This window comes from Cryobacterium glaciale (genome assembly GCF_004402535.1).
Classification (GTDB): Bacteria; Actinomycetota; Actinomycetes; order Actinomycetales; family Microbacteriaceae; genus Cryobacterium; species Cryobacterium glaciale.
Genome location: NZ_SOEY01000006.1, coordinates 115,343 through 346,028, shown reverse-complemented (window position 1 = coordinate 346,028; position 230,686 = coordinate 115,343). Strand labels below are relative to the sequence as shown.

Here is a 230,686-nt window from a genome sequence, read left to right as displayed (position 1 = left end):
AAGGGTGGCCGCAAGGTCATCAACATCGTGGTGGCCGCCGAGTAGGTTGGCACAATTTGAATGTCAGGGCGGGCTTCGGTCCGCCCTGACGTGTTTGTCCGTCGAAAATTTTCTGCACGACCCAGTTGATCTATCGCATTCGTTTCATAGCACCGTGTTTTGAAGCATTTCTTGCGCCACCTGAAAGGGGCACTCCATGGCCACATTCGTTGACCACGTGACGCTGCATTTACGAGCGGGCAACGGAGGAAACGGATGTGTTTCGGTCAAGCGCGAGAAGTTCAAACCCCTCGCCGGCCCCGACGGCGGTAACGGCGGCGGCGGCGGCGACCTCGTTCTCGTCGCCGACCCGAGCACGACAACCCTGCTCGGCTACCACCGTTCGCCGCACCGCAGCTCCGACAACGGCGGCCCCGGAATGGGCGACCACCGCAACGGCCACAACGGTGAGATGCGTGAGCTCATGGTGCCCATCGGCACCGTGGTCAAGGACGTGGAGGGCAACCAGCTCCTCGACATGAACGAACCCGGCCTGCGTCTCATCGTCGCGCCGGGCGGCCAGGGTGGGCTCGGCAACGCCGCCCTCGCTTCGACCAAGCGCAAAGCCCCCGGCTTCGCCCTGCTCGGCACGCTCGGCTGGGAAGGCGACGTCTACCTCGAGCTCAAGACCGTTGCGGATGTCGCGCTCGTCGGATACCCCTCCGCCGGCAAGTCCAGCCTGATTGCCGCCATGAGCGCCGCTCGCCCCAAGATCGCCGACTACCCCTTCACCACGCTGCACCCCAACCTCGGCGTCGTCGAGTCGGGGGAGTCGCGCTACACCATCGCCGACGTGCCCGGCCTGATCGAGGGCGCGAGCGAGGGTAAAGGCCTCGGTCTCGAATTCCTGCGTCACGTCGAACGTTGCACGGCCCTGCTGCACGTTCTGGACTGTGCCACGCTCGAGCCCGGCCGCGACCCGATCAGCGACCTCGATGTCATCCTCGGCGAACTCGACGCCTACCCGGTCCCCGACGGCCAGAAGCCGCTGCTGCAGCGCTCCCAGCTCATCGCCCTGAACAAGATCGATGTGCCCGAAGGTCGCGAATTGGCCGCTTTCGTCAAGGCCGACCTCGAAGCCCGCGGCTACCGCGTGTTCGAGATCTCCAGCGTCACCCACGAAGGGCTCAAGCAACTCAACTACGCCCTCGCCGAGGTCGTTGAGCAAGGCCGCGCCGAGGCTGCCGCAGCCGAAGCGAAGAAGCCGCGCATCATCATCCGTCCCAAGGCCGTTGACGAGGGTGGCTTCGTCATCAAGGTCGAGGGCGGCACCTTCGGCAACATCTACCGCATTCTGGGCACGAAGCCGGAACGCTGGATTCAGCAGACCGACTTCACCAACGACGAGGCCGTCGGCTTCCTCGCCGACCGGCTCGCCAAACTGGGCATCGAGAACGAGCTGTACAAGTCGGGCGCCATCGCCGGCTCGACCGTCATCATCGGCCCTGGCCACGGTGTCGTGTTCGACTGGGAGCCCACTCTCACGTCGACCGCCGAGCTCATCACCGCCCCGCGCGGCACCGACTCTCGCCTCGACGAACCCAAGCGTCGTACCAGCAACGAACGCCGCGAAGAGTACTTCGGCCGGATGGACGCCAAGTCGTCCGCCCGCGCTGAACTCATTCGTGAGCGCGAAGCCGGCATGTGGCAGACCGGTGAAGAGGAATACAACGAAGACGTGCGCCTCGCCGACGTGGAGTTGACGGCCGATGGGGGAGTCGCTGCCGCCGAAACCGCCGCCGAAATCGAAACCGAAGCCGGCGGCGACAACGAGAACGAGAACGACGACGAGACTGCGGAAGAAGTACAGAAGTGAGTGGCTTAGCCAGAGACAACGTAGCCGGCGCGAAACGCGTCGTCGTGAAGGTCGGGTCCTCGTCGATCAGCGGCGAGAACTCCGACCAGATCACCCCCCTCGTTGACGCCCTGGCCGAGGCCTACGGTCGCGGTACCGAGGTCGTGCTGATCTCTTCGGGCGCCGTCGCCACCGGCATGCCGTTCCTCAACCTGGAGGAACGACCCAGCGACGTCGCCACCCAGCAGGCCGCGGCCGCCGTCGGGCAGAACGTACTGATCTTTCGCTACCAGGAAAGCCTGGACCGCTACGGCATCGCTGCCGGCACCGTGCTGCTCACCGAGGGCGACGCACTCAAGGAACCGCACCGCAGCAACACCCGCCGTGCATTGGAACGCCTGCTGGACCTGCGCATCCTGCCCGTCGTCAACGAGAACGACACCGTGGCCGTCTACGGTTTGCGGTTCGGCAGCAACGATCGCCTCGCGGCCCTCGTCGCGACCCTCATTCACGCAGACCTGCTGATCATGCTGAGCGACGTCGACGCGCTCTACACCAAGCCGCCGCACCTGCCGGGAGCGGAGAAACTCGACTTCATCGCCGCCGACGACCCGCTCGACGGCTTCGAATTCAGCTCCAGCGGAGCCACTGGCGTCGGCACCGGGGGAGCGAGCACCAAGGTCGTCGCCGCCCGCCTCGCGACCAAGGCCGGCACCGCCGTTCTGGTCACCTCCACCGAACTGGCCGCTGCCGCCCTCCGCGGCGAGCACGTGGGCACCTGGTTCGAACCGACGGCCAGCGAAGAGCGTCGCGCGTTGCTCTGACGCAGTTCAGTTATGCACACGGCTTGAGTGGATCTGGCGTGAGGTTCGGCGTAACGTTGCTGTTCGGCAAGGCTGGCAGATGAAACTCGTACAGTCGTCCTCCTGAAAGAAGTTAGGCATGTCGACGCTCCAAAGCGGCAGCGCTGCTACAGATTCCATTCTCACGCGGGTCTCTCGGCGCGCATTTCTCACCGCTGCCGTGGGAACGAGCATCGGAGTTATCGGAATGACGGCAGCCGACTGGAGCCATCCCGGTGCAGCGGTCGGTGCGGCTGGTCGGCAGCCGGGCCCGGGACCTGATTCCGCCGTCAATATTCCGGGGCTGGGCGTTATGCGCAATACGCGCGACGGATTTCGTCTGTTATACCCGAGCGGTCTGCGCACTCTGTATGTCTCCGGAGTCGGCAGCGATCTCAACGACGGCGTGTCGAACTCGACACCGGTTCGTTCCCTTCAACGTGGAATCTCACTGGCACGGCCAGGGGATCGAATCCGGGTTGGCGAAGGAACCTACGACCATGCGTTGTTCTACGATGTTCATGGCTCCGATCTGGCCTGGATCACTATCGAGAATGCTCCTGGCACGACCCCGGTCATCGACGTGTCACAGTCGACAACGTCAGACGACGCGAGCAAATTCAACGATGGTATCGACATTCAGCGCTCGAGCTACATTGCAATCTTTGGACTCGAAATTCGTGGCGCGCAGACGAGTGCCGACACCAATCCCTCCGGAGTGGCGATTTTTCGCTCGTCCTGTCATATTGCCGTCTGGGAATGCCACATCCACGATTTTCCCGGTGGCGGAGTCAATTGTTTCTACACGGCTCCGACTCGATGGGGCGCCGCGGTGCTTCCCGGTGGTGGATGGGACGCGGTCGACATCTTTTTCAACACCATCCACGCCACGTCGAAGTATTCCCCCTACAACACATCGGGTATCAGCTTCTACGGAGCGGAGAACCTCACCGCTACGGAACGTTACGGCTATCGCGCTGTGGGCAACTATATTTACGATGTCATCTGTACGGTGCCGTATTCGCCGGGTGGATTCGATTTCGTCACGGACGGCAACGGGATCAGCCCCGATTCCCTGGCGATTCCGAACTCTCTTCATCCGTTTCTGCGGCCATACCTCAAACGCGGTCTGATCGAGGGCAATGTGATCACGGCCTGCGGTGGTCGCGGCGTACACATTTTCAATACGAAGAACGTCGACGTCGTGAACAACACCTTGATCGGCAATCTGCGGACCGTAAGCCCCGCGATCAGCGGATCGACCGAGGTTGACGTACGCCTCTCCATCGCTGACCCGAATAATGGCGTGACCATCGTCAACAATATTTTCGCTCCCCTCAACTCGAAAATGGCCTTCGACCGGACGGCCCAGACCATCCGAGCGAACACCGCTGTCGGGGGCCAGGACCGCGTACCGATCGGAAACCAGGATCTCCGCGCCCTGGGACTGCGGTTGTTCGCGCAGGTTCCGACGGAGGCAGCGATGGTCGCCGGCATGAACCTGAAAGGCCTTCATCCAACCGTGGCTACCTGGGTGCCTCGGGCCGCAGGGACGTTGGGAGTCCAGGCCCTCGGTGCGGGACTGCAGACCGGGGCCAGTGTAACAATCGGTGCCCTGCCGCCGGTCAGTCCGTAACAACCTCGCGACGAACCAGCGCGCTGTTGGCGTCGCGTTTCTCCGTACGTTCCCAGACCAGACCACCGTCTTGCAAAAACATGGTGAAGCCCTTGGCGAGGGGAATCGCCCACCACAGCCAGTAGACCAAAATGAACACGAGATTCACCCGCAGCACGTACCGAACCCGGTCACGCCGCTGGGGTAGGACGGGCCGGGACATCCGGCCGGCCTGCACCATGCCCCACACCATGAGGGTGAGGGCCAAAGACATCGTCAGGATCGACAGCGCGGTCGTGCCGATGCTGAATTGCACCTCCCCTTGTGAACTGGCCACGAGCGCCCAGATTCCCACGGAAAACCCGATCGGGTTGAAAGCGAGTGATAGGCACGGCACAAAGTTGAGACGCGCGCGAAAGCGCTGTGCCCTGGTCATACCCATTCGGGTCAGCGGTGCCGACAGCGTCTGGAAGAATCCGGCAACCCACCGCTTGCGCTGCGTAACGCCCTGGCTCCACGTCGCAGGAACCTCTTCGATCAGGGGAGATTCGACCACCCCGAGCTTTGCGCCGTTGGTCCACATGCGCATCCCGATCTCAGGATCCTCGATTGTCAGCCACGGGTGGAAGCCACCGACCTTGAGAAGGTCGCTGAATCGAAAGAACAGGCCCTTGCCGAGTACGTAAAACGGATGCTGCCCGTCGGCCGACATGTGCTTGTACAGCGATGAATCCCACGCGATGTGATCCATGGCGTAAAACGACGCGGGCCAGCTGCTGAGCAGATTACCGGTGATATTCGTATTCTGCACGACGTCGTAGGATTCCATCCCGATCGCGGCGGTCTTCCAGAAGTCTTCGGGCACGACGCTGTCGGCGTCGATGTACGAAAGCAGCGCGTCCTCGTTGCCGGGCGCCACCTGATACATGGCCCAGATGAGCTGGCGCGTCTTCTTGGGAGGCAGCGCCTTGTCACCCTTGCGCTTGTCCTGGTGCCACCAGTAGGCCTTCGGGTTGGTCTCCCATGCCTGCCACACGGCATCCCAGGTCGGGTCCGTCGTGGCGGGGACGGGAAGAACCTCAAGAAAGGGAAACTCCAGCTGCAGTCGCTTCAGGGACGCAATGGTCTCTGGATCATTGTCATTGGGGATCGAAATGACGCGGAGCAGTTCTTGGGGGTACTGGGCCCGTCGCATTCCGGTAAAGGTCGTGCGCATCGTCTGTTCAAGCTCGCGGAGCACGGGATAGAACAGCACGATCTTAGGGAGTTTCGGTGGTAGTTCGGCAGATCGGTCGACCAGATTCACCGGCAGTGTGTAGAACCAAAGCGTGATGAGGGCGCTGGCTAGGTAAACGATCTGAACGCCGATGAGTAACCAGGTCAAAATCAGGCCGATCATACGGTGAGGCCTCGTTTGCGTAGCTCGTCGTTCGCTGCTGTCACCTTGTCAACTGCCGTTTGAGAGCCGACCCAGTTCACCAGTTCTTCCACCCCCTTGTCCCGAAAGCGGTACTCGGGCTCGAACCCGAGAATCTCCTCGGCCAGAGTGGGGTCGGCCCAGCAGTGGCGGATATCTCCCGCGCGGTACTCGCCAGTGATGATCGGCGCGATTTCCTCACGCCCTAAGGCTTTTGCCAGCGTGGTGGCGACCTCGGAGATGCTGATCGGGTCACCGATACCGATGTTGATGGCTTGGCCGTTGGCCTTGGGGGCGGTGAGCGCTAGAACCGTTGCCGTTGCAACGTCTTTGACGTGGATGAAGTCGCGCTTCTGGTTGCCGTCTTCCATCACGATGGGTGCAAGGCCGTTCAGGAGACGTCCACTAAATATGGCGGCCACCCCCGTGTACGGGTTCGACAACGCCTGGCGCGGTCCGTACGCGTTGAAATACCGTACGGCTGTGACATCGATGCCATACGCAGCACCGACCGACAGGGTGAGGAGTTCCTGATCCATCTTGCAAATCGCGTAGACGGAGGTCGGGAAGAGCGGTTTGCTCTCCGCTGTTGGAACCGGGGACAGATCCTGGCCGCAGATCGTGCAGGCCGGCTCCCAGCGGCGTTCCCTCAGCTGCGCCTCCGAGCGCAGGCGCGGGGAAATGGCCCCGTGCTCGGCGCACCAATACGAACCCTCGCCATAGATCGACATCGATGAGGCCACTACGATTTTGGACACGTCGTTCTTTCCATTGACGATGACGTCGAGCAGTCTGGCGGTCCCTCCAGTATTGGCATCGACGTAGCGGGAAATTTCGTACATCGATTGGCCGACGCCGACCTCGGCGGCCAAGTGCACGATTTGTTCAACGCCACGGAGTGCGTCGGTCAAGCCTTCGGCATCATTCATTTCGCCGTAGATGAACTCGGCATCCTCGGAGACATAGCGCGGGCCGTTGCCCGCGTGCACTTGCTCGACCATCTTGTCGTAGACCCGAACCTCGTGCCCCTGGGCCAGCAGATTGTCCACGACGTGCGATCCAATAAATCCGGCTCCGCCGGTGACCAGAATTCTCATGCGACTTCTTCTTCCTCGGCCTCGGAGAGGACCAAATTGCTGATGGATGTTGTAGCCCAGGCTGGCGCGATCGGCCGACCAAGGGCATGAAAATTCCAGCCCGCTGCGTTCCAATCGTCGGGCTCAAGCGCGTTTCGGGCATCGATGATGTTCTTTGCCGCAACCAGGGAGTGGAGCGTGCCCGGATCGAGCTCCTGATATTCTTCCCACTCCGTCAGGTGAACGACGAGGTCGGCATTCTGAACGGCATCGGTGATCGAGCCGGCATAGCCGAGTTGAGGGGCGGCGCGTCGGGCGTTGGCGATGGCAGCCGGGTCGTGAACCGTTACGACGGCGCCGCGGGAATGAAGTGCCCGCGCTACGTGCAAAGCCGGCGAGTCGCGAACATCGTCGCTGTTCGGCTTGAACGACGCGCCGAGAATCGCGATCCGGCGTCCCGCCACGTCTCCGTCGAGAATGTTCGCCGCGAGGTCAAGCACACGTTGGCGGCGACGAGTATTGACGGACTCCACCGAGCCGAGAAACTCCAGGGCCTCGCCGACTCCGAGTTCCTCGCCTCGAGCACGGAAGGCACGAATATCCTTGCCGAGGCACCCGCCGCCGAACCCGACACCGGCATTCAGGAATTGGCGTCCGATCCGGGCATCCTGACCAATGGCATCCGCCAGGGTCACAACATCAGCGCCGACGACTTCGCAGACCTCGGCCATGGCGTTGATAAAGGAGATTTTGGTCGCGAGAAAGGAATTAGCCGCCACCTTGACGAGCTCGGCGGTCTCGAGATCGGTGCAGAAGACCGCCGTGCCCTTGTCGAGGATGGGGGCGTAGACCGAGCGAAGAATCTGCTCGGATCGGTCGTCGCTCACACCGAAGACGAGCCGGTCGGGGTTCAGGGTGTCTTCGACGGCGAATCCCTCGCGCAGGAACTCCGGGTTCCAGGCGAGCATGACGGGCACGCCTGCAGCGGTGATTGACCGGGCGAGTGCGGCGAGTCGCCGAGCGGTCCCCACCGGGACCGTCGATTTGCCGACGATCAGGCAGGAGCGGGTGACATAGGAGGCCAATTCGGTCACGACGGCGTCGACGAAACTGACGTCGGCACTGTGAGAGCCCTCCAGCTGCGGCGTTCCAACGCACACGAAATGCACGTCGCCAAATTCGGCAGCCTCTTGGAGGGAGGTTGTGAAACTCAAGGATCCCGAGGAGACCGTTTGGCGCAGCAACTCGGGAAGACCGGGCTCGAAGAACGGTGCTTCGCCGCGCGCGAGCACTGCAATCTTGGCGGGGTCGGCGTCTACTCCCAGAACATTGTGCCCGAGGGCCGCCATCCCGGCCGCGTGCACGGCACCTAAATACCCCGTACCGATGACTGTTACATTCAATTTGCTCGATCCCCCTCAGGCAGCCGGCTCGGCATAAAGCCGCTCCAGCGAATTGTCGGACCTGTCGATGTCGACCTGCCCGTCTGGCTGAGCCCCCACCAGGAACGGGGCAGCGTCGCGCACCTCGTCCGGGCGACCGGCGAACCAAGCGATCGTCTGTTTCAGACCCTGCAGGATTCCGACCCGGGGCATCCACTCCAGTGCGCTCATGGCGAGGTCGATGTTGGGCTTGCGACGAGTCGGATCGTCGGTCGGAAGGGGAAAATACTCGATGTCGGAATCGGATCCCGACAGCGCGACGATGAGTTCAGCGAGGCTGGCTACGGTGCGCTCGCTTGGGTTGCCGATGTTGATTGGGCCGCTGTGGCTAGAGTCGAGCAGTGCGATGAGGCCACGAATCAGATCATCGACGTAACAGAAACTGCGCGTCTGAGATCCATCACCGTAGATAGAGAGGGCGTCACCGTTGAGAGCCTGGGCGATGAAGGATGTCACTACGCGGCCGTCGATGGCCCGCATTCTCGGTCCGTAGGTGTTGAAAATGCGTGCGATTCCAACGTTTGTGCCGCGCGTACGTCCATAGGCACTCGTCACGGCCTCCGCGTATCGTTTGGCTTCGTCGTAGACGCTGCGCGGCCCGGTCGGGTTGACGTTGCCCCAGTAGTCCTCCCGTTGCGGGTGTACCTGGGGATCCCCATAAACCTCGCTTGTGGATGCGAGAATAAACCGGGCTCCATGACCGTTGGCCAGTTCCAGCATGTTCTCCGTTCCGCGACTGCCCACCCGCAGTGTCTCTAGCGGAATCCGGTGGTAGTCGGGGGGAGATGCGGCGCTGGCCAGGTGCGCGACGGCGTCGACGCGCAACCCACTGAGCGCCAGGTTGATGGCCTCCCGATCCGTGACGTCCACCCTGACGAATGAGAAGTGCGGATTCTGCCGGAGGTGAGAGAGGTTCCCCTCCCGTCCGGTCACCAGGTTGTCGACGCAGGTGACGGAATCGCCCCGGTCTAGTAAGGCCTCACAGAGGTGGGAGCCCAGAAAACCGGCTCCGCCGGACACGACAGTATGCAAAGTTGTACCTCGTTTTTCGGGTGCGGGGTGCGGGGTGCGACGATTAGTCCCGTTCGACGGCGACTGTGTGACGGCCACCTCTGGGGTAAGCAGGGTGCCGGTCGGTGACCTGAGCATATTTCAGTGATTACCGACCGTCTGTACCCCTTTTGGGGTGATTGACGGGGGATATGCGCAACCGATACACCCAATTTTGATGATTGCGCATTTTCTTCATCGTTGGGTTGGCACTGAAACGGGAGCTGTCGAATCCTGACAGCAAAAATCATCGGTTGGATTCGGTAAACTTCGCATGATCGCGCACTTCGCGGTTATTATTTACGCCGGAGTTTTAGTTGTCTGTGGGGTTGCACGTTGTGAGTGTTGAATACATGGGGGATGCGCGCCGATGAGGGTGCACTCGCAGCAGGTCGTTCGTTCGGCGGCACGAATCGTCGTTAAAGTCGGTTCCTCATCCATCAGCGGTGAGAATGCCGGGCAGATCGCACCGCTCGTCGACGCCCTCGCCGAAGCGCACGGTCGCGGCACCGAAGTCATTCTGGTGTCATCGGGTGCGATCGCCATCGGCATGCCGTATCTGCAACTGCAGGAACGACCGACCGATCTGGCCACCCAGCAGGCAGCGGCATCCGTTGGCCAGAACCTGTTGATCTTTCGGTACCAGGACAGCCTCGACCGGTATGACATCGTCGCCGGCCAGGTGCTGCTCACGGCGAGCGATCTCGACAACGCCACCCACCGCGGAAACGCCCAGCGGGCGATGGAACGTCTGATGGCGCTGCGTATCCTGCCGATCGTGAACGAGAACGACACGGTGGCGACGCACGAGATTCGATTCGGTGACAATGACCGGCTGGCCGCCCTCGTCGCCATCCTGATCGGCGCCGACCTGCTCGTGCTGCTCAGCGACGTCGACGCTCTCTACACCTGCCCGCCGCACCTGCCCGGGGCCGAGCGCATCAGCCATGTCGCCTCCGGGGATCCGCTCGTGGGCATGGAGTTCGGCGCGACCAAGGTCAACGGTGTCGGCACCGGGGGAGCCAGTACCAAGATTTCGGCCGCCCGGATCGCCGCCCAGGCGGGTACCGCTGTGCTCGTTACCGCCACCGGACTGGTGGCCGAAGCGTTGCGCGGCGAAGCGGTCGGAACCTGGTTCGAACCATCGGCCGCGCCGTCAGCCCTTCGCCTGCCCTGAGAACCGGACATAGTCCTTGTCCATCCCCTCCGGTAAACTGGAGGGCATGTTGCAGTCACTGAACGATGTCGCCCAGCTCACGCCCACCCTCGAGGCCGCTCGTACGGCCTCCCTGTTGCTCGCTTCGGCACCGACGGAAGTGAAGAACACAGCGCTCAGACTGGTCGCCCAGTCGCTGCGCGACCACGTTGATCAGATCGTCACGGCCAACCAGGTCGATCTCGACGCCGGGGTCACCAACGGTCTCAGCACGGGCCTGCTTGACCGTTTGAAGCTCGACGAGCCCCGCATCCTGGCCCTCGCCGACTCCGTCGAACAGATCGCCCTGCTCACCGACCCGGTCGGTCAGGTCGTGCGCGGCAGCAGCCTGCCCAACGGCATCAAGATCAGCCAGGTGCGCGTTCCCTTCGGCGTAATCGGCGTCATCTATGAGGCTCGTCCCAACGTCACGGTGGACCTCGCTGCGCTCGCGCTGAAGAGTGGCAATGCCGTCGTGCTCCGTGGCGGTTCCGCCGCTGAGAACAGCAACCGTGTGCTCATCGATCTGGTGCAGGCGGCCCTCACCGCGGCCGGGCTCAACCCCGACTCGGTGCAGACCATCGATCCCTTCGGCCGTGCCGGAGCCACCGAACTCATGAAAGCGCGCGGCTACGTCGACGTGCTCATTCCGCGGGGAAGTGCCAACCTTATCCAAACCGTGGTGACCGAGTCCCAGGTACCGGTCATTGAGACCGGTGCGGGTGTCGTGCACGTCTTCCTTGATGAGTCGGCTACAAAACAGTGGGCGATCGACATCGTGCACAACGCCAAGACCCACCGGCCGAGCGTCTGCAACGCCCTCGAAACTCTGCTCGTGCACCGCAGCGCCGCCGAACGACTGCTTCCCGATGTGCTGGCCAGGCTCGCGGCATCCGGTGTCACCATTCACGCGGATGCTCGCACCCGCGCGCTCTATCCCGACGCGGTCCCGGCGACAGACGACGACTGGGGCACGGAATACATGAGCCTCGACATCTCAGTGGCGATCGTGGATTCACTCGACGAGGCCATCGCCCACATTCGTCGCTACTCCACCGGGCACACCGAGTCGATCATCACCAACGACCTGCAGAACGCCGAGCGTTTCCTGAACGAGGTCGATTCGGCCGCGGTCATGGTCAATACTTCGACCAGGTTCACCGACGGCGGCGAATTCGGATTCGGCGCCGAGGTGGGAATTTCCACCCAGAAGCTGCACGCCCGAGGGCCCATGGGTTTGCCAGAGTTGACCAGCACAAAGTGGATCGTGCGCGGCACCGGCCAGGTGCGTGCCTAGGTCCGGAAGATGCCGGGGTCCGGCTAGAATGAGGCGACGGCGTGAGTCGTCAGGCCCGCGACCCGTCGCAGCCACCTCAAGCCGCGCCTGACCGGTGTGGCCCGTGAATGGAGAACCGATGTCTTTTCTGAGTGCCGTGCTGACCGAGGTCGAGCACATCGCCCTGCCGTTGCCGCTCATCGTCTACCCGATGGTCGCGGCCGTGCTGTTTCTGGCGCTCGGCGTCGTGTTGTGGAGCTTTCGCGATGTCGCCAACCGCCACAGCGGCAAGGCTGACGCCTACGCTGCCGCGCACGGCGGACACGGTGGTACTTCCACGACCGGTGGCCACTAGAAGCCTGGTCTTAACGTGACAGTTCGGCGTCCGCGCATCGGCGTGATGGGCGGAACGTTCGACCCCATTCACCATGGGCACCTCGTCGCAGCCAGTGAGGTCGCGCAGAGTTTTGACCTCGACGAGGTCATTTTTGTGCCGACCGGGCAGCCCTGGCAGAAGAGCGGCGTGACCCGGGGTGAACATCGGTATCTGATGACCGTGATCGCGACCGCGTCCAATCCGCGGTTCACGGTGAGTCGGGTTGATATCGACCGGGTCGGGCCTACTTACACGATTGACACGCTGCGCGACCTGCACGAGGAACGTCCGGACGCCGAGCTGTTCTTCATCACCGGAGCGGATGCAATCACCCAGATTCTCGGCTGGAAAGACGTGCGCGAGCTCTGGCAGCTGGCGCACTTCGTCGCTGTGAGTCGTCCGGGCCACGAGCTGAGCGTTTCGGGTTTGCCGAACCAGGACGTAAGCTTGTTGGAAGTGCCGGCACTGGCTATTTCGTCCACTGACTGCCGGGCACGGGTCAATCGGGGATTCCCGGTCTGGTATCTGGTCCCCGACGGGGTCGTCCAGTACATCTCAAAGCATCATCTGTATCGGAGTGTGGCATGACGTTGGGAGACCCTCAGCCGCTCAGCCGACGTCAGGCGCGTGAACTCGCCCGCGATCAGGATGAAGACCGTCCCGTCGTACACGAAGCCATTCCCACCGTGGAGGTTCCCGTGCTGGCGCCGGCCGCGCTTCGTCCGGCATCCTTCACCGCAACACCACACTCCCAGTCATCCCGTCGATCGAGTCGGCACCACACCATGTCGGAGCCGGACGCACCCACCGAGCAGGCGCAGCCAAACGAGCCCGCCGACCCGACAACGCCCGCCGCAGCCGAGCCCGCCACGCTGACTCAGGGTTCGGCGCCGCACAACCTGAGCCGCCGGGAACTGCGCGCCCTGCACGCGCGGGAAGATCTGACGGCGCCCGACGCTGCCCCTGCCGACGTTGCACCCGTTGATGCAGCAGCCGTCGATGTTGCAGCCGTAGATGCTGACCTGATCGAGGCGGAGCTGATCGAGCCCGAGCCGTCGAAGCCCGCCCCTGCCCCGCTCGTCGAACCTGAACAGATGTATGCCGAACCGATCGTGGCCGAACGGCTTAGCCAGGACGAGGCGCCGTCCGGTGCGACTGCCGCCTGGACACCGCCCATCGGGCACTGGTCGGTCGACGCGGATGCCCCGCGGGCCGAAGAGTCGCAACCCGACCAGTCGCTCGACGAACTGATCAACCGCGGTATCGGAGCCGGCGGTATCCCCACCACCACGAATGCACTGATTCTGCCGGCGATTCCCCACCAGCCCGGCAGTGCGAGTCCGATCTCCAACACCGGCGAGATCATGATCACCGGGTCATTCGACCTGCCGCGCAGTCTCGGCTCGACGGGCGCCCACCCGAATCTGTTTGATTCGTCCGAGATGGACCACATGATGGACCAGCTTGACGCCGATCAGCTGGGCGGAGATTCCGCCCCGGTCAGCGCCAGTCGTGCGGTGAGTACCCACGCTTCCACGCGGGGAATGCTGACCCCGCCGAAGAAGCAGCGCGCGTCGCTTCCGATGATTCTGGTCATCACAACGGCTGTTCTGGCCGTCAGCGTTCTGGCGCTGTTCGTTGTTGGCTACCTGTCGGGCGCTTTCTAGTGGCCTCCAGTGCGCGCCCCACCCTCTTCTGCTTCGCGAACCCGTATGGCTCGCTTTCTTTCCTTCCCTCTATCATCGCCGCGAGTACTTTCACGCCCCGCGGCACAATCTCAAGGATTCATTCATGACCACTTCGCCTCACGCACTCGAGCTGCTCTCCATCGCGGTCGCCGCCGCCGACTCCAAGGGAGGAGAAGACCTGGTCGCCCTCGACGTCTCGAATCCGCTTCCCCTGGCCGACATTTTCTTCATCGTCACGGGGCGTTCCGAGCGCAACGTCGTCGCCATCGCCGGTGAGATCGAGGACAAGCTGATCGAGGCGGGCCACAAGCCCCTGCGCCGTGAGGGGCGCGCTGCCGGCCGCTGGGTGCTCGTAGACTTCGGTGACCTGGTCGTGCACGTCTTCCACGAGGAAGAGCGTCAGTACTACTCCCTCGAGCGACTGTGGAAAGACTGCCCGGTGATCCCGACCGGCATCCCGTCCAAGGTGACGGCAGAAACCGCTGCCGAAGAGGTCTCCGAAGAGGTTACAGAGTAGCTTCGGTTTCGCAGATCACATTCTGTGTTGTAAGCTAACAAAGTTGTTTCGGAGAGATTCGAAACAACAATCTGGGTCCGTGGCGCAGCTGGTAGCGCACCTGCATGGCATGCAGGGGGTCAGGGGTTCGAATCCCCTCGGATCCACCAAATATAAAATAGCCCCGACATTGTCGGGGCTATTTTTTTGTGCCCGCGGTGGTTTCACATGATTATTCATTGTCCGACTTTTCTTGTGCGGATAGTGGGGAACGTTCGCGAGACTCACGCACGAAGCGCACCCCGGCTGCGGACGGGCGCTGGAATGGTGAATGCAAAAGAAATACCGCGTGGCGGGTATCGCAAAAGCGGTTTGGCCAGCGATAATTCGTTAGTGGTTAATGCCACACGCGAATGTATCCATCCCGAATGTATTCGACACCCCATTGGAGAATCTCAGAATGAAGAAGACCACGGTTCAACTGCTGGACGACCTTGATGGCACGGTTATCGAGAATGGCTCGGGAGCCACCGTTTCCTATGCTTTTGATGGAGACTCCTACGAGATTGATCTGTCAGGAGAGAATCTCGCTGAATTTCGAGCAGCGATGAAGCCGTACACAAATGTTTCACGGCGCGTGGGATATGTGGCCGCCAAGCCGCGCACGGCCGGTTCCGCCGGTTCGGACCGCGCCGAGCTGCAGGCCATCCGGGCCTGGGCCGCTACCAACGGCATCCAGGTGTCCGATCGCGGGCGCATCGCAGGGACCGTACGCGAGGCCTACGCGAACGCCCAGGCCAAATAGATCCTGCCCTGCACATCAGCGCTCCCCGTTACGGCGCCATCGGCTATGAACAACCAGGATCAACGGTGTCCGTGCCTGAGCGGAGACGCCTATTCAGCATGCTGCCAACGTTTTCATAGCGGGGGCGCCCTGCCGTCCACGGCGGAGTGGCTTATGCGATCGCGGTATAGCGCCTTTGCCTGCGGCGACGGACAGTATCTGCTGGATTCGTGGCATCCGCTCACCAGACCTGAGGCGCTCGAATTGGATGCGGCGATATCGTGGCGGCGGCTCGATATTGTTCGCACCGAACGCGGCGGTTTACTCGATAAAAAAGGCATCGTGGAATTCATCGCGCATTATCGAGAAAATGGTAGCGCAGGACGGCAGCATGAAATCAGCCGTTTTCTCAAGACTGACCATCGGTGGTTTTACCTCGATGCCGCGCCGGATAATTCGGTCGGGTAGTTCGGTCGGATAGTTCGACGGCCGGATAGCGCGAGGTAATCGGCGGAGGTGACCTCCCAGAAAATGGGCTTAGGTTGGGGACATGTCTGAGCACCTGTCCCGCGATATGGCCAGCGGCAACGATCCGCGGCATCCGGTGCGACGTGTTCTTCGTCGCGCACGCGCCTGGGTCGACGGGCATCCGTACCTGCTCTTCGCCTATCGACTCGCTGTGGGACTGTTCGGCACGATCATCATCGTGGTCGGTGTCATTCTCATTCCCCTGCCGGGGCCGGGCTGGCTCATCGTCTTTCTGGGCCTCGCCGTGCTCGGAACGGAGTTCGCCTCGGCCCGTCGGGTGGGCGCGTTCCTCAAACGCATCGTTACGCGGGCGTGGGCCTGGTGGCGAGCTCGCCGAGAGAACAGGGTGTCGAGGTCCGCCTGACCCCCGTTGCGACACATCGGTAAGTCCGGCGAAAACGGATCCGTCCGAACTCAGGGGTCCTGACATGGACGTCTTCGGTCGAGGGGCAGGAACTGGTCGTACGGAAAATTGGTACCGAGGAGGATCAGCAGGTCGGCGTCGTGGATACCCTCGTGTGCGGCGCCGTAGCCGAGCATGCCGGTCATGCCCACGTCGAACGGGTTGTCGTACTGGATCCATTCTTTTCCACGCAGGGTGTGCCCGACCGGAGCGGCGAGCAGATCAGCGAACGCAACGACCTCGTCGTGGGCGCCAGCCACACCGGCACCGGCGAAGATGGCCACACTCGTGGCCATCATTGATGGCATCGGCCAAGGCCTTCACGTCGGCGTGCCGATCTGGGAACTGGGGATGTAGCTGGCGATCGCGAGTACCGGGGCACCGCTGCGATGCGCGTCGTACAGGCCGTTGATCAAATGAAGGTTCCCCGGCCCGCAACTGCCGGCGCAGACGGCGATCTCGCCGGTGAGTTGGGCATCCGCTCCGGCAGTAAACGCGGCTGCCTCCTCGCTGCGCACATGCACCCAGTCGATGCCGCCCTTGGCCGAACCATTGTTCGACGCACCGCATCCACGATGGGATTCAGGCTGTCTCCGACGATCCCGTAAATGCGGCGGACGCCCGCCTGTTGAAGTTGGCCGATGAGCTGGTCTGCGACTGAGGATGCCATGCCTCCATTCAACGCTCAGGCGCGGAGGAAAGACAGTGCTGGTTGGCGACTGACACTCTCGTGATCAAAAGAACTTCTCACCGGTGCCTACCAACTCCCGCTCGCGCCGGGTGACCGGATATGTCGGCGGATGCCTGTAGCGTATTCTGCAAGCGCGATTCGGGCACCCGGCTGTGCCTGCCGTATCGCTGCTCTTGCATCTGACCGTGTCCCACCTTCCTTCCGAGGAGTCTCATGGAAACCTGGCCCGGAACCGCCTACCCCCTCGGCGCAACGTTCGACGGGAGCGGAACCAATTTCGCCCTGTTCAGCGAAGCCGCCCACCGTGTCGAGTTGTGTCTCATCGACGAAGACGGCGCTGAGACGCGCATCGAGGTGCGCGAGTCATCCGCTTATATCTGGCACTGCTATCTGCCGCTCGTGCAGCCGGGCCAGCGCTACGGCTATCGGGTACACGGCGACTACAACCCGGCGGCCGGCAACCGGCTGAACTCGAACAAGCTACTGCTCGACCCCTACGCCAAGGCGACCACCGGCGCCATCGACTGGGACCCGTCGCTGTTCTCCTACGACTTCGACGACCCCGACTCTCCCAACGACGAGGACTCTGCCGCGCACATGATGCTCGGCGTGGTCGTCAACCCATTCTTCGACTGGACCGGTGACCGGGCGTTGCGCACACCCTACAGCGAGTCTTTCATCTACGAGGCCCACGTGAAGGGCCTCACCAAGCTGCAGCAATCGGTGCCCGAAACGCAGCGGGGCACCTACGCGGGCCTGGCACATCCGTCGGTCATCGACCACCTGCAAAAGCTGGGCGTGACCGCCATCGAACTGATGCCGGTGCACCAGTTCGTCAACGACGGCACCCTCGTAGAGCAGGGCCTCAACAATTACTGGGGCTACAACACGATCGGCTTCTTCGCGCCGCACAACGCGTATTCGTCCACCGGCGATCTCGGCCAGCAGGTGCAGGAATTCAAGGGCATGGTGCGCAGCCTGCACGCCGCTGGCATCGAAGTCATCCTCGACGTGGTCTACAACCACACCGCCGAGGGCAACCACATGGGGCCGACTCTCTCGTTCAAGGGCATCGACAACGAGGCCTACTACCGTCTGATGGACGACGACAAGCGTTACTACATGGACTACACGGGCACCGGCAACACCCTCAACGTGCGGCATCCGCACGTTCTGCAGCTCATCATGGATTCCTTGCGGTACTGGGTGCTCGAGATGCACGTCGACGGCTTTCGGTTCGACCTGGCCTCTGCCCTGGCCCGCGACCTGTACGAGGTCGACAAGCTTTCGACCTTCTTCGAGCTCGTGCAGCAAGACCCGATCGTTTCGCAGGTCAAGCTCATCGCCGAGCCGTGGGACGTCGGCCCCGGCGGATACCAGGTGGGTAATTTTCCCTCCCAGTGGTCGGAGTGGAACGGCAAGTACCGCGACACCGTGCGTGATTTCTGGCGCGGGGAACCCTCAACACTGGGTGAATTCGCCTCCCGTGTGGCTGGATCGGCAGACCTGTACGAACATTCCGGGCGTCGACCGATGGCCTCGATCAACTTCGTCACCGCTCACGACGGCTTCACCATCGCCGACCTGGTCTCCTACAACGAGAAACACAATGATGCCAACGGCGAAGACAACAACGACGGTGAGTCGCACAACCGGTCGTGGAACTCCGGCGTCGAAGGACCCACGGATAACCCCGACATTCGCGGGCTGCGCGCCCGACAGGCACGCAACTTCATCGCGACCCTGCTGTTGTCGCAGGGGGTGCCGATGCTGCTGCACGGCGATGAGCTGGGGCGCACTCAGCTCGGCAACAACAACACGTATGCACAGGATTCCGAGCTGACCTGGGTGCACTGGGACGACGCCGACGGGCCACTGATCGAATTCACGGCCGCCGTCTCCCGCCTGCGCCGCGAGCACCCGACCTTTCGGCGCAGTCGATTCTTCGACGGCCGACCCGGCAAACGGGTGGCGGGAGAATCGTTGCCCGACATCGTCTGGCTCAACACCGATGGCGACCCGATGGCATCGGAAGACTGGGACGAAAGCCTCGCCCGCACGGTCGCCAAGTTTCTCAACGGCAACGGAATTCGTGAGCGCGACGTGCGCGGCCAGGACGTCGCCGACGTCAACTTTCTGCTCCTGTTCAACGCCGACCCCGAAGACGTCGAATTCACGCTGCCGCCCGACGAGTATGCCCCGGCCTGGGAGATCGTGGTCGACACCGCCGGAGAGGGAGCTGATTCCATCGCCCGCCCGGCGGGAGCCATTCAGACCGTGGCTGGTCGTTCCCTCGTCGTGCTGCGCGCGTATCACGAACCCGAAGCGGCGCCGGATCACTCCGTCGCGGCTTCGCTGGCCGGCGCCACCGGCCTGATCACACTGCCAGGCCACAGCTGAAGGCCGGGCCGGTGACCATCGATACAGATGCGTCGGCGACGGAGCCCGTTGCCGTGCCGCTCTCCACCTACCGCCTGCAGATCACGGCGAGCTTCGACCTCGATGCGGCCGCGAGCATCGTCGGCTACCTTCGCGATCTCGGCGCCGACTGGATCTACCTGTCGCCGCTGCTGCAGTCCGAAGCCGGATCGGATCACGGGTACGACGTCGTCGACCACTCACTGGTTGACCCCGCGCGCGGTGGGGCGGAGGCGCTCGACCGGCTCGCTGCGGCGGCGCACCACGCCGGGCGGGGCGTGCTCGTGGACATCGTGCCCAACCACGTGGGCGTCGCGACGCCCCGTCACAACTCCTGGTGGTGGGACCTGCTGCAGAACGGCCAGCAGTCGCGCTATGCAGAAGCCTTCGACGTGGACTGGGCGTTCGGTCACGGAAAGATTCGCATTCCCGTACTCGGTGATGATGAAGGCGGTGAGGACGAGGGCGGTGATGATGAAAACGACGACCGGCCGGGCGAGCTCGATCGGCTGGAACTCGTCGACGGCGAGTTGCGCTACTTCGATAACCGCTTTCCCGTCGCCGCCGGAACCGCCGACGACGGCGCGAGCCCGGCCATCGTGCACGAGCGGCAGCACTATGAGCTCGTGAATTGGCGGCGGGCCGACGCCGAGTTGAACTATCGCCGCTTCTTCGCCGTGAACAGCCTCGCCGGCATTCGCGTGGAGGTGCCGTGGGTGTTCGATGAGTCACACCGTGAAATCGTTCGCTGGGTGCGGGACGGCCTCGTGCAGGGACTGCGAGTCGACCATCCCGACGGCCTCGCCGATCCGGGCGGCTACCTCGAAGCCCTGCGTCGCGCCACGAACGGCGCCTACGTGCTGGTGGAGAAAATTCTGGAGGGGCGCGAACAATTGCCCACGAGCTGGGCGACCGCCGGCACGACCGGCTACGACGCCCTTGCCGACGTCGACCGGGTGCTCGTCGATCCGGCCGGCCAGAACACTCTCGATTCCCTCGAATCCCAGCTGCACGGCGAACCAGCCACCACCTGGGCGAATCTGGTCTATCGCAACAAACGGGACGTGACCGACGGCATCCTGCACTCCGAGGTGCGGCGCATCGCGCGGCTCCTGCCGATCAGTGCGGGGGATGACACCACGAGTCCCGACATCACGGCCGATGCCCTGGCCGAACTGCTGGCCCGGTTTCCGGTCTACCGCTCCTACCTGCCGTTGGGACTGGAGAACCTGCAGGAGGCGGCGCGCCGGTCGGCCGCCCACCGCCCAGAGCTTGCGACTGAGCTCGACCGGCTGCTGCCGCTCCTGGGTGACCCGGGGCATCCGGCCGCGGTGCGCTTTCAACAGACCTCGGGCATGGTGATGGCCAAGGGCGTCGAAGACCGCGCCTACTACCGGTTCAGCCGGCTGACCTCGCTCAACGAGGTCGGCGCCGATCCCGACGAGTTCGCCGTCTCGGTTGCCGAGTTCCACGACCGACAGCGCACCCGTCAGGCCGGGTTTCCGCACTCCATGACGACCCTGTCGACCCACGACACCAAACGCGGCGAAGACGTGCGAGCGCGCATGTCGGTGCTCGCCGAGATCCCCACCGAGTGGGAGGCCGCCCTCGAACAGCTGCGGGCGGCGCATCCGCTCGGGGACGCGGCCTTCGAGAACCTGCTGTGGCAGGCAATCGTGGGCGCCTGGCCGGCCGACGGGGACCGGCTCGCGGCCTACGCGCTCAAGGCGGCCCGCGAGGCCGGCACCTCCACCACCTGGACCCAGCAGAACGGCGAGTTCGAATCGAAACTCGACCACCTCGTCACGGCCGCCACCGAGCCGGGCCCGACCCGCGACCTCATCACCGGCTTGGTCTCCCGGCTGCAGCCGGCCGGGTGGAGCAATTCGCTCTCGCTCAAACTGTTGCAGCTGACCATGCCGGGCGTTCCCGACGTGTACCAGGGCAGTGAGTTGTGGGAGACGTCGCTCGTCGACCCCGACAACCGGCGCCCGGTCGACTACGAGCAGCGTCAGGAGCTGCTCGCCCGCATCGACAGCGGATGGCTCCCTCCGGTCGACGAGACCGGCGCCGCCAAATTGCTGGTCACCTCCCGGGCGCTGCGGCTGCGCCGCGACCGGGTAGGGCTCTTCACCCGCTACGCCCCCGTGCCCGCTTTCGGAGCAGCCGCTGGCCACACTGTGGCGTTCGATCGCGGCGGAGCGATCACCCTGGCCACCCGGCTGCCGATCGGGCTGCTGGCCGGCGGCGGCTGGGGCGACACGACGATCGGAGTCGCCGGCCGTGGCTACATCGACGTGCTCACCCAGGAACGTTTCGACGGTCCGAACCTGCGCGTCGCCGATGTGCTCGCCCGCTACCCGGTGGCGCTGCTGGTCCCCGTTGACGACGACCGCACCTACACCCACACTCCTACAGGACGACACGCATGAACGATCCGAAATTCGCTGTCTGGGCGCCCGACGCGCACGACGTGCAGCTGCAGCTGGGACACGACCGGCTGGATCTCGCGGCGCGAGACGACGGGTGGTGGGAGCTGCCGGCATTCGGTCGCCCCGGCGTTGCGCGCGAGGCGACCGTCGATGTCGATTACGGGTTCATCGTTGACGGGCGTGGACCGTTTGCTGACCCTCGGTCCCGGCGCCAGCCCGCCGGGGTGCACGCCCTTTCCCGCACCTTTGACCCCTCGGCTCACGTCTGGCGCGATGGGGGCTTCACCGGCCGCCAGCTGGCCGGTGCCGTCATCTACGAGCTGCACGTGGGAACGTTCACCCCAGAGGGCACGTTCGAAGCGGCCGCCGGCCGCCTCGACCACCTGCAGTCGATCGGCGTCGACTTCGTTGAACTGTTGCCGGTCAACGCCTTCAACGGCACCCACAACTGGGGTTACGACGGCGTGCTCTGGTATGCCGTGCACGAGGGCTACGGCGGACCGGCCGCGTACCAGTCCTTCGTTGATGCCTGCCATCAGCGCGGTATCGGCGTCATCCAAGACGTCGTGTACAACCACCTCGGGCCGAGCGGCAACTACCTGCCCCAGTTCGGGCCATACCTGAGTGAGGCCGCCGGTAACACCTGGGGTTCCTCGCTCAATCTCGACGGGCCGCACTCCGACCCGGTGCGTCGCTACATTCTCGACAACGCGCTGATGTGGCTCGCTGACTACCACGTCGACGGGCTGCGCCTCGATGCTGTGCACGCGCTGCGCGACGCGAGCGCCACCCACCTGCTCGAGCAGCTCGCCGCCGAGGTCGCCGCGCTGAGCGCCGAGACCGGGCGGCCGCGCACCCTGATCGCCGAATCTGACCTCAACGACCCCCGGCTCGTGACACCGCGCGAGGCCAATGGCTACGGCCTCGACGCGCAGTGGAGTGACGACTTTCACCACGCCGTGCACGTCTCTCTCACCGGCGAAACCACCGGCTACTACGCCGACTTCGAGCCACTCGACGCCCTCGCCAAGGTGCTCACGCATGGGTTCTTTCACGACGGCACCTACTCGAGCTTTCGCGAGCGCACTCACGGTCGACGCATCGACCTCGAGCGGATGCCCACCTGGCGGCTCGTCGTCTCCTCCCAGAACCACGACCAGATCGGTAATCGGGCCGTCGGAGACCGGCTCAGCGCCCAGCTCGACGTCGGACAGCTGGCGATTGCCGCAGCGTTGACCCTGCTCGGCCCGTACACGCCGATGCTGTTCATGGGCGAAGAGTGGGGAGCCACCACGCCGTGGCAGTTTTTCACCTCCCATCCCGAACCAGAGCTCGGCACCGCCACTGCGACCGGCCGCATCAACGAGTTCGCCCGCATGGGCTGGGATCCGGCTCAGGTGCCGGACCCGCAGGATGAGCAGACCTTCGAGCGTTCCAAACTCAATTGGAGCGAAGCCGCCGAGCCCGAGCACGCGCGCCTGCTCGGGTTCTACCGCGAACTCGCCGCGCTGCGCCGGGCGCACCCGGACTTCACTGATCCCAGGTTCGACCAAATCGCCGTCGCGTTCGACGCGGGGGCCGGCTGGCTGCGGCTGCACCGTGGCAGGACCAAGATCCTGATCAATCTCGGTGCCCAGTCCGTTCGCATCCCGGACAGCGGGGGAGAGGTCCTGCTGGCTTTCACCGCCTGTGGCGATGCCGTGCAGGGGCGGCTGCCCAACGCCCTGCAGCTGTCTCCGCATTCCGTCGTCGTCCTGGCTTGAGCTGTTTCAACGACGCATCCAGTCTGGCAAGATGGGGCTGAACGCTGCACCCGCGGCCGGTGAGGATACCTGTGGAATTGTTTCTGTCGTCGACGACGACCGCTGCACTCCAGCAGCTCCTGACGCTGCAAGCGGATGGCGGCGGCTTGCCCCTGGAACGGCTGCGCGCCATCCGCTCGCTGCAGACGGCGCTCGAGCAGGACCCGGCAACGCTCGACGCCGTTCGCGATGCCCTCGCGGCCGGCGAATCGTGGGACGAGATCGCCGAGGCGACCGGCCTCAAGGCCCCGGCTGCCAAGTGGCGCTGGGGCGGCACCGACGACGAGATCAGCGCACGTCTGGAGGCCGGCCGAAAGCGATCAGTTCGACCGAGCAGCGTGCCCACTGACCTTCCCGGACTGTCGGTCGCCGACGCTGCGGCCGCCCGAGGCGTGAGCGCCCAGGCCATCTACCTGCAGGTGCGCCGCGGCACCCTGGTCAGCCGCACCGTGACGCTGCCCGACGGTCGCAGCTACAAACGTGTCTTCCCGGCCGGCACGCCGGATGCCGACCCTGCCGCCTCCTCCTGACCAACGCCCGGCGCACAACGCTGCGTTTTCCCACCAATCGTCCCGCCCGACCTCAACGGAGATGTCCCACCATGACCCTGAACCCCGACCCGACCACGCTCACGATTGAACGCCGCGCCGACCGCGTGCACGTGCAGCTCGACCGACCCGACGTGCGCAATGCCATCGACCAGACCATGATCGACGAGCTCCACGCCATCTGCGCCGAGCTGGAGCAGCAGCCGCGCATCCTCATCATCAGCGGCGCGAACGGCGTCTTCGCTTCGGGCGCCGACATCGCCCAGCTGCGCGAACGCCGCCGCGACGACGCACTGCTCGGCATCAACTCCGGACTGTTCTCGCGCATTGCAAAACTGCCGATGCCGGTCATCGCCGCGATCGACGGCTGGGCGCTCGGCGGCGGCGCCGAGCTCGCGTATGCGGCCGACTTCCGCATTGCGTCCACGAGCGCGCGGCTCGGCAACCCCGAGACGGCGCTCGGTATCCTGCCCGCCGCCGGCGCGCTCTGGCGCCTGGCCGAGCTCGTCGGAGAGCCGGTGGCCAAGGAGATCATCCTCGCCGGGCGCATCCTGAGCGCGACGGAGTGCCTGGCCGTGCACCTGGTCACCGAGGTCCACGATCCCGACGACCTGCTCGCCGCCGCGCACGCTCTGGCCGACCGCATCGGCGCGCAGGACCCGCTCGCGACCCGTCTGGCCAAGGAGGTCTTCCATGCGCCGCGGGCGGCGCATCCGCTCGTCGACAACACGGCCCAGTCGATCCTGTTCGAATCCGAGGCCAAATTCACCCGAATGGATGCCTTCCTCGCCCGTCGCAAGCGCTAGCGCTTCAGTTTCGCCGTTCTTCGGCGGGGCTGCTTTCACGACGTGGTGTCAGCACGCTGTGAAGCAGTCGTTGTCAGGGCGACCCGGTCGCGGGCCGTCCCGTGCGCTGGTCGAGGCGCGAGGAACGAGCGATCGAGACCGCAACCCCGAACGTGCTGCCACGCCAGTGGGGGGCGCGACGGTGCGGTGAGTTCGACGATGCCCACATGGGCGATGGCCGTGGTTGCCGTTGTCGTGAGCCTGGGGGCCGCGATCTTGGCCACCCGCTGGTTCCGCGAACGGGGTGCGCCCAATCGCCGCCAAATCTACCTTGGGCTCGGCCTCACCGCAGGGCTGTCGTCGAGCCTGTCGCTGACCACGGCCGGCATCACCATTGCCGCCGGCTCTGCTGAACCGAAGATGGGCGCCTGGGTACTGCACACCTTCGCCGCCTGCGGCTACGGCGTGCTGCCGTTTCTTCTTGCCAAGAAATGGGTGGCCTCGGCGGCCGTGCCGGAACCAGCGGATGCGGGTACCGCGACATGGACGGCCGATCCCGCCGCCGCCCTGTTGAACGCCCTCAGCGGCGGGACCGCGCTGGTACGTTAGCGACCGGGACCACCTTGGGAAACTGGGCCCATGATCTAGCGTGGGCCCAGTTTCCGGGCCCGGGCCCGGAAAGCGATGTCGGGGATTCGAAAAGGCGCGGGGGTCAGGGGGGCGCGGGGGTCAGGCGAGCGACCTCGTAGCCGTCGGCGGCATAGATTGTCGTGAATTCGGCTCCGGGATGCAGCGCCGCCGCCACGGCCTGGGCCGACGTCCACTCAGCGGGCAGGCCGCCGGACTGAAGGTCGATCACGAGGAAGTCCGGCAGCGGATTGGGGTTGCCGAGCCAGTAGACCTCCGTTCGTTCCACGAGATAGTTCATCAGGCCGATGTCGGATTCGACCGAGGCCCCGTCGGGCACGACTCGCAGCGCGGCCGTCGCAGCGCCTGCGCGGTGCGTCGAAAAATTGGCCCGGGCATCCGTCAGTTTGAACAGCGGCAGTGTCGTTGCGAGCACGAGCGCGGCGACAATCGACATGGATGCCGCCTGCCGCCCGACACCCCGCAGCCAGCGCCGCCGACTGCCGCGGGCGAGTGCGATGCCGTCGAGCGCGGCGGCGAACACGATCGGCATGAGCACCGCGCTGTACTGCCAGGTCGGACCCCAATAGCCGGAATTGTCGGAGAGGAACCGCCAGGCGAGCGTCGGCAGCAGCACGAGCGCGAGCGGCGACGGCACGGCGATCAGCCCGCCACCCAGAAGAAGCAGCGCCAGGGTCACACCTTTTTGTGGCTGCAGCAGCGAGACCGGGTCTGTCAGAATACCCAGCAGGTCGATGCTGCTCGAGTAGGCCCAGGCCCCGTTCGGGTTGAGCAGCGGCAGAATCACCAGGCTCGCCAGCGCGAACCAGCCCACGCCCCAGACGGCCAGCCACACTCCGAGCGGATGCCGGCTGCGCACGGCCAGCACGATGCCGAGGGCGGCCACGGTAAGTCCGAGGTCCTCCTTCACGAACACGAGCGGCATCGCCCACAACAGGCAGGCCACCCACTTGCGCAGCAGAAAAGCGGTCAGCGACAGGGCCAGCAGCGGCACGGCGAAGGCAATCTCATGGAACTGGGCTTCCACAGCACCCTGCAGTCCCCAGCTGAACGCGAATGCGAGCCCGAACAGCGTGCCGGTGGGAGGCCCGAGCAGTCGAATGGCTCCATAGGTCAGGGCGGCAGCGGCGAGGCCGAACAGCGCGTTCTGCACCACCAGAAGGGTGAAAGCGTGCGGAAATACCGCGAAAATCGGCCCGAGCAGCACCAGGATCGGATGAAAGTGGTCACCGAGCAGGTTGAAGCCCTCGCCCTTGATGGTGACGATCGGCGCCTCGAGTGCTGCGTACTGTCGGGCGAGCTGGGTGAAAATACCGAGGTCCCAGGAGGGAGCGGCGAGACTACGCCACTGCAGCGCCGAGAAGACGGTGTACAGGGCGGTCGCGACCAGGGTGACCCCTGCCGGCAGCAACAGAGGCCGTAGCTGCCCGCCGCGAAATCCCCTCATCCGACCACGCTAATGCACCGGCTCGGTTGATCCCGTAGCGGTACAGGACCTTTGGCCCTATTGAGCTGACCGGCAACGGTGCACACTGAGGACGTGCCACCAACAATGGCACGCTGGGAGATCGCATGACACTCACTTGCCCCTTCTGCCGTTCCCAAGCCCGACTAAGCCCGAATCCGGCCCACGCCGAGCGCAACTCGCTTCCGGTCTACCTGCTCAAATGCTCCGGATGCGACCACACCAGTGTGCGCGTCGCCTCGGTCACCGCCGCGGGAGTCTGACTGCAGCTCAGAAGCACCCGGATCATCCCCGACGCCGGCCAGGACCGAAACACCTTCGCATTCCCCGTGCGAAGGTGTTTTTTCTGTCCGGGCTTACAGGTCGGCCAGTAGGCTGACCGGGTTCTCGATGCAGCCGGCCACATAGGTGAGGAAACCCGCAGCGGTTCCGCCGTCGCAGACCCGATGATCGAACACCATCGATAGTTCAACGACGGTGCGCACCGCGAGTTCGTGATCGACCACCCAGGGACGCTCGATCATGCGTCCGATTCCGAGGATCGCCGCCTCCGGGTGGTTGATGATCGCCGCTGAGCCGTCGACGCCGAGCGATCCGAAGTTGTTCAGTGTGAAGGTTCCGCCGGTGAGCGCGCTCGGCGCGAACGTGCCATCGGGGGACTGCGCCACCAGGGCAGCGAGCGCATCGCGCAACTGGCGCGTGCTCATCGTGTGCGCGCCGTGGATGACGGGCACCATCAATCCGCGCGAGGTCTGCGCGGCAATGCCGAGGTTGACGGCCCCGTGCTGCAGGATCTCCTGGCTCGCGGTATCGACCGAGGAGTTGAGCACCGGGTACCGGAGCAAGCCGGCCACCACGAAGCGCGCGATCAGCGCCGTCACGCTGAACCGTTCGCCGGTCGCCGTGAGCAGTTGGTCGCGGGCCGCGAACAGCGCGGTCGCGTCGACATCGAGCCAGATCGTGGCTTCGGGAATCTCCCGCCGCGACGTGGTCAGCCGCTGGGAGACCACCTTGCGCAGGCCCGAAATGGGGATGCGGAGGTCGGCGCTCAGGTCGGAGACGCTCGGCGCACCCGGTGTGGTGGTGGTGGTCGGCTGGGCCGGGGCCGCAGCCGGCGCGCTGAGGTCGCGGATGTGATCCTCGACGTCGCTGCGCACCACGAGTCCTTCCCTGCCGCTGCCGGCCAGGGTGCTCGCGTCGAACCCGTTCTCGCGCGCCAGTCGGCGCACGATCGGAGACACGACGGGGGAACGGCGGATCGGGTCGACCGTGCTGGACGAATCGATTTCGGTAGAAGCGGATGCCGCCACCTCGGCGGGGCGCTCGGCGCGCGCCACCGGTACCGATGCCGTCGGTGCGGGCAGTGCCGGGGCATCCGCTGCCCGCGGGGTGCCGAAGCGTCCGGCGGCCACCTTGCGCGGCGGCCGGGTGCTCTCGGTCGTGCCGTAACCCACCAGCACGGCGCCGGAGCCTTCGGACGGGGCAGCGGCAGTGGCTGCGGCGACCGGAACGTCCACATCGTCGGGCGTTCCGGCCGACCCGGCTTCGGTGACCGTTAAGAGCACCTGCCCGGCGTGGATGACCTGCCCTGGCTCACCGAACAGGCTCGTTACGACGCCGCCGTAGGGCGAGGGCAGCTCCACGATCGATTTCGCCGATTCGACCTCGACCACGGCCTGGTCGATGACGATGGTGTCTCCTGGGGCGACCAGCCAGGCCACGATCTCGGCCTCGGTCAAGCCCTCGCCGAGGTCGGGCAGCAGAAAGTCGCGGCTCATCAGGACCACTCCCAGGTGGAGAGTGCGGCGAGAATACGGTCGGGGGTCGGCAAGAAGTACTCCTCGAGTTTGGGCGACGGGTACGGAATGTCGAAGCCGGTGATGCGCAAAATAGGCGCGGCCAGGTAGAAGAAGTTGCGCTCGGTCAGGCGGGCGGCGACCTCGGCGCCGTAGCCGCCGAACTGCGCGGCCTCGTGCACGATGGCGGCCCGGCCGGTCTTTCGAACGGATGCCCCCACCGTCTCGTCATCGAACGGCGAGAGCGAACGCAGGTCGATGACCTCGATCGAGAGCCCCTCGATGTCGGCCTGTTCGGCCGTGGCGAGGGCGGTCTTCACGGTTGGTCCGTAGGCGATGAGCGTGACGTCGGTGCCTTCCCGCAGCACGACGGCGCGGTTCAGAGGCTCGGTCTGCACCGGCAGGGCGAGCGAAGCCTTGCTCCAGTAGCGGCTCTTCGGTTCCATGAAGATGACCGGGTCGTCACTGGCGATGGCTTCGCGCAGCATCGAATAGGCGTCGGCCGGGTTCGACGGGCTCACCACGGTGAGTCCGGGCGTCGCCGTCCAGTAGGCCTCCGAGGAATCGGAGTGGTGCTCGACCCCGCCGATGTCGCCGGCGTAGGGAATGCGAATGACGATCGGCAGCGGGATCTTGCCGCGCGTGCGGTTGCGCATCTTCGCCACGTGCGACACGATCTGCTGGAATGCCGGGTAGCTGAACGCGTCGAACTGCATCTCCACGACCGGGCGCAGGCCGTACATGGCCATGCCGATCGCGGTCCCGACGATGCCGGCCTCGGCCAGCGGGGAGTCACTCACCCGGGTCTCGCCGAATTCGGCGTAGAGCCCGTCGGTGACCCGGAACACCCCGCCGAGCGGTCCGACGTCTTCGCCGAACAGCACGACCGTCGGGTCGTCGACCATCGCATCGCGGATGGCAGCGTTGAGGGCGGCGGCCATCGTGAGAGTTTCCGGCGCGCGCACGGCCGTATCGGTCGCGAGGGTCTGCTGCGGGCTCATCGGGTGCTCTCTTCGCTGTTCGTGCCGCTGATCGCGCCGTTCAATGGAGCGGATGCGGATGCCGCGGCATCGCCGTCGAGTTCGGCCGCCAGGAAGGCGCGCTGCTCGGCCAGGGCGGCCCGGGGGGTGGAGTAGACGTGCTCGAACAGTTCGAGCGGATCGACGACCGCCTGCTCGGTCATGCAGTCTCGGGTGGTCGCGGCGAGTTCCTCGGCCGCGGCCGCGATGGAATCGCGCAGCTGGTCCGAGAGGGCGCCCTGCGCTCGAAGATATTTCTCCAGGCGCTCGATCGGGTCGCGGCTGCGCCACAGGTCGACGTCGGCGGTCTTGCGGTAGCGGGTGGGGTCATCCGAATTGGTGTGGGCTTCGATGCGGTAGGTGAGGCCTTCGATCAGGGTGGGGCCGCCGCCGCTTCTGGCACGGTCCATGGCTGCGGAGATGACGGCGTACATGGCGGCGACGTCGTTGCCGTCGACGTAGTAGCCGGGCATGCCGTATCCGATCGCCTTGTCGGCGATGGTGCGGCAGGCCATCTGCTTGTCGAGCGGCACGCTGATCGCGAACTGGTTGTTCTGCACGACGAAGACCACGGGAGCCTGCCAGACGGCGGCGAAGTTGAACGCCTCGTGGGCGTCGCCCTCGCTCGTGGCACCGTCGCCGAGCAGGGTGAGGGCCACGGTGTCGTCACGTTTCAGCTTCGAGGCGGTAGCCAGGCCCACGGCGTGCAACGCCTGGGTGGCGAGCGGCGTGGCCTGCGGGGCGATCCGGTGCCGGGGATAGTCATAGCCACTGTGCCAGTCGCCGCGGAACGAGGCGAGGATATCCTTCGGCTCGACGCCCCGGGTGAGCAGCGCGATGCTGTCGCGGTAGGTCGGAAACAGCCAGTCCTGCGGGGCGAGCGCGGCCACGGCGGCGATCTCGCAGGCTTCCTGGCCGAGGGCGGAGGGGTAGGTGGCCAGGCGGCCCTGCCGGGTGAGGGCGGTCACCTGCACGTCGAACCGGCGGGCGATCACCATCTGGCGGTACAGACCGAGGAGCGTGTCCACGGCCGGCAGGGCGAAGCCGCCGCTCTCGCTTTCGGCAACCGCGTGACCGGTGTCGTCGATCAAACGAAGGGGTGGGGGTGCCAGCACCGCCGTCAGTGGCGTGCTCTCGACATTGAGGCTCATGAGCCAATGGTGCGCCCTTTTTCGGGCGGCGCGCTGCGCCTTTTCTCAGATGTGAACGATTGGCCGACCAGATGCCAGACGGCGGCCGAACGGCACTCAGAAAACGTGAATCAGTGCCAGGCGTCCGGAGTGGCGCCGGGCGCATGGCCGATGATCTCGTCGAGAATCAGGTGCGAGCGGGTGGAGATCACTCCCGGCATGGTGTGGATATCGCGCAGAATTGCCTGGCTGAGCTGCTCATGGTCGGGAGCACTCACCGTGAGGATGATGTCGATGTCCCCGCTCACGGCCTGCGCCTTCTCGACAAAGGGCAGACGGGCCAGCTGGGCGGCGATCTCGCCCCAGGCCACATCGCCAATCTTCACGACGACGAGCGCCGACACGTTGAGTCCCAGCGCCGTGCGGTCGGTTTGGGCGCCGAAGCCCGTGATCACGCCGTGGCTGATCAGTTTCTGCACGCGGGTGTGGGCTGCAGTGCGGGAGATGTGCACCAGCAGGGCGAGTTGACGCATCGAAAGCCGCCCGTCGCGGCTGAGCTCGGCGATGATCTGGCGATCCGTGTTGTCGAGTCCGGGGTGGGAAGGCTGCGGCTGCGTCATTGGACTCTCACACTACCGGCGCGGGCACCGAAGCGTGCAGGGCGCGCAGGTAGTGATTCTTCGGCCAGTGCCGCACCAGGCGGGGCAGGCGCGGATAAATCAAGCGGATGCCGCCCAGCACTCGATCGAAGCGTCGCTGGTGCCGCGCTGACCAGGGCAGGTCGAACAGCGCCCGTACGTGTGGGGGCAGGAGGCCGGCCGTGATCAGGCGGGCCAGGGGCAGGGCGGCGCGATACCAGAGCGGCGCAGTCCGCGAGTGCAGCAGGTCGTGCGCGACGGCGCGGGTGGCGGCATCCGTTGTGAGAGACGCGAGCTGTTCGTTCCAATAGCGGCGAAAGGCGCTGCGGTCGGCCGGCCAGAGTTGCGGCGGCACCTGCAGTGACGTACCCAGGCGGGAGTACTCGCGATAGACCGCATCGGCCGTTTCGTCGTCGAGGGGGCCGTACAGCCGGCGGTGCAGGTCGGTGGCGGACTCGTACAGCGTCGCGGCGACCCACAGCTGCAGTGCCGGGGTGAAGGCGTCGTACGGGGGAGTGGTGTCGGCGGAATGCACCGGACCGTGCGCCTGGTTGACGCGCGCGGTCATCGCAGCGGCCAGGTCGGCGTCACCGAACACGATCGCATAGACGTAGCTGAGCGTGCCGTTCAGCCGGTCGAGCGGCCTGGCGGCGAAATGGCTGTGATCGGCGACACCGTGTCCGATCGCCGGGTTTGCCAGCTGCAGCAGGATGGCGCGACCTCCGGCCGCGATCAGGATCCCCTCACCGGCGACGCCCTGCATCCGTTTACGCGAACTAAATGCGCTCACAGTTACCTCCCAATAAACATGCAGAACCCCGTGACAGTGTGAGCCTAATCGGTCGGGCTGAGTCTGGGCCCCGGCTTAACGCCCGAACAGGGCTGCGTGAATTTTTGTCTTTTCGGGAATACCACCGTCTTCTATGCGCTTGCATGTATCCGAGGGCGACAATTCCTGGGCCCACACACTTGAGGAGAACTTCTATGAGCGAGACCACCGCAACGAGCATCCCGGGCTACAAGGCCGGAACCTGGACCATCGACAAGACCCACAGCTCGGTGAGCTTCAGCATTCGCCACATCGTCATCAGCAAGGTCAAGGGCACCTTCGAGGACTTCGACGCCACCTTCGTGACCGGCGAGAACCCGCTCGAGACGAGCGTCACCGCCTCCGCCAAGGTCGTCTCGATCAACACCAACGAGCCCAACCGCGACGGACACCTGCGCACCGGAGACTTCTTCGACGCCGAGACCTACCCCACCATCGACTTCGCGTCGACCGGTGTGCGTGAAGTCAAGGGCGAGTACCTCGTCGACGGCAACATCACCATCAAGGGCGTCACCAAGCCGGCCACCTTCGAATTCGAATTCGGCGGCTTCGGCGGAGACCCCTACGGCAACTACAAGTTCGGTGCCACGGCCAAGACCGAGGTCAACCGCGAAGACTTCGGCCTCACCTACAACGCCGCCCTCGAAACCGGCGGCATGCTGCTCGGCGACAAGGTCACCATCACGCTCGAACTGCAGGCCGCGCTCAACGCGTAACCCATAGTTCGTTCGACTCAGGGCTCCACTTCGGTGGGGCTCTGCGTCTGTTTACCGGGAATCCCTTCTAATGACCGGGAAGGGTGGCCATCCATTCGGTCAGGCGGCGGCGCAGCCCGGCGCCATCTAGGTCGGCCCGGCCGAGCTCCGTGTAATTGGGCGCCCAGGTTTCGACCCGGGGGTAGGCCTTCAGGGCGGCGAAGTAGTCCCAGCGGGCGACATCGGGAGTGGGGGAGCCGAAGGCCTCGTTGTAGGAGCGGGTGAACTCCTCGGCGACCGTTACGTTATAGAGAAACACGAGGTCCTGGCGGCACCAGGCCAGGTCGTAGCCGCGCGGCGCCAGCCCGGCCCCTGACCAATCAACGATCCCGGTGAGATTGCCGCGTTGCCAAACCGTATTGCCCGACCAGAAGTCATTGTGGGTGAGCACGCGCGGTTCGTCGTTGAGCTCGCGCCACACGGAATGCAGCGGTGAATCAATCGCGGGTTCGGTGAACAGATCGGGGAGCACAGGATCAACGACGAGAGAGTGGATGCACGCGAGCGTCTGCCCGAGTTGCCGCGCGAAGTCCTGCGGGTCTGTGGGGGTGATCGAGGCCTGACCCGGCAGCAGCGTCGTGACGATGAGCGGGCATCCGTTCCCTGTGTCGTTAGGGTGCACTGTGCCGTCCGGGTCGGCGGCCAGCAGCTTCGGAGCCAGCACGCCCAGGTCGTCCAGCCCGGCGAGAACGCGAATCTCGCGGCGCACGGCGTCGTCGCCGGGCGGAAACTGCCGCAGCACGAACTCGGTTCCGTCGCTTGCGCCGACGACGGTCGTTGTGGCGTGGGTGCCGCCAGGCAGAGTGCGCACCCAGTGCAGCTCGCTGACGCCGAGTTCTCGGGCAGCCCATACCAGGGCGACGGGAGACGGGGTGACGGAACTCATACTTCCACGCTAAGCCCTTCCCACCCGGTCGCCGAGCTTCAGACCGGGCGGGAGTTTTTGCCGTCGAGCCACAGCTCGACGGACTCGTCCCGGTGCACACCGTCGGTTCCGACGTGCTTCTCGCTGATCGTCGTGCCGTTTTTGATCACGTAGACGAGGGCCATCGCGTGCCCGCGGCCGAGGCCGTAGTCGGCCTTGAGCCAGTCGACGATGGCGCCGGCCTTCGTCGCGGGGTCATTGAAACCGCGCTCGTGCGCCAGCACGACGAGCGCACGCGGCGTCAGACCGGTCTTCTCTTCAATCGCGGTGAGATAGGCCTGAAAGGACATGGAATCTCCTAAATTAACGTGTGGCCGCTGAACTGATCACAGCACCGACCAGATGAGCTGCGACCGCGCCGAGTCGGCGCCACGGGCCTCAGGGGTGGGCTGAGATCTCGTCTTCTTCGTCACGGCATCCAGTGTCGTCACTACGGTACCTTTCCCGCCAGACCCTCGTCCAGCGCGTCAGGCCGGAAACACCGTTTGCGAGACAGCCCCCGTCAGGCGGGAAATACCGTTTTACAGGCAGTCCCAGGCAGTCCGAGATAATTCCCGCTGGCTGGCTGGCTGGCTGGCTGGCTGGCTGGTGCGCTGCGTGGGCCTATTTGTCCCAGTTGGGTTGTTCGGTGGGGGTGGCGGCGCGGTTGTGGCTGGCGGGGCGCCAGGTTTGGGTGGGGTCGTAGAGGAGGGGTCCGCGGATCCAGGGGCGGCCGTCTCTCATGTCGATGTCCCAGCCGGAGGTGTCGATGCTGGCGTGGCCGGCGTTGCAGAGGAGTACGGCGTTGCCGATGTCGGTGGGGCCGCCTTTGTGCCAGGGGATGACGTGGTGGGCCTGGGTGTAGTGGGGTGGCACGGTGCAGCCGGGGATGACGCAGCCGCCGTCGCGGGCGGCGAGGGCCCGGCGTTGACTCGCGGTGAAGAACCGGCTGGTGGTGCCGAGGTTGAGGATTTTGCCGGTGTGGCCGAAGAGGATGGGTTGGTAGCCGCCGGCGCAGATGAGTTCGTCGACTTGTTGGGTGGTGAGGGGTCCGTCGGTGCCGTCGATCCAGCCGGCTCCGCGCCCGGCGAGGAGGTCGTTGATGTTGATGTGCACGAGCACCGTCGGTGCGGCGCCACCCATCGTGGGGGTGCCCGGCTGTCGGGCTGCGGCTTCGAAAACGGCGCGGAGGATGCCGGCTCGTTTCTCGCTAATCGACCGGGTGTCATCGGGCTGCTGCGGGCAGGTGCTGAGCGTGTCTGGCTGATTGATACTGTCAGCCTCAGCCTCAGCCTCAGCCTCAGCCTCAGCCTCAGCCTCAGCCTCAGCCTCATTCTCGATCTCGACCGCGTTCTCGCTGGCTGCCGTCTCCTGGTTGTCGTTGGCGGAGACGTCGTTCCGCTCGTCGCCGTCGTCGCCCCCGTTGCCCTCGTCGATCTCGGCGTTGGTGGGCTCAGTTTCGCGAAATTCGACCGTGGCCCGCGGAGCGGTGCCGCTGGTGCCGGATACCGGGGTGGTGCTGGCGGGAGCCGGGGTGGTGCCGGGAGTGCTGGCGCCGGGGACGGGGTTGGCCGCCGCGGCGGAGAGGTAGGCGTCGAAGACGTTGCCGATGATGGCGCGGTCGAGGGTGGTGAACCAGCCGTTGAGGCTGTAGCCGCCGTTGCTCAGGCCGCCGAAGGTGAGCCAGCTGCGCCGTTCCGCGGAGGTTTCGCCGGGCGCGGATCCGTCGGGGGCGAGGCGTGCCTGCCACTGAATGCCCTGCTGCCGCAGCAACTCCGGCGCGAAGGCGATGCCAGCGCCGGGAAGGCCCTCGGTTTCGGGGGTGATCGCGCCGGAGCCGCTCGCGACCAGGGAGCGTTCGACCCGGTCGAGGTCCTCGATCAGCACGGAGGAGCGCAGGCCGTCGAGTACCTTCACGATCACGCGGGCCTGCTCCACCCCGACTGCTCCGCCCTGCAGGGCGTCGCCGAGAACGGGGTAGGTGGGGGTGAGGGGCCGGCCGAGCAGCATCCGCTCGCCAGCTTTCTCGCCGAGCGCGGCACGCTGGCGCACCTCGGCGGGGGAAAGCCGGGCCAGGGTACAGATCAGATCCACGCCGCTGCGGCAGCCGAGCCGGCGCGCCAGTGTCGGCGCGGCCAGAGCCGCCGCCGCACCCGCCACGCTCGGAACCATGCCCAGCGCCGCCGCCGCGTCCGGCGGCACCGACTCCGGTATCACCGACTCCGAACCAGTAGCCTCGGCACCAGCAACCTCCACACCAGCAACCTCCACCGCGGCAGTCTGGACAGCGACGGCCCGAGCTGCGGCACTCTTCGCAGCAGCAGCATCGAAATATTCGGAGCGACGCAGCACATCGGTCGTCGAGAGCACCCGTGCCCCATCGACGATCCGACCCACGCTTTCGAGGGCGAGCAACATGGTCAGGGATTCCTCGTCACCGAGCAACCCGAACGACACCCCGCCCAACGCCGCCAGCAACAGATCCCTGGCCTGCTCCACCGCCACAATGACGGGATTCGAGCTCGCGTTGCCGGGGTTTTCCATGAACATGGGCGCCAGTGCCTCCTTCACATTAATTCTACCGCAAATCGAACATAAAAGCGAGAGAAACTCAGTACAGCTAAAGGAGCAAAATTTGGCCGCTAGACGCTTCGGAACCACGAGTTCCATGCCAACCTGCCGGATACCGTGCTGTGAAGCGCTCTCCTACCCGGACTATTCAGTGCCTCGACTTGGAAGATCCGAAATTCTAATCGAATTTTTGTCTCTAGTCCTTCCATTTGTGTGCAGATCCATACCGTGCCGATCGGCCAACAAGGCGATCGGCGGTACCGGGCCCATGTTCTGACCGTGGGCACAGTTTCTCAACTGGGCCCACGGCCCGGGCCCGGGCCCCGTCCCACAAGTGCAGGCCCGGGGTGGCCAAAGCGGCCGCCGGCATCCGTTTGAGGCCTATGCCAGACCGAGACGGGCTGCGAAGCTGAAAGCATGGATGATTCTGCAGAGAAGATGACCCTGCTGCGCTACTCGCGCACCGGCCCCTCATCTGGAAACTCGACGGGCTCAGTGAATACGACGTGCGGCGCCCCCTGGTACCGACCGGCACCAACCTCTTGGGCCTGATCAAACACGTAGCGAGCGTTGAAGCCGGCTACCTGGGTGACACATTCGAGCGGCTGTTCGGCGAGGCGCTGCCGTGGCTCGACGAGGACGCCGAGATCAATGCCGACATGTGGGCGACGCCCGGGCAGTCTCGGGACTGGGTGGTCGATCTGTATCGTCGTGTCGGCGAGCATTCGGCCGCGACAGTCGAGGCGCCGCCCCTCAGTGCGCCGCCCCTCAGCGCGCCGGGTCGCGTTGCCTGGTGGCCGCCGGAGCGCAGCAACGTGACGCTGCACCAGATTCTTGTCCACATCATTGCGGAGACGCACCGGCATGCCGGGCACGCTGGCATCGTGAGTGAACTGATTGACGGCTCCGTCGGCCTGCGTGCCGATAACGGTAACCTGCCGACCGGTGACCCGGCCTGGTGGCAGACCTACCGGGAACGGTTGGAGACAGCGGCTCGCGAAGCCGATTCGTAGAGCGGATGCCGGGAACTGTGCCAAGGTGCAAGGAGGACGCTGTTTGAAGCGCGCCCCGGCAGACAATATTAGATCTTGATTCCAATCACTGGAACATCGGTCCAATCAAACGAGGAGATTCCCGTGTTCACCCTGAACGACCTGGAGATTCCGATCATCGCGGCCCCGATGGCAGGCGGCGCCTCAACTCCGAACCTCGCGGTCGCCGTGAGCGACGCGGGAGGCCTCGGCTCTCTGGCAGGCGGGTACAAGACCCCGCAAGTGCTGGCCGAGCAGATCATCGACGTGCGCAAACGCACTGATCGGGCCTTTGGCGTGAACCTTTTTCTGCCGCAGGCGCCGCTGATAGATCGGGCAGCCGTCGAGGCCTACCGAAACCTGCTCGCCCTCGAAAACCCGGGCGCGTCGTTCGGTGAGATCCATGAGAGCGACGACGACTGGTTCGCCGAGAAGGTCGCTCTGGTTATCGCCCATCACGTGCCCGTGGTCTCGTTCACTTTCGGCCTGCCGTCCGACGACGCAGTCAAGCGGATGCACGCGGCCGGATCGTTCCTGATCGCCACCGTCACCTCGGTGTCCGAAGCTTTGCAGGCCGAAGACCGCGGCGTCGACGCCCTGTGCGTGCAGGGACCGGAATCCGGCGGGCACCGCGCGACGTTCACGACGAGCGGCGAACCCGGCACCCTGGCCTTGGGGGAGCTGTTGATCGCAATTCGCGCGGTGGTGACGCTGCCGCTGGTCGCGGCGGGCGGCATCCACTCTGGCGGTCAGATCGCGTCGCTGCTTGCCGCCGGCGCCGCGGCCGTGCAACTCGGCACGGCCTTTCTGCGCACCGAGGAATGCGGCGCGACCCCGGCACACCAGGATGCCCTCGTCGACCCGCGCTTCACCGAGACCGTCGTCACCCGGGCTTTCTCCGGGCGTCCGGCGCGCGGCCTGCGGAACGCCTTCATCACCGCCCACGACGCCAGAGCGCCCCACGAGTATCCGCAGGTGCATCACCTCACCAAGGTCGTCCGAGCGGATGCCGCCCGTCGCGGCGACCCCGACGGGCTCGCCCTCTGGGCCGGCACCGGTTTTCGGGAAGCGCGCTCCGGGCCGGCGCCGATGGTGCTCGGCACCCTGTGGAATGACACGCAGTTCGCCGTCGTCTCGTAGGAGCTAGATGCCGCTTCGACCGCCCCGGAATTCCTCCGCCAAATGCCCGTAAACTCTGTTCGCCGTCATCGCCCGGTAAGAGTCAGTGATCATGCTCTCGAGCAGGTCCAGGTCAATCTTTCTGAAATCGGTGAGATAGAGGCAGACGACGCCGGTCTTGTGCGGGCCGAGCCGCTCGAGTTGCCGGGCGTAGGTGGCTGTTCCGTCGGGAAAATACACGGTCATGGCGGCCTTGCGCGGGGAGAACCCGGCGGCCCCGGCATCGCCCTCGACGCCGCTCGCGTACCTATAGTGGTAGTGGCCGAACCCGATGATCGAGGATCCCCACATGCGTGGTTCCTCTCCCGAGACCCGCTTCATGATCTCCAGCAGGGTTAGGGCATCCCGCCGGCGGGTCGGGCTCGCGATCGTGTCGATCCAGGCGTGCACGTCGTTGTCGCTGTATTCCAAGGGATCTCCTTCAGATCTGACCGGGTGAGATCGCGGCGTGCACCCCAAGGTAGGCTTTTTCGACGGGGTGTGCAGCATCCGCCCCCGGTAGGTCAGCGTCGATCGGCGCGAATCGCACGACAAGAAATGGTTTTTCACTTTGCGCAAATTGAATATTTTCCGGGCGGGGAAGCTCGCGGTTGCCGTCACGGCACTGCTCGCCCTCGCCGGCGGATTCGTCGGCGTCAGCGCCGCGGCCGCAAGCCAGCCGCAGTCCGCGGTCACCGGCGAAACCTACGTCATCGGCACCGACACCACCTTCGCGCCGTTCGAGTACCGCGAGAACGGTGAACTGACCGGCATCGACATGGACTTGATTCGCGATATCGCCGCGAATCAGGGCTTCACCGTGGAGATCAAGTCCCTCGGCTTCGACGCAGCCCTGCAGGCGTTGCAGTCCAACCAGGTAGACGGCGTCATCGCCGGAATGTCGATCACCGACGAGCGCAAGCTGGTATTCGACTTCTCAGAGCCGTACTTTGACTCCGGCGTGCAGATGGCCGTCGCCGAGGACAACACCGAGATCATCGGTTACTCCGACCTGGCCGGCGAAACCGTCGTGGCCAAGCGGGGCAGCGAGGGCGAGACCTTCGCCAACTCGATCAAGGACGAGTACGACTTCACCGTCAAGGCCCTCGCCGACTCGGCCACGATGTACGACGACGTCAAGGCTGGCAACTCCGTCGCGGTCTTCGACGACTACCCCGTGCTCGCCTACGGCATCAACCAGAACAACGGGCTCAAGTCGGTCACCGAGAAGGAACAGGGCAGCTCCTACGGTTTCGCCGTTAACAAGGGCCAGAACCCCGAACTGCTCGCCGCCTTCAACGCCGGCCTGGCCGAGTTGAAGGACAGCGGCGAATACCAGGCCATTCTCGATACCTACCTCGAGCAGCCGGCGCCCGCCGCGGCATCCGGCTTTTTCGGTCTGTTGGGCGACAGCCTGCCCGCCCTCATGAAGGGCCTCGGGCTGACGCTGCTCGCGACCGGCCTGTCGATTCTGATCGCCCTCGTACTCGGTGTGCTGTTCGGGTTCTTCAAGGTCTCCGAGAGCCGCGTGCTGCGCGGCCTGGCGAGCGGCTACGTCAGCATCTTCCGCGGTACGCCGCTGCTCGTGCAGGCTTTCTTCTTCTACTTCGGCCTGCCGCAGCTGACCGGGCAGTCGATCGACGTGCTCACGGCCGGCGTGCTCACCCTGAGCCTCAACGCCGGTGCCTACATGACCGAGATCGTGCGCGGCGGTATCCAGTCGGTCGACCCGGGCCAGACCGAGGCCGGCCGCAGCCTCGGGCTCGGCTACGTCACGACCATGCGGCGCGTCGTGCTGCCGCAGGCCGTGAAGATCATGACGCCGTCCTTCATCAACCAGTTCGTGATGACTCTGAAGGACACCTCGCTCCTGGCCGTGATCGGATTCGCCGAGCTCACGTACCAGGGGCAGCAGATCTACGCCTCGAACTTTCGCACCGGTGAGACCCTGCTGATCGTCGCCGCACTGTACTTCATCGTCATCAACCTGCTCACCATGCTCTCCAACAAGCTCGACAAGAGGTTCAACAAATGAGCAAGATCAGTGTCAAGGGCCTCCGCAAGTCATTCGGTTCCAACGAGGTGCTCAAGGGCCTCGACGTCGAGATAACCGAGGGCGAGGTCGTCTGCGTCATCGGCCCCTCGGGTTCGGGCAAGTCCACCTTTCTGCGCTGCCTCAACAAGCTCGACGAGCTCAGCGCCGGCACGGTCATCGTCGACGGGTTCAACCTCAGCGACAAGACCGTCGACCTCAACGAGGTGCGCCAGCACATCGGCATGGTGTTCCAGCACTTCAACCTGTTCCCGCACATGACCGTGCTGCAGAACATCATGCTCGCGCCGGTCGAGTTAAAGAAGCAATCCACAGCGGATGCCCGCGCCACCGCCCTCAAGCTGCTCGACCGGGTAGGCCTCGCCGACAAAGCGTCGGCCCGTCCCGCGCAGCTCTCCGGCGGCCAGAAGCAGCGGGTCGCCATCGCCCGGTCGCTCGCCGTGAACCCCGACATCATGCTCTTCGACGAGGCCACGAGCGCCCTCGACCCGGAGATGGTCGGCGAGGTGCTGCAGGTTATCCGTGACCTTGCCGCCGAGGGAATGACCATGGTCGTCGTCACCCACGAGATGGGGTTCGCCCGTGAGGTCGCCGACCGGGTCATCTTCATGGCCGACGGCGTCATCGTCGAAGAGGGTACTCCGGCCGAACTGTTCGGCAACCCGCAACAGGAACGCACCCAGGACTTCCTGTCGAAGGTGCTCTAAACCGCGTTGCTCCAGAGCGGATGCTGCGCGCGTGACCCGCGCGGAGCATCCGTTTCGCTGCGGCCGGCTCAGGCGCGGTCGCCGACGATCTCCTCGCGCACCCGGCGCAGGTCTTCCATCAGCGAGCCGATCAGGATCCAGTGGTCCGGGTGCGGCGTCACGATGCGCAAGGGCTCGGTCAGGGCCAGCACGTCGGGGTCTGGCGGGTCCGGCACGACCGTGAGGTCGCCTTCCTCCCGCGCGAGCAGCGCCAGGTCGTGGGCGGCCCTGGCGAGCTCTCGGGAGAACGCCTGCACGCTCGGCTCGAACTGCAGGGACGGGTCGTAGTGGTCGTGCAGGGCGCGGGTCATGCCGATGGCACGGGTCACGAGCGTCGGCAGCCGCTCGATCATGGCGTGGTCGGCGTCGAGCGCGACCCGCAGCCTGGCCTTGCGCGGGTTGAGCATGAGGCTCTCCTCCGCCTGCGCGATGGCCTTCTCCGCCGACACGAGCATGGGGCGCAGCAGCCGGGCCTTGATCATCAGTTCCATCAGGTCGATCGGGGTCTGGGGGGTGCGGAGCGCCTGCGCGATGCGGTCGAAGGTGTCGGCCAACTCGCGGGCCAGCAGACCCACGGCGTCCCGCGCGGGCGCGATGAGTACCGGGGGGACGATGAGCGCGTTGATCACCAGGGCGATCCCCGCTCCGATGAACGTCTCGAAGATGCGATCGAGGGCGTACCCCGGCGTCGTGGCCCCGAGGGCGAGCACGAGCATGGCGCTGATCGGAATCTGGCTCGCCGACACCGGAGACAGGCGCAGCGCCCAGGCCACGAGAATGCTCACCATGATCGTTCCGAGCACGACCCAGCTGGACTGGCCGAGGAAGAAGCCGATCGTCGACGCGATGATGACACCGCCAATCACGCCCGCGGTGCGTTCGATCGCACGGCCCAAGGTCTGGTTCACGCTCGGCAGCACCACGAGCAGGGCCGCGATCGCGGCAAAGATCGGCAGGTCGCTCGGCAGCAGCAGCTGCGACACCAGCCAGGCCAGGGCCACGGCGACGGCCATCTTGATGACCTGCAGCAGCGGAAGCCGTTTGGAGATGCGCAGGGCCGAGGTTAGTTTCACTGGTCAAGGGTAACCCGCTCGGGGGCGGTCAAACGGATGCCGGCAGCGTTCGCTTCGCGCTCAGCCGATACGGCACGCCGAGAAACCCCGCGTAGTCCTGTGCGGCCCGGTCGAATTCTCGCGCAGTCTTCTCGGCCCGCGTGCGGGTGGCCGCCTCGCGCGCTTCCTCGAACAGTGTGGCGTCGGCTGTCACTCCCGATATCGCGATTTTCTTACGCCAGGTGCCGACGATGCGGCCGTTTGTGACCACGAGCGGCAGGAAGATGCCGTTGCGCCCTGGCACGACCCGAACGAGGTCGGCGGTGGAGATCACGTGGCTGCGATCGCGGTAGCCGAGCAGGTACTCGTCGAACCCGGGCAGTGCGAGCACCGGCGTGTGCTGGCGCAGGCTCGTCGGCACCACGGTGGCATCCGCTGCTGGCCTTCGGTCGAGAGGCCGGCCGCCTGCAGCATGGTCATGAATTCGGCCCGGCTGAGCTGCTTGTGGCCGGTCAGCGCGGTGATCGCGGCCTCACGGGCCCGGTCCAGCACGGGCAGGTCGAGGCCGAGTCGGGCATTGATCGCGCGCGTCTTGGCGAGCAGCCGCGGAGTCGTGAGACCCTGCATCCAGCCCAAGTCCCGGGCCGGAACGAAATGCAGCGTCCCCCGCATCGGCCACGAGCGCACGATCTCACCCGCCGAAACGGATGCCTGCACGTCGGCAATGGTCGTTCCGGGGGAGCGCACGCCGAGGGCCCACTGTCCGGCGGGGTAGTCCTGGGCCTGCACCGCGAGCATCCGCTCGGCGACGGCGACCGGGCCGGCCCGCGTCGATCCGGACAGCGCCGGCCCGGCCAGCCCCTGGGCGTGCAGGCGCAAGCGAACGACGTCGGCGCGGGAGGCGGCAGCTGGCATGACACCAGTACGCCGACTCCCGCGCCGAGCGTATGCGAAACCGGAGGGTGCTATTTTCCGCGCCGCCCGGCTCGGGGGCGCACCACGCGAATCACGCGGGCGCTTCCGTCCGACGTCTGGGTTCCAAAGGCATCGAATTGCACGGTGGATTCTGTATCTGCGCTGTAGCCGTCGTTGTCGTCCGAGCTTCCGCCACCGGAACGGGGTCCCTCAGTTGGACCTCCGCGACCGAAGCGACGACGCAGTGCCTTGACCAGCGGCGGGCCGACCAGGAACAACACAATCACGGCGTACACCACAACCGCGAGCGGTTCGCTCAGCAGCGCGGCCGGGTCGCCGGCGCTGATCTGAAGCGAGCGGCGCAGCTGGCGTTCCATCTCCGGGCCGAGGATGGCGCCGACGATGATCGGCAGCACCGGAAACCCGAAGCGGCGGGCCATGTAGCCGAGCGCGCCCAGCAGAAGCAAAATCAGAATGTTGAAGGTCTGCATGCCGGCCGCGTAGGCGCCGAGCGTCGCGAAGAACAGGATGCCAGCGTAGAGGTACGGCCGGGGGATGCGCAACAGCTTCGCCCAGAGCGGCGCGAGCGGCAGGTTGAGTGCAAGCAGCAGCGTGTTGCCGATGAACAGACTCGCGATCAGGGTCCAGACCAGCACCGGCTCGGTCTGGAACAGCAGCGGGCCGGGGTGGATTCCGTACTGGTTGAAGGCAGCGATCATCACCGCGGCGGTCGCCGTGGTCGGCAGTCCCAGGGTCAGCAGCGGCACGAGCGTTCCGGCGGCAGAGGCGTTGTTGGCCGCTTCCGGCCCGGCCACGCCCTCGATGGCGCCGTGGCCGAACTGTTCCGGATGCTTGGACAGCTTCTTCTCCGCCACGTACGACAGGAAGGTGGGAATCTCGGCGCCGCCGGCCGGGATCGCACCGAACGGAAAGCCGATGACGGTGCCGCGCAGCCACGGCTTCCAGGAACGCTTCCAGTCGTCTCTGCCCATCCACGGCACGCCGACCGGGATCGTCGCGGGGGTGCCGTGGCGCAGGTGAGCGGCGATCCACAGGGCTTCACCGACCGCGAACAGTGCGACGGCGATGACCACGACGTCAATGCCGCCCGAGAGCAGCGGCTGTCCGAAGGTCAGTCGTGGCTGGCCGGTGGTGCCGTCGAGGCCGACGAGGCCGATGGTGAGGCCGATGAACAGCGAGGCGAGTCCGCGAATGCGGCTTGAGCCGAGTACGGTGCTCACCGCGACAAAGGCGAAGACCATCATCGCGAAGTACGAGGGAGCGCCAAGGCCGATCGCGATCGCGACCACGAACGGGGCGACGAAGACGAGGGCGCCGGTGGCCAGGGTGCCGGCCACGAACGAACCGATCGCGGCGGTTGCGAGGGCTTGGGCTCCGCGGCCAGCCTTGGCCATCTTGTTGCCCTCGAGCGCCGTGACCACCGAGGAGGATTCGCCGGGGGTGTTCAGCAAGATGGAGGTGGTCGACCCGCCGTACATGCCGCCGTAGTAGATGCCGGCGAACATGATGAGCGACCCGGTCACGTCGAGTGCGTAGGTGAGCGGCAGCAGCAGGGCTACGGTCATCGCCGGGCCGATGCCGGGCAGCACGCCGACGGCCGTGCCGAGCAGCACGCCGATGAGGGCGAACAGCAGGTTCTGCAGGGTCAGCGCGTTGCTGAACCCCTCCATCAGCAGGGTGAGGTTGTCCATTTAGAGAATTCCCGTCAGCAGGCCGGCCGGCAAGTTGATGCCGAGGCCCAATACGAAGCCGTAGAACGTGCCGACGGCGAGAAGAATACCGATCACGAGCGCCCAGACGAAGCGCCTGGAGCCGAGCAGCAGGGCGGAACCGTAGAACAGCAGCGCGCTGCCGATCACGAAACCGAGAAAGTCCATCGAGAGGGCGAAGACGAGAATCAGGCCGCCCAGGCCGAAGACGGTCGGCCAGTGAGCCTTCTGGGAGAGGTCGATGTCCTCACCGTCTTCGGCGTCGGCGTGGCCGCCCCGCAGCACTGAGATCGCCAGGGCGATCGCACACAGTCCCAGGCCGATCGCAATGATCGTCGGAACGACCTGCGGTCCCATCACGCCGGCATTGATGGCGGTGTGACGGATGTTCGCGGTGTCGACCGCGATCACCATCGCGATTCCCGCGAGCAGGGCGGCCACGCCGAGCTCGGAGCGACCCTGCAGGCGTGCGCGAAGCCCGGAAGCAGCTTCGGTGCTGGGGGCGGTCATTATTAGACCAGGCCCAGGGTCTTCAGCACGTCGGCGACGCGGGTGTCCTGTTCGGTGAGGAAGGTGCTGAAATCGTCGCCGGTGATGAAGGCGTCGGTCCAGCTGTTGTCCTCGAGAACCTGCTGCCATTCTTCGCTGTCGTGCATCTCGGTGACGGCGTCGACGAGGCGGGCGATTTCGGCGTCGGACAGGCCAGGGGCGGCTAGAAGCCCGCGCCAGTTGGTGAAGACCAGGTCGATGCCCTCTTCGGTGAGGGTGGGAGCGTCGATGACGGGAACGCGCTCTTCGCTCGTGACGGCGAGCACGCGCAGGTCGCCCGACTTCACCTGTTCGAGGAACTCGCCGTAGCCGGAGGCACCGAACTGCAGCTTGCCGCCGAGAATGGCCGGCAGCAATTCGCCGCCGCCGTCATAGGCGACGTAGTTGACCGCTGTCGGGTCGATGCCGACGGCATCCGCGAGCTGCATCGGCAGCAGGTGGTCCGGACCGCCCGGTGAGGAGCCGCCGCCGACCGCGAAGGTGGCCGGGTCGGCCTTCCACGCTGTGACCAGGTCATCGATGGTTTGGTAGGGGGAGTCGGCGGCGACGAAGATCGCGCCGGCTTCTTCGATGAGTCCAGCGATCGGGGTCGCGTCGGCGACCTTGGCATCGCCCTCGTTGGTGTAGGCGGCGCCGACGACGCCGAGCCCCATCATGAGCAGAAAGTTGGCGTTGCCGGTCTCGGTGAGGGTGCGGGCGAGGCCAACGGTTCCGCCGGCGCCGGCCAGGTTGGTGACCTCGGTGCCGGTCGCCAGGCCCAGGTCGTCCATCACCTTGACCGCGGCGCGGCCGGTGACGTCGTAACCGCTGCCGGGGGCATTGGGAATCATTACCTGCAGGTTCTCGATCGGGCCGCTGTCGGTGGCCTCGGTGTTCGTGGCGCTCGTGACCCCGCAGGCGCTGAGAGCGAGTGCGACGACCCCGGCGAGAACGACGGTACCCACCGTGCGGCGAGAGCGCATAATGCGTGCTGTGATTGGCATGCTTGAATCCTCTTCGATTTCTGGCGAGCCTCATTGCCGGCCGAGTTCAGCCTGCTCGGTGGCCCTGCGCTGCACAACTTGTGACGTTAGTGAACGTTGTGTAGCTTGCGGTTGTGTGCCGGCCGGCGTGGGCAATTTCAGTTTGACCCGGCAATGAGGGATTATCTCTTATGGCCAGAGACGATCGAGAGCACCTGACACCGCGCCCGCGCGGGTCAGGCATCCGCTCGAGCCGGCTCAGCCTGACCCGCCAGCTGCTCCTATTCCAGTTGAGCCTGATCGCGCTCGTTCTCGTTGCCGTCACGGCCATTTCGCTCGAGCAGACCCGCAGCAGCTTTGAGAGCGGCGCCCAGCGACGCATGCTGACGGTCGCCGAATACAGCGCGGCCAACCCGCTCGTGCGCAGCCTGCTCTCCGGTGCGGCGGTGCCCCAGCAGTTCTCGGTACCGGTCGAGGCGCTCCGCACCACGACGGGAGTCGACCAATTGCTCGTGACGGATGCCGTCGGCCGAGTGATCGCCTCACCCGCCGACCCATGGCTGCTCGGGGCCGATCTCGCCATCGATCCGACGCCTGATGAATCCGATGCCTCGTGGGCCGGCGTTGCACCGATCGGGACCAACGAGTACGTGGTCGCGCAGGTGCCGGTACTGTCGAACTCCGGGGAGGTGGTGGGCACGGTCGTCGCCGCCCGCCAATTTCCGCCCGTGGCCGAGCTGCTCGCGAGCGCGGCGCCGAACCTGCTCGTCTACGTCGGCGTGGCCGGGGTGCTCGGCGTCGCCGGATCACTGCTGCTCGCTGCCCGGGTGAAACGGCAGACCCTGGGCCTCGAGCCGGAACAGATCGGCCGACTGGTCGAGCATCGGGATGCCATGATCCACGGCATCCGGGAAGGGGTGATCGCCGTCGACACCGACGGGCTCATCACGCTCGCCAATGACAGCGCCCGCACCCTGCTCGGTCTACCGGCAGACGCGGAGGGTCGCGCGATCGACACGGTCGGCCTCGATGCAGAGGCCGTGCGAGCCCTGCGCCCGCAGGAGGTGGGCGCGATCGACACGGTGTTCGTGAACCGCGGGGTGTTGCTCGTACTCAACCAGACGCTGATCCACCCGCCCAGGTCCCGGCCCGAGGTCGTCACGACCGTGCGTGACCGCACCGAGCTGGTCACCCTGCAGTACGATCTGGGCAGCAGTCGGCAGGCCACCGATACCCTCCGAGCCCAAACCCACGAATTCGCCAACCGGCTGCACACCATCTCGATGCTCCTGCAGCTCGGCGACACCGACGCCGCGGTTGAGTACGTCGACGCCGTGACGCGTGACCGCACCGAGCTCGACAACTCGGTGCTGACCCGCTTGCAGGAGCCGGCGGTCGCCGCGCTCGTGATCGCCAAGACCTCGCTCGCCCGCGAACGCGGTGCGACGCTCGTGCTCTCACCCGAATCGGCCCTGGCCCGGGTCGATGCCGACCTGTCCGCGGACCTCGTCACGGTGCTCGGAAACCTCATCGACAACGCCCTCGATGCCGTCACCGGGGCCAGGGAGCGTAGCGTGCGTCTCGACGTGCAGACCGTTTCGGGTGCGGTGCGGGTGACGGTGAGCGACTCGGGGCCCGGTATCGACACCGCGCTCGTCGATCGGGTATTTGAGGTCGGGGTCACGAGCAAATCGGCACTGGCCGGGGGAGACTCCCACGGTTACGGCCTTGCGATCGTGCGTCTGGTCGCAACGCGTCGCGGGGGATCGGTCGGCTATCGAGGCGAGAACGGTGCCGTGTTCGAGGCCGTGCTTCCCGTCGACGGCTCCCGGCCCCGCGCAACGGAGGAGCAAACCCGTGTGTGACGTCCTCGTCGTCGACGACGATTTCATGGTCGCGCGCGCCCACGAACGCATCGTGGCGCAGCAGCCCGGCTTCACCGTGGTTGGCGTCGCGTCGACCGGCTCAGCCGCCCTCGCCCAGATTGCCCAGATGTGTCGGATAGCGCCGGGGTCGCCGCACCTCGTGCTGCTCGACATGTACCTGCCCGACATGACCGGACTCGACGTGATCCGTCGGGCCCGAAATGCCGGACACGACGTGGACTTTCTTGTGCTCAGTGCCGCCCGGGAGGCCGAGATGGTTACCGCGGCGCTGCAGGGCGGCATCGTGAGCTACCTGCTCAAGCCGTTCAAGATCACCGAGTTGCAGTCCCGGCTGGCGGCGTACGCCGAACGGCGTCGGCTGCTCGGTGGCAGTGGTGACCTGAGCCAGAGCGACCTGGACCAGGCGCTGGAGCGGGCATCCGCTCTGCCGATTGTGGACACGGTCGGAGCCCTGCCGAAAGGCCTGAGCAAGGAGACAGCCTCGTTGGCCGCAGCCGCCCTCGCGGGCAGCGCACCGGACCTGGCCGCGTCGGAGTGCGCCGAACTGCTCGGCCTGTCCCGGGTGGTGGCCCGCAAATACCTGGAGTATTTCGTGACCACCGGTCAGGCCGCGGTCAGCCTGCGTTACGGCCAGACGGGCCGTCCGCAGCGTCGCTACGCCTGGCTCGCCGGCTAGCTGGTTTGGATTCAGCCGAGGTCGTCGTCGGTGCGAGCGCCGAACACGATCTCGTCCCAGCTCGGCATTGAGGCACGCCCGCGTTTGGTCGTCGTGCGCCCGTGGTTGGTGCGTTCCTGCGCCCTGGCTGCCTGGTTTGCCCAGGCGTTTCCGGTGGGCTCCGGCGTGGTGGCCGGCGCCGCACTGGACTCGTCGGTGATAGCGGAATCGGTCGGAGCGGCCCGACGCGGCCGGAGTGACGCTGCCGGTTGCGAAGCCGACGGTTGCACGGGGTGCTGCACGGGGTGCTGTCCTGAAGCGGATGCCGTCGGCTCGGCCGCCGCCGTCCCGCTGGGCGTTGCACCGCCCGACGCAGCCCCGCTCGATGCCGCCTCACGTTCACCGCGGCGACGACGCAGGGATTCCAGGAGGTCGGCGGTCTCGCTCATGTTCGAGACCGGCTCCGCGGCGCGTTTGATCGCTGCTTTCGACACCGCATCGTCCCGGATGGCCCCGCGGGAGTAGGGCACGGCTTCGAGGTTCGGGCTGGTGTCGTTCAGAATCTCGTCGGCGAGGGATTCCTTGAAATTGAAGGCGTTGCTGTCGAAGCGCGACACGTCGGCGGCACTCGTTTCCGAGCCGACTGCGCGCAGGCGCGGAATCAGCGAGCCTTTGAGCTCACCTTGCTGCGACAGCGCGATGGCTTCGCTGCCGATCGGAGACAGCGCGTTCTTCTTCGGCTCGAAACCCCAGCGGGCATCGTGGTCGATTTCGTCGGCGGTGAACGACAACTTGACGATCCAGCCGCCGCCGGGCTCTTTCCAGCTCGCCCAGCGTTCACCGGTCGCACCGAGTGAGGCGAGGCGTTCCCGAATGACGCTGCCGAAGTTGACGTTCTCGTCGATCGGGTCTGGGTCGATGGCGGTGTGCACCGGAACGCTCAGGGCCGACGAGACGATGTACTCCCGCTCGGCCACGACCGGGCCTTCAAACCGGCGCACGTAGTCGAGTGACGCACCGGTGACGGCAGCGACGTCTTCGGCAGACATGCCGGAGCGGATGTGCGCCTGAACCTCCCGAGGAGACAACTTCGGTGCGTTCGTGCGTTCCGTCTGGGTTTGGCGAAGCCGGGACTGAAGAACCTCGTCGATGGCGATGCGATACCGATCGCCATCTTCGGACGCTGCGAGCAGCGCACCGTTCTCAACCCCAATAACCTTCAATTCCTGCATGAAGACAAGCCCTCTCGCGATTACCGTTGGCTGCAAGACTGCCACGGGTTGGTGCTTATTCGCGGGAATACGCCGGGCGTGCCGCAAGTTGTTTCTTCGTGTCCGAATAAAAGTTGGCGGACGGTTTGCTATTCCGTCCGGATTGTTGGAAACTGTGCCCGCCGATTTCGTTTATCGGCGTAACTGAAATGGATGGGCATGGCAACCGATTACGACGCACCCCGAAAGACTGAAGACGACTCCGAGTCGATCGAGGCCCTCAAGGAACGTGTGCCAGACAAAATGTCCGGCAGCGTTGATGTCGACGACTCCGACAACCCCGGTGGATTCGACCTTCCGGGCGCCGACCTGTCCGAGCTGGACCTCGATGTCGTCGTTCTGCCCGCGCAGGCCGACGAGTTCACCTGCGTGAATTGCTTCCTGGTGAAGCACCGTTCGCAGATGGGCCACGAAACCAAGCTCGGCACCGTCTGCCTGGAGTGCGACTCCTAAGTACTGCTCAACTGCAGCACCAGCATCACCCCACGTTGGCCGTTCGCGATTTATTGATCGCGGCGGCCAACTCTGTTGGGTGCCGGCTGGAAATGATCCAGTACGGTGCCGGGTCGGTCGCATCCACGATGGGCACCCGCACGACCGGGTCGACCCAGCCACGGATGAGCAGCCAGGCCCGGGCATCCAGTCGGGGCCCACGCTCCTGGGTAGCCTCGGACTTCTCGAAGACCGTGGCTTCGCCGAGCAGTTTGGTGGAGATCGTGGCGGGACCGGCGATCAATTCGCCATTCTGCACGCGCACGACGGGCGCCGCCAGCACGAGCAGCAGCACGCAGCCGCCGTAGAGGACGGCAGCCGTGACGATGCCGGCAAACAGGGAGATGGGGACGAGCACGAGGATGCTCGCTGGTATCACCAGGGCGGTGACGATGAAGGCCCAGGCGTTGGGCCACAGTTTTTCGCGGTAATCAGGCATGGCTCTATTCGATCAGATATTTGCACTACCCTCGACACGTGGTAGAAAGCGTCGAAGTCCTGATCCAGGCATCCATCCTCCCGAACTACGCACACCCCGGTGATGCCGGGGCCGACCTGCACGCGGCTGAAGGCCTTGTGCTCGCTCCGGGAACCCGTGCACTTGTCGGCACCGGCGTGTCGATCGCCCTGCCCGACGGATTTGCGGCGTTCGTGGTTCCCCGCAGCGGGCTCGCCATCAAGCACGGCATCACCATCGTGAACGCTCCAGGAACAGTGGATGCCGGCTACCGCGGCGAAATCAAGGTGGCCCTGCTGAACACCGACCTGACCGAGCCGTTCTCGATCGCGGTCGGCGATCGTATCGCCCAGCTCCTCGTCATTCCCGTCGCCCGCGCAACGTTCATTGCCGTCGAGAAGCTGCCCGGCAGCCAGCGCGGCGAGGGTGGCTTCGGCTCGACCGGCGTTCACGCCACTCCAACAGACAGCGCACCAGTGCCCGGCCGAACGGCCCCGCAGACAGGAGACAACCAGTGAGCGGCCTCACGAACCCGGGGGAGATCCCCGCCAGCATGCCGAAGTCGGCTCCCGACGACCGCGAGACCGATGGCCCCCTCGATGAGTCAGAGGCCAACCCGGTACGTCCCTATGTCGACCTCGGAGGAATCAAGATCCTCCCGCGTGAAGGCCTGCACCTGCGCCTCGAAATTGAAGAGGGCAGTAAGCGGGTCGTGGCGATCGGTCTCGACTTCGCCGGTTCGACCCTGCAGGTGCAGCCGTTCGCGGCGCCGCGCTCGAGCGGCCTGTGGCACGAGATTCGTGATCAGATCGCCGACCAGATCGGCAAGCAGGGCGGCACCACGACTCCCCGCGAAGGACCGTTCGGCCCCGAACTCGTCGCCGAGATCCCCGTCGCGGCCGGCCAGGAAGCCGGCGGCGTCACCCGCCTCGCCCGCTTCATCGGCGTCGACGGCCCACGCTGGTTCCTGCGCGGAGTGATCGCCGGCGAAGGGGCGATCGACCCGGACGCCGCAGCGCAGATCGAAGACCTGTTCCGCAGCATCGTCGTCGTGCGCGGATCGACCCCGATGCCGCCGCGCGACCTGATTCCGCTGCGCATGCCGGCCACCCCCGCCGGGGCGACCGAGACCACTGCGGTCTGACCAGGCAGTCTGACCAGGCATGAGCGAGCAGGATCGGCCAGAGCAGCCGCACGAGCCCGACGAACCAGGAGCCGTGCCGCCCACGGCGTCCGAACTGTTCGCCGACTCGATGGCCGGAGCGGCCCGCCGCGCCGGCTTCGGTGCGGCGACCGAGGGGGAGCCGATCAGCGGGCACGCGCTGCTGCAGGCGATGGGCGGCATCCGCGGTCTGGTCGAAGCTGTACTTCCCGGTCTGGTCTTTCTGGTGACCTACTCGCTCACGATCGACCCGTCCACCGACGTGACGATCGGCGCCCTGCTGCCGTCACTGATTGCGCCCCTCGTGATCGGCGTGATCTTCGTCGTCCTGCGTGCGATCACGAAGCAGACCACGATGCCAGCCGTCGGTGGGCTGGTCGGCACAGCGATCAGCGTTGCCCTCGCACTGTTCTCCGGTAAACCCTCGGACTTCTTCCTCCTTGGGCTCTGGACCAACGCCGGCTACGGCGCAGCCCTGCTCATCTCGGTGCTCGTAGGCTGGCCTCTCATCGGCGTGGCCGTCGGCTTTCTCATGGGTGACGGCGTCGCCTGGCGCCTCGACGCCAGCAAGCGTCGCGTGCTCACCATCCTGACGCTGTGCTGGTCCGGCCTCTTCCTCGGCCGCCTCGCCGTGCAGCTGCCGCTCTACCTCGCCGACAACACTGAACTGCTCGCCTCGATGAAACTGCTCATGGGCATCCCGCTCTACGCGCCGCTGCTCGTCGTCTCCTGGCTCATGGTGCGGTCCGTTTATCGCACAGCGGAGACGTCCGACTCGGCTTGATTCACGACGCCAAAGCGTGCTCGGTCACTGCTAGAGTTATCTCGACGTCAAGATAGTTGTTCGGTGAGAACTCGCCGACGCAACTCGATGGAAAGAGGCAGCCCCCGGCATCCGCTGGTTAGGCTTGCCTTGCTGGCACGAGGCTGTGCTCGCCACAAGAATTGAGGATTGCCGCCGGTATCCCGTCGGCTCCCACAACGGAGAGGGCATTGTGTCGGAATCAACGAATACCGCGGTTAATAGCTTCGGAGCCAAAGACATTCTGCGCGTCGGTTCGACGGACTATGAGGTCTTTCGTCTGGACGCGGTCGACGGTTATGAGAAGCTGCCATACAGCCTGAAGGTGCTGCTGGAGAACCTCCTCCGCACCGAGGACGGCGCCAACATCACCGCCGAGCACATTCGTGCCCTCGGCGAGTGGGTCCCCACCGCGGAGCCCGACACCGAGATCCAGTACACGCCGGCTCGCGTCGTCATGCAGGACTTCACCGGCGTTCCCTGCATCGTCGACCTCGCCACCATGCGCGAAGCCCTCGTCGAACTCGGCGGCGACGCCAAGAAGATCAACCCCCTCGCCCCGACCGAAATGGTCATCGACCACTCCGTCGTCGCCGACCTGTTCGGCACGTCCGACTCGTTCGAGCACAACGTGGAGATCGAATACGAGCGCAACGGTGAGCGTTACCAGTTCCTCCGCTGGGGCCAGACCGCGTTCGACGACTTCAAGGTCGTGCCGCCGGGAACCGGAATCGTGCACCAGGTCAACATCGAATACCTCGCCCGCGTTACCATGACGCGCACTGTGCTTGACTCATTTGGCAACGGTGTACTGCAGGCCTACCCCGACACGTGCGTCGGCACTGACTCGCACACGACCATGGTCAACGGCCTCGGCGTGCTCGGCTGGGGCGTCGGCGGAATCGAAGCCGAAGCAGCCATGCTCGGCCAATCGGTGTCCATGCTCATCCCCAAGGTTGTCGGCTTCAAGCTCTCCGGCATCATCCCCGCCGGCGTCACCGCAACGGATGTCGTGCTCACCATCACGCAGATGCTCCGCAAGCACGGCGTCGTCGGCAAGTTTGTCGAATTCTACGGCTCGGGCGTCGCCTCCGTGCCGCTCGCCAACCGCGCCACCATCGGCAACATGAGCCCCGAGTTCGGCTCGACGGCCGCCATGTTCCCGATCGACGACGTCACCCTCGGCTACCTGCGCCTCACCGGCCGCAGCGAGGAGCAGGTCGCGCTCGTCGAGGCCTACTCGAAGCTGCAGGGCCTCTGGCACAACCCTGACCAGGAGCCGATCTTCAGCGAGTACCTCGAGCTCGACCTGTCCACGGTCGTTCCCTCGATCGCCGGACCGAAGCGCCCGCAGGACCGCATCATCCTCTCCGAGGCCAAGACCCAATTCGAACGCGACCTCGACAACTACGCCAACGCGCCCGTGTCGCTCGTGGACGCGGCAATAGAGGGCACTTTCCCCGCCTCCGACCCGATCGGCCTCACCCCGCAGGACGAAGTGACCGCGCACAACCACGCGTTCGAGAGCGGCCTGGCCCGTCACACCAGCCACCCCACGGTCTCGCACCCGCAGCCGACCGACGTCACCCTCGCCGACGGCCGTGAGTTCACGATCGACAACGGTTCCGTTGCGATCGCGGCCATCACCTCCTGCACCAACACGTCGAACCCTTCCGTCATGCTCGCGGCCGGCCTGCTGGCCCGCAACGCGAGCCTCAAGGGCCTCAAGAGCAAGCCGTGGGTCAAGACCACGCTCGCTCCCGGCTCCAAGGTCGTCACCGAGTACTACGCGAAGGCCGGCCTGAACGGCTACCTCGAAGACCTCGGCTTCTACCTCGTCGGCTACGGCTGCACCACCTGCATCGGTAACTCGGGCCCGCTCGAAGACGAAATCTCCGCCGCCGTGCAGGAAAACGACCTCGCCGTCACCGCAGTGCTCTCTGGTAACCGCAACTTCGAGGGGCGCATCAACCCCGACGTGAAGATGAACTACCTCGCCAGCCCGCCGCTCGTCATCGCCTACGCCCTCGCCGGCACGATGAACTTCGACTTCGACACCGACTCGCTCGGCAAGGACACCGAAGGCAACGACGTGTTCCTCAAGGACATCTGGCCCGACGCCGCCGAGGTGCAGAAGACCATCGACGAGTCGATCGACTCCAACATGTTCGAGACCCAGTACGCCGGCGTCTTCGACGGTGACGAGCGCTGGCAGTCGCTCGAAACGCCCGTCGGCGATACCTTCGCCTGGGACGCCGAGTCCACCTATGTGCGGAAGCCCCCGTACTTCGACGGCATGAGCCTCGAAACCAGCCCGGTGGTCGACATCAATGGTGCCCGCGTGCTCGCCAAGCTCGGCGACTCCGTCACCACCGACCACATCAGCCCCGCCGGTTCGATCAAGGCAGACGGCCCCGCCGGCCGCTACCTGGCCGAGCACGGCATCGAACGTGGCGACTATAACTCCTACGGCTCGCGACGCGGCAACCACGAGGTCATGATTCGCGGAACGTTCGCGAACATCCGTCTGCGCAACCAGCTCCTCGACAACGTCGAGGGTGGTTTCACCCGCGACTTCAGCGTCGCCGGAGGCCCGCAGGCCGACATCTACGATGCCAGCCAGAACTACCAGGCCGCCGGAACCCCGCTCGTCATCTTCGGTGGCAAGGAGTACGGTTCGGGTTCCAGCCGGGACTGGGCAGCCAAGGGCACGAGCCTGCTCGGCGTCAAGGCCGTCATCGTGGAGAGCTTCGAGCGGATTCACCGCTCGAACCTCATCGGCATGGGCGTTGTGCCCCTGCAGTTCCCGGTGGGCCAGAGTGCCGACTCGCTCGGCCTCGACGGCACCGAAATCGTATCGATCTCGGGCATCACCGAGCTGAACAACGGCAAGACCCCGAAGACCGTGCACGTGACCTGCGTTCCGAGTGAATTCTCGGCCGCCGGTAAGGCACCGGTCGAGTTCGATGCCATCGTGCGCATCGACACCCCGGGCGAGGCCGAGTACTACCGCAACGGCGGCATCCTGCAATACGTGCTGCGCTCGCTCGTTTGAGTTGACCAAGGCGTGAGCTCAACAGCTCGCTGCACGCGCTCTTCCAGTACGACGCCGGCGCGTAGACTCGATTCATTCGGGTCTACGCGCCGGTTTCGTTTGATGGCCACGGCTTCGTTTCGTACAGCAACGTGAAAGGTGTGACGGATGATCCTTCTGGAGACGATTCATGGTCCCCGGGACCTCGATGGTCTCTCGAAAGAGCAACTGCCCCAGCTCGCCGCCGAGATCCGTTCCTTTCTGGTACGGGAGATTTCCAAGACCGGCGGGCACCTCGGGCCCAACCTCGGCGTCGTCGAGCTGACCATCGCCATCCACCGGGTCTTCCATTCGCCGACTGACGCGATCGTCTTCGACACCGGACACCAGTCCTACGTGCACAAGCTGCTCACCGGGCGCCAGGACTTCAGCAAACTTCGCCAGTTCGACGGGCTCGCCGGGTACCCGCAGCGTTCCGAGTCCGAACACGACATCGTCGAGAGTTCGCACGCCTCGAGCTCGCTGTCCTGGGCCGACGGTATCTCCAGAGCCTTCGAGATGACCGGCCAGGACGACCGGCACGTCGTTGCCGTCGTCGGGGACGGCGCCCTGACCGGCGGCATGACCTGGGAAGCCCTCAACAACATCAGCGATGACAATACGCGCAAGCTCATCATCGTGGTCAACGACAACGGTCGGTCCTACGCGCCGACCATCGGCGGTATGGCCCGTTTTCTGAACACGGTCCGCACCCGGGCCAGCTACCGGGACGCCTACCTCACCAGCAAGGACGTGTTCGATCGTCTCGGCGCCCCCGGCCGGGCCGTCTGGCGAGGTGTGCGCGGCGGTATGCACGGCTTCCTTGCCCGAGTCACCAACAATGAGGCGCTGTATTCCAACCTCGACATCAAATACATCGGCCCCATCGACGGGCACGACGTGCACGCGATGGAAGAGGCTCTCGCGCAGGCCAGGGGGTACGGCGCGCCGGTCATCGTGCACGCCATCACCCAGAAGGGCAAGGGCTACGACCCGGCCGTTCAGGACGTCGCTGATCAGTTCCACGCGGTCGGTCAGATCGACCCCGAAACCGGAGAATCCGTCGAAGAGCCGGGCGCGGCTTCCTGGACCTCGGTCTTTGCCGACGAACTGCTGCGGCTGGCGACCCTGAACGAGCGCATCGTAGCCATCACCGCCGCCATGCTCCGGCCGACCGGGCTGCACAAGATGGCCGAGCGGTTCCCGTCGCGCGTGCACGACGTGGGAATCGCCGAACAACACGCCGTGACGAGCGCGGCGGGCCTCGCCTTCGGCGGCCTGCACCCCGTCGTTGCGCTCTATGCGACCTTTATCAACCGGGCCTTCGACCAGGTGCTCATGGACGTCGCCCTGCATCAGGCCGGTGTCACCTTCGTGCTGGACCGCGCCGGGGTCACCGGCCCCGATGGCCCCAGCCACCACGGCATGTGGGACCTCGCCATTTTGCAGGTCGTGCCGAACATCCGCCTTGCCGCGCCGCGTGACTCGGTGCGCCTGCGCGAGGAACTGGCCGAGGCGGTCGTCGTGGACGACGGCCCGACGGTGCTGCGCTTCCCCAAGGGCAGCGTCGGGCTGGAATTCGACGCGATTCGCCGCCTCGACGACGGCGTCGACGTGCTGCAGGAAGCGACCCAGGCAGACGTCCTCATCGTCACCGTCGGCCCGATGGCCGCGATGGGACTCGACGTGGCCGACCGACTGGCGGCGCAGGGGATCGGAGCCACGGTCGTCGACCCGCGCTGGGTGGTTCCCGTGCCGCGGAGCATCATCACCCTCGCGGCCGCGCACCGCATCGTCGTCACGATCGAGGACGGCATCCGGGTCGGCGGTATCGGCACGCGCATCCGTCAGGATCTGCGGGAGGCCGGGGTCGACACAGCGGTGACCGAACTGGGCCTGCCCGACCAATTCCTCGATCACGGCACCCGCGCTCAGATTCTCGAGCGGGTCGGGCTGACCCCGCAGGCAATCGCCCGCGACGTGGTCGCCATGGTGCTCGGCAGCAAGATTCCCCACGCCCGGCCGCTGCCCGAAGGCCACACCGACACCGGCGCCATCCGGGTGACCCGCCGGGACTAAGAACTCGTTCCGGGCCCGGGCCCGGAAAGCGGGACCATGATCGATCATGGGCCCGCTTTCGTAAGTTGGGCCCGGTCAATGGCCGGGCCCATTCTTGCTAACTGTGAGCGGATGCCGCCCCGACCGCAGCACCGATGCCGCGGATCGCTGGCGTGTGGAACGTTGCGCCGAACACTCGCTCGCTCGCGCCGACCCGGTCGAGGTACGGGGTGATCCCGCCCATCTGGAAGGGCCACCCGGCGCCGAGGATCATGCACAGGTCGATGTCCTCGGCCGCGTGCACCACGTCGTCGTCCAGCATCCGCTTGATCTCGTCGACCAGGCCGTCCTCAACCCGCTGCAGAATCTGCTCGGCCGTCATCGGCGCGGTTCCTCCGGCGACGATCTTCAGTGCGCCCTTGTCGAATCCGGTGCGGCGGCCCTTGGCGTCGCGCTCGAGGATCTTGCCGTGTACGGCGAGCTTGTGCAGGTTGTCGCTCTCGAAGAAGCGGTCGGGGAACGCTGCGTGGTGCGTGTCGAGCACGTGAGCCCCCACGGTGAGGCCGACCAGTTCGAGCAGCTCGAACGGGGTCATCGGCAGCCCGAACGGCGCCACCGCGGCTTCCACGACCTCGAACGGTGTTCCGGTGTCGACCGCGTTCATCGCTTCACCGAGCAGCTTGGCCAGAACCCGGTTCACCACGAAGCCGGGAGTGTCCCGAGTGATCACCGCGTTCTTTCGAAGCTTGCCGGCGATGACCATCGCAGTAGCCAGGGTGACTTCGTCCGTTTGCGGGGTGTTGACCACCTCGATCAGCGGCATCACCGCCACCGGGTTGAAGAAGTGAAACCCGACCAGACGTTCCGGATGTTCGAGCTTCGACCCGATCTGCTCGACCGAGAGCGACGAGGTGTTGGTCGCCAGGATGGCCTCGGGCGACACAAACTTCTCGATTTCGGCGAACACGGACTGCTTCACGCCGAGTTCTTCGAAGACGGCCTCGATCACCCAGTCAGCGTCGGAGAACGACGATTTGTCGGTGGTTCCGGTGACCAGGGCCCGCAGCCGGTTGGCTTCGTCGGGGGAGATGCGGTTCTTGGCCTGCAGCGCCGCGATCTCGTCGTGAATGTACGCCACGCCCTTGTCGACGCGGGCCTGGTCGAGGTCGGTGATGACCACCGGCACCTTGAGGCGCCGCACGAAGAGCAGCGCGAACTGGCTCGCCATGAGGCCCGCACCGATCACGCCGACCTTGGTGATGGGACGGGCCAGTTTCTTGTCCGGTGCTCCCGCGGGCCGTTTGGCGCGTTTCTGCACGAGGTTGAAGGCGTAGATGCTCGCCTGCAGCTGGTCGCCCGTGATGAGACCGGCCAGGGCCGCGTCTTCCCGCTGGAACCCCTCGGCGCGGGTGCCGCTCTTGGCGGCCTGCAACAGGTCGAGCGCCACGTACGGTGACTTCGCGACCTCGCCGATGCGGTTCACCAGCATCTTGCGGGCGATGCCGATGGCGACGTCCCATTTGACGAGACGCTCGATCTTGCCGGGCGCATTCGGGCGGGACACCTTTGTAGTGCCGGCGATGACACCGTCTGCCCAGGTAATGGAGTCTTCCAGGAACCGCGCCGACGTGAACATGACGTCCGCGATGCCGAGCGCGAGGGCATCCGCCCCACTGAGGGTGCGGTTGTTCTTCAGGGGGTTCTCGATGACGACTTTCAGGGCATTTTCGATGCCGATGAGGTTGGGCAGCAGATAGGCGCCGCCCCAGCCCGGAATCAGGCCGAGGAATACTTCGGGCAGCGCGATCGCCGGCACGGCCGCGTCGATCGTGCGGTAGTTGGCGTTCAGGCCGATCTCGAGTCCGCCACCGAGGGCGAGTCCGTTGATGAACACGAAGGACGGCACACCGAGCGTGTCGAGCTTGCCGAAGGCATGGTGGCCGAGCTGGCTCAGCAGCTTGCCCGCCTCGAGCGAGGGAATCTCCGCGATCTTGCTGAGGTCCGCGCCGGCGGCGAGGATGAACGGCTTGCCGGTGACGGCGACACCGTGGATCTCGCCGCGCCCGGCTCGAGCGGTCAGCTCGTCCATGGTCGCCGCGAACTCCAGCAGCGTCAGCGGGCCGAGCGTGTTCGGCCGGGTGTGGTCGCGCCCGTTGTCGAGGGTGACCAGGGCCAGCGTGCGGCCGGCGGCGAGGGGCACGTCGCGCACGAAGCAGTGCGTGACGATCTCGTCGCCGGAAATCGCGACCAGCGGGGTGAAATCAAGAGAACTGTAGTCGGTCATCGCTTGGCTGCCTTCTTGTTGAAGTGCGGGTTTTCCCAGATTACGGTGCCGCCCTGGCCGAGGCCGATGCACATGGCGGTGAGGCCGTAGCGCACTTCCGGGTGGGACTCGAACTGGTGGGCGAGCTGGTTCATCAGGCGAACGCCCGAGGAGGCGAGCGGATGCCCGAGCGCGATCGCCCCGCCGTATTCGTTCACGCGGGGATCTTCATCGTCGATGCCGAAATGGTCCAAGAAGGAGATGACCTGCACGGCGAAGGCTTCGTTGAGCTCGAACAGCCCGATATCGGTGATGGACAGGCTGGCCTTGCGCAGTGCCTTCTCGGTGGAGGGAACCGGGCCGAGGCCCATGACCTCCGGTTCGACGCCGGCGAAGGCGAAGCTCGTCATGGTCATTTTCACGCCGAGCCCGAGTTCCTTGGCCGTGGCAGCGCTGGACAGCAGGCACGCGGAGGCGCCGTCGTTGAGGCCGGAGGCGTTGCCGGCCGTGACCCGCCCGTGCGAACGGAAGGGGGTGCGCAGCGTTGCGAGGCCCTCCATCGTGGTTTCCGGTCGAGGAGCTTCGTCACGGGTGGCGAGGTCCCAGCCCGATTCGCTGCGCGTGGCAACGGGAATCAGGTCGGGCTGGATCTTTCCGGCGTCATACGCAGCGGCGACCTTCTGCTGGCTGCGCAGCGCGAACCGGTCGGAGCGTTCTTTGGTGTATTCCGGGAACCGGTCGTGAATGCGTTCGGCGGTGGCGCCCATGTTGAGCGCGTCCTCGCTCACGAGTTTCTCGGACAGGAACCGCGGGTTCGGGTCGGCGCCGAAACCCATCGGGTGGCGCCCCATGTGCTCGACGCCGCCGGCGATGGCGAGGTCGTAGGCGCCGAAACCGATTGAAGCGCCCATCATGGTGACGGCGGTCATTGCCCCGGCGCACATGCGGTCGATCGCGAAACCGGGAACCGATTTCGGCAGGCCGGCCAGCAGCGCGGCCGTGCGACCGAGGGTCAGGCCCTGGTCCCCGGTCTGCGTCGTGGCCGCGATCGCGACGTCGTCGATGCGTTCCGACGGCACTCCCGGGTTGCGTTCCATCAGTCCGATGATCGCTTTGACCACGAGGTCGTCGGCTCGGGTGTTCCAGTACATGCCTTTTTCGCCGGCGCGTCCGAACGGGGTTCGAACCCCGTCCACAAAGACGACTTCTGCTCTCTCGGCCACAATGCCTCCCGTACGTCAAACAGATCCGAAGCGGCCTGTTAGGTCTGAACCGATCCTAGGGTGGCGCAAATTACCGCCCGAATCGTTTGCCGGTTTCTACGACTCCACATCCGACACGGGATCCGCAATTTGTGGAACTTCTACAAAAGCTTCCGCAATTAATTGTGCAGTCACGTCAACTTGCCAACGTCGGGCACCAAAATTGGCCAAAGCCTCCCCAACGGATGCCGCATCCGCTGGCTCCGGCGGCGACCACGCCACCCGGCGCAGATAGTCGGGGGTGAGCAGGTTCTCCAGGGGAATCTCGAGTTCGTCGGTGACGGTCTGCAGCGCCGCGCGGGCCGCCTTGTACCGCACGTCGGCCTCCGGATTGCGGTCGGCCCAGGCTCGCGGCGGCGGCAGGGTATCGTTGCTGGCTTTGAGCGTTGGCAGGTCGGCGGTGGCGCGGCCGCGCTGGATCGCACTCCACCAACGGTCGAGCTCGTTCCGGCTCGCCCGTCCGTTGAATTCCCGCAGGTCGGACAGCGCCTGGCGGGTCGCCGGCAGCACGCGGGCGGCGGCGAGCAGGGACGCATCGGGAACGAGTCGCCCGGGGGAGACATCGACCTCGCGGGCGAATTCGTCCCGGGCCAGCCACAGTTCGCGGGCTACGGCCAGATTGCGCTGGCCGTGCAGCGAGTGGATGCCCGACAGCCGCCGCCACGGGTCCACGCGGGCGGCCTTGGCCTCCTTGGCCAGGGTCGCGGCGAACTCCTGATCGGCGATGTCGGTCTTGTTGGACTCCACGAGCAGGTCGACCATACGGTCGCGCAGGTCGGGCAGCAGCTCGACGTCGAGGGCGGCGTAGATCAGCCACGATTCGGGCAGCGGCCGGGTCGACCAGTTCGCGGCCGAATGCTCCTTGGCGAGGTGGATTCCGAGCAGCTCCTCCACCACCGTGCCGAGCCCGACCCGCGGAATGCCGAGCAGGCGGGCGGCGAGTTCCGTGTCGAAGATGCGTGCCGGGTCGAGTCCGACCTCCCGCAGGCAGGCGAGGTCCTGGCTCGCGGCGTGCAGAATCCACTCGGCGTCGGCGAGGGCATCGTTCAATTCGCTGAAGTCGCCGATCGGCGGCGGGTCGAACAGAAAGGTTCCGGCGCCGCGGCGATAGATCTGGATCAGGTACGCGCGTTGCGAGTACGTGAAGCCGGATGCCCGTTCCGCGTCGACCCCGACCGGCCCGTCACCAGCGGCCAGAGCGGCCGTTGCGGCGAGGTAGGCCTCGCGAGTGTCAATGACCTGGTGGTGCGATTCAGCCACGGGCTGCTCGGCGTGCTGACAACATGCTGACTCCTTCCCCAGCGGGAGGGAGTCCGGCGAGCATGCAGAGCAGCTCGCCCCACCCCTCGACGTGGGCGGTGAGATTGTGATCCAGGGGTGTCCACGACGCACGCAGCTCAATCTGCGCGCCATCACCCTGTTTGGCGAGTTCGCCAAAGCCTGACGAGATTATTTTAGTCGCCGTTCCGGAGGCCGCGGTGTACGTGGCCTGGCGGGAGTCCAGGGCATCGACAAGCCACGCCCAGGTGACCTCCGCCAGAAACGGGTCCAACCCGATCTCCACCTCGAGCGGAGCCTGCGCAAAACACACCACCCGGAAGGCACCGTTCCAGCCCTCGGGTTCCTCCGGGTCGTAGAGCAGAATGAACCGGCCCGTTCCCAGGTCGGAGTCACTGCCGTGCCGCACCGGCTTGATATTGGCAGCCAGGGCGATCGAGTACGGCGCGAGCTGGGCGGGCGCGGCAATCTCGGTGACGACTAATTCGGCCCGGCTCCTGGCGCGGCGGATCGCGGCCAAAGCCGCGGCGAACTCCGCGGGGAGCGATTGATCTGTTTCGGGCACGTCTGCAGACTAGAGTTTTTTCTGGGTGTTGTCCGTGAGGCACGCCGACCAGTCGGAGGTGCACATGCACGACCCACAGCCCCCAAACGGGCGTCAACCGGGTGTACTGCGAGCGGTTCTGGGCGTCACCGGCATCGTCTTCGCCGGCTCCGCCCTGGCCCTCGCCGGTGCGGTCGGCGTTCTCTCGGCGGTCATGGCGAAGACCATCGTCACCCCTCCGGCCAAACGCGAGGACGACACCCGCGTGTTCGGGGTCGACCTGTCGGGCGGCACCATCACCCTGCAACGCCACCGCGATTCCGTTCTGCCGGGCGACTACAGCTTCTTCTTCAGCGCTGGCACCGGCCATGCCCGGGTTGGTGAGATCACCGCGCGCACCGCGCACACCGTCACCCGGCGCATCCTCAATCTGGACTACGGCGACCTGGCCGCCGCCCGTCGTGGCCGGTTCAGCGGCTGGCTTTACACCGGCCCCGCTGATCTCGGGTTCGAGTGGAGCGACGTCACCGTGCCCACCCCCGTCGGTCCGGCCCCCGCCTGGCTCATTCCAGCGGATGCCGCGCCCCCGTCGACGCACTGGGTCATCCAGGTGCATGGCCGGGCGGTGCGCCGCGAGGAGGCCTTGCGGGCGGTGCCGGTTTTTCGTGCGGCCGGCTACACGTCGCTGCTCGTCTCCTATCGCAACGATGGCGACGCCCCAACCAGCCCGGATGGGCGGTACGGCCTCGGCGACACCGAATGGCCGGACGTGGCTGCCGCGATCGACTATGCCGCCGCGGCAGGCGCCAGGAGCATCGTGCTGATGGGCTGGTCGATGGGGGGTGCCGTGGTGCTGCAGACGCTGACTCGTTGCACATCCGCCGCCCTGATCACCGGTATCGTGCTGGAATCCCCGGTCATCGACTGGGCCGACGTCGTCGCAGCGCAAGCGATCGACCGCAGACTTCCGCGGCTGATCGCGCGCGGCGCCGTGCTGTTGATGGGGTCACCCTGGAGCGCGCGCGTCACCGGGCAGTCTGTACCGATCGACTTCGGCCGGCTCGACTTCGTCGCGCGCGCCCGTGACCTGCAGCGCCCTATTCTGCTACTGCACAGCGACGATGACGGTTTCGTCCCGGCCGCCGGTTCACGCCGACTCGCCGGCCGACGCCCCGACATTGTGACCTTCGTGGCTTTCACCGAAGCCCGGCACACCAAACTCTGGAACTTCGACCCCGCTCGGTGGAACACCGAGATCACGACCTGGCTGGCCCGAATACCCGAAGTCTAGGAGAGCCGCTCGCGCAGCTGACGCTTAGCCCGGCCGAGCATGGCACTCATTCCGCGCAGGCGCAGGGGAGAGACAGCTTCACTCAGTCCGATCGACTGCGGATAGTCATCGGGAACAGCCAGCACCTGCTCCGCGCTCAGCCCGTCGAGGCCGTGGGCGAGGATCGAGGCGAACCCGCGGGTGGTCGGCGACTCACGCGGGGCTGTCGCGTGCAGGTGGAACGTGCCGGCAGCATCCACGTCGACGAAGATAAACACCGGCGACTGGCATTCGACGACGCGTTCGAGCAGATCGGGGTGGTCCTGAAACTTCTGCGGAAGTTCCGGCAGATCGTTGGCGAACTCGAGCAGGAGCAGCAGACGATCCTTCTGCTCGAGGGCCAGAAAGTCCTCCTGGATTTCCGCGAGCTGGGCCGGAAGTACGCTCATCGGCGCGGCGCCGTGCCGGGTTCGGTGCCGACGGCGATCGGCACGGCCACGGCGTTGCCCCACTCGGTCCAGGACCCGTCGTAGTTGCGAACCTTCTCGAAGCCCAGCAGGTGCGTCAGCACGAACCAGGTGTGGCTCGAACGCTCGCCGATGCGGCAGTAGGCGATCACGTCGTCACCGTCGGCCAGGCCGGCCTCCGTGCGGTAGATGGCGTCGAGTTCGGCGCGCGTTCGAAAGGTGGAATCGGTCGCAGCAGCGCGGGCCCACGGTACCGAAGCTGCGGTGGGAATGTGGCCGCCGCGCAGGGCGCCCTCTTCGGGGTAGGCGGGCATCGTTGTGCGAGCGCCGCTGTACTCCTCGTCGGATCGCACATCGATGAGCGGATTGCCGAAGTGGGCGAGAACGTCGTTCTTGAAGGCGCGGATCGGCAGGTCGTTGCGCGCGATTACCGGGTAGTCCGTGGGGGTGACGGGGGAGGCCGTCGCTGTGATCTCGCGCTCTTCGGCGAGCCACTTCGTGCGGCCGCCGTCGAGCAGACGAACATCCTCGTGGCCGAACAACGTGAACACCCAGAGCGCATAGGCGGCCCACCAGTTGCTCTTGTCGCCGTAGATCACCACAGTGCTGTCGCGGGCGATGCCCTTCGCACTCATCAGTGCGGCAAAAGCTGCGCCGTCGATGTAATCGCGGTTCACCTTGTCGTTGAGGTCGGTGTGCCAATCAATCTTGACGGAACCCTCGATGTGTCCCACTTCGTAGAGCAACACGTCTTCATCGGATTCGACCACGACCAGGCCGGCGTCACCGCGATGCTCAGCCAGCCAGTCGGTGGAGACGAGCCTGGCGGGGTGGGCGTAGGCGGCAAACTTCTCGGTCGAGTCGAACGGGGCAGACATATAACCTCCAGGTGGACCGCGATGCATACGGATTCGGGTTGACCGCGGATTAGGCTTATCGGGCCCACCGTTTAAACCTACGCGGTGCCGGCACACTGCGCATGTGCAAAACACTGCGCATTCGCAGCTAGACCCAGAGGAACGGGCATTTTCAGCATGGCACCAGAGGCCCACCAGAAAGCACATCACACGGTTCCGCAACTGACCGACCGCACCCCGACCATCACCGGCCGGGAAATCGTCGCCGAGCTGGTTCCGCCGCCCCAGTTCGAACACGCCTCGTTCGAGAACTACCGGCCCGATCATGACTACCCGTCCCAGGTCGCCGCCGTTGAGAAGCTTCAGGAATTCGTCAACCCCCGGCCGGCCGGATTCTTCTCTCGCCGGCGCCAGGCCAAGGACGACCTGCCCGGCATCTACCTCGACGGTGGCTTCGGTGTCGGCAAGACACACCTTCTCGCCGCTCTCTGGCACGCCGCGACCGGTCCGAAATATTTCGGTACTTTCATCGAATACACCGCCCTGGTGGGGGCGCTCGGTTACCAGGAGACCATCAAGGAGCTTCGCAGCGCGAAGCTCATCTGCATCGACGAATTCGAGCTCGACGATCCCGGCGACACCATGGTGATGACCCGACTGCTCGGCGAACTTGTCGCCACGGGCACCCGCGTTGCTGCCACGTCCAATACCCCACCGAACTCGCTCGGCGAGGGCCGGTTCGCGGCGCAGGACTTTCTGCGCGAGATCTCGGCCATGAGCGCCAACTTCGAGACCCTCCGCATCGACGGCCTCGACTATCGCCGCCGCAACGTCACCGGCCAGGCCGTGGCGGTGGAGCCCGAGGCGCGAGAGCATCTGGTCAACACGCTGCTCAAGCGCGGTTCGAAGGTCACCGAGGACGACTTCGGTTCCCTGATCCGTCACCTGGGTACCGTGCACCCGTCGAAATACGTCAAGGTCATTCGCGACGTCGAGGTCATCGCCCTGCGCGGCGTCTTCCTGCTGACCGACCAGTCGGACGCCCTGCGTCTGGTGGCATTCATCGACCGGGTGTACGACGCCGAGATTCCGATCGTGGCCAGTGGTCGTCCGCTCAACGAGGTCTTTGATGACGAGATGATGGCGGGCGGGTATCGCAAGAAATACCAGCGGTCCCAGTCACGCATGGTCGCCCTCACCACGGGGGAGTTGCCGCCGCACACGGATTGATCGTGAAACGTGGCGTTAACAATTCGCCCCAGCTCGTAACCGGCACGAAACACGTCGGAAGGTTTGTTGTAACAGCCACCTCAGATACTTGACTCGTATCCGAGGTGGCTCACCTCGCGCTACACCCTGCACATTCGAGACGCGTGAGGACTATCTATGGATACCGGAAGCACTGCCTGGCTGATCACGGCCACCGCACTTGTGTTGTTTATGACACCAGGTGTCGCCTTCTTCTACGGCGGACTGGTCAAGGCCAAGAGTGTCATCAGCATGATGATGATGAGCTTCGGTGCACTCGGCCTCATCAGCGTCCTGTGGATTCTGTACGGCTTCAACATGAGCGCCGTCGGCAGCCCCACTCAATTCGCCGGCAACCCGTTCTCCGACTTCGGCCTCGGCCAGCTCGCAACGGGGGACACCGGCAGTATCGATCTTCTCGGTGCGACCTACGGTGCAACCTTTGCGATCATCACGGTCGCGCTGATCAGTGGCGCCGTTGCCGACCGTGCCAAGTTCGGTTCCTGGATGATCTTCGCGGGTGTCTGGGCGACCCTCGTCTACTTCCCGGTCGCAGCCTGGGTCTGGGGTGGCGGCTGGATCCTCAACCTCGGTGAGACCATGAGCCTGCCGGGTGTCATCGACTACGCCGGTGGCACCGCGGTGCACATCAACGCCGGTGCAGCCGCACTCGCACTCGCCCTCGTTCTCGGCAAGCGCGTCGGCTTCCAGAAGGGCATCACCAAGCCGCACAACGTGCCGCTCGTACTCATCGGTGCCGCCATCCTCTGGTTCGGCTGGTTCGGCTTCAACGCCGGAGCTGAAGCTCTCAATGAGCTCGCCAACGTCGGTATCATCGTCGTCAACACCCTCGGCGCCACGGCAGCGGCCATCCTCGCCTGGATGCTCGTGGAGAAGTTCAAGGACGGCAAGGCCACCTCGATCGGCGCCGCCTCCGGTGCTGTCGCCGGCCTGGTCGCCATCACCCCGGCCTGCGCCAACCTCGAGCCCGGCTGGGCACTGCTGCTCGGTGCCGTCGCCGGTGCCGTCTGCGCCCTCGCCGTCGAACTCAAGTTCAAGCTCGGCTTCGACGACTCGCTCGACGTCGTCGGTATCCACCTCGTCGGTGGCATCATCGGCACCCTGTACCTGGGCTTCTTCGCCATCGACACCGGTCTGTTCACCGGTGGCGGCGACCTCGGCCAGCTCATCGTGCAGGCCATCGCAGCCTTCTCGGTCCTCGGATACTCCTTCGTCGTTGCGTACCTCCTCGGCCTCGCCATCGAGAAGACCATCGGCTTCCGCATCAAGAACGAAGACGAACTGGCCGGAATCGACACGAGCGTGCACGGCGAAGAGGGCTACGCTCTCGAGCGTGTCTAGGCTCTGACGCTCGCCATCCCGGCGGGTTTGAGGGCGGTACGGAATGCGGGTTCACCCGCTGCCCGAACCGCCCTCTTTCTGTGTGCCTGCCGGCCTTGCCGGCCGGTTCCTGGGCGTGCCGGGGCGAGCGGATCCCGGCGGCTCAGCCGCAAACGCAGGCGACGGCCTCAGACGCAGACGCGTGCTGGTCAGCCGCGAACGCAGGTACCGGAAGAGACCGGGGCCGACAGGCCGGGCGCCTGGCTGATGACCGGCTGAACCTCGTCGAGAGCGAGGGCATAGCCGACGTTTTCGGTATTGCTCGCCTTGGCGAAGATAACGCCGACCACGAGGCCGGATTCGCTCAGCAACGGTCCGCCGGACTCGCCCTGCTGCACGTCGGAAGCCAGGGTGTAGACCTCACGGGGCGTCGGGTCCTGGCCGTAGATATCGGCGACGCTGATGGTGCCGAGGGCGATGACCTGGGCCGGGTCGGAGACGTACGGTCCGCCGAAGGGATATCCGTCGGCGACCGCGCCGCTGCCCGCGGCCAGGTCCTCACCGACGGTCAGCGGTGCGGTGTCGAGGCCGGGCACCGAGATAATGGCGAGGTCGTCGACCGGGTCGAAGTACACGATCTCCCCGGCGAGGGCAACGCCGGCCGGGGTTTCCACGACGGGCTGGCCGACACCGGCGACGACGTGCGCGTTGGTGATGACGCGGCCGTCGGCGACGACGAAGCCGCTGCCGGACTGGCTCTGCCCACAGGCATACGCCGTGCCGGTGATGCGCACAACCGACTGCGCGGCCACGGCCAGCGCCGGGCTGCTCGTGTCGGCCTCGGCGGCATCCGGTGTCGGGCCGGTGAAAGCATCGACGATGCGCGGCAGACCCTGCGTCACGGCCACGGCGCGCAGCTGGGCCATGAGCGCCTTGACCGGGTCAGGGGTCAGCGAGTCGATACCGGAGACAACGGTGGATGAGGCGATGGCGGGGGAGAGGAACGGAATGCCGAGGGCTCCGATACTGAACGCCACCATCGACGCCACGAGGGCCGAAGCCACGGCCGCAAAAGCGGCTCCGAGCACTCGGTTGATGGCTCCCAGGGGGGAACGCTGCTTCCGGCGTCCGGCCATTCCCCCGGCCGAAGCGCCGAGTGAGTGGCCGATGAGCACCAGCAGAACAGCGACGGCGATGGTGCCAGGGGTGCGCCATTCCGGAGCGGGAATCCAGCCGCCCACGAGAGGAACCACAAAGAAGGCGGTGATTCCGCCGACCACGGCGCCGATAATGCCGGTGAGGCTTTGCAGCAGCCCGCTGCGGTAACCGTTGACGAGAGCCACAACCAGCATCAAGATCAGTAAGAGGTCAAGAACGGTTGAGCCCGGCATCCGTTTTCCTCTATTCGGTCGCGACGATTTCGTCTCCTTCATGCTTACACAGGCCGCCTCCGCGATTGCTGGGCGCACCGGCCTCCCGGCCTGCATTCCCGGGCGATCAACAGGCGCGGACGCTGCCTCAGCGACTACCGTGAAAGTTCTTCCATGAAGGGATGTGCGTGACGAACGCCGAGGCCTATCCCATTTCGACGATCGCCCCGCCCCTGGCCGGCCGGGCCGTGGCCAGCCAGCGCTGGTCGCACCTGGTCTTTCTCCATTGGCGAGTGGATGCTGCGCTGGTCGCGCCGCTCCTGCCGGAGGGGCTCGTCCCCGACGAATACGACGGGTCGAGCTGGGTCGGCCTGATCCCGTTCGTGCTGGATCGCGCGACGATTCTCGGCAGCCCGCCCATTCCCTACTTTGGAAACTTTGTCGAGGTGAATGTGCGCCTCTACGCCGTTGATGCCCAGGGTCGTCGCGGTGTCGTGTTCGTGTCGCTCGAGGCCAGCCGAATCGCCGCAGTGCTGGCCGCCCGCACGCTGTTCTCACTGCCCTATGTGTGGTCACGCACCCGACTCCGGGTCGATTCGGGCCGATACCGCTATACCTCGATCCGCCACCGCAATCATGGCCTGCACACCGACATCGTCGCTCGCCCCGGGTCCATCGCTGCGCTGGATGACCCGTTGGCCGATTTTCTCACCGCCCGCTGGGCACTGTTCACGAGCATCCGCGGGCGTACCGTGCATCTGCGCAACCACCACGAGCCGTGGCCGATTTACCGCGCCGATCTCCTGCGCCTCGACGACACGTTGCTGGCTGCCGCGGGTTTCGCCGGCCTCGCCGATCGCTGTCCCGATTCCGTGCTGTACTCGCCCGGTGTCACGACCTGGTTCGGCCGCGGCGACTAGATTAATATACTCATCCACCGACTCAGGAGCAGAGCATGGGATTTCTCGACTTTATTTTCGGCCGCAAGGAACAGTCACCGTCCGGGCATCCGTCGCAGCGAACCGGCGGCGCCCCCGCCCGGAGCGAGGATGAGATCGCGGTCGAGCGCTACCAGTACCTGTTGCGAACGGCTCCGCCCGAAACCATCGAGAAGGTGCATACCGAAGCGTTCTCGAAGCTGACCGATGAGCAGCGCGATATTCTCTTTCGCCAGCTTACCGAAAACGTTCCGCCGGGCGAACGCCCAGCGGATGCCGCGCCGGCCACGCTCGCCCAGGCCGCGACCCGGGCGGAACTGCGAGAGCCGGGAACCCTCACCCGGTCGTTCGGCAACCAGAACGGCATGGGGTTCGGCGGCATGATGGGCAGCTCATTGCTCGGCACCGTCGCCGGCTTCGTCATCGGTTCCGCGCTGGTCAGCGCCTTCATGCCGATGGACGGCGCAGGCACCGAAGCCAACACCGAAGCGAACACCGAAACGAACGCTGACGCGGGAAGCGACGCTGGCGGAGACTCCGGTGGCGATTTCGGTGGTGATTTCGGCGGCGGTGACTTCGGCTTCTAGCCCTGCCGAACGGGTCAGCGGATGGCGGCGATGGCCTCGTCGATGGGCACGTCACCGTCGGTGAACTCGATGAACCGGCCCACGGTGTTGTCATTCGCGAGCACGGCGGCGGCGACAAGGGCCACGTTCTCGCGCGAGGTGTCGCGGCGCGGCACGTCGGCGCCCGCGTTGATGGCGCCCGTCGCCGGGTTCAGGGTCAAGGCACTCGGTCCGAGAATGGTCCAGTTCAGGGAGGTTGCGCGCAGATAGTCGTCGGCGGCGGCCTTCGCCTCGTAATAGGCGAACATGCCGTCGTCGGCGGCGGCGCCGTGATCGGTGCGTGAGCCCTGGTATGACACCATCACGTAACGGTAGATCCCGGCCTGTGCGGCGGCATTCATCGAGCGGATGGCCGCGTCCCGGTCAACCGCGTAGGTACGCTCAGCGCTTCCTCCGCCGGCGCCGGCCGACCAGACCACGGCATCCTGCCCGGCCAGCGCGGTCGCGAGCTCGTCTGTGGACAGGTTCTCGACATCCGCAAGCACCGGCGTTGCGCCGGTCGCCGCGATGTCGTCGGAGTGTGCCGGGTTGCGAATGAGCGAACTCACTTCGTGACCGTGAGCCGTGAGCAAACGGGCCAGGTGGAGGGCAACTTTTCCGTGCCCGCCGATGATCGCAATTTTTGTCATGTGTCCAACCCTGCCACGCTTGGCTGCGCGTGGAACTCAGGCTTCTCCGGTTACACGAAGCCGAGCAGCCTTGCGCTCAGCGCCACGCAGATCAGTTGCACAGCGAGAAAGACCCCGACCCAGAAAATTCCGGGAATGTGCGTCAGTCGGGCCAGCTGGTCCGCGTCCGACGAAGAGCCGGCCCGTCGGGAGCGGGATTGCTGCAGCTCAAGGGACGTGCGGAGAGCCCCGAACAGCAGGAACGCCGTGACCAGGAGGGCAAACACCCCCTGCACTTGCGCTGACCCGAACCAGGAGACACCGAACACCACGGCGGCGGTCACGGCGACCGACCAGAGTCCGAACCAGTTGCGAATCTGCACGAGCAGCAGGGCCAGCGCTGCGAGGAGGGCCCAGAGCAGGCCAATGTCGTAGCCCCGGCTGAGCAGCCAGGCCGCGCCGAGGCCGAGCAGCCCGGCAGCCGGATAGCCGGCCAGCAAGGTGAAAACCATGCCGGCGCCGCTCGGGCGTCCGCGGCTCACGGTCAGGCCGGAGGTGTCCGAATGCAAGCGGATGCCGCCCAGCCGCCGCCCGCAGAGCACCGCGACGACTCCGTGGCCGCCTTCGTGCACGATCGTGATGGCGTGGCGGGCCAGGCGCCACACCGGCGGAACGAGAACGATCAGGGCCGCTCCAGCCACGGTCAGCCAGGCCGTGAGGGGCGCCAGCGCGGCATGCGGTGTCGTCATGCGTTGCCAGATATCGAGAAGCACGTCCATGTACCTCAGACTAGGTTGCCCTGAGGTGACTCTTCTCCCACGGAATAGTCGTTCGGGTACAAAAAACCCCGATTTCTCGGGGCTTTTCGTATGTTCCTGGTGGGCGATGCGGGACTTGAACCCACGACCTCTTCCGTGTGAAGGAAGCGCGCTACCAGCTGCGCCAATCGCCCAAACTCTATTCGCACGCAACAACCGAGGTTGCCTTGCGACTTTTGATACTAGCCCAGACTGGCGCGTCGCCGCACATCGACACCGCACACGGGTGTGGCGCGTGCTGTCCAACGACCCGAATGCGGGCGGCCGGGTATCCCCGCACCGAACGGCGCAACACGCCGTAAACGGCTCGGTTTGGTTTCCGTCTTGCTATTCGGCTAGAGTCTCCAAGTACGCAGAAATGCGAACAGTTGCGGATGTGGCGCAGTGGTAGCGCATCACCTTGCCAAGGTGAGGGTCGCGAGTTCGAATCTCGTCATCCGCTCGAATGAACTGGAATCGGCCTAGGGGCCGGTTCCAATTCGTTTGGTATGAACCCATATGGTGTGAACCCACATGGTGGATTGGCCGAGAGGCGAGGCAGCGGCCTGCAAAGCCGTTAACACGGGTTCGAATCCCGTATCCACCTCCATTCTTTGTGCACATTCTTAGAATATGTAGTTCCCAGAATCTTGGGCGATTGGCGCAGCGGTAGCGCGCTTCCCTGACACGGAAGAGGTCACTGGTTCGATCCCAGTATCGCCCACAACGAAAACCCCGGTCAGCCGGGGTTTTTTTGTACCCAAAACCGAACGTGCAATATCTGGGCAATACGCGGGCTGGTGTGCCCTTGTGCAGCATCCACTGCCCGCGTAGTTTGGCGCGCAAGGAGGAGAGTGCAATGCGCGCCACAGAGGGAGATCGAATTGTCATTCGCGGCAAAACGGTGGAACGACCGGACCGTCGCGGCGAGATACTCGAGGTTCGCGGGATCGACGGCGGGCCGCCGTACCTCGTGTTGTTCGACGACCGGCACGAGAGCATCGTGTACCCCGGCGCCGACTTCGTGATCGAACGTTCGTCGGAATCGGTTTAGGTCAGTGCCTGATTCGCGCGTCGGCCAACCCGCGAAAGCGGATGCCGCGCCCAGGTCGCCGGGAGGGGTGAGGGTTCAGGCACGCTGAACTCTCACCCCTCTTCCGTTACCGAATAACCCGCACCAATCGCGGCAGGGTAAACGCCGGAGCGTACTTCGTCGTACCCAGATAGCGGGCCACGACCGCATGCTGTCCTACCTTCAATGACGTGTACTTGAACGTCGCTGAACCCTTCACAAGCGCGACCGGCTGGCCGACCTTCGTCGTCAGGTCATAGAACTGTACGAACCCGGTCACCGTTCCGGCCGAGGACGTGAATTTCGCCGTCGCCGAGACGGGCGTACCCACGTGCACGTCACCCCGGGGCGCGACGGTCAGCGTTCCACTGACCTTCGCCGGCTTCGCCACGACGGTAATAACGACCGCTGGCGAGGTCGATGGGTTGTAGAAGACCGCGAAACTCTCCGCCGTAATGCGGTGCACCCCCACTGACAGGTTCGTCGTGGTGAAGGTGGAGTGCCATTCGCCGAACACCTGGTCGCCGACCAGCGGTCTGCCATTGTCGAAGAAGGTAATCTCCTCGCCGGAACGATCACCGTCCAGGGCGCGGCCCTGACTGTCCGTGACGTCCGCGATGAAGGTGATGCGCTGGCCGGCCGTGATGGTGCCGGACGGCGTCGCGGTCAGGGTCGTTTTGGTGTCGGGTCCGGTCGGCACGAAGTAGTTGAAGGTTTTTGATGCCGGGGCGAAGTTTTTATCCCCGAGGTAGTCCACTCGGAACTGGCGCGTACCGGCCTTGCTGGGGTAGGCCTCGGAGAAGAAGATGCCGGCCAAGTCGCTCGGCAGGAGCGCGGGTGTCTCGGTGCGGTTGCCGGGCTCAAGCGACACGACGCGCACACTTCCCGTCGGAACGGCGGTGGCCGGGGCGACGGCCGAGATCTCGCCGTAAACGGATGCCGCCTGGCCGGCAAAGTAGAAGTCAAAGGTGCCGGCCTCAATGCTGACCGTGCTCCGCCCCGTGGACAGGGCCGGGGCATCCGTTGCTGCCGATGCGGCAGGTGCGACGATGAGGGCGCCGAGCACGGACGCAATCACCAGCGCGGGCAGGCGCCAGGAGCGCTTCGCGCCACGGCGGATGGAGGGGGACGTGTGCGGTACAGGTGTCATGGCTCGCTTCTTTGCGGTCGGTGGTGCTCGGGCCCCCAAATTACGAACAAAGTACTCCTGAAAGTGCTTGGTCAGGAGGGTGCACAAGCGTAGTTGCGCGCTCGTGGTTGCTCAACCGACGATCGGCACTGCGCACGCCGCTAAAGTTGACGGGTAGGCAAACAACAGGGAGTTATACACGTGGCTGACGGCTTTGCGCTTTTCACCGATCGATCCATCGTCGCAATGCGCGTCAACGGTGAGCTGAAGGACCTGGCCGCCACCGTGTTGCCAACGGATGCCGTCGAACCGGTGAGCATCGATTCTGCCGACGGACTGAACATTCTGCGCCACTCGGCCACGCACGTGCTGGCCCAGGCAGTGCAGACCGTGAACCCGGCCGCCCGCCTCGGCATCGGCCCCTTCGTCACCGACGGCTTCTACTACGACTTCGACGTGGCCGACCCGTTCACTCCTGACGACATCAAAACGCTCGAAAAGGCGATGGACCGGATCATCCGCCAGGGCCAGCGTTTCGTGCGCCGCGTCGTCACCCACGACGAGGCCCGCGCCGAACTCGCCGCTGAGCCGTACAAGCTCGAACTCATCGGCATCAAGGGCGGACCCGGCGAGGGCGGCGACGCTGCCGGCAACAACAGCCCGACCGCCGACGAAGAGTCGGTCGAGGTCGGCGGCGCCGAACTCACCATCTACGACAACGTCGACCCGAAGACGGGGGAGACCGTCTGGAAAGACCTCTGCCGCGGCCCGCACCTGCCCAACACCCGCATGATCGGCAACGGCTACTCGCTCACCCGCCTGGCCGCCGCCTACTGGCGTGGTTCGGAAAAGAACCCGCAGTTGCAGCGCATCTACGGCACCGCCTGGCCGACCAAGGACGAACTGCGCGCGTACCAGACCCGCCAGGAAGAAGCCGCCAAGCGCGACCACCGCAAGTTAGGCGCCGAGCTGGACCTGTTCAGCTTTCCGGAGGAAATCGGTTCCGGTCTGGCCGTGTTCCACCCGAAGGGTGGCATCATCCGGCAGGAGATGGAGAACTACTCCCGCAAACGCCACACCGAAGCCGGCTACGACTTCGTGTACTCCCCGCACATCACCAAGTCGACCCTGTTTGAAGCTTCCGGCCACCTCGACTGGTACCGCGAGGGCATGTTCCCCCCGATGCACCTCGACGAGGAACGCGACGAGACCGGCCATGTCACCCGCCAGGGCGTCGACTACTATCTCAAGCCCATGAACTGCCCGTTCCACAACCTCATCTTCAAGTCCAGCGGCCGCAGCTACCGCGAACTGCCGATGCGGCTGTTCGAATTCGGGTCGGTCTACCGCTACGAGAAATCCGGTGTGCTCAACGGCCTCACCCGCGTACGCGGCATGACCCAGGACGACGCCCACATCTACACGACCAAGGAAGGCATGAAGGAGGAGCTCACGAGCACCCTCAACTTCGTGCTGCAGCTGCTCGCCGACTACGGCCTCGAGGACTACTACCTCGAACTGTCCACCAAAGACCCGAAGAAGTTCGTCGGCAGCGACGAGGCCTGGGACGAAGCCACCGAGACGCTGCGGGAAGTCGCCGAGGCATCCGGTCTCGATCTGGTCGCCGACCCGGGCGGAGCGGCGTTCTATGGCCCCAAGATCTCGGTGCAGGCTCGCGACGCCATCGGTCGTACCTGGCAGATGTCGACCATCCAGCTCGACTTCAACCTGCCCGAACGGTTCGACCTCGAGTACACCGCGAACGACGGCAGCCGCCAGCGCCCAGTTATGATCCACCGCGCCCTGTTCGGCTCGATCGAGCGGTTCTTCGCCGTGCTCACCGAGCACTACGCCGGGGCTTTCCCGGTGTGGCTGGCGCCGGTGCAGGTCGTCGGTATCCCGGTGTCTGAGCAGTATGGCCCCTACCTCGACGACGTGATCGCGACCCTGAAGAAGGCCGGCGTACGCGCCGAGGTCGACCACAGCGACGATCGCATGCAGAAGAAAATCCGCACCCACACCAAGGCCAAGGTGCCGTACCAGCTCATCGTGGGCGAAGACGACCAGGCCAACGGTGCGGTGAGCTTCCGCTACCGCGACGGCACGCAGCAGAACGGGGTGGCGGTTGCCGTGGCCGTGCGTCTCATCGTGGAATCGATCGAGAACCGCGCCCAGGTCGTGACCACGCCGGTCGCCCCGGTTATACCCGCCGCGGCCGCCGTGCAGGCTTAGGGTGGGCGAAATTCCCGCTGATCGGCTGCGCGGTTCCGATTCGGCAGACGCCGGCACCGGTGAGTCGTCTGCCGAATTCGCGGCTGTTCCTGATGCGTTCCAGCGGCTCTGGACGCCGCATCGGATGGTCTACATCCAGGACGGCCAGCAGCCGCACCCCGACGACTGCCCGTTCTGTATCGCGCCGGGGCTGGACGATGAAAAGGCGCTGATTGTGGCGCGCGGCACCCACGCCTACGTGCTGCTCAACCTGTTCCCCTACAACAGCGGTCACCTGCTGGTCTGCCCGTACCGGCACGTCGCCACCTACGACCAGGCCACACCGGAGGAGGTCGCCGAGATCGGCGAGCTCACCCAGATTGCCATGCGGGTGCTCAGTCAGGTGTCGAATTGTGACGGCTTCAATCTCGGCATGAACCAGGGGCGCATCGCCGGGGCCGGCATCGCCGAGCACCTGCACCAGCACATCGTGCCCCGCTGGGCTTTGGACTCCAACTTCTTTCCCATCATCGCCGGTACCAAGGCCATTCCCCGCCTGCTCGGCGACGTGCGTCGTGACATTGCGAACGGATGGCCAGGCGTCGCGACCCCGACCGCCGCCCTTTAGCTTTCTCACAGCCGGGTGTGTGCTGGTGCGCCCCGGCTGTATTACGCAGACCACCACCAGCCTCCGACCAGACCACCACCGTGCAAGGAATAGGATCGTAGTTATGACTGAATCAAACTCCGCCGAGCAGTTCGGCTCGAGCCGTGTCAAGCGCGGACTCGCCGAAATGCTCAAGGGCGGCGTCATCATGGACGTCGTCACCGCTGCCCAGGCTCGAATTGCTGAAGACGCCGGCGCTGTCGCCGTCATGGCTCTCGAACGCGTTCCCGCCGACATCCGCTCGCAGGGTGGCGTGGCCCGCATGAGCGACCCCGACCTGATCGACAGCATCATCGCCGAGGTCAACATTCCCGTCATGGCGAAGGCCCGCATCGGCCACTTCGTCGAAGCTCAGATTCTCGAGGTGCTCGGCGTCGACTACATCGACGAGTCCGAAGTGCTCAGCCCGGCCGACTACAAGAACCACATCGACAAGTGGAACTTCACCATTCCGTTCGTCTGTGGCGCCACCAACCTCGGTGAGGCGCTCCGCCGCATCAACGAGGGCGCAGCCATGATCCGTTCCAAGGGTGAGGCCGGCACCGGCGACGTCTCCGAAGCCACCAAGCACATCCGCACCATCAACGGCGAGATCAAGCGGCTCACTTCGATGAGCCGGGATGAGCTGTACGTCGCTGCCAAGGAGCTGCAGGCCCCGTACGAGCTCGTCGCCGAGATCGCCTCGACCGGCAAGCTGCCGGTCGTTCTGTTCACCGCCGGTGGTGTGGCCACCCCGGCCGACGCCGCCATGATGATGCAGCTCGGTGCTGACGGCGTGTTCGTCGGCTCCGGAATCTTCAAGTCGGGCAACCCCGAGCAGCGCGCAGCGGCCATCGTCAAGGCCGTCACGTTTTACGACGACGCCAAGGTCATCGCTGAGGTCTCGCGCGGCCTCGGCGAGGCCATGGTCGGCATCAATGTGTCCGACATTCCCGCGCCGCACCTCCTCTCCACCCGCGGCTGGTAACTGGGCGTTCATGACGATCCTCTCCGTGGGCACCCGACCGGCAGAAACCCCTGTCCCGGCAGGACTGCGGGTCGGGGTACTCGCGCTGCAGGGCGATTTTCGGGAGCACGCGCAGGTACTGCGTGAGCTCGGAGCGATCGTCGACCTGGTGCGCCGTCCGGAAGAACTCGACCGAATCGATGGTCTGGTCATTCCGGGCGGCGAATCGAGCGTCATGGACAAACTCGCCCGCACGTTCGGCCTGGCAGAGCCGCTCCAGGCCGCCATCCGGGGCGGACTGCCGGTCTACGGCACCTGCGCCGGCCTGATCATGCTCGCCGACACCATTCTCGACGGCATGAACGGGCAACAGAGCTTCGGCGGACTCGACATCGCCGTGCGCCGCAACGCGTTCGGCTCCCAGACGGCTTCCTTCGAGACCGACCTCGACATTCCGGCGCTCGGCGAACAGCCGGTACACGCCGTGTTCATCCGGGCTCCGGTCGTCGAGACCGTCGGCCCGCGAGCGACGGCGCTGGCCACCCTCGCCGACGGGCGGTGCGTCGCCGTGCAGCAGGGCAACCTGCTCGGCACATCCTTTCACCCGGAAATCACCGGCGAATATCGTTTTCACCAGTATTTCCTGCAGAAACTGGTCGCCGCTGCCCGGTGAGGCGCCGCTCAATTGTGTCGGGCGCGAGAGTGTGGCTAGGGTTCAGACATGACTCAGATATCCGGTGGTCAACGATGACCCGTTATGTAGCACTGCTCCGTGGCATCAACGTCAACGGCATCACCATTGCCATGGCCGATCTCGCCGAGACCTTTCACGACCTCGGTTACACGGACGTGAAGACGGTGCTGGCGAGCGGCAACGTGATCTTCAGCATTGACAGCCCGCTCGTCGACAAGGCGGATGCCGCCGCCCTCAAGGCCCGCATCGAAGCGGCCCTGACCGCCCGGTTCGAGTACGAGGCCTGGATCGTGCTCGTCGACGCCGAATCGCTCGACCGCATCGTACGCGCCTACCCCTTTGACGCCGACCGTGACGGGTGGCACCCCTACGTCATGTTCTCCTCCGACCCTGGCCACCTGAGCGAGCTGGCCGGTCATGCGAGGGAGCTCGACGCCACCGACGAACGCATCGAACTCGGCCACGGCGTGCTGTACTGGGAAGTTCGCAAGGCCGTCGGCATCAAGAGTGCCTTCAGCAAGAAGAGCGCCAAGCTCAAGTACCGCGACACCACCACCACCCGCAACCTGCACACGCTGCACAAGCTGCTGGAAGTCACTCCGGGATAGACTGGCTCGGCACCACGCGTGCACTGACTTCGCAGCGATCACACAACGCTCATTCGAGCACCACTTGACCGAGCACAGCTTGATCGAGCACAACAACGGGAGATGTATGTCCGGGCATTCCAAATGGGCCACCACCAAGCACCAGAAGGCGGTCACCGACTCCAGGCGGGCCAAGGCGTTCGCCAAGCTCATCAAGAACATCGAGGTCGCGGCCCGACTGGGCGGCGCTGACCTCTCGGGCAACCCCACCCTGGTCGACGCCATCCAGAAGGCCAAGAAGACCTCGGTGCCCAACGACAACATCGACCGCGCCGTCAAGCGCGGTGCCGGGCTGTCCGGTGAGCAGGTCGACTACACGACCATCATGTACGAGGGCTATGCCACGCACGGCGTCGCGATCATGATCGAGTGCCTCACCGACAACAAGAACCGCGCTGCGGCCGAGGTACGCACCGCGATGGCCCGTAACGGCGGAGCCATGGCCGACCCGGGCAGCGTCGCCTACAACTTTCACCGGAAAGGCGTCGTCGTGGTCAAGCACCTGCCGACGATCACCGAAGACGACATCATGCTCGCCGTTCTCGACGCCGGCGCCGAAGAGGTCATCGACGAGGGCGAAACCTTCGAGATCCACTCCTCCGTTGGCGACCTCGTCGCCACCCGCACCGCGCTGCAGGCTGCCGGCATCGACTACGAGTCGGCTGATATTGCCTTCATTCCGTCGCTCAAGATCGAGGTTGACGCCGAAACCGCGCGCAAGGTGTTCCACCTGATCGACGCGATGGAAGACCTCGACGACGTGCAGAACGTTTACTCCAACTACGACCTGTCGGCCGAAGTGCAGGCCGCCCTCGCGAGCGAGTCCGAGTAGTTCGATGGCGGTCCGGGTGCTCGGCATCGACCCGGGCCTCACCCGGTGCGGGGTCGGCGTCGTCGACGTCGAGGGTAACCGTTCGGCCCGACTGGTCGACGTGACCGTGCTGCGCAGCGCGCCCGACCTGCCTCTGGAGCAGCGGCTGTTATTGCTGTCCCAGGGCCTGGAAGAAATGCTCGACCGGCACCAGCCGCAGTACATCGCCATTGAGCGGGTCTTCGCCCAGCACAACGTGCGCACCGTCATGGGCACCGCCCAGATCAGCGGGGTCGCCCTGCTGCTGGCCGCCCAGCGCGGCCTGCCGGTGACCCTGCACACGCCGAGCGAGGTCAAGGCCGCCATCACCGGTTACGGTGCCGCCGACAAGAAGCAGGTCGGCACCATGGTCGCCCGCATTCTCGGGCTGACCGAGATTCCCAAACCGGCCGACGCGGCGGATGCCCTCGCCCTCGCCATCTGCCACGCGTGGCGCACCGGTGCATCCGGCGGCACCCTGCCGACCGTCGCTTCGGTCAAATCCACCGTCACGCCCGGCGCCCTCACCCCGGCCCAGAAAGCCTGGCGCGACGCTGAACGAGGGTCGGTGTCCCGGGTGTCTGTACCGGCACTGTCAGTGGTGCCCCGTAGTCTTAAGCGGTGATCTCTTCCGTACGTGGCCTTGTCCTGTCCGCCCTGGGCTCAACCGCCAGCACAGCAACGGTGGTAATCGAGGTCGGGGGAGTCGGCCTTGCCGTGCAGGTGACGCCGGCCACCGCACTCGGCGTGCGCATCAATGACGAAGCCCGGCTGATGACCACGCTCATTGTGCGCGAAGACTCGCTCACCCTCTATGGCTTTCCGACCGCTGAGGAACTCGTGGTCTTCGAACTGCTCGTCGGAGTCACCGGCGTTGGCCCCAAGTCCGCACTCGGCGTGCTCGCGGTGCTCACCCCCGACCAGATCGCCCACGCTGTCGCCGGCGACGACGACGGCGCGTTCCGTAAGGTCAGCGGCATCGGGCCGAAGACCGCGAAACTCATCGTTCTCTCCCTGGCCGGCAAACTCGCCGTGACGGCCGCAAGCACACCGACCCGCCAACCCGGGGCCACCTCCGTCGCCGCGAGCGTGCAGGCGGCTCTGATCGGTCTCGGCTGGTCCGAACGCGTCGCGGCTGAGGCCGTCGACGAAACCCTCACCGAATTAGCGGATGCCGCCGGCGCTGACTCCGCGCCGCCGGCGGTCGCCGCCGTCCTCCGACTGGCCCTGGGCCGACTGGGCCCGGCCGCGCACCATGCCACGGGCTCTGCGGCCGCACTGGCGACCGGCAAGGATCGCTCATGAACCCCGACCCCGCCATTGAACTCAGCAACCCCTCGCTGGAGAGCGAATCCGAGCTCGCCTTTGAGGGCGCCCTACGCCCGGCGAGCCTCGCCGAATTCGTCGGCCAGAAGAAGGTGCGCGGGCAGTTGCAGCTGCTGCTGACCGCCGCAACGATGCAGAATCGCACGCCGGACCACATCCTCCTGGCGGGTCCACCCGGCCTGGGCAAGACCACCCTGGCCATGATCGTCGCCTATGAGGGCAATCGCCCGCTGCGTATGTCGAGCGGCCCAGCCATCCAACATGCCGGCGATCTCGCGGCCGTGCTGTCGTCGCTGGTGCCCGGCGAAGTGCTGTTCATCGACGAAATCCATCGCATGGCGCGCTCCGCCGAAGAAATGCTCTACCTCGCCATGGAAGATTTCCGCATCGACATCATGGTAGGGAAGGGAGCGGGCGCCACCTCCGTTCCGCTCGACCTGGCACCGTTCACCCTGGTCGGTGCCACGACCAGGTCGGGCCTGCTGCCGAACCCCCTGCGCGACCGATTCGGCTTCACCGCGCACCTCGAGTTCTACGCGGAGAGCGAGCTCGAACAGGTCCTCGGCCGCGCTGCACAGCTGATCGGCCTGCCGATCAAAGCGGATGCCCTCGCCGAGATCGCCGGACGTTGTCGCGGCACACCGCGAATCGCGAACCGCCTGCTGCGTCGGGTCCGAGACTATGCACTCGTGCACGGGGGAGCGGCCGACATCGCAGCCGTGCACGCCGCCCTCGAGCTGTACGACGTCGATGCGATCGGCCTCGATCGACTCGACCGGGAGGTCATGAAGATCATCCTGACCCGCTTTGGGGGTGGGCCGGTCGGCCTGAACACGCTTGCCGTCTCGGTGGGTGAGGAGTCCGAAACGGTGGAAGCGGTCGTGGAGCCGTTCCTGGTACGGATAGGCTTCCTCACGCGTACCCCGCGAGGACGCGTTGCCACCAGCGCCGCGTGGCGCCATTTTGGTCTGGCCCCTCCGCCGGGCTTGACTGCACCGGGATTGACCGCACAGGGCAGTGCAACCCTTCTTGACCTATAATTCAATTTGGCCCGTCTGTCTATACCCAAAAAAAGTTACCCAAAAAAGCTATACCCAATAAAGACATACCTACACGGACGATACCCAATAGTTTGCAGGCATCTGCCGGCGGATTAGTCTGGCCCACACCCACAAGCTTCGGCCACCCGCGCCGCAATCGGAAGGTTTCACCGCTCCATGGATAATCTGACTCTCGTTATGCTGGCCGTCCTGGCTGTTCTCGTCTTCTTCATGTTCCGCAACGGCCGCAAGCGTAAGAAAGATCAGGAAGCCCTGCAGGCCACCATGGTTCCCGGCGCCGACGTCATGACCAACTTCGGCATGTACGGCACGATCATTGCCATCGATGAAGAAGCCAACAAGGTCGAACTACAGATCGCGCCCGGCGTCATCGTCGAAATCCACCGCCAGACCATCGCTCGCGTGGTCGAGCCGGTCGTTGCCGAGGATCTCGAAGACACCGATGTTGACAGCATCGATTCGCTCAATGAGCCGGAATTTGGCCAGCGAGTCGTCGATACCGACACCGACACCACCGAACAGCCGAAAAAGGGCGACGCGTAGCTCCTGCTTGTCAGGTAAGACTCGCTCGGCACGACCTTTATCACGACATACGTACTGCATCACGCGGCGCGCCTCCGCATTCTGGCGTGGGCGCCAACAGAAAGCTGAGTTCATAGGTGGCTAAGTCGTCGTCTCCGGCCAAAAAGGCCTGGCGTTCCCTGACCTGGTTGGGCGTGCTCATCGTCGGCCTGATCGCCCTCAACGCTTTCGGCGTGTTCACCCAGAACGGATCGTGGACGCCGAAGCTGGCGCTCGACCTCGAGGGTGGAACGCAGATCATCCTCGCACCCCAGCTCGAGAGCGGGCAGACGGTCACCTCCGAACAACTGAGCGAAGCCGTGGGCATCATTCGCCAGCGAGTGGACTCCTCGGGCGTTTCCGAGTCGGAGATCAACACCCAGGGTGGCCAGAACATCGTGGTGTCGATCCCGGGTACCCCCGATGACGCCACCCTGGAACGCATCAAGTCGTCGGCTAAACTCGAGTTCCGGGCCGTGCTCGTCGCGGGTCAGCCGTCCGGTCAGACCGTCGGTGCTGACGGTACCGCGACGCCGGCGCCGGAGGCGACTGTCGATCCAACCTTGTCGACCACACCCGCCGTCGAACCGACCGACGCGAGCGACCTCAACTACGTGACCCCTGCACTACAGGCCGAGTACGATGCCTTCGACTGCAGCAAAATCAACACGACCAACGTGGCACCGGCCAACGACCCGCTCATCACCTGCGAAGCCGACGACTCGGTCAAGTACATCCTCGGCCCGGTCGAGGTGGACGGTTCCACGATCGCGGACGCGACCAACGGCCAGCGCACCACACAGAACGGTGCGACCACCGGCGAGTGGGCCGTGAACATCGTCTTCAACAGCGATGGAACGTCGAAGTTCGCCGATGTCACCCAGCGCCTGTTCAACCTCACCGGTGTGCAGAACCAGTTTGCGATCGTGCTCGACGGGCACGTGATCTCGGCTCCGTCCACGCAGGCTGCCATTCTCGACGGCAAGCCTCAGATCACCGGGTCATTCGACCAGGAGACATCCAAGGCCCTCGCCGACCAGCTCAAATTCGGTGCCCTTCCGATCAGTTTCACGGTGCAGAGCCAGGACACCATCTCGGCAACACTCGGCTCGACGCAGCTGCTCAACGGCCTCATCGCCGGCCTGATCGGTTTGATCCTCGTGGTCATGTACTCGCTCGCCCAATACCGGCTCCTCGGGCTCGTCACCGTGGCCTCGCTCGGTGTCGCAGCGGTGATCACCTACCTGCTCATCACCATCCTGTCCTGGCGCGAGGGGTATCGCCTGTCGCTGGCCGGTGTCGCCGGTCTGATCGTGGCCATCGGTATCACCGCCGACTCCTTCATCGTTTACTTCGAACGCGTGCGCGACGAATTGCGTGATGGTCGCGGGCTGGAATCGTCGGTCGAAGCCGGCTGGAAACGCGCCTTCCGCACCATTGTCGCGTCCGACGTCGTCAACTTCCTCGCCGCCGCCGTGCTGTTCGTGCTCGCGGTCGGCAACGTGCGGGGCTTCGCCCTGACCCTCGGCCTCACCACGATCGTCGACCTCCTCGTGGTCAGCCTGTTCACACACCCGATGCTGCAGCTGATCGCCAAGACGAAATTCTTCAACGAAGGCCACAAGCTCAGCGGACTCGATCCGCGCGCCCTCGGTGCCGTGTACCGCGGACGGGCTCGCTTTGAGCCCTCGGCGTCCATGTCGCCGACCAAGGTCTCTTCCTCGAGCAAGGAGGCCGCCAAGAGACAAACCATCGCCGAGCGCAAGGCGTCTGAGCTTGTCAACACCAAGCTTGTCAACACCAAGCCTGCAGACACCAATCTCGTGGGTACCAGCACTGATCGATCGACGGACGGGAAGGATTCCTGATGGCCAGCTTCTCGAAATTCGGAAATGATCTGTACACGGGCGCTCGGTCGCTCAACATCGTCGGGCGTCGCAAACTCTGGTACCTGATTGCCGGCGGTATGATCCTCATCGCCCTAGTCGGCCCGTTCCTGCTGCGCGGCGGCTTCGTCTTCGGTATCGAGTTCACCGGCGGGAGTCAGTTCGTCGTCTCGCAGGCGACCAGCCAGTCCGAGAGCATTGCAACGGATGCCGTCGCGAGCGTCGTTCCCGACGCCGTTCCGAAGGTCTCCACCGTCGGCTCCGACGGTGTGCGCGTACAGACCGACCAGCTCTCCGAGACGGAATCCTCGGAAGTGCGCGACGCTCTCGCCGCGGCTTATGACGTTCCGGTCACCGAAGTCGCGACGTCGTTCATCGGGGCCACGTGGGGGCAGGACATCACCGGGCAGGCCCTTCGCGCCCTGGTCGTGTTCCTCGTCCTCGCCGGAATCATCATGGCGATTTACTTCCGCACCTGGAAGATGTCGGTGGCAGCCATGGTCGCGCTGCTGCACGACCTCGTGATCACCGCCGGATTCTACGGAATAACGGGCTTCGAAATCACGCCGGCCGCGGTCATCGGGTTTCTGACGATTCTGGGCTACTCGCTCTACGACACGGTCGTGGTCTTCGACAAGATTCGGGAGAATACCAACTTTGACGGGTCAGGCTCGAGCCGGACCTTCTCTGAGTCGGTCAACCTCGCCGTCAACCAGACGCTGGTGCGTTCCATCAACACCTCTGTCGTCGCGGCCCTGCCCGTCGCATCCATTCTCTTCATCGGGGCGTTCGTGCTGGGCGCCGGTACCCTGCGCGACATCTCGCTCGCTCTGCTCATCGGAATTCTGGTCGGCACCTACTCGACCATTTTCATTGCGTCGCCGCTGTACGCCCAGCTGCGCAACGGTGAGGATGCCATTCGCAAGCACGACAAGAAAGCCCTCGCGGCCCGTGCGAAGGCCTCGGCTCCGCTTGCCGAGAGCGTCACCTCCTAGGCCACCACCTCACGTTCGGCGACGGCGTACAGGCAACCCCTGTCGAACCGGCATAATTGGAAGAACGCAAGCCCGCCCGGACATCCACCGGGCGTGACGCACGAGGTGAGACTATGACGGACACGACGACCCCCTCCCCGGCGTCGCTGCGCCGTCTGGTTCCCCGCATCTTCTCCCGGGCCCAGCCGGCGGGAGCCGTCGACCGCCTGATCAAGACCGTGCGGCTGAACCATCCCAAGGTGGACCTGTCGATCATCGAACGGGCCTATACGGCAGCTGAGCGCGCACACGACGGTCAGCTGCGTCGCAGCGGCGAGCCGTACATCACGCACCCGGTCGCCGTGGCTCAGATTCTGGCCGACCTCGGCATCGGCACCAAGACCATCGCCGCTGCCCTGCTGCACGACACCGTCGAGGACACCGAGTACACCCTCGATGCCCTGCGGGCCGATTTCGGCGATGAGATCGCGATGCTCGTTGATGGGGTCACCAAGCTCGACAAGGTGAAATACGGCGATTCGACCCAGGCCGAGACCGTGCGCAAGATGATCGTCGCCATGTCCAAGGACATCCGCGTGCTCATCATCAAACTCGCCGATCGGCTGCACAATGCGCGTACCTGGGGTTTCGTGCCCAACGAATCTGCGGTGCGCAAGGCCACAGAGACCCTGGAGATCTACGCGCCCCTGGCACACCGCCTGGGAATCCAGACCATCAAATGGGAACTCGAAGACCTCTCGTTTGCGGTGCTGTACCCCAAGTTGTACGCGGAGATCGAAAGCCTGGTCAAGCAGCGCACGCCGCAACGCGAAGAGTTCGTTCAACAGGTCATCGACACCATCAACGACGATCTCAAATCGGCGCGCATTCGCGGCAAGGTCGCCGGGCGCCCCAAGCAGTATTACTCGATCTACCAGAAGATGGTCGTGCGCGGTCGCGAGTTCGATGAGATCTACGACCTCGTCGGCATTCGCATACTCGTGAACTCGGTGCGGGACTGCTACGCAGTGCTCGGATCCATCCATGCCCGGTGGACGCCGCTGCCCGGCCGCTTCAAGGACTACATCGCCACTCCCAAGTTCAACCTGTACCAGTCATTGCACACAACGGTACTCGGCCCGAGCGGTCGCGCCGTAGAAATCCAGATCCGCACCACCGAGATGCACCAGCGTGCCGAGTTCGGTGTCGCCGCGCACTGGAAGTACAAGGAACAGGTCAACGGTAAGAGTTCCGGCGGGCCCGGCCCGCAGAGCGACACCGACATGGCGTGGCTCGCCCACATCTCAGACTGGCAAGCCGAAACCGCCGACCCCGGCGAGTTCCTCGACTCGCTGCGCTACGAGATCGGCGCCAAAGAGGTCTACGTGTTTACGCCGAAGGGCCGCGTCATCGGCCTGCCCTCCGGCGCCACCCCGGTCGACTTCGCCTACGCCGTGCACACCGAGGTGGGCCACCGCACCATGGGCGCCAAGGTCAATGGTCGCCTGGTGCCGCTCGAGAGTGAACTCATCACCGGCGACGTCGTCGAGGTATTCACCTCGAAGAACCCCGACTCCGGCCCGAGCAAGGACTGGCTCAACTTCGTCAAGAGCCCCAGGGCGCGAAACAAGATTCGGCAGTGGTTCACGAAAGAGCGCCGCGACGAAGCCATCGAACAGGGCCGCGACGCGATCGCTCGGGCCATGCGCAAGCAGAACCTTCCGCTGCAGAAACTGATGAACCAGGACTCCTTCGCGGAGGTCGCGGCCCAACTCAAGTACGAAGATGTGTCGGCACTCTACGCCGCCGTCGGTGAGGGCCACGTCTCCACCCAGTCCGTGCTCGAGAAGGTCGTCTCCTCGGTGCAGAGCATCGAAGACAACGACAGCAACGACTTTCCGGTCGCCGCACGCGGTCGGACGCCAACGCCTCGCAACGGCGACTCGGGAGTACTGGTTCGCGGTGCTCCCGACATTCTGGTCAAGCTCGCCCGGTGCTGCACACCGGTGCCCGGTGATAAAATCGTCGGTTTCGTCACGCGCGGCGCGGGTGTCTCGGTGCACCAGGCCGCCTGCCACAACGTGCAGTCCCTGCTCAAGGAGCCCGAGCGCATGATCGAGGTGGAGTGGGCACCCACCTCGAAGAGTCTGTTCCTGGTGCACATTCAAATTGAAGCCCTCGACCGTTCCGGACTGCTCTCCGACGTCACCCGCGTGCTGTCGGAGCACCACGTGAACATTCTCTCGGCCACCGTCAATACCTCCAGCGATCGTCTGGCGCTGAGCCGGTTCGTGTTCGAGATGGGTGACACCACCCACCTCGACCGAGTGCTCAACGCCGTGCGCCGCATTGATGCCGTCTACGACGTCTACCGAGTCAGCGACGGCTAACCGGCGAGACCGGCCGGGCCGGCCGGATTGGACCGTTGGTGCAGCGCAGACAGTGGCGCGTTGACGTCCGCGAATCGGGCAACGGCAAGGGTACTGTGAGCGGGGCTGCCACGTTTGCACAAGCGCACGGCATCCGCTACGTCGTCGAAGCGGCCGTAGTGCAGTAATCGGGCCAGGAGCGCGATCAGTTCGTTCGACTGTGCAGATGTTGACGGCGCCGACGTTGACGGCGGCGTATAGCGGGCGAGATCGACGGCCGTGCGCAGGGGAGTGGTGACTCGCACGCCGGAGACAGTGTTCACATCATCCGGGGTACGCACGATTTCCCGCACTTGAGCCCGTGGCGACCAGAGTGCCGTCGTGCGCGCTCCGATCACGACACAGAATTGGTGGCGGCGCGGTTCAGGGGCCACGCCGTAGATCCACGCAGCGGTGAGCCGCTCAGCGATTGCGCGGGGCGGGACCAGCGCACTGGCGGCGATGGCCCGACTGGAGCATCCGTCTATTTCGTCGATCACACACCAGGAGTCGGCGACTTGAAAGACCTGCCCGGCGAGACGGGCGCTGTACAGTTCGGCGAGCGGCAGGTCGCTGACCGTGAGTACTCGTCCCCGTGGATTTGTCATGCCACCAGAGTGACGCTTAACCAGGTCCAGGCCCCCGAAGGAGCCTGGGCCTGTGGATACCTGAGCAGCGGCGCGGCCTGTGGATAACCGCGAGTGCTGCTTGAGCGGGTCTACTCGCCGATCGCCTTGAGCCAGGCCTTACGGGCCTCGAGCGCTTCGGTGGCATCTTTGATGGCGCGGGCGTTCTGACCCTTCTGCGCCGTGGCGAGTTCAGCCTCGAGCTTGGCGATCGCGTCGTTCAGCTGCCCGGCGAGGCCCTCGGTGCGGGCCTTGGTCTCGGGGTTGTTGCGCTTCCAGTGGTCGTCGTCGAGTTTGCGCACGACGGCTTCCACCTTGCGAAGGCGATCCTCGATCGGCTTGACCTGGTCGCGGGGAACCTTGCCGATCTCGTCCCACTTGCGCTGGATCGTGGTGAGCGTGTCCCGCGCGGCGTTGCGATCGGTGGTGGTGAGCAGGGTCTCAGCCTGGGTCAGCAGTTCGAGCTTGAGCACGAGGTTCGCGGAGAACTCCTCGTTGTCCTGGGCTTCGACCTCACTCTTGACCGAGTAGAGCACGTCGCCAGCGGCCTTGAACTTCGCCCACATGGCGTCGTCCTGCTTCTTGCCGCTGCGGCCGGCTTTCTTCCACTCGTCGAGCAGGTTGCGGTAGGCCCCGACGCCGTCGGCGCCTTGGGGGGCGAGGGCCTCGGCCTGTTCGATCAGGTGCTGCTTCTTGGTGCGAACGTCCTTGTGAGCGCTGTCGAGTTCGGCGAAGAACGCCTTGCGGTTCTGTTCGATCGTGGTGCGGGCGGCCCGAAAGCGCTTCCACAGGTCGTTGGCCTCGCCCTTGGGGATACGTGGGGCGTCGTGCTGGTGTGCCTGCCATTTGGCGAACAGGGCGTCGAGGGCAGCGCTGGTCTGCTTCCACTGCGTTTTGGCCGGATCTTCGGCGGCCAGGCGCTCGGCCTCCGTCACGATTTCGGCGCGCTCGGCGACGGCAGCAGCGGATGCGGCCTTCGTCTCGATGCTCTGCTGTTCGGTGAGCTCGCTGACGGCCCCGCCAAGGGCGCCGAGGCGTTCGGCCAGTGCGGCGAGGTTGCCCACAGCGTTGGCGTTGGCAACGGCAACGGTCAGGTTGGCGACCGACTTGGCGATATCCGCGGCTGGAGCGCCACCCTTGGCGCGCTGCTCGAGCAGGGTAACCTGCCCGTTGAGCTCAACGTACTTGCGTTCGAAGTAGGCCAGGGCCTCTTCCGGAGTGGCATCCGGGTACTGGCCGACGGCGCGTTCGCCATCCGCCTCGCGCACGTAAACCGTGCCGGTTTCGTCTACGCGACCCCATGGTTGCTGATCTGTCGTAGTCAAGAGCCTCACCTTTGCTGAGTTGTTGTGTGTGGATCCGCGGGAGTAAAGAGTGCGGAGCCAGGAAATACCCTGATAAGCCTATTGCAATAGCGCAGGGGGATCGATCGATCCTACTGAACTGTTATGGCCGTGATCGTCGTTGGCACCACGGGCGAAACGCCGTCCGCGTTGCTTCCTGCGTTGGTGATCTGGGCTTTGACCGCGTCGAGGCCGCTCGTGACCTTGCCGAGCACGGTGTAACCACCGGCTGAATCAGACGGAATCGTGCTGTCTTCGTAGACGATGAAGAACTGGCTGCCGTTCGAGAAGCCGTTGTCACCGGTACGAGCCATGGCCAGGGTGCCGACGGGATACACATTGTCCGTGGGTGCGTTCTCAACCGGGCCGTAGCTGTACTCCGGTCCGCCCGTGCCGTCTCCGGCGGGGTCGCCGCACTGCAGCACGAAAATGCCCTCCACGGTGAGGCGGTGGCAGGTCAGCCCGTTGTAGAAGCTTTTCTGCACGAGGCTGATGGTCGACGACACCGCCTGCGGTGCCAGCGCACCGTCCAGTTCGATGCCAAGCGGAATGTCGTTGAGAGTGAGCGTGCCGGTCCAGGTGCGGCTCTCGGCGAGGGTGCTCGCCGGCACGTCGCCGACGTTCTCGCCGACGTTCTCACCGGCGGCCGCAGTGGTGGCCGGGGTCGGAGTTGCACTCGCGTCCGCCGTCGGCGCCGGGGTGCCGGGGCCGCCGTCGAAGTAGAACACCTGCGCGACCACGATGAGGGTCAGTACCACGAGCAAACCGCCGCCGGCGATCAGGTTGTCGCGTACGCGACGCTGGTACTGGTGTTCGTGAACGGCGCGCCGGGCCTGGTAGGAACGCACACGGCCGCGCTCTTCACGTGCCGCACGCTCAAGCTTGTAATTCGAAGCCACTGGGAACCCCTCCAGGGCCGTCGGGGTTGGCGACGACCGAACAAAAAAGCAATCAGGCATCAACACGCCCGACCTCGTAGAACTCTACGCACAAACTACGCTGGAGGAATGTCGGATGCTCAACCGGGTCTGCGCAGTGGCGCGACCCCCCTCGCCGTACGAATGCGCCCAAAAACCCTCGACGAGGTCGCCGGCCAGCGTCACCTGTTGACGCCGGGGTCCCCGCTCGTGAGTCTGGCGAGCGACAAGACAGGGGAGCGCGGCAGCGTGTCGGTCATTCTGTGGGGACCGCCCGGAACCGGAAAGACCACCCTCGCGCAGGCGATCGCGCACAGTTCCGGGCGACGATTCGTTGAGCTCTCGGCCGTGACCGCCGGGGTGCGCGATGTGCGCCAGGTGATGGAAGACGCCCGCACCAACCGCGATTTGTACGGTCTCGCGACAGTGCTCTTTCTCGACGAGATCCACCGTTTCTCCAAGGCCCAGCAAGACACCCTGCTGCCAGGGGTCGAGAACGGCGTCGTCATTCTAGTCGCCGCGACGACCGAAAACCCGTCGTTCTCGATCATTTCCCCCCTGCTGTCTCGTTCCCTCTTGCTCACCCTCGAAGTTCTCAGCGACGACGACCTTGGCATCGTCGTCGATCGTGCCGTCACCGATGCGCGCGGCCTGGCCGACCGGTTCGAACTTGAACCCGAAGCCCGCGGCGCGATCATCCGACTCGCCTCTGGTGATGCCCGGCGGGCGCTGACCGCGCTGGAGGCAGCATCCGTTTCGGCCGAATCAACGCTCGAATCGGGAGCGACCGGCAAACCGGTGATCACGACCGACATTGTCGCCCTCGCCGTCGATCGTGCGCTACTGCGCTACGACCGCAACGGCGACGAGCACTACGACGTGATCAGCGCGTTCATCAAATCGGTACGCGGCAGCGACGTCGACGCCGCGCTGCACTATCTGGCGCGCATGATCGAGGCCGGCGAAGACCCACGCTACATCTGCCGGCGCATCATCGTCCTCGCCTCGGAGGACATCGGCATGGCCGACCCGCAATCGCTCCTCATCGCCGTCGCCGCCGCCGATGCCGTACAACTGATCGGCATGCCGGAGGGCCGCATACCGTTGGCCCAGGCCGTCGTGCACCTGGCAACCGCACCCAAGTCCAATGCCGCTTACATGGCCCTCGACGCGGCGATCGCCGACGTGCGGGGCGGCAGGATGGGCCGTGTGCCCAAGGGAATGCGCGACGCGCACTACCCGGGTGCCAAGCGCCTCGGGCACGGCAAGGGCTACCTGTATCCGCACGACGACGCCCTCGGAGTGGTCACCCAGCAATACCCGCCAACCGAGCTGAAAACCACCCAGTACTACGCCCCCACCGAGCACGGCCACGAGCGAGACATCTCGGCTCGCCTCCTGAAGATCCGCAGAATAGTCCGCAACCAATAATGTATTGGACGCCCGCCTCGACAACGCGACGCATCCGCTCTGTGCTAACCTTGACTCTGCCTACAACTGGTTTCGGCATGCGGCTGCGTCCGTTTCCAGTTTGGAGGGGATTCGTTCTGTAGCCGAACGTCCCATGGCACCCAATCCTCTGATCTCCCATGACGACTGTGTTGATTGAACGCTGCGCTGCAGCGATACGCACTCGCCCTGGTATCCCTGTTATTGAGTCCGATTGAAAGGAAACCGTGTCTACCAAGTCACGTACCCGCAGTAAAACTCGCCTCTCGCGCGCCCTGGGCATCGCCCTCACGCCGAAGGCAGCCCGCTTCCTCGAGAAGCGCCCCTATGCACCCGGTGAGCACGGCCGCACCAAGCGCAAGACTGATTCGGACTATGCCGTTCGTCTGCGCGAAAAGCAGCGCTTACGCGCCCAGTACGGCATTCGCGAAGCCCAGCTCAAGATTGCCTTTGAGCAGGCTCGTCGTCGCCAGGGACTGACCGGTGAGAACCTCGTCGAGATCCTCGAGACCCGTCTCGACGCCCTCCTCGTTCGTTCCGCGATCGCCCGCACCACCGCGCAGGCTCGCCAGATGATCGTGCACCGTCACATCCTCGTCGATGGAGAGCTCGTCGACCGGCCCTCCTTCCGCGTGAAGCCGGGCCAGCTCATGCACGTCAAGGCTCGCAGCGAGGGCATGGAGCCCTTCCAGGTTGCAGCAGCCGGCGGACACGTCGACCTGCTCCCCAAGCTCCCGCCGTACCTCGAGGTTGAGCTCGACAAGCTTCAGGCCCGCCTCGTGCGCGCCCCGAAGCGCATCGAGATTCCCGTGACCTGTGAAGTCCAGCTCGTCGTGGAGTACTACGCAGCTCGCTAACACAGTGCAGCTCGCTAACACAGTGCAGCTCGATAACCGCTCAGCTCGCTAGAGCAACCGGTACGCTGAAGGGCGGATCACCTCAGGGTGATCCGCCCTTTTGCCTACCCGGGCTCTCCGGAGCCCCTCGTACAGAGTGGAGTCACCGTGTCAGGTGGAGATATTGCCGGCCTCATCGCTGCCGGCGTGTTCGCGATTCTGGTCGCGGTCATCGCCATCCCTCTGGTCAAACTGGGCCGGGTCTTCGACGAGACGACCGCGGCCATCCATGAACTCAGCGACGGAATCACCCCGATGCTCGCCGAGACGACCGAGACCATCCGCTCCACCAATCAACAGCTGGCTCGAGTCGACACCATCACGAGCAACGTAGCGGATGTCACCGGTAACGTCGGAGCGCTCGTCGCGTTGTTCGCGGCGACGGTCGGCGGGCCGCTGATCAAGCTCGCCGGGTTCTCGGCCGGCGTGCGGGCGGCCTTTCGCACCGGGAGGCCGCGACCTCGGCGCAATCGGGGTTGACCGGCTACTCTGGACAGGGCGTTGATATTCTCGCGCCCGACTTATCGGTAGCTTCGGCTAGCGGTGCCCGGCTTCATTCAATTCGGTTCTATTGTCTGCGGCCCCGAGCCGCGCAGATTCAGGGAGAAACGCCATGAAGAACGTCATCTGGTTGGTCATTGGCGTTGCCGCGGGCTTCGTGGTCGCCCACGAGGTGAACAAAACCCAGCAGGGCAAAGCGTTCTTCACCGAACTCGACACCAAGGCACGCGAGTTCGGCGAGGCCATGTCCGAGGGGTACCGCCAGCGCGAGGCCGAGCTGCACGCAGCGCTCGGCGACGATGCCGCCGGTACGGCGCCGGTGACCGGCGCGCCGTAGGCATCCGCTGAACGGAAGCACCACTGATTTGAAGCACCACCACATTCATGCACCACGAACAAACGGACACCATGCAGACTGCTGACATTCGCGGGCGCTGGCTCGACTTCTTCGCCGACCGTGGACACACCGTTGTGCCGTCCGCGTCCCTGGTGAGCGACGACCCCACCCTTCTCTTCACCGTTGCCGGCATGGTGCCGTTCGTGCCGTATCTCACCGGGCTCGTTCCAGCTCCGTACCCGCGCGCCACGAGCGTGCAGAAGTGCATTCGCACCAACGACATCGAAGAGGTCGGCAAGACCCCGCGCCACGGCACGTTCTTCCAAATGAACGGCAACTTCAGCTTCGGTGACTACTTCAAGGAAGAAGCCATCGGCTTCGCCTGGGAACTGCTCACCACGCCGGAGAATCAGGGCGGCTACGGTTTTCGCGAGAGTGACCTCTGGGTCACCATCTACCTCGACGACGACGAGGCCCATCGCTACTGGCGTGCGCTCGGCGTGCCCGAGAACCGCATTCAGCGCCTCGGCATGGAATCCAACTACTGGTCCACTGGCCAGCCAGGGCCGGCCGGCCCCTGCTCGGAGATCTTCTTCGATCGTGGACCCGCCTACGGCCGGGACGGCGGACCGGCCACCGACGACGACCGGTACGTCGAAATCTGGAACCTCGTCTTCATGCAGTACCTGCGCGGCGAAAGCACCGGCAAGAGCGACTTTAAGATTCTCGGCGACCTGCCGAAGAAGAACATCGATACCGGCATGGGGCTCGAGCGCGTTGCCTTCCTCAAGCAGGGCGTCGAGAACATGTACGAGATCGACCAGGTACGCCCGGTGCTCGACCGCGCGGCCGCCCTGTCGGGCCGCCGCTACGGCGCCGATCACGATGACGACGTGCGCATGCGCATCGTCGCCGACCACGTGCGCTCCTCCCTCATGCTCATGAGCGACGGCGTCATGCCGTCGAACGAGGGACGCGGCTACATTCTGCGGCGCCTGCTGCGGCGCAGCGTGCGCGCCATGCGGCTGCTCGGTGTCGATACCGTGAGCCTGCCCGAATTGCTGCCCGCCTCCCGTGACGCCATGAGCGCCGCGTATCCCGAGGTCAAGAGTGACTTCGGTCGCATCAGCCAAGCCGCGTTCGCTGAGGAAGAAACGTTCCTGCGTACCCTCGCGAGCGGCAGTGCTGTGCTCGACCTCGCCGTGGCGAAGACCAAGAAGGCCAACAAGACCGAACTGGCCGGTCCGACGGCCTTTCTGTTGCACGATACCTACGGATTTCCGATCGAGATCACCCTCGAGATCGCCGAAGAGGCCGGCCTGAGCGTGAACCGCGACGCGTTCGACGTACTCATGACCAAGCAGCGCACCATGGCCAAGGCCGATGCGAAGTCCAAGAAGACGACCCTGGCCGACCTCGGCGTCTACAGCGCGTTCCGAGCCCTCGGGGAGACGGTGTTCACCGGGTATGACGACCTGCAGAACGAGTCGAGTGTGCTGGGCCTCATCGTGGACGGCGAGTCGGTCACGAGCGCGGTCGCCGGCGAGACAGCGGAGGTCATTCTGGCCGAAACCGCCCTGTGGGCAGAATCCGGCGGACAGGAAGCGGATGCCGGTCTCATCGTGGGTCCCGGCTACGAGCTCAAAGTGCTCGACGTGCAGAAGCCGGTCAAGGGACTGATCAGCCACAAGGTTCTCGTGCAGTCCGGCGAGGTTGCTGTGGGCGACAGCGCAACGAGCGTGGTCGACGAGAGTTGGCGTCGCGGCGCCCGCCAGGCTCACTCCGGAACGCACGTTCTGCACGCGGCGCTGCGCCAGGTGCTCGGCCCGAACGCCCACCAGTCAGGCTCCTACAACAAGGCCGGGTTCTTTCGTCTTGACTTCTCCTGGAACCAGGCGCTGTCACCGGCGACCCGCACCGAGATCGAAGAGATTTCCAACAACGCCATCCGCGACAACCTGCCGGTCTCCACTCGGGAGCTGCCCCTCGCGGAGGCGAAGGCGCTCGGCGCAATGGCCCTGTTCGGCGAGAAGTACGGCGACGTCGTGCGTGTCGTCGACATCGGCGGCCCATGGTCCCGCGAACTCTGTGCCGGTACCCATGTCTCCAGCAGCGCCGAGATCGGCATGATCAACCTGATCAGCGAGGCTTCGGTCGGATCGACCAACCGGCGGGTCGAATCGCTCGTCGGCCTCGAAGCCTTCCGCGACCTCGCCGCCGAACGAGCCCTCGTATCGCAGCTCACCTCGAGCCTCAAAACACCGCGGGACCAGCTCCCCGAGCGCATCAGCGACCTCGTGACCAGCCTCAAGGCGGCCGAGAAGAAGATCGCCGCCTTCGAAGCCCGCGCCCTGACCGACCGGGTTCCCGCCCTGCTGGCCACGGCCCGTCGAGTCGGCGCCGTAACCGTCGTCGCCGAAGATCTCGGCGTGCTGGGCTCCCCGGACGACGTGCGCACGCTGACCCTCGCGACCCGGGAACGCCTCGGCACGGACGCGGTCGTCGTGGCGCTCTCTGCCGTCGCCGCCGACAAGCCGGTCGTGATCGTTGCCACCAACCAGGCTGCCAGGGACGCCGGACACAAGGCCGGCGCCCTCGCCAAGGCCGTCGCCGGTATCCTCGGCGGCGGCGGCGGCGGCAAGGACGACCTCGCCCAGGGCGGTGGCCCTAACGGTGCTGCCGTACCGGCTGCGCTGCAGGCCGTCGTCGCAATGATCACCCGCTGACGATGCGCTCCGACCGAACCTCGGCTCGGCCCCGCACCGACAGGTCGGAGGCCGGGGCGGGCGAGGTCGCGCCTGCGCACGCGCACCGCATGCGTTCCGGCGTACGCGTGGGCGTCGACGTGGGCAAGGTGCGCATCGGCCTGGCCCGCAGCGACAACCACGGCATGCTGGCCACACCGGTCGAAACCGTGGCCAGGGACCAGGCCGGCCTGACCGACCTCGCCCGCATTCGTGCCGTTGTGCTGGAGCTTGAGGCGGTCGAGGTCATCGTGGGGCTCCCGCTGGCGCTGTCCGGAAACGCGACGGCGTCTACCGACGACGCGGTTGAATTCGCCGACCGGCTTGCGCGGGCGCTGAGTGTGCCGGTGCGTCTGGTCGATGAACGGCTCTCCACAGTGTCGGCGCAGTCGGCGTTGCGGGCATCCGGTCGCCCAGCGAAGACGCAGCGGCCAGTGATCGATCAGGTGGCCGCGACTATCATTCTGCAACACGCGCTCGACAGTGAGCGTGCCTCGGGGCGACCAGCTGGCTCGCCCGTCGAACCGACCGAGAGGCCGTAACGTGCAGAGTTCCACCCCGGAAGAGCCTCCGCTTAGCCGCCGTCAGTGGCGCGCGCAACAGGCCGCCGCCGAGCAGGCCGCCGCCCAGCAGGAGGGCGCCGACCAGGCCGGGGCTGATCAGGCCGGCGCTGCGCAGCCGGGTATGGGGGAGATCCCTGCGGAACCGACTCCTCCGCCCGCCGCCGCCAAGCTCTTGTCGCCGCTGCGGGAGACGGCGGTGCCGGAGCCCGCGGTGCCCACGGAGATCGCGGAGGGTGACGCGCCCAGCGGTCGACCCACCGATCCCACCGATTTTCTGACCGCGAACATGATCGCGACCGAGAGCGGCACTTCCGGTCGCGGCCGCACCAATCGCCGCTCGCTCCTCGCCGACGAACCGCCGCGAGAGAAACGCAGCCACAAGGGCGCCTGGGGTTGCCTGATCGTCTTCGCCGTGCTGGCCGCGCTCGTGGCTGGCGCTTACTTCTTTCTACAGGGCCCGATCAGTCAAATCATCGCAGCCACCCAGGGACCGGCCGATTTCACCGCTGAGGAAGCGGCCACCGGCGAGGACGTGGTCGTCATGATCCACGACGGCGACGGCGGGTCGGAAATCACCAGCACCCTGGTCGACCAAGGCGTCGTGAAGAGCTTTGACGCGTTTTACTCGGTTTTGTTGCAGACTACCCCGGAGCCGGTGTTCCAGCCCGGCGCCTACCAGTTGAAAACCAAGATGGTAGCCAGCACCGCCCTCGACGCCCTGCTCGATGACGGCACGCGACTGAGCCAGACCGTGGTCGTGCCCGAAGGTACGGCGACCGTTAATGTGCTGCAGTCGATCTCGGAGGGAACCGACATTCCCCTCGCCGATCTGCAGGCCGCCGCCAGCAACGTGGCCGCGTTCGGACTGCCCGCCGAGGCGACCACCCTCGAGGGCTTCCTCTTTCCCGCCACCTACACTTTCTCGCCGGGGGACACCGCCCCGATCGTTCTACAGGCAATGGTGAACCGGCAGTATGAGGCCCTCGACTCGGCGGGAGTCGCCGTCGCCGATCGCTGGAAGACCATCGTGTTCGCCTCGCTGATCCAGCGCGAGGCCGGCCTGCGCGACGACTACTACAAGGTGGCGCGGGTCTTCCTCAACCGGCTGGACCCGGCGCAGTGGGAGAGCGGCCTGCTGCAGTCCGACGCAACCGTCGCCTATGGCACCGGCAACACCCATCTCGTGACCACGACCGACGCCGAACGCGCCGACGCTGGCAACCTGTACAACACCTACGCGCATCCCGGTATGGTCGTCGGCCCCATCTCGAACCCGGGAGATCTCGCAATCGACGCCGCCTTGCACCCGGCCGACGGACCCTGGCTGTTCTTCGTTACGATCAACCTCGACACCGGGGAGACGGTCTTCTCCACCACAGTGGCCGAGCATGATGCGGCGGTCGTCGTCTGGCAGGACTGGATGAGGGAGCACCCCGAATATGGATAGTCTCACGTCGAATCGGCTCGCGGTGCTCGGCTCACCGATCAAGCATTCCCGGTCGCCGATGCTGCACCGGGCCGCCTACCGGCAGCTGGGCCTTGACTGGACCTACGACGCCGTGGAGGTGAAGTCCGGCTCCCTGGCCATGTTCCTGAGCAAGCTCGGCCCGGAATGGCGAGGTCTGTCACTCACCATGCCACTCAAGCAGGAGGTGTTGCCCTTCATCGACGACTGCGATCGGGTCGCGCAGCTGACCGGTGCGGTCAACACCGTTCTCCTGCGAAGGGTCAACGGTCGCGGCACCCTGAGCGGCTACAACACGGATGTCGCGGGGCTGGTGCGTGCCCTCGCCGAAGGGGGAGTCACCCGCGCGGCGCACGTGACCCTGCTCGGAGCCGGCGCAACGGCGGCATCCGCTCTGATGGCGGCGGCGGAGCTCGGCACCGAATCCGTCACGGTGCTCGTGCGGGACCTGCAGAAGGCGCTGCCCCTCGTCGACCTCGGTCGCTCGCTCGGGGTGGTGGTCGACCTGGAGGATTTCAGCGGCGCGACCCGCGACGACAGCGACGTCGTGATCAGTACCCTGCCCGGGGGAACCATGCTGCCGTCGCCGTTACCTCTCGTGCTGCGGGAACGGGCTGTTCTGTTCGACGTGGCCTATTCGCCGTGGCCGAGCGGAGTGGCCACGTCGTGGCAGGAGGCCGGCGGTACCGTGCTGAACGGCCTGGGCATGTTGCTGCACCAGGCGCTGATCCAGGTGCGGGTCTTCGTCACCGCTGACCCGTTCGAGCCGCTGCCCGACGAGCCGGCCGTACTCTTGGCCATGCGCGGGGCGCTGACCCGCGACGCTGGCCGCAATGACACTGGGGCGCATGACTCTGGCCCTCACGATGCTGTGGAAAGATAGGAACCATGCTTCGTTGGCTCACCGCCGGAGAATCTCACGGCCCCGAACTCATCGCCATTGTCGAGGGTTTGCCCGCTGGGATCCCGGTCACCCTTGATTCGATCCGCCTCGATCTGGCGCGCCGCAAGCTCGGCTACGGCCGCGGCGCGCGCATGAAATTCGAAGAGGATGAGCTCACCCTCTCGGGTGGTGTGCGGCACGGACTCACCCTCGGCGGACCGGTGGCACTGCGCATCGGCAACTCGGAATGGCCCAAGTGGGTCGACGTGATGAGTGCAGCACCGGTCGACCCGGCCACGCTCGCCCGCGGCCGCGGCGCCCCCCTGACCAGGCCTCGCCCCGGCCACGCCGACCTCGCCGGCATGCAAAAATACGGCTTCGACGAAGCCCGTCCGGTGCTCGAACGGGCGAGCGCCCGCGAGACCGCCGCGCGAGTGGCGCTCGGCGCGGTAGCCAGGTCATTCCTGAACGAACTGGGCATTCAGCTGGTCAGCCACACCATCGCCATCGGGCCGGTGCGCGTGCCCGACGGTACGCCGCTGCCGGGGCCCGGTGACGTCGACACCCTCGACGCCGACCTGCTGCGCTGTTTCGACGCCGCGACATCCGCTCTGATGGTGGCTGAAGTGGATGCCGCGCACCAGGAAGGCGACACGCTCGGCGGTGTCGTCGAAGTTCTCGCCTACAACCTGCCCCCCGGCCTGGGTTCCTTCGTGCACTGGGACCGACGCCTGGATTCGCAACTGGCCGCTGCCCTCATGGGCATCCAGGCGATCAAGGGCGTCGAAGTCGGTGACGGTTTCGAGACCACCCGCCGCCGCGGCTCGGACGCCCACGACGAACTCGTGCAGGCGGATGGGGCGATTCAGCGGGTCAGCGACAAGGCCGGCGGAACCGAGGGCGGCATGAGCACCGGCACAGTGCTGCGCGTACGTGCCGGCATGAAACCGATCGCGACGATTCCGCGGGCGCTGCGCACGGTTGATGTTGCCACGGGCGAACCCGCTCCGGCGCACCACCAGCGTTCCGACGTCTGTGCGGTGCCGGCGGCCGGTATCGTTGCTGAGGCCATGGTGGCGCTCGTACTCGCCAACTCGGTGCTCGAGAAATTCGGGGGTGACTCGATCGGAGAGACCCGCCGTAACCTGGAGTCGTACCTGGCCAACATTCCCGCCAACCTGCGCACCGGCGTGGCGAGCGACGCGTCGCTGTGAGCGAGCGCCGGCTGAAGCCATGCTGACCCGGCGTAACTCGCTGCTGCCGATCGTGTTCATCGGACCGATGGCCGCGGGCAAAACCAAGATCGGTCGCCGCGTGGCGCGCGGCCTCGACGTGCCCTTCATCGACACCGACAAGCGCATCGTGGAAAGTTACGGCCCGATTCCGGAGATTTTCGCTCGTGAGGGCGAAGAATATTTTCGCATCGTCGAGCGCGAGGCGGTGGACTGGGCACTCGGCGAGCCGGCCATCGTCTCCCTCGGCGGGGGAGCGGTTCTGCACGCCGATACCCAGGCTGATCTTGCCGACGCGACCGTCGTCTACCTGAGCGTGACCACCGCTGCCGTGCAGGCGCGCCTCGGCGGTACGAAACGGCCGCTCCTGTCCGGGGGAATCGCCGACTGGGAACGCATCTACAACCTGCGCCGCTCGACCTATGAATCCCTCGCGACGATTCGCCTGGATACCTCCAACCGACCCATCAGCGGCATTGCCGACGAAATTGTGAATTGGGTTCAAGAAAGAAATGATGACTGAGACCTCCCAACAGACCGCTATCACCGTGATCACCGTGACCGGGGTCGACAGCTATCCGGTCAGTGTGGGGCGCGGCCTGGTCAGTACCGTCGCCGAGCAGCTCGGCAGCGGCGTCAACAAGGTGCTCATCGTGCACACCTCCACGGTCGGTGCCCGCGCCGTTGCCCTCCGCGACATCCTGCTCAAAACCTATTCCGACGTGTTGCTCGCCGAGGTTCCCGACGCCGAGGCCGCCAAGCGCGTCGAGGTTGCGGCCTTCTGCTGGGGCGTCATGGGGCAATCCGACTTCAGCCGCACCGACGCCGTGATCGGCCTCGGCGGCGGCGCCGTCACCGACCTCGCCGGCTTCGTCGCGGCGACCTGGCTGCGCGGCGTGAAACTGGTGCAGATCCCCACGAGCGTACTCGGCATGGTCGACGCGGCCATCGGCGGCAAGAACGGCATCAACACCGCCGAGGGCAAGAACCTCGTCGGAACCTTCTACGCGCCCGCCGCGGTACTGTGCGACCTGGACCTGCTTGACGCGCTGCCCCGCAACGAGGTTCTCGCCGGCTTTGCCGAAATCGTCAAGGCCGGGTTCATCCAGGTACCCGAGATTCTCGACATCATCGAAGCGGATGTCGACCGCGCCACCGACCCGACGACCCCCGAATTTCGGCGGCTGATCGAACTCTCGATCGCCATGAAGGCCCGCATCGTCGGCGAGGACTTTAAGGAGGCCGGCCTCCGCGAGATCCTCAACTACGGCCACACCCTCGGCCACGCGGTCGAACACGCCGAACGGTACGGCTGGCGCCACGGCGCAGCCGTCGCCGTCGGCATGATGTTCGCGGCGGAACTCGCAGCTCTCAGCGGCCGACTCCCGGTCGAGGTCGTCGACCGGCACCGCACCATCCTGGAATCCCTGACCCTGCCGACCGGCTATCCGGTGGGTCGCTGGCCCACGCTGCTCGCCACGATGCAGCGGGACAAGAAGACCCGCAGTGGCATGCTGCGCTTCGTCGTGCTCGACGATGTCGGCAAGCCCACCATCCTCGAGGGCCCGGACGCCTCGTTGCTGTTCAGCGCGTACCAGGCCATCGGGCAGTAGGACTCAGGACGCAACCACCGGCGCGGGGGAGTCCGCGGCATCCGCTTCGACGGTGTCGGTCGGGCCGGCGAACGGTGTCATCGTGGTCATGAGCTCGGAACGGATCAGAAATCGCACGCCGCGGGGTGCTTCGGCGCTGAAGCCGCTGCCGCGGCCGGGCACCACATCGACCGTGATAAAGGTGTGGCTCCAGTAGTTGAACTGTTCGGCCGACATCCAGAAGTCGAGCGGCTGACCGGGCTCACCGGGCGGGGCCAGGTCGAACTGGCCGAGACGTACATCTTGGTCGGAGGTGATGAACTCACCCGCCATGAACAGCATCGGCGAACTGCCGTCGCAGCATCCGCCGGACTGGTGGAACATAAGCGGGCCGTGCTCCTCCCAGAGGCTGCGGAGCAGATCGACCGCCACCGGGGTGAGTTCGACGCGGGGGATTGTTTCGCCGGTGATGGTGACCGATGCGGTAATCGTGGGTGTCGACATTGACGGACCTTTCTGCAAAAGACAAGTGAAAAAAGGGGCTGCCTACGACGTTACGTCGTCGGCAGCCCCCGGGCCAGACCTGCAGCGAACTCCCACCCGACGGGAGCGTTGCCGCAGACCGGAACGAATGGCTTAGAAGAAGCCGAGCTTGTTTTCGGAGTACGACACCAGCAGGTTCTTGGTCTGCTGGTAGTGGCCGAGTGCGAGCTTGTTGTTCTCTCGGCCGATGCCGGAACTCTTGTAGCCACCGAAGGCGGCGCCGGCCGGGTAGGCGTGATAGTTGTTGACCCAGACCCGGCCGGCCTGAATGTCGCGGCCGGCCCGGTAGGCGACGTTGCCGTTGCGCGACCAGACGCCGGCACCGAGGCCGTAGATGGTGTCGTTGGCGATCGAGATGGCATCGTCGTAGTCGGTGAAGCTCGTCACGGCGAGCACCGGCCCGAAGATCTCCTCCTGGAACAGCCGCATCTTGTTGTGTCCCTCGAAGATGGTCGGCTGCACGTAGTAGCCGTCGGTGAGGTCACCGCCGAGGTCGGCGCGTTCGCCTCCGAGGGCGAGCCTGGCGCCCTCCTTGGTGCCGATATCGATGTAGGACAAAATCTTCTCGAGCTGGTCGTTACTGGCCTGGGCGCCCATCTGGGTGTCGGTGTCGAGCGGGTTGCCCTGGATGATCTTGCTGGCCCGGGTGACGGCGTCGCCGAGGAAGCTGTCGTAGATCGGCTTCTGCAGCAGCGCGCGGCTCGGGGCCGTGCAGACCTCGCCCTGGTTGAAGGCGAACAACACGAAGCCTTCCTGGGCCTTGTCGTAGAACGCGTCCTTCTCCTGGGCGACGTCGCTGAAGAAAATGTTGGGGCTCTTACCGCCGAGCTCCACGGTGGAGGGAATGATGTTCGCGGAGGCGTACTGCAGGATGAGACGGCCGGTCGTGGTCTCACCGGTGAACGCGATCTTGCGGATACGGTTGCTCGACGCGAGCGGCTTGCCGGCTTCGAGCCCGAAACCGTTGACAACGTTGACCACGCCGGGGGGCAGGATATCGCCGATGAGTTCCATCAGCACGAGAATCGAGACCGGCGTCTGCTCGGCGGGCTTGAGCACGATTGCGTTGCCGGCGGCGAGGGCGGGGGCGAGCTTCCAGACGGCCATCAAAATGGGGAAGTTCCAGGGAATGATCTGGCCGACGACGCCGAGCGGTTCGTGGAACTGGTACGAGACGGTGTCGCCGTCGAGCTGGGCGTGGTCGCCGTCCTGGGCGCGAATAGCCGAGGCGAAGTAGCGGAAATGGTCGGCGGCGAGCGGGATGTCGGCATTGATCGTTTCGCGCACGGCCTTGCCGTTGTCCCAGGTCTCAGCGACGGCCAGCATCTCGGTGTTGGCGTCGATCACGTCGGCGATCCGGTTGAGTACGGCAGCGCGCTCGGTGGCGCTGGTCTTGCCCCAGGCTGGTGCGGCTTTGTGGGCGGCGTCGAGGGCCAGCTCGATGTCTTCGGCGGTGCCGCGCGCGACCTCGGCGAACGGTTTGCCGGTGACGGGGGTGATGTCTTCGAAGTACTGGCCCTTGACCGGGGCGACCCATTCGCCGCCGATCCAGTTCTCGTACCGAGACTTGAAGGTAACTTTCGAGCCGGGTGTTCCGGGGGCTGCATAGACGGTCATGTCACTCCTATTTCGACGACGGTGTCGGGCTCGCAAACCTGCGGCCTGATCCGACTCTAGGAGTGGAAACGTTGCAGAATGTTGCGCTGTCCGCCGATTTCGTCTTCGATGCGCGCAAGATGTGCCACGACCGTCGCTCGTTTGGGCGACCGGGCCGGAAGCAGCTCGAGACAGGCCCGCCAGACCTCGGTGTCCCAGGTGGCTTCTTCGGTGCGCGCGTAGGTCAGCAGCAGGTCGACCGAAGCATCGGCGAGCATCGCCTCACGCAGTCTGCTGCTCACTTCTGAACGGATTTCAATGATTCCGGGCGCCGACGATCCTGGGAGCACCGCGCCGCGGTAGGCGCCGAGAGCCACCCGGTGGGCGCCGCGCTCCAAAAAAGCCAACACCTGCTGGGCATCGAGTTCGAGCCGGGATTCCAACCGATAGGGGCGGGAGGTGATCGTGATCGGAGCGTCAAGCAGGGCGAGTACCTTGCGCACGCGCACCATTTCGGCGCGCAGCGTCTCCACCGCTGTGTCCTGATCAAAGAGATAGCCGGCCAAACGATCGGCGGAGAGTCCTTCGCGGTGCCAGGCCAGGAGCGTGAGGATCTCGGTGTGGCGCGGCGAGACATCCACTGTGCTGCCGCCGCACTGCAACTGGCCGTGATCGGTGCCGAGCACAGTCAACACGGCCGGTGCGAGTCGCGGCACGCTCGTCGATAGCGACACGCGCGACCGGTGGGCGGGCGGCGAAGCCTCCGGGCGGCCCAGGCGTTGGATGCGCAGCTCCGCCTCCATCGCGGCGACGGCGGCCTCGACCAGGGGCAGAGTTTGCGGGGCGACCGCCTGGTCACCGCCGGTGATGTCGATGACGCCGAGGATCCTGCCCGTGTCCGGGTCGTGAATGGGCACGGCCGTGCAGCTCCACGGGTGTGCCAGGGCGTTGAAGTGTTCGGCGCGTCGAATTTGGATGCCGCGGTCCAGGGCGAGGGCGGTGCCCGGTGCACTCGTTCCGACACGGCTTTCCGACCAGTCGGCGCCCTCGACGAACAGCATTTCCTCAACCCGGCGGCGCAGCACCCGGTCACCGTCGATCCAGAGCAATCGACCTGACTCGTCACCGATGGCGACGATCAGCTCGGCGTCGACCGCATGACGGATCAGCAGGTTGTGCACGACCGGTAACACCGCGGCGAGCGGATGCTGGTTGCGCAGGTCCCGCAACTCGGCGTCGGTCAGCGCCCGCTCCGGTGCCACGCTCGACGGGTTGAGGCTCAAAGACAGCGAACGCTGCCAGGAATCCTGCACGAGCTTGCGCACGCCGGTTTGAAAGACCCGGTCCGTCATCGCGGATTCGTGGGCCCGTTCCAGGGCGACAATGCTCTCCCGCGCGTCGCCGGTCGGGACCGATGAAGAACTCTTCAAGCCGTATCCCATGAGCGTCTGCCTCCGTTAGCAGTGGTCGGGTGCGGCCGCAGCCACCATCGGATTTTCATTCTACGGGCACAGCAGAGCCGATCCGTCGGAACGACGGGCATTCACAGTCGCAGCGTGGACGGCCTCGTCGGAGATTATCCACAAGCCGGGCCAACCGTACTTTTTCTGGGGACAACTGGTGCGTACTGGCGCACCGCCTCAGGCTGGCCCCATGACTATTACAGTGAACATCGACGATGCCCCGCCCGTGACCACTCCGGAGCAGGCCAGAGCACGGGTCTTCGACCTGGTCGGCCACGCCATCCGCCGGCAGCTCTGGCTCATCCTGCTTGACGCCCACGGGCAACAGCTCACCATGCTGATTCCCATCGACGGCATTCCACTGCGTCCCGAACCGGGTTCGGTGCGGCCTTTCGCCGTCCGGATCACCGACATCCTGGCCCGCGAGGCTCCCGGCGGCAGCATTATCGTGACGCTGGAACGGCCGGGTTCGGCCGCCCTGACCGCTCCAGACCAGGCCTGGGCCGTCGAACTGACCCAATCCTTCGGCAAGCTCATGCGCATCACCGGCCTGTTCGTCGCGTACGACGACGGCGTCGCGGTGCTTGCGCCCTGACCGGTGGCGGCCCGTCGGCCGGTGCCCACGGCCTAGGCTGAGTGAATGAGTACAGTGCTGGTTCTGAACGGTCCGAACCTCGGGCGCCTCGGCAGTCGCGAGCCCGATGTGTACGGGTCGGCGAACCTGGACGACCTGCGCGCACTGCTGGTCGCCTCCGCTCGGGCCGGGGTGAACATCGACCTGCGGCAGACCGATGACGAGGCCGAACTCATCCACTGGCTGTACGAAGCCGTCGACGAGCGGATGCCGGTCATCCTCAACCCGGCAGCGTTCACCCACTACAGCTACGCTCTGCGAGACGCCGCTGCCCTTGTGACCAAGGCCGGTCTGCTCCTGATCGAGGTGCACATTTCCAACCCGCACGCCCGCGAAACGTTTCGCCACACGAGTGTCGTGAGCGCCATCGCGACCGGCGTCATCGCCGGCCTCGGCTTCGACTCGTATCGGCTGGCGCTGGATTTCGTCACCGCGCCGTGATCCATATTGCGATCGTGCCTTTGGCACCTGAGGCTGGGACACGTAGACTCGACAAGGTGCCATTTGCACCCGCGCACCTTATCAATTGAACGGAACACCCCTCCCATGGCTTCTACCGCTGATATCAGAAACGGCGTCGTACTCAACATGGATGGCCAGCTTTGGGCCGTCGTCGAGTTTCAGCACGTCAAGCCGGGCAAGGGTGGCGCCTTCGTTCGCACCAAGATGAAGAACGTCGTCTCGGGCAAGACCGTTGACCGCACCTTCAACGCCGGCGCCAAGATCGAGACCGAAAACGTCGACCGTCGCGACTTCCAATACCTGTACAACGACGGCGACGCCTACGTCTTCATGGACGTCGCCGACTACGACCAGATCACCGTGTCCGCCGCCGTCGTCGGCGATGCCAGCAACTTCATGCTCGAAAACCAGGCCGTGACCGTTGCCCTGCACAACGGTAACCCGCTCTATGTCGAGCTGCCGGCCTCCGTCACCCTGGAAATCACCTACACCGAGCCTGGCCTGCAGGGCGACCGTTCCACCGGCGGCACCAAGCCGGCGACAGTGGAGACCGGTTACCAGATTCAGGTTCCGTTGTTCCTGGAACAGGGCACCAAGGTCAAGGTCGACACCCGCACCGGCGACTACCTCGGCCGCGTCAACGAATGAGCGCACGGACCAAGGCTCGCAAGCGCGCCATTGACATTCTGTACGCCGCCGATGTGCGCCAGATCAGCATTCCGGAGTCGCTTAGCGTCGAGGCCGAGCGCGCCGCGAGCGAGCCGGCCCGACTCGCTTCCTGGCTCTATGCTCGTGAACTCGTGGACGGCGTCGTCGACCACCGTGAAGAAATCGATGAACTGATCGAGACGTACTCGCAGGGTTGGTCGCTCGCCCGCATGCCCAACATCGATCGCGCCATTCTGCGCATCGGTATCTGGGAAATTCTCTACAACGACGCCGTGCCGCACGCCGTCGCCATCGATGAAGCCGTCGAGGCCGCCAAGATCCTCTCCACGGATGACTCGGCCGGCTTCGTCAACGGACTGCTCGGCAAGATCGCCCAGACCGCTCCCTCGGCCTGATCACGTCGGGCCAACCGCCCGATCGGCCGAGTCGGCTCCTGCCGTATTCGCCTCTTGTCACCGAAGGACACGCACATGGACAGCACCGGACCCGACGTACCGCGCGACCAGCCGGTTCAGCCCACCCCGTACCGGCCGGTGTCGCCGTCGGGCGCGCCGAGGCCGCCGTTCGTGACCGCGCCCAAGACGAACACCCTGGCCATTGTGTCGTTCGTGTCGTCGTTCTTCATCGGTCTCGTTGCCATCATCACGGGGCACATCGCCCTCGGGCAGATTCGGGCTCGCGGCGAACTGGGCCGCGGTTTCGCCCTCGCCGGTCTCATCATCGGGTATATCGCCACGGCCGTGTTTGCCATTCTCGTCGTGTTCGCGATCATCTTCGCCTCCGCTATCGCAGCGTTCGTCGCCATTGATTCCAGCTCGATCCCGGGCAGCGCGACCTCGTCGTCAGCACGGCAACCGTCAGTGCCCGAATCGAGCGAGCCGGAATCGAGCGCGCCGCTGCCGACCGGGCAGTTGGGCGCCGCCGATTTCGACGGCGGCTATCTCGAATTCGGCACCGGAGCGGTCATCATCGACGAATACGTCGACCCGATGTGCCCGTTCTGCGCCCAGTTCGAGGACGCCAATGGTGAACTGCTGCTTGCCGGGGTAGAGAGCGGCGTCATCACCCTCCGGGTGCACTCGCTCACCTTTCTCGACCGCATGTCCCAGGGCACCGACTACTCCAGCCGCGCCTCCGCAGCTCTCACCTGCCAGGCCACGCTGAACCCGAATGAGACCCTCGCGCTCCTGTCGTCGCTGTTCGCCAATCAGCCGCTCGAACAGACGCCCGGGCTGAGCAATGGCGAACTCGCCGACCTGGCGACCGGCCCGGTCAGCATTATCGACTGCGTCGATTCCGGGGTCTACGAGGGCTGGTCGCAGGCGAACACAGAGGCTGCCCTCACCGGCCCCATCGACGGCGCGGAGATCGACTCCGTCGAAGGCACCCCGACCGTGCTCGTTGACGGCCTGCTGTACACCGGCAGCCTCACCGACACGGCCGAATTCTCCGCTTTCGTTGCTGCCGCGTTCTGAAGGGTCGCTCCACCGGTTCACCACGGGCTAGAATGGACCCATTCAGACATCCTTTAATGATCCGTCCTGTGAGACGGGGAAGGAGGTCGGCATTTGGCGCACATTGTGCTCACTCAGGCTGACATCACCCGCGCGTTGACTCGAATCTCCCACGAGATCTTGGAGTCCAATCGGGGCCCGGACAACCTCGTCATTCTCGGCATCCCAACCCGCGGCGTCATTCTTGCCCGCCGCATCGCCGAGATCATCCAGCGCATCGAGCCCGCAGCAACAGCAGTGCGGGTCGGGTCGCTCGACGTCACTCTGTACCGCGACGATCTCGCGCATGGCCGCACCCGCACGCCGTCCCGAACCCAGATGCCAGGCAGCGTCAACGGCGCCACGGTCGTGCTCGTCGACGACGTGCTGTATTCGGGACGCACCATCCGCAGCGCCCTCGACGCCCTCGGGGACCACGGCCGCCCGACCATCGTGCGGCTGGCCGTTCTCGTCGATCGCGGGCACCGCGAGTTGCCCATCCGCGCCGACTTCGTCGGCCGCAACCTGCCGACGGCAACCGATGAGCGCATCAACGTGCACCTCGAGGAGATCGACGGCGACGAATTCGTCTCGATCGACGGCAGGAGCAACCGATGAGACATCTCCTCTCGACCAAGGACCTCACCCGCGACGAGGCCGTCAACCTGCTCGACATTGCCGAAGACATGGCGGATGTCGCCCAGCGCGAGGTCAAGAAGCTCCCGACCCTGCGCGGCAAGACCGTCGTCAACCTGTTCTTCGAAGACTCCACCCGCACCCGCATCTCGTTCGAGGCGGCCGCCAAACGGCTGAGCGCCGATGTGATCAACTTCAGCGCCAAGGGCTCGAGCGTATCGAAGGGCGAAAGCCTGAAGGACACCGCGCAGACCCTCGCCGCGATCGGCGCCGACGGTGTCGTCATCCGCCACCCGGCCTCCGGCGCCCCGGAAGTGCTCGCCGCCAGTGGGTGGATCGACGCGGGCATCATCAACGCCGGCGACGGCACCCACGAACATCCCACCCAGGCCCTGCTCGACGCCTTCACCATCCGTCGCCGCATCCACGGCCAGGCCTCCCGCGGCAGGGGTCTCGACGGGGTCACCGTCACGATCGTCGGCGACGTCCTCCACTCCCGGGTGGCCCGCTCGAACCTGTGGCTGCTGACCACCCTCGGCGCGGAGGTCACGTTCGTCGCCCCGCCCACCCTATTGCCGAGCGATACCACCCTCTGGCCGGCCCGATTCAGCTTCGACCTCGATGATGCGATCGATGCCGGCCCCGACGTCGTCATGATGCTGCGCATCCAGACCGAACGGATGAGCGCGGCCTTCTTTCCGAGCAGCCGCGAGTACTCCCGGGTCTGGGGCCTCGATGACGCGCGATTCGGCCGGCTCGGTCCGGCTAGCATTGTCATGCACCCCGGCCCGATGAATCGCGGCCTCGAGATCTCGTCGGCGGCCGCTGACTCCGCCAATTCGACCGTGCTCGAACAGGTCACGAACGGCGTCTCCGTGCGAATGGCCGCACTGTACCTGCTCTTATCCGGTGACCGGAAGGAATCGAAGAATGTCGATTGACGGAAATGCCCAACGCTGGTTGATTCGCGGCGCGACCCTTCCGGACGGCACGGGCACGGACATCCGTCTGGATGGTGGGCGGATCGCCGAGCTGGGGACGGGCCTGTCGCAGAGTGGAGCGATCGTGATCGACGCCGACGGGCTCATTGCGCTGCCCGGCCTGGTCGACCTGCACGCCCACCTGCGTGAACCGGGCTACGAACACAGTGAGACCGTGCTGAGCGGCAGCCGCGCGGCGGCCCGCGGCGGGTTCACGAGCGTGTTCGCCATGGCGAACACCCTGCCGGCGCAGGACACCGCCGGGGTGGTCGAGCAGGTGCTCGCGCTCGGTGAAAGTGCCGGCTACGTCGACGTGCAGCCGATCGGCGCTGTCACCGTGGGCCTGGCGGGCAAGCAACTCGCCGAACTCGGCGCGATGGCCTCGAGTCGAGCTCGGGTACGAGTGTTCTCTGACGATGGCTTCTGCGTCTCAGACCCGCTCCTCATGCGCCGCGCCCTCGAATACGTGAAGGCCTTCGACGGCGTCATCGCGCAGCACTCGCAGGAACCGCGCCTCACCGAGAAAGCACAGATGAACGAGGGCGCCCTCTCCGGCGAACTCGGCCTCGTTGGCTGGCCGGCCGTCGCCGAAGAGTCGATCATCGCCAGGGACGTGCTGCTGGCCGAGCACGTCGGATCGCGGCTGCACGTCTGCCACGTCTCGACGGCCGGCTCGGTCGATGTGATCCGCTGGGCGAAGGCGCGCGGCATCAACGTGACGGCCGAGGTCACGCCGCACCATCTGCTGCTCACTGAAGACCTCGTTCGCGGTTACGATGCCCGCTTCAAGGTGAACCCGCCGCTGCGCAGCCGGGAAGACGTCGAGGCCCTGCGCGCCGGACTCGCCGACGGCACGATCGACATCGTCGCGACCGACCACGCTCCGCATCCAGTCGAAAGCAAGGACTGCGAATGGGATGCCGCCGCCAACGGCATGATCGGGCTGGAATCGGCTCTATCGGTCGTGCACGCTGCGGTCGTGGCGACCGGGCTGCTCGGCTGGGCCGACATCGAACGCGTGCTCTCGCGTACCCCCGCCCGCATCGGGCGAGTGACCGGTCAGGGCAATCCGATCGCGGTCGGGTCGCCGGCCGAACTGACCCTGTACGACCCTCGAGCGACCCGCGTATTCGGTCGCGCCGACCTCGCCGGCACGAGCACGAACTCGCCGTACCTGTCGATGACCCTCCCCGGCGAGGTGCGGGCAACGTTCCATCGCGGCTACGCCACCGTGCTTGATGGCTCCGTGCGCAGCAACCTCGAGATAGCCGGCCACGCGAGCGGAGTGGTCACCCATGGATAGGACCATTCCGGCCATCATCACGGCGCTCGTCCTGCTCGGCGTTTTGATTCTCATGTGGCGCAGCTGGCGAAAGCGCAGCCGACGGGATGCGGCGCTCACCGCCGGCTACCCCGTGCCGGAGACCGCAGGGGTCTACCTCGCCGACGCCGAAGCCTATTATGTGGCGACGACTCCGCGGGACGCGCCGCTCGAACGGCTCGCCATTGCCGGCCTGGGCTTTCGCGCCCGCGCCGCCCTGGTGGTGACGGAGGCCGGAATCATCCTCGACCTCGACGGCAACCAGCCCGTGTTCGTTCCGGCCGACGCCATCGACGCGGTCGGTTCCGCCCAGGTCGCCATCGACCGGGCCGTCGAGACAGACGGACTCGTGCGCCTATCCTGGCGTCTGGCCGCCGGTACCGCTGACCGCCGCGCTGTCGACAGCTTCTTTCGCATCATCGATCCGAATGATCGGGCTCGCCTCGTCGACTCGATCCGAACCATTGCCGTAACGGCCGCCGCCCCGGCCCATCAAGACGAAAGTGAGGCCTGACGTGCCCGATTCGACCGCACCAGACCAGGTAGAACCCGACCAGGCCGCACCGGCTGACGTCTCAGCAAGTGAGGCCGACGCATCCGCTGCCACGACGTCCACTTTCTCCGTAGCGGACAAGCCGGGCCCGGCCGTGCTCGTGCTCGAAGACGGCCGCCGTTTCGTCGGTCGCAGCTACGGCAGCGAGGGCCAGACTCTCGGCGAGATCGTCTTCGCCACGGGCATGACCGGCTACCAGGAAACCCTGACCGACCCGTCCTACGCCGGCCAGATCGTGTTGATGACCGCCCCGCACATCGGCAACACCGGCATGAACGACGAGGACATGGAATCCCGCCAGATCTGGGTCGCCGGTTTCATCGTGCGGGAACCCGCGCGGATCGCCTCCAACTTTCGCGCCACCCGCACGCTCGACGATGACCTCGAAGCCCAGGGCGTTGTCGGCATCAGCGGCATCGACACCCGGGCGATCACCCGCCACATCCGCTCGGCGGGCGCCATGAAGAGCGGCATTTTCTCGGGGGACCTGTTCGGGTTGTCTGACAGCGAGCAGCTCGAACGCGTGCTGGCCGGCGCTGCCATGCGCGGCCGCAACCTCTCGTTCGAGGTCTCGACCGTCGAACCCTTCTCGATTCCGGCGCAGGGCGAACGCATCGGCTCGGTCGCGGTGCTCGACCTCGGCGTGAAGACCAGCACGCTCACCTACCTCGCCGAGCGCGGCTTCGAGGTACTCGTACTGCCGCAGTCGGTCACCGCCGAACACGTTCTGTCACTGAAGCCCTCCGCCCTGTTCTTCTCGAACGGACCCGGCGACCCGGCCGCTTCCGACGCCCACGTCACCCTGCTGCAGGAGGTTCTCCGCGCCGGCATTCCCTACTTCGGTATCTGCTTCGGCAACCAGTTGCTCGGCCGCGCGCTCGGTTTCCGCACCTACAAACTGCCGTTCGGACACCGCGGCATCAACCAGCCGGTACTCGACAAGACCACCGGACGGGTCGAGATCACCTCGCAGAACCACGGCTTCGCCGTCGACATGCCCATCGAGGGAATCCACGAGTCGCGCACCGGCTTCGGCCGCGTCGAGGTGAGCCACTACAGCCTCAACGACCAAGTGGTCGAAGGCATCCGCTGCCTCGACATCAACGCCTTCTCGGTGCAGTACCACCCGGAGGCGGCCTCCGGCCCGCACGACGCCAACCACCTTTTCGATCGATTCAGAGACGTTGTGCTGGCTTCGCAGTCAGCCGTTGCAGGAGAAACCAAATAATGCCCAAGCGCGACGATATCAACAGCGTTCTTGTCATCGGCAGCGGCCCGATCGTCATCGGCCAGGCCTGCGAGTTCGACTACTCCGGCACCCAGGCCTGCCGCGTGCTGCGCGCAGAGGGCGTACGCGTCATCCTGGTCAACTCGAACCCGGCCACCATCATGACCGACCCCGACTTCGCCGATGCCACCTACATCGAACCAATCACGGCCGAGATCCTCGAGACGATCATCGCAAAGGAACGACCGGATGCGATCCTGCCGACCCTGGGCGGGCAGACGGCCCTCAACGCGGCGATCCAGCTGCACGAGCGCGGAATTCTGGAGAAGTATGACGTCGAGCTGATCGGTGCGAGTTTCGACGCCATCAACAAGGGCGAAGACCGCATGATCTTCAAGCAGCTCGTGATCGACGCCGGCGCCGGTGTGGCCCGCTCGTTCATCGCCCGCACCGTCGAGGAGGCCGTCGGCTACGCCGACGATCTTGGCTATCCGCTCGTCGTGCGTCCCTCCTTCACGATGGGCGGCCTCGGCTCGGGCTTCGCCTACACCGAGGTGGAACTGCGCCGCATCGTCACCGACGGCCTGCACCACAGCCCGACCACCGAGGTGCTGCTCGAAGAATCCATCCTCGGGTGGAAGGAATACGAGCTTGAAATGATGCGCGACACGGCAGATAACACCGTCGTGGTCTGCTCGATCGAGAACGTCGATCCGGTCGGCGTGCACACCGGCGACTCGATCACCGTTGCCCCGGCGCTGACCCTGACCGACCGTGAGTTCCAGCACCTGCGCGACATCTCGATCGACATCATCCGCGCCGTCGGCGTCGACACCGGCGGCTGCAACATCCAGTTCGCGATCAACCCGGCAGACGGCCGCGTCATCGTGATCGAGATGAACCCGCGCGTCTCGCGGTCCTCCGCCCTGGCCAGCAAAGCGACCGGCTTTCCGATCGCCAAGATCGCCGCCAAACTCGCCATCGGTTACCGCCTCGACGAGATTCCCAACGACATCACCGGTGTCACGCCGGCGAGCTTCGAGCCCACCCTCGACTACGTCGTGGTCAAGGTGCCGCGCTTCGCGTTCGAGAAATTCCCGGCCGCCGACCAGCGCCTGACCACGACCATGAAGTCGGTCGGCGAGGCCATGGCCATCGGCCGCAGCTTCGCAGCCGCTCTGCAGAAGGCCCTGCGTTCGCTCGAGAAGCGCGGCTCGAGCTTTCACTGGGGCGAAGAGACCCGCACGGTCGACGAGCTGCTCGCCGCCGCCGAAATTCCCACCGACGGTCGCATCGTCACCGTGCAGCAGGCCCTCCGCCGCGGCGCGACCATCGAGCAGGTGTTCGCCGCCACGAAGATCGACCCGTGGTTCCTCGACCAGATCGTGCTGATCAACGAGATCGCCGCCCAGGTCGCCGCCGCCGACCGACTCGACCGCGACGTCATGATCCTCGCCAAGGACCACGGCTTCTCCGACGCGCAGATCGGCGAGCTGCGCGGCTTCGGCGAAGCGGATGTGCGCACCGTGCGCCACATCCTCGGCGTGCGCCCGGTCTTCAAGACCGTCGACACCTGCGCGGGGGAGTTCCCAGCCCTCACGCCGTACCACTACTCCAGCTATGACGACGAGACCGAGGTCGTCGCAAGCGACCGCCGCAAGGTCGTCATCCTCGGCTCCGGGCCGAACCGCATCGGGCAGGGCGTCGAATTCGACTACTCCTGCGTGCACGCCTCCTTCGCGCTGTCCGAGGCCGGCTACGAGACCATCATGATCAACTGCAACCCGGAGACCGTCTCCACCGACTACGACACGAGCGACCGGCTCTACTTCGAGCCGCTCACCCTCGAGGACGTGCTCGAGGTCATCTACGCCGAAAGCCAGAGCGGCGAACTCGTCGGTGTCGTCGTGCAGCTCGGCGGGCAAACCGCGCTGAGCCTCGCCCGCGGCCTCGAAGCGGCCGGTATCCCCATTCTCGGCACCACTCCCGACGCGATCGACCTCGCCGAAGAGCGCGGCCTGTTCTCGAAGATCCTCGACGACGCCGGCCTGCTGGCCCCCCGCAACGGAACGGCGATCGACTTCGGCGGCGCCGTCGTCGTGGCGGAAGAAATCGGCTACCCGGTGCTCGTGCGCCCGAGCTACGTGCTCGGCGGCCGCGGCATGGAGATTGTCTACGACTCCCCGTCGCTCGCCGACTATTTCAAGCGGATGGCCGGACAGGGAATCATCGGGGCGGGACATCCACTGCTGGTGGACCGTTTTCTCGATGACGCGATCGAGATCGACGTCGACGCCATCTACGACGGTCACGAGCTGTACATCGGCGGCGTCATGGAGCACATCGAGGAGGCCGGAATCCACTCCGGCGACTCGAGCTGCACCCTGCCGCCGGTCACCCTCGGCCGCGCCGAAATCGACCGGGTGCGTGAAGCCACGCTCGGTATCGCCCGCGGCATCGGCGTGAAGGGCCTGCTCAACGTGCAGTTCGCGATCGGCGCTGGCGTGCTCTACGTGCTCGAAGCCAACCCGCGTGCCTCCCGCACGGTGCCCTTCGTCGCAAAGGCCCTCGGCATCACGCTCGCCAAGGCCGCCGCGCTCATCATGGTTGGTTCGACCATCGCCGAGCTGAAGGCCGAGGGCAAGCTGCCGCTCGTCGACGGCTCCCGCGTGCCGATCGAATCACCGGTCGCCGTGAAGGAAGCCGTGCTGCCGTTCAACCGGTTCCGTACCCCGGAGGGACTCGTCGTCGACTCCATCCTCGGCCCGGAGATGCGCTCCACCGGCGAGGTCATGGGCATCGACCGCGATTTCCCGCGGGCCTTCGCCAAAAGCCAGCTCGCCGCGTACGGCGGAATCCCGCTCTCCGGCACCGTGTTCGTGTCGGTCTCCGACCGCGACAAGCGGGCGATCATCCTGCCGATGCTGCGCCTGCAGCAGCTCGGTTACGAGATATACGCGACCATCGGTACCGCCGAGGTGCTGCAGCGGAACGGCATCCGCGCCCGCGTCGTGACCAAGTTCAGTGAGAAGACGGGGGAGGACGACGTGTCGATCGTCGAACTCATTCGCCGCGAAGAGATCCAGATCGTCATCAACACCCCCGGCGGCAGCACAGCCAGGGCCGACGGGTACGAGATTCGTGCGGCCGCCGTGGCCGGCGATCTGCCGCTGTTCACCACCATCGCCGAGCTCAGCGCCGCGGTCGCTTCGATCGACTCGATCCGCGACGGGTTCGAGGTGACCTCGCTCCAGGAGTACGCCACTGCCCGTACGGCCTTATTGTGAACGGCGGCACTGCTATGACGGTTCCCTCTGAGGCGGTGACTGCCGGGTCGGCGTCGGTCGTCTCCTTCGGCGAACGCCTCGAGCAGGTGTTCGCCGAGAGCGGCCAGCTGTGCGTCGGCATCGATCCGCACTCCTGGTTGCTGCGCGACTGGAATCTGCCGGACACTGCGGCCGGCGCTGAGTCGTTCGGCCGCGCGGTCGTCTCCGCAGCGGCAGGCCGGGTCGGCCTGGTCAAGCCGCAGGTCGCCTTCTTCGAACGCTTCGGTTCGGCCGGCTTCCTTGCCCTGGAGCGTGTACTGGCCGACGCGCGGCAAGCCGGCCTGCTCGTGATCGGCGACGCCAAACGTGGCGACCTCGGCACGAGTGTTGAAGCCTATGCCCAGGCGTGGCTGTCACCCGGTTCCCCGCTCGAAGTGGATGCCCTCACCCTCGCCGCCTACATGGGCGTTGGTTCCCTTGACTCGCCGCTCACCCTCGCTGCGGCGACCGGCAAGGGTGTCTTTCTGCTCGCCGCGACGTCGAACCCCGAGGCAGCGCACATTCAGCAGGCGATCGTGGCCGACGGTCCACAGGCGGGATCGAGTGTGGCCCGCGCCGTTCTCGACGAGGTCGGCCAGCGGAACGCGCGGGCGGGCGCGGCATCCGCTCGGGTAGTGACCGGCCTCGGGTCGATCGGCGTCGTGCTCGGAGCCACCCTTGATCTGGCCGCTTTCGGCATCGACGTGCACCGAGCTCCGACCGAATTTCGAACACCTGTGCTTGCGCCGGGCTTCGGACACCAAGGTGGGAATATTATGGATCTGATCTCGATATATGGCGGATACGCCGGAGGGGTTATCGTGAGTGAATCGCGCAGTGTGCTCTCGGCCGGACCCCACCGGATCGAAGAAGCCATTGAGCGCCGAGTAGCCGAAGTAGGTGCCGTCCGTGGTTGAAAACCGTCCAACCCCGCCCGAAGTCGACCGGGTCGCCGCGTCGCGTGCCGCCGTCGCGGCCCGGCGGGCCCGCGCCAAGGTCAAGGCCGAGGTCTCCTCCGGCGAACGTACCGCCCTCGAAGTACTCGCCGCGGCCATCGCCGACCCGATCGGGGTCGAGGGACGCCTGCGGGTGACCGAACTGCTCGTGAGCATTCCGGCGATCGGCGTGACCAAGATGCAGCGCATCATCCAGCGTCTCGAAATTTCGCCGTCCAAACGACTTGGCGGTTTGGGACGGCACCAGCGCGACCGCCTCCGCGATTTCCTCTCGGAACGGCCGGTGCTGCGCCACGGCGTTGTCGACTCCAAACTCATTGTGCTGGCCGGGCCGACCGCGGTCGGCAAGGGAACCGTCGCCGGTTACATTCGCGAGAACTATCCGGATGTGTTGCTCTCGGTCTCGGCGACGACGCGCGCGCCGCGCCCGGGGGAGACCGAAGGCGTCAGCTACTATTTCGTCTCCGACGAAGAATTCGACGCCATGATCGAGGGCGGCGAACTGCTCGAGTGGGCCAAGGTACACAACGCCTACCGCTATGGCACCCCCCGTGGCCCGGTCGACGCTGCCATCGCCGCCGGAAACAGCGTGCTGCTCGAGATCGACCTGCAGGGCGCTCGCGCCGTGCGGCGGGCTATGCCGGAAGCCCGCCTGGTCTTCCTGCTCCCGCCGAGCTGGGAGGAATTGGTGCGCCGCCTGATCGGCCGTGGCACCGAGGATGCGGCCGAACAAGCCCGCCGTCTGGAGACCGCAAAGCTGGAATTGGCCGCTCAGGGGGAGTTCGACTACCGCGTGATCAACCACGATGTCGGTGACGCCGCTCGTGAGGTCGTAGACTTGATGGAGATCCGCGCTGCATCCAGCATGTCGTAGCGCCCGTTTCTGCTGAATTCTCGCGCGTTTCACGGCGCGCTTCATCGCTCGTATTCGTTCAACAACAGACTTGCACCGGCCTCAGGCTGTGCTCTATTAGGAGTGTGACACCAATGGCGAACAAGCCCACTGGCATCATTGACCCGCCCATCGACGACCTGCTGTCCAAGGTTGACTCGAAGTATGCCCTCGTGATTTTCGCGTCCAAGCGTGCACGTCAGATCAACGACTACTACGCCGACCTGCACGAAGGCAGCCTGTTCGACAACGTCGGACCGCTCGTCGACTCGACCGTCGAAGACAAGCCGCTCTCGGTGGCCCTGCGCGAGATCAACGACGACAAGCTCGTTTCCCGCCCGATCGTCGAGGCCTGAGCTCCTCGATCGAGTCCTGAATAAACTCTCAAGCGCGCAGGATGAAGACACCTCGCACGATCGTTGTCGGTATCACCGGTGGCATCGCAGCGTACAAGGCCGTCAACATCGTGCGCGCTTTTGTGTTGAACGGCGACTCCGTGCACGTCGTCGCCACCGCGGCAGCTTTGCGTTTCGTCGGCAAGCCCACGCTCGAGGCCATCTCGCGCAACCCGGTGCACACCGACCTGTACGAGGGCGTCGCCGAGGTGCGCCACGTGGCCATCGGCCAGGGCGCCGACCTGATCGTCGTCGCCCCGGCGACGGCAAACAGTATCGCGAAACTCGCTGTCGGCCTCGCCGACGACCTGCTCGGCAATACCATTTTGGCCAGCACAGCGCCGCTCGTGATCGCCCCGGCGATGCACACCGAAATGTGGAACAACCCGGCTACCGTCGCCAACGTGGCCGTGTTGCGCTCCCGCGGCATCACTATTGTTGGCCCCGGCGTCGGCCGCCTCACCGGCACCGATTCGGGCGCCGGCCGCATGGAAGAGCCGGACACCATCGTGGCGGTGGCCTTAGCCGTGCTCGACCGTGTTGATGGTCCCGCGGCATCCGTTGTGCCGGATCTCGCCGGTCGCCGCGTACTGATCAGCGCCGGCGGCACCCGGGAACCGCTCGACCCGGTGCGCTTTCTCGGCAACCGATCGAGCGGCAAACAGGGCGTAGCCCTCGCCCAGGCGGCCGTGGCCCGCGGTGCAACGGTCACCGTCGTCGCCGCCAACCTCGAAGTGGCCGTTCCGACCAGCGTCACGACCGTGCTGGTCAGCAGCGCCCTGGAGATGCACAAAGCCATGGCCCTCGCCGCCGAATCGGCCGAGGTCATCATCATGGCCGCCGCCGTCGCCGACTACCGGCCCAAGACGGTGCAGCTCGGCAAGATCAAGAAAGAAGACGTGGGGGATACCCTCACCCTGGAACTGGTCAAAAACCCCGACATCCTGGCCGGGCTGTCCGCGGCACGCCGGCCCGGCCAGCTGATCATCGGCTTCGCCGCCGAAACCGAAACGGATGCTGACCGGTTGCTCGCGCTCGGCCGCGACAAGATCATCCGCAAGGGCTGCGACTACCTGGTCGTGAACCGGGTCAGTCAGCACGAGGGGTTCGGCACGGAACGTAACAGCGTGACGGTGCTCGATCACCACGGAGTTATAGTGAATGAGGCCTCCGGCAGCAAAATGTCGGTGGCCAATTGCATACTTGACCTGATCGGTTAGCCTCCACAGCGACGGGTAGTGCACTGCACGCCGGCCGGTCCGGTGCGGCATTAACGTCAACTTCTACGTTTTTATTCACAACTACGTTTTCAATACGTAACTTTTCAACTTCTACAGAAACGGGCCAGATGAGCGATCTTCGCCTCTTCACCTCGGAATCAGTCACCGAGGGTCACCCCGACAAGATCTGCGACCAGATCTCCGACAGCATCCTCGACGCCCTGCTCACCGACGACCCGCACAGTCGGGTCGCGGTGGAGACCCTCGTCACTACTGGTCTCGTGCACGTGGCTGGCGAGGTCACCACCGAGGCCTACGTCGAGATTCCGTCGATCGTGCGCAAGTGCATCACCGACATCGGCTACGACTCTTCCGACGTCTGGTTCGACGGCCGGTCCTGCGGCGTCGAGATCTCCATCGGCGGACAGTCACCCGACATCGCGCAGGGCGTCGACAACGCCTTCGAAACCCGCGAGCAGTCCAGCCTCGACGACTTCGACCGGCAGGGTGCCGGCGATCAGGGCATCATGTTCGGCTACGCCACCCGGGAAACCCCCGAGCTCATGCCGATCCCCATCTGGATCGCCCACCGGCTGGCCGAACGCCTCGCCCTCGTACGCAAGAGCGGCGAACTCGACTACCTGCGGCCGGACGGCAAGACCCAGGTCACCATCGGCTATGACGGCATCATTCCGCGAACCGTGGAAACCGTCGTGGTCTCGACCCAGCACGCTCCTTCCGTCTCGACCGAGCAGCTGCGCCTCGAGGTTGAAGAGCTCGTCATTCGCCCGGTGCTTGACAAGATCGATCTCGACTCCTCGTCGCTCGCGACGTTGATCAACCCCACCGGCCGCTTCGAAATCGGTGGTCCGCAGGGCGATGCCGGGCTTACCGGACGTAAGATCATCATCGATACGTATGGCGGATCGAGCCGCCACGGCGGCGGTGCATTCAGCGGCAAGGACCCGTCCAAGGTCGACCGTTCGGCCGCCTACGCCATGCGGTGGGTCGCCAAGAACGCCGTCGCGGCCGGCCTGGCCGAACGCCTCGAGGTGCAGGTCGCCTACGCGATCGGCAAGGCCTCGCCGGTGGGACTGTACGTCGAGACCTTCGGCACCGGAGTGCTGCCCGACCGGGAGATCACCGCAGCGATCCGCGAGGTGTTCGACCTGCGTCCGGCTGCGATTATCCACTCGCTCGACCTGCTGCGCCCCATTTACGCACAGACGGCCACCTACGGCCACTTCGGCCGCGAGCTGCCCGACTTCACCTGGGAGCGGCTCGACAAGGTCGACGACCTGATCCGCGCCGCCGGACTCTGAAACCGGCGCAGACATGACGCACACCGGCCTCGTCGCACGGGTGCTGATCGATTCCCCCTTGCCGCAACTCGACCACCTGTTCGACTACGGCGTTCCCGCCGAACTGGTCGGCCAGGTGGCCGCTGGCGTGCGCGTGAAGGTACCTTTTCGCTCGGGCGGGCGCGTGGTCGACGCCTATGTGATCGAGGTCTTCGATCCGCGAGCGGAGTCCGCTTCGCAAACGGATGCCGCCTACCGCGGTGCCCTCAGTCCGCTCGACTCGGTCGTGTCCACGGCCGTCGTGCTGACTCCCGCGGTGTGGAAACTGGCGCGTCGACTGGCGGATCGGGCCGCCGGGAACGCGAGCGACATCATCCGTCTCGCCGTGCCGCCGCGGCAGGTACGGGTCGAGAAGGCCTGGCTGGCCGCGCAGGCTGCGCCAGGCGCTTCGTCCTCGGAGGCGGAGACCGGCCCGGCGCAGGCACCCGCCCTGGCGACCCCGGCGTTCGTCGGCTACCCGACCGGCCGCCTCGACACCGCGATCATGGAACACCACCGGGTCGCCGTCGCGGCGATCCCCGAACTCGTGCAGCTCGATGACGGCGCCACCATCGGCCGTTGGGCACAGACCCTGGCCGAACTCGCCGTGGCTGCGCTCGGCACCGGGCAGAGCGCCATCCTCTGCGTGCCCGACTTTCGCGACCAGGACCAGGTGCAGGCCGCCCTGGCCCAGCTGGCCCCGACGCTCCCGCTGAGCCGGGTCGATGCCCGCCAGCCGAACCCCGACCGATACCGGGCCTTCCTGGCCTGCCTCGAACCGGCGCCGCGCATCATTCTCGGCAACCGCTCGGCCGTCTACGCCCCGGCGCACCGCCTCGGCCTCATCGCCGTCTGGGACGACGGCGACCCGCTCTACACCGAGCCGCTCAGCCCCTACGTCAACACCCGCGACGCGGCCCTGGTACGTCAGCAAGACAGCGACTGCGCCCTCGTGCTGCTCGGCCACTCGCGCAGCGTCGAAACCCAGCGCCTGGTCGAGCTGGGCTACCTGAGCGAGGTGTACCCGGCCGCTGACCGCCACCCGCGCATTATCCCCACCGATTTTCAGTCCGAGCCCGACCAGCAGGCCCGCGCCGCCCGCATCCCCTCGGCTGCCTGGCAGGCAGCCCGGGAGGCGCTCGCCCACGGGCCCGTGCTTGTGCAGGTCGCAAGCCCCGGCTACGCGCCCATGCTCGCCTGCCAAAGCTGCAAGAAGGCCGCCCGGTGCACGCACTGTCAGGGGCCGCTCGGGCTCAAGTCTGCCTCGGCGGTGCCGTCCTGCCGCTGGTGCGGCGCCCTCGCCGCCGGCTGGACCTGCGCGCACTGCGAAGGCACCACACTGCGTGTGGTGACGCTCGGCACCGGGCGCACCGCCGAAGAACTCGGCCGCGCTTTTCCGGGCGCGCGCGTCATCGTCGCCGACGGCGAGCACACGATTCAAACCCTGAGCGCCCAACCAGCCCTCGTCATCGCCACGCGCGGCGCCGAACCGGTCCCGACCGGCGGGTACCGGGCCATCCTCGTCCTCGACGGTGAACGCATGCTCGCCCGCGAATCGCTGCGCGTCGGCGAGGACTGCCTGCGCTGGTGGGCTAACGCGGCCGCCCTGGCCGCACCCGGCGCTCCCGTGCTGCTCGCCGGGGTGGGCGGCGCCCTCGCCCGCGCGCTCAACGCCTGGCGCCCCGACATCTTCGCCGCCAGCGAGCTCGCCGACCGCCGCCAGCTGCGCTTCCCGCCGGCCGTGCGGGTTGCCTCCGTCACCGGAACCGCCGCCGACGTCGATGCCGCCCTGACCGACCTGGGCGCGGTCGACGGCCTCGATATCCTCGGCCCGGTCGACACCGAGGCGCCCCTCGTGCGGGCGGTCGTACGGTTTGGCTACGCCCGCGGCGATGAGGTGGCGCACGCACTCAAAGCTGCGGTCGTACGCAACGCCGCCCGGCGCCGCAAGCCGAAGTCCGGATCGTTCCAACCGGCACCTACACTTAAAGTTCGATTCGACGACCCGGAGCTGCTCTAAATGAAACTCGTCTTTGCCGGCACGCCCGAGGTCGCGCTGCCCAGCCTCCTGGCCCTGGCCGGCACCGATCACGAGATCGTCACCGTGATCACCCGAGCGGATGCCCCGCTCGGCCGCAAACGCACCCTCACCCCGTCGCCGGTCGCCCAGGCTGCCGCAGAGCGAGGATACCCGGTACTGAAGACCAACCGGCTCGACGCTGAAGCGACCGAGTCCATCCGTGCCCTGCAACCCGACCTCGGCGTCATCGTCGCCTACGGCGGAATCGTGCGTGAACCCCTGCTGTCCCTTCCCCGCCTCGGCTGGATCAACCTGCACTTCTCACTGCTGCCGCGCTGGCGTGGCGCCTCCCCGGTGCAGCGCGCCGTCATCGCCGGCGATGAGCACATCGGCGCCGCCGTGTTCCAGCTCGTGCCCGAGCTCGATGCGGGCGCCGTGTTCGGTAGCTTCTCCCAGCCCCTCGGCACACATTCCACATCGGGAATACTTCTCGAAGAGCTCAGTCATAGTGGGGCCGAACTACTCATGCGGGTCGTCGACGAACTCGCCGCCGGAACCGCCAGGGCCGTGCCACAGGCCGGAGAGGTGACCCTCGCCCCCAAACTGGTGCGCGACGACGCGCGGATCGATTTCGCGCAGCCGGCAGCATCCGTTTACGGCCGCATTCGCGGGGTGACGCCCGAACCGGGCGCATTCACCACGGTCAACGGCGCCGTCCTGAAACTTCTCGAGGTCGCTCCCAGCGCCCTCGAACCCAACCTGCCTGCCGGAACGATTCTGCAGCGCGACAAGACAGTGCTCGTCGGCACGCAGACCGAACCGCTGGTTCTGCTGCGCGTTCAACCGGCCGGAAAGACAGCAATGACGGCAAACGACTGGTGGCGCGGACTGGGAGCAGAATCGGTGACCGCATCATGAGCGACGATCGCACCCGCACGGGTCGAGCCGCCGCGGGAACCTCCAGAGCGGCCGGCGCCGCATTGGCTGGCGCCGCCCGCTCCCGCCAGGCCCCGGCCGACTTCGTGCAGCCGGCCCGCCGCATCGCCTACGAGGTGATCGCGGCTGTTCGGGAATCCGACGCCTATGCCAACCTGCTGCTGCCGACCCGTATCCAGCGCGCCGCCCTCAATACAGCGGATGCCGCCCTCGCCACCGAGCTCACCTACGGCACCCTGCGAATGCAGGGGTTCTACGACCGCGTCATCGCCCTCGCCGCGAACCGGGCGGTCACCGCCATCGACCCCGCCATCCTCGACGTGCTGCGTCTCGGTGCCCACCAGCTGCTGGCCACCCGCGTCGCGACCCACGCCGCGGTCAACGAATCTGTCTCGCTCGCCAAGCAGGTCGGGTCGCGCTCCGCGACCGGCTTCACCAACGGAGTGCTGCGCACCATCTCCCGGTCGAGCGCCGAGGAATGGCGTGAGCGGGTGCTCGAAGGCGCGGTCCACGTCGACGACCGACTCGCCGCCGAGTACTCGCACCCCGCCTGGATCGTGCGGGCCTTCCGCCAGTCGCTGAAGGCTGAAGGTCACGAGAACGAGCTCGCCGATCTGCTCGCGGCCGACAACATGGCGGCCAAGGTCAACATGGTGGCGCTGCCGGGCCTCGCCACCGACGCCGACCGTGAACGGCTGGGCCTCTCCGACGAATTCTCGCCGGTCGGATTCGTGCTGGACTCCGGCGACCCGTATCACCTCGTGACCGCAACGGAGGGCCGCGTTCGGGTGCAGGACGAAGGCTCCCAGATCGCCGCCCTCGCCCTCAGCCGGGCGCGCCCGGTCGTAGCGGGGGAGCGCTGGCTAGACCTCTGCGCCGGACCAGGCGGTAAGGCCGCCCTGCTCGCCGCCGAAGCACGCGCCGGGGGAGCCGAACTCGTGGCCAACGAGCTCGTTCCCGCCAGGGCCACCCTCGTGCGCACCGCCCTCGCGGCCATTCCCGAGACCATCCCGGTGTGGGAGGTCGACGGCACCACCATCGGCCAGACTCATCCGGGCGAATTCCACCGAATCCTGCTCGACGCGCCGTGCACCGGCCTCGGTGCCCTGCGCCGCCGTCCAGAGGCGCGCTGGCGCAAGCAGCCCAAGGACGTCGCCGATCTCGCCGGGCTGCAATCCGGACTGATCGACGCGGCCCTGCTCGCGCTCAAGCCCGGCGGAATTCTCGCCTACGTCACCTGTTCGCCGCACACCGCCGAGACCCGGGCGATCGTCGCCCTCGCCGTCCGTAAGGCCGGCGGCACCGTGACCGCCCTCGACACCGCTGCCGTTGTGCAGTCCTTCAGCGCCGCCAACCTCGACCTCCCCGCCGACAGCGGCAGTGTGCAGCTGTGGCCGCACCGCCACGGTACCGACGCCATGTTCATCACGCTGCTGCAGCGCTCCGCGTCGTAGCCGGGGCCCGACGAGCGGATGCGCGCGCCCAATCTGGGTAGCCGCTACGGGAGTTAGGTGACCTTGTCGCAGCCGGAATGAGTGGTCGCTCTTATCTACTCCGGGGAAATGAATTCAAATAAAACTTCTAGACTTAACGAGTGTCAGGCCTGATTTTGATGTCGTCAGATTGCTTGCGAACAATGCAATTCGGATGCCTCAGGCGCCAGTGGATTTCGTTGATAAGTGCTTTAATTATTACTTGAGATTTTCTCGCTTGTATATTCGATTCGGGGTAGAATTGTTCTGAAGGAGGCAACGGCGCCCATGTTCATGGAAAACCCCGGTCAGATTAGCTCGAACCCCGTCATTGTGGCGGTGGAGCAGGCCAGGGAGATCTTGTTGGCGGCATTGGGTGGCGTCTCATTCGGGTCGCTCGGCGACGAAGAATCGTTGAGAGTGCTGCTCGCCCTCGAGAGTGTCGGCCGCGTTGTCGACGGGGCCCGGGCGCTCTCCACCACGGATGTGCTGCGCCGCTCCGAATACCTGGATGCTTCCGTGGCTAAGAATGCCGCGATGAAAACGGCTGAGCAGACCGAGGTAGCGGCGGCTGGGGCGGTCTCGCTGGCCCGGCGACTCGGCTGCCGCAGCGGCGTGGATCTGGTCTGTACCCTGGCCCGGCTCTCCCGCGCCGAGGTGCGCCAGCGTGCCGCGCTCGGCGAGAAAGCCGGCCAGCGGATGCTGCTCGGCCGGCCCCTCACCCCCACCTATCCTGTTCTGGGCGACGCACTGCAGGGCGGATGCCTCGGGCTGGAGCAGGCCCGCGTGATCGTGAAAGTGCTCGACGGCCTGCGCTCCTCCGTGCTGATCGAGGACCTCGACCGGGTCGAACGCTCCCTCGTCGCGAGCGGCTCCGGCGCGATCACCCCCGAAACCGAGGGCCTTCCCGGAGCAGGCATCGCCTTCGCACCCGAGCTGCTGCGGCAGCAGGGCATCCAGTGGCAGGCACGCCTCGCCCCCGACGGCACCGCACCCGGCGAAACCCCCGCGGAACGGCGCAGCTGGCTCACCTTCGGCAACCTGAGCAACGGCGGCTACAGCCTCAACGGCTGGTTCACCACCCTCGACCGCGCCATCATCGGCAACGTCTTCGACGCCTACCTCTCCGCCGCGGCGGCCAGCGAGAACGCGGTCGAGATCGACGCTGACGCTGACGCTGACGCTGACGAGAGTATCCAGTCTGACCCGCTCAGTCCCTGCCCGCAGCAGCCCGCGGCCCCCTCCTCTACGACCCCACCCAAACCTGGCGCCCCGCCAGCCACAACCGCGCCGCCACCCCCACCGAACAACCCAACTGGGACAAATAGGCCCACCAGCGCTGAACGACTTCGGCCTCGCTGATCGAGGCACGAGCTTGCGAGCGATCGAGATATCTGGCGACACCAAGACGAGGTCTCGATCGCTCGTTCCTCGCGCCTCGACCGGCGGGGTGGGGCGTTCCTCGCGCCTCGACCGGCGGGTGGGGCGTTGCTCGCGCCTCGACCGGCGGGTAGGTGCTACATCGGCGTGGGCAGGATTGATCGCGTGCGCCGTCGCGGAATGAGTCTGTCGCAAACCAGGGCTGCCAACGCTCCAACGGCATAGGCGAGGAGATCTACGGGCGCAAACGTCGTGCCGAGCACGAGCCGGGCCGGCGGAAAGACGTCGGCCAGGGCAGCCGGGCCGGGGGAGAGTTGGGCCGCCTCGATGGCCACGCAGACCAGATAGGAAACTGTCGCAGTGCCCTGGGGTCGAAGGCGTGGAGCGATGAACGACACGGCCAGGTAGGCCAGCACCGCGTACAGGGCGTCCGCAGCGAAATCGCCCACCGGCCCCTCGATAGTGAAATGAACCGCCAACCCCATGCCGATGATGACAGCGCCGCAAGCGAAGAGAATGCGCCGCCGCCGCGACCCAGGTCTCGTCCCGGGAGAATCCGGGGATTCCGATCGTTCCATCATCTGAGGATAGGTGACCGTCCTGCCAGCAATACGAACCGCCACAGAACAACCACACACCCAGCGCTAGGCTGAACGGATGGCCACCCGCATCAACCCCAGCATCCTCGCCGCCGATTTCGCCAACTTTGAGAGCGAGCTGGGGCGCATCCGCTCGGCCGACCTCGTGCACGTCGACATCATGGACAACCACTTCGTGCCGAACCTCACTTTCGGGCTCGGCATGGTCGAACGCCTGCAGCAGGTTTCGCCGCTGCCGCTCGACATCCACTTGATGATCGACGACCCCGAGCGGTGGGCACCCGGTTATGCAGAGGCCGGCGCCTACTCGGTCACCTTCCACGCCGAGGCCACGACCGAACCGGTCGCGCTGGCCCGTCGGTTGCGCCAAATCGGTGCCCGCGCCGGTATCGCGCTGAAGCCCGGCACCGACATCACGCCGTACCTCGAGCTCCTTCCCGAATTCGACCAAGTGCTCGTCATGACCGTCGAACCCGGTTTCGGCGGCCAGAGCTTCATGGAATCGACCATGCCCAAGCTCGCGCAGCTGCGCAGGGCCGTCGACACTAGCGGCCTCGACCTCTGGCTGCAGGTCGACGGCGGCATCACCGCTCAGACCATTCAGATCGCAGCAGCGGCCGGCGCGGATACCTTCGTGGCCGGGTCGAGCGTATTCGGAGCCGAGAATCCGGCAGCCCAGATCGCCCTGCTGCGCGAGCGCGCGGTCGGCCACCGTCACGGGGCGGGTAACCTAGAGTCGTGAAAACATTCGATGACCTTTTCGTAGAACTGAGCGACAAGGCCCGCACTCGTCCAGAGGGCTCCGGTACCGTACGCGAACTCGACGCCGGCGTACACGCCATCGGCAAGAAAATTGTCGAGGAGGCCGCCGAAGTGTGGATGGCCGCCGAGTTCCAGAGCGATGATGAAACCTCCGCTGAAATCTCCCAGCTGCTGTACCACCTGCAGGTCATGATGATCGCCAAAGGTCTCTCCCCGGCCGACATCTACCGACATCTGTGACCCGCGCCGGCGCCTGTGCTGGCCCGCATCATTGACTAGTCGTGTGAACTGAAACCGAGAGAGTACCCCCATGCTGAGAATTGCCGTGCCCAACAAGGGCTCGTTGTCTGAAACCGCAGCGCAGATGCTCGCCGAGGCCGGTTACACCGGTCGCCGCGACCCGCGCGACCTCGTCACCGCCGACCCCCGCAACGGGGTCGAATTCTTCTACCTGCGTCCGCGCGACATCGCCACCTACGTCGGATCCGGCGCCCTCGACGTCGGCATCACCGGCCGGGATCTGCTGCTCGACTCGCACTCGAAGGCCGTGGAGATCGCCAGTCTCGACTTTGGTGACTCCACCTTTCGCTTCGCCGGGCCGGCCGGCCGCTTCTTTGAACTGAAAGACCTCGATGGCCTGCGGGTCGCGACGAGCTACCCCGGCCTGGTCGAACGCTTCCTCGCCACGCACTCGGTGACCGTCGACCTCGTCGAACTCGACGGCGCCGTTGAATCCGCAGTGCAGCTCGGCGTAGCGGATGCCGTCGCCGACGTCGTCTCCACCGGCACCACGCTGCGCAAGGCTGGCCTCGAAATCTTCGGACCGGTCATCCTGGAATCCACCGCCGTGCTGATCAGCTCCACCAATGACAAGGCCGGAATCGACACCCTGCTCCGTCGCTTGCAGGGTGTGCTCGTCGCGCGCCAGTATGTGCTGCTCGACTATGACATCCCGGTCGCCCTGCTCGACGCCGCCGCAGCGCTCGCTCCCGGCATTGAATCGCCGACGGTCTCCTCGCTGCACGACCCCGAGTGGGCCGCCGTGCGGGTCATGATCGCCCGGCTCGACATGAACAACGTGATGGACGCGCTCTACGCCCTCGGCGCCAGGGCCATCCTCGTCACCACCATTCACAACGCCCGCCTGTAAGAAACATCGGAGGAGAACCAGCGATGAGCCTGAGCGTGCGCGTCATTCCCTGTCTCGACGTGGCCAACGGTCGCGTCGTCAAGGGGGTCAACTTTCAGAACCTGCGTGACGCCGGCGACCCGGTCGAACTCGCCCGCCGCTACTACGAGCAGGGCGCCGACGAGCTCACCTTCCTCGATGTCACCGCGACGGTCGACAACAGGTCGACCACCTACGACGTCGTGCGGGCGACCGCTGAGCAGGTGTTCATTCCACTCACCGTCGGCGGCGGCATTCGCAGCGTCGAAGACGTCTCCCGCCTGCAGGCGAGCGGCGCCGACAAGGTCGGCGTGAACAGCGCGGCAATTGCCCGACCAGCCCTGATCGCCGAAATCGCCGACCGGTTCGGCGCCCAGGTACTCGTGTTGAGCCTCGATGTCAAACGCTCAGAGCGCACCGAGAGCGGCTTTGTCGTCACCACCCACGGCGGGCGCACCGAGACCGATCTGGATGCCGTGGCCTGGGCCCGGCAGGCGATCGAACTGGGTGCCGGGGAACTCCTGGTCAACTCGATCGACGCCGACGGCACTAAAGCCGGATTCGATGTGGACCTCATCGCGCTCATGCGGGCCAACAGCCGGGTGCCGGTGATCGCGTCCGGCGGCGCCGGACGCGTCGAAGACTTCCCACCCGCAATCCGGGCGGGCGCGGACGCCGTGCTGGCAGCATCCGTTTTTCACTCGGCACAACTGACCATAGGCGACGTCAAGCGCGAGCTGTCCGACGCCGGAATGCTGGTGCGCTGATGAGCGCCGACCTCAGTCCCGTCCAAGCCGCGCAGCTCGACGCTGCGATTTTCAATGACGCCGGACTGCTGCCCGCCGTCATCCAGCAGTGGGACAGCCACGAGGTACTCATGCTCGGCTGGATGAACCGGGAAGCGTTGCGCCGCACCCTCACGGAGGGGCGCGTAACGTTCTGGTCCCGCAGTCGCCAGGAATTCTGGCGCAAGGGCGACACCTCCGGGCACGCCCAGTACGTGCACTCCGCCGCCTTCGACTGCGACAACGACACCCTGCTCGTGCAGGTCGACCAGGTCGGAGCGGCCTGCCACACCGGCACGCGCACCTGCTTCGACGGCCGCGATCTCGGCGCAATCAGCATGGAAAGGCCTGCGGAATGACCGACAGTACCCCGGCCGCAACCGGCGCGCGCACGGCCGGCTCGACGACGCGCGCCCAGTTCGACGCGCTCATCGACGCGCACCGGGTCATCCCGGTCATTCGAGAGCTGTTCGCCGACGGTGAAACCCCGGTCGGCATCTACCGCAAACTCGCCAACGGCCTGCCGGGTAGCTTTCTGCTCGAATCCGCCGAACAGGGCGGCATCTGGTCGCGGTTCTCCTTCGTCGGAGTCTCCTCCTTCGGTGTGTTGACCCAGGAGGGCGACGACACCCGCTGGATCGATTACGGGGTCTCCGCCGACCGCGCCCTCGGTTCCGCCGCCACCCTCGGCCCGCTCGCCGCACTGGCCTTCCTGTTCGACCGCTGGCAGACCCCGCGGCTACCCGAGCACCCGCCGCTGACCGGCGGGCTGGTCGGCTTCATCGGCTGGGAGGCGATCCGCCAGATTGAACGCCTGCCCCACCAGCCTCCGGCCGATTACGATGTGCCCGGCCAGTCCTTCAGTTTCGTCGCCGACCTCGTCGTGCTCGACCATAAGTACGGCACGGTGCAACTGATCGCAAACGTGCTCAATGACGGTACCGACACACCAGACGAGCTGTGGGCAGATGCGTCCGTGCGCCTGGATTCCCTGCAGAAGCGCCTCGCCGCGCCGGGCGAAGCCTGGCTCGCCGAGGTCGACCTGCAAGCGCCGAGCGCACCGAGCAATCGCACCACCCGGGACGACTTTCTCGCCGCCGTCAACATCGGCAAGCAGCACATCGTCGACGGTGATGTGTTCCAGGTCGTCATCTCGCAGCGCTTCGACCAAATCTGCACGGCAGACCCCATCGACGTGTACCGGGTTTTGCGCAGCCTCAACCCGAGCCCGTACATGTACCTGCTCAGCCTCGAGACACCGGGCGGCGCCCCCTACTGGATCGTCGGTTCCTCACCCGAAGCGCTCGTCAAGGTGCAGGACAAACGCGTCTTCACCCACCCGATCGCCGGCTCCAAGCCCCGCGGCACCACACCGGATGCCGACGCCGACTATGCGATCGAGCTCGCCGAAGACCCCAAGGAGCGCGCAGAGCATCTTATGCTCGTCGACCTTGCCCGCAACGACCTGCTCAAGGTCTGCACGGCCGGATCCGTCGAAGTGACCGAGTTCATGCGCATAGAACGCTTCAGCCACATCATGCACCTGGTCTCCTCCGTCGAAGGCAACCTCGTCCCCGGCAAGACCGCCATCGACGTCTTCCGCGCCACCTTCCCGGCCGGAACCCTGTCTGGCGCGCCGAAACCGCGGGCGCTCGAGATCATCGACGCCCTCGAACCCAGCCAACGCGGCGTGTACGGGGGAGTGGTCGGCTACTTCGGCTTCGCCGGCGACGCTGACCTCGCCATCGCCATCCGCACCGCCACCATCAAGGACGGCATCGCCCGCGTTCAGGCCGGCGGCGGCGTCGTCACCGATTCTGACCCCGCTTCCGAGTATCAGGAGTCGCAGAACAAGGCGGCAGCACCCCTGCGTGCGGTGGCTGTGGCCAACGCGATGCGGCGGGTGTTCTAGTGGCAGAACGGATGCCCCCGCGCCGGCTCAAACTCGTACTCATCCTCACGATCCTGGCCGCGAGCTCGCTGGCTCTGCTGGCCTGGACCCAGGTGTGGGTGCACGCTGAAGTCGGGCTGCCCGACGCCGGCACGCAGGTGCTGGAGATCGACGGGGCCGTCGCGGCGCCGGCGTTGACCGCACTGGCCCTCTCCGGATTCGCCCTCGCCGGGGCCCTCACCATTGCCGGGCGGCTCATTCGCATCGTGCTCGGCGCGCTCGAGGTGCTCCTGGGGCTTTCGGTGTTCATCGCTGCCTTCCTCGCGGTCGACGACCCGTCCCAGGCGAGTGCGGCCGCTGTCACCGCCGCGACGGGGATCGCGGGCCATGAATCTATTGAGCTCAGCGTGCTCGGCACGATCGTTACCCCCTGGCCGTTCGTCGCCATGGGCGCCGCCGTCGTCATGGCGGCCGCCGGTGTGGCCGTCATCCTGACCAGCGCCCGTTGGCCCGGCCCGGCCCGCAAGTATCAGGCCGTGCGCTTTGAAACGGTAGCCTCGCCCGATGGGTCAGTTCCCGCGTCGCCCCTGAGCGGCGACGCGGCGACCGAATCCGCGCCGAGTGACTCGGTCGGCGACTGGGACGACCTCAGTCGCGGCGACGACCCGACCGCTCGCTGAACGCCGGCCGTCGCTCCGCTAGACTTAACCCGCCTGTCAACGTACGCAGCAACGCAACTACGAGGAGAATCATGAGCATCGATCTGTCGGATCCCGGACACGGCCACTCCGCGGCGGCCTGGACCGCTGTCACCATTATGCTGGCCGCCTTCGCCATCGGCACCACTGCTTTCTTCTTCGAGCTGGTCTGGCTCGTTTGGGCGTCATTCGGCCTACTTATCGCCGGGGTCATCGTGGGCTATGTGCTGAGCAAAGTAGGCTATGGCGTTGGCGCCTTGCCCGCCCCGCAGGGCCATTAATAAGTTGCGCTGAGACCTGGTGCTTCAAGAACTTCTCTCCGGCGCGATTTCCGACGCCGAACAACGCTTACTCACTCGTCCGCTGGCGAGCGTGGAGTCCGCGGCGCGGGCCCACGCGCCCGCCCTCGACGCGCTGGCAGCGCTAGCCCCGTCCGACCGCGTCAAGATTATCGCAGAAATCAAACGCTCCAGCCCGAGCCGCGGCACCCTCGCTGCCATCACCGATCCGGCAGCACTGGCCGTCTCCTACGAGACCGGCGGGGCGAGCGCCATCAGCGTGCTCACCGAGGGTCGGCGTTTTCACGGCTCGCTCACCGACCTTGAGCAGGTGCGGGCTGCCGTGAGCATTCCCCTCCTGCGCAAGGACTTCATCGGCACGCGCTACCAGGTGTTCGAGGCCCGCGCTGCCGGGGCCGACCTCGTGCTCCTCATCGTCGCGGCTCTCGATCAGGCCACCCTGATCTCACTGCACGACCTCATCCGTGAACTCGGCATGACCGCGCTGGTCGAAACGCACAGCGGTGACGAGGTGAGCCGCGCACTCGACATCGGTGCGAGCCTGGTCGGCGTCAACGCGCGCAACCTGTCCACCTTTGAACTCGACCCGAACCTCTTCGGCACCCTCGCCGACAGAATTCCCTCCGGCGTCATCCGAATCGCCGAATCAGCCGTCAAGACCGCCGCCGATGTCGCGCACTATCGTGCCGCCGGCGCCGACGTCGTCCTGGTCGGCGAAGCGCTCGTCACGAGCGATCCCATCCGAACCCTCTCCGAGTTTTTGGCGGTCTAACATGTCTTTGCGAAAAAAATCCTTACGTGCAGAGCCCGGCCCGTATTTCGGTGACTTCGGCGGCCGGTTCGTGCCCGAGTCCCTCGTGGCGGCCCTCGACGAACTCACCGCGGAATACGAACTCGCCAAGAACGACCCCGCCTTCGCTGCGGCGCTGATGGAGTTGCACCGCACCTACACCGGGCGCCCGTCCATCATCACCGAGGTGCCGCGCTTCGCCGAGTATGCCGGCGGTGCCCGCATCATCCTCAAGCGCGAAGACCTCAACCACACCGGCTCCCACAAGATCAACAACGCTCTCGGCCAGGCCCTGCTCACCAAGCGCATCGGAAAGACCCGCGTGATCGCTGAAACCGGGGCCGGCCAGCACGGAGTGGCAACCGCCACCGTCGCCGCCCTGTTCGGACTGGAATGCGTCGTCTATATGGGCGAGGTCGACACGGAACGTCAAGCCCTCAACGTGGCCAGAATGCGCCTGCTCGGCGCCGAGGTCGTCCCGGTCAAGACCGGTTCGCGCACCCTCAAAGACGCCATCAACGACGCCATGCGTGACTGGGTCACCAACGTCGAGACCACCAACTACATCTTCGGGACCGTGGCCGGACCGCATCCGTTCCCCGCCATGGTTCGCGACTTCCAGAAAATCATCGGGGAAGAAGCCCGCCAGCAGGTTCTCGACCTGACCGGAAGTCTGCCGGACGCCGTCACTGCCTGCGTCGGCGGCGGCTCGAACGCCATGGGAATTTTTCACGCCTTCCTCGACGATCCCGATGTCGCGCTGTTCGGGTATGAAGCGGCCGGTGACGGCGTCGAGACATTGCGGCACGCTGCCACCATCACCAAGGGTCGTCCCGGAGTGCTGCACGGCGCCCGCAGCATGCTGCTCCAGGATGAAGACGGCCAGACCGTCGAATCGCACTCCATTTCGGCGGGCCTCGACTACCCGGGAGTCGGTCCGGAGCACGCCTGGCTCTCGAGTATCAATCGAGCCACCTACCTGCCGATCACCGATGATGAGGCGATGAGCGCCCTGCGCCTGCTGAGCCGTACCGAGGGGATCATCCCGGCGATCGAGTCGTCGCACGCCCTCGCCGGCACCCTGGAACTCGGCCGCGCGCTCGGCCCGGAGGCGACCATCCTGGTCAACCTCAGCGGCCGCGGTGACAAGGACATGGAAACAGCCGGCCGGTACTTCGACCTGCTCGACGAAGGGGCGGAGCAGTCATGAGCACCCCAGGCTTCAGCGACACAGAAGTGAGTGGCACCGTGAGCACGGTCCAGCAGACCATAGCCCGGCGACGCGCCGAGGGCGGGGGAGCCCTCATCGGCTACCTGCCGGTCGGTTTTCCCACCCTGACCGAGAGCATCGACGCCGCGGTGGCCCTCGTCGCCAACGGAGTCGACGTCATCGAACTCGGCCTTCCCTACTCCGACCCGGTTATGGACGGCCCGGTCATTCAAGCGGCCACCCAGCAGGCACTGGCTAATGGCTTCAAACTGCGTCACGGGTTCGAAGCCATCAAGGCCATCACCGCCCAGGTCGATGCCCCCGTCCTCGTCATGACGTATTGGAACCCGGTCGTGCAGTACGGTGTTGAACGTTTCGCCGACGACCTGCGGGCCTCCGGCGGAGCCGGACTGATCACGCCCGACCTGATTCCCGACGAAGCGGGCGACTGGATGGCCGCGAGTGAACGCACCGGACTCGACCGGGTCTTCCTGGCTGCACCGTCCTCCTCCGATGCCCGCCTCGTACAGGCGATCGAAGCGAGCCGCGGCTTCGTCTACACGGTCTCGACGATGGGCACGACTGGCGCTCGCGCCGGCGTCGACGCGGCCGCCCGCATCCTGGTGGAACGCTTGCGTGCGGTCGGCTGCACGAGCGCGTGCGTCGGACTCGGCATCTCCACCCCCGAGCAGGTGCGCGAAATTCTCGGCTACGCCGACGGCGCCATTGTCGGCTCGGCACTCGTGAAAGCCCTCACCGACGGGGGAGTACCCGCCGTCGCGCGTCTGGCGCTCGAACTCGCCGCCGGCGCACAAAACATTCGTCCGGCCTCGTCGCCCACGTAAATCCAGGCGCGATCTACACTAAATAGTTCGAGGCGATCCATCGATTCGCCCCAGGTGACGTGAGTCACGATGAAAGGTAGTACCCAGGTGTTTTTGAGTCTTCTGAGCGCGAGCATCCCGAGTCCGGAGTGGAGTTTCTTCGACCTCCACTTCTTCGATCTCGCCACGTTCCGCATTCACGCCTACGCGCTGTGCATTCTCGCCGGAATCATCCTCGCGACGATCATCACGTCCCGCCGTCTGACCAAGCGTGGCGCTGAACCGGGAGTGGTGCTCGACATCATCCTCTGGGCGGTGCCGCTCGGCATCGTCGGTGCCCGCATCTACCACGTGCTCACCCACCCGGGCGACTACTTCTTTGAGGGAGCTGACCTGCTCCGCACCCTGTACATCTGGGAGGGCGGCAACGCCATCTTCGGTTCACTGCTGGGTGGAGCGGTCGGTGCGTATATCGGCTGCCGTCTGGCCGGCATCCGCTTCTGGACCTTTGCCGACGCGGTCGCACCCGCCCTTCTCGTCGCGCAGGCCACCGGCCGTCTCGGCAACTGGTTCAACAAGGAACTGTTCGGGCTGCCGACGACCCTGCCCTGGGGCCTCGAAATAGAACCGAGCAATCTGGCCTTCCCGGTTGGGCTGCCGGCCGACACTCTGTTCCACCCGACTTTTCTCTATGAAATCATCTGGAATCTGGTCGGTGTTGCCGTCATCCTCTATTTGGAGCGCAAATTCCGCCTGCGCTTCGGCCAGAGCCTGGGCCTCTACCTCATTTGGTATGGACTGGGTCGCAGCTTTTTTGAGTCGATTCGCATCGACCCGAGCGAGATTTACTTCGGAATCCGCACAAATGTCTGGGCAGCCCTCGCGGCCATCGTGCTTGGCCTTGTCATCATTCTCGTGCAGCGGCACCGCCACCCGGGTCTCGAACCCAGCCCGTATGTGCCCGGTCGGGAATGGATTGCGCCAGACGCTGGGGTAGAATTCGATGACAGCGATTCGGAGTCTGACGATAACAACACCGAATCACCCGAGGCCCAAGCCACAAGCACGAGCGCTTCTCGACTGTAGACACAGTTCGCTGCATCTCAGCTGACACTCTCGTAGCGGCGCCCGGTTCGGGCCTGGCCCGAACCGGGCGCCCGTTACTGTTTTTCCCGCACACTTCTTCTTCGGGCCAGCGTCGTCCCTTACTGCCAGTCATTTCGTGAGGACGGTCTCAATGGCGCAGAAACCTCTTTATTCCCGCTTCAGCAGCATGCCTGAAGCATCGGGCCTGTACGACCCCTCGGCCGAGCGCGACGCGTGCGGCCTGGCCATGGTGGCGACCCTGCGCGGAACCGCCGGGCACGACATCATCACCCAGGCCCTCGACGCGCTCCGCAACCTCGAACACCGCGGCGCCGTCGGCTCCGACGCCGGAACCGGTGACGGTGCCGGCATCATCACCCAGATACCGGATGCTTTTTTGCGCGCCGTCACTGATTTCGCACTTCCCCCCGTGGGCCAGTACGCCGTCGGCAACGTGTTTCTGCCGACCGACCCCACCGCCCGCACGGGCATCAAACGAGCCATCAGCCTCATCGCCGACGAGGAAAGCCTCACCATCCTCGGCTGGCGCGAGGTCCCGGTGCACCCGGAGGACCTCGGCAGCCAGGCTCGCGCGAATATGCCGGCCATTCAGCAGTTGTTCGTGCAGAGCGCCCGCACCACCGAAGCCGGCGAGCCGCTCTCCGACATCGCCTTGGACCGGCAGACCTTCCGGTTGCGCAAGCGCGCTGAACGCGAGCTGGAGATCTACTTCGTTTCGCTGTCCTGCCGCACCCTGGTCTACAAGGGCATGGTCACGACCCTGCAGCTCGAACCGTTCTACCCGGACCTGTCCGACGAACGCTTTGTGTCGACGCTTGCCCTCGTGCACTCCCGCTACTCCACCAACACCTTCCCGTCCTGGCCGCTCGCCCAACCGTTTCGCATGATCGCCCACAACGGGGAGATCAACACGGTGCAAGGCAACCGCAACTGGATGCGCGCGCGCCAGTCCCAGCTCGAGTCCGAGCTGCTCGGCGACCTGGCCCCGCTGCTGCCGATCGTCACCCCGGGAGCGAGCGACTCGGCCTCCTTCGATGAGGTCGTCGAACTTCTCAGCCTGTCCGGGCGGTCACTGCCCCACGCCATCATGATGATGGTGCCCGAGGCCTGGGAGAACCAGACCGACCTCGACGACGATCGTCGCGACTTCTACGAATACCACTCCATGCTCATGGAACCGTGGGACGGTCCCGCCGCGATCGTGTTCACCGACGGGTCACTCGTCGGTGCGACGCTCGACCGAAACGGACTGCGTCCCGGCCGCTACCTCATCACCGACGACGGCCTCGTCGTGCTCGCGAGCGAGATCGGCGTGCTCGGCATCGACCCGGCGCGTGTCGTGCGCAAGGGGCGTCTGCGCCCCGGACAGATGTTCCTGGTCGATACCGTGGCTGGCCGCATCATCGACGACCGTGAGATCAAGGCCGAACTGTCGGCGAGCGAACCGTGGGGAGAGTGGCTCCAGAAGGGGCGCATCAACCTCAAAGACCTGCCGGAGCGGGAGCACATCGTGCACCCGCCGGCATCCGTTGTGCGCCGCCAGCGCACCTTCGGCTACACCGAGGAAGAGGTACGCATCCTGCTCGCCCCGATGGCCCGCACCGGCGCGGAACCGCTCGGCGCGATGGGCAGCGACACTCCCATCGCTGTGCTCAGCGAGCGTCCAAGGCTCATGTTCGACTACTTCACCCAGCAGTTCGCGCAAGTCACCAACCCGCCGCTCGACTCGATCCGCGAAGAAGTCGTCACGAGCCTCAAGCTCGGTCTCGGCCCGGAGCGCAACCTGCTCAGTGCCGGCCCCGAGCACGCCCGGCAGGTCATCCTGGACTTCCCGGTCATCGACAACGATGAGCTGGCCAAGATCCAGCACATCGACCCCGTCGTCGGCAGCCGCACCACCACGACCATCCGCGGCCTGTACCGATTCGAAGAAGGGCCAGACGCGCTCGAGAAGCGGCTCGCCGCCATCTGCACACTGGTCGACGATGCCATCGAGGCCGGCGCTCTGTTCATCGTGCTGAGCGACCGCGACTCCAACAAAGATCTCGCACCGATCCCGTCGCTGCTCATGATCGCGGCCGTGCACCACCACCTGATCCGCACCGAGAACCGCATGAAGGTCGGCATCGTCGTCGAGGCCGGCGACGTGCGCGAGGTGCACCATGTGGCACTGCTCATGGGCTTTGGCGCCTCAGCCGTCAACCCGTACCTCGCGATGGAGACCTGCGAGGATCTCGTCCGCAGCGGCATCATCACCAACGTCACGCCCGAAAAGGCGGTGCGCAACGTGATCAAAGCCCTCGGCAAGGGCGTGCTCAAGATCATGTCGAAGATGGGCATCTCCACCGTCTCGTCCTACGCGGGAGCGCAGACCTTTGAAGCCGTCGGCCTGGCCCAGTCCTTCGTCGACCAGTATTTCACCGGCACCACGAGCAAACTCGGCGGCGTCGGCATCGACGTGATCGGGGTCGAAAACCTGTCGCGGCACGCATCCGCTTACCCGATGGATGCCGCGGTGACCGCACACGAGCGCCTCGCGACCGGCGGCGAGTATCAGTGGCGCCGCGACGGCGCTCCGCACCTGTTCAACCCGGAGACCATCTTCCGGCTGCAGCACGCCACCCGCACCCGGCGTTACGACATCTTCCGCGAGTACACCAAGATGGTCGACGACCAGGCCGAATCGCTCATGACGCTGCGCGGCATGTTCACCCTCAACCCGGGCCAGCGGCCTCCTGTACCGCTCGACGAGGTCGAGTCGGTTTCGCAGATCGTCAAACGGTTCTCCACCGGCGCGATGAGCTACGGATCCATCTCCCAGGAAGCGCACGAAACGCTCGCGATCGCGATGAACCGCCTCGGCGGCAAGTCCAACACCGGTGAGGGCGGCGAAGACCTCGACCGTCTGCTGGACCCGACTAGGCGGAGCGCGGTCAAGCAGGTCGCGTCCGGTCGGTTCGGTGTGACGAGCATGTACCTGACCCACGCCGACGACATCCAGATCAAACTCGCCCAGGGCGCCAAGCCCGGCGAGGGCGGTCAGCTGCCGCCGACCAAGGTGTACCCGTGGATTGCCCGCACCCGGCACGCGACGGCCGGCGTCGGCCTGATCTCGCCGCCCCCGCACCACGACATCTATTCGATCGAAGACCTCAAGCAGCTCATCTTCGACCTGAAACGGGCCAACCCGAAGGCGCGCATCCACACCAAACTGGTCAGCCAGTCCGGGATCGGGGCCGTCGCGGCCGGAGTCGCCAAGGCGCTCTCCGACGTGATCCTGATCAGCGGCCACGACGGCGGAACGGGCGCAAGCCCGGTCAACTCGCTCAAGCACGCCGGTACGCCGTGGGAACTCGGTCTCGCCGAGACCCAGCAGACCCTCATGCTCAACGGCATGCGCGACCGCGTGGTCGTGCAGGTTGACGGTCAGCTGAAAACGGGCCGTGACGTACTCATCGGGGCCCTGCTCGGCGCTGAAGAGTTCGGTTTTGCCTCTGCCCCACTCGTCGTGGCCGGCTGCATCATGATGCGGGTCTGCCACCTCGACACCTGCCCGGTGGGCGTCGCCACGCAGAACCCTGAGCTGCGCAAACGATTCAATGGCCAGGCGGACCACGTCGTGAACTTCTTCGAGTTCATTGCCCAGGAGGTGCGGGAGTACCTCGCCGGGCTCGGATTCCGCAGCCTCGATGAGGCTATCGGCCACCGTGAGGTGCTCGGCGTGAATCGCGCGCTCACCCACTGGAAGGCACAGGGGCTCGACCTCTCGCCCATTCTGAGCGGTCCGGACTTCTCCGAGAGCGAACCACGCAAGTGGGCACGCGCCCAGGAGCACGAACTCGACAAGCACTTCGATAACGAACTGATTCGGCGCAGTCAGAGCGTGCTCGAACACGGCGGAACGGTGCGCATCGACCTGCCGATCCGTAACACCGAGCGCGCTGTCGGTACCATGCTCGGCAACCAGGTCACCCTGCGGCACGGCGAGAACGGCCTGCCGGCCGGGTCCATCGTGGTCACCCTCACCGGGTCGGCCGGACAGTCCTTCGGGGCGTTCCTGCCGAGCGGCATCACCCTGCAACTGGAGGGCGAATCCAACGACTACGTCGGCAAGGGCCTGTCGGGTGGGCAGATCGTCGTGCGCCCCGACCGGGCCAGCCAGTTCCCTGCCGAAGACAACGTCATCGCCGGAAACGTCATCGGCTACGGCGCCACCCAGGGCAGTATGTTCATCCGCGGCATCGTCGGTGAACGTTTCCTGGTGCGCAACTCCGGAGCGATCGCTGTTGTCGAGGGCGTCGGCGACCACGCCCTCGAATATATGACTGGGGGCCTCGCCGTCATCCTCGGCGAGACCGGACGCAACCTCGGCGCCGGCATGAGCGGCGGCACCGGCTATGTGTACAAGCTGACCGCGGAACGGGTCAACCGCGACGCGCTGACCTCGGGGGAATTGCGTCTGCTCGCCCTCGACAGCGTCGACCGTGAGATCGTGCGCGACCTGCTGGAACAGCACCGGGACAAGACCGACTCCGCACTTGCTGCTCGAATGCTGGATGACCTGGAAGAAACCATGAACGCTTTTGTCAAGGTGCTGCCGCGCGACTACGCGGCCGTACTGGAGACCAGACAGACAGCCGTCGATGAGGGACTCGATCCCGACGGACTCGTGGTGTGGAATCGAATCTTGGAGGTAACCAATGGCTGATCCGAAGGGATTCCTGAAGACGACGGAACGTGAGCTTCCCGCTCGCCGGCCGGTGGCCATCCGCTTGATGGACTGGAAAGAGGTCTACGAGCAGGGTGACGCCGCCGTGCTCAAACGGCAGGCCGGCCGCTGCATGGACTGCGGCGTGCCGTTCTGTCATCAGGGGTGCCCGCTCGGCAACCTCATCCCCGAGTGGAACGACCTGGTCTGGCGCGACGAGGGCCGAGCGGCCATTGAACGCCTGCACGCGACGAACAACTTTCCCGAGTTCACCGGTCGACTCTGCCCTGCCCCGTGCGAATCGTCGTGCGTGCTGGGCATCAACCAGCCGGCCGTCACCATCAAACAGGTCGAGGTGTCGATCATCGACCAGGCATTCGCCAAGGGTTGGGTGCAGCCGCAACCGCCCGGCCGCCTGACCGGCAAGACCGTCGCGGTCGTCGGCTCAGGACCCGCCGGGCTGGCCGCCGCCCAGCAGCTCACCCGCGCCGGGCACACCGTCGCCGTGTTCGAACGCGACGACCGCATCGGCGGGCTGCTGCGTTACGGTATCCCCGACTTCAAAATGGAGAAGAAGCACCTTGAGCTGCGCCTCGCGCAGATGACGGCTGAGGGCACCCGGTTCCGCGCCAACGTCAACATCGGTGTGGACATCACCTGGGACGACCTGCGCGCCCGCTACGACGCGGTCGTGGTGGCCACCGGCGCGATGGTGCCCCGCGATCTTCCCATACCCGGGCGCGACCTGCCCGGAGTGCACTTCGCCATGGAATACCTCGTGCAGCAGAACAAGATCGGCGCCGGCGGCAGCATCGAAGCCCAGATCACGGCCGAGGGCAAGCATGTCGTGGTGCTCGGCGGTGGTGACACCGGAGCGGACTGCATCGGCACCGCACACCGCCAGCTGGCAGCGTCCGTCACCAACCTGGCGATCGGCAAGCAGCCGGGAACCACCCGCCCGGAAAGCCAGCCGTGGCCGATGTCACCGACCCTGTTCGAGGTCTCGAGCGCCCACGAAGAGGGCGGCACCCGCCAATATCTCGCGTCGACGGTCGAGTTTCTGGCCAACGGATTCGGCGAGGTGCGGGCCATCCGCATCGCCGAGACCGAATACCTCGACGGGCGACGCGTTCCCAAGGCAGGTACCGAGCGGGAGATCCCGGCCGACCTCGTGCTGCTCGCGATGGGTTTCACCGGTCCGGAACCGGACGACCTCAGCCACCAGTTGAAACTGCCGTTCGATGACCGCGGCAACGTGGAACGCGACGGCAACTACGAAACCTGCCATGAGGGTGTCTTCGTCGCCGGTGACGCCGGTCGCGGTCAGTCACTCATCGTCTGGGCCATCGCCGAAGGCCGTGCTGCTGCGGCTGCTGTCGATCGGTTCCTGGAGGGCCAGACGCAACTGCCGTCTCCCGTTAAGCCGACGGACCGCTCATTTGCCCTCTAGTCCACTAGCCTTCCTGCACCACGTAGTAATGCGCCCGTAAAGCGCGGAAATCGGAGATTCACCAGAATGAGACGCGCAAAAATCGTCGCCACCCTCGGGCCGGCGGCTGCCAGCTATGAGCAGATCAGAGCGCTCATCGACGCGGGCGTTGACGTCTGCCGCATGAACCTGAGCCACGGCAACTACCAGGTGCACGAAAGCGTCTACGCCAACGTGCGCAAGGCCGCGAACGACTCCGGGCGTGCCGTCGCCGTCATGGTCGACCTGCAGGGTCCCAAGATTCGCCTCGGTAAGTTCGAGGGCGGCCCGTACGAACTTGCCGTCGGAGACATTTTCAAGATCACCACCGAAGACGTGCTCGGCACCAAGGAGCTCTCCGGCACCACCTTCAAGGGGCTGCCACACGACGTGCACCCCGGTGACTTCCTGCTCATCGATGACGGCAAGGTGAAAGTCCAGGTGGTCGAAACGGATGGCGTCGTCGTCACCACGCGCGTTATCGTCGCCGGCCCGGTTTCCAACAACAAGGGCATCAACCTGCCCGGTGTGGCCGTCAACGTGCCAGCCCTGTCGGAGAAGGATGAAGCCGACCTGCGCTGGGGCCTCCGCCTCGGAGCCGACCTCATCGCGTTGTCCTTCGTGCGCAGCGCCGACGACATCACCCGCGTGCACGAGATCATGGCCGAGGAAGGCCGCCGCGTTCCGGTGATCGCCAAGATCGAGAAGCCGCAGGCCGTCGACAACCTGGAAGAGATCGTCGACGCCTTCGACGCGATCATGGTCGCTCGTGGCGACCTCGGCGTTGAGCTTCCGCTCGAGGCCGTGCCGATCGTGCAGAAGCAGGCCGTGGAGATCGCCCGCCGCATGGCCAAGCCGGTCATCGTCGCCACGCAGATGCTCGAATCCATGATTCTGAGCCCGGTGCCCACTCGCGCCGAAACCAGCGACGTCGCCAACGCCGTGCTCGACGGTGCGGATGCCGTCATGCTCAGCGGTGAGACCAGCGTTGGGGAATACCCCGTCGTGACGGTGCAGACCATGGCGCGCATCGTCGAATCCACCGAGGTGCACGGCCTCGAACGCATCGGCAAGCTGACCAACCGGCCCCGCACCCAGGGCGGCGCCATCACCCTGGCCGCCATCGAGGTCGCCGAGTTCGTCGACGCCAAGTTCCTCTGCATCTTCACCGAGTCCGGCGACTCGGCGCGGCGCATGTCGCGCCTGCGGTCGAAGATTCCGATGCTGGCGTTCACGCCGGAGCCGGGCATCCGTCGTCGTCTTGCCCTCACCTGGGGCGTTCAGACCTTCCTGGTGGAGCCGGTGACCCACACCGACGCCATGTTCGGCCAGGTCGATGACATCCTCATCGGGCAGGGCCTCGCCGAAATCGGTGACAAGGTCGTCGTCATTTCCGGTTCCCCTCCCGGAATCGTCGGCTCGACGAACGACATTCGCGTGCACCGCGTGGGCGACGCCCACAATGAAGTAGCGCCGGCGTACGTCAAGAATTAGCGTTTTACGCACAGGCCCCGTCCGAAATTTCGGGCGGGGCCTGTGTCTGTGCGATTTTGAGAATCGAACTCTGCACACACGTGCACGCCGTCGGTCAACTGGCCTTGCTATCTGGTACCGGTGGTGGGACTCGAACCCACACGTCCTTGCGAACAAAGCATTTTGAGTGCTCCGCGTCTGCCATTCCGCCACACCGGCTTGCAACTACTCGTTCAGAATACCGTAGGCTTTCCTCGTGACCGACCAAGACAGCACCCCCACCCCTCCGCGCCGCGTTGTCGTCGCTGAGGATGAATCCCTCATCCGCCTCGACATCGTCGAGATTCTGCGCGACAACGGCTTTGAAGTCGTCGGTGAAGCCGGTGACGGAGAAACAGCCGTCGCCCTGGCTCGGGAGCTGCGCCCCGACCTGGTCATCATGGACGTCAAGATGCCCCAGCTCGACGGCATCAGCGCGGCGGAGCGCCTCTCCAAGGAGCACATCGCGCCGGTCGTTCTGCTGACCGCCTTCAGCCAGAAAGAACTGGTCGAGCGCGCTACCGAAGCCGGCGCCCTCGCCTATGTCGTCAAGCCGTTCACCCCGAACGACCTGCTGCCCGCGATCGAGATCGCCCTCTCGCGCTACAGCCAGATCATCACCCTCGAGGCCGAGGTCGCCGACCTGGTCGAACGGTTCGAGACCCGTAAACTTGTGGACCGGGCCAAGGGCCTGCTCAACGAAAAGATGGGCCTGACCGAGCCGGAAGCCTTCCGCTGGATCCAGAAGGCTTCGATGGACCGTCGCCTCACCATGCACGACGTATCGCAGGCGATCATCGAACAGCTCAGCGCCAAGAAGTAGCAGTACCGCAGTCACAGAGCGGCCCGGCAGATTCTGCCGGGCCCTTTTGTGTATCGGCCGGGCGCGGTCCGTGGCGCCGGGCAGGTGGGCGTGTCGGGAGTGCCCGCTAGGCTCGAAAATAACGAGGGGCGGCACATGTTTTTGCTGGACGGTGGCGTGGTGACGAGCGCGAGTGACCTGAGCGCGGCATCCGTTTGTGAGTTTGCCTTCCTGCGTCGCATCGATGCGAAGCTCGGTCGTATCGACAGCGTGCCCGACTTGGTCGACGCCATGCTCGAACGCACGGCCCGCCTCGGTGACGAGCACGAGCACCGGGTTCTCCAACGCTACCGGCACGGTCATACCGTTATCGAGATCGCCCGGCCTGAACGGATGGCACGCCACGCTCTCGAGACAGCAGCCGACGCCACCCGGCTGGCCTTCTCCCACAGCGCCGAGGTCATTTTTCAGGCCACGTTCTTTGACCCGGAATTCGGCGATTCCGACGTCGGTCAGCGCCCCGCCGGCATCGCCTTCCTCGGATTCGCCGACTTCATCGTTCGCCGGGGTGACGGCGTCTGGCTGCTGCAAGACACCAAACTCGCTCGGCACGCCCGGGTCACCGCGTTGCTGCAGCTCGCCGCCTACGCCGAACAACTGGAACGCATCGGGGTGCATACGGCTGAGACCGTCGAACTCCTGCTCGGCGACGGCTCCGTGAGCGTGCATCGGCTCGCCGATATCCGCCCGGTGTATCGCAAACGCAAGCAACGCCTGATCCAGATCATCGCGGAGCGCCTCACCGACACCGCTGCCGTCGCCTGGGGAGACCCGCGCTACACGCTCTGCGGGCGCTGTGCCGCCTGTGCGAGCGAGGTGCAGGAGCACCGGGACCCGCTGCTCGTTGCCGGGCTGCGGCTGTCACAGCGCGCGCGCCTGGCAGTCGGCGGCATCCGAACCATCGACGAGCTTGCGGCCTCCGCCGGTGCCATTGATGGCATGGCCGATTCCACGCTCGCCGGCCTGCGCACGCAGGCGAGGTTGCAGTTGCGGGCCGTGGCCGGCACGCCCCCGCCGGTCGACCTGTACAACCCGGGCGCACTAAACACACTGCCCGAGCCTAACCCCGGCGATATCTTCTTCGATTTCGAGGGTGACCCGCTCTATTCCGAAGGAGGCGTGACCGAAGGGGGCGTGACCGAAGGCCGCGTGACCGGGGACGTCGCGACCGACATCACCACCCAATGGGGCCTCGACTATCTCTTCGGCCTCGTCGAGGTCAACGAAACCTTCCGGGCCTTCTGGGCGCACACCTGGGCCGACGAGAAACGGGCGCTTACCGACTTTCTGGAGTACCTCGCCGAGCGCCGCAACCTATACCCGGGCATGCACGTTTACCACTACGCCGCCTACGAGCGCACCCACCTGCTCGGCCTCGCGGCCCGGCACGGCGTGGGCGAAGACCAGATCGACCAGCTGCTGCGTGAGAACGTCCTGGTCGACCTGTACCCGCTCGTGCGCAAGACCATGCGTGTCGGGTCGCGCTCCTACTCGATCAAGAAGCTCGAGCCGCTCTATATGGGCACGGAATTGCGCGGCGGCGAGGTCACCAATGCTGCCGACTCCATCAGCGAATACGCCGCAGCCCGTGACCTGCAGGCGCACGGCGATGCGGCTGAGGCGCAGCGCATGCTCGATTCCATCGCCGACTACAACCGCTACGACTGCTTGTCCACCCTGCGCCTGCGCGACTGGCTGCTGACCCTGGCACGCGGGGCCGGCATCCGTTCGGGCGGCTTCGCGACGAAAGCGGATGCCGACCCGATTGAGCCGTCGCCGGTGCGGGACGCCCTGCTCGCCGTCGCGGTGCCGACCGGTCACACCCCGCGCACCCCCGACCAGACTGCGGCCGCTTTCGCCGCCGCGGCGATCGACTACCACCGGCGAGAGCAGAAAAGCTTCTGGTGGGGGCACTATTTTCGGCTCGAGTATCCGATCGACGAATGGCAGGATACCCGTGACGTGCTCGTCGTCGAGCAGGTTGAGGTGGAACGCGACTGGTTTCGTGAGGGCCGGCAGCGAGTCGACCGCCGCCACCTGTCGTTGCGCGGACGCCTGGCTCCGGGCAGCAGCATCAAGCCGGGCGACCAGGCCGGACCGAATCTGCTCTACGAATACCCGGGGCCGTTCACAAATTCCGACACGGCAGAGGGCGCCCGCACCCACCACAGCGTGAAGGTGCTCGACGTCGCCGACGACGGCGGCATCCTGGTCGAAGAAACGCTCCCCAAAGAGGTCGAGCGGTACAGCCACCGGCCCAGTGCCCTCGCCCCGGCAGCACCACCACGGCCGTTGCAGCAGAAACCCGCCATCGATGAGTGGGCCGCATGCCTCGTCGAATCCCAGCCCGGCTGGCCGAGCGACCCGATGGTCGACATCCTGCGCCGCACCCCGCCGCGCACCCGCACGGGACATTTGGCGGCCATAGCGGCCGATGGCACGACGATCGATGCCGTCATCGCGACCCTGCTCGACCTCGACCATTCCTATCTTGCGGTGCAGGGGCCGCCCGGCACCGGCAAGACCTACCTCGGCGCCCATGTCATAGCGGCGCTCGTGCAGCAGCACAACTGGAATATCGGAGTCGTCGCCCAATCCCACGCGGTCGTCGAGAACCTGCTGCGCGCCATCGTCACTGCTGGGCTCGATCCGGCCCTCGTCGGGAAGGCGCCCAAGACCGGCACCGATCCGGCGGAGTCCGCCTTCACGGTACTGCCGAAAGACGGCCATTTGTTGTTCGCACTCGATCATCCGGCCACTGGTTTCGTCATCGGCGGTACCGCCTGGGACTTCAGCAATCCGGCGCGCGTGCCGCGCCACAGCCTTGACCTGCTCGTCGTCGACGAGGCCGGGCAGTTCTCGCTCGCGTCGACCATTGCGGCGAGCGTCGGCGCCCGCAACCTGCTGCTGCTCGGCGACCCGCAACAACTGCCGCAGGTCAGCCAGGGCACCCATCCCGAGCCGATCGACCAGTCCGCGCTCGGCTGGGTCGCCGCCGGCCACGACGTGCTGCCCGGCGATCGAGGCTACTTTCTCGCCGAGAGCCGTCGCATGCATCCGGCGGTCACCGCCCCCGTCTCCTTCCTGTCGTATGGCGGCCTGCTGCACGCCGACCCGAGCACCTCGACCAGGTCCCTCGAAGGAGTCGCGCCCGGGGTGCACTCGGTACCGGTCGAGCACTCCGGCAATGCCATCTCCTCACCCGAAGAAGCGGATGCCGTCGTGTCCCTCGTGCAGCGCGTTCTCGGTCGCCGATGGACTGACCCGACCAGCGATCGAGTCGACGACCCTCTGGCCGAAGCCGATGTCATCGTCGTGACCCCGTACAACGCCCAGCTGGTAGTGGTGCGGGAGGCCCTCGCCAGTGCCGGCTTCCCGCATGTTCGAGTGGGTACGGTCGACAAATTCCAGGGCCAGGAGGCGGCGGTCGCAATCGTCTCACTCGCGGCCAGCTCAGCCGACGACGTTCCGCGAGGTATGGCTTTCCTCATCATGAAGAACCGCCTGAACGTAGCCATCTCGCGGGCCAAATGGGCAGCTTTTCTAGTCTATTCGCCGGCACTCACCCAATACCTGCCGGTGACACCGGCCGGTGTCGCCGAGCTCAGCGCGTTCATCAGCCTGGTCGAGCCAGACCCGAAGCCGATCTAAGTGTGCGGCGGCAGATCCTTGATGATGTTCGTGATGCGGATCGTGGAGCAGCGGCGCCCGGCATCGTCCGTGACCACAATCTCGTGGGTGGTGAGTGTGCGGCCCAGGTGGATCGGGGTGCAGACACCGGTCACGTAACCGGAAGTGGCTGAACGGTTGTGCGAGGCGTTGATCTCAATGCCGACGGCGAGTTTGCCCGGTCCGGCGTGCAGGTTCGCCGCCATCGAGCCGAGCGACTCGCCGAGCACCACGTAGGCGCCGCCGTGCATGAGCATGGCGGGCTGCGTATTGCCGACCACGGGCATCCGTGCTACAGCCCGGTCAATGGTGAATTCGATGAACTCCAGCCCCATCTTGTCGGCCAGGTCTCCGCCGCCGCGCTGCTGAACCCAGGCGAGTGCGTCGTCAGTCGTATTGAACATGATCACCTTTGGTCAGGAGAGCCCACGCAGGAAGACACTTGTAGGCTGGGGGAGTGTTGGACTCCGAAAAGCCTACCCTGATGATCATCGATGGCCATTCCCTGGCATTCCGGGCGTTCTTCGCCCTGCCAGTGGACAGCTTCCAGACCCACGCCGGGCAGCATACGAATGCCATCCACGGCTTTCTGTCGATGCTGCTCAGCCTGCTGCGCAACGAGAAACCAACCCACCTCGCGGTCGCCTTCGACATTTCGCGCGCCTCTTTTCGAACCCGGGAATACCCCGAGTACAAGGGCACCCGCAATGCGACCCCGCCGGAGTTCCTCGGCCAGATTCCGCTGCTGCAGGAAGCCCTCGCCGCGATGAACATCACGACGATCACCAAGGAAGACTTCGAGGCCGACGATATCCTTGCGACCCTCTCGGTCGAAGGCAGCGCAGCCGGCTACAACGTGCTCGTGGTCTCCGGTGACCGTGACGCCATCCAGCTGGTCAACGAGACCGTCACCCTGCTCTACCCGGCGAGCCAGGGCGTCTCAGCCCTCACCCGCTACGATCCGGCCCGGGTGCGCGAGCGTTACGGAATCGAACCGGGGCAGTACCCCGACGTGGCCGCCCTCGTCGGGGAGACCAGCGACAACCTCATCGGCATCAGCAAGGTCGGCGAGAAGACCGCCGTGAAGTGGCTCGGGCTGTACGGCAGCCTCGACGGAATCCTCCAACACGCCGACGAGATCAAGGGCGTCGTCGGCAACAACCTGCGCGAGCAGAAAGAGAACGCGATCCGCAACCGCCGCCTCAACCGCCTCGTGACCGACGTCGACCTGCCCATCGCGGTCGCAGCGCTCGAACGCTGCGCCATGAACACCGACGCCGTGCGCGACATCTTCACCCGGCTCGAATTCAAGACCCTGCTCGACCGGGTGCTCAAGCTTGCCGGTGAAGACCCGGCGGTGGAAGGCTCCGCGCTCATCGCCATCATCGACGAAGTTCCCGCCGTTCAGGCACCCGTCGCGCAGGACCTGCTCGACGAGGAACTCCAGTCCTGGCTTGACCGTGCCACTACCGCCCATCCGGCCGGGCTGGGTCTCACCGTGGAGGTGCAGGACGGCAGGGTCATCGGTTTTGGTCTGGCCAGCCCCACCGAAACCATCAACCTGCCCTGGCAGCCAGGTCGCGACGACTACGCCCCGCTCGAAAACTGGCTTGCCAGCGACGCGCCCAAAATCATGAACGACGCCAAGCACCAGGTGAAGGCACTGCGCCGCAGCGGCCTCCCGTTCACGGGCCTGGCCTTCGACACGCTGGTCGGCGCGTGGCTCATCCGCCCGGGTGGTCCCGACAAGACCCTGGCCGACCTCGTGTCGCGCTACCTAGACGAAACCCTGCCCATTGCCGACCCCAATCAGCTCGTCCCCGATGAGACCCTGCAGTCCGGCGCCCCAGCCCAGGCCTGGTACACCCTGCGGGTGTTCGCCGCCGTCGAAAAAGCCCTCGACCCGGGCTCGCTCACACTGCTGATCGACATCGAGCTGCCGACCCTGCTGGCCCTGGCCGACATGGAACTGGCCGGCGTCAGCGTCTCGCACGAGCAGCTCGCCGAACTGTCTGCAGAGCTCGGTGCCAGCACGGCGAGCCTGGCCGCCGCTGCCTATGCTGAGATCGGCCGCGAAGTGAACCTCGGTTCGCCCAAACAACTGCAAGACGTATTGTTCGATCAGCTCGAGATGCCCAAGACCCGTGCCAACAAGACCGGTTTTTCAACGGATGCCGGCGCTCTCGCCGATCTGCAGGCCAGCAACCCGCATCCGTTCCTCGACCTGCTGCTCAAGCACCGCGACGCCACCAAGCTGCGCCAGATCGTGGAGACCCTCGACAAGGCCATTGACACGACCGGCCGCATCCACACCACCTACGTGCAGATCGGCACCACGACCGGCCGTATCTCCTCGAACGACCCCAACCTGCAGAACATTCCAGTGCGCACCGAGGAGGGCCGGCGCATCCGCGCCGCGTTCCAGGCCGGTGCCGGAAGCGAAAGCCTGCTCACCGCCGACTACTCACAGATCGAGATGCGGATCATGGCGCACCTCTCAGAAGACGCCGGGCTGATCGAAGCATTCAACGCCGGCGAAGACCTGCATCGTTTCGTCGGTTCGCGCATCTTCGGCGTCGACCCCGCCGAAGTTTCCTCCGAGATGCGCAGCAAGGTCAAGGCCATGAGCTACGGCCTCGCCTACGGCCTGAGCGCCTTCGGATTGTCCAAGCAGCTGCGCATCGATACCAAAGAGGCCAAGCAGCTCATGACCGACTACTTCGAGCGGTTCGGAGCGGTACGCGACTATCTGCGCAACGTCGTCGAGCAGGCCAGGGTCGACGGCTACACCGAGACCATCTTCGGTCGGCGCCGGCCCTTCCCCGACCTGGCCAGCCCCAAACGAGTGCTGCGCGACAACGCTGAACGAGCTGCCCTCAACGCTCCGATCCAGGGTTCAGCGGCGGACATCATGAAGATCGCCATGAACGGTATCGCCGCCGATCTGACGGATGCCTCGATGGAGTCCCGCATGCTGCTGCAGGTGCACGACGAATTGATCTTCGACGTCGCCCCTGGAGAGTGGGATGCCCTGCGCCAGGTGGTCACCCATAATATGGAATCCGCCGCCGACCTGCTCGTTCCGCTGACGGTACAGGTCGGTCGCGGCGCCAACTGGGACGACGCCGCGCACTGATCACGGGCCCGATCCTGGGCCGTTGACCGGCCAGTTTCCCCAATTGGGGGGTTCAGGCGGGGTCGTCGTGTTCTAGGCTCTTGGCATGACAAACGACATCCAGCGCACTCCGACGGCCATCGACCAGATCGCCGAAGAGTGGGTGGACACCCTCGTCGACCTCGACCCGACGGTCGGCACCTACATCGGCCGCACCGAGGGCGATGGCCGCTACGGGGACTATTCCCCGGCCGGTCACGAACGCTTCGTCGAAGAAGCGAAAAAAACGATCGCCAGGCTCGACGCCGCTTTATCGGTCGACAGCGTCGACGAGGTCACCCAAACCGACCTGCGCAGCGAGTTGTCGCTCAGCCTGGAAAGCTCCGACGCCCAGCTGCAGCTGCGCGACCTCAACGTCATCGCCTCACCGGCCCAGGAGATTCGCGAAATCTTCGACCTCATGCCCGCCAAAACCGTCGACGACTGGGCCAACATCGCCTCGCGATTGGGCAATCTTCCCGCCGCCATCGACGGGTACATCGAGACGCTCCGCCTCGGCATTGAACGTGGCGTGACACCGGCGCTTCGTCAGGTGCGCGAAGTGGTCATCCAAGCCAAGCGCCACGCCGCCAACGACGGATTCTTCGCCGAGTTCGCTGCCAACGCGGCCCTGGACGACGGCACCTTGCCCGCCTCCCTCGCCAAGGATCTCGGCCTCGGCGCACGCCGCTCCGCCACCGCCTACGACAAACTGGCGACCTTCTTCAGCACCGAGCTCGAAGGCAAGGCGACCGAAGACGACGCGATCGGCCGCGAGCTGTACACCCTCGCCTCCCGCCGATTCCTCGGTGCCACCATCGACCTCGACGAAACCTACGAATGGGGCATCGAAGAACTCGCCCGAATGGTCGAAGAGCAGGAGAAGGTCGCGGATCAGATCAAGCCCGGCTCGAGTGTGCTCGAAGCCATCGCCTACCTCGATACCGACCCGAGCCGCAAACTGCACGGCACCCAGGCCCTGCAAGAGTGGATGCAGCACATCAGCGACAAGGCCGTGGCCGATCTGGCCGATACCCAGTTCGATATCCCGGACGAGATCCAAACCATCGAGTGCATGATCGCTCCTACCCAGGAGGGCGGCATCTACTACACCGGACCGACCGACGACTTCTCCCGACCGGGCCGCATGTGGTGGTCCGTGCCCGTCGGGGTGACCGAATTCGACACCTGGCGCGAACTCACCACCGTCTATCACGAGGGCGTGCCCGGCCACCACCTGCAGATCGGCCAGGCCGTCTACAACCGGGCCAAGCTCAACACCTGGCGCCGTCAGCTCGCAGGCACCTCCGGCCACGCCGAGGGCTGGGCGCTCTACGCCGAACGCCTCATGGAGCAACTCGGCTACCTCGACGACCCGGCCGACCGGCTCGGCATGCTCGATGGGCAGCGGATGCGTGCGGCACGTGTCGTCCTCGACATCGGCGTGCACCTCGGCAAGACCCTGCCAGACGGCTCCGGTCCGTGGACCGCGGACTACGCCTTCGAATTTCTCGGCCGGAACGTGAACATGAATGAGAGCTTCGTGAAGTTCGAGGTCAACCGTTACCTGGGCTGGCCGGGGCAGGCTCCGTCGTACAAGGTTGGCCAGCGCATTTGGGAGCAGCTGCGGGACGAGTGCGCTGCCCGGGAGGGAGCGAACTTCTCGATCAAGGCATTCCACCGTCGTGCCCTCGACCTCGGCGGCGTCGGCCTCGACACCCTGCGGTCGGCGCTGGCCTGACTGCAGCTACTCGGAGCCGACCGGGCCGCGCGTCCGGCCGACGTAGTCCTCGGCGGGAGTTTAGGGATCGGTAAACTGGGCTGTTGCGTCCCGCCGAGTCGTCCCCGTCCGACACCGGAACTCTATCAACGACCGGCACGCGACCGAAAACAAGCACACCCGCCCGAACCCAGCCCCGGCTCCAACCCAAACGTGCCCTGATCGATCATTCTCTGGCTCGCGAACGTTCCGGTCACCTGATACCGGCGTTCAGCGCCTTCCTCGTACTGACGATCGCCGGCGAACGCCTCGACCTCGCCCGGGTGTCTCTGCGCGGTACCCACCCACGGCGCGGTCTGCTCTGGGCATCGCTGTCATTGAGCGGATGCGTCTCGATTGCCCTCTGCCTGCCGGCCGTCGGCTGTTCGGCCTGGCGCTGCTCTGGGTCGTGTCCTGGTTCTTCCTGCACGATGTCGCCCGCCGTATCCTCCGGTCAACCGGGCTGCCACGGTTCATGGCCGCCTGCCTCCTCAGCGGCTACGCCTGGCTGGTCGTCGCCGGAGGTATCTGGCTGATCGGTGGCGCCGCCACGAGTGGCCCGGTCTACGACACGGTCATCCACGCGGTGCTCCTCGGGTTCACCCTCTCGATGATCATGGCCCACGCCCCCGTCATTCTGCCCGCCGTGCTGCGCCGCCCGCTACCGTATCGGCCGATCATGTACCTGCCCGTCGCCTTGCTGCACGCCTCGATCCTGCTGAGAGTGCTATTCGGCGACGCCCGCGGTCTGTCCGACCTGCTGCAGCTCGGCGGATCCCTCAACATCGCGGCCCTGCTGCTGTTCATCGTGACCGCCGTGGCCTCGGCCGTGCGCGGTCCGGTGCCGGCCACCAAGCTCGCCAGCCCCGCCAGAAAAGACCGTCAATGAGCCCCGTCACCGCCCGCGTGCACGCCCGCCGCACCTGGTACCTGCAGACCAACGCAGTGGTCTGCAGGTACCAGGTGCCTGCAGACCAACGCAGTGGTCGTCGGCTGGCTTGCCGTGCTCGGCGTCGTCGTATTGGCGCATTAGGGCCTTCTGGGAGCCAACTGGCTCATGGTGCATCTTCTGCTGCTCGGCGCCGTCAGCACTGCGATCCTCATCTGGAGCCAGCATTTCGCCGACACCCTGGTGCGGCGGCCGGCCCTCAGTGGGCGCCGGTCGCTGATCATTCGCCTGGCCGGGCACACCGTCGGGGCGATTCTCGTGCTGGTCGGCATGACCGTCGACCTGTTTGCCGTGGTGCTCGTTGGCGGCATAATTGTCGGCGCGGTCGCGGTGCTGCACGCGGTTCTCCTCGGCGGCCAGCTGCGCCGGGCCAAACCCACCCGCTTCGGCTCGCTCGTGCGCTACTACGTGGCCGCCGCCGCGAGCCTCGCCGTGGGAGTGCTCGCGGCCGGCGTGGTCGTCGCCGCCGGTGCCAGCCTGGCCGGCCTGCCGCTCGGGGTCGGAGCGGGCGCCCTGCTCTACCTGCTCGGCCTCATGCCGGTCGTGCGCGAGGCTGTGCGTCAGGCCGGCCAGGCGCCGCCGACCACGTTCGCCGGGTGGAGCCTGGCCGCTTCGATAGCCTGGCTGGCGTTCAGCGTTGGGGCGCTCGGCTGGCTGGTGGCGCCCTCGCCCCCGACGGCCCGATGCGCACGATCGAGCCGGGCGAGACCCTCAAGTATTCCTTCACCGCGACGCGGTCCGGCATCTGGCTGTACCACTGCTCCACCATGCCGAGCGTGGTGCCGCCGGGCGTATCCTGGTCGTTCCGTAGAACCGACTGCGGGCAGCTGGATCTCGAGTTGCCCCTCATCTCCCCGGGTAGCTAGTATGGAGTGTCACATTTGTGACGCCTTATCCGCTGCCATGCGCGGAGCGTTTCACGGTCGTTCTGTACCGCGGAGCATCCAAAACACCCGAACTATTTTCGTGTGTGGCCCGACTATGTCCATCCTGGAGCAACTACTACATGACAATCGCAACGACCGAACGGGCACCCAAGCAGGTCGCCATCAACGACATTGGATCTGCTGAAGACTTTCTTGCCGCGGTCGAAAAGACTCTGAAATTCTTCAACGACGGAGACCTCATCGAGGGCACCGTTGTGAAGATCGACCGCGACGAGGTCCTCCTCGACGTTGGGTACAAGACTGAGGGTGTCATTCCCTCCCGCGAACTTTCCATCAAGCACGACGTTGACCCCTCTGAGGTTGTCAAGGTCGGCGACCTGGTCGAGGCCCTCGTTCTTCAGAAGGAAGACAAAGAAGGCCGCCTCATCCTGTCCAAGAAGCGCGCTCAGTACGAGCGTGCATGGGGCGACGTGGAGAAGATCAAGGAGTCCGACGGTGTTGTCACCGGTTCGGTCATCGAGGTCGTCAAGGGTGGACTCATCGTCGACATCGGCCTGCGCGGCTTCCTGCCGGCCTCGCTCATCGAGCTTCGTCGCGTTCGCGACCTGACCCCGTACCTGGGCCAGGAGATCGAAGCGAAGATCCTCGAGCTCGACAAGAACCGCAACAACGTTGTGCTCTCGCGTCGCGCCCTGCTCGAGCAGACGCAGAGCGAAAGCCGCACCACGTTCCTCAACAACCTCCAGAAGGGACAGGTTCGCAAGGGCGTCGTCTCCTCGATCGTCAACTTCGGTGCGTTCGTCGACCTCGGCGGCGTCGATGGTCTGGTTCACGTTTCCGAGCTCAGCTGGAAGCACATTGAGCACGCCAGCGAGGTTGTTGAAGTTGGCCAGGAAGTCACCGTCGAGATCCTCGAAGTTGACCTCGACCGGGAGCGTGTCTCCCTGTCGCTCAAGGCGACGCAGGAAGACCCGTGGCAGGTCTTCGCCCGCACCCACGCCATTGGCCAGGTTGCACCGGGTAAGGTCACCAAGCTCGTCCCGTTCGGTGCGTTCGTTCGCGTTGCCGAGGGCATCGAGGGCCTCGTGCACATCAGCGAGCTCTCCGGCAAGCACGTCGAGCTCGCAGAGCAGGTTGTCTCGGTCGGCGACGAGGTCTTCGTCAAGGTCATCGACATCGACCTCGAGCGTCGCCGCATTTCGTTGAGCCTCAAGCAGGCCAACGATGGCGTCGACCCCGACGGCACCGAGTTCGACCCGGCGCTCTACGGAATGCTCACCGAGTACGACGACAAGGGCCAGTACAAGTACCCCGAAGGCTTCGACTCCGAGACCAACGAGTGGCGCGAAGGCTTCGACGAGCAGCGCGAAAAGTGGGAGCAGGACTACGCTGCAGCCCAGGCGCGTTGGGAAGCCCACAAGAAGCAGGTTTCAACCGCGAACGACGAGATCGCTGCCCCCAGCGACGTCGCACCGGCCGGATCGGCCTTCTCGAGCGAGTCGGCTGGCGCCGGCACCCTCGCCGACGACGAAGCACTCGCGGCTCTCCGCGAGAAGCTGTCCGGCGGCAACTAGCCCGACGGTCTCACCACAGCACAAAGCGGGCCGCATCCTTCTGGATGCGGCCCGCCGTGTTTTAACCGGGCCGTTTCGCCGCTGGTGACTTTCATGAGACACGGAAACGTTCGTGATATACCTGATAGTGAGGAAATATCCTTTTATCGATTGCGTTCCGGCATTCACAAGATTGCCGAACGTATGCGGTTTTCCGCCGGTTACAACCTGTTCCTGGCTGGAATATTACGCTGCACGACAGTTCTACAGCCCCATCGGAGAGTTTTATGAACAGTTTTCGTCCCCCGGACAACGTCGACACAAGGGTTGGGTACGATTCTGAGTCGGTTGCCTCCGATGGGGGCGACGCGCCGCTCGATGGCGGCGCCGGTTCCCTGGCGATTGAGGTCCTCAATCGACGACTGCACGACCAGCAGTTCTACACTCGGTCGCTGATCGAATCGAGTATCGATGCGCTGATGACGACCGATACCAAGGGCATCATCGTGGACGTCAATCAGCAGATGGTCGACCTGACCGGCCGCACTCGCGATGAATTGATCGGCGCTCCGTGCCGCAACTTTTTCACGGATCCGGCCCGCGCCGACGCCGCCATCGCTCGGGTGTTGACCCAAGACCGAATCAACGACTTTGAGTTGACCGTGCGGTCCCTCGACGGCACCGAGACGGTCATGTCCTACAACGCGGCGACCCTGCGCGATCGCGAGCGAATGGTGCGCGGGGTCTTCGCTGCAGCCAGGGACGTGACCGAGAGCAAACGATTGGAACGCGCACTCGTCGAGAGGAACCTCAAGCTCGAGCAGGCGAAAATTGCTCGGGCCGAGTACGTCGCGCGTGCAAAAGTTGATCTGCTCACCCCCTTGCGGGCGGTGGTGGAGTCGTCCGAAGCCCTGCGAACCGGCGTTGACGGTGCGTTGAGCGAGGCCCAACAGCAGCGCGTCGATGTCATCTGCTCGGACAGCAAACATCTCCAGTCGCTACTCAGCGATCTCATTGGCATGTCCAAAGTGGAGACGGGACTGGTCGACTTCGACTTTCAAGACGTGGACGTTTGCGGCCTTCTGGCTGCCAGCGCTACGGCGGTAGATCAGTCCGGAGAACCCAAGATCTCGATGACGGTTGACGTTTCCGATGGGGTGGGGTTGTTCCCCGTCGATGCTTCAAACGTGCAGCAGATTCTGGCCGTCATGCTGTCTAATGCGACCGTCGCGAGTACCGGCGGTGACGTGAAAGTCAGTGCGCGAATCGTCGACCTCAGCGCCGTGGGTGAATTTGATGGTACCCGACCGCACTGGTCTTTCCCCATTCCCCCCAGCGATTACAAGGAATTCCTGGAAATCCGGGTAGCGGACCACGGGGTAGGCCTATCGGTCGAAGACCTGCCAACTGTCTTCCGCCCACTGCGCCACGGAGAATCCAATTCCAGCTGGAAGTCCATTGGAAATGGCATCGGCTTGGCCATGGTCAAACTGCTGGTCGAGCTGCAGGACGGCACTCTCGGGGTCCAGGGCGCCCTGGGCGAAGGCGCGACTTTCGCCGTGTGGCTGCCACGCCGCGCTCTTGAGACGCCCGCCGCCGCCGAGGCGCCTGTCCCCACCGTATCGAGCACCGCGGAATCGTCCGAATCCGAGGCGCACGGACCGCTTCAAGCCGACGGCAGAACGGGCGACGCACTGCTGGAACACGCATCGCAAGAACTCATCACCGCGGCTAACCGGGACTCCGATGTTGACCTGCAGGGCCTCGGCGAAGACGTTGCCAGCGTGATCGAGCCGAGCGAAACATCCGTCGCACTCGTTGTTGAAGACGACGAGAAGTCCGCGAAACTCGTGCGGCTGTTGCTAGAGGCCGAGGGGTTCCGGGTGATTGCCGCTCAGAGCGGCGAGGTTGCGCTGGAGTTGGCGCGCCGCACACCGATCAACCTGATCACCCTCGATGTGCAACTGCCCGGAATGGACGGCTGGAAGTTTCTGGTCAAGCTGCATGATTCACCCGAGTTGGCGTCCATCCCCGTGGTGGTCATCGCGGGTCTCGCCGACATGAGCATGGCACTGAATCGGGGTGCTTCCGCCGTGCTGGAGAAGCCACTGCGGCGTGCCGACCTGCAGCATTCCCTCACTCTGTTGGAGCTGCGCCCTGACCCGGCACACACCCGCTGCATCCTCGTCGTTGACGACGACCTGGCAACCATCGACCAAGTCTATTCGTACCTCGAGCAACCGGCCTATCGGGTCCAATCGGCATCAACCGGTGCAGAGGCGATCAACAACGCGCTCACGCTGAAACCTGACCTAGTCCTGATCAACCTCATGATGGAAGAACTCGCCGGCTTCAAAATCGTGCGCGCGCTTCAGGAACATGCCGCGACAAAGCACATCCCCGTTCTGGCCATGTCGTCTGGGCAGCTCACGAACGAGGAGCAAGACACCATCGACAGCGACCCCGGGCAGCCCGTGGTCGCGATGAAGAAGCCCGACTTCAACCGCGAGGCCCTTTTGGCCGAGATCAAGCGGGCTTTCGACTAAGCGGATACGGTGGGGCGCATGGGTGAAGCAGTCACGCGCGAAGTGCTGACGGGGTTCCTGGAGGCGTTCAACAATCAGGACCCGATCGCCATCATGGGTTATTTCGCCAGTGACTGCGTCTTCGTCATGCCGAGGGGTGCGAGACCGCGTGGCGACCAGTACGTGGGCAAGGACCAGTACGTGGGCAAGGAAGAGGTTCGGGCCGGCCTGGCCCAGCGATTCGCGGGCATGCCGAATCTGCACTACGGGGACGACCGACACTGGGTGTGCGGTGACGCCATTGGGGTGTCCGAATGGACACTGACCGGCACATCGACCGCGGGCCAGCAGATCGAAGTGCGTTAGCTGGACCTGCTGGAGTTCGATCAGCAAGATCCGCCGCAAAGACTCCTTCTGGAAGATCCTGGAGTAGCGCGGTCGGGTGGTGCGCCTCACGGGCCCACGCAGCGGATAGTCTGGCGGCATGTATTTGATTGGGCTGACCGGCGGTATCGCCTCGGGCAAGAGCACAGTAGCGACACGGCTGGGCGAACACGGCGCGGTGGGCATCGACGCCGACCAGCTCGCCCGTGAGGTCGTCGAACCCGGCACTCCCGGGCTCGCAGCAATCTCGGCTGAGTTCGGCAGCAATGTGCTGCTGCCGGATGGAAGTCTCAACCGTCCGGCGCTCGGTGCCATCATCTTCGCTGATCCGGAGCGACGGGAGCGATTGAACGCGATCACCCACCCGGCGGTGCGCCAGCTCACCCGCGACCGGATTGCAGCCGCGGACGCCTCAGATCCGCACGCCATCGTGGTTTATGACGTTCCGCTTTTGGCCGACGCTGTCGCCGGCGGCCTGGTCACCTTCGATCTCGTCGTGGTCGTGCACGCCGATGCCACAACCCGGATTCAGCGCATGATCGACCTCCGCGGGTTGACCGAGGCGGAGGCCACTCAGCGGATTGGAGCCCAGGCCACCGATGCGGAACGCCTTGCCCTGGCCGACGTCGTGATCGACAACACCGGTACCCTCGACGCGACGCTGGCGCAGGTCGATGCGCTCTGGGAGCGGGTTGTCGCCGCTGCAGCCGGCGAGATCGCAGTGATCGACGGCATCCGCTCGCCGTCTTCGGCTGCGCAGGACTGACTGTCAGACCGCCTTTGTAGAATGAAGGTATGGAACCAACGCGCTCTGTGAACCCGTTTGAAGTGGTCAGTGAGTACACGCCGAGTGGCGATCAGCCGTCCGCGATTGCCGACCTGACTGCCCGCATCAATGCCGGCGAAACCGACATCGTCCTGCTCGGCGCCACCGGCACCGGTAAGTCCGCGACGACGGCATGGCTGATCGAGCAGGTGCAACGCCCGACGCTGGTTCTGGCCCACAACAAGACTCTGGCAGCCCAGCTGGTCAACGAATTTCGCGATCTCATGCCGAACAATGCGGTCGAATACTTCGTCTCGTACTACGACTATTACCAGCCGGAGGCCTACGTTCCGCAGACCGACACCTTCATTGAGAAGGACTCCTCAATCAATGAGGAGGTCGAACGCCTGCGGCACTCCACCACCAATTCGCTGCTGAGCCGCCGCGACGTCATTGTGGTGTCGACCGTGTCGTGCATCTACGGGCTCGGCACACCGCAAGGGTACCTCGACGCCATGATCGCGCTGCAGGTCGGCCAGAAGGTCAGCCGCGACTGGCTGGTCCGAAAATTTGTAGCAATGCAATACAAGCGCAATGATGTCGACTTCTCCCGGGGCAATTTTCGGGTTCGCGGCGACACGATCGAGATCATCCCCATGTACGAAGAGCTCGCCATTCGCATCGAGATGTTCGGCGACGAGATCGAAGGGCTCTACAGCCTGCATCCGCTCACCGGCGACATCGTCAAGAAACTCGACGCCGTCTCGGTCTTTCCCGGGTCGCACTACGTCGCGAGTGATGACGTCATGCGCCGGGCAATCGGCACGATCGAGATCGAACTGGCGGACCGCCTCGAGGTGCTCGAACGCGAGGGCAAGCTGCTCGAAGCCCAGCGCCTGCGCATGCGCACGACATTCGACCTCGAGATGATGGAGCAGATCGGATTCTGTTCCGGTATCGAAAACTACTCCCGCCACATCGACGCGCGCGAACCAGGGGAGGCACCGCACTGCCTGCTCGACTATTTCCCCGACGATTTTCTCATGGTCATCGACGAGTCGCACGTGACCGTGCCGCAGATCGGCGCCATGTACGAGGGCGACTCCTCGCGTAAGCGCACGCTGGTCGACCACGGCTTTCGGCTGCCGAGCGCGCTCGACAACCGCCCGCTCAAGTTCAATGAGTTCAAGAACCGGGTCGGCCAGACCGTGTACCTGTCGGCCACGCCGGGCAAATACGAGATGGGAATCGCCGACGGCATCGTCGAACAGATCATTCGCCCGACCGGCCTGATCGACCCGCAAATCATCGTCAAGCCGAGCGCCGGGCAGATCGACGACCTGCTCGAAGAGATCAAGAAGCGCACCGAACGTAACGAACGCGTGCTCGTCACGACGCTCACCAAGAAGATGGCGGAGAACCTCACCGACTTCCTCACCGAAGCCGGGGTTCGGGTGCGGTATCTGCATTCCGACGTCGACACCCTGCGCCGGGTGGAGCTCCTCACCGAGCTGCGCGCCGGCATCTACGACGTACTCGTCGGTATCAACCTGCTGCGCGAGGGCCTCGACCTGCCCGAGGTCTCCCTCGTCGCCATTCTCGATGCCGACAAGGAAGGATTCCTGCGCTCGGCCACGTCCCTCATCCAGACCATCGGGCGGGCCGCTCGGAACGTGTCCGGTGAGGTGCACATGTACGCCGACCGGCTCACGGCGTCGATGGAGAAAGCCATCGACGAGACCGACCGCCGCCGCGAGAAGCAGGTCGCCTACAACACCCTGCACGGCATCGACCCGACTCCGCTGCGCAAGCGCATCGGCGACATCACGGAGGCCCTTGCCCGTGAGGAGGCCGACACGGCCGAACTGCTCGCGGGCCGCGATGCCCGCCGCAAGAGTTCAACGCCCAACCGTCGGGTCGGTCTGGCCGCTAACGGCGCCAACGACCTCGAATCGATTATCGCGGACCTCAACTCGCAGATGCTCGAGGCTGCCGGGGAGCTCAAGTTCGAGCTCGCCGCCCGTCTGCGCGATGAGCTTTCCGAGCTCAAGCGCGAGCTGCGGCAGATGGAGAAGGCCGGCCACCTGCAGTAGCCGCGCACGCGTCGCGGCACTCGTTCGATCTCGTGGCACTCAGTGCAACGAGTGCAGCCATCTCTAACGCGTGCCGCGACAGCGGCTCCCTACCCGGGCAGCCTCACGGCTCAGACGTAGTCGACACCTTCATGCACCATCGCTGAGATTTCCCGCTTGATCTCGTTGAATTCGTGCGAGTTCACGTCACGCTCGGCGGGCAGATGTACCGGCACGATGGCCCGAATATGACCGGGAACGCCGTGGGCGGCGCCGCCGGTCATGACGACCACGCGGTCGGCCAGAAAAATGGCTTCCTCGATGCTGTGGGTGACGAACAGTACGGTCGTCTGCGTCTGCCGGTGAATGCGTCGTAGCTCGATTTGCAGGTCAGACCGTGTGAGGGCGTCCAGGGCTCCGAAGGGCTCATCCATCAAAAGCAGTGCGGGGTTGTTGGCCAGGACCCGCGCGATCGCCACGCGCTGTTGCATACCGCCGGACAGTTCTCCGGGGTACTTGTCAGCGACCATGGCGAGACCCACCGTGTGGAGAAAACGTTCGCTTAACGCGGCGGCTGCCTTTCTGTCCACTCCCCGTTGGCGCGGGCCGAACGCTACGTTCTCGCGGGTGGTCAGCCACGGGAAGAGCCCGTAGTCCTGAAAAACGACACCTCGGTCGGAACTCGGACCGGCGACAGCGACGCCGCCGACGAGCACCGTTCCCGCCGAGGCACGTTCGAAACCGGCCAGGATGCGCAAGAGCGTACTTTTGCCGCATCCGCTCGCACCAACCACCGCGACGAACTCACCGGAGGCGACGGTGAGAGACACATCGGTCATCGCGATCACCGTGCTCCCGTCGGTCGCGTCGTAATGCTTGGCGAGGCCAGCCACGCTGATATCAGCCATACGTCCCGTCGAGGAGGAGACGGACGTGGGGGAGGAGAGTGTCATCGAAGGCTCCAGGGGATGGTCGAGGTGAGGCATCGGCGGCTACTTGATCAGGGGGCGGCCGCGCGAGAGCAGCCGAAATGCCCAGATCAGCAGTCGATCCGAGAGGAATCCGGCCGCGCCGATGCAGATCATTCCCACAACGATGAGGTCGGTACGCACGATGTCCCTGGCGAGGGAGATTGTCGCTCCGAGTCCCACGCGCACTCCCACCGTTTCGCCGAGGACGAGCACAACCCAGGCGAGCCCCAGGCTGATACGCAGTCCATTCACGATGGCGGGAGCGGATGCTGGCAGGACGACTTTCGTGATGACGCCCGCCCGAGAGGTGCCCAGCATCTGTGCGCCCTCGATCAGGCGTTGCGGCACTTGCCGTGATCCGCTGATCGCCCCGAGCACGATGGGAAAGAACGCCGATAGGGCGATCAGGAACAGCGTGGCCTGGTCCCCGATGCCGATGATGAGCAGGACGAGGGGTACCCAGGCGGTGGCCGGGATCGGGCGTAACAGGTTGATGGCCGGATCGAACAGTGCGTTGACGGCCCGGTATCGGCCCATCAGAATCCCCAGCGGCACGGCGATGGCCGCCGCGATAAGGAACCCGCTGAACACCCGCCCGGCGCTGGCCGCGAGATGAATCCAGAGTTCGCCGCTGAAGGCGTCGTTTTTGATCCCGCCGAAGGCGAAATCCCACAACGTGAGCGCGACATCTCCTGGGTACGGGAGAAAAGCCATCCGAATACCGAACGGAAGCTGCCATTCGAAGACGATGCCCCAGTGCCAGATGAGCACCGCGAGTACGGGCAGGAGTGTGCCCAGGAGCGCGGTGCGCGCAGCGGCGCGCCGGGCCTCCGGCCGCACCGGGGCGCGGCGAGGCCGCACCGCGCTCAAGACACTCCCGGGAGCACTCACTCTGCAGTGGCGGCGTCGACGAAGGTGGTGTCGACGATGTCGGACGCGTCCGGTGCGACCTCGATCAGACCGAGCCACTGCATCTGCGTCGCCAGTTCCACCAGCTGGCCCTGATACTCCTCGGAGAGGTCAGAGCGCATCCAGAAGTTCTCCAGCGCCGAGGTGAAGATTTCTTCATCGCCGCCGAACGTATTGACCATTTCCGTCAGCCAGATGTCCTGGTTGTCGACCATGTATGCGACGGTCTTGATGTGGGTGTCGACGACCTTTTGCACGAGTTCAGGATCTGATTCGATCAGGGCACCCGTGGTGGCCAGCCCGATGTTGACCTTGCCGATCGGGGTATCGTAGGCGTCGGCTATCAGGTGACCGCCGTTCTGCAGTGCGATTGAGGCGCCGATCTCGACGCCGAAAAAGGCATCGACGCTGCCGCTCGCGAAGGCACCGGCCATGTCCGGAACGGGCACCACCATGAGATTGAGATCGGCCGGGTCGATGCCGGCCGCGTCGAGGGTGAGGCGAAGGGCGACTTCCTGCGCGCTGCCGGCGATGTAGCCGACGTTCTTGCCCACCAGGTCATCGAGCGACTGGATGTCTTCTCCACCGACGAAGCCGCTGCCGCCGTCGGCGGCGCTGGCTATGACTTTCAGGTCGCGGCCCTGTGCGATCGACGAGATCGTGGGTGTGACTCCCGTGATGGCAAAGTCAATGGCACCGCTAACCAGGGCGTCGCTGAGGGCCGGGGTCGTATCCAGGGTGACGACCTCGAAGGTCACTCCCTCCGGTGCCTCGTTCTCGTACAGGAACGGGTGGTAGAAGTGCGGCTGCCCACGCAGGGTGCCCACTTTTACGGTGACGCTGTCGGCACTGCCAGCGATGTCGGTGGTCGTAGCGGAGCATCCGCTTGCACCAAGCGCCACGGCAAGGGTCAGGCCGGCGAGGACAGTCCTGGTTGATTTTCTCATCTGTGTCCCCCTGATATATGACAGCGCACAAAGTCGTGATCTGTTCAGCATGCAGTCAACTAGACGAGTGGTCAGCGGGAGTTTCTCGCGTGTTACGGTCGCGTAAACCGGGCCGGCAAGCGTCGCGGCACGTGTTTGAGAAGCTCGCACTGGTTCAAACACGTGCCAACTTCTCAAACGCGTGCCACGAGAGCCGGCAGCCCGCTCAGCAGGCTCGACACAGCGGATGCCCGTGACTCGTCCACGATGCGCCCGTCACGCAGAAAGACGATCCGGTCCGCCCAGGCGGGCCATATCGCTTCGAGACACCGTCGAGTTGCAAGAGAAGATCCGAGCCGGTCATGCGTTCGCCTGCTCCGTCCTGGCCGGGCGGCCGCGCTTGGGCACTTCGGTGTTCAGCGGCAGCGGAGCGGCGAGGCCGGCCGCCCGGGCCCGGGTGAGCCGGTGCTCCGAGTGGTCAAGCCAGCGAGCCTCGGCCTCGGCGGCGAAGATCAACGAGTCGATCACGAGCAGCCAGGCCAGCTGCTCGGAGGATTCCGGGTCGGCGGTCGCGTTCTTGGTGCGAGTCAGCTCCTGCAGGGTACGCATCGTCGCGGTGCGCTGCACCTGGATCACCCGGGCGATGTCGACTCCCGGCAAAGTCACGGCGATGGCGAGCTTGATGGCGAGCTCGTCACGGGTGGCCATGGTGCGCACCACGGGGGAGCCGAGCCAGTCGGCGACCTCCGCGCGGCCGGCCGTCGTTATTTCAACGTAGTTCTGGCCGTCGGCGTCGATATCCGCCTTCTGAACGAGGCCGTCCCGCTCGAGCCGGTCGAGAGTGTTGTAGATCTGACCGACGTTGAGCGGCCAGGTCGACCCGGTACGACGGTCGAATTCGGCCCGCAATTGATAGCCGTAGCACGGCCCTTGGTCCAGGATGGCGAGCAGACTCTGGCGAACAGACATACGACCTCCGGCGATTCACTTGACTTATAAGTATCGAGTATATACATACTCCGAATTAATATCGTGGACGTGTCGGTGTTCGCTCTCGGCAATGCTTGCTGTCAGGCAGTGTCAGCGGCGTTGCATAGACTCAATGAGTGTCGATTACCAAGGTAGAAACAGGTCCAAAACTCAGTGTGCGCGGAGCCCGCGTGCACAACCTCCACAACGTTGATCTCGAGATTCCGCGCGATTCGCTCGTCGTCTTCACCGGGCTTTCGGGTTCGGGCAAGTCGTCGCTCGCCTTCGACACCATCTTCGCTGAGGGCCAGCGCCGTTATGTCGAGTCGCTCTCGGCCTACGCCCGGCAGTTTCTCGGGCAGGTCGACCGTCCCGATGTGGATTTCATCGAGGGCCTGAGCCCAGCGGTCTCGATCGACCAGAAATCGACCAACCGCAACCCGCGGTCTACTGTCGGCACCATCACTGAAATCTACGACTACATGCGCCTGCTCTGGGCCCGCATTGGCGTGCCGCACTGCGCCATCTGCGGCGAAGTCATTCAATCGCAGACCGTGCAGCAGATCGCCGACCAGCTCATGGAGCTGAAGGCGGGGATCCGCTACCAGGTGGTCAGCCCCGTCGTCGCGCAGAAAAAGGGCGAGTTCGTCGATCTATTCCAGGAACTCGCCGGCGGGGGTTACTCCCGTGCGATCGTCGACGGCACGCAGATTCAGCTCAGCGAACCGCCCACGCTCAAGAAACAGCAGAAGCACGACATCGCCGTCATCGTCGACCGGCTCGTCGCCGGCCCCGAACTGCTCAGCCGCCTGACCGACTCCCTCGAGACGGCGCTCAAACTCACCGACGGCCTCGTGCAGATCAACTTCCTCGACGAGGAAGGCGACAAGGCCTGGCAGAACTACTCCGAGAAGCTTTCCTGCCCGAACAACCATCCGGTGCAGCTGACCGAGATCGAACCGCGCACCTTCTCCTTCAACGCCCCGTTCGGCGCCTGCCCGGAGTGTTCCGGGCTTGGAACCCGCATGTCCGTCGACGAAGACCTGCTGCTCGGCGACCCCGACCTGAGCATCGCCGAGGGCGTCGTGCTGCCCTGGACCACCCAGGGCAAGGGCCTGTTCCAGTACTACGAGAAACTGCTTGACGGCCTCGCCCGCGACCTCGACTTCTCGCTCGACACCCCCTGGGGCGATCTCAGCGACGAGGTGCAGAACGCCGTCATGCGCGGCGACAACTTCGAGGTGCGGGTCAAATGGAAGAACCGCTATGGCCGGGAGATGAGCTACACCTCCGGTTTCGAGGGCGTCGTCCCCTACATCGAACGCCAGTACCTGCAGGCCGAGAGCGACACCCAGCGCCAGCGCTGGTCCGAATACCTGCGCGAGGTCGACTGCCACGTCTGCAAGGGCACAAGGCTGAAGCCCGAGGTGCTCGCCGTGCTCGTGCACGACGCGAGCATCGCGGATGTCTGCGCGCTCAGTTTGAGCGACGCCCGCGCATTCATGGACAAGCTGACCCTCACCGACCGGGAGGCAGCCATCGCCGCCCAGGTGCTGCGGGAGATTCGGGCGCGCCTCGACTTTCTCATCCGGGTGGGGCTGAACTACCTCAACCTGGCGCGTGCCGCGGCGACCCTCTCGGGCGGTGAGGCGCAGCGCATCCGCCTGGCCACCCAGATCGGCTCTGGCCTCACCGGTGTGCTCTACGTGCTCGACGAGCCGAGCATCGGCCTGCACCAGCGCGATAACCGGCGCCTGATCGAGACCCTCGTCACCCTGCGCGACCTCGGCAATACCCTCATCGTGGTCGAGCACGACGAAGACACCATCAAGACCGCCGACTGGGTTGTCGACATCGGCCCGGGTGCCGGCGTCAACGGCGGGCACGTCGTGCACTCGGGCTCCTATGAAGGACTGCTGGCCAACACCAAGTCACTCACCGGCGACTATCTGTCGGGACGCAAGTCCATCGCCACGCCCCAGACCCGCCGCCCGATCGACCCCGAGCGCCTGATCGGCGTCACCGGCGCCGAGGCCAACAACCTGCAGAAGGTCTCGGTGACCTTCCCGCTCGGCACCTTCACGGCGGTCACCGGGGTCAGCGGCTCCGGCAAGTCATCGCTGGTCAACGACATCCTGTACCGCGTCCTGGCCAACCGCCTCAACGGCGCCCGCAAGCTGCCGGGCAAGCACACCCGGGTCACCGGACTGGAACAGCTCGACAAGGTCATCCACGTCGACCAGGCGCCGATCGGCCGCACGCCGCGGTCCAACCCGGCCACCTACACCGGGGTGTTCGACAAGATCCGCACCCTGTTCTCCGAAACCATCGAATCCAAGACCCGCGGCTACCTGCCCGGCCGGTTCAGCTTCAACGTCAAGGGTGGGCGCTGCGAAGCTTGTTCGGGCGACGGCACGATCAAGATCGAGATGAACTTTCTGCCCGACGTGTATGTGGCCTGCGAGGTGTGCGGGGGAGACCGGTACAACCGCGATACCCTCACCGTGCACTACAAGGGCAAGAACATCGCCGAAGTCCTGAACATGCCGATCAGCGAAGCGGCCGACTTCTTTGAACCGATCTCCTCCATCCACCGCTTCCTCAAGACGCTCGTCGAGGTCGGACTCGGCTATGTGCGCCTTGGCCAAAGCGCCACCACCCTATCCGGCGGCGAAGCCCAGCGCGTGAAGCTCGCCACCGAACTGCAGCGCCGCTCCAACGGTCGCAGCGTCTACGTGCTTGACGAGCCCACCACGGGCCTGCACTTCGAAGACGTGCGCAAACTGTTGCTCGTCTTGAACAGCCTCGTCGACAAGGGCAACACCGTCATCGTGATCGAGCATAACCTCGACGTCATCAAGTCCGCCGACTGGGTGATCGACCTCGGGCCAGAGGGTGGTTCCGGCGGCGGCAAGGTGCTCGCCACCGGCACGCCAGAGCACCTCGCCACGGTCAAGAAGAGCTTCACCGGTTCCTTCCTCAAGGAGGTCCTGGCTGCCGGCTAGGCGGTAATCGGTCATGTCTGATGCCTTGAGCTATCGCCCCAAAACGGGCGAGATTCCCACGACCCCCGGGGTGTATCGCTTTCGCGACGCGACCGGGCGCATCCTCTATGTCGGCAAGGCCAAAAACCTGCGGGCGCGGCTGAGCAACTACTTCGCCCCGCTGCACAGCCTGCACGAACGCACCCGGCGCATGGTCACCACCGCGACGGGCGTGGAGTGGACGGTCGTCGGCACCGAGGTCGAGGCCCTGCAGCTCGAGTGGATGTGGATCAACGAGTTTGATCCGCCGTTCAACGTGCAGTTCAAGGACGACAAGTCCTACCCGTACCTCGCGGTGACCCTCGCCGACGAGGCGCCGCGCGCCCTGGTCACCCGCACCGAGGGCATCAAGGGTGCCCGCTACTTCGGGCCGTATCCCAAGGTCTGGGCCGTCCACGAAACCATCGAGCTCATGCTCAAGGCCTTTCCCATCCGCACCTGCAACAACGCCAACTACAAGCGGGCCATGCAGAGCGGCAAGCCGTGTTTCGCCGGGCAGATCGGGCGGTGCTTCGGCCCCTGCTCCGGCCTGGTGTCGATGGAGGAACACCGCACGATCGTCAATGAGTTCGTCAGCTTCATGAGCAGCCACGACAAAAAGCTCATCAACGAACTCACCCAGGAGATGAAAGACGCGGCCGCGGCCCAACAGTACGAAATAGCAGCCAAACGGCGCGACCAGGTACGGGCGCTCAACGCCGTGCTCGAGAAGAGCGCGGTCGTGCTGCGCGACAACGTCGACATCGACCTGTTCGCCATTGAGCAAGACGAACTTGCGGCAGCCGTGCAGCTGTTCATCGTGCGTGGCGGGCGCATCCGTGGTGTGCGCGGCTGGATGGTTGACAAGGAACTCGATGTCACCACGAGTGAACTCATCGACTCCATGATGCGGACCGCCTACAACGCCGACGCGTTGCCGCCGCGCGAAATCGTACTCCCCGAATTGCCCGACGATGCCGAGGCCCTCGAAACCTGGCTGGCCGAGCGAGCAGGCCGCAAGGTGCGCCTGGTCGCCGCCCAGCGCGGCGAGAAAGCCGCCCTGCTCGTGACAGCCGGCAACAATGCCAAGCAGGCACTCATGCTCTACAAGACCCGCCGCAGCTCGGACTTCGTCGCGCGGTCCAAAGCCCTCGAAGACATTCAGGACGCCCTTGAAATGCCCGACGCCCCGCTGCGCATGGAGTGCTACGACGTGTCGCATCTCAGCGGCACCAATATCGTCGCGTCCATGGTCGTTTTCGAAGACGGGCTGCCCCGCAAAGACGAATACCGACGCTTCAACATTCCCGAATCAACCGACGACACCGATTCGATCTACCAGATTCTGTCCCGACGCCTCGCGTACCTGAAACCCGATTCCACCCCAGCGGATGCCGCAGCTCCCGCGCTGAACCTACTCGCTGGCGGCGACGCGAACGACGTCGCCCAGGTCGAGCAGAAGCGCGCGAAATTCACATATCAGCCGAACCTGCTCATCGTCGACGGCGGTCAACCGCAGGTGGCCGCCGCGAGACGCGCCCTCACCGAATCCGGCGTCACCGGAATCCAACTCTGCGGAATCGCCAAACGGCTCGAGGAAATCTGGCTTCCCGACTCCGACTACCCCGTGATTCTGCCACGCAACAGTGATGCACTGTTCCTGATCCAGCGCATCCGCGATGAAGCACACCGATTCGCGATCACGCATCAGCGCATTCGCCGCAAGAAGGATATCTCCTCGATTCTGGGTGAAATCGCCGGGCTGGGTCCGGCCCGTGTGAAGGTGTTGTTGCAACATTTCGGGTCCGTGGCGCGGCTCAAGGTGGCTTCGGCGTCGGAAATAGCGGATGTCCGCGGCATCGGCCCGGTGCTGGCCGAGTCGATTCATGCCCACCTGCGCGCCTGAACGAATCCCGAACCGTCCGGCGCTGGGTAGGCTTGCTAGTCCATCAACTTCTCATTAAGGCGATTTGCAAGAATGACTACGGACCCCGACAAGCAGGAAGTGCTGATCGTCACGGGAATGTCCGGGGCGGGACGTTCCACCGTAGCCAACGCCCTGGAGGACCTCGACTGGTACGTCGTCGACAATCTGCCGCCGCAAATGCTGCGGCCGCTGGTCGATCTGGTCGAACGGGCCGGTACCAACCTGCCGAGAATCGCGGCGGTCGTCGATATTCGCGGCCGAGACCTGTTCGGCGACTTCCTCGAGACAGTTCAATTGCTGCGCAGCGGCACGCAGGTGCAGGTTATCTTCCTCGAAGCTCGTGACGACGCGCTCGTGCGCCGTTTCGAATCCGTGCGCCGCCCGCATCCGCTGCAGGGGGACGGCACTCTACTCGACGGCATCGCCGCGGAACGCTCACGGTTGCTCGCCGTGCGGGAGTCCAGCGACCTGGTCATCGATACCTCAGATCTCAACGTGCACCAGCTCGCGACGACGATCACCGAGCGGTTCGCTGCTGAGGGCCGCGCGGGTGTGCAGCTGACCATCATGAGTTTCGGCTTCAAATACGGCCTGCCGACCGACGTCGATCTGGTCGTTGACGCCCGCTTTCTGCCGAACCCGTTCTGGATCCCCGAGCTGCGCGCGCACACCGGCGTCGACCCGGAGGTGAGAGACTTTGTACTCGCCCAAACTGGTGCCCTCGAATTCATCGACCACTACGCCGCCGCGCTGGCACCCGTGCTGGCCGGCTACCAGCGGGAGAACAAACGCCATGCCACGATCGGCATCGGGTGCACCGGCGGCAAACACCGCTCCGTCGCGATGGCCAGGGAACTGGCGTCCCGACTCGAAAAACTTCCCGGTGTCGCGGTCAACATCAAGCACCGCGACCTCGGACGCGAATAAGCGAGGCTGGGCGCAGCATCCGCTCCCCGGTCTTTCACCACTCAGACGTAACGCAACTGATCAACAGAATGGAAAAGCGATTGGCACTCACCGCCGACGTTAAAGATGAACTTTCGCGCGTGGAGGTCTCCAGGACCACCGTGCGCGCGGCCGAACTCGCCACGATTCTCCGGTTCTCCGGCGGGTTGCACATGATCAGCAGCCGCATCGCGATCGAATCAGAACTCGACACGGCCATCCTGGCTCGCCGGGTGCGCAAAGATCTTGCCGAACTCTACGGGGTGCGCAGCGCCCTGCAGGTCATCGCCGCCACCGGCATCCGCCAGTCGAGCCACTACCTTGTGCAGGTGATCGAGGGCGGGGAAACGCTGGCACGCCAGACCGGCCTGCTGGATGCCCGCCGCCGACCGATTCGTGGTCTGCCGAATCGGCTGACCACGGGCTCGAAGGAAGAAATCGCCGCCGTCTGGCGCGGAGCGTTCCTCGCCCACGGCACACTGACCGATCCGGGCCGTTCAGCCGCCCTCGAGGTCATCTGCCCCGGAAACGAAGCCGCCATGGCGCTCGTCGGGGCAGCCGGCCGCCTCGGTGTTGCCGCCAAGGCCCGCGAAGTCCGCGGGGTGCACCGCGTTGTCATCCGTGACGGCGACGCCATCGGCGCCATGCTGGTGCACATGGGAGCCACCAATACGGTGCTCAACTGGGAAACCCTGCGCCAGCGCCGCGAGGTGCGGGCAACCGCGAACCGGCTGGTCAACTTCGACGACGCGAACCTGCGGCGTTCCGCCGAGGCTGCCGTGGCCGCCTGCGCGCGAGTGCAGCGAGCCATGGACATCCTCGGCGAAGACATCCCCAAACACCTGCGCTACGCGGGAGATCTGCGCCTCAACTTTCGCGATTCCAGCCTCGACGAGCTCGGCCACCACGCCGACCCGCCGATGACCAAAGACGCCGTCGCCGGCCGAATTCGTCGCCTGCTCGCCATGGCCGACAAGAAGGCCGTCGAACTTGGCGTTGAAGGAACCGATGTTGAATACCCGGTTCATTCCGATGACGCATAAAGCCACGAATTCTGTGGCGCGCAACGCCCGCAGGTAGACTAAAACGTCGTTTACAACGCCGCCGCACCCGGTGCAGTGGCACAACTCACAAGGAGATAAGTAATGGCCGAATACACCCTGCCCACCCTTGATTATGACTATGCGGCTCTCGAGCCCAGCATCAGCGGCACCATCATGGAACTCCACCATGGCAAGCACCACCAGGCCTACGTGACCGGCGCCAACACGGCACTGGCCCAGCTCGCGGAGGCCCGCGACAGCGCAAGCCTCGCCAACGTGAACAAGCTGCAAAAAGACCTCGCTTTCAACCTCGGCGGCCACGTCAACCACTCCATCTTCTGGACGAACCTGTCCCCGAACGGCGGCGACAAGCCGGTCGGCGAGCTCGCTGCTGCGATCGATGACAACTTCGGATCCTTCGACAAGTTCCAGGCGCACTTCACCGCCGCAGCTCTCGGCGTTCAGGGGTCCGGCTGGGCTGTCCTCGCGTGGGACTCCATCGGGCAGCGCCTGATCATCCAGCAGTTCTTCGACCAGCAGTCCAACTTCGCTGCCGGGACCGTTCCGGTCCTCATGCTCGATGTCTGGGAGCACGCCTACTACCTCGACTACCGCAACGTGCGCGCCGACTATGTCAAGGCTTTCTGGAACATCGCGAACTGGGCAAACGTGCAGGAGCGTTTCACCGTGGCACGCGAGAAGACGAACGGACTGCTGCTACTCTCGTAGCCTGCTGGTGCCCCGAGCGATTCGGGGCACCGCTTTTCCCCCCAACTCTTTTCATCGCGCCTCGCGGCGCCTTTTCTCAATCAGGAGCTATTTGTGTCCGTAAAGATCGGCATCAACGGATTCGGCCGCATTGGTCGTAACTACTTCCGAGCAGCCCTCGCCAAGGGCAGCGACATTGAAATTGTCGCTGTCAACGACCTTAGCGACCCCGCGTCGCTCGCCCACCTGCTCAAATACGACTCCGTCGGCGGTCGTCTGAACGCCACCGTCGAGGTCGATGGTGACAACATCGTCGTCAACGGCAAGCCAATCAAGGTGCTGGCTGAGCGCGACCCGGCCAACCTGCCCTGGGGCGCCCTCGGCGTTGAGATCGTCATCGAGTCCACCGGTCGTTTCACCAAGGCCGTCGATGCTCAGAAGCACATCGAAGCCGGCGCCAAGAAGGTCATCGTCTCCGCCCCCGCAACCGGTGCTGACGTCGCGACGCTCGTGCTCGGTGTGAACGAAAACACCTACGACGCCGCGATCCACAACATCATCTCGAACGCGTCGTGCACCACGAACTGCCTCGCGCCGCTCGTCAAGGTGTTCCTGGACAACTTCGGCATCGAACGTGGCCTCATGACCACCATCCACGCCTACACCGCAGATCAGAACCTGCAGGACGGCCCGCACAGCGACCTGCGTCGTGCCCGCGCTGCCGCACTCAACATCATTCCCACCTCGACCGGTGCGGCCAAGGCCCTCGGCCTGGTCATTCCAGAGAGCATCGGCAAGCTCGACGGTTACGCACTGCGCGTTCCGGTCCCGACCGGCTCGATCACCGACCTCACCCTCACGGCCTCCCGTGCGGTCACGGTCGAAGAAGTCAACGCCGCGTACAAGGCTGCTGCAGAGGGACCGCTCAAGGGCATCCTCAGCTACACCGAGGACCCGATCGTCTCCAGCGACATCGTCGGCGACCCGCACTCGTCGATCTTCGATGCCGGACTCACCAAGGTGATCGGCGACCAGGTCAAGGTTGCTTCGTGGTACGACAACGAGTGGGGTTACTCCAACCGCCTCGTCGACCTTACCGAGTTCGTCGCCGAGCGACTCTAGGGGCCGCGCGGTGACGTTACGCACGATTGACTCGCTGGGACCGCTGCGCGGCAAGCGGGTTATTGTCCGCTTTGACCTGAATGTGCCCTTGAAGAACGGGCAGATCACCGACGACGGACGAGTGCGGGCGTCACTGCCCACCCTCAACGCCATCGTCGCCCAGGGCGCCCGCGTGGTGATCGTTTCTCACCTTGGGCGCCCCGACGGGGCGGTCGATCCTCAATACAGTCTGAAGCCGGTTGCCGCTCGCCTGAGCGAACTGGTGAATCTCCCGGTGGCCTTCGCCACCGACACCGTCGGCGATTCAGCCACCCAGGCCGTCGCCGCGCTCGAGGACGGCGACATCGTCGTCCTCGAGAACCTGCGCTTCAACGCCGGAGAAACCAGTAAAGCGGATGCCGAGCGCGTCGCCTTCGCCGAGCAGCTCGCCCGGCTCGGCGACGCTCTCGTGTCCGACGGGTTCGGGGTCGTGCACCGCAAGCAGGCGAGCGTGTACGATCTTGCCTCGCTCCTGCCGAGCGCGGCCGGGCTGCTCATTGCCGCCGAACTCGACGTGCTTGATCGTCTCACCGAGAAGCCTGAGGCGCCATACACGGTCATCCTCGGCGGCTCCAAGGTCAGCGACAAGCTCGGCGTCATCGGACACCTGCTGCCGAGGGTGAATTCCCTGCTCATCGGCGGCGGCATGCTGTTCACCTTCCTCGCCGCCCAGGGGCACACTGTCGGCGCCAGCCTGCTGGAGAGCGACCAGATCGAGACGGTTCGCGGCTACCTGGCCGAGGCCGAACGTCTCGGCGTGAAAATCGTGCTTCCGACCGACGTCGTGGTGGCTTCGAAGTTCGGTGCCGACGCTGAGCACGTGATCACCCCGGCTGATGGAATCGAGAACACACCGTTCGGCGCCGCCGGACTCGGCCTGGACATCGGGCCCGAGACCGCGGCGGCATTCGCGGACATCATCCGCGCGTCGAACACCGTGTTCTGGAACGGTCCGATGGGTGTTTTTGAACTGGCACCTTTTGCGGAGGGCACCCGGACGGTGGCTGCCGCACTCACCGAGGTCACCGGTCTCAGCGTGGTCGGTGGCGGCGACTCGGCCGCGGCCGTGCGCATCCTCGGTTTCCACGACGACCAATTCGGTCATATTTCTACCGGCGGTGGCGCGAGCCTCGAATTCCTCGAGGGCAAGCGTCTACCAGGACTGGAGGTCCTCGGATGGCAGTGAACATCAACCCTCGGCGTACGCCGCTGATCGCGGGCAACTGGAAGATGAACCTGGACCACCTCCAGGCCATCGCTTTCGTGCAGAAGCTCGCGTGGAACCTCAAGGATGCCGGGCACGACTTCGCCGCGGTCGAGGTGGCAGTCTTCCCGCCGTTCACCGATCTGCGCAGCGTGCAGACGCTCGTGTCAGCCGACAAGCTTCCGCTGGCCTTTGGTGCTCAGGATGTGTCAGCCCAGGACTCCGGTGCCTACACGGGCGAGATCTCAGGCGCTTTCCTGGCCCAGTTGGAATGCCAGTACGTCATCATCGGGCACTCCGAACGCCGCACCCTGCACAATGAATCCGACGAGCAGGTCGCCGCGAAGGTGACCGCCGCTTTGAAGCACAATCTCGTACCGCTGATCTGCGTCGGCGAGAGTGCCGAAGACCTCGCCGTACACGGTCCGAGCGCTGTTCCGGTCGCCCAGCTGCGCGCTGCCCTCGCCGGCGTCACCAACGCCGCCGATATCGTCGTCGCGTATGAGCCGGTCTGGGCCATCGGCTCCGGCCAGGCTGCCACGCCGGAACAGGCGGAGCAGGTTGCCGCCGCGCTCCGCGGCGTTCTCGCCGACACCCTCGGGCAGGATGTAGCCGACAAGACCCGCATTCTGTATGGTGGCTCGGTCAAGAGCGGCAACATCGCAGCTTTCATGCGGGAACCCAACGTTGACGGTGCTCTGGTTGGCGGCGCGAGCCTGGACATTCCAGAGTTCTCCAGCATCGTTCGATATCAGAAGCACGTCGACCTCTAACCCGACGCGTTCCTGACACTGCGTGGCGAGGTGGTTGCCCCCGGGGCAACCACCTCGCTCCCGTGTGCAGGGTATAATTACGATGGTCTGGGCGCCAGAGTTGCGCCCACCGTGTTTTGAAAGGTTTCGTGTGGAGATTCTCCAGGTCGTCATGCAGGTGCTCGTTGGAATTACGAGCCTCCTGCTCACCATGCTCATTCTGTTGCACAAGGGGCGGGGCGGTGGGTTGTCCGACATGTTCGGTGGTGGCGTGACGTCCAACCTCGGAGCCTCAGGGGTTGCCGAACGCAACCTCAACCGCATCACGATCATTCTGGGGCTTCTCTGGATCTCCTGCATCGTTGTGCTCGGGTTGATCACCAAGTTTGACACCGGGGCTTAACTTTTCGCCCTGTCCAGAGTTACCCTGTGCAGAGTTTACCCGCGCGGAGCTAACCCGCGCAGGGTCAGCCTGAAGTTTCAGGTCACAGTATTTCAGCAGCACCAACAATTGCTCGATTATGCAGCGCACAACTGCACGAGTCAACGGAGGAACAAGATGGCATCAGGCGGCAGCGCAATTCGTGGCTCGCGTGTAGGCGCGGGCCCCATGGGCGAGCAGGACCGCGGTTTCCACGCGGACCGCATCAAGGTCTCCTATTGGGATGCACTCGGCAATGAGACCGTAAGGTACTTCGCCGCGAGCCTGCCCGACGAAGAGATTCCGGTGACCATCGATTGCCCGTCATCCGGGCTGCCGGCCGGACGCGACAAGGAGAATCCCCCATCCGTGGTAAAGCTCGAGCCCTACAAGACGCACCTGGCGTACGTCAAGGAACGTCGAACCGAGGAAGAAGCAGAGTCGCTCCTTGAAGAGGCGCTCAATCAGTTGCGAGTTCGCCGCGGCAAGCTGTCGCCCACGAACTAGCGGGCTTGACCTGACAGATCGCACCAAAAACCGGCCCTTGGGAAATCGAGGGCCGGTTTTTTGACCTCATGGCCATCGAAGACCGGGCCTAATAAGCCGGGGCAATGAGGTTTTCCGGAACCTGGGCGGCTGCGTCGCTGTCGACGAAGAACATGGTGCGGTAGCGTCCCTTGATTCCCGCAGCCGGGACTTCGTCGCGGCTCGCGCCCGCAAGTGCCAGTCCGAGCGCGGAGGCCTTGTCGGAGCCGGCCAGGACGAGCCAGACTCGGTCCGAGGAATTGAGCACGGGCCGGGTCAGCGACAAGCGATCAGACGGCGGCTTGGGCGAGTCCCGCACGGTGACCACGCTGGCGTCACGCTCGCGAATGCCCGATCGGTGCGGGAACAGCGACGCAATATGCCCGTCTGGTCCAACTCCGAGCAATGTCACGTCGAACCGAGGGTACTGGGCACCCTCCGGTGCGTGTGCGAGCAGCTCTGCTGAGTACCGAGCCGCGGCGGCGTCGAGGGGGTCCACCCCAGCTTCAGCCGGATCATCCGAGGCGCCGAACGCATGGATGTTCCCCGGCGGAACGTCGATGTGATCGAGCAGAGCATCGCGTGCCTGTAGCTCATTGCGCTCGGCATCGGCGCGCGGAACCCAACGTTCGTCGCCCCACCAGAAGTTCACCCGGGACCAATCGATGGTGTCGCGTGCGGCAGACTCGTTGATGGCGGCCAAAACGGCAATTCCTACGGAACCACCGGTGAGAACAACGTGGGCTTCGTCCTGTTTCGCCAGCACATCGACCATGTTAGTCAAAAATCGGGCAGCGACCGACCCGGCCAGCGCTTGCTTATTCTGGTGCAACAGCACGCGGCGTTCATTCGTCACGGTCACACTCCCGTTCCTGGCGTCACCACGTCATCGAGTTGCGGCAGGCCGCGGGTGATGACCTCACCATACAGCTCGTCGGGATCAAGTCGGCGCAGTTCGTCGGCCAGACAGTCGCGCAGGCTGCGACGTTTGAGGGTCAGATCCTGCATCGGCTGTCCCGGCTGGCTGAGCGTGGCGATGTCGGGCACCTCTCGTTCGAGCGAGATCGTCCCCGACGCGCGGGTGAGGTGTACCCCGTGTACGCCGTTGGCGAGGGGGCCGGTGGTCAGCTCGTAGTCGACGGGCACCTGAAGCTGCATCTGCAGCCAGGCGGCCAGCAGGGTTGTCGAGGGTGAGGCCGCCGCTCCGGTGACCTGGATCCCGGTGATCGGTTCGTAGGGAGGCTGGTCAAGCACTGCGGCGAGCTGGGCGCGCCAGAGGGTTAGACGGGTCCAGGCGAAGTCGGTGTCGCCCGGGCGGTAGCTCCCGCAGAGATGGTGCAGCGCTGACTGTGGATCCGGCTGCGCCGAAGCATCCGTTATACGACGGTAGGCGATGCGTCCGAGCGGGGAATCGCCCGGAACGGCCGGGGCCGTCCCCGGCCACCAGGCGACGACGGGAGCATCCGACAACAGCAGGCCGGTGACCAGGCTCTCCGGGTCGCTCGCAGCGGCGCCGTACGCACGCAGGACGATGACCTCACTGGCGCCAGCGTCGCCGCCGACCCGAATTTCCGCATCGAGCCGTGCTTCGGGTGTCTCGGCGGACGCGGTGGATTCCTGGGTTGACACGACGATGACGCGCATCGGGTGCTCCCGGGAAGCATCATTGGCGGCCTCGATGGCTTCTTCCTCGTGTCCGAGGGTTGAAGCAATGATCAGGGTCAGCACCCGGCCGAGGGCGACGGCGCCGCCCTCTTCGCGAATGCGAACGAGGGCTTTCGAGATCTTCGCCGTCGTGGTGTTGGGCAGATCGACGATCATGGACGCCTCCAGGTGCGGCCGTCGCGGGCCAGTAGCTCATCAGCGGATGTGGGCCCCCACGTTCCGGGGCGGTACTGCTCAGGCTGCCCCTGCGTGGCCCAGAACTCTTCGATCGGGTCGAGAATCTTCCAGGACAGTTCCACCTCTTCGTGCCGGGGGAACAGCGGCGGATCGCCGAGGAGCACATCGAGGATGAGACGCTCGTAGGCCTCGGGGCTCGCCTCGGTGAAGGCGTGGCCGTAGCCGAAGTCCATGGTCACGTCGCGCACCTGCATAACCACTCCCGGCACCTTGGATCCGAACCGGATCGTGACGCCCTCGTCGGGCTGCACCCGAATCACGAGGGCGTTATGGCCGAGCTCGGCCGTCTGTCCGGGAGCGAACAGGTATTGCGGCGCGCGTTTGAACACCACGGCGATTTCGGTGACACGGCGTCCGAGCCGCTTGCCGGCGCGGAGGTAGAACGGCACTCCAGCCCAGCGACGCGTGTCGATCGTCAATCGCATGGCGGCGTAGGTTTCGGTGACGGATTCCGGGTTCATGCCGTCTTCCTCGAGGAAACCGGCGACTTTTTCGCCGCCCTGCCAACCGCCGGCGTACTGGCCGCGGGCGGTGCCGAGGCCGAGGTCGGCGGGCAGCCGTACCGAGGCGAGCACCTTTTCCTTTTCGGCGCGCAGGTCGGCGGCGTCGAACGAGATGGGCTCTTCCATTGCCGTAAGGGCGAGAAGTTGCAGCAGGTGGTTCTGAATGACATCGCGGGCGGCGCCGATGCCGTCGTAATATCCGGCTCGGCCACCCACCCCGATGTCCTCGGCCATGGTGATCTGCACGTGCTCGACGTGGTTGGCGTTCCAGAGCGGCTCAAACATCTCATTGGCGAAGCGCAGCGCCAGAATGTTCTGCACCGTCTCCTTGCCGAGGTAGTGGTCGATCCGAAAGACGGAGTCGGGCGGAAAGACCGACTCAACAACGTCATTAAGCTGACGCGCTGTCTTGAGGTCACTGCCGAACGGCTTCTCAATGACGACACGGCGCCACTGGCCGTTTTTCTGCTCGGCGAGGCCGGAGCGGCGCAGCTGCTCGGTGACCTGGGGGAAGGCCTTCGGTGGAATCGCCAGGTAGAACGCATGGTTGCCCATCGTTCCCCGCTCTCGGTCGAGGTCGTCGATTGTCTGGCTGAGCCGGGTGAAGGCTTCATCGTCGTCAAAAGTGCCTGAAACAAAGCGGATGCCCTCGGCCAGCTGCGCCCAGACGTCTTCGTGGAAGTCGGTGCGGGCGTGTTCCTTGACGGCATCGTGCACAACCTGCATGAAGTCTTCGTTGTCCCAGTCCCGGCGGGCAAAACCGACGAGGGCGAAACCGGGCGGCAGCAGCCCCCGATTGGCGAGGTCATAGACCGCGGGCATGAGTTTCTTGCGCGCCAGGTCACCGGTGACGCCGAAGATCACGAGGCTGGAGGGCCCGGCAATGCGATTCAGGCGATAGTCGGAGGGTGACCTGAGCGGATTAAACTCCGGAGTAATTTCCACCGGGGACATGCAGCTCCTTTGACGGGACAGTGCAGAAAATTTCGGGATACATCAGGGACAGATCAGTGGGTGCTGTGAAAAGGAACGATCGGTGCGGTGGTTGGTTCCTCCCGGCAAATACCCGCGAGGAACCAACCACCGGCTAAGCCAGGGCCTGGAACAGGGCCCTGATGTTCTGCTTGGGCTGCGTCAGGGTCAACGTCAAAACCGGGCGTCCATGCTCGGCGAGCACGCTGGCATCGCCGCTCGCCTGCGCCTGGATCAGCTCACCAAAAGTGAACGGACGCTCGGGAATGTCGAGGTCCTCCGCCGGCGTGGCCAGGATCTGCAGGTAGACGGCCGTTGCCGGTCCGCCCTTGTGGAACTGCCCGGTGGAGTGCAGAAAGCGCGGACCCCAGCCGAAGGTGACCGGACGCTTCGATAACGCGGCGAGTTTGTTGCGAATCTCGGCCAGTTCCGGAAGGGCGAGACGGTCGACATAGGCCTGCACGGCAACGTACCCGTCAGGGCCGAGCTCCTCGAGCAGCGCATCAATCGCTGAGGCGAGGTCGCTCGCGGCACCGATGACGTGCGGGGTACCACGCACTTCAATACCGTCCGCGATGAACGCGGCCGGCTCCGGCGCCGGGCGGGCGTCGAGCAGACCCCGCGTGGCGATCTTGGCGGACTCGACGTCGGGCTGGTCAAACGGGTTGATGCCGAGCAGGCGCCCGGCGACGACGGTTGCGTACTCCCAGACTAAGAACTGGGCCCCGAGGGTACCGCTGACGCGAATCTCGTCGCCTGAGTCACCGAATAGTTCGGGTCCGGCATCAGCGACGACCCGCACGAGCTGCACATCCGGCAGCGCCTCGGCCAGTTCGGGAGCGTCGAGCTCGAGCACGACCGGCAGGATGCCGGTACCGAGCTTGCCGGTGGATTCAGCGATGAGCTGTTCGACCCAGTCGGCGAAGCCGACGATGTGGGTCCCGTCCGAGACGATGGCGAGCTTGTCGCGCCGCGGGTTGGTGGCTGCGATCGCCGCGCCGAGCACGAGTCCTGGGTTCTCGGGGGAGTCCACGGCCAAGGCCAGGGTGATCGATTCGGCCTCGTCGAGCAGCGCGCCGACGTCGACTCCGGCCAGTCCCGACGGGACGAGACCGAAGGCGGTCAGTGCGGAGTAGCGACCGCCGACGGTCGGGTCGGCAGTGAAGACACGGTAGCCCGCTTCCCGAGCGGATGCCTCGAGGGGCGACCCGGGATCGGTCACGACGATGATGCGGTCGGCCGGGTCGATACCGATCGCGCGGAATGCGCGTTCGAAGACGCGGCGCTGGCTGTCGGTTTCGACCGTCGAACCGCTCTTGGACGAAACCACCAGGGCTGTACCGGCCAGGTTGTCGTTAAGCGCGGCGAGCACCTGTCCGGGGTCGGTCGCGTCGAGCACCGTGAGGGTGACGCCGGCGGTGCGGGTGATGACCTCGGGGGCGAGTGACGATCCGCCCATGCCGGCGAGGGCGATCTGGCTGACACCGCGAGCCTGCAGGGTGGCCCGCAGTTCCACGATTTCGGCGACGAGCGGGCGGGACACCGCGACGGACTCGGTCCAGCCGAGGCGCACAGCGGCCTCGGCTTCGGCCTCAGGGCCCCACAGGGCGGGATCCAGGGCCGTGATGCCGGAGGCGACCAGATCCGTGACCAGGGCAGGCACGGTGGCGCGCACGGCATCGGCAGCTAAGCCACTCACCGAGATGCGAAAGCTCATCAGACTGCCGAGCTTGTCGGGGCCGCGCTGGTCGAGGCGGCGGTGAGGGCGGTCTGTACGGTGCCCCGCAGTTCGTTCCAGGACACCTCGAACTTGGACAGGCCCTCTTCTTCGAGCAGGCGGGTCACGTCGGCGTACGAGACGCCCTGGGCTGCGAGTGCGTCGAGTACGGCGTTCGCGGCGGCGTACGAGCCGGTGACCGAGTCGGCGGGGATGATGCCGTGGTCGGCGGCGGCCTGCATGGTCTTCTCGGGCATCGTGTTGACGACCTCGGGGGCGACCAGCTCGGTCACGTAGAGGGTGTCGGGCAGGCTGGCGTCCTTGACTCCGGTCGAGGCCCAGAGCGGGCGCTGCTTGGTGGCGCCGGCCTTGATCAGGCCGAGTGCGCGCTCACTGCTGAACGCCTGCTCGTACACCTGGTAGGCGAGTTGCGCATTGGCGACGCCGGCCTGACTCTTGAGGGCGAGGGCCTCGGGAGTTCCGATCGCCTCAAGGCGGGCGTTGATCTCGGAGTCGACGCGGGAGACGAAGAACGAGGCGACCGAGTGAATCGTCGAGAGGTCGATACCGGCGGCCTTGGCCTTCTCGAGTCCGGCGAGGTAGGCGTTGATGACCTGGCGGTGACGTTCAAGGCTGAAGATCAGGGTGACGTTGACGCTGATACCGAGGGCGATCGTCGCCGTGATGGCTTCGAGGCCCTCGACCGTCGCGGGGATCTTGATCATCGCGTTGGCGCGGTTGACCTTGGCCCAGAGCTGCTGGGCTTCAGCGACCGTTCCGGCAGCGTCGCGGGCGAGGCTCGGCTCGACCTCGATCGAGACGCGGCCGTCCTGGCCATTGGTCGAGTCGTAGACCGGGCGAAAGATGTCACAGGCGGCAGCGACGTCGTCGGTGGTGATGGCGAAGACGGCGTCGGTCACGTTCGTGCCGGCCGCAGCCAGGGCCGCGACCTGCTCGGTGTAGGCCTCGCCCTTGGCGAGGGCGCCGGCGAAGATGGTCGGGTTGGTGGTGACGCCGACGACGTTACTGTTCCTGATCAGGTCCTGCAGTCCGCCGGAGTTGATGCGTTCGCGGGAAAGGTCGTCGAGCCAGATGCTGACGCCGGCTGCTGACAGCTGGGCGAGGGGTGTCGAGTTTGTCATTGTTGAAATCTCCTTAGTGCTGCCGTCAGGCAGTGGGCTGATGCGGTGTGGTGGAGAGGATAGTGCGGTGTTGACCCCGTTTTGGGGCCAACATCAGGCTGCGCTGATTGATTCCTTGGCGGCAGTGACGACGGCCTCGGTGGTGATGCCGAATTCGCGGAACAGCGTCTGGTAGTCAGCGGACGCCCCGAAGTGCTCGATGGAGATGCTGCGGCCGGCGTCTCCGACGTAACCGCGCCAGGTCAGCGCGAGGCCTGCTTCGACCGACACGCGGGCCGTGATCGCGGCCGGAAGCACCGATTCGCGGTATTCGCTGCTCTGCTCTTCGAACCATTCCAGGCACGGGGCGCTGACCACGCGGGCGTTGATACCTTCGAGGGCCAGCTGCGCGCGGGCGTCCACGGCAAGCTGCACCTCGGAGCCGGTGCCGATCAGGATGACATCCGGGGTGCCGCCGGCTGCTTCGGCCAGCACGTAGGCGCCGCGGGCTACGTTCTTCGCCGAGGCGAAGACTTCAGCGGATGCTGCGCCCTCGCCACGCTCGTACACCGGAATGTTCTGGCGGGTCAGGGCGATCCCGGCCGGGCCGCCCCGGCGTTCCAGAATGGTCTTCCAGGCCCAGGCGGTTTCGTTGGCGTCGCCGGGGCGCACCACGTCGAGTCCGGGGATCGCGCGCAGGGTGGCGAGCTGTTCGATCGGCTGGTGGGTGGGGCCGTCCTCGCCGAGCGCGACGGAGTCGTGGGTCCAGACGAAGATCGACGGCGCCTTCATGAGCGCTGCCAGGCGAACGGCCGGGCGCATGTAGTCGCTGAAGATCAGGAAGGTACCGCCAAACGGGCGGGTGTTGCCGTGCAGCACGATGCCGTTGAGAATCGCGGCCATGGCGTGTTCACGGATGCCGAAGTGCAGTACGCGACCGTAGGAGTTCCCGGTCCATGCACCGGTGGAGTGCTCACTCGGAATGAATGAGGCGGCGCCGCCGATGGTGGTGTTGTTCGACTCGGCGAGGTCGGCCGAGCCGCCCCACAGTTCCGGGATGACGCCGCCGAGGGCGGTGAGCACCTTGCCGGAGGCTGCGCGGGTCGAGACCGCGGTGCCGCCGGGGAAGAGCGGGAGGGCGTCGTCGACGCCGTCGGGCAGGTCGCCGGACAGCACCCGGTCGAGCAGGATCTTGCGCTCGGGGTTGGCCGTCGCCCAGGCATCGAACTGCAGGGTCCATTCGGCGTGGGCGGTGGCGCCGCGCTCCACGGCCAGGCGGGTGTGGGCGATGACCGCGGGGGCCACGTCGAAGGCCTTCTCCGGGTCGAAGCCCAAAACCGACTTGACCCCGGCGAGTTCCTCGGCGCCGAGGGCGGAGCCGTGGATCTTGCCGGTGTTCTGCTTCTTCGGGCTCGGCCAACCGATGATCGTCTTGAGGATGATCAGGCTCGGCTTGCCGGTTTCGTTCTGTGCGGCCTCGATGGCCTTGTGTAGCTCGGCGACGTCTTCGACGTAGGAGCCGGTCTTCTTCCAATCCACCGTCTGCACGTGCCAGTCATAGGCGGCATAGCGCGCAGCGACGTCCTCCGTGAAGGCGATGTTGGTATCGTCCTCGATCGAGATCTGGTTGCTGTCGTAGATGGCAATGAGGTTGCCAAGCTGCTGGTGGCCGGCGAGAGAGGATGCCTCGCTCGTGATGCCTTCCTGCAAGTCGCCGTCCCCGGCGATGACATAGACGAAGTGGTCGAACGGGCTGGCGCCTGCGGCGGCATCCGGGTCGAACAGGCCACGCTCGAAACGCGACGCGTAGGCGAACCCGACAGCGGATGCCAGGCCCTGGCCGAGCGGGCCGGTCGTGATCTCGACGCCGTCGGTGTGGCCGTATTCCGGGTGGCCGGGGGTCTTGGATCCCCAGGTGCGCAGGGCTTTGAGGTCTTCGAGCTCGAGGCCGTAGCCACCGAGGTACAACTGCACGTACTGGGTGAGCGAGCTGTGGCCGACCGAGAGAATGAAGCGGTCGCGACCGATCCACTCGTTATCGGCCGGGTCGCGGCGCATGATCTTCTGGAACAGCAGGTACGCGGCCGGGGCGAGGCTCATCGCGGTGCCCGGATGCCCATTCCCAACTTTCTCCACGGCGTCAGCCGCCAGAATGCGCGCGGTATTGACCGCCTGATCGTCAATGGAATCCCATTGGAAAGCTGCCACGTCACGTAACCCTTCATTGAAGCGAAGGCGGGTTGAGCTCAACCCATCCTTTGATAGTTGTGCAATTGTCGGCAACCGTTTCGTTCTTGCCCGTCGCGCCTTCCTGGCGCTGGACTGCAAGCGAAGTGTCACCCCCAGCGAGTTGGCCTGCTTCACGCTGCCATCTCCCACCCGGGGGCTCGCCGAACTACTGATTCACTGTGGGGAGCACTGCAAGTATACGTAAGGAATGTGCCGGGACGCTCGAAATGACGTGACATGGAGTCACAATCCGGATCCGGGCTGCGGTGGAGCGTCGCGCGGCTGTGTCCTAGAATGGGAAGACTTGCCTAGCGTTAGAGGATTAATGGACGTCGCCCTGAAGACCCCGGTCCGGAGCGGACCGCGCACACTGAAGCGCACCATCAAGGCCTACATCTCCCTCACCAAACCGCGAGTCGTCGAGCTGCTCCTGGTGGTCACTGCCCCCACAATGTTGCTCGCCGAGCGAGGAATCCCCAATCTGTGGTTGATCCTGGCAACGCTGGTCGGCGGATCGCTCAGCGCCGGCTCGGCTGGTGCGTTCAATTGTTACCTCGATCGCGATATCGATCGCCTCATGAAGCGCACCAAGAATCGGCCGCTGGTCACGGGAGAACTGAGCGATCGGGAAGCCCTGATCTTTGCGTGGGCGTTGGGCGCTGCGTCCATTCTGTGGCTGGGACTGCTGATCAACTGGCTCGCCGCCGCGCTGTCGTTCGGTGCCATTCTGCTCTACGTCGTGTTCTACACGATCATCCTCAAACGTCGCACCCCGCAGAACATCGTCTGGGGCGGTGTCGCCGGGTGCATGCCCGTACTGATCGGCTGGGCTGCCGTGACCGGTGACCTGTCCTGGCCGCCGATCATTCTCTTTATGATCATCTTCCTCTGGACACCACCGCACTACTGGCCGCTGTCGATGAAATACCGCAGCGACTACCAGGCCGCCGGAGTTCCCATGCTCGCCGTGGTGCGTGGTCGCGCCCAGGTCGGCCTGCAGGTCATCCTCTATGCGTGGGCTACCGTCGCCTGCTCGCTGCTGCTCATTCCTATCGCCGACATGGGACTTCTGTATAGCTTTACCGCGCTCGTCACCGGTGGTTGGTTCATCTATGAGACACACCGCCTGTACAGCTTGGCTATTCGGCACGAGCACGTGTCACCGATGCGTGTCTTCCACGGTTCGATCGCCTACCTGACCCTGTTGTTCGTCGCCGTCGGAGTCGACCCGCTGCTCCCGTTCTAGGCCGGCGCGCCTCGTTTTCGTCGTCCGCCTCTGACTGATTTAGACCCGCCGGGTGAGGCGGGTGTCGATCTTGCCGACGTCCGCCGAGTGGATGACGACGGTGACAACGCGTCCGGCCAGGGCCATCGCGGTCGCCGTGAAGTCGGAGGCCGTGACGGTGATGGCGGGCAGGGCCCTGTCGTCCACGACCAGATTCGACCGGTGGGCCAGTGCCAGCTCGATCTCCGACTGCTGCTGCGTGTGTCGGTCCGCCCACAGTTGCGACCCGAAGTCGTACGGGTTCTTGGCGTAGTTCATCACGATGTACTGCAGGTGTTGGTTGAGCGCATCCCGAATGGGGTCCCCGCCGCGACTGGTGGATCCCGGCACGTCGGTGAAGACGAAGCCGCGCAGTTCGGCGATGCCGACCGGTCCGGCCGGGGAATCTTCGAACCAAAAATTGCCCGACGGGTCGGCGAGCCAGTAATGCGCCTGCGCTTCGAGCGTGCGGCCATGGTTGCCGTACCAGCTCCAGCCGCGCTCCTGGATGCGCGATTGCGGCACGAAACCGAACACCGGCGGACCGAACAGGGCAAGGCGCGCCGCATCGTCTGGCGGCTTCGATTTGGCTCCCGGAGCGAGATGCATGTCTGGAGAGTACACCGGCCGGCACCGCCGGGGGAGAGCTACGCGAACTAATTCCTCGCGGTCCCGTTCCCGGCAAACTCGGGGAGTCCGGCGGGCTGACCGACTGGGGCCTTGAGGTTCAGCACAACGGCGGTCATCGCTGCGGCAAGCACGCAGGCGAGCACCATGTGCAGCCCGACGAGCAACGGCGGGAGCCCCAGATTTGCCTGCAGCAGTCCGACCACAATCTGCACGAGCTCGACCACCAGCAACGTGACGACGAAGGAACGCACGGGCAGCTTGCCACGAACGGATGCCCCGACCAGCACGAGCGTCAGGACCAGCGTCGCGTAGCCCGGCCAGGCGTGCAGGTGCTCGAGCAACTCGGCGTTGAAGCCGGTGCGCCCAGCGGCAACATCGCCCGAATGCGGTCCGGAGGCGGTGGTGAGCACACCCATCAGTACGGTCAGCGCAACGACGAAACTCGTGGCGTGGGCGAGCCCGGCGAAACCGACCGGCACGACCAGTGCGCGCAGGCCCGGTGCGAGGTAGACCCGGTGCACGAGCACGGTCGCGATGCAGACCATGATGAGCGACGCGGTGAAGTGAAATCCAACGATGAAGGGGTTGAGGCCGGTCAACACGGTGACGCCGCCGACGAGCGCCTGCGCCAGAACGCCGGATCCGAGGATCACGGCGAGCACGAACAGGTCCTTGCGCCCCTTGCGGAGACGCCAGAGCAGCACGACGGCCGCGATCGCAATGATGCCGATCAGCCCGGTCATCAGTCGGTTTCCGAATTCGATGACTCCGTGCACCCCCATCTCCTGTGTCGGCACCAGGGACCCGGCGACACAGGTCGGCCAGGTCGGGCAGCCGAGCCCGGAACCCGTCAGGCGAACAGCGCCTCCGGTTCCGACAATCAAAATCTCCGTCACAAGTGACAGCCAGGCGACCACCCGAATCCGTGCGTCGATAGCGCTCGGTAACCACTGGTATATCGCATTCACCGGTTCTGCTCCCACTGTGTTGCTTCTCATCGAGTGTCTTCTGATCGTGCCCTGTGCAAATGTAAATCGACCCGCAAAGCACGCGTATCCTGCTGATCAACCTGTAGAATTGATATCTCATGGAGATACTTCGTGCGGTCATGGTGATTGCACGTTTGCAATCGGAACCGAACAGCCCCCACCGAGGTCTGGTCGGCTCAGGTTAGTTTCCTACTCCATGAATATTCTAGGTACGCAACGTAGCTGTCCACACAACCCGTTCCCCGTGGTCTCCACTGAGTTCACCTCGACTGAGTTCATCTCGACTGAGTTGATCGATACTGGGGCCACCCGGGAATGACCGGACTAATATCCGGGTTGTGCTGGGTAGAGAAGAGGTAATTATGTCGGATGTCCTGCTCGACCGTCCCGACCTTGAGGGGATTGGAACCTACGAATTTGGGTGGGCCGACTCCGACAAGGCCGGCGCATCCGCTCGCCGTGGTATTTCTCCCGAGGTCGTCACGGACATCTCGAACCTGAAGTCCGAGCCGGACTGGATGCTGCAGCGACGCCTCAAGGCCCTACAGCTGTTCGAACGCAAGCCGATGCCCACCTGGGGCGCCGACCTCTCCGAGATCGACTTCGACAACATCAAGTATTTTGTGCGCTCAACGGAGAAACAGGCCCAGACCTGGGAAGACCTGCCCGACGACATTAAGAACACCTACGAGAAGCTCGGCATCCCCGAAGCTGAGCGCCAGCGCCTCGTCTCCGGTGTCGCCGCGCAGTACGAATCCGAAGTGGTCTACCACCAGATCAATGAGGAGCTCGAAGCCCAGGGCGTCATCTTCATGGACACCGACACGGCGCTCAAAGAGCACCCGGAGTTCTTCGAAGAGTACTTCGGCACCATCATCCCCTCCGGCGACAACAAATTCGCTGCGCTCAACACGGCGGTCTGGTCCGGCGGGTCGTTCGTCTACGTGCCGCCCGGCGTGCACGTCGAAATCCCGCTCCAGGCCTACTTCCGCATTAACACCGAGAACATGGGCCAGTTCGAGCGCACGCTCATCATCGCCGACGAGGGCAGTTACGTGCACTACATCGAGGGCTGCACGGCCCCGATCTACAAGTCCGACTCGCTGCACTCGGCCGTGGTCGAAATCGTCGTGAAGAAGAACGCGCGCGTTCGCTACACGACCATCCAGAACTGGTCGAACAACGTCTACAACCTCGTCACCAAGCGGGCCACGGCCGGCGAAGGCGCCACGATGGAGTGGATCGACGGCAACATCGGTTCCAAGGTCACAATGAAGTACCCCTCGATCTACCTGATGGGGGAGCACGCCAAGGGCGAGACGCTTTCGGTGGCCTTCGCCGGCCCCGGCCAGCACCAGGACGCCGGAGCCAAGATGATCCACATGGCTCCGTACACGCAGTCGTCGATCGTTTCCAAGTCCATCGCTCGCGGTGGCGGGCGCAGCGGCTACCGTGGTGAGGTTCGAGTGGATGCTGCCGCGCACCACTCCGCCAACACGGTTCGGTGCGACGCCCTTCTGGTCGACACCCAGTCGCGCTCCGACACCTACCCGTCCATCGACATCCGCGTGGACGACGTACAGCTCGGCCACGAGGCCACCGTCTCCCGCGTCAGCGCAGAGCAACTGTTCTACCTGATGAGCCGCGGCATGCCCGAAGACGAGGCAATGGCCATGATCGTTCGCGGTTTCATCGAACCGATCGCCCGGGAGCTCCCGATGGAGTACGCCCTCGAACTCAACAAGCTCATTGAAATGGGCATGGAAGGATCCGTCGGCTAAATGTCCGCCGCTTCAGCGCTTTCGAAGAGCGCTTCAAAAACTGTGCCCGAATCATCCACCCCCGCCGCCGACTCGTCGACCCTGCCGGTCGGCCAGCACGGAATCAAGGAACACTCAGACGGCCGTTTCGGCTACGTGCCGGTGCAAACCCGCTCCGGCCGCTTCAAAAGCGTCAACGTGGCCGACTTCGAGGCCGTCACCGGACGCGAAGCCGTCTGGAAGCACTCACCGGTCGCGAAGTTCACGGACCTCACCGCGGGTGACCTCGACGGCTCGCGTTACGCCGTTGAATCCACCCCGTCGGCGGACGTGTCCGTTGAGTGGGTCCCCAGAACGGATGCCCGCATCGGCACCGCCGGGCTGCCGGAAGAACGCGCAGCTGCGAACGCCTGGTCGGTGTTCGACGAGGCCCTCGCCATCACGGTGAGCGGCGAAGAAGCCAAGGAGATCACGGTCACTCGATCGGCTCTCGGCAACTCCGCCCGCGGAGCCCACACGATCATCGAGGCCAGGCCGTTCAGCCAGGCCACGGTCATCCTGCACAACACCGGTGACGCTCGCCTGAGCGAAAACGTCGAAATCATCCTCGGTGAGTCCGCGAACCTCACGGTCGTCTCGCTGCAGGAATGGGACGATTCCGCGGTGCACCTGGCCAACCATTTCGCATCCGTCGGTCGCGACGCTCGCCTCAAGCACGTCGTCGTCTCCCTCGGTGGCAGCATCGTGCGTGTCAATCCCTCGGTGCGTCTGGCCGGATCAGGCTCCGACACGCTCCTCCTCGGTCTCTACTTCGCGGATGCCGGCCAGCACCTGGAACAGCAGGTCTACGTGTTCCACGACGCCCCCAAGAGCCGCAGCCGCGTCAACTACAAGGGCGCGCTGCAGGGCCAGGACGCCCGCACGGTCTGGATCGGCGATGTGCTGATCGGACACAAGGCTGCCGGGACCGACAGCTACGAACAGAACCGCAACCTCGTGCTCAGCGCGGGTACCCGCGCTGATTCCATCCCCAACCTGGAGATCGAAACCGGCGACATCGTCGGGGCCGGTCACGCCAGTGCTACCGGGCGGTTCGACGACGAGCAGCTGTTCTACCTCCAGGCTCGCGGGATCACCGAGGAGGAAGCGCGGCGACTGGTCGTGCGCGGTTTCCTGACCGAGGTCGTGCAGCAGATTGGTTCCCCCGAACTTGAAGCTCGGTTGCAACTCGCAATCGAAGCCGAACTTATTGGAACGGACGACAAGTAAGCATGGCCGCAACGAAGATCTGCGCTCTCGATGAGCTCGAAGTAAACCAGGCCGTCAAGGTCGAAATCGATGGGGTCGCCATCGCCCTCGTGCGTGATGCCGCCGGCGACGTCTTCGCCATCGGTGATACCTGCACGCACGGTGACATCTCCCTGTCCGAGGGATTCGTGGAAGGCCAGACTCTCGAGTGCTGGGCCCACGGCTCGATGTTCTCCCTCACCACCGGCAAGCCGCTGTCCCTGCCGGCCTACGACCCGGTTCCGGTCTACAACGTTGAACTCATCGACGGTTATGTCTTCGTCGATCCTTCCGTCACCGTCGCGGTCTGAATCGTCTCAAGCAGAGTCAGTCTCAAGCAGAGCCTGTCTCAAAGCACCGACCGCCCCACCAGCTCATTTTTTAGAATTCAGAAAGGAATAGGACATTCATGTCTGTTCTTGAGATCAAAGACCTGCACGTCAGTGTCGAAACCGACCAGGGCACCAAGCAGATTCTGCGTGGCGTCAACCTCACCATCAATGAGGGCGAAATCCACGCCATCATGGGCCCGAACGGCTCCGGCAAGTCCACCCTGGCCTACACAATCGCCGGCCACCCCAAGTATCACGTCGAGAGCGGCTCCATCCTGCTCGACGGCGCCGAAGTGCTCACCATGACAGTGGATGCCCGCGCTCGTGCCGGCCTGTTCCTCGCCATGCAGTACCCGATCGAGATTCCCGGCGTTACCGTCACGAACTTCCTCCGCACCGCCAAGACGGCCATCGAGGGTGAAGCTCCGCCGATCCGCACCTGGATCAAGGACGTTCGCCAGGCCATGACCAACCTGCGCATGGACAAGACCTTTGCCGAGCGCAACGTCAACGAGGGCTTCTCCGGTGGCGAGAAGAAGCGCAACGAGATCCTTCAGCTCGAACTGCTCAAGCCCAAGTTCGCCGTCCTCGACGAGACCGATTCCGGCCTCGATGTCGATGCGCTCAAGATCGTCGCCGAGGGCGTCAATCGCGCCAAGGCCAACACCGGCCTCGGACTGCTCCTGATCACGCACTACACGCGCATCCTGCGCTACATCCACCCTGACTTCGTGCACGTGTTCGTCAACGGGCGCATCGCCGAACAGGGCGGCCCGGAGCTCGCCGACCGCCTCGAGGACGAAGGCTACGATCGCTTTCTCGTCCCGTCGAACGTAGGCTAATACCATGGCCTCCACACTCAGTCCGGCGCGCTTCGATGAAATCGAAGAAGCCCTCAAAGATGTCATGGACCCGGAACTCGGCATCAATGTCGTCGACCTCGGGCTCATCTACGACCTCGGCTGGGACGACGAGAACAACGCTCTCATCATCCACATGACCCTCACCTCGGCCGGCTGCCCGCTGACCGACGTGCTCGAGGAGCAGACGGCCGAGGCTCTGGACGGCGTCGTTGACCAGTTCCGCATCAACTGGGTCTGGATGCCGCCGTGGGGTCCGGAGAAGATCACCGACGACGGTCGCGACATGATGCGCGCCCTCGGCTTCGCCATGTAGTACTCGTTCGATTTGGAAGCCCCGCCAGCATCAGCCGGCGGGGCCTTCTGTTTGTGGCTTAGAGCCGCGGGTCGACCGGCTCGAATTCCATGGCCAGCACGCCGAATACAGCCTTGGAAGTCGCAGCCTGGTCGTTCTCGTCGTTGGAGACGAGCCTGCGGAAAAGGTCCCGCGACAGCGTCTCGAACTGTCCGAAGTGGCTGGCAGCGAACGTCGACTTTCCGAAGCCCGAGGCGCCGCCGAGCACTACGAGCGACAGGTCGAGAAGAGTGAGACGCGTCATCACTGGGTGGCCTTTCGGAACAGAGCGAGTTGGGTCGGGGAGCCGAGTTGGACGTCGACGTCGCCGACCGTTCGGTACTCGACCGTGAACCCGCGGCGAGCCGCGACTTCAGCCGCCCAGGCAACGCACTCGGCCCGGGACCACTCGAATCCGTGATCGAGGCCAGCTCCGGTACCGGCCCGTGGTCGAGGTCGTTCAGCCGGGCATTCGCGGCAAACAGCGTCGTTGCCTCGTCGACCATCGACCGCTGATGCGCGAGGTAGTGGCGGGTGATGAGCGCGCGCTCGGGGTGGTCAGGCAGCCAGCCTTCGCCCGCGCGGGGGAGCTTGCCGACCTCGTCGTCCGATACCCAAGAGTTCTTGGCGTCGTCGTGCACGGGCAGCAGAACATAAAGGCGCCGGAGCCCATCGCTGAGGAGGACGTCGCCGCGCAAAACGAGGTCGACGTAGACGGAATCGCCCCACTCCGGGGAGTCCGGGTCCAGCAGAATCGGCGTCTCATCGACGGACCAGCCGAGCTGCCCGAACAGGCTCGTGACGAGGCCGGCTGTGTCGGGGCCCTTGGCCGGCACGGCCGCCACGGTGACTTCGAGGGGCAACGCGGATGCTGCGAGCTCGGGAAACGACTCGCTTAAACCGTTCATGGCCGTGCGGAAGACCCGGCCCAGCGCGATGGCGACCATGGGTGAAAACGCATATGGCCGGTCGTTCACGTAACGAGCGAGAATTCCTGCGCGCGATCTGGGTGCTTACGAAGCAGGTGGCTCAGATTGGATGCGGCAGGCGCAGTCGAGGTGACGGTGACGAGCACGGGGTCCTTCCTACGAGTGAACGCTGCGGTGGTCTAAGTGCTGGATGACAGGCCGACAACGCCATAGACTTTCTCTGCGAACGGGGGATCGTTGGAGAGCCTGAACCCGTTCTGCCGGTGTGATTTCAGGTCGAATGCCTTCCACACTCGTCCGGTCGTGGACTTGTGACAGGGCACTTCGCTCGCCCGTCTTGGCCTCGACCACTCTAGAACGGTTGGGGGTCAGGGTCCCCGGCATTGTCGGTGTCCCAAACGGAGGTCCACGGGTCGGACTGGGGTGGTGTTGGTGCGGTCGGCGGAGGTGGTGCTGGTGCGGTTTGTTGTCGCGGTGGGCTGATGCGGGTGGCGGGGTCGGTGGCGTAGTGCTTGCCGGCGGGGCTGGTCCAGTGCAGGGTGCCGTCGGGGGTGGCGACGGCCTTCCAGTCGCTGAAGTGCTTGAGGTTGTGGTGGGCGGGGGAGAGGAAGTGCAGGTTGGTGGCGGTGGTGGGGCCGCCGAATTGCTTATCTAGGTGTGGTCGAGGTCGCTGTGGCCGGCGGAGCGGTTGCAGCCGGGGAACCGGCAGGTTCCATCGCGGAGGCGCAGGTACTTCTTCAGGCTCGCCGGCACCCGGAAGGGCTCGGCGCTGACGTCGAGGACGATGCCGGTGTGCGGGTGGGTGAGGATGCGCAGGAAACTCGTCGCCGGCGGCGCGGAGCCAGATCGTGGCCATGCCGTCTGTGTCGGGGAAGAACTGCACCCGGCGGTCGGCGAGGCACTTGGGGCGGCGCACGGTGATGCTGTCGGGGTGGAAGCGTTCGCGGAGTTTTCGGGCCTTGCCGTCGAATTGGGCGGGGGTGAGTCGTTTCGCGTGCGGCAGCAGCACCGTTTCGAGCTCGGCGCGGGCGGGCGGGGGGACGGAGTCGAGCTGGTCGAGCACCCGCCGCACGTGCCGCAGGGAGATCTACCCGGTGCGGAGGGCATCGAGAGTCTGGGTGCGGGATTCCACCAGCACGCGGCTCTCGTGGAGGAGGCTGGAGGCGGTGCCATAGGGGATGCGCAGCGCGCAGGCCATCCCTGCGACGAGGCCTTGTTGGGCGGCGAAGGTCGCGTCCCAGTCGTGTTCGTGCTGTGGTCCGGTCTGGGGTCGGCCGGTTTCGGCGGTGTTGGTGGTGTAGTCCCACGCTTCGGTGAGGACCTCGGCGTTGCTGGCCTGGGGCCAGGCGATGATCTTCTCTTGCTGGCATTAGGGTCTACTGAGTGGAACGATATGCTAGTTGTATGGATACAGGGGAAAACGGGGCGATCCGGCGGCGAGCGGCACAGGCGGCGAGCACGAGGGCGGATATCGTCATGGCTGCAGGGCGCCTCATGTTGGAGCGCGGTTATGTGGGTACGTCGGTCGCGGCCATTGCGGGGGAGGCCGGCGTGGTGGTGCAGACCATCTACAACTCAGTGGGGTCCAAGGCCGAACTGCTCGCGGCGGTGCTCGACCGGGTGGCGGCGGAGCCGGATGCGCCGGCATTGTTGTCGGGGGTGACTCGGGAACGCATTGCCGAGGCACGCACGGCGACCGAGGTCATCCGTATATTGGCGCGGTCGAGCGCCCTCGTGAACGAGCGTACGTCGGGCATTTTGCGCATCGTCAGCGAAGCGGCCGTCGTCGATCCCGATGTGGGCGAATTCGAGCAGAAGCGCGACGCGGCCCGGTTGCACGGGTTCGGTGAGGTGGCGGCGGCGCTCCGCGAAAAGCGCGGACTGCGGGGCGGCATCAGCGACCACGAGGCTGCAGCGACGATGTGGGCTCTGGCCCACCCGCACACGTTTCGGACGCTCGTTCTGTCACTGGGCTGGTCGACCGAGGCGTACCTCAACTGGCTGGAAAAATCGCTGTTGGCAGCCCTGCTCTAGGTCGCCGCGGGGCCCTCGTGTGCCGAGCACAGCCTGAAGGCAAATATACTAGTGAGTTGGACCGCTTTGGCCCACACACACTTCACACCCGTACAAACACTTCGAATGGACTATTGCTGTGCTCAACGTGCAAGATCTCGAAATCCGCGTTGGAGCCCGCGTGCTCATGGAGGGCGTCAACTTCCGCGTCGCGAGCGGCGACAAGATCGGCCTCGTCGGCCGTAACGGAGCCGGCAAGACGACGCTGACGAAGACGCTCGCGGGGGAGACGAACCCGACCAAGGGATCGATCAGCCATTCGGGTGAAATCGGCTACCTGCCCCAGGACCCGCGCGCCGGCGACCCGACCATGCTGGCCCGCACGCGCATCCTCGATGCCCGCGGCCTCGGTACAATCGCCCTCGGGATGCACGAGTCCAGCCTCGCCATGGCCGACCCCGACCCTAAGATCAGCGCCGCCGCCATGAAGAAGTACGGTCGCCTGACCGACGAATTCAACGGACTCGGCGGCTATTCCGCCGAGGCGGAAGCCGCGTCGATCGCGAGCAACCTGAAACTGCCAGACCACATCCTCGACCAGGCCTTGAGCACACTGTCCGGTGGTCAGCGCCGTCGCATCGAACTGGCGCGAATCCTGTTCTCTGCCGCCGAGATGATGATCCTCGACGAACCTACCAACCACCTCGACGCCGACTCGGTGGCGTGGCTCCGCGAGTTCGTCAAGAACTACAAGGGTGGCGTCATCATCATCAGCCACGACATCGAACTCGTCGGCGAGACGGTCAACCGGGTGTTCTACCTCGATGCGAACCGCATGATGATCGACATCTACAACATGAACTGGAAGAACTACCTGCTGCAGCGCACAGCGGATGCCGACCGGCGCAAGAAGGAACGCTCCAACGCCGAGAAGAAGGCGTCCACCCTGCAGCTTCAGGCCGCCAAGTTCGGCGCCAAGGCCAGCAAGGCCGCCGCAGCGCACCAGATGGTGGCCCGCGCCGAGAAGCTCCTCTCCGGTCTCGACGCCGTGCGGGCCGTTGAGCGCGTGGCCAAGCTGCGTTTTCCCGAGCCTGCACCGTGTGGTCGCACCCCCCTCATGGCCAAGGACCTTTCGAAGAGCTACGGTTCCCTCGAAATCTTCACCGCCGTCGACCTCGCGATCGACCGCGGCTCCAAGGTTGTCATCCTCGGCCTCAACGGTGCCGGAAAGACCACCCTGCTGCGCATGCTCGCGGGCGTCGATGAGTCCGACACCGGTTCGATCGAACCCGGCCATGGTTTGCGCATCGGCTACTACGCGCAGGAGCACGAGACGATCGACGTCAAGCGCAGTGTGCTCGAGAACATGGTCTCCTCGTCGCCGAGCATCACCGAGATGGAAGCCCGCCGGGTACTCGGCTCGTTCCTGTTCACCGGTGACGACTCGAACAAGCCCGCCGGAGTGCTCTCCGGTGGCGAGAAAACGCGTCTCGCCCTGGCCATGATCGTCGTCTCCGGCGCCAACGTGCTGCTGCTCGACGAGCCCACAAACAACCTCGACCCGGCCAGCCGCGAGGAGATCCTCGATGCCCTGGCGCACTACGCCGGAGCCGTCGTGCTCGTGAGCCACGATGAGGGGGCCGTGCAGGCTCTCAACCCGGAGCGAGTGCTCATCATGCCCGAGGGCACTGAAGACCACTGGAACAAGGACTACCTCGACCTGATCGAGCTGTCCTAACTCAACTTCTGATTCGGCGGTGGCACGCCGAATCGTCCGAGTCAAAGGAATCGTGCGTGTTGCCGCCTGACGAGTCATTGCGCATCGCGCTGGTGTGCCTGCATACTTCGCCGGGCGCGGATCCGGGGGCCGGTGACGCCGGCGGTATGAACGTTGTCGTGCGCCACCAGGCCGAGGCTCTCGCGGCCTTCGGGCACGAGGTGAGCATCGTGACCCGCCGCTCAGCGGCCAACCAGCCAGCCTCGATGCCGCTTGCTCCCGGCGTGACCCTGCACTTTCTCGACGCCGGTCCGCCCGCAGCCCTGCCGAAGGGTGAGCATGAGCACTGGATGGCTGACTTTTCGTCCCGGCTCGCCGAACTCGAGCCGCACGACATCATTCACTCGCATCACTGGTTCTCCGGCATGGCGGCCCTACCCGTCGCCAGGCGCTGGGGCGTGCCGCACGTGCAGAGTTTTCACAGCATCGCTGCCGACGATTCGACGCCGCTCTCCGCGGGTGAGCGGGCCGAATCACCGGGGCGGATGCGCGGCGAGGCCTGGCTGGCCCGCGAATCGGATTCGCTTGTGGCGATCAGTGCGGCCGAGGCCACGACGATCATGGGACGACTCGGTGGAGCCACCGAACGCACAGCGGTCGTACTGCCCGGTGTCGACAGCACGGCATTCCGCCCGGTCGGTCCGTCCAGCCGTGCTTTTGAGGCCGACGACCGAGGCTATCTGCTCGTTGCTGCCCGCCTGCAGCCGTTGAAGGGGCTCGACCTCGCCATTGCCGCCATTGCCGGCGTTCCCGCTGAGATCCGTCCGTCCCTCGTGATCGCCGGTGCGGCATCGGCCGACTACAACGGCTACATCGAGGAGTTGCGCGAACTCGCCGAGCGGGTCGGGCTCGGGCCCCAGCTTCGGTTGGTCGGTCCCCGGTCCAGGGAAGACCTGGCCCGCCTGTTTCGCGGAGCCCGCCTGGTGCTGGTTCCGTCTCACTCAGAAACGTATGGGCTGGTCGCGCTCGAGGGGGCGGCGAGCGGCGTGCCGGCTATCGCCGCAGCATCCGGTGGCCTGCGTGAAGCCGTCGTTGACGGAGTCACCGGCCTGGTGCTGGAGTCGCGTGAGCCGCGGGTGTGGGCCGACGCGATCGCCGATCTGCTGGCCGATCCGCAGCGGGCCCAACGGATGTCCGTGGCGGCTCGGGAGCACGCCCTTCGCCTGGACTGGACCCGATCCGCCGCGTCGCTGCTCGGCGTCTACCGGGGATTGCTCAGTCCCGGCACCAGCCAGGGCACCTCCGGCAGTCGGCAGGACCACCGCGCTGTCGCCTGACGCGTACCGCGGCTAGTGCAGCTGCCGGTCGAGCAGTGCGTCTTCGACCTCGGCATCATTACGCGGTTTCGCCGCACGCTTGCGGGCGCGCTCATCCGCGCGTTCGCGTTCCTCGGGGTCATCGGCATTCACTGCTCGGTATTCTTCGCGCACTGCCCAGCCGAGGCCGATGAACGCGAGCAGGCCGAACACGAACCACTGGAACGCGTACGACAGGTGTGGACCTTCATCGCGGATGGGTTTCGCAACGGCGGTCGGGCGTTTGTCGGTGGCGGCGGGGCTCTCGGTGTCCATCAAACCGTAGGCACCAGTATAAGTGGGTTGGTCGAGGCGTTCGGCAATGGACGTGAGGTTGATCGTCGCAACCTGGTCACCGCTGGCGGTGCGGCCCGGCAGGTCCGGTTCGGTCGCCTTGAGCCTGGCAACGACGGTGACCGTTCCGCTCGGCGGCGCCGGCACCGTGTCCGGAGCATCCTGTTCCTGACCGGTGGGAAGCCAGCCGCGGTTGACGATAAAAATAGTGCCGTCGGTGAGCAGCAGCGGGGTCAGTACCTCGAAGCCGGGATTGACGTTCAGCGGTCGGTTGCGCGCAAGCATCTCGTCGTCCGTGAGGTAGGTTCCGGTCAGTTCCACCGGCATCCACTTTTGGGATTCATGGAAGTCAGTCAGCTCGGGGAGCGCTTCGGTTACGGAAATCGGCTTGGAATCGAAGTTGGAATCGATCTTGAACAGCTCGGTGAGGGCCTCGTCGCGCCGAGCCAGCTGCCAGACGCCGAGTCCGGAACACACCGCGGCGAAAAGAATCGTCAGCGCCAGGTACCCCGCCCAGCGGCGGCTGAAGGCGAACCTCCAGCCCGTCATTGCTCATCTCCGCTCGGCTTCGACGTGGCCTCCAGCTCGCTCACGGTCAGGGGAAAGTCACGGGCGGTCAGAAACTCACGCAGGTAGTCGACGTGCTCGTCGCAGGCGAGCCAGGTTTTGACGCGGTCGGCCGAGTGGATGCGCGGGTTGCGCCAGTCCAGCCGCCAACGGCCCGCGTTCTTGCAGTCCGCCCGCGAGCACGTCGACGATTGCAGGGGAGCGCCCAGTCCGATCATCACAGCGGCCGCGCGAGCACTCACTTGACCCCATCGTCGGGCGCGCGGTTCTCGGAAGAGGTATAGATCTCGACACTGCCCGGCCGCAGGACTTCGGCTCCACGCGGCGCAATCTTCACGTTCGCGACGACGACGGCGAAGTACGGCAGTACGATCGCACCGATCGCGCACAGCACCAGCCACCAGCCGTTCACGAACAGCATGAGCACAATGCAGACGACACGCACACCCATCGCAATCGAATATTTGATCATCCGACTGCGTCGTTCGACCTCCGGAGAGGCGGGGAGCGAGGTGATCGACTGCTGCTTCATAGGTCCATCGGGTTCAAGTTGGTTTCGTCCAAGGTAGAAAATCCACCTGTTCAAGCCTACGTCCGCGCGGCGTGGTTGGTGCACGCCTTAAACTTGAATCTGCCGGGTATTTCAGCGATCCCGACCCGCGACGTCAATCCACAGCAAGCAACAGAACAGGAACTTCATGACAACGGCTCGAACAGTGCTCGTCACCGGCGGTAACCGCGGCATCGGCTTTGCCATCGCGGAGGAGTTCCTCGCCCAGGGACACCGCGTCGCCGTGACGTCTCGGTCCGGGCACGGGCCGGCTGGCTGCGTCACCGTGCGCGCCGACGTGACCGACGCCGCATCCATCGATGCCGCCTTCACCGAGATCGAGGCGATCTACGGCCCGGTCGAGGTCGTCGTGGCCAACGCCGGCATCACCCGCGACACCCTGCTCATGCGCATGTCAGAGGATGACTTCACGTCGGTGGTCGACACGAACCTGAGCGGGGCGTTCCGCGTCGTCAAGCGTGCCAGCAAGGGCATGCTCAAGGCACGTTTCGGGCGGATCGTGCTCATTTCCAGCGTTGTGGGCCTGTACGGCTCCGCCGGGCAGGTGAACTATTCGGCGTCCAAGAGCGGCCTGATCGGGCTGGCCCGCTCGGTCACCCGCGAGCTGGGCGCCCGCGGCATCACCGCCAACGTCGTTGCTCCCGGATTCATTGAAACCGACATGACGGCAGCCCTGCCCGAAGCGCAGCAGGCGGAGTACCAGCGCAGCATCCCGGCCGGCCGGTTCGCCACTCCATCCGAAGTCGCTCGTGTCGTGACCTGGCTCGCCGGCGATGACGCTGCGTATATCTCGGGTGCAGTCATTCCGGTCGACGGCGGCCTCGGTATGGGCCACTAAACCGCCTGAGCGTGAACCGCCTGCCGTGCGGCGGAGCTGCCGGCTCAGCCGCGCAGGCCGAGCAGCGGCAGTACCTGACTGAGATTGCAGTGGTCGATCACCAGGTCGGCTTCACGCTTCACCCGCGGTTTGGCGTTGAACGCGACGGCGAGACCGGCCGCGTCCATCATGCACAGGTCGTTTGCGCCATCACCGACCGCGATCGTCTGCGACAGGGCGATCCGGCCGCCTGCGGCCCATTCGCGCAGGGCGACCGCTTTGGCCTCGGCGTCGATGATCGGTCCGAGAACTCGTCCGGTTAGGCGGCCGGCTTCGACCTCGAGCCGGTTGGCCCGCCAATGGTCCAGGCCCAGTTCGGCCGCGAGGGGGTCGAGCAACTCGTGAAAGCCGCCTGACACCACTCCGACGACGCCCCCGCCGGCATGAATGCCGGCAATCAGTTCGGGAACCCCCGCAGTCAGGCGGATGCGTTGCCCCACCTCGGCAAAGACAGTGTCCGGCAGTCCCGCCAGGGTCAACACCCGCTGGCGCAGGCTTTGCGCAAAGTCGAGTTCGCCGCGCATGGCGAGTTCAGTGACATCGGCGACGAGATCGCGTGAGCCGGCAGCATCCGCCAGCAGCTCGATCACTTCGTCCTGGATCAGTGTGGAGTCGGCGTCGAGCACGACCAGGAAACGTGGTGCGGAGCTAAGGATCACGGAGTAACGAGCACGCCCTTGCCGACGACGGTAATGCCGGATTCGGTCACACTGAAACCGCGCGCGAGGTCGCGATCCCGATCGACACCGACCGTGGCCCCGGCCTCGACGATTACTTCCTTGTCGAGAATGGCGCGTCGAACTATGGCGCCCGGCCGAATCTGCACCCGGTCGAACACGATCGAGTCGACGACCTCACAGGCGGAGCCGATCGAGGTCCACGGACCGAGTACGCTCCGCTCGATGTGAGCGCCGGAGATGACGCAGCCCAGCGAGACGATCGAGTCGATCATGGTTCCGAGTGCGCCATGACCGTCGCGCACGAACTTCGCCGGCGGCGAGTTCAGCTGCATGCTGAAGATCGGCCACTTCTGGTTGTACAGGTTGAACACGGGGAGCGCAGAAATGAGATCCTGGTGCGCTTCGAAGAACGAATCGATGGTTCCCACATCGCGCCAGTAGTACTTATCCCGATCGGTGGACCCTGGCACTTCGTTGCGCTGCAGGTCGTACACGCCCGCGTCGCCGCGGGAGACAAAATCGGGGATGATGTCGCCGCCCATGTCGTGACTGGAGTCGGTACGCTCACCATCGCGGAGCACCGTCTCGATCAGGGCATCGGTGTTAAAAACATAGTTGCCCATCGAAGCGAACACCTCGTGCGGGGCGTCGGCGAGCCCGACGGCATCCTTGGGCTTCTCCCGAAAATCGGAGATCCGATCGGGGGTCGCGGCATCCACTTCGATGACGCCGAACTGGTCGGCCAGGCCGATCGGCTGGCGAATGGCCGCGACCGTCGCCGACATTCCCGACGCGATATGCGCGTCGATCATCTGGCTGAAGTCCATCCGATAGACGTGGTCGGCGCCGACGACGACGACGATGTCGGGTTTCTCATCGTGAATGAGGTTGAGGCTCTGCAGAATCGCATCGGCCGAGCCGCTGAACCAGCGCTTGCCGAGCCGTTGCTGGGCCGGCACCGAGGCAATGTACGAGTTGAACAGTCCGCCGGACACATGCCAGGTCTGGGAGACGTGGCGGTCGAGGCTGTGTGACTTGTACTGGGTCAGCACCACGATCTGGGTGACACCGGAATTGATGAGGTTGGAAAGGGCGAAATCCACCAGGCGATAATGCCCGCCGAAGGGGACAGCGGGCTTCGCCCGGTCCTCGGTCAGCGGCATTAGCCGTTTTCCCTCACCACCGGCGAGAACGATTCCAAAGATCTTCTTGGCCTTCATGTGTCCAGAGTAGGGCCAACCGAGCGACACGACTAGCACCACGAGATGTGCGTCGGGTCGGGCTGCGCTACCTTTGCTGCATGCGAGTGGATCTGATGACCAAGGAATACCCCCCGGAGATTTACGGGGGAGCGGGCGTACACGTCACGGAGCTCGTGCGAGCGCTCCGCGAAGATATCGACGTCTCGGTGCGCTGTTTCGGTGCGCCCCGCCCCGATGCCGACACATTCGCCTATGCGGTGCCGGCCCAGCTGGTCGATGCCAACGCCACCTTGGGCACGTTGGGCGTCGACCTTCAGATGGCCCAGGACGCTGCTGGGGCCGATCTGGTGCACTCGCACACGTGGTACGCCAACGCCGCCGGGCACCTCGCCAAGATGCTCCACGGCATTCCGCACGTGGTGACCGCGCACAGCCTCGAACCCCTGCGTCCGTGGAAGGCCGAGCAACTCGGCGGCGGCTATCGGGTGTCGAGCTGGATCGAGAAGACGGCCTTCGAGGCAGCGGATGCCGTCATCGCCGTCAGCGACGGCATGCGCCGCGACATCCTGCGCAGCTATCCAGCACTCGACGAGAGCCGGGTGCACACGGTGTACAACGGCATCGACCTCGAGCGCTGGAAGCCCAGGCTCGACGTCGATTTCGTACGCGGGCTGGGGATCGATCCCGACCGGCCGTCTGTCGTCTTCGTCGGCCGCATCACACGGCAAAAAGGCCTGCCGTATCTGTTGCGCGCCGCAGCATTGCTGCCACCGGAGGTGCAGCTCGTGCTGTGCGCCGGCGCGCCCGACACTCCCGGCATCCTGGCTGAAGTCACCGCCGGCGTCGAGGCCCTGCAACGAGAACGATCGGGAGTCGTGTGGATCAACCGGCTTCTCGCCCAGCCCGAGCTCGCCGCCGTCCTGACCCACGGCACGGTCTTCGTCTGCCCGTCCATCTACGAACCACTCGGAATCGTCAACCTCGAGGCCATGGCCTGTGGCCTGGCGGTTGTGGGCACGGCCACCGGAGGAATTCCGGAGGTCGTGGCCGACGGCCAGACCGGGCGGCTGGTGCCGATCGAGCAACTGACCGACGGAACGGGCACCCCGCTGCATCCAGACCAGTTCGTCTCCGACCTCGCCCGCATCCTCACCGAAGTGGTGAGCGATCCAGCCCGCGCCGCCGACATGGGGCGCGCTGGCCGCCTGCGGGCGGAGCACGAGTTCGGTTGGAGTCAGATCGCTACGCGCACTCGAGAGATCTACACGTCCCTCCTCTGACGTGCAAGCGCCGGGTCGTCGAGCGACGGCCCGGCGTATTTCAGCACCGGCCCCGCCCGATAACATGGCTGTATGGCCAACGTTCTGCATTTCACCGACGTCTCCGTCGTCCGGGGTGGCACCACCATCCTCGACTCAGTGAATTGGAGCGTCGACGACGAGCAACGGTGGGTCATTCTCGGCCCGAACGGTGCGGGCAAGACCACCCTGCTGCAGATCGCCGCCGCCTTCATGCACCCGTCGAGCGGTCAAGCCGAAGTGCTCGATGAGACGCTCGGCGGAACGGATGTCTTCGAACTGCGGCCCCGGATCGGGTTCGCGTCGACCGCCATGGCCCGTAAGGTGCCCGGCAACGAGAAAGTCCTCGATGTTGTCATGACGGCGGCCTATTCTGTCACCGGCCGGTGGAACGAAGAATACGAGACCATTGACGAACGCCGCGCCCAGCGGGTGCTGCAGGAATGGAACCTCGATCACCTCGCCGACCGCAAGTTCGGCACCCTCAGTGATGGAGAGCAGAAGCGGGTGCAGATCGCCCGTTCGGTCATGACCGACCCGGAGATTCTGCTGCTTGACGAGCCTGCTGCGAGTCTCGACCTCGGTGCCCGTGAATCGCTTCTGCAACTGCTCAGCGGTTTCGCGCAAGAGCCCAATTCGCCGGCCATCATCATGGTCACCCACCATGTCGAAGAGATCCCACTCGGGTTCACCCACGTGCTGCTGCTGTCGGGCGGCCAGGTCGTCTCCTCCGGGCCCATCGGTGAGGCGCTCACCGCCGAGGCCCTCAGTGAGACGTTCGGCCTGAACATCGAACTCATCGAGACCGACGGTCGTTACTCGGCTCGCGCGGTCTAACCGAGCGCTCGGCGAGCGCGGCTTTCTGCTAAAGCAATGTCTGCTAAAGTAAGTGGCTGGCCATCTGGCCACCCAGCTTGCCGTCGCCTTTCTGTGACACGGCGGGCAGGGCCTAATAATCGAACAGCACTGTGACCAGTTACAAGTCTGTTCACCAGAAGTGCAAAAGGAAATTTTCATGAAGTCTGACATCCACCCCGAGTATGCTGCCGTCGTCTTCCGCGACCTCGCCTCCGGCGCGACCTTCCTGACTCGTTCGACGGTCTCCAGCAAGAAGACCATCGAGTGGGAAGACGGAACCACGTACCCGGTCATCGACGTGGAAATCTCCTCCGAGTCGCACCCGTTCTACACGGGCAAGCAGCGCATCATGGACTCCGCCGGCCGCGTCGAGAAGTTCAACTCGCGCTACAAGGGCTTTGGCAAATAGCACCAGGTTTCGGAACGCTCCGGTTCACAACAACAGAAAGCGACCAGCTCCGGCTGGTCGCTTTCTTGTTGGGGCCGCAACTGTCAGCGCTGAGGGAGTCAGCGCTGAGGCCAGGCGGTGTCGGCCAGAAATTCGGGATCGCGGCCGCGCCGCATGTATTCTTGAAAACTTTCTGCCTGCTGGCGATACCAGGTGACCTGCAGGGAATGCATCTCACCGAGCGTTGCGGGAAGCGCGCGTTCGTGCGCGCGGTGAATCGCCTGAGCGACGCGTCCGGCCGCGATCGCGTCGGCGCCGGCATCGTGAGCGTCGTCGAGGACGACGCCGTAGAACGCGCTCGTGACTTCGAGGGTGCGCTTTCCCTTGCGATACTTGTCGACTGCTTTGTCAATGACCAGGGGGTCAACGACCGGACTGGGCGCCACCAGGGGGGCAATGCCGTAGCGCAGGGCTTCACGGTCGAGCAGGGTGAGGTCGTAGGGGGCGTTGTAGGCCACGATGGGCAGACCGTCGCTCAGATGCCCGCGGAGAGCCGTGACGATCTCGGCCACCGCTTCTGACGCATTTCGGCCGTGCTCTACGGCCTGCTGGGTGGTGATGCCGTGCACGCTGGTCGCGCCGGCCGGAATATCAACACCGGGATCGACCAGCCAATCGATTCGCTCCACGGCTGTGCCGCTCGCGTCGAGAACGGCGACGGTGGCCGACACGATGCGGCAGGTTTCCACGTCGATGCCGGTGGTTTCAAGGTCGAATACGGCGAGGTGATCGCTCCAGGTGCTCATACCTCCACCCTAGGGGCGACCACCGACAGGCATCCGCGCCGCCCAGAGCGATGGCTCCCGTATGACTTGCAGTCAGAGTGTGATCCGCCGGTTGATGACGTCTTCTGCACTCTCACGCATGGTGTGATCACGCGCCCGGGCATCGGCCCGCAACCGTTTGAAGGCTTCGTCCATGTCGACGGTACTGACCTGGGCGATGACCCCCTTCGCTTGTTCAATCAAGATGCGACTGTTCAGCGCCCGCTGCAACTGCTCGTTGACGACGGCGTCTTCACGCACGGTGCGTTCCTGCAGGATGCTGATGGTCGCGACATCGGCCATGGCCTGCCCGATCGCTGCGTCCTCAGGGGTGACGTCGCCAGTTTCGGTGCGAAACAGATTCAGCGCCCCGATCGCCCGATGGCGAACTCGCATGGGAATCGCGTGTACGGAGCGAAAGCCCTGGGAGAGCGCGGCAGCTGCAAATTCCGGGTAGGTGTCGTGAAAAGCGTCAATATCGCCGAGGGTGACGACTTTGCCGGTGAGGTAGCAGTCCACACAGGGACCGGAACCGGCCTGCTGCTGCAGGACCTCGACGAGGTAGCTCTCTTCGCTGGTGGACGCGACCACCTGGAGTTCCCCGCTGGGATCGGCCAGCAGGAGGCCGGCCGCAGTGGCGTCGAGCAACTCCACGCACTCCTCGACCAGGGTATGCAGCACGTCGAGGACGTCATATTCGCCTACGAGAGTGTCCGTCAACTTCACGAAGGCGGCGCTCACCAGCGCGGCGCGAGTCATGGTGACCATGAGTGATTCTCTGACCTTTCTTGAATTTCAATCATTTTTGGGTGAAAATTGCAGGCGGCGGGCGACTACGTCACCCGCGATGCTGCGCACCGTCGTTCCGTGGGAGAAGGCATGCGCGCGAAGCACGAGCAGGGCATCCGTTGGCGTCACGTTCATCTGCACGAGCACCATGCCGGTCGCCTGGTGAATTTCCCGTCGCGACAGGGGCGATGCCGAGGACGCCGACGTGGTCTCGCCGCTGGCTGCTGATTCCTGCACGCGGAGCAGGCGGTCGAGCAGGTTCCAGGCGGTCTCGTTGGCCAGCACCAGGGCCTTAGCCCGGTCCGTGCGATCCAATACCCCAGGCGTTGTGCTGTACAGCTCGACGATTCCGACATCGAGCGCGCCGAGGGTGAGCGGAAAGACGTAGAGCGCTTCAACGGCGGTGTCCATCAGCGCCGTATAGAAGACGGGCCACAGCGGATGCGCCACCTCACGAATCCGAGGTTCCAACACGGGAAGTCGGGTGCGAGCCGCCTCCCACCGCGGGCCCTCGCCGAGATCGAACTGCAGTTCATCGAGGCGAGCAGCGAGGCCGTCGGTGGCGCAGACGACCGTTTCCGGGACCTCGCCACCAAAAACAGACACCGCAGCACCGTCAACCGGCAGGGAGGAGACAAAATGGGCGCACAATTCCGTGTCCTCTACTCCACCGTCTGTGCTCGACCATTCAGCCACGATCGACCGGCCTCCAGACCTTGACGATTGCTTGCTTTAGCCCAAGAGTACGTGCTGCGAGCCTGCTCGACAATGAAAATTCACGACCAGATTATTCACCGACCGGCCGGCGATCACCGCAGGGGTCAACCGCAGTGCAGCCAGTAGAAACTTTGCGCCCCGAGGGTAAGGGTGAGGGCGCCCTCCTCGTTGAAACTGGGAAAGACGGCGCCGCCGAACAGGTCGTAAAGCCGGGTACCTGCCATGTCGACATCCTCGATGGTGAATGCGACCGGGTTGTGCGAGAAGCTGAACACGCACATCACGGTTTCCGGCTGATCGCCGAACATGGAACCAGAGCCGGCGTAGCTGCGGGTGAACACGAGCACCGATTCGTGATTGGTCTTCAGCACCCGAATCGTGCCCAGCCCGAAGGTCGGGTGCGCCTTGCGCACGTGGATAACGTTACGGATCCAGTGCAGGAGCGAACCGGACTGGGCCAGCTGGGACTCCACGTTGGTCTGCGTGAAGTTGTAGACCAGCGACTGCACGATGGGCAGGAACAGCTTGCCGGGGTCGGCATCGGAGAAACCGGCATTGCGGTCCGGGGTCCACTGCATGGGGGTTCGGGAACTGTCGCGGTCGGGCAGCCAGATGTTGTCACCCATACCGATCTCATCGCCGTAATAGAGGAACGGGCTGCCCGGCAGGGCAAACAGCAGGGCATGGGCGAGCTCCAACTCGGCCCGAGAATTGTCGAGCAGCGGGGCCAGCCGCCTGCGAATGCCGATATTGGCGCGCATCCGTGGGTCGTAGGCGTACCAGCCATACATGGCCTGCCGATATTCCTCGCTGACCATTTCCAGTGTGAGCTCGTCGTGATTGCGGAGGAACACGCCCCAGCCGGCGCCGTCGGGAATGTCGGTCGTCTCGGAGAGCACCCGCACCAATTCGTTGGCTTGCTGGGAGCGCAGGGAGTAGAAGATGCGCGGCATCACGGGAAAATCGAACGCCATATGGCATTCCGGTTCGTCCTCGGTGCCGAAGAATGCCGCAACTTCGCGCGGCCACTGATTGGCTTCGGCGATCATGACCCGGCCGGGGTAGTCCCGGTCCACCATGGAGCGCAGCCGCTTGACGAACTCGTGCGTCGGCGGCTCGCCCTCGCCGTTGCCCTCTTCGGACTCGAACAGGTAGGGGATGGCGTCCAACCGAAAGCCGTCGACGCCCAGGTCCAGCCAGAAGCGCACGACATCGAAAATGGCTTCCTGAACCGCAGTGTTCTCGAAGTTGAGGTCGGGCTGGTGTGAGAAGAACCGGTGAAAAAAGAACTGGCGGCGCACCGGATCAAAGGCCCAGTTCGATTCCTCGGTGTCGGTGAAGATGATGCGGATGTTGGGATACCGCTCGTCGGTGTCGCTCCAGACGTAGAAATCTCCGAACGGGCCGTCGGGGTCTTCGCGGGACTGCTGGAACCATTCGTGCTGATCCGAGGTGTGATTCAGCGGAAAGTCGATCACGATGCGCATATTCCGTTCGTGCGCTTTGGTCACGAGGTCCTTGAACTCTTCCAAAGTACCGAATTCGGGCAGGATCGTGCGGTAGTCGGCAACGTCGTAGCCTCCGTCCTTGAGCGGAGAATTGAAGAACGGCGGAATCCACAGGGCATCGATGCCGAGCCACTGCAGGTAATCGAGCTTCGACACCAGGCCGGCCAGGTCTCCGGACCCGTCGGCATTACTGTCGACAAAGGATCGAACCATGACCTCATAGAAGACGGCGCGGCGATACCACCGCGGATCGAGGGCCAAACCGGGCAACTGAATGGGTGCGGTGAAGCTCACGGCGTTCCTTCCGTCCCCGCAAAGGGCTCTCTCGATGCAATGGTGGCTCGAGTCTAGATCGACCACCCCGGTGCGCGTCCAGCCTTGCGCAAGTCTCGCGCCTAAACTAGGGCCGATGATCGTTTCTTCTCCCTACGACAGGCTCCTGCAGAGCCTCCCGGTGCGCGAGCTCACCGCATCCGTACCCGGCACCGAACGCCAGTGCAGTGACACGCGGTACTGGGATTACGGCGACCCCGGTGCGTCTACCACCCTGGTGCTGGTACATGGCTTTCGGGGCGATCACCACGGCCTGCAGCTGGTCGTGGCCGAGTTGCTCGGCGAGGATCCGGTTACACCGGACCTGCGCATCGTGGCACCGGACCTGCCCGGTTTCGGCCAGTCAGCTCCGTTCCGCGACGGGGGACATTCCCTCTCGGCCTACGCCGGCTGGCTCCAGGAATTTCTCCGCGTGCTGGCTCCGACCGGGCGAATGGTGGTGCTGGGCCATTCTTTCGGCTCGATCGTGGTCGCTGCGGCCGTCGCAGACGGGCTGGCCGCCGACGAGGTCGTCCTGGTCAATCCGATTGCCGCGCCGGCACTGTCCGGACCGCGCGGCGTGCTGACCCGCCTGGCGGTGTTCTATTACTGGGCGGCGGCGGCCCTTCCGGAGCGCTGGGGCTACGCGCTGCTGCAGAACCGTGCCATTGTGCGCATCATGAGCGTGAGCATGGCCAAGACTCGCGATGCGCAGCTGCGACGCTGGATTCACAACCAGCACGACTTGTACTTCAGTGCCTTCGCCGATCGCCGGGTCGTGATGGCCGCCTTCACCGCCTCGGTGAGCCACGATGTGGGCGAGTTCGCTGCACAAATCCGGCAGCCCACGCTGCTGATCGCCGCCGACAAAGATGACATCACACCGCTCGCCGCGCAGTATCGGTTGGCGACCATGTTTCCGAACGCGACAGTGCGGGTCATTGAGAATGTCGGCCACCTCATCCACTACGAAAAGCCGAAACCCGCCGCCGCATTCATCCGGGAATTTCTGGCGGAGGAGCGCCCGCTGTGAGGATTGTCGTCGACTGCCGTTATGTGCGCCTCGATCAGCATGACGGCATCAGCCGGTACACCGCGGGGCTGGTCACCGAACTGGGCCGACTGCATCCGCTCATCATGCTGATCAGCGACCATCGGCAGCTACGGATGCTTCCGGCTCTGCCCTGGCAGTTGATGCGCGCACCGACCAGCCTCTTCGAACCGCTGGTCGCACTGTCGGTCAACCGGCTGAAACCCGACGTCGTCTTCAGCCCGATGCAGACGATGGGATCCTGGGGCCGCAAGTACCGCTTGTTCCTGACCGTGCATGACCTGATCTACTACCGTAACCGCACACCGCCGCGCGATCTCTCCCCGTTCATCCGGCTGCTCTGGCGGGCCTACCACCTGTCCTGGTGGCCACAGCGGATGCTGTTGAATGGCGCCGACGGCGTCGTGACGGTATCCGAGACCACGCGTTCACTGATCAGGGAACACCACCTCACCCGGCGTCCGATCACCGTGGTGCCGAACGCCGCCGATGCCGCACCGGGTCTGCCCGGTCACCGGAGCATTCCGGAAACTACCCGGCTGATCTATATGGGTTCCTTCATGCCGTACAAGAACCTCGACACGCTCGTGCTGGCCCTGGCCGACCTGCCCGAATACGAACTGCACCTGCTCAGTCGGGTGTCGTCGACCGAACGGGCTCGGCTGGGCCGGCTGGCACCGCAAGCCCGCCTTGTCTTCCACGACGGGGTCAGCGACGAGCAATATCACCGCCTGTTGCGCTCGGCGACCGCGCTCGTGACCGCCTCGCTCGATGAGGGCTTCGGAATTCCCCTGGTCGAGGCGATGAGTCTTGGCATCCCCGTCGTCGTCAGCGACATTCCGATCTTTCGAGAGATCGGTGGCGACGCCGCGCTGTACTTCGAGCCGCGTAGTGCGGAGGCGCTCGCCACGGTCGTGCGTCAGCTGGCAATCCCGGGGGAGTGGGCGGAGCGATCCGCCCGGTCGGTCGATCAGGCGGCCGGCTTCACCTGGGCGGCGTCGGCCCGTACCCTGCTCGGGGTACTCGAGGGACAAGCTCCCAGTGGCGGGGTACCGCGCGGTCAGCGGTGAGGGATCAGAACACCGGAGGACCGGCGGCCTCGCCGCGATCGCCGTGGGACCGCAATGTTGTGTCGAAATGCGTCAGCAGGAGTTGATCATTCTCCCACCGAAAATCGTGCACGGAGCCGTTGGCGATGAATTCACCGTGCCTCGGCCGGTCGCCCGCGGTGACGTGGCGCAGCAGTGTGCCGATGATGCCTCCGTGGCTGAGCACGAGCACGCGCTGGCCCGCTCGCCCGTCGGCGGCGAGCGTCGCCAGGGCGACCAGCACCCGGTCAACGACATCTCGCCGGGTTTCCAGCCCGGGAACAGCGACACCATCGGGAAAGCGAATCTGACGCTCAGCGAACGTGAGCCCCTCAATTGCGCCATGGTGACGTTCGGTGAGCGCGGCAACTATCTGCGGGTCGTTCAGACCGAGCTCTGCGGCGATGATGCGGGCGGATTCTGCCGCGCGAACCAGCGGACTGGTCACAATGGTATCCCAGCGGCGGCCGGCAAGACGCACCGCGGCGGCGACGGACTCGGCTCGTCCCGTTGCGTTGAGGGGGATGTCCGTGCTGCCCTGGATGCGATGGTGCAGGTTCCAGTCCGTCTGGCCATGACGAACGATGGAAAACAACGTCATCATTGGTTCACCCCTGCCCGGGTGATTCGTGGGGTGCACAAGCGCGGTCAGCCCAGCAGCCGGGCGGCCAGGGCAGCGAGGGTTTCGGAGGTACCGGCCTCAAGTTTGTGCAGCGCGCGCCCATCCCCCTTGGTCACGCCGCGGTTGATCACGATGATGGGCAGTTTGCGCCGGCGAGCCTGTTCCACCAGACGGATGCCGGAATTCACGGCCAGCGACGAACCGGCCACGATGAGGGCGTCGGCACCCTGAATCAAAGCGGATGCCTCCAGAAACGTTTCAGCGGGTACGAGTTCACCGAAGAACACGACATTCGGTTTGAGCATGCCGCCGCAGACGGTGCAGTCCGGCACGACGAAGTCATCGATGTTGCCCACGTCGGCATCGCCGTCAGGGGCTATGTGGATGCTCTCCGGGTCGCGGAGCACCGGATTGTCGGTCTCGAGCCTGGCGGCGATGCTGTCGCGGCCGAAGGCCTGACCGCAGGCCAGGCAGATCACTCGGTCGAGGGATCCGTGCAGCTCGACGACGTGTCGTGAGCCGGCGCGGGTGTGCAGGCCATCGACGTTTTGGGTGATGACCCCGACGATGGCTCCGGCGCGTTCCAGTTGCACGAGGGACCGGTGCCCGAGGTTGGGTGTGGCCCGGTGGAACACCCTCCAGCCCAGGTGGCTGCCGGCCCAGTAACGTTTACGGGACCGTTCGTCGGCGATGAAAGTCTGGAAGGTCATCGGGGTGCGCGTCGGCGCACCCTCGCCGCGATAGTCCGGAATTCCGGAATCGGTACTGAGGCCGGCTCCGGTGAGCACCGCGGCACGCTTGCCGCGCAGCAACGTCGCGACAGCATCCACTGCGCGCTCGGAATCAAGGGCGAGCGCCGAGGCGAGTGCGGCGGCGGTGTCGGGAGCGTCGGCCGGCTCGAGCGCGTCGACCAGTACCGTGTCGCTGGGCGGGGCCGAGTCGGCAGTCATCGGCGCTCCTTTCGGGCCAGGGCGAACAAGAGCAAATGCTCGTCCCTTGATTCTAAACTCGTCTGTTTTCCTGTTTGACTACCCACCTGTCAGGCTTGGCCTCAAACACTCATCTCGAAAGGCACTTTTTCGTGCAGATCACCCGCATTACCGACCTGTCCAGTGCGGGTCTCGCCGACTATTCGCGTTTGACCGATGTAGCCCTCCGTCGAGTTCTGGAACCGGCTGGCGGCCTGTACATCGCTGAGTCGCCCAAGGTCATCGCCCGGGCGCTGAACGCCGGACATCGGCCCCGTTCCCTGCTCATTCAGGAACGGTGGATGCCCGACGCCGAGCGACTGCTCGCCGACTGGCCGGACGTGCCGGTCTATGTCGGTGAGGCGAGCGTGCTGGAACAGTTGACCGGCTACAACCTGCACCGCGGCGCCCTCGCCGCCATGCACCGGCCCGCGCTCGAGCCGGTCGAGGAACTGCTGACGCATGCCCGCCGCATTGTGATCCTGGAAGACATCGTGGACCACACCAATGTCGGTGCGATCTTTCGTTCCGTTGCCGGGCTCGGTGCCGACGCGGTACTGATCACCCCTCGCTGCGCAGACCCGCTCTACCGGCGCAGCGTGCGAGTGAGCATGGGCACCGTGCTGCAGGTGCCCTGGACTCGCCTGCCGGAGTGGAGCGTCGCCACTCCGCTGTTGCACGCGGCCGGCTTTCACCTGGCCGCCCTGGCGCTTTCCGATGACGCGGTGTCGCTCGATGTGTTCGCCGGTGCGCCGCCCGAGCGACTCGCGATCATCCTCGGTGCTGAGGGCGACGGGCTCAGCCAGCACGCTCTCGCCGCAGCCGACACGATCGTGACGATTCCGATGCTGCACGGCGTTGACTCGCTCAACGTCGCCTCCGCGAGCGCCGTCGCGCTCTACGCCCTGCGCAGTCGTTCGTAACCCCGGAAGCACTTGATGGACGACACGAAGAAGTTAGGCTGAACGGATGTCTCCCTCTCGACGTGTAATCCTCCAGCGACGGCGACTGGCCGTCTTCAGCGTTGTGCTCGTCGTGCTGGGCAGCGTCGGATATATCGGCGCCACCAACCTGGCTCCCGTGCCGGCGAGCGCCGCAGCCCTCGTGCAGCCCGCCGACCTCACCCAGCCGATAGCCGCACCGACCTGGCCCTCCTTCGGTGCGAGCGCCATTGGCGCGGTCGGGTTTCCCGGTGTTCTGGCTTCGAGCGGCGCAGAAGACACGGTTCCCATTGCGAGCATCACCAAGATGGTCACCGCCCTCGTCATCCTCGACGCGAAGCCGCTCGGCGCTGGCGAGGCTGGGCCCGACATCACGTTCACCGACGCCGACGTGGACATCTACTACGACGTGGTCGCCGAAAACGGTTCGGTGGCCCCCGTCGTGGCCGGAATGGTGCTCTCCCAGCGGCAGGCCTTTGAGGCGATGCTGCTGCCGTCGGCCAACAACTACGCCGCCTCCCTCGCGGTCTGGGCGTATGGATCCGTTGACAACTACCTGGCAGCGGCGAAAGCCTGGCTGGACGGCAATGCTCTGGCCCATACCAGCGTCGCAGACACCAGCGGTCTATCCGCTTCGAGCGTGAGCAGCACGGCCGACCTCGTGGAGATCGGCAAGCTCGTCGTCGGCCACCCGGCCCTCGCCGAGATCGTGGCCCTGCCCTCGGCGGTGCTGCCCGTGATCGGCACCATCACCAACACCAACAAGCTGCTCGGCCGTGATGGTGTCGACGGCATCAAGACGGGAACCACGGATGTGGCCGGAGCCTGCTTGTTGTTCTCGACCGACTTCACGGTCGGAACCAACACGGTCACCCTCGTCGGAGTGGTGCTCGGCGGAGACACGCACTCCGAGCTCAATTCTGCGATTTCCGAGCTCATCACGAGCGTGCAGCCCGGGTTTCACGAGGTCGTGCTGGCTGAAGCCGGTGGCGTGTTCGGCAGTTATACGACGGAGTGGGGCGACGTGAGCGACATCGTAGCCGAGCGGGCGGCATCCGTTCTGGTCTGGTCGGACTCACCGATCACCGGTGCCGCGGCGGCCGCCGACGTGCAGCTTGGTCGAGCCGGCGACGAGGTGGGGGAGGTGTCCTTCACGATCGGCATGGGAACGCCGACGACGGTGACTGTGCCGCTCGAACTCCGGCGCACCCTGGCCGATCCCGGCCCGGCCTGGCGTATGGGGCACCCGGGCGAACTCGCTGGCGGCTGATCCACGGAGGACTCGCGGGTCAGAGCGGCGGCAGGGTGAAGGGGCCGGCCTCCGGCCGTTTGGGCAACACGTGGTCGCCGGAAGACTGGTGGCGCACCCGACGCAGCACCCAGGGTACGAGGTACTCGCGCGCCCAGGCGAAATCTTCGGTGCGGGCCTGACGCCAGCTGGTTCCGGGCATCGGCTCCGGCTCGCTCGGCTCCAGCGAGTTCTTCACATTGAGGGTCTTCAACACCATGCGCGCCACGGTGTGGTGTCCGAGCGCGTTGAGGTGCAGCCGGTCGGGCGCCCACAGGCGAGGGTCCTGGATTTCGGTCAGCTGCCACATGTCGGCCACGATGCAGTCATACTTTGACGCGATGGCCCGGATATTCTCGTTGTAGATGGCGACCTTGCCGCGAATGCTGCGAAAAACGGGAGAGAATCCCACGTCGGCTCCGGTGAACAGCACGACCGTCGCGCCGTCCCGGCTCAATCTGGAGATCGCCTCGTCACAGCGCGCCGCGATGAAATCCGGGTCGGTTCCGGGGCGAATGACGTCGTTGCCGCCGGCCGAGATCGTGATCAGGTCCGGGCGCAGCGCCAGCGCCGGCTCGATCTGTTCGTCGGCGATTTGCCGGATGAGTTTGCCGCGCACGGCGAGGTTCGCATAGGCGAAATCATCGGTCCCTTCGCTCAGTACCTCGGCGACCCGGTCCGCCCAGCCACGGTGCCCGCCGGGGCTCTGGTCTTCGGGGTCACCGATGCCCTCGGTGAACGAATCGCCGAGCGCGACGTAGCGCGACCATGGATGCTGTTGCTTCGTCATCAAACCATTCTGTCTGAACCCTGTGTCAACGGTGCAAACGGTGCCGTCGGCTACGAAGGTCGGCGGGCTTTGATAGATTTGGCAGAAGTGAATACTCCATCGGTTTTCGGTCCTGCACAGGGAACGAGTGCAGCCGAACACCTCTCGCCGTCCTTTCCCGAACGCGCAGCTTGGGGTACCGCCGGCAAGCTGCGGGCCTGGCAGGCCGAAGCGCTCGAAGCCTACTTTGTGCACGAACCCCGCGACTTCCTCGCCGCGGCCACGCCCGGTGCCGGCAAGACGACGTTCGCCTTGCGCCTGGCGGCCGAACTCCGGTCTCGGCGCACGATCGACCGCATTACCGTCGTCGCCCCGACCGAGCATCTCAAGAACCAGTGGGCCGATGCCGCGGCGCGCGCAGGCATCCGTCTCGATCCCATGTTCAAGAACGCCGACCGCAGTTACGGCAGCCATTATCACGGGGTCGTCGTCACCTACGCCCAGGTCGCCGCGCGCGCCGCCCTGCACAAGCAGCTCACCGAGTCGAGCCGCACCCTGGTGATCCTCGATGAAATCCACCACGGGGGAGACGCCCTGAGCTGGGGCGACGCGATCCGTGAGGCCTTTGGCCCGGCCACCCGCAGGCTGTCACTGACCGGTACCCCGTTCCGGTCAGACACGTCGCCGATCCCGTTCGTCAGCTATCTGCCCGACAAGCACGGCATCCGCATGTCGCAGAGCGATTACGCCTACGGGTACGGCCGCGCCCTCGCCGACGGCGTGGTGCGCCCGGTCATGTTCATGGTCTACGCCGGGCACATGAAGTGGCGCACCCGCGCCGGCGACGAGATGGAAGCCAAGCTCGGGGAGGGCAACACCAAGGACATCACGAGCCAGGCCTGGCGCACTGCCCTCGAGCCCAGCGGGCAGTGGATTCCGTCCGTCCTGCGCGCCGCGAATTCTCGCCTGACCGAGGTGCGGCACGGCATTCCGGATGCCGGTGGCCTCGTCATCGCCACCGACCAGACCACCGCACGCGCCTACGCGGTCATCCTCGAGGACATCTGCGGTGAACCCGTCACGATCGTGCTCTCCGATGAGAAGGAAGCGAGCGACCGGATCGACGAGTTCTCCAAGAACACCCGTCGCTGGATGGTCGCTGTGCGGATGGTGTCGGAGGGTGTCGATGTGCCGCGCCTCGCTGTCGGCGTCTACGCGACCAGCGCGGCCACGCCGCTCTACTTCGCGCAGGCGATCGGCCGTTTCGTGCGGGCCCGCCGGCGTGGGGAGACGGCATCCATTTTTCTGCCGAACGTCCCAGGACTGCTCAGCCTGGCCAACGCGCTCGAACTCGAACGTGATCACGCCCTCGATCGCAGCAACCGTGACGACGGCGACGACGGGATGTTCAACCCCGAGGACGCCATGGTCGCCGCAGCGAACAAGGAAGACAAGGCCTCTGACGAGCTCGGCCAGGACGATTTCACCTGGCAGGCCCTCGACTCGCAGGCAACCTTCGACATGGTCATGTTCGACGGCGACGAATTCGGAGAGCTCGCAGAACCGGGCACCGACGAAGAATTCGACTTCATCGGCATCCCGGGCCTGCTCGAACCGGAACAGGTCTCTGAGCTGCTGCGACAGCGCCAATCCCGTCAGTCCAAGCGGTCGACCGACAAGCGCAAAGATCCGGTGACCGGTGACATCGCCCCGCTCGAGCCACCGCCGCTGTACCGCACGCTCAAGGAACAGCGCACGCTGCTGTCGAGCCTCGTCGGCATGTGGTCGAAGCTGGCCAATGAGCCGCACGGCATGATCCACGCCGAGATGCGTCGGATCTGTGGAGGGCCCGCCGTCGCCCAGGCCAGCGTCACGCAGTTGCAGATGCGCATCGACCTGTTGCGCCGCCGCCTCGGTCGCAGCTAGCTCCGCAGTGGCGCCGACCGGGCGGCGGTCCCGGCGCCCACGGGCACGCGGGCAACCAGCAGTGCGGTGAGAATGTCGTCGAGGAGGTCATCGACGTGCTCTAACCCGATCGAAAGGCGCACGATGCCGGCGCCAGGGCGTGCCTCCGCCACGACCGGGCGGTGGGTCAGGGACGCCGGATGCTGGACAAGGGAGTCGACACCGCCGAGCGACACGGCGTGCGTGATCAGCCGCAGCGCCTCGGTGAAGCGCACGGCGGCGGCAAAGGAGCCGAGGTCCAGGGCGATCAGGGAACCGGCCCCGGCGCTCTGTCGGCCGATCAGCCCCTGCGGGTCCTGGCCGGGCAGGCCGGGGTAGAGCACACGGGTCAGCGCCGGGTGTTCGTTGAGCCGGGCAGCGATCAGACCCGCTGTGTGCTGTTGGGCGCGTACCCGAATCGGCAGGGTGCGCAGCCCGCGATGCAGCAGGTAGGCGTTGAAGGGCTGCAGTAAGCCACCGGTGAGCGCGCGCACCTGCCGCAGACGAACCATCCACTCTTGTGGCCCCGAGACGGTTCCGCCCATGGCATCGCCGTGCCCACCGAGGAATTTGGTCGCGCTGTGCAGCACCAGGGTCGCCCCCGACTCGATCGGGCGCGACAGCACCGGGGTAGCGAAGGTGTTGTCCACCAATACCGGAACATCTCCGGCAGCCGCCACGACCGCCCGAATATCGGTGAGCTCGAGGGTCGGGTTGGCCGGCGTCTCCAGAACCACCAGACCGGTGTTCGAACGGATGGCCCCAGCCACGCCGGCCAGATCGGTCCAGGTGACCGTCGTGCCGAGCAGCCCACTGGCCAGGACATGATCCGTTCCGCCGTAGAGGGGGCGCAGGGCCACGATATGGGGTTTGTCGGCGGTGACCGTCGCGATCAGCGTCGCGGTGAGGGCAGCCATTCCGGTGGCGAAGGCCACAGTGCCCTCGGCCCGTTCCAGGGCCGCGAGGGCAGTTTCGAACCGGGCGACTCCGGGCTGCCACAACCGCTGGTAGACGGCGGAGTCCCCGGGCTCCGGAGTCCCGCCGCTCGCCAGGTTCTCGTAGGACTCACCGCCCGCCTCCACGCCGCTCAGCGGATTCGTGGTCGACAGGTCGATGCTCGGAACGTGAACCCCTGCCTCGGCGAGACCGTCCATTCCGGCATGCACGGCCAGGGTCTCAATATGTGGCGTCAATGGCAGCATGTCCTTACAGAAGCAGATTCTGTGCGATCGTGCAAGGCTCGCTGCAGACCCTTGCAAAACTGTTCTTCACATCGCATAAACTCCTTGACAACGAGGGAGTCTCTTTATGGAATCGAAGAAGCCGGAACTTGACCGGGTCGACCGCGCACTGCTGCGCGCGCTGTCGGTCAATGCCAGGGCCTCGGGGGCGGCCCTGGCCGGCGAAATCGGCGTCGCCGAGTCCACCGTGTCCCTGCGCCTGCGCCGTCTGCAGCAGCTCGGCCACATTCGTGGCTACCGGGCCAATATCGACCTGGCCGCGCTCGGCGCCAGCCTGCAGGCTCTTATCTCGGTACGGCTGGCCAAGCACGCCAGGGTGCAGATCGATGACTTTCGTAACGCAGCCCCGCACTGGCCCGGCGTGATCGGCCTGTTCCACACCGCCGGTGCCGACGACTACCTGCTGCACGTTGCCGCAGCGGATGCCTCGCACCTGCGTGACTTCGTATTGGAACACCTCGCGGAGCATCCGGCCGTCGCCCACACCGAGACCAACCTGATCTTTGAGTACGTCGACGGTGACGGCTGGCAAGACCTGGTCAAATAGGCCCGGACCGGTTAACACAAGAACGCCCCCCGCCGAAGCGGGAGGCGTTCTTCGCAAGCTCTATTTAGAGGGCGCGGATGTTCTCGGCCTGAGGACCCTTGGGGCCCTGAGTTACCTCGAACTCGACCTTCTGGTTCTCATCGAGGGACTTGTAGCCGTTCGACGCGATCGCGGAGTAGTGCGCGAAAACATCGGCGCTTCCGTCGTCGGGTGCGATAAAGCCGAAGCCCTTTTCAGCGTTGAACCATTTCACGGTACCTGTTGCCATTTGTAAAACTCCTCCAGGAGTGTTAGACCGGCCCCGACTGTCGGGACCGTTCGTCGCGGTATTCGTCGTCCGCTTCCGAAAGGAATGTGGCGCACAAACCGCGATCCAGTTGAATCACTGTCGGTGCGTTTAAGACGTGCAAGCACTACAACTTCGTGTCCAACACTAGCCCACAAGTCTGGACGGTTTCAAAATTCCCAGCCTTTTCGACATGAAAGCGTTACGTTTACGGCCAGATTCGAGTGAACTCCCGGTCTACCACTGCCCGTGCAGGTCCAGGGCCACTGGTTCTCGACACGTGTTACGGCGTGTCATTCGGCTGTCACGAAGTCGATCAGGTGTTCCACGCGCCCTAAGAGTTGCGGTTCCAGATCGGCAAAAGTGCGCACGCGGCCGAGAATTCGCTGCCAGGCCCTGGCGATGTCGGCCTGTTCCTCGTGCGGCCAGCCGAGCGCGGCGCAGATTCCGTGTTTCCACTCGACACTCCGGGGCACATCCGGCCAGGCGGTGAGGCCCACCCGAGCCGGCTTGACCGACTGCCACACGTCGACGAACGGATGCCCCACCACGAGCACGTTCGCGGCGAACGGCCCGCGCTCCACAGCATCCGCGATGCGGCTCTCCTTGGAACCGGGTACGAGGTGGTCGACCAGCACCCCGACCCGACGACCAGGTCCCGGCCGGAATTCGCGGAGGATTTCGTCGAGGTTGTCGACCCCCTCGATGTACTCCACGACGACGCCTTCGATGCGCAGATCGGCGCCCCAGACCTTTTCCACCAGCTCGGCGTCGTGACGTCCCTCGACAAAGATACGGCTCGCGCGCGCGACCCTGGCCGGGGCATTCGGCACAGCGGTCGAGCCCGAGGCCGTGCGCACCCGGCCGAGGGCGGCGGCCATCGTCGGAGCCACGAGCGTCACCGGACGGCCGTCGATCAGAAACCCGGAGCCGAGCGGAAAGAGCCGCAGTTTGCCGTGCCGATCCTCCAGAGTGACGATCTTCTTTTCCACACGAATTACGGCACCGCAGAATCCCGTGGCGATCTCCTCGACGACCAGATCACGAGTAGCTTCCTGCGTCGGAATGATTCGGCGGCCGGCTTCGCGCCAGCCGGGGGAAAGCACGTCTGCACTGTATCGATCGTCCATTGCATCGACGCTAGCGGACAACCGCGAATCGCCCGGGCAGGGCGCGGTATTCTGGACCCATGTGTGGTCGATTCATCATTACCGATACAGCGCCCGATTTGGCGGCCATGTTCGATGTCGAACACGAGGGGGAGAACCTGCCTGAGCCGTCCTGGAATATCCGGCCGACCGAGCAGATTCCGATCGTGCTCGAATCCGCCAGAACCGATCCGCCCGTGCGCCGGCTGGAGTCGGCCCGCTGGTCGTTGATTCCGTCCTTTGCGACGGAAGCGACGTCTAAATTTCCAACGTTCAACGCTCGGGCAGAAACCGCCGCCGAGAAGCCGACCTTCAAGACTTCCGTGCGGTCACGGCGCGCCCTGGTACCGGCCACGGGGTATTTCGAATGGCACACCGAAGGCAACGTCAAGACGCCGTACTTCGTCCACTCCGACGATGGCCTGCCACTGGCCTTCGCCGGCCTGTTTTCCTGGTGGAAGAACCCTGCAGCCGCTGAGACCGATCCGGCGCGCTGGGTGTTGTCCGCCACCATCCTGACGACGGATGCCCACGGTCCCGTCGCGCAGATCCATGACCGCACCCCCGTAGCCCTGCCGGAGGAGTGGTGGGACCACTGGCTGGACCCGACCGCGGAGGGCGACCAGGCCCTCGTGGATGCCGCCGTAGCAGCTTCGCGGGCGGTCGTGGAGTCACTTGATTTCCACGAGGTCGCCCCGGTGACCGGCAACGGCCCAGAACTGATCGAGCCGATCGCCAACGATTCGATGTAATTGCACCGGGGCCCAACCGGTACGCTCGAATGAGTACGAATGATCCGTACGCTCAGATCAGTGACTGGCGAAATTACGCGGGCGCTGCCGTGAAAGGAACACCCATGAACATTGTCGCCTTCGTCGTCGCATTTGCGATCTTCGTCTTCGGTTTCTGGTTGTTCGGCCTGGCTTTCTCGGTTACCTCGCTGATGGCACCGATCTTCATTGGCGGAATCCTGTGCGTGTCGATTGCCATGGCGATCCCGTTCCACCTGCTGCGCGACTAGTCAGCGCCAACGTCGCGTCCGAACCGGCGAGAGCACCCGAGCCCGCGCAGCCGGACACGGCTCGCTCGCACCCTCGGCCCGGTGTCAGAATCCCGCGGTATCGTTGACCCTTCGATCGATTTCGCAGCGATTGTCCCGAACCCGGAAAGGTCCCGCCCAGGATGCAAGACAGCCCGGCCGCATCCACTCCCTACGAGGTCCTGGGCGTGAGCCCAACCGCGACCGACGATGAGTTGCGTCGCGCCTACCGGCTGCTGCTCCGCCAGACCCACCCCGATGTCGGCGGCAGCGCTCCCAAATTTCACGTCGTGCAGCTCGCCTGGGAACGCATCGGCAGCCCCGAAAACCGTGCTGCCTACGATCGTCGCCGCTTCGACGTCCCCGAACCGACCGCCACAACGGATGCCTACGCCGCCCCCTCCACCCGCGGTCCCGCCACGAAATCCAGCCTGAAAACCCGTATGCACGGTCATCCCGGCGGCCAGGCGCGGCTGAGATACCTCGATTTAGTGCGCGAATGGGCCGGCCGCGGCACGGTCATCGACGACCCGTACGCCCCCGCCCTCATTCGCAGTGCCCCGAAACTCGTGCGCCACTGCCTCGCCAAAGCCCTCGCCGAAGAGGCGACCGCCCTGCTCGTGGCCAACCTCGGCATCGGATTCACCGCCTGGCACGACATCGATACCGGCGGCCAGAGCGACAAACTCGACCACATCATCCTCGGCCCGGCCGGGCTGTTCGGCCTGCTCTCCGAGGACTGGGGCGGACCGGTGCAGCTGCGCCGCGGTGAACTGGCCGGCGACGACCTGCCCGAAGGGGAACGCCCGATTCACCGGTTCGACGATGCCGCCCGCTCCCTGACCCGCGGACTGAAGGTGCGGTTCACCGCCCTCATCGTCGTACTGCCGGACGGCGCGCTCGACGAACCCGTATCGCTGCCCAAGCGCGGCCGCAGGCCGATGATCATCGTCATCCCGCGTTCGTGCCTCGTCGGTGTGCTCCGCGACGGACTGGGCGGTATGGAACGCGGCAGCTTCGAGAAGGTGTTCGAGCTGCGCAGTACCCTGCAAAACGGCATCCGTTTCGTCAATAGCTAACCGTTACGCGGGCAACGCCAGCTTGTCGACCCAGTGTCGCAGGAACGTCGCCCCGGCCTCATCGTGAATCTGGTCGCCGATCACGATCACCGGGTACGGTCGTTCCAAAATCCCATCCGAGGGCCGCACGTCCACGTGCGAGACGTCGTAACCGGCCTCGTGCAGGTGGTCGGCCATGCGATAGTCGCTGCGGGAATCGCCCACCGAGCGCCACAGCCGGGGCAGCGGGCCGCCCTGCGCGAAATACGCGAGGACGCGCTTCGCAGCGTGGTCCTTGTCGAGGGTGACCGATTCGATATCGGTCGAGATGATCGTGGCGTCCAGCCGAAATGGAATTTCGCCGGAGGCATCCGCTGACTCGAGCTCGTTGAATCTGACGCCGAGCCCGTGTTTCACCAGGATGGCGAAGACCGCTGTGTTGAATTCGGGTTGGCGGGCACGAAAGTCGGACTGGCTCACATCGGTGCGCTGCTCGACCGAGATCATGGCCTGCTTGGTCTCGTCGAAGAACATCTCACTCGCAAACGACTGCGTGACCAGCTGGCGCACGTCGTCGACGACCGCCGGCGGCAACGCCACGTCCCGGTCGACGGCCACGTCACCCATGCCGTTCCGCTCGATCGGAAACCACACGGCGCCCTTTTCGCAGACGGCGTACATTCGGAACGTTTCCGGCAACCCCGCCGCCACGAGCGGGGCGACGACCTGCTCGCGAATGAAGCCGGCTGACCGCCCGGTGATGAATGCGATTGGCACGTGTCCGGCCGCGAGGGTGATCAGGTCGGTCAGAATGCCTGGCGTGGCAATGGTGCGCGTGATCGGGCTCGCAATCGGACCGTCGACGTCGAGGAGCAGTCCGAGTGGGGATACGGGCGTAGGCATCTCACCATCTTCCCATGGCGGCCGGTGCGCCATCAGGCGGTGACGGCAAGCGGATGCTGCGCCCACTGGCACAAGCGCCTATCGTTGCCAGTAATGATTACGCGACGAGAAGTAGCACTGCGCCTGGATATTCCCCTGGAGATGGCGGCCCGCCACGGGATTCCCTCGCGCCTCAGCGAGGGCCAACTCGCCAAGCTCGAGGCCGAACCGCCGGTCTGGCTGGTGCAGTCGCGCGCCAATCGCACCGGCAAGAAGCCGGTCTGGGTGCAGCTCACCTGCACGATTTGTGGGTACACCGAAGCCGTTCGCCCCAAGAAGTGGTGGCCGACCTTCACCTACATCAGTTGCTCCAACCACGGCTTCGACGAATTACCTGAGCCCGCCGCCGGATGTGGGCGCACCGAGTGCGACGGCATCGGCAGTCAGTTCATCGGCATCACCGACGAGGCGCCGCCCCAGGGCGAATCGGTCTGACGTCCCGCGGTCCGCGCACCTGAAAGTCCGCTGACCTGGCAGCTTTCAGGCATGCTCGGGGCGTACGATCCGGGTATGAATCCGAATGCACGAGGTCGTTGATCATGTCTCGCAATTCTCTCCGCTGGCTCCCAGCCATCGTCGTACCGGCCGTCGTTGTCGCCGCAGTCATCGCCGTGCCGCTCCAGGCCGGCGCTGCCGGCGATCTGCCCGACAAAACACCCGAGCAGGTGCTGCTCCTTGTGAATGACAGCACCGTGTCCGCCTTCTCCGGCACGGTCGCCCAATCAGCTGATCTAGGCCTGCCGTCCCTCGATCTCGGCGCTGGCATGGGTGAGGTCGCCCCCACCGAATCCTCGACCGGGGCGCTGACCACGGCCCTGGAACTGCTCAGCGGCTCGCACGATTTTCGGGTGTACGTCAAAGATGAGAACCGGTCCCGAGTACAGGTCAAGGACCGTATGTCGGAACGTAACGTGATCCACAACGGCAGCGACGTCTGGCTGTACGACTCGAGCAGCAACGCGGCGACCCACCTGAGCCTCCAGCCAGACCTCTCTGCCACCGCCGAGGCGAAATTGGCCGAACTGCAGTCGCAACTGCCGACCGAACTGTCGACGCCGGCCCAGCTCGCCGAGCGTTTTCTGGCCGAGCTCGACCCGAGTACGACGGTGTCGGTCGGTACCGACGCCCGGGTGGCCGGGCGCAGCGTCTACCAGCTGGTGCTCACGCCGAAGACGGCGGATACCCTCGTCGCATCCGTTTCTATCGCCGTTGACGCCGAGAC

The 230,686-nt window shown here is 65.3% G+C and carries 214 protein-coding genes, 6 tRNA genes and 2 pseudogenes (2 of these 222 cut by a window edge); 148 read left to right on the top strand and 74 right to left on the bottom strand.

Translation table 11 applies throughout. The annotated features are described in order from the left end of the window. From rpmA to E3O06_RS03365, 4 genes are all read left to right on the top strand, one after another. Nucleotides 1–45: the end of a 50S ribosomal protein L27 gene (gene rpmA, locus E3O06_RS03380; protein WP_035836705.1), read on the top strand. It extends 213 nt beyond the left edge of the window; the window shows 45 of its 258 coding nt (coding positions 214–258); the start codon falls outside the window, past its left edge; it ends in the stop codon at nt 43–45. Nucleotides 46–196: 151 nt separating this feature from the next. Then, complete coding sequence (obgE, locus tag E3O06_RS03375; RefSeq protein WP_134501576.1) at nt 197–1,855, top strand: GTPase ObgE; 1,659 nt, start codon at nt 197–199, stop codon at nt 1,853–1,855. Continuing rightward, on the top strand, nt 1,852–2,658 hold the full coding sequence (proB, locus tag E3O06_RS03370; RefSeq protein WP_134501575.1) for a glutamate 5-kinase: 807 nt from the start codon (nt 1,852–1,854) through the stop codon (nt 2,656–2,658). Before obgE ends, proB (E3O06_RS03370) begins: the two co-directional genes overlap by 4 nt. A gap of 118 nt (nt 2,659–2,776) precedes the next feature. Next, on the top strand, nt 2,777–4,312 hold the full coding sequence (locus E3O06_RS03365) for a right-handed parallel beta-helix repeat-containing protein (protein ID WP_134501574.1): 1,536 nt from the start codon (nt 2,777–2,779) through the stop codon (nt 4,310–4,312). Here E3O06_RS03365 and E3O06_RS03360 read toward each other — a convergent pair. From E3O06_RS03360 to E3O06_RS03345, 4 genes are read right to left on the bottom strand one after another with little or no spacing between them, the layout of a single operon-like run. Then, a complete protein-coding gene (locus tag E3O06_RS03360) occupies nt 4,302–5,690 on the bottom strand; it encodes a glycosyltransferase family 2 protein (RefSeq protein WP_134501573.1) in 1,389 nt (462 codons plus the stop codon). The two genes, E3O06_RS03365 and E3O06_RS03360, sit on opposite strands and share 11 nt — an antisense overlap. Next, the gene (locus tag E3O06_RS03355; RefSeq protein WP_134501572.1) at nt 5,687–6,805 is read right to left on the bottom strand and encodes an NAD-dependent epimerase/dehydratase family protein; all 1,119 of its coding nucleotides are present in this window, start codon (nt 6,803–6,805) and stop codon (nt 5,687–5,689) included. Before E3O06_RS03355 ends, E3O06_RS03360 begins: the two co-directional genes overlap by 4 nt. After that, nucleotides 6,802–8,187, bottom strand: a complete 1,386-nt coding sequence (locus tag E3O06_RS03350) for a UDP-glucose dehydrogenase family protein (RefSeq protein ID WP_134501571.1) — start codon at nt 8,185–8,187, stop codon at nt 6,802–6,804. Before E3O06_RS03350 ends, E3O06_RS03355 begins: the two co-directional genes overlap by 4 nt. A 15-nt stretch (nt 8,188–8,202) precedes the next feature. Beyond that, nucleotides 8,203–9,246, bottom strand: coding sequence for an NAD-dependent epimerase/dehydratase family protein (locus E3O06_RS03345; protein ID WP_338144798.1), 1,044 nt, complete (start codon nt 9,244–9,246; stop codon nt 8,203–8,205). Nucleotides 9,247–9,646: 400 nt separating this feature from the next. Between E3O06_RS03345 and proB (E3O06_RS03340) the strand changes: the two genes are divergently transcribed. The 10 genes from proB (E3O06_RS03340) (at nt 9,647) to E3O06_RS03295 (ending at nt 15,983) form a co-directional block, all read left to right on the top strand. After that, on the top strand, nt 9,647–10,453 hold the full coding sequence (gene proB, locus E3O06_RS03340) for a glutamate 5-kinase (RefSeq protein WP_134501569.1): 807 nt from the start codon (nt 9,647–9,649) through the stop codon (nt 10,451–10,453). A gap of 46 nt (nt 10,454–10,499) precedes the next feature. Then, nucleotides 10,500–11,768: a glutamate-5-semialdehyde dehydrogenase gene (locus tag E3O06_RS03335; protein WP_134501568.1), complete on the top strand. Its 1,269-nt coding sequence runs from the start codon at nt 10,500–10,502 to the stop codon at nt 11,766–11,768. 118 nt (nt 11,769–11,886) lie between these two features. Then, nucleotides 11,887–12,102 carry a hypothetical protein gene (locus E3O06_RS03330; RefSeq protein ID WP_134501567.1) on the top strand — a complete coding sequence of 72 codons (216 nt, stop codon included), beginning with the start codon at nt 11,887–11,889 and terminating at the stop codon, nt 12,100–12,102. Nucleotides 12,103–12,117: 15 nt separating this feature from the next. Further along, the gene (gene nadD, locus E3O06_RS03325; protein ID WP_105036604.1) at nt 12,118–12,711 is read left to right on the top strand and encodes a nicotinate-nucleotide adenylyltransferase; all 594 of its coding nucleotides are present in this window, start codon (nt 12,118–12,120) and stop codon (nt 12,709–12,711) included. Beyond that, nucleotides 12,708–13,790, top strand: coding sequence for a hypothetical protein (locus E3O06_RS03320; protein ID WP_134501566.1), 1,083 nt, complete (start codon nt 12,708–12,710; stop codon nt 13,788–13,790). The genes nadD and E3O06_RS03320 overlap by 4 nt, the downstream gene beginning before the upstream one ends. Before the next feature lie 124 nt (nt 13,791–13,914). Then, on the top strand, nt 13,915–14,328 hold the full coding sequence (gene rsfS, locus E3O06_RS03315) for a ribosome silencing factor (RefSeq protein WP_134501565.1): 414 nt from the start codon (nt 13,915–13,917) through the stop codon (nt 14,326–14,328). 73 nt (nt 14,329–14,401) lie between these two features. Continuing rightward, nucleotides 14,402–14,477 (top strand) — tRNA-Ala (locus E3O06_RS03310). A gap of 290 nt (nt 14,478–14,767) precedes the next feature. After that, nucleotides 14,768–15,112, top strand: a complete 345-nt coding sequence (locus E3O06_RS03305) for a histone-like nucleoid-structuring protein Lsr2 (RefSeq protein ID WP_134501564.1) — start codon at nt 14,768–14,770, stop codon at nt 15,110–15,112. Between the two features lie 45 nt (nt 15,113–15,157). Further along, nucleotides 15,158–15,559, top strand: coding sequence for a YchJ family protein (locus E3O06_RS03300; protein ID WP_134501563.1), 402 nt, complete (start codon nt 15,158–15,160; stop codon nt 15,557–15,559). A gap of 82 nt (nt 15,560–15,641) precedes the next feature. Continuing rightward, nucleotides 15,642–15,983 (top strand): TIGR02611 family protein, encoded by a 342-nt coding sequence (locus tag E3O06_RS03295; RefSeq protein ID WP_134501562.1) that lies wholly within the window; start codon nt 15,642–15,644, stop codon nt 15,981–15,983. An 83-nt stretch (nt 15,984–16,066) separates the two neighbouring features. Here E3O06_RS03295 and E3O06_RS03290 read toward each other — a convergent pair. After that, nucleotides 16,067–16,692, bottom strand: a pseudogene (locus E3O06_RS03290) (thiamine pyrophosphate-binding protein); the annotation flags it as partial. A gap of 234 nt (nt 16,693–16,926) precedes the next feature. Between E3O06_RS03290 and glgX the strand changes: the two are divergent. The 6 genes from glgX to E3O06_RS03260 all read left to right on the top strand — a co-directional run bounded on the left by glgX (nt 16,927) and on the right by E3O06_RS03260 (nt 25,307). Next, nucleotides 16,927–19,113, top strand: a complete 2,187-nt coding sequence (gene glgX, locus E3O06_RS03285) for a glycogen debranching protein GlgX (protein ID WP_134501561.1) — start codon at nt 16,927–16,929, stop codon at nt 19,111–19,113. 11 nt (nt 19,114–19,124) lie between these two features. Continuing rightward, nucleotides 19,125–21,563, top strand: a complete 2,439-nt coding sequence (treY, locus tag E3O06_RS03280) for a malto-oligosyltrehalose synthase (RefSeq protein WP_241979834.1) — start codon at nt 19,125–19,127, stop codon at nt 21,561–21,563. After that, nucleotides 21,560–23,326 (top strand): malto-oligosyltrehalose trehalohydrolase, encoded by a 1,767-nt coding sequence (treZ, locus tag E3O06_RS03275; protein ID WP_134501560.1) that lies wholly within the window; start codon nt 21,560–21,562, stop codon nt 23,324–23,326. Before treY ends, treZ begins: the two co-directional genes overlap by 4 nt. A 71-nt stretch (nt 23,327–23,397) precedes the next feature. Then, on the top strand, nt 23,398–23,895 hold the full coding sequence (locus tag E3O06_RS03270) for a hypothetical protein (protein WP_134501559.1): 498 nt from the start codon (nt 23,398–23,400) through the stop codon (nt 23,893–23,895). Between the two features lie 71 nt (nt 23,896–23,966). Beyond that, on the top strand, nt 23,967–24,719 hold the full coding sequence (locus E3O06_RS03265) for an enoyl-CoA hydratase/isomerase family protein (protein ID WP_134501558.1): 753 nt from the start codon (nt 23,967–23,969) through the stop codon (nt 24,717–24,719). Between the two features lie 198 nt (nt 24,720–24,917). Beyond that, nucleotides 24,918–25,307: a hypothetical protein gene (locus tag E3O06_RS03260; protein ID WP_134501557.1), complete on the top strand. Its 390-nt coding sequence runs from the start codon at nt 24,918–24,920 to the stop codon at nt 25,305–25,307. 103 nt (nt 25,308–25,410) lie between these two features. Here the strand turns inward: E3O06_RS03260 and E3O06_RS03255 are convergent, their stop codons facing one another. Continuing rightward, complete coding sequence (locus E3O06_RS03255) at nt 25,411–26,793, bottom strand: DUF2079 domain-containing protein (protein WP_134501556.1); 1,383 nt, start codon at nt 26,791–26,793, stop codon at nt 25,411–25,413. 125 nt (nt 26,794–26,918) lie between these two features. On the opposite strand from E3O06_RS03255, the gene E3O06_RS17410 reads away from it, so the two are divergent. Next, entirely contained in the window at nt 26,919–27,074 is a 156-nt protein-coding gene (locus E3O06_RS17410; RefSeq protein ID WP_166788079.1) for a hypothetical protein, read from the top strand. Between the two features lie 93 nt (nt 27,075–27,167). On the opposite strand, the gene E3O06_RS03250 is transcribed toward E3O06_RS17410, so the two are convergent. The 5 genes from E3O06_RS03250 to E3O06_RS03230 all read right to left on the bottom strand — a co-directional run bounded on the left by E3O06_RS03250 (nt 27,168) and on the right by E3O06_RS03230 (nt 32,184). Continuing rightward, nucleotides 27,168–28,589, bottom strand: coding sequence for a dihydrolipoamide acetyltransferase family protein (locus E3O06_RS03250; RefSeq protein ID WP_134501555.1), 1,422 nt, complete (start codon nt 28,587–28,589; stop codon nt 27,168–27,170). Beyond that, the gene (locus E3O06_RS03245; RefSeq protein WP_134501554.1) at nt 28,589–29,608 is read right to left on the bottom strand and encodes an alpha-ketoacid dehydrogenase subunit beta; all 1,020 of its coding nucleotides are present in this window, start codon (nt 29,606–29,608) and stop codon (nt 28,589–28,591) included. The genes E3O06_RS03250 and E3O06_RS03245 overlap by 1 nt, the downstream gene beginning before the upstream one ends. Beyond that, entirely contained in the window at nt 29,605–30,777 is a 1,173-nt protein-coding gene (gene pdhA, locus E3O06_RS03240; RefSeq protein WP_134501553.1) for a pyruvate dehydrogenase (acetyl-transferring) E1 component subunit alpha, read from the bottom strand. The genes E3O06_RS03245 and pdhA overlap by 4 nt, the downstream gene beginning before the upstream one ends. Before the next feature lie 110 nt (nt 30,778–30,887). Beyond that, complete coding sequence (locus tag E3O06_RS03235) at nt 30,888–31,376, bottom strand: Lrp/AsnC family transcriptional regulator (RefSeq protein ID WP_134501552.1); 489 nt, start codon at nt 31,374–31,376, stop codon at nt 30,888–30,890. Between the two features lie 7 nt (nt 31,377–31,383). Further along, the gene (locus E3O06_RS03230; protein ID WP_241979833.1) at nt 31,384–32,184 is read right to left on the bottom strand and encodes an oxygenase MpaB family protein; all 801 of its coding nucleotides are present in this window, start codon (nt 32,182–32,184) and stop codon (nt 31,384–31,386) included. A 194-nt stretch (nt 32,185–32,378) separates the two neighbouring features. On the opposite strand from E3O06_RS03230, the gene E3O06_RS03225 reads away from it, so the two are divergent. Beyond that, nucleotides 32,379–32,939 (top strand): YceI family protein, encoded by a 561-nt coding sequence (locus tag E3O06_RS03225; protein ID WP_134501551.1) that lies wholly within the window; start codon nt 32,379–32,381, stop codon nt 32,937–32,939. A 67-nt stretch (nt 32,940–33,006) separates the two neighbouring features. Here E3O06_RS03225 and E3O06_RS03220 read toward each other — a convergent pair whose 3' ends face one another. The 3 genes from E3O06_RS03220 to E3O06_RS03210 all read right to left on the bottom strand — a co-directional run bounded on the left by E3O06_RS03220 (nt 33,007) and on the right by E3O06_RS03210 (nt 36,453). Continuing rightward, a complete protein-coding gene (locus E3O06_RS03220; protein ID WP_134501550.1) occupies nt 33,007–33,864 on the bottom strand; it encodes a phosphotransferase family protein in 858 nt (285 codons plus the stop codon). A gap of 38 nt (nt 33,865–33,902) precedes the next feature. After that, nucleotides 33,903–34,193, bottom strand: a complete 291-nt coding sequence (locus E3O06_RS03215) for a DUF4287 domain-containing protein (RefSeq protein ID WP_134501549.1) — start codon at nt 34,191–34,193, stop codon at nt 33,903–33,905. Between the two features lie 313 nt (nt 34,194–34,506). Beyond that, nucleotides 34,507–36,453 carry an HNH endonuclease signature motif containing protein gene (locus E3O06_RS03210; protein ID WP_166788078.1) on the bottom strand — a complete coding sequence of 649 codons (1,947 nt, stop codon included), beginning with the start codon at nt 36,451–36,453 and terminating at the stop codon, nt 34,507–34,509. A 506-nt stretch (nt 36,454–36,959) separates the two neighbouring features. Here E3O06_RS03210 and E3O06_RS03205 point away from each other — a divergent pair. After that, nucleotides 36,960–37,466 (top strand): DinB family protein, encoded by a 507-nt coding sequence (locus E3O06_RS03205; protein ID WP_241979832.1) that lies wholly within the window; start codon nt 36,960–36,962, stop codon nt 37,464–37,466. A 123-nt stretch (nt 37,467–37,589) separates the two neighbouring features. Then, nucleotides 37,590–38,624, top strand: a complete 1,035-nt coding sequence (locus tag E3O06_RS03200) for a nitronate monooxygenase (RefSeq protein WP_134501546.1) — start codon at nt 37,590–37,592, stop codon at nt 38,622–38,624. 3 nt (nt 38,625–38,627) lie between these two features. Here the strand turns inward: E3O06_RS03200 and E3O06_RS03195 are convergent, their stop codons facing one another. Further along, nucleotides 38,628–39,074, bottom strand: coding sequence for a DUF1801 domain-containing protein (locus E3O06_RS03195; protein ID WP_241979831.1), 447 nt, complete (start codon nt 39,072–39,074; stop codon nt 38,628–38,630). A gap of 148 nt (nt 39,075–39,222) precedes the next feature. Between E3O06_RS03195 and E3O06_RS03190 the strand changes: the two genes are divergently transcribed. Together E3O06_RS03190 and E3O06_RS03185 are read left to right on the top strand one after the other, a co-directional pair. Then, entirely contained in the window at nt 39,223–40,677 is a 1,455-nt protein-coding gene (locus tag E3O06_RS03190) for an amino acid ABC transporter substrate-binding protein/permease (protein ID WP_198415768.1), read from the top strand. Beyond that, the gene (locus tag E3O06_RS03185) at nt 40,674–41,402 is read left to right on the top strand and encodes an amino acid ABC transporter ATP-binding protein (protein ID WP_134501544.1); all 729 of its coding nucleotides are present in this window, start codon (nt 40,674–40,676) and stop codon (nt 41,400–41,402) included. The genes E3O06_RS03190 and E3O06_RS03185 overlap by 4 nt, the downstream gene beginning before the upstream one ends. Nucleotides 41,403–41,470: 68 nt before the next feature. On the opposite strand, the gene E3O06_RS03180 is transcribed toward E3O06_RS03185, so the two are convergent. From E3O06_RS03180 to E3O06_RS03155, 6 genes are read right to left on the bottom strand one after another with little or no spacing between them, the layout of a single operon-like run. After that, a complete protein-coding gene (locus E3O06_RS03180; RefSeq protein ID WP_134501543.1) occupies nt 41,471–42,514 on the bottom strand; it encodes an FUSC family protein in 1,044 nt (347 codons plus the stop codon). A gap of 28 nt (nt 42,515–42,542) precedes the next feature. Continuing rightward, a complete protein-coding gene (locus E3O06_RS03175; protein ID WP_420898862.1) occupies nt 42,543–42,914 on the bottom strand; it encodes a DNA glycosylase AlkZ-like family protein in 372 nt (123 codons plus the stop codon). Next, nucleotides 42,824–43,408 (bottom strand): DNA glycosylase AlkZ-like family protein, encoded by a 585-nt coding sequence (locus tag E3O06_RS03170; RefSeq protein WP_134501541.1) that lies wholly within the window; start codon nt 43,406–43,408, stop codon nt 42,824–42,826. Before E3O06_RS03170 ends, E3O06_RS03175 begins: the two co-directional genes overlap by 91 nt. 50 nt (nt 43,409–43,458) lie before the next feature. Next, the gene (locus E3O06_RS03165; RefSeq protein WP_134501540.1) at nt 43,459–45,120 is read right to left on the bottom strand and encodes a tripartite tricarboxylate transporter permease; all 1,662 of its coding nucleotides are present in this window, start codon (nt 45,118–45,120) and stop codon (nt 43,459–43,461) included. Then, complete coding sequence (locus tag E3O06_RS03160) at nt 45,121–45,648, bottom strand: tripartite tricarboxylate transporter TctB family protein (protein WP_134501539.1); 528 nt, start codon at nt 45,646–45,648, stop codon at nt 45,121–45,123. A 2-nt stretch (nt 45,649–45,650) separates the two neighbouring features. After that, nucleotides 45,651–46,649 carry a Bug family tripartite tricarboxylate transporter substrate binding protein gene (locus E3O06_RS03155; RefSeq protein ID WP_134501673.1) on the bottom strand — a complete coding sequence of 333 codons (999 nt, stop codon included), beginning with the start codon at nt 46,647–46,649 and terminating at the stop codon, nt 45,651–45,653. 191 nt (nt 46,650–46,840) lie between these two features. Here E3O06_RS03155 and E3O06_RS03150 point away from each other — a divergent pair, with 191 nt between their 5' ends. Both E3O06_RS03150 and E3O06_RS03145 read left to right on the top strand, forming a co-directional pair. After that, the gene (locus tag E3O06_RS03150) at nt 46,841–48,514 is read left to right on the top strand and encodes a sensor histidine kinase (RefSeq protein ID WP_134501538.1); all 1,674 of its coding nucleotides are present in this window, start codon (nt 46,841–46,843) and stop codon (nt 48,512–48,514) included. Next, on the top strand, nt 48,507–49,211 hold the full coding sequence (locus tag E3O06_RS03145) for a response regulator (protein WP_134501537.1): 705 nt from the start codon (nt 48,507–48,509) through the stop codon (nt 49,209–49,211). The genes E3O06_RS03150 and E3O06_RS03145 overlap by 8 nt, the downstream gene beginning before the upstream one ends. A gap of 11 nt (nt 49,212–49,222) precedes the next feature. Here the strand turns inward: E3O06_RS03145 and sepH are convergent, their stop codons facing one another. Next, nucleotides 49,223–50,422 carry a septation protein SepH gene (sepH, locus tag E3O06_RS03140; protein WP_134501536.1) on the bottom strand — a complete coding sequence of 400 codons (1,200 nt, stop codon included), beginning with the start codon at nt 50,420–50,422 and terminating at the stop codon, nt 49,223–49,225. A gap of 198 nt (nt 50,423–50,620) precedes the next feature. Between sepH and E3O06_RS03135 the strand changes: the two genes are divergently transcribed. Further along, nucleotides 50,621–50,914 (top strand): DUF4193 domain-containing protein, encoded by a 294-nt coding sequence (locus E3O06_RS03135; RefSeq protein WP_134501535.1) that lies wholly within the window; start codon nt 50,621–50,623, stop codon nt 50,912–50,914. 25 nt (nt 50,915–50,939) lie between these two features. On the opposite strand, the gene E3O06_RS03130 is transcribed toward E3O06_RS03135, so the two are convergent. Beyond that, nucleotides 50,940–51,392, bottom strand: coding sequence for a DUF3093 domain-containing protein (locus E3O06_RS03130; RefSeq protein WP_134501534.1), 453 nt, complete (start codon nt 51,390–51,392; stop codon nt 50,940–50,942). A 38-nt stretch (nt 51,393–51,430) separates the two neighbouring features. Here E3O06_RS03130 and dut point away from each other — a divergent pair, with 38 nt between their 5' ends. From dut to dxs, 5 genes are all read left to right on the top strand, one after another. After that, nucleotides 51,431–51,928, top strand: coding sequence for a dUTP diphosphatase (gene dut / locus E3O06_RS03125; protein ID WP_134501533.1), 498 nt, complete (start codon nt 51,431–51,433; stop codon nt 51,926–51,928). A gap of 35 nt (nt 51,929–51,963) precedes the next feature. Continuing rightward, nucleotides 51,964–52,554 (top strand): DUF3710 domain-containing protein, encoded by a 591-nt coding sequence (locus E3O06_RS03120; RefSeq protein ID WP_134501672.1) that lies wholly within the window; start codon nt 51,964–51,966, stop codon nt 52,552–52,554. A gap of 19 nt (nt 52,555–52,573) precedes the next feature. Further along, on the top strand, nt 52,574–53,356 hold the full coding sequence (locus E3O06_RS03115; protein WP_134501532.1) for a DUF3159 domain-containing protein: 783 nt from the start codon (nt 52,574–52,576) through the stop codon (nt 53,354–53,356). Nucleotides 53,357–53,567: 211 nt separating this feature from the next. Next, complete coding sequence (locus E3O06_RS03110) at nt 53,568–56,429, top strand: aconitate hydratase (protein WP_134501531.1); 2,862 nt, start codon at nt 53,568–53,570, stop codon at nt 56,427–56,429. A 147-nt stretch (nt 56,430–56,576) separates the two neighbouring features. Then, complete coding sequence (dxs, locus tag E3O06_RS03105; protein ID WP_134501530.1) at nt 56,577–58,526, top strand: 1-deoxy-D-xylulose-5-phosphate synthase; 1,950 nt, start codon at nt 56,577–56,579, stop codon at nt 58,524–58,526. 97 nt (nt 58,527–58,623) lie between these two features. On the opposite strand, the gene E3O06_RS03100 is transcribed toward dxs, so the two are convergent. The 4 genes from E3O06_RS03100 to E3O06_RS03085 form a co-directional block, all read right to left on the bottom strand. Next, the gene (locus E3O06_RS03100; RefSeq protein WP_134501529.1) at nt 58,624–60,789 is read right to left on the bottom strand and encodes a 3-hydroxyacyl-CoA dehydrogenase NAD-binding domain-containing protein; all 2,166 of its coding nucleotides are present in this window, start codon (nt 60,787–60,789) and stop codon (nt 58,624–58,626) included. Continuing rightward, the gene (locus tag E3O06_RS03095; RefSeq protein ID WP_134501528.1) at nt 60,786–61,991 is read right to left on the bottom strand and encodes a thiolase family protein; all 1,206 of its coding nucleotides are present in this window, start codon (nt 61,989–61,991) and stop codon (nt 60,786–60,788) included. The genes E3O06_RS03100 and E3O06_RS03095 overlap by 4 nt, the downstream gene beginning before the upstream one ends. 96 nt (nt 61,992–62,087) lie before the next feature. Beyond that, complete coding sequence (locus E3O06_RS03090; RefSeq protein ID WP_174843200.1) at nt 62,088–63,290, bottom strand: HRDC domain-containing protein; 1,203 nt, start codon at nt 63,288–63,290, stop codon at nt 62,088–62,090. After that, nucleotides 63,283–63,873 (bottom strand): DUF3000 domain-containing protein, encoded by a 591-nt coding sequence (locus E3O06_RS03085; RefSeq protein ID WP_134501527.1) that lies wholly within the window; start codon nt 63,871–63,873, stop codon nt 63,283–63,285. Before E3O06_RS03085 ends, E3O06_RS03090 begins: the two co-directional genes overlap by 8 nt. Nucleotides 63,874–63,937: 64 nt before the next feature. On the opposite strand from E3O06_RS03085, the gene E3O06_RS03080 reads away from it, so the two are divergent. Beyond that, nucleotides 63,938–65,143, top strand: a complete 1,206-nt coding sequence (locus tag E3O06_RS03080; RefSeq protein WP_134501526.1) for an alpha/beta hydrolase family protein — start codon at nt 63,938–63,940, stop codon at nt 65,141–65,143. Here the strand turns inward: E3O06_RS03080 and E3O06_RS03075 are convergent. Beyond that, nucleotides 65,140–65,571, bottom strand: coding sequence for a SufE family protein (locus tag E3O06_RS03075; RefSeq protein ID WP_134501525.1), 432 nt, complete (start codon nt 65,569–65,571; stop codon nt 65,140–65,142). The two genes, E3O06_RS03080 and E3O06_RS03075, sit on opposite strands and share 4 nt — an antisense overlap. Next, entirely contained in the window at nt 65,568–66,467 is a 900-nt protein-coding gene (locus E3O06_RS03070; protein ID WP_134501524.1) for a sulfurtransferase, read from the bottom strand. The genes E3O06_RS03075 and E3O06_RS03070 overlap by 4 nt, the downstream gene beginning before the upstream one ends. A gap of 156 nt (nt 66,468–66,623) precedes the next feature. On the opposite strand from E3O06_RS03070, the gene zapE reads away from it, so the two are divergent. Continuing rightward, complete coding sequence (gene zapE, locus E3O06_RS03065) at nt 66,624–67,676, top strand: cell division protein ZapE (RefSeq protein ID WP_134501523.1); 1,053 nt, start codon at nt 66,624–66,626, stop codon at nt 67,674–67,676. Nucleotides 67,677–67,832: 156 nt separating this feature from the next. After that, on the top strand, nt 67,833–69,056 hold the full coding sequence (locus E3O06_RS03060) for an ammonium transporter (RefSeq protein WP_134501522.1): 1,224 nt from the start codon (nt 67,833–67,835) through the stop codon (nt 69,054–69,056). Nucleotides 69,057–69,244: 188 nt separating this feature from the next. Here E3O06_RS03060 and E3O06_RS03055 read toward each other — a convergent pair whose 3' ends face one another. After that, complete coding sequence (locus E3O06_RS03055) at nt 69,245–70,426, bottom strand: MarP family serine protease (protein ID WP_134501521.1); 1,182 nt, start codon at nt 70,424–70,426, stop codon at nt 69,245–69,247. Between the two features lie 167 nt (nt 70,427–70,593). Between E3O06_RS03055 and E3O06_RS03050 the strand changes: the two genes are divergently transcribed. Next, nucleotides 70,594–71,325 carry a YqjF family protein gene (locus E3O06_RS03050; RefSeq protein ID WP_241979829.1) on the top strand — a complete coding sequence of 244 codons (732 nt, stop codon included), beginning with the start codon at nt 70,594–70,596 and terminating at the stop codon, nt 71,323–71,325. A gap of 35 nt (nt 71,326–71,360) precedes the next feature. Then, nucleotides 71,361–71,930: a hypothetical protein gene (locus tag E3O06_RS03045; RefSeq protein WP_134501519.1), complete on the top strand. Its 570-nt coding sequence runs from the start codon at nt 71,361–71,363 to the stop codon at nt 71,928–71,930. Nucleotides 71,931–71,944: 14 nt separating this feature from the next. Here E3O06_RS03045 and E3O06_RS03040 read toward each other — a convergent pair whose 3' ends face one another. The 3 genes from E3O06_RS03040 to E3O06_RS03030 form a co-directional block, all read right to left on the bottom strand. Then, nucleotides 71,945–72,598, bottom strand: coding sequence for an SDR family oxidoreductase (locus E3O06_RS03040; RefSeq protein WP_134501518.1), 654 nt, complete (start codon nt 72,596–72,598; stop codon nt 71,945–71,947). A 50-nt stretch (nt 72,599–72,648) separates the two neighbouring features. Then, nucleotides 72,649–73,356, bottom strand: a complete 708-nt coding sequence (locus E3O06_RS03035; RefSeq protein WP_134501517.1) for a M50 family metallopeptidase — start codon at nt 73,354–73,356, stop codon at nt 72,649–72,651. Between the two features lie 97 nt (nt 73,357–73,453). Then, nucleotides 73,454–73,529, bottom strand: a tRNA-Val gene (locus E3O06_RS03030). 236 nt (nt 73,530–73,765) lie between these two features. On the opposite strand from E3O06_RS03030, the gene E3O06_RS03025 reads away from it, so the two are divergent. From E3O06_RS03025 to E3O06_RS03010, 4 genes are all read left to right on the top strand, one after another. Beyond that, a tRNA-Gly gene (locus E3O06_RS03025) sits at nt 73,766–73,837 on the top strand. A gap of 73 nt (nt 73,838–73,910) precedes the next feature. Beyond that, nucleotides 73,911–73,984 (top strand) — tRNA-Cys (locus E3O06_RS03020). 42 nt (nt 73,985–74,026) lie between these two features. Continuing rightward, nucleotides 74,027–74,098, top strand: a tRNA-Val gene (locus E3O06_RS03015). A 135-nt stretch (nt 74,099–74,233) separates the two neighbouring features. Further along, nucleotides 74,234–74,428: a DUF1918 domain-containing protein gene (locus tag E3O06_RS03010; RefSeq protein WP_092449125.1), complete on the top strand. Its 195-nt coding sequence runs from the start codon at nt 74,234–74,236 to the stop codon at nt 74,426–74,428. Nucleotides 74,429–74,534: 106 nt separating this feature from the next. Here the strand turns inward: E3O06_RS03010 and E3O06_RS03005 are convergent, their stop codons facing one another. After that, on the bottom strand, nt 74,535–75,596 hold the full coding sequence (locus E3O06_RS03005) for an Ig-like domain-containing protein (protein WP_134501516.1): 1,062 nt from the start codon (nt 75,594–75,596) through the stop codon (nt 74,535–74,537). Between the two features lie 180 nt (nt 75,597–75,776). Here E3O06_RS03005 and thrS point away from each other — a divergent pair, with 180 nt between their 5' ends. From thrS to E3O06_RS02940, 13 genes are all read left to right on the top strand, one after another. Then, a complete protein-coding gene (gene thrS / locus E3O06_RS03000) occupies nt 75,777–77,807 on the top strand; it encodes a threonine--tRNA ligase (protein WP_134501515.1) in 2,031 nt (676 codons plus the stop codon). Between the two features lie 25 nt (nt 77,808–77,832). Beyond that, entirely contained in the window at nt 77,833–78,414 is a 582-nt protein-coding gene (locus E3O06_RS02995) for an HIT family protein (protein WP_134501670.1), read from the top strand. Nucleotides 78,415–78,517: 103 nt separating this feature from the next. Beyond that, the gene (gene pdxS, locus E3O06_RS02990) at nt 78,518–79,420 is read left to right on the top strand and encodes a pyridoxal 5'-phosphate synthase lyase subunit PdxS (RefSeq protein ID WP_092107697.1); all 903 of its coding nucleotides are present in this window, start codon (nt 78,518–78,520) and stop codon (nt 79,418–79,420) included. Nucleotides 79,421–79,430: 10 nt separating this feature from the next. Beyond that, a complete protein-coding gene (gene pdxT, locus E3O06_RS02985; RefSeq protein WP_134501514.1) occupies nt 79,431–80,072 on the top strand; it encodes a pyridoxal 5'-phosphate synthase glutaminase subunit PdxT in 642 nt (213 codons plus the stop codon). A gap of 74 nt (nt 80,073–80,146) precedes the next feature. After that, on the top strand, nt 80,147–80,701 hold the full coding sequence (locus tag E3O06_RS02980; RefSeq protein WP_134501513.1) for a DUF1697 domain-containing protein: 555 nt from the start codon (nt 80,147–80,149) through the stop codon (nt 80,699–80,701). Nucleotides 80,702–80,807: 106 nt separating this feature from the next. Further along, nucleotides 80,808–81,572: a YebC/PmpR family DNA-binding transcriptional regulator gene (locus E3O06_RS02975; RefSeq protein WP_134471238.1), complete on the top strand. Its 765-nt coding sequence runs from the start codon at nt 80,808–80,810 to the stop codon at nt 81,570–81,572. A 4-nt stretch (nt 81,573–81,576) separates the two neighbouring features. Continuing rightward, nucleotides 81,577–82,215, top strand: coding sequence for a crossover junction endodeoxyribonuclease RuvC (gene ruvC, locus E3O06_RS02970; RefSeq protein WP_134501512.1), 639 nt, complete (start codon nt 81,577–81,579; stop codon nt 82,213–82,215). Beyond that, nucleotides 82,212–82,895: a Holliday junction branch migration protein RuvA gene (ruvA, locus tag E3O06_RS02965; RefSeq protein ID WP_134501511.1), complete on the top strand. Its 684-nt coding sequence runs from the start codon at nt 82,212–82,214 to the stop codon at nt 82,893–82,895. Before ruvC ends, ruvA begins: the two co-directional genes overlap by 4 nt. Further along, nucleotides 82,892–83,956 (top strand): Holliday junction branch migration DNA helicase RuvB, encoded by a 1,065-nt coding sequence (gene ruvB / locus E3O06_RS02960; RefSeq protein WP_134501510.1) that lies wholly within the window; start codon nt 82,892–82,894, stop codon nt 83,954–83,956. The genes ruvA and ruvB overlap by 4 nt, the downstream gene beginning before the upstream one ends. Before the next feature lie 177 nt (nt 83,957–84,133). Next, nucleotides 84,134–84,520: a preprotein translocase subunit YajC gene (gene yajC, locus E3O06_RS02955; protein ID WP_134501509.1), complete on the top strand. Its 387-nt coding sequence runs from the start codon at nt 84,134–84,136 to the stop codon at nt 84,518–84,520. A 116-nt stretch (nt 84,521–84,636) separates the two neighbouring features. Then, nucleotides 84,637–86,406 (top strand): protein translocase subunit SecD, encoded by a 1,770-nt coding sequence (secD, locus tag E3O06_RS02950; RefSeq protein ID WP_134501508.1) that lies wholly within the window; start codon nt 84,637–84,639, stop codon nt 86,404–86,406. Further along, on the top strand, nt 86,406–87,419 hold the full coding sequence (gene secF / locus E3O06_RS02945; protein ID WP_134501507.1) for a protein translocase subunit SecF: 1,014 nt from the start codon (nt 86,406–86,408) through the stop codon (nt 87,417–87,419). Before secD ends, secF begins: the two co-directional genes overlap by 1 nt. 113 nt (nt 87,420–87,532) lie before the next feature. Beyond that, complete coding sequence (locus E3O06_RS02940; RefSeq protein WP_134501506.1) at nt 87,533–89,788, top strand: RelA/SpoT family protein; 2,256 nt, start codon at nt 87,533–87,535, stop codon at nt 89,786–89,788. Here E3O06_RS02940 and E3O06_RS02935 read toward each other — a convergent pair. From E3O06_RS02935 to E3O06_RS02925, 3 genes are all read right to left on the bottom strand, one after another. Continuing rightward, nucleotides 89,785–90,414, bottom strand: a complete 630-nt coding sequence (locus E3O06_RS02935) for a type IV toxin-antitoxin system AbiEi family antitoxin (protein ID WP_134501505.1) — start codon at nt 90,412–90,414, stop codon at nt 89,785–89,787. The two genes, E3O06_RS02940 and E3O06_RS02935, sit on opposite strands and share 4 nt — an antisense overlap. A 110-nt stretch (nt 90,415–90,524) precedes the next feature. Further along, complete coding sequence (locus E3O06_RS02930; RefSeq protein WP_134501504.1) at nt 90,525–91,757, bottom strand: DUF349 domain-containing protein; 1,233 nt, start codon at nt 91,755–91,757, stop codon at nt 90,525–90,527. 110 nt (nt 91,758–91,867) lie between these two features. Beyond that, nucleotides 91,868–92,674, bottom strand: a complete 807-nt coding sequence (locus E3O06_RS02925) for a peptidylprolyl isomerase (protein WP_241979828.1) — start codon at nt 92,672–92,674, stop codon at nt 91,868–91,870. Between the two features lie 108 nt (nt 92,675–92,782). Between E3O06_RS02925 and E3O06_RS02920 the strand changes: the two genes are divergently transcribed. The 11 genes from E3O06_RS02920 (at nt 92,783) to aroB (ending at nt 104,375) form a co-directional block, all read left to right on the top strand. Continuing rightward, nucleotides 92,783–94,123: a replication-associated recombination protein A gene (locus tag E3O06_RS02920; protein WP_134501503.1), complete on the top strand. Its 1,341-nt coding sequence runs from the start codon at nt 92,783–92,785 to the stop codon at nt 94,121–94,123. Nucleotides 94,124–94,368: 245 nt separating this feature from the next. Beyond that, nucleotides 94,369–94,998, top strand: a complete 630-nt coding sequence (gene rpsD / locus E3O06_RS02915; protein ID WP_092107727.1) for a 30S ribosomal protein S4 — start codon at nt 94,369–94,371, stop codon at nt 94,996–94,998. A 147-nt stretch (nt 94,999–95,145) separates the two neighbouring features. Then, nucleotides 95,146–95,517: a DUF948 domain-containing protein gene (locus tag E3O06_RS02910; protein ID WP_134501502.1), complete on the top strand. Its 372-nt coding sequence runs from the start codon at nt 95,146–95,148 to the stop codon at nt 95,515–95,517. Nucleotides 95,518–95,650: 133 nt separating this feature from the next. Continuing rightward, nucleotides 95,651–95,875, top strand: coding sequence for a hypothetical protein (locus E3O06_RS02905; RefSeq protein ID WP_134501501.1), 225 nt, complete (start codon nt 95,651–95,653; stop codon nt 95,873–95,875). Nucleotides 95,876–95,946: 71 nt separating this feature from the next. Then, a complete protein-coding gene (gene alaS, locus E3O06_RS02900; RefSeq protein WP_134501500.1) occupies nt 95,947–98,601 on the top strand; it encodes an alanine--tRNA ligase in 2,655 nt (884 codons plus the stop codon). An 89-nt stretch (nt 98,602–98,690) separates the two neighbouring features. Then, complete coding sequence (gene ruvX, locus E3O06_RS02895) at nt 98,691–99,161, top strand: Holliday junction resolvase RuvX (RefSeq protein WP_134501499.1); 471 nt, start codon at nt 98,691–98,693, stop codon at nt 99,159–99,161. A 1-nt stretch (nt 99,162) separates the two neighbouring features. Then, complete coding sequence (mltG, locus tag E3O06_RS02890) at nt 99,163–100,629, top strand: endolytic transglycosylase MltG (RefSeq protein WP_134501498.1); 1,467 nt, start codon at nt 99,163–99,165, stop codon at nt 100,627–100,629. Further along, nucleotides 100,622–101,530 (top strand): shikimate dehydrogenase, encoded by a 909-nt coding sequence (locus E3O06_RS02885; protein WP_134501497.1) that lies wholly within the window; start codon nt 100,622–100,624, stop codon nt 101,528–101,530. The genes mltG and E3O06_RS02885 overlap by 8 nt, the downstream gene beginning before the upstream one ends. A gap of 5 nt (nt 101,531–101,535) precedes the next feature. Continuing rightward, nucleotides 101,536–102,744 (top strand): chorismate synthase, encoded by a 1,209-nt coding sequence (gene aroC, locus E3O06_RS02880; protein WP_134501496.1) that lies wholly within the window; start codon nt 101,536–101,538, stop codon nt 102,742–102,744. A gap of 19 nt (nt 102,745–102,763) precedes the next feature. Next, nucleotides 102,764–103,285, top strand: coding sequence for a shikimate kinase (locus E3O06_RS02875; RefSeq protein ID WP_241979827.1), 522 nt, complete (start codon nt 102,764–102,766; stop codon nt 103,283–103,285). Then, complete coding sequence (gene aroB / locus E3O06_RS02870; RefSeq protein ID WP_134501495.1) at nt 103,278–104,375, top strand: 3-dehydroquinate synthase; 1,098 nt, start codon at nt 103,278–103,280, stop codon at nt 104,373–104,375. The genes E3O06_RS02875 and aroB overlap by 8 nt, the downstream gene beginning before the upstream one ends. A 3-nt stretch (nt 104,376–104,378) precedes the next feature. Here aroB and E3O06_RS02865 read toward each other — a convergent pair whose 3' ends face one another. The 3 genes from E3O06_RS02865 to E3O06_RS02855 form a co-directional block, all read right to left on the bottom strand. Further along, nucleotides 104,379–104,858, bottom strand: coding sequence for a DUF779 domain-containing protein (locus E3O06_RS02865; RefSeq protein WP_134501494.1), 480 nt, complete (start codon nt 104,856–104,858; stop codon nt 104,379–104,381). Nucleotides 104,859–104,990: 132 nt separating this feature from the next. Further along, nucleotides 104,991–106,514 (bottom strand): acetaldehyde dehydrogenase ExaC, encoded by a 1,524-nt coding sequence (gene exaC / locus E3O06_RS02860; protein WP_092107745.1) that lies wholly within the window; start codon nt 106,512–106,514, stop codon nt 104,991–104,993. 56 nt (nt 106,515–106,570) lie between these two features. After that, nucleotides 106,571–107,923: a helix-turn-helix domain-containing protein gene (locus tag E3O06_RS02855; protein ID WP_241979826.1), complete on the bottom strand. Its 1,353-nt coding sequence runs from the start codon at nt 107,921–107,923 to the stop codon at nt 106,571–106,573. A gap of 223 nt (nt 107,924–108,146) precedes the next feature. On the opposite strand from E3O06_RS02855, the gene E3O06_RS02850 reads away from it, so the two are divergent. From E3O06_RS02850 to E3O06_RS02755, 20 genes are all read left to right on the top strand, one after another. Further along, nucleotides 108,147–108,551 (top strand): hypothetical protein, encoded by a 405-nt coding sequence (locus tag E3O06_RS02850; protein ID WP_134501492.1) that lies wholly within the window; start codon nt 108,147–108,149, stop codon nt 108,549–108,551. Nucleotides 108,552–108,596: 45 nt separating this feature from the next. Continuing rightward, a complete protein-coding gene (locus tag E3O06_RS02845) occupies nt 108,597–109,031 on the top strand; it encodes a type II 3-dehydroquinate dehydratase (protein WP_134501491.1) in 435 nt (144 codons plus the stop codon). Between the two features lie 105 nt (nt 109,032–109,136). After that, nucleotides 109,137–109,700 carry an elongation factor P gene (gene efp, locus E3O06_RS02840; RefSeq protein WP_092107753.1) on the top strand — a complete coding sequence of 188 codons (564 nt, stop codon included), beginning with the start codon at nt 109,137–109,139 and terminating at the stop codon, nt 109,698–109,700. Next, nucleotides 109,697–110,116 carry a transcription antitermination factor NusB gene (gene nusB, locus E3O06_RS02835; RefSeq protein WP_134501490.1) on the top strand — a complete coding sequence of 140 codons (420 nt, stop codon included), beginning with the start codon at nt 109,697–109,699 and terminating at the stop codon, nt 110,114–110,116. The genes efp and nusB overlap by 4 nt, the downstream gene beginning before the upstream one ends. 75 nt (nt 110,117–110,191) lie before the next feature. Then, a complete protein-coding gene (locus tag E3O06_RS02830; RefSeq protein ID WP_134501489.1) occupies nt 110,192–111,196 on the top strand; it encodes a DUF4190 domain-containing protein in 1,005 nt (334 codons plus the stop codon). A 93-nt stretch (nt 111,197–111,289) separates the two neighbouring features. After that, nucleotides 111,290–111,832, top strand: a complete 543-nt coding sequence (gene pyrR / locus E3O06_RS02825) for a bifunctional pyr operon transcriptional regulator/uracil phosphoribosyltransferase PyrR (RefSeq protein WP_134501488.1) — start codon at nt 111,290–111,292, stop codon at nt 111,830–111,832. Continuing rightward, complete coding sequence (locus E3O06_RS02820) at nt 111,829–112,791, top strand: aspartate carbamoyltransferase catalytic subunit (RefSeq protein WP_134501487.1); 963 nt, start codon at nt 111,829–111,831, stop codon at nt 112,789–112,791. Before pyrR ends, E3O06_RS02820 begins: the two co-directional genes overlap by 4 nt. Continuing rightward, the gene (locus E3O06_RS02815; protein ID WP_134501486.1) at nt 112,781–114,133 is read left to right on the top strand and encodes a dihydroorotase; all 1,353 of its coding nucleotides are present in this window, start codon (nt 112,781–112,783) and stop codon (nt 114,131–114,133) included. Before E3O06_RS02820 ends, E3O06_RS02815 begins: the two co-directional genes overlap by 11 nt. Continuing rightward, nucleotides 114,126–114,665: a PH-like domain-containing protein gene (locus E3O06_RS02810; protein WP_174843199.1), complete on the top strand. Its 540-nt coding sequence runs from the start codon at nt 114,126–114,128 to the stop codon at nt 114,663–114,665. Before E3O06_RS02815 ends, E3O06_RS02810 begins: the two co-directional genes overlap by 8 nt. 133 nt (nt 114,666–114,798) lie before the next feature. After that, nucleotides 114,799–115,932, top strand: coding sequence for a glutamine-hydrolyzing carbamoyl-phosphate synthase small subunit (gene carA, locus E3O06_RS02805; RefSeq protein ID WP_134501667.1), 1,134 nt, complete (start codon nt 114,799–114,801; stop codon nt 115,930–115,932). Further along, entirely contained in the window at nt 115,932–119,219 is a 3,288-nt protein-coding gene (gene carB / locus E3O06_RS02800; protein WP_134501485.1) for a carbamoyl-phosphate synthase large subunit, read from the top strand. Before carA ends, carB begins: the two co-directional genes overlap by 1 nt. A gap of 14 nt (nt 119,220–119,233) precedes the next feature. After that, nucleotides 119,234–120,154: an orotidine-5'-phosphate decarboxylase gene (gene pyrF / locus E3O06_RS02795; protein ID WP_134501484.1), complete on the top strand. Its 921-nt coding sequence runs from the start codon at nt 119,234–119,236 to the stop codon at nt 120,152–120,154. Beyond that, nucleotides 120,147–121,067 carry a guanylate kinase gene (gene gmk / locus E3O06_RS02790; protein WP_134501483.1) on the top strand — a complete coding sequence of 307 codons (921 nt, stop codon included), beginning with the start codon at nt 120,147–120,149 and terminating at the stop codon, nt 121,065–121,067. Before pyrF ends, gmk begins: the two co-directional genes overlap by 8 nt. A gap of 113 nt (nt 121,068–121,180) precedes the next feature. After that, on the top strand, nt 121,181–121,441 hold the full coding sequence (gene rpoZ, locus E3O06_RS02785; RefSeq protein ID WP_092107764.1) for a DNA-directed RNA polymerase subunit omega: 261 nt from the start codon (nt 121,181–121,183) through the stop codon (nt 121,439–121,441). A 41-nt stretch (nt 121,442–121,482) separates the two neighbouring features. Next, on the top strand, nt 121,483–122,700 hold the full coding sequence (gene coaBC, locus E3O06_RS02780; protein WP_134501482.1) for a bifunctional phosphopantothenoylcysteine decarboxylase/phosphopantothenate--cysteine ligase CoaBC: 1,218 nt from the start codon (nt 121,483–121,485) through the stop codon (nt 122,698–122,700). 128 nt (nt 122,701–122,828) lie between these two features. After that, nucleotides 122,829–124,022, top strand: coding sequence for a methionine adenosyltransferase (metK, locus tag E3O06_RS02775; RefSeq protein ID WP_134501481.1), 1,194 nt, complete (start codon nt 122,829–122,831; stop codon nt 124,020–124,022). Nucleotides 124,023–124,035: 13 nt separating this feature from the next. Then, the gene (locus tag E3O06_RS02770) at nt 124,036–126,060 is read left to right on the top strand and encodes a primosomal protein N' family DNA-binding protein (RefSeq protein ID WP_134501480.1); all 2,025 of its coding nucleotides are present in this window, start codon (nt 124,036–124,038) and stop codon (nt 126,058–126,060) included. After that, nucleotides 126,061–126,978: a methionyl-tRNA formyltransferase gene (fmt, locus tag E3O06_RS02765; protein WP_134501479.1), complete on the top strand. Its 918-nt coding sequence runs from the start codon at nt 126,061–126,063 to the stop codon at nt 126,976–126,978. Further along, a complete protein-coding gene (locus tag E3O06_RS02760) occupies nt 126,975–128,450 on the top strand; it encodes an RsmB/NOP family class I SAM-dependent RNA methyltransferase (protein ID WP_134501478.1) in 1,476 nt (491 codons plus the stop codon). The genes fmt and E3O06_RS02760 overlap by 4 nt, the downstream gene beginning before the upstream one ends. Nucleotides 128,451–128,756: 306 nt before the next feature. Then, a complete protein-coding gene (locus E3O06_RS02755) occupies nt 128,757–129,830 on the top strand; it encodes a DUF222 domain-containing protein (protein WP_134501477.1) in 1,074 nt (357 codons plus the stop codon). Between the two features lie 155 nt (nt 129,831–129,985). Here the strand turns inward: E3O06_RS02755 and E3O06_RS02750 are convergent, their stop codons facing one another. Further along, nucleotides 129,986–130,297 carry a ribosomal maturation YjgA family protein gene (locus E3O06_RS02750; RefSeq protein WP_166788076.1) on the bottom strand — a complete coding sequence of 104 codons (312 nt, stop codon included), beginning with the start codon at nt 130,295–130,297 and terminating at the stop codon, nt 129,986–129,988. Nucleotides 130,298–130,505: 208 nt separating this feature from the next. Between E3O06_RS02750 and rpe the strand changes: the two genes are divergently transcribed. The 15 genes from rpe (at nt 130,506) to pyk (ending at nt 147,651) form a co-directional block, all read left to right on the top strand. Further along, a complete protein-coding gene (gene rpe, locus E3O06_RS02745) occupies nt 130,506–131,189 on the top strand; it encodes a ribulose-phosphate 3-epimerase (protein ID WP_134501475.1) in 684 nt (227 codons plus the stop codon). Beyond that, nucleotides 131,186–131,449, top strand: coding sequence for a phosphoribosyl-ATP diphosphatase (locus tag E3O06_RS02740; protein WP_092107778.1), 264 nt, complete (start codon nt 131,186–131,188; stop codon nt 131,447–131,449). Before rpe ends, E3O06_RS02740 begins: the two co-directional genes overlap by 4 nt. A gap of 70 nt (nt 131,450–131,519) precedes the next feature. Beyond that, on the top strand, nt 131,520–132,359 hold the full coding sequence (hisG, locus tag E3O06_RS02735) for an ATP phosphoribosyltransferase (RefSeq protein ID WP_134501474.1): 840 nt from the start codon (nt 131,520–131,522) through the stop codon (nt 132,357–132,359). A gap of 23 nt (nt 132,360–132,382) precedes the next feature. Further along, nucleotides 132,383–133,144 (top strand): imidazole glycerol phosphate synthase subunit HisF, encoded by a 762-nt coding sequence (hisF, locus tag E3O06_RS02730; RefSeq protein ID WP_134501473.1) that lies wholly within the window; start codon nt 132,383–132,385, stop codon nt 133,142–133,144. Next, a complete protein-coding gene (gene hisI / locus E3O06_RS02725; RefSeq protein ID WP_134501472.1) occupies nt 133,144–133,521 on the top strand; it encodes a phosphoribosyl-AMP cyclohydrolase in 378 nt (125 codons plus the stop codon). The genes hisF and hisI overlap by 1 nt, the downstream gene beginning before the upstream one ends. Next, nucleotides 133,518–135,074, top strand: a complete 1,557-nt coding sequence (locus tag E3O06_RS02720; protein WP_134501471.1) for an anthranilate synthase component I — start codon at nt 133,518–133,520, stop codon at nt 135,072–135,074. Before hisI ends, E3O06_RS02720 begins: the two co-directional genes overlap by 4 nt. An 11-nt stretch (nt 135,075–135,085) precedes the next feature. Beyond that, nucleotides 135,086–135,733 carry a Trp biosynthesis-associated membrane protein gene (locus tag E3O06_RS02715; protein WP_134501470.1) on the top strand — a complete coding sequence of 216 codons (648 nt, stop codon included), beginning with the start codon at nt 135,086–135,088 and terminating at the stop codon, nt 135,731–135,733. Nucleotides 135,734–135,804: 71 nt separating this feature from the next. Continuing rightward, the gene (locus E3O06_RS02710; protein ID WP_134501469.1) at nt 135,805–136,032 is read left to right on the top strand and encodes a DUF6704 family protein; all 228 of its coding nucleotides are present in this window, start codon (nt 135,805–135,807) and stop codon (nt 136,030–136,032) included. Nucleotides 136,033–136,051: 19 nt separating this feature from the next. Further along, the gene (gene trpC, locus E3O06_RS02705; protein ID WP_134501468.1) at nt 136,052–136,822 is read left to right on the top strand and encodes an indole-3-glycerol phosphate synthase TrpC; all 771 of its coding nucleotides are present in this window, start codon (nt 136,052–136,054) and stop codon (nt 136,820–136,822) included. 1 nt (nt 136,823) lies between these two features. Beyond that, the gene (gene trpB, locus E3O06_RS02700) at nt 136,824–138,050 is read left to right on the top strand and encodes a tryptophan synthase subunit beta (RefSeq protein ID WP_134501467.1); all 1,227 of its coding nucleotides are present in this window, start codon (nt 136,824–136,826) and stop codon (nt 138,048–138,050) included. Beyond that, complete coding sequence (gene trpA / locus E3O06_RS02695) at nt 138,047–138,895, top strand: tryptophan synthase subunit alpha (protein ID WP_174843198.1); 849 nt, start codon at nt 138,047–138,049, stop codon at nt 138,893–138,895. Before trpB ends, trpA begins: the two co-directional genes overlap by 4 nt. Before the next feature lie 93 nt (nt 138,896–138,988). Next, entirely contained in the window at nt 138,989–139,960 is a 972-nt protein-coding gene (lgt, locus tag E3O06_RS02690) for a prolipoprotein diacylglyceryl transferase (protein ID WP_241979847.1), read from the top strand. 151 nt (nt 139,961–140,111) lie between these two features. Further along, the gene (gene gltB, locus E3O06_RS02685) at nt 140,112–144,689 is read left to right on the top strand and encodes a glutamate synthase large subunit (protein ID WP_134501465.1); all 4,578 of its coding nucleotides are present in this window, start codon (nt 140,112–140,114) and stop codon (nt 144,687–144,689) included. Continuing rightward, the gene (locus tag E3O06_RS02680) at nt 144,682–146,139 is read left to right on the top strand and encodes a glutamate synthase subunit beta (RefSeq protein WP_134501464.1); all 1,458 of its coding nucleotides are present in this window, start codon (nt 144,682–144,684) and stop codon (nt 146,137–146,139) included. The genes gltB and E3O06_RS02680 overlap by 8 nt, the downstream gene beginning before the upstream one ends. 66 nt (nt 146,140–146,205) lie before the next feature. After that, nucleotides 146,206–147,651 carry a pyruvate kinase gene (gene pyk, locus E3O06_RS02675; RefSeq protein ID WP_134501463.1) on the top strand — a complete coding sequence of 482 codons (1,446 nt, stop codon included), beginning with the start codon at nt 146,206–146,208 and terminating at the stop codon, nt 147,649–147,651. A gap of 112 nt (nt 147,652–147,763) precedes the next feature. Here pyk and E3O06_RS02670 read toward each other — a convergent pair. Then, nucleotides 147,764–147,849, bottom strand: a tRNA-Leu gene (locus E3O06_RS02670). 37 nt (nt 147,850–147,886) lie between these two features. Between E3O06_RS02670 and E3O06_RS02665 the strand changes: the two genes are divergently transcribed. Next, on the top strand, nt 147,887–148,492 hold the full coding sequence (locus E3O06_RS02665; protein WP_035879545.1) for an ANTAR domain-containing response regulator: 606 nt from the start codon (nt 147,887–147,889) through the stop codon (nt 148,490–148,492). Nucleotides 148,493–148,627: 135 nt separating this feature from the next. Then, nucleotides 148,628–152,182: an AAA domain-containing protein gene (locus E3O06_RS02660; protein ID WP_134501462.1), complete on the top strand. Its 3,555-nt coding sequence runs from the start codon at nt 148,628–148,630 to the stop codon at nt 152,180–152,182. Here the strand turns inward: E3O06_RS02660 and E3O06_RS02655 are convergent. Then, nucleotides 152,179–152,604 carry a hotdog fold thioesterase gene (locus E3O06_RS02655; RefSeq protein WP_134501461.1) on the bottom strand — a complete coding sequence of 142 codons (426 nt, stop codon included), beginning with the start codon at nt 152,602–152,604 and terminating at the stop codon, nt 152,179–152,181. The two genes, E3O06_RS02660 and E3O06_RS02655, sit on opposite strands and share 4 nt — an antisense overlap. A gap of 53 nt (nt 152,605–152,657) precedes the next feature. Here E3O06_RS02655 and polA point away from each other — a divergent pair, with 53 nt between their 5' ends. From polA to uvrB, 9 genes are all read left to right on the top strand, one after another. Beyond that, entirely contained in the window at nt 152,658–155,336 is a 2,679-nt protein-coding gene (gene polA / locus E3O06_RS02650) for a DNA polymerase I (RefSeq protein WP_134501460.1), read from the top strand. Nucleotides 155,337–155,421: 85 nt separating this feature from the next. After that, nucleotides 155,422–157,095, top strand: a complete 1,674-nt coding sequence (locus E3O06_RS02645) for a DUF885 domain-containing protein (protein WP_134501459.1) — start codon at nt 155,422–155,424, stop codon at nt 157,093–157,095. A gap of 364 nt (nt 157,096–157,459) precedes the next feature. Further along, a complete protein-coding gene (locus E3O06_RS02640) occupies nt 157,460–158,002 on the top strand; it encodes a hypothetical protein (RefSeq protein ID WP_134501458.1) in 543 nt (180 codons plus the stop codon). A 168-nt stretch (nt 158,003–158,170) separates the two neighbouring features. Further along, the gene (locus E3O06_RS17405) at nt 158,171–159,133 is read left to right on the top strand and encodes a hypothetical protein (protein WP_166788075.1); all 963 of its coding nucleotides are present in this window, start codon (nt 158,171–158,173) and stop codon (nt 159,131–159,133) included. After that, nucleotides 159,069–160,523, top strand: a complete 1,455-nt coding sequence (gene rpsA, locus E3O06_RS02625) for a 30S ribosomal protein S1 (protein ID WP_092107815.1) — start codon at nt 159,069–159,071, stop codon at nt 160,521–160,523. Before E3O06_RS17405 ends, rpsA begins: the two co-directional genes overlap by 65 nt. A gap of 266 nt (nt 160,524–160,789) precedes the next feature. Continuing rightward, complete coding sequence (locus tag E3O06_RS02620; protein ID WP_134501455.1) at nt 160,790–163,048, top strand: response regulator; 2,259 nt, start codon at nt 160,790–160,792, stop codon at nt 163,046–163,048. An 18-nt stretch (nt 163,049–163,066) separates the two neighbouring features. Further along, complete coding sequence (locus E3O06_RS02615; protein WP_198415766.1) at nt 163,067–163,393, top strand: nuclear transport factor 2 family protein; 327 nt, start codon at nt 163,067–163,069, stop codon at nt 163,391–163,393. Between the two features lie 118 nt (nt 163,394–163,511). Continuing rightward, nucleotides 163,512–164,177 (top strand): dephospho-CoA kinase, encoded by a 666-nt coding sequence (gene coaE / locus E3O06_RS02610; RefSeq protein ID WP_134501454.1) that lies wholly within the window; start codon nt 163,512–163,514, stop codon nt 164,175–164,177. A gap of 29 nt (nt 164,178–164,206) precedes the next feature. Beyond that, nucleotides 164,207–166,270 (top strand): excinuclease ABC subunit UvrB, encoded by a 2,064-nt coding sequence (uvrB, locus tag E3O06_RS02605; protein ID WP_134501453.1) that lies wholly within the window; start codon nt 164,207–164,209, stop codon nt 166,268–166,270. Between the two features lie 110 nt (nt 166,271–166,380). Here uvrB and E3O06_RS02600 read toward each other — a convergent pair whose 3' ends face one another. The 4 genes from E3O06_RS02600 to E3O06_RS02585 all read right to left on the bottom strand — a co-directional run bounded on the left by E3O06_RS02600 (nt 166,381) and on the right by E3O06_RS02585 (nt 170,024). After that, a complete protein-coding gene (locus tag E3O06_RS02600) occupies nt 166,381–167,157 on the bottom strand; it encodes an ABC transporter ATP-binding protein (RefSeq protein WP_134501452.1) in 777 nt (258 codons plus the stop codon). An 84-nt stretch (nt 167,158–167,241) separates the two neighbouring features. After that, entirely contained in the window at nt 167,242–168,081 is an 840-nt protein-coding gene (locus E3O06_RS02595) for an ABC transporter permease (protein ID WP_241979846.1), read from the bottom strand. Nucleotides 168,082–168,107: 26 nt separating this feature from the next. Then, nucleotides 168,108–169,076, bottom strand: coding sequence for an ABC transporter substrate-binding protein (locus E3O06_RS02590; RefSeq protein ID WP_134501451.1), 969 nt, complete (start codon nt 169,074–169,076; stop codon nt 168,108–168,110). 339 nt (nt 169,077–169,415) lie between these two features. Then, nucleotides 169,416–170,024, bottom strand: a complete 609-nt coding sequence (locus tag E3O06_RS02585) for a PadR family transcriptional regulator (RefSeq protein ID WP_134501450.1) — start codon at nt 170,022–170,024, stop codon at nt 169,416–169,418. Between the two features lie 137 nt (nt 170,025–170,161). Between E3O06_RS02585 and uvrA the strand changes: the two genes are divergently transcribed. From uvrA to E3O06_RS02535, 10 genes are all read left to right on the top strand, one after another. Then, nucleotides 170,162–173,029: an excinuclease ABC subunit UvrA gene (uvrA, locus tag E3O06_RS02580; RefSeq protein WP_134501449.1), complete on the top strand. Its 2,868-nt coding sequence runs from the start codon at nt 170,162–170,164 to the stop codon at nt 173,027–173,029. Between the two features lie 13 nt (nt 173,030–173,042). Next, complete coding sequence (uvrC, locus tag E3O06_RS02575; protein WP_134501448.1) at nt 173,043–174,953, top strand: excinuclease ABC subunit UvrC; 1,911 nt, start codon at nt 173,043–173,045, stop codon at nt 174,951–174,953. Between the two features lie 72 nt (nt 174,954–175,025). Continuing rightward, the gene (rapZ, locus tag E3O06_RS02570; protein ID WP_134501447.1) at nt 175,026–175,901 is read left to right on the top strand and encodes an RNase adapter RapZ; all 876 of its coding nucleotides are present in this window, start codon (nt 175,026–175,028) and stop codon (nt 175,899–175,901) included. Between the two features lie 80 nt (nt 175,902–175,981). Further along, on the top strand, nt 175,982–176,962 hold the full coding sequence (whiA, locus tag E3O06_RS02565) for a DNA-binding protein WhiA (RefSeq protein WP_134501446.1): 981 nt from the start codon (nt 175,982–175,984) through the stop codon (nt 176,960–176,962). A 102-nt stretch (nt 176,963–177,064) separates the two neighbouring features. Further along, nucleotides 177,065–177,691 carry a superoxide dismutase gene (locus tag E3O06_RS02560; protein ID WP_134501445.1) on the top strand — a complete coding sequence of 209 codons (627 nt, stop codon included), beginning with the start codon at nt 177,065–177,067 and terminating at the stop codon, nt 177,689–177,691. A 93-nt stretch (nt 177,692–177,784) separates the two neighbouring features. After that, nucleotides 177,785–178,792, top strand: coding sequence for a type I glyceraldehyde-3-phosphate dehydrogenase (gene gap / locus E3O06_RS02555; protein WP_134501444.1), 1,008 nt, complete (start codon nt 177,785–177,787; stop codon nt 178,790–178,792). Nucleotides 178,793–178,802: 10 nt separating this feature from the next. After that, the gene (locus E3O06_RS02550; RefSeq protein WP_134501443.1) at nt 178,803–180,017 is read left to right on the top strand and encodes a phosphoglycerate kinase; all 1,215 of its coding nucleotides are present in this window, start codon (nt 178,803–178,805) and stop codon (nt 180,015–180,017) included. Next, the gene (gene tpiA, locus E3O06_RS02545; RefSeq protein ID WP_174843196.1) at nt 180,008–180,808 is read left to right on the top strand and encodes a triose-phosphate isomerase; all 801 of its coding nucleotides are present in this window, start codon (nt 180,008–180,010) and stop codon (nt 180,806–180,808) included. Before E3O06_RS02550 ends, tpiA begins: the two co-directional genes overlap by 10 nt. A 130-nt stretch (nt 180,809–180,938) precedes the next feature. Continuing rightward, nucleotides 180,939–181,190, top strand: a complete 252-nt coding sequence (secG, locus tag E3O06_RS02540) for a preprotein translocase subunit SecG (protein WP_092107845.1) — start codon at nt 180,939–180,941, stop codon at nt 181,188–181,190. 156 nt (nt 181,191–181,346) lie between these two features. Then, nucleotides 181,347–181,715, top strand: coding sequence for an RNA polymerase-binding protein RbpA (locus tag E3O06_RS02535; protein WP_092107849.1), 369 nt, complete (start codon nt 181,347–181,349; stop codon nt 181,713–181,715). 88 nt (nt 181,716–181,803) lie between these two features. Here E3O06_RS02535 and pgl read toward each other — a convergent pair whose 3' ends face one another. From pgl to tkt, 6 genes are all read right to left on the bottom strand, one after another. Further along, nucleotides 181,804–182,589: a 6-phosphogluconolactonase gene (gene pgl / locus E3O06_RS02530; protein WP_134501663.1), complete on the bottom strand. Its 786-nt coding sequence runs from the start codon at nt 182,587–182,589 to the stop codon at nt 181,804–181,806. A 2-nt stretch (nt 182,590–182,591) separates the two neighbouring features. Beyond that, nucleotides 182,592–183,554 (bottom strand): glucose-6-phosphate dehydrogenase assembly protein OpcA, encoded by a 963-nt coding sequence (locus tag E3O06_RS02525; protein ID WP_134501442.1) that lies wholly within the window; start codon nt 183,552–183,554, stop codon nt 182,592–182,594. Beyond that, the gene (gene zwf / locus E3O06_RS02520) at nt 183,551–185,092 is read right to left on the bottom strand and encodes a glucose-6-phosphate dehydrogenase (RefSeq protein WP_134501441.1); all 1,542 of its coding nucleotides are present in this window, start codon (nt 185,090–185,092) and stop codon (nt 183,551–183,553) included. Before zwf ends, E3O06_RS02525 begins: the two co-directional genes overlap by 4 nt. A 133-nt stretch (nt 185,093–185,225) precedes the next feature. Continuing rightward, nucleotides 185,226–186,827, bottom strand: a complete 1,602-nt coding sequence (locus E3O06_RS02515) for a glucose-6-phosphate isomerase (protein WP_134501440.1) — start codon at nt 186,825–186,827, stop codon at nt 185,226–185,228. Continuing rightward, nucleotides 186,827–187,969, bottom strand: a complete 1,143-nt coding sequence (gene tal / locus E3O06_RS02510; protein WP_134501439.1) for a transaldolase — start codon at nt 187,967–187,969, stop codon at nt 186,827–186,829. Before tal ends, E3O06_RS02515 begins: the two co-directional genes overlap by 1 nt. A 93-nt stretch (nt 187,970–188,062) precedes the next feature. Then, on the bottom strand, nt 188,063–190,156 hold the full coding sequence (gene tkt / locus E3O06_RS02505; protein WP_134501438.1) for a transketolase: 2,094 nt from the start codon (nt 190,154–190,156) through the stop codon (nt 188,063–188,065). A gap of 346 nt (nt 190,157–190,502) precedes the next feature. On the opposite strand from tkt, the gene E3O06_RS02500 reads away from it, so the two are divergent. After that, nucleotides 190,503–191,423, top strand: coding sequence for a heme o synthase (locus E3O06_RS02500; protein ID WP_134501437.1), 921 nt, complete (start codon nt 190,503–190,505; stop codon nt 191,421–191,423). 39 nt (nt 191,424–191,462) lie between these two features. On the opposite strand, the gene E3O06_RS02495 is transcribed toward E3O06_RS02500, so the two are convergent. Next, entirely contained in the window at nt 191,463–192,050 is a 588-nt protein-coding gene (locus E3O06_RS02495) for a hypothetical protein (RefSeq protein WP_134501436.1), read from the bottom strand. A 47-nt stretch (nt 192,051–192,097) separates the two neighbouring features. Then, on the bottom strand, nt 192,098–193,069 hold the full coding sequence (locus E3O06_RS02490) for a COX15/CtaA family protein (RefSeq protein WP_134501435.1): 972 nt from the start codon (nt 193,067–193,069) through the stop codon (nt 192,098–192,100). A 353-nt stretch (nt 193,070–193,422) separates the two neighbouring features. Between E3O06_RS02490 and sufB the strand changes: the two genes are divergently transcribed. The 5 genes from sufB (at nt 193,423) to E3O06_RS02465 (ending at nt 197,615) form a co-directional block, all read left to right on the top strand. Beyond that, the gene (gene sufB, locus E3O06_RS02485) at nt 193,423–194,841 is read left to right on the top strand and encodes a Fe-S cluster assembly protein SufB (protein ID WP_134501434.1); all 1,419 of its coding nucleotides are present in this window, start codon (nt 193,423–193,425) and stop codon (nt 194,839–194,841) included. Continuing rightward, nucleotides 194,842–196,089, top strand: a complete 1,248-nt coding sequence (gene sufD / locus E3O06_RS02480) for a Fe-S cluster assembly protein SufD (RefSeq protein ID WP_134501433.1) — start codon at nt 194,842–194,844, stop codon at nt 196,087–196,089. A gap of 2 nt (nt 196,090–196,091) precedes the next feature. Continuing rightward, a complete protein-coding gene (locus E3O06_RS02475; RefSeq protein WP_134501432.1) occupies nt 196,092–196,418 on the top strand; it encodes a non-heme iron oxygenase ferredoxin subunit in 327 nt (108 codons plus the stop codon). 98 nt (nt 196,419–196,516) lie between these two features. Next, nucleotides 196,517–197,281 (top strand): Fe-S cluster assembly ATPase SufC, encoded by a 765-nt coding sequence (sufC, locus tag E3O06_RS02470; protein WP_134501431.1) that lies wholly within the window; start codon nt 196,517–196,519, stop codon nt 197,279–197,281. A 4-nt stretch (nt 197,282–197,285) separates the two neighbouring features. Then, a complete protein-coding gene (locus E3O06_RS02465; RefSeq protein ID WP_092107875.1) occupies nt 197,286–197,615 on the top strand; it encodes a metal-sulfur cluster assembly factor in 330 nt (109 codons plus the stop codon). A gap of 58 nt (nt 197,616–197,673) precedes the next feature. Here the strand turns inward: E3O06_RS02465 and E3O06_RS02460 are convergent, their stop codons facing one another. Further along, nucleotides 197,674–197,898 (bottom strand): AAA family ATPase, encoded by a 225-nt coding sequence (locus E3O06_RS02460; RefSeq protein ID WP_134501430.1) that lies wholly within the window; start codon nt 197,896–197,898, stop codon nt 197,674–197,676. A 47-nt stretch (nt 197,899–197,945) separates the two neighbouring features. On the opposite strand from E3O06_RS02460, the gene E3O06_RS17870 reads away from it, so the two are divergent. Then, complete coding sequence (locus tag E3O06_RS17870) at nt 197,946–198,149, top strand: hypothetical protein (protein WP_241979825.1); 204 nt, start codon at nt 197,946–197,948, stop codon at nt 198,147–198,149. Nucleotides 198,150–198,181: 32 nt separating this feature from the next. Here E3O06_RS17870 and E3O06_RS17865 read toward each other — a convergent pair. Further along, nucleotides 198,182–198,708: pseudogene (locus tag E3O06_RS17865) on the bottom strand (3' terminal RNA ribose 2'-O-methyltransferase Hen1); the annotation flags it as partial. Between the two features lie 206 nt (nt 198,709–198,914). Continuing rightward, nucleotides 198,915–199,625 (bottom strand): 13E12 repeat family protein, encoded by a 711-nt coding sequence (locus tag E3O06_RS18230; RefSeq protein WP_134501428.1) that lies wholly within the window; start codon nt 199,623–199,625, stop codon nt 198,915–198,917. A 413-nt stretch (nt 199,626–200,038) separates the two neighbouring features. On the opposite strand from E3O06_RS18230, the gene E3O06_RS02435 reads away from it, so the two are divergent. From E3O06_RS02435 to E3O06_RS02425, 3 genes are all read left to right on the top strand, one after another. Beyond that, nucleotides 200,039–200,596 carry a TetR/AcrR family transcriptional regulator gene (locus E3O06_RS02435; protein WP_198415764.1) on the top strand — a complete coding sequence of 186 codons (558 nt, stop codon included), beginning with the start codon at nt 200,039–200,041 and terminating at the stop codon, nt 200,594–200,596. 118 nt (nt 200,597–200,714) lie between these two features. Beyond that, entirely contained in the window at nt 200,715–202,313 is a 1,599-nt protein-coding gene (locus E3O06_RS02430) for an ABC-F family ATP-binding cassette domain-containing protein (RefSeq protein ID WP_104192730.1), read from the top strand. A 56-nt stretch (nt 202,314–202,369) separates the two neighbouring features. Beyond that, nucleotides 202,370–203,629 carry a glycosyltransferase gene (locus tag E3O06_RS02425; RefSeq protein ID WP_241979824.1) on the top strand — a complete coding sequence of 420 codons (1,260 nt, stop codon included), beginning with the start codon at nt 202,370–202,372 and terminating at the stop codon, nt 203,627–203,629. Between the two features lie 12 nt (nt 203,630–203,641). On the opposite strand, the gene E3O06_RS02420 is transcribed toward E3O06_RS02425, so the two are convergent. From E3O06_RS02420 to E3O06_RS02410, 3 genes are read right to left on the bottom strand one after another with little or no spacing between them, the layout of a single operon-like run. Beyond that, on the bottom strand, nt 203,642–204,490 hold the full coding sequence (locus E3O06_RS02420) for an SURF1 family cytochrome oxidase biogenesis protein (protein ID WP_134501426.1): 849 nt from the start codon (nt 204,488–204,490) through the stop codon (nt 203,642–203,644). Further along, complete coding sequence (locus E3O06_RS02415) at nt 204,487–204,726, bottom strand: hypothetical protein (protein ID WP_134501661.1); 240 nt, start codon at nt 204,724–204,726, stop codon at nt 204,487–204,489. Before E3O06_RS02415 ends, E3O06_RS02420 begins: the two co-directional genes overlap by 4 nt. 20 nt (nt 204,727–204,746) lie before the next feature. Beyond that, the gene (locus tag E3O06_RS02410; RefSeq protein WP_134501425.1) at nt 204,747–205,040 is read right to left on the bottom strand and encodes a DUF3099 domain-containing protein; all 294 of its coding nucleotides are present in this window, start codon (nt 205,038–205,040) and stop codon (nt 204,747–204,749) included. Nucleotides 205,041–205,206: 166 nt separating this feature from the next. On the opposite strand from E3O06_RS02410, the gene E3O06_RS02405 reads away from it, so the two are divergent. Beyond that, nucleotides 205,207–205,917 carry a beta-ketoacyl-ACP reductase gene (locus tag E3O06_RS02405; protein ID WP_134501424.1) on the top strand — a complete coding sequence of 237 codons (711 nt, stop codon included), beginning with the start codon at nt 205,207–205,209 and terminating at the stop codon, nt 205,915–205,917. 44 nt (nt 205,918–205,961) lie between these two features. On the opposite strand, the gene serB is transcribed toward E3O06_RS02405, so the two are convergent. Continuing rightward, nucleotides 205,962–206,615 (bottom strand): phosphoserine phosphatase SerB, encoded by a 654-nt coding sequence (serB, locus tag E3O06_RS02400; protein WP_241979823.1) that lies wholly within the window; start codon nt 206,613–206,615, stop codon nt 205,962–205,964. Beyond that, nucleotides 206,612–207,856, bottom strand: coding sequence for a glucose-1-phosphate adenylyltransferase (locus tag E3O06_RS02395; RefSeq protein WP_134501423.1), 1,245 nt, complete (start codon nt 207,854–207,856; stop codon nt 206,612–206,614). Before E3O06_RS02395 ends, serB begins: the two co-directional genes overlap by 4 nt. Nucleotides 207,857–207,936: 80 nt before the next feature. Between E3O06_RS02395 and glgA the strand changes: the two genes are divergently transcribed. The 3 genes from glgA to E3O06_RS02380 all read left to right on the top strand — a co-directional run bounded on the left by glgA (nt 207,937) and on the right by E3O06_RS02380 (nt 210,403). After that, nucleotides 207,937–209,118: a glycogen synthase gene (gene glgA, locus E3O06_RS02390; protein ID WP_134501422.1), complete on the top strand. Its 1,182-nt coding sequence runs from the start codon at nt 207,937–207,939 to the stop codon at nt 209,116–209,118. A gap of 72 nt (nt 209,119–209,190) precedes the next feature. Continuing rightward, complete coding sequence (locus tag E3O06_RS02385; protein ID WP_134501421.1) at nt 209,191–209,973, top strand: ABC transporter ATP-binding protein; 783 nt, start codon at nt 209,191–209,193, stop codon at nt 209,971–209,973. A 178-nt stretch (nt 209,974–210,151) separates the two neighbouring features. Further along, complete coding sequence (locus E3O06_RS02380; protein WP_092107894.1) at nt 210,152–210,403, top strand: type B 50S ribosomal protein L31; 252 nt, start codon at nt 210,152–210,154, stop codon at nt 210,401–210,403. Between the two features lie 98 nt (nt 210,404–210,501). On the opposite strand, the gene E3O06_RS02375 is transcribed toward E3O06_RS02380, so the two are convergent. The 4 genes from E3O06_RS02375 to treS form a co-directional block, all read right to left on the bottom strand. Further along, complete coding sequence (locus tag E3O06_RS02375) at nt 210,502–211,188, bottom strand: exonuclease domain-containing protein (protein WP_134501420.1); 687 nt, start codon at nt 211,186–211,188, stop codon at nt 210,502–210,504. A gap of 72 nt (nt 211,189–211,260) precedes the next feature. Then, complete coding sequence (locus E3O06_RS02370; RefSeq protein WP_134501419.1) at nt 211,261–211,974, bottom strand: GAF and ANTAR domain-containing protein; 714 nt, start codon at nt 211,972–211,974, stop codon at nt 211,261–211,263. 27 nt (nt 211,975–212,001) lie between these two features. Then, nucleotides 212,002–212,601, bottom strand: coding sequence for a GAF and ANTAR domain-containing protein (locus E3O06_RS02365; RefSeq protein WP_241979822.1), 600 nt, complete (start codon nt 212,599–212,601; stop codon nt 212,002–212,004). A 215-nt stretch (nt 212,602–212,816) separates the two neighbouring features. Beyond that, nucleotides 212,817–214,514: a maltose alpha-D-glucosyltransferase gene (treS, locus tag E3O06_RS02360; RefSeq protein WP_134501417.1), complete on the bottom strand. Its 1,698-nt coding sequence runs from the start codon at nt 214,512–214,514 to the stop codon at nt 212,817–212,819. 115 nt (nt 214,515–214,629) lie between these two features. Between treS and E3O06_RS02355 the strand changes: the two genes are divergently transcribed. Both E3O06_RS02355 and E3O06_RS02350 read left to right on the top strand, forming a co-directional pair. Then, a complete protein-coding gene (locus tag E3O06_RS02355; RefSeq protein ID WP_134501416.1) occupies nt 214,630–215,565 on the top strand; it encodes an alpha/beta fold hydrolase in 936 nt (311 codons plus the stop codon). Next, nucleotides 215,562–216,653 carry a glycosyltransferase family 4 protein gene (locus E3O06_RS02350; RefSeq protein ID WP_134501415.1) on the top strand — a complete coding sequence of 364 codons (1,092 nt, stop codon included), beginning with the start codon at nt 215,562–215,564 and terminating at the stop codon, nt 216,651–216,653. The genes E3O06_RS02355 and E3O06_RS02350 overlap by 4 nt, the downstream gene beginning before the upstream one ends. Nucleotides 216,654–216,657: 4 nt before the next feature. Here the strand turns inward: E3O06_RS02350 and E3O06_RS02345 are convergent, their stop codons facing one another. Both E3O06_RS02345 and E3O06_RS02340 read right to left on the bottom strand, forming a co-directional pair. Next, nucleotides 216,658–217,275, bottom strand: coding sequence for a histidine phosphatase family protein (locus tag E3O06_RS02345; protein ID WP_241979821.1), 618 nt, complete (start codon nt 217,273–217,275; stop codon nt 216,658–216,660). 44 nt (nt 217,276–217,319) lie between these two features. Next, on the bottom strand, nt 217,320–218,243 hold the full coding sequence (locus tag E3O06_RS02340; protein WP_134501414.1) for a Sir2 family NAD-dependent protein deacetylase: 924 nt from the start codon (nt 218,241–218,243) through the stop codon (nt 217,320–217,322). Between the two features lie 131 nt (nt 218,244–218,374). Between E3O06_RS02340 and E3O06_RS02335 the strand changes: the two genes are divergently transcribed. Together E3O06_RS02335 and E3O06_RS02330 are read left to right on the top strand one after the other, a co-directional pair. Further along, nucleotides 218,375–219,184: a TrmH family RNA methyltransferase gene (locus E3O06_RS02335; protein WP_134501413.1), complete on the top strand. Its 810-nt coding sequence runs from the start codon at nt 218,375–218,377 to the stop codon at nt 219,182–219,184. 46 nt (nt 219,185–219,230) lie between these two features. After that, nucleotides 219,231–220,472 (top strand): D-alanyl-D-alanine carboxypeptidase family protein, encoded by a 1,242-nt coding sequence (locus tag E3O06_RS02330; protein ID WP_241979820.1) that lies wholly within the window; start codon nt 219,231–219,233, stop codon nt 220,470–220,472. 19 nt (nt 220,473–220,491) lie between these two features. Here E3O06_RS02330 and E3O06_RS02325 read toward each other — a convergent pair whose 3' ends face one another. Then, nucleotides 220,492–221,280, bottom strand: coding sequence for an SGNH/GDSL hydrolase family protein (locus E3O06_RS02325; protein ID WP_134501412.1), 789 nt, complete (start codon nt 221,278–221,280; stop codon nt 220,492–220,494). Between the two features lie 87 nt (nt 221,281–221,367). On the opposite strand from E3O06_RS02325, the gene E3O06_RS02320 reads away from it, so the two are divergent. Next, nucleotides 221,368–223,185: a DEAD/DEAH box helicase gene (locus E3O06_RS02320; RefSeq protein ID WP_241979819.1), complete on the top strand. Its 1,818-nt coding sequence runs from the start codon at nt 221,368–221,370 to the stop codon at nt 223,183–223,185. On the opposite strand, the gene E3O06_RS02315 is transcribed toward E3O06_RS02320, so the two are convergent. Then, the gene (locus E3O06_RS02315; protein ID WP_134501410.1) at nt 223,182–224,405 is read right to left on the bottom strand and encodes a trans-sulfuration enzyme family protein; all 1,224 of its coding nucleotides are present in this window, start codon (nt 224,403–224,405) and stop codon (nt 223,182–223,184) included. The two genes, E3O06_RS02320 and E3O06_RS02315, sit on opposite strands and share 4 nt — an antisense overlap. A gap of 106 nt (nt 224,406–224,511) precedes the next feature. Here E3O06_RS02315 and E3O06_RS02310 point away from each other — a divergent pair, with 106 nt between their 5' ends. Further along, nucleotides 224,512–224,991: an Lrp/AsnC family transcriptional regulator gene (locus E3O06_RS02310; protein WP_134501409.1), complete on the top strand. Its 480-nt coding sequence runs from the start codon at nt 224,512–224,514 to the stop codon at nt 224,989–224,991. A gap of 64 nt (nt 224,992–225,055) precedes the next feature. Here E3O06_RS02310 and cspE read toward each other — a convergent pair whose 3' ends face one another. Next, complete coding sequence (gene cspE, locus E3O06_RS02305) at nt 225,056–225,259, bottom strand: transcription antiterminator/RNA stability regulator CspE (RefSeq protein ID WP_035840308.1); 204 nt, start codon at nt 225,257–225,259, stop codon at nt 225,056–225,058. 311 nt (nt 225,260–225,570) lie between these two features. Further along, nucleotides 225,571–226,407, bottom strand: a complete 837-nt coding sequence (locus tag E3O06_RS02300) for a DUF3097 domain-containing protein (protein WP_134501408.1) — start codon at nt 226,405–226,407, stop codon at nt 225,571–225,573. Nucleotides 226,408–226,466: 59 nt separating this feature from the next. Here E3O06_RS02300 and E3O06_RS02295 point away from each other — a divergent pair, with 59 nt between their 5' ends. The 3 genes from E3O06_RS02295 (at nt 226,467) to E3O06_RS02290 (ending at nt 228,543) form a co-directional block, all read left to right on the top strand. After that, the gene (locus E3O06_RS02295) at nt 226,467–227,177 is read left to right on the top strand and encodes an SOS response-associated peptidase (protein ID WP_134501407.1); all 711 of its coding nucleotides are present in this window, start codon (nt 226,467–226,469) and stop codon (nt 227,175–227,177) included. 104 nt (nt 227,178–227,281) lie between these two features. Then, nucleotides 227,282–227,446, top strand: coding sequence for a hypothetical protein (locus tag E3O06_RS17400; RefSeq protein ID WP_166788074.1), 165 nt, complete (start codon nt 227,282–227,284; stop codon nt 227,444–227,446). A gap of 161 nt (nt 227,447–227,607) precedes the next feature. Continuing rightward, nucleotides 227,608–228,543, top strand: coding sequence for a J domain-containing protein (locus E3O06_RS02290; RefSeq protein ID WP_134501406.1), 936 nt, complete (start codon nt 227,608–227,610; stop codon nt 228,541–228,543). Nucleotides 228,544–228,546: 3 nt separating this feature from the next. On the opposite strand, the gene E3O06_RS02285 is transcribed toward E3O06_RS02290, so the two are convergent. After that, on the bottom strand, nt 228,547–229,425 hold the full coding sequence (locus E3O06_RS02285; RefSeq protein WP_134501405.1) for a hypothetical protein: 879 nt from the start codon (nt 229,423–229,425) through the stop codon (nt 228,547–228,549). Between the two features lie 93 nt (nt 229,426–229,518). On the opposite strand from E3O06_RS02285, the gene E3O06_RS02280 reads away from it, so the two are divergent. Next, the gene (locus E3O06_RS02280) at nt 229,519–229,899 is read left to right on the top strand and encodes a hypothetical protein (RefSeq protein ID WP_134501404.1); all 381 of its coding nucleotides are present in this window, start codon (nt 229,519–229,521) and stop codon (nt 229,897–229,899) included. Between the two features lie 104 nt (nt 229,900–230,003). Then, nucleotides 230,004–230,686 carry the 5' portion of a LolA family protein gene (locus tag E3O06_RS02275; RefSeq protein ID WP_134501403.1) on the top strand. The gene runs 445 nt beyond the window's last position, so the window shows 683 of its 1,128 coding nt (coding positions 1–683); the start codon lies at nt 230,004–230,006; its stop codon lies off the right edge, out of view.

Coding starts and splice junctions, on each gene's coding strand:
- obgE (WP_134501576.1), top strand. CDS start 197: ATGGCCACATTCGTTGACCACGTGACGCTGCATTTACGAGCGGGCAAC.
- E3O06_RS03365 (WP_134501574.1), top strand. CDS start 2,777: ATGTCGACGCTCCAAAGCGGCAGCGCTGCTACAGATTCCATTCTCACG.
- E3O06_RS03360 (WP_134501573.1), bottom strand. CDS start 5,690: ATGATCGGCCTGATTTTGACCTGGTTACTCATCGGCGTTCAGATCGTT.
- E3O06_RS03355 (WP_134501572.1), bottom strand. CDS start 6,805: ATGAGAATTCTGGTCACCGGCGGAGCCGGATTTATTGGATCGCACGTC.
- proB (WP_134501569.1), top strand. CDS start 9,647: ATGAGGGTGCACTCGCAGCAGGTCGTTCGTTCGGCGGCACGAATCGTC.
- E3O06_RS03335 (WP_134501568.1), top strand. CDS start 10,500: ATGTTGCAGTCACTGAACGATGTCGCCCAGCTCACGCCCACCCTCGAG.
- E3O06_RS03330 (WP_134501567.1), top strand. CDS start 11,887: ATGTCTTTTCTGAGTGCCGTGCTGACCGAGGTCGAGCACATCGCCCTG.
- E3O06_RS03320 (WP_134501566.1), top strand. CDS start 12,708: ATGACGTTGGGAGACCCTCAGCCGCTCAGCCGACGTCAGGCGCGTGAA.
- rsfS (WP_134501565.1), top strand. CDS start 13,915: ATGACCACTTCGCCTCACGCACTCGAGCTGCTCTCCATCGCGGTCGCC.
- E3O06_RS03305 (WP_134501564.1), top strand. CDS start 14,768: ATGAAGAAGACCACGGTTCAACTGCTGGACGACCTTGATGGCACGGTT.
- E3O06_RS03300 (WP_134501563.1), top strand. CDS start 15,158: ATGAACAACCAGGATCAACGGTGTCCGTGCCTGAGCGGAGACGCCTAT.
- E3O06_RS03295 (WP_134501562.1), top strand. CDS start 15,642: ATGTCTGAGCACCTGTCCCGCGATATGGCCAGCGGCAACGATCCGCGG.
- glgX (WP_134501561.1), top strand. CDS start 16,927: ATGGAAACCTGGCCCGGAACCGCCTACCCCCTCGGCGCAACGTTCGAC.
- treZ (WP_134501560.1), top strand. CDS start 21,560: ATGAACGATCCGAAATTCGCTGTCTGGGCGCCCGACGCGCACGACGTG.
- E3O06_RS03265 (WP_134501558.1), top strand. CDS start 23,967: ATGACCCTGAACCCCGACCCGACCACGCTCACGATTGAACGCCGCGCC.
- E3O06_RS03260 (WP_134501557.1), top strand. CDS start 24,918: ATGCCCACATGGGCGATGGCCGTGGTTGCCGTTGTCGTGAGCCTGGGG.
- E3O06_RS03255 (WP_134501556.1), bottom strand. CDS start 26,793: ATGAGGGGATTTCGCGGCGGGCAGCTACGGCCTCTGTTGCTGCCGGCA.
- E3O06_RS17410 (WP_166788079.1), top strand. CDS start 26,919: ATGACACTCACTTGCCCCTTCTGCCGTTCCCAAGCCCGACTAAGCCCG.
- E3O06_RS03250 (WP_134501555.1), bottom strand. CDS start 28,589: ATGAGCCGCGACTTTCTGCTGCCCGACCTCGGCGAGGGCTTGACCGAG.
- E3O06_RS03245 (WP_134501554.1), bottom strand. CDS start 29,608: ATGAGCCCGCAGCAGACCCTCGCGACCGATACGGCCGTGCGCGCGCCG.
- pdhA (WP_134501553.1), bottom strand. CDS start 30,777: ATGAGCCTCAATGTCGAGAGCACGCCACTGACGGCGGTGCTGGCACCC.
- E3O06_RS03235 (WP_134501552.1), bottom strand. CDS start 31,376: ATGACGCAGCCGCAGCCTTCCCACCCCGGACTCGACAACACGGATCGC.
- E3O06_RS03225 (WP_134501551.1), top strand. CDS start 32,379: ATGAGCGAGACCACCGCAACGAGCATCCCGGGCTACAAGGCCGGAACC.
- E3O06_RS03220 (WP_134501550.1), bottom strand. CDS start 33,864: ATGAGTTCCGTCACCCCGTCTCCCGTCGCCCTGGTATGGGCTGCCCGA.
- E3O06_RS03215 (WP_134501549.1), bottom strand. CDS start 34,193: ATGTCCTTTCAGGCCTATCTCACCGCGATTGAAGAGAAGACCGGTCTG.
- E3O06_RS03185 (WP_134501544.1), top strand. CDS start 40,674: ATGAGCAAGATCAGTGTCAAGGGCCTCCGCAAGTCATTCGGTTCCAAC.
- E3O06_RS03170 (WP_134501541.1), bottom strand. CDS start 43,408: ATGCCAGCTGCCGCCTCCCGCGCCGACGTCGTTCGCTTGCGCCTGCAC.
- E3O06_RS03165 (WP_134501540.1), bottom strand. CDS start 45,120: ATGGACAACCTCACCCTGCTGATGGAGGGGTTCAGCAACGCGCTGACC.
- E3O06_RS03160 (WP_134501539.1), bottom strand. CDS start 45,648: ATGACCGCCCCCAGCACCGAAGCTGCTTCCGGGCTTCGCGCACGCCTG.
- E3O06_RS03155 (WP_134501673.1), bottom strand. CDS start 46,649: ATGCGCTCTCGCCGCACGGTGGGTACCGTCGTTCTCGCCGGGGTCGTC.
- E3O06_RS03150 (WP_134501538.1), top strand. CDS start 46,841: ATGGCCAGAGACGATCGAGAGCACCTGACACCGCGCCCGCGCGGGTCA.
- sepH (WP_134501536.1), bottom strand. CDS start 50,422: ATGCAGGAATTGAAGGTTATTGGGGTTGAGAACGGTGCGCTGCTCGCA.
- E3O06_RS03135 (WP_134501535.1), top strand. CDS start 50,621: ATGGCAACCGATTACGACGCACCCCGAAAGACTGAAGACGACTCCGAG.
- E3O06_RS03130 (WP_134501534.1), bottom strand. CDS start 51,392: ATGCCTGATTACCGCGAAAAACTGTGGCCCAACGCCTGGGCCTTCATC.
- E3O06_RS03120 (WP_134501672.1), top strand. CDS start 51,964: ATGCCGAAGTCGGCTCCCGACGACCGCGAGACCGATGGCCCCCTCGAT.
- E3O06_RS03115 (WP_134501532.1), top strand. CDS start 52,574: ATGAGCGAGCAGGATCGGCCAGAGCAGCCGCACGAGCCCGACGAACCA.
- dxs (WP_134501530.1), top strand. CDS start 56,577: ATGATCCTTCTGGAGACGATTCATGGTCCCCGGGACCTCGATGGTCTC.
- E3O06_RS03100 (WP_134501529.1), bottom strand. CDS start 60,789: ATGACCGACTACAGTTCTCTTGATTTCACCCCGCTGGTCGCGATTTCC.
- E3O06_RS03080 (WP_134501526.1), top strand. CDS start 63,938: ATGCACGACCCACAGCCCCCAAACGGGCGTCAACCGGGTGTACTGCGA.
- E3O06_RS03075 (WP_134501525.1), bottom strand. CDS start 65,571: ATGAGCGTACTTCCGGCCCAGCTCGCGGAAATCCAGGAGGACTTTCTG.
- E3O06_RS03070 (WP_134501524.1), bottom strand. CDS start 66,467: ATGTCTGCCCCGTTCGACTCGACCGAGAAGTTTGCCGCCTACGCCCAC.
- zapE (WP_134501523.1), top strand. CDS start 66,624: ATGGCACCAGAGGCCCACCAGAAAGCACATCACACGGTTCCGCAACTG.
- E3O06_RS03060 (WP_134501522.1), top strand. CDS start 67,833: ATGGATACCGGAAGCACTGCCTGGCTGATCACGGCCACCGCACTTGTG.
- E3O06_RS03055 (WP_134501521.1), bottom strand. CDS start 70,426: ATGCCGGGCTCAACCGTTCTTGACCTCTTACTGATCTTGATGCTGGTT.
- E3O06_RS03045 (WP_134501519.1), top strand. CDS start 71,361: ATGGGATTTCTCGACTTTATTTTCGGCCGCAAGGAACAGTCACCGTCC.
- E3O06_RS03040 (WP_134501518.1), bottom strand. CDS start 72,598: ATGACAAAAATTGCGATCATCGGCGGGCACGGAAAAGTTGCCCTCCAC.
- E3O06_RS03035 (WP_134501517.1), bottom strand. CDS start 73,356: ATGGACGTGCTTCTCGATATCTGGCAACGCATGACGACACCGCATGCC.
- E3O06_RS03010 (WP_092449125.1), top strand. CDS start 74,234: ATGCGCGCCACAGAGGGAGATCGAATTGTCATTCGCGGCAAAACGGTG.
- E3O06_RS03005 (WP_134501516.1), bottom strand. CDS start 75,596: ATGACACCTGTACCGCACACGTCCCCCTCCATCCGCCGTGGCGCGAAG.
- pdxS (WP_092107697.1), top strand. CDS start 78,518: ATGACTGAATCAAACTCCGCCGAGCAGTTCGGCTCGAGCCGTGTCAAG.
- pdxT (WP_134501514.1), top strand. CDS start 79,431: ATGACGATCCTCTCCGTGGGCACCCGACCGGCAGAAACCCCTGTCCCG.
- E3O06_RS02980 (WP_134501513.1), top strand. CDS start 80,147: ATGACCCGTTATGTAGCACTGCTCCGTGGCATCAACGTCAACGGCATC.
- E3O06_RS02975 (WP_134471238.1), top strand. CDS start 80,808: ATGTCCGGGCATTCCAAATGGGCCACCACCAAGCACCAGAAGGCGGTC.
- ruvC (WP_134501512.1), top strand. CDS start 81,577: ATGGCGGTCCGGGTGCTCGGCATCGACCCGGGCCTCACCCGGTGCGGG.
- ruvB (WP_134501510.1), top strand. CDS start 82,892: ATGAACCCCGACCCCGCCATTGAACTCAGCAACCCCTCGCTGGAGAGC.
- yajC (WP_134501509.1), top strand. CDS start 84,134: ATGGATAATCTGACTCTCGTTATGCTGGCCGTCCTGGCTGTTCTCGTC.
- secF (WP_134501507.1), top strand. CDS start 86,406: ATGGCCAGCTTCTCGAAATTCGGAAATGATCTGTACACGGGCGCTCGG.
- E3O06_RS02940 (WP_134501506.1), top strand. CDS start 87,533: ATGACGGACACGACGACCCCCTCCCCGGCGTCGCTGCGCCGTCTGGTT.
- E3O06_RS02935 (WP_134501505.1), bottom strand. CDS start 90,414: ATGACAAATCCACGGGGACGAGTACTCACGGTCAGCGACCTGCCGCTC.
- E3O06_RS02920 (WP_134501503.1), top strand. CDS start 92,783: ATGTCGGATGCTCAACCGGGTCTGCGCAGTGGCGCGACCCCCCTCGCC.
- E3O06_RS02905 (WP_134501501.1), top strand. CDS start 95,651: ATGAAGAACGTCATCTGGTTGGTCATTGGCGTTGCCGCGGGCTTCGTG.
- alaS (WP_134501500.1), top strand. CDS start 95,947: ATGCAGACTGCTGACATTCGCGGGCGCTGGCTCGACTTCTTCGCCGAC.
- ruvX (WP_134501499.1), top strand. CDS start 98,691: ATGCGTTCCGGCGTACGCGTGGGCGTCGACGTGGGCAAGGTGCGCATC.
- E3O06_RS02885 (WP_134501497.1), top strand. CDS start 100,622: ATGGATAGTCTCACGTCGAATCGGCTCGCGGTGCTCGGCTCACCGATC.
- aroC (WP_134501496.1), top strand. CDS start 101,536: ATGCTTCGTTGGCTCACCGCCGGAGAATCTCACGGCCCCGAACTCATC.
- E3O06_RS02875 (WP_241979827.1), top strand. CDS start 102,764: ATGCTGACCCGGCGTAACTCGCTGCTGCCGATCGTGTTCATCGGACCG.
- aroB (WP_134501495.1), top strand. CDS start 103,278: ATGACTGAGACCTCCCAACAGACCGCTATCACCGTGATCACCGTGACC.
- E3O06_RS02865 (WP_134501494.1), bottom strand. CDS start 104,858: ATGTCGACACCCACGATTACCGCATCGGTCACCATCACCGGCGAAACA.
- exaC (WP_092107745.1), bottom strand. CDS start 106,514: ATGACCGTCTATGCAGCCCCCGGAACACCCGGCTCGAAAGTTACCTTC.
- E3O06_RS02850 (WP_134501492.1), top strand. CDS start 108,147: ATGACTATTACAGTGAACATCGACGATGCCCCGCCCGTGACCACTCCG.
- E3O06_RS02845 (WP_134501491.1), top strand. CDS start 108,597: ATGAGTACAGTGCTGGTTCTGAACGGTCCGAACCTCGGGCGCCTCGGC.
- efp (WP_092107753.1), top strand. CDS start 109,137: ATGGCTTCTACCGCTGATATCAGAAACGGCGTCGTACTCAACATGGAT.
- nusB (WP_134501490.1), top strand. CDS start 109,697: ATGAGCGCACGGACCAAGGCTCGCAAGCGCGCCATTGACATTCTGTAC.
- E3O06_RS02830 (WP_134501489.1), top strand. CDS start 110,192: ATGGACAGCACCGGACCCGACGTACCGCGCGACCAGCCGGTTCAGCCC.
- E3O06_RS02820 (WP_134501487.1), top strand. CDS start 111,829: ATGAGACATCTCCTCTCGACCAAGGACCTCACCCGCGACGAGGCCGTC.
- E3O06_RS02815 (WP_134501486.1), top strand. CDS start 112,781: ATGTCGATTGACGGAAATGCCCAACGCTGGTTGATTCGCGGCGCGACC.
- E3O06_RS02810 (WP_174843199.1), top strand. CDS start 114,126: ATGGATAGGACCATTCCGGCCATCATCACGGCGCTCGTCCTGCTCGGC.
- carB (WP_134501485.1), top strand. CDS start 115,932: ATGCCCAAGCGCGACGATATCAACAGCGTTCTTGTCATCGGCAGCGGC.
- pyrF (WP_134501484.1), top strand. CDS start 119,234: ATGACGGTTCCCTCTGAGGCGGTGACTGCCGGGTCGGCGTCGGTCGTC.
- rpoZ (WP_092107764.1), top strand. CDS start 121,181: ATGGCGAACAAGCCCACTGGCATCATTGACCCGCCCATCGACGACCTG.
- coaBC (WP_134501482.1), top strand. CDS start 121,483: ATGAAGACACCTCGCACGATCGTTGTCGGTATCACCGGTGGCATCGCA.
- metK (WP_134501481.1), top strand. CDS start 122,829: ATGAGCGATCTTCGCCTCTTCACCTCGGAATCAGTCACCGAGGGTCAC.
- E3O06_RS02770 (WP_134501480.1), top strand. CDS start 124,036: ATGACGCACACCGGCCTCGTCGCACGGGTGCTGATCGATTCCCCCTTG.
- fmt (WP_134501479.1), top strand. CDS start 126,061: ATGAAACTCGTCTTTGCCGGCACGCCCGAGGTCGCGCTGCCCAGCCTC.
- E3O06_RS02760 (WP_134501478.1), top strand. CDS start 126,975: ATGAGCGACGATCGCACCCGCACGGGTCGAGCCGCCGCGGGAACCTCC.
- E3O06_RS02755 (WP_134501477.1), top strand. CDS start 128,757: ATGTTCATGGAAAACCCCGGTCAGATTAGCTCGAACCCCGTCATTGTG.
- rpe (WP_134501475.1), top strand. CDS start 130,506: ATGGCCACCCGCATCAACCCCAGCATCCTCGCCGCCGATTTCGCCAAC.
- hisG (WP_134501474.1), top strand. CDS start 131,520: ATGCTGAGAATTGCCGTGCCCAACAAGGGCTCGTTGTCTGAAACCGCA.
- hisF (WP_134501473.1), top strand. CDS start 132,383: ATGAGCCTGAGCGTGCGCGTCATTCCCTGTCTCGACGTGGCCAACGGT.
- hisI (WP_134501472.1), top strand. CDS start 133,144: ATGAGCGCCGACCTCAGTCCCGTCCAAGCCGCGCAGCTCGACGCTGCG.
- E3O06_RS02720 (WP_134501471.1), top strand. CDS start 133,518: ATGACCGACAGTACCCCGGCCGCAACCGGCGCGCGCACGGCCGGCTCG.
- E3O06_RS02715 (WP_134501470.1), top strand. CDS start 135,086: ATGCCCCCGCGCCGGCTCAAACTCGTACTCATCCTCACGATCCTGGCC.
- E3O06_RS02710 (WP_134501469.1), top strand. CDS start 135,805: ATGAGCATCGATCTGTCGGATCCCGGACACGGCCACTCCGCGGCGGCC.
- trpB (WP_134501467.1), top strand. CDS start 136,824: ATGTCTTTGCGAAAAAAATCCTTACGTGCAGAGCCCGGCCCGTATTTC.
- trpA (WP_174843198.1), top strand. CDS start 138,047: ATGAGCACCCCAGGCTTCAGCGACACAGAAGTGAGTGGCACCGTGAGC.
- gltB (WP_134501465.1), top strand. CDS start 140,112: ATGGCGCAGAAACCTCTTTATTCCCGCTTCAGCAGCATGCCTGAAGCA.
- E3O06_RS02680 (WP_134501464.1), top strand. CDS start 144,682: ATGGCTGATCCGAAGGGATTCCTGAAGACGACGGAACGTGAGCTTCCC.
- pyk (WP_134501463.1), top strand. CDS start 146,206: ATGAGACGCGCAAAAATCGTCGCCACCCTCGGGCCGGCGGCTGCCAGC.
- E3O06_RS02660 (WP_134501462.1), top strand. CDS start 148,628: ATGTTTTTGCTGGACGGTGGCGTGGTGACGAGCGCGAGTGACCTGAGC.
- E3O06_RS02655 (WP_134501461.1), bottom strand. CDS start 152,604: ATGTTCAATACGACTGACGACGCACTCGCCTGGGTTCAGCAGCGCGGC.
- E3O06_RS02645 (WP_134501459.1), top strand. CDS start 155,422: ATGACAAACGACATCCAGCGCACTCCGACGGCCATCGACCAGATCGCC.
- E3O06_RS02640 (WP_134501458.1), top strand. CDS start 157,460: ATGCGTCTCGATTGCCCTCTGCCTGCCGGCCGTCGGCTGTTCGGCCTG.
- E3O06_RS17405 (WP_166788075.1), top strand. CDS start 158,171: ATGGTGCATCTTCTGCTGCTCGGCGCCGTCAGCACTGCGATCCTCATC.
- rpsA (WP_092107815.1), top strand. CDS start 159,069: ATGACAATCGCAACGACCGAACGGGCACCCAAGCAGGTCGCCATCAAC.
- E3O06_RS02620 (WP_134501455.1), top strand. CDS start 160,790: ATGAACAGTTTTCGTCCCCCGGACAACGTCGACACAAGGGTTGGGTAC.
- E3O06_RS02615 (WP_198415766.1), top strand. CDS start 163,067: ATGGGTGAAGCAGTCACGCGCGAAGTGCTGACGGGGTTCCTGGAGGCG.
- coaE (WP_134501454.1), top strand. CDS start 163,512: ATGTATTTGATTGGGCTGACCGGCGGTATCGCCTCGGGCAAGAGCACA.
- uvrB (WP_134501453.1), top strand. CDS start 164,207: ATGGAACCAACGCGCTCTGTGAACCCGTTTGAAGTGGTCAGTGAGTAC.
- E3O06_RS02600 (WP_134501452.1), bottom strand. CDS start 167,157: ATGGCTGATATCAGCGTGGCTGGCCTCGCCAAGCATTACGACGCGACC.
- E3O06_RS02590 (WP_134501451.1), bottom strand. CDS start 169,076: ATGAGAAAATCAACCAGGACTGTCCTCGCCGGCCTGACCCTTGCCGTG.
- E3O06_RS02585 (WP_134501450.1), bottom strand. CDS start 170,024: ATGTCTGTTCGCCAGAGTCTGCTCGCCATCCTGGACCAAGGGCCGTGC.
- uvrC (WP_134501448.1), top strand. CDS start 173,043: ATGTCTGATGCCTTGAGCTATCGCCCCAAAACGGGCGAGATTCCCACG.
- rapZ (WP_134501447.1), top strand. CDS start 175,026: ATGACTACGGACCCCGACAAGCAGGAAGTGCTGATCGTCACGGGAATG.
- E3O06_RS02560 (WP_134501445.1), top strand. CDS start 177,065: ATGGCCGAATACACCCTGCCCACCCTTGATTATGACTATGCGGCTCTC.
- tpiA (WP_174843196.1), top strand. CDS start 180,008: ATGGCAGTGAACATCAACCCTCGGCGTACGCCGCTGATCGCGGGCAAC.
- E3O06_RS02535 (WP_092107849.1), top strand. CDS start 181,347: ATGGCATCAGGCGGCAGCGCAATTCGTGGCTCGCGTGTAGGCGCGGGC.
- E3O06_RS02525 (WP_134501442.1), bottom strand. CDS start 183,554: ATGATCGTCGATCTGCCCAACACCACGACGGCGAAGATCTCGAAAGCC.
- zwf (WP_134501441.1), bottom strand. CDS start 185,092: ATGTCCCCGGTGGAAATTACTCCGGAGTTTAATCCGCTCAGGTCACCC.
- E3O06_RS02515 (WP_134501440.1), bottom strand. CDS start 186,827: ATGAGCTTTCGCATCTCGGTGAGTGGCTTAGCTGCCGATGCCGTGCGC.
- tal (WP_134501439.1), bottom strand. CDS start 187,969: ATGACAAACTCGACACCCCTCGCCCAGCTGTCAGCAGCCGGCGTCAGC.
- E3O06_RS02500 (WP_134501437.1), top strand. CDS start 190,503: ATGGACGTCGCCCTGAAGACCCCGGTCCGGAGCGGACCGCGCACACTG.
- E3O06_RS02495 (WP_134501436.1), bottom strand. CDS start 192,050: ATGCATCTCGCTCCGGGAGCCAAATCGAAGCCGCCAGACGATGCGGCG.
- E3O06_RS02490 (WP_134501435.1), bottom strand. CDS start 193,069: ATGAGAAGCAACACAGTGGGAGCAGAACCGGTGAATGCGATATACCAG.
- sufB (WP_134501434.1), top strand. CDS start 193,423: ATGTCGGATGTCCTGCTCGACCGTCCCGACCTTGAGGGGATTGGAACC.
- sufD (WP_134501433.1), top strand. CDS start 194,842: ATGTCCGCCGCTTCAGCGCTTTCGAAGAGCGCTTCAAAAACTGTGCCC.
- E3O06_RS02475 (WP_134501432.1), top strand. CDS start 196,092: ATGGCCGCAACGAAGATCTGCGCTCTCGATGAGCTCGAAGTAAACCAG.
- sufC (WP_134501431.1), top strand. CDS start 196,517: ATGTCTGTTCTTGAGATCAAAGACCTGCACGTCAGTGTCGAAACCGAC.
- E3O06_RS02465 (WP_092107875.1), top strand. CDS start 197,286: ATGGCCTCCACACTCAGTCCGGCGCGCTTCGATGAAATCGAAGAAGCC.
- E3O06_RS02460 (WP_134501430.1), bottom strand. CDS start 197,898: ATGACGCGTCTCACTCTTCTCGACCTGTCGCTCGTAGTGCTCGGCGGC.
- E3O06_RS02435 (WP_198415764.1), top strand. CDS start 200,039: ATGGCTGCAGGGCGCCTCATGTTGGAGCGCGGTTATGTGGGTACGTCG.
- E3O06_RS02420 (WP_134501426.1), bottom strand. CDS start 204,490: ATGACGGGCTGGAGGTTCGCCTTCAGCCGCCGCTGGGCGGGGTACCTG.
- E3O06_RS02415 (WP_134501661.1), bottom strand. CDS start 204,726: ATGATCGGACTGGGCGCTCCCCTGCAATCGTCGACGTGCTCGCGGGCG.
- E3O06_RS02410 (WP_134501425.1), bottom strand. CDS start 205,040: ATGAAGCAGCAGTCGATCACCTCGCTCCCCGCCTCTCCGGAGGTCGAA.
- E3O06_RS02405 (WP_134501424.1), top strand. CDS start 205,207: ATGACAACGGCTCGAACAGTGCTCGTCACCGGCGGTAACCGCGGCATC.
- E3O06_RS02395 (WP_134501423.1), bottom strand. CDS start 207,856: ATGAAGGCCAAGAAGATCTTTGGAATCGTTCTCGCCGGTGGTGAGGGA.
- glgA (WP_134501422.1), top strand. CDS start 207,937: ATGCGAGTGGATCTGATGACCAAGGAATACCCCCCGGAGATTTACGGG.
- E3O06_RS02385 (WP_134501421.1), top strand. CDS start 209,191: ATGGCCAACGTTCTGCATTTCACCGACGTCTCCGTCGTCCGGGGTGGC.
- E3O06_RS02380 (WP_092107894.1), top strand. CDS start 210,152: ATGAAGTCTGACATCCACCCCGAGTATGCTGCCGTCGTCTTCCGCGAC.
- E3O06_RS02375 (WP_134501420.1), bottom strand. CDS start 211,188: ATGAGCACCTGGAGCGATCACCTCGCCGTATTCGACCTTGAAACCACC.
- E3O06_RS02370 (WP_134501419.1), bottom strand. CDS start 211,974: ATGGTCACCATGACTCGCGCCGCGCTGGTGAGCGCCGCCTTCGTGAAG.
- E3O06_RS02355 (WP_134501416.1), top strand. CDS start 214,630: ATGATCGTTTCTTCTCCCTACGACAGGCTCCTGCAGAGCCTCCCGGTG.
- E3O06_RS02345 (WP_241979821.1), bottom strand. CDS start 217,275: ATGATGACGTTGTTTTCCATCGTTCGTCATGGCCAGACGGACTGGAAC.
- E3O06_RS02340 (WP_134501414.1), bottom strand. CDS start 218,243: ATGACTGCCGACTCGGCCCCGCCCAGCGACACGGTACTGGTCGACGCG.
- E3O06_RS02330 (WP_241979820.1), top strand. CDS start 219,231: ATGTCTCCCTCTCGACGTGTAATCCTCCAGCGACGGCGACTGGCCGTC.
- E3O06_RS02325 (WP_134501412.1), bottom strand. CDS start 221,280: ATGACGAAGCAACAGCATCCATGGTCGCGCTACGTCGCGCTCGGCGAT.
- E3O06_RS02315 (WP_134501410.1), bottom strand. CDS start 224,405: ATGCTGCCATTGACGCCACATATTGAGACCCTGGCCGTGCATGCCGGA.
- E3O06_RS02310 (WP_134501409.1), top strand. CDS start 224,512: ATGGAATCGAAGAAGCCGGAACTTGACCGGGTCGACCGCGCACTGCTG.
- cspE (WP_035840308.1), bottom strand. CDS start 225,259: ATGGCAACAGGTACCGTGAAATGGTTCAACGCTGAAAAGGGCTTCGGC.
- E3O06_RS02300 (WP_134501408.1), bottom strand. CDS start 226,407: ATGGACGATCGATACAGTGCAGACGTGCTTTCCCCCGGCTGGCGCGAA.
- E3O06_RS02295 (WP_134501407.1), top strand. CDS start 226,467: ATGTGTGGTCGATTCATCATTACCGATACAGCGCCCGATTTGGCGGCC.
- E3O06_RS17400 (WP_166788074.1), top strand. CDS start 227,282: ATGAACATTGTCGCCTTCGTCGTCGCATTTGCGATCTTCGTCTTCGGT.
- E3O06_RS02290 (WP_134501406.1), top strand. CDS start 227,608: ATGCAAGACAGCCCGGCCGCATCCACTCCCTACGAGGTCCTGGGCGTG.
- E3O06_RS02285 (WP_134501405.1), bottom strand. CDS start 229,425: ATGCCTACGCCCGTATCCCCACTCGGACTGCTCCTCGACGTCGACGGT.
- E3O06_RS02280 (WP_134501404.1), top strand. CDS start 229,519: ATGATTACGCGACGAGAAGTAGCACTGCGCCTGGATATTCCCCTGGAG.